The organism is Xenorhabdus ishibashii (assembly GCF_002632755.1).
In the GTDB taxonomy this organism is placed as follows: Bacteria; Pseudomonadota; Gammaproteobacteria; order Enterobacterales; family Enterobacteriaceae; genus Xenorhabdus; species Xenorhabdus ishibashii.
This window is the reverse complement of sequence record NZ_NJAK01000001.1, coordinates 1,384,116-1,614,801: the sequence shown is the minus strand read 5'-3', so window position 1 is coordinate 1,614,801 and position 230,686 is coordinate 1,384,116. Positions and strand designations below refer to the sequence as shown.

The following is a 230,686-nucleotide window of genomic DNA, read 5'->3' as shown; positions in this document are numbered from 1 at the left end:
TAAACCAAAAAAGGGATGAGTAATAATATGAAATTATCTTTATATTTTTTTATAATATAAAGATATAATGTACAGAATGTAAGTACAAAAATATACATTTATTTACCTGTTAAATTAAATGTTTTTATGGGTGCGGTCATGTATTCAATATATTGATTTGCTTAGTTATAATGTTTTCGTTTGATGAAAATACTGATAATTTTATTATGCATTCTAATCGATTTTGAATAACCCAGTGTCTTACGATTCAAACGATGAATTCGGTTACGTAAGGTCAAATTTAAGGGAACCTCTAAAAACTCTCAATATAAAAAATAAGATCAATTTTGCACTCCAATAAATGACCTTATTGTGTATAACTTTTTCTTGCTTTTTCAGGGGGAAAAATAAACTCATCTCTTTTTCATCACATACCGGAATTAAAAGGCATGAATGCCGGATTTTCCAAAATAAACCAAACGTTGCAAATCATAGGGTTATGTATTCAATGTGTTGAAAGCTTTGATTGCAGCACAACCTTACTGTTAAGGAGGTAAAGCAATTTATATTAAGTTAATAAGATAAATTATCTGCATTACTGTTATAATCGATAACCCGATAACCCGATAACCCGATAACCCGATAACCCGATAACCCGATAACCCGATAACCCGATTTTCCACCTGTTCTTATGAAATCGAAGATAACACTTTCTGAGCCTGAACGAATGACATTACAACAACTGGCCTTGAATCACCTACACCGAGACGTCCGTACGCGAGGAACGGGTTTGCTCATGCTTGCCAGAGGCGTCAAGCCGTCCCAGATCACCGCTGAGATAGGATGCAGTCTCCGGGTTATCTACAACTGGGTTCACACATGGCACCATTCCGGGATTGCCGGATTATTAGGGGGTCATGCCGGCGGCCGGTATCTCGCCATGACGCCTGAAATGATTGCCACTGCGGTCGAAGCGGCCAGCGCAGAGTCCCTGACGCTCGCCCGAATAGCTCAGTGCGTTGAGGCAAGGCATGGTTCCCTGCCCTGTACGCTTGAAACGCTGGTGAATACCCTGAAAAAGCCGGGACTCACCTATAAACGAACCCGCCTGTCGCTTAAAAAAAGCGCAATGAAACGGAGTTTGCGAAAAAATCCACCTTGCTGAGCAAAATTAAGACCGGGGCACAGTTAGGCCATTACCGTCTGGTCTATTTTGATGAGGCCGGTTTTGCCGCGTCTCCGCCGGTGCAATATGGTTGGAGTCCACGGGATAAGCCCCATGAGACTGAGCCTCAAGCCCATGGCAGATGGTCAGTCCTGGGGGCGTTAAATTATACGGACAACACACTGTTTTACCAGACAGCGTCAGGTAGTATTACGCGAGCTGATGTGATTGATTTTTTAGAGCAGGTCGCTAAACAAGGGGACAAGCGCCTGACATTTTTAGTGTTGGATAATGCGCGTATCCACCATGGGATCGCGGAAAAAATTAGACATCGCTGGTTACAAGAACACAACCTGCTTTTACTTTATCTTCCCGCCTACAGTCCAGAGCTAAACCTGATTGAAATCGTCTGGAAACAAGCCAAATATCACTGGCGACGTTTTATCACCTGGACTCAAGATACCATGGAGTATGAGCTACATACGCTCTTGGAAGGTTATGGTGATCAATTTGCAATTAATTTTTCTTGATTACTTACTTTAAACAGTATTAGATGCAATACAATGAAATTCATGATACACACCTTGAATTCTTGACCCATCCATTTCACAAATGAGCTGAATGTCATTCTCATCAAAAGGGAGGTAGGTCACGTTCCGGGGAGTTTTTAAGCGTTTTCAACGGGTGACGATTTTTTAGTACACGAATGGCATTGATTGATTTGTGACAATAACGATAATAAATATCAACTCTAGCCACGTTTCACCTTGAAAAAGGCAAAGCCATACTACAGTAACTAACTATTCTATATATGATCGAAAATCTGTTACCTTCCTATATTTTATCTAATTGTTTATAGTGTATGTTATCCTTAGTTTAGCCGGAGTTGTTATTTTTGAGTTAGTTTGATGATTTTTATATAATTAACTCGGTAATCTATAAAGAAAAGTATTCGGGCAATTGCAATTGCAACTGCTCCTCCGGTTATCTGATATTTATATATTAATATAGCAGATAATAAAGATGATACCAAAGAAATCCTTATGGATATATTTCTATATATTTTGTCAAATCCTTTTGGTAAAAAGTAGCCTTCGCTATAAGAATTACTGAGTCCTATAAAAAAAATACTTACAATCAATATATTTAAATAAATGTTTTTCGAATATTCATTTCCTAAAAGTATTGTGATAATTTTTTCGCCAAATAATAATATTACTATTATAATAGGGATGGATAGTAATGAATTTATTTTTATTATTTTATTTACATGATTTCCCTTTGTTCTGGAAAGTAATGGATATATGGATTTTGCAATGATTTCTTGAACTGTTATAGCTATTCCTGATAATCTGATTGCAATTGCAAATTTTGCAAATTCTGAAGGCTTAAATAATCCACCCATAATTATAGTTGGTAACGAATTATATAAGTTTGGTAATAAAATTCCAATGAAGGAATTAAATCCCCGCTTGAAAAAAAACTGACTGGATGAGAGGTTTATTATACTTAATTTATAATTATTTTTAATTTTAATAAAAAGAATTATTCCACTTATTAAAATTGGCCATGTGGATGAATAAACAGCATATGTTATATCTGAAGGTGATTTTACGCATATAACTATAGTAATTAAATTTATTATCCGTGGGAATATAAAATATAAAATTAGTTCTTTCGACTTTCCTACAGCTTGATAGAACCAAGAGCTGCTTAAAATGTACCCTAAGAAGTATGGTATGCCTCCAAATATTATCCAATTAAAAATAAAATCCATTTTAAGTAAATAACTATATAGAATGCAGGCAAAAATATAAAGTGTTGATAATATCCATCTTGTTCCTTGATGACCATCATAAATGATTTTTATCCATTTTTTATGATGGCGTGCTTTGGACGCTTCTCTGATACCTGTATATTGTGTACCATAGTCGATTATAGTATGTCCAAATACTATAATGGTCATGAATAATAAGTATTGCCCATATAAATTACTACCTAATGACTTAGCTAATACGGGCATAGTCATTATAGGGATTAATATCCCTAATATATTAATTGAACTTAAGCTTATTATATTGTTTGCTATTTCTTTCTTTGCATTCATAAATGTATTTTATGTATATCTAATAGATCACCAATTAACTTATCCACATTCTGAACTTTCTCGTTGTTTAGTTCTATATCGAGGCCTGCTGCTGGTGTGAAAGTTAATTCACCGAAAATTATCTGGCCATCATTTAGATAAAAATCAGCTCTTACAAATGGAAAAGGTTTAGATAATATTTCTGCGTAGTGGAAAAGATCACTATATCCATCTGGTTTTTCCAATAGAGATTTGTCTTTTAAATTTAGATAATCCAAACCATAGGGAAGTATATCCCATTCTTTATCTACGAAATAATATTTAGGTTTATCTGTTTCTCTTTCTGTACAAACCATAACGAAAAGTGGATGTCCATGGAAACAAAATACCTTATAATCATATGGTAAAGTACCACTTTTTGTTTCTATGAATTTTTCACAAACAATTTTTTTAGGTATGTTTTTGTAACATAATTCTACAGAGTTTCTCCAATAATCATGTTTCATCCATTTTTTTAGTATGCTTTTAGTGCTGTTAACATCAAGTTTACTGTTGTCTTTACATATTATGTTATAACCAGCTCCATGATTACATTTTAGGACAAATTTAGGAGGGAGGGCGTCCCAATTTATTTCATCGACACTATCCCATGCGTAGTAAATTTCATTTAATATATTATTGCACCCTAAATTTGCCACATAATTCCTGACTAAAAATTTATCAGCGCATAATGTTACGAGAGGTTTGTCTTTATATTCTTTTAACTTCAACCATTGTAGTTTTTCATTAAATGTAATTGGTTTTTTTAGATTTAGTATTTTTCCAAAGCGCCTAAAGAATAACAATTTTGTTACAAATTCGGGGTAATACCCACATAAATAGTATAATGTTTTTTTCCTGATGTTTTTTATTGAAAAATCCATTGTAGTCTCTTTTTCTTTTATCGAAAAAAATATCAAAGCTACCGCACTAGGTTACGGCTCCCAGAGTGCCTGTCATAGTAACAATTTGACTTATCCAGTTAATATAAAAGGAATTTCCTGCTTAACAAAAACTAACATACCAACGATTTGTGTTAAGCAGCGACGAGATTAGTCCCTTGACGCTTTGAGGTCAAGTATAATAGCTTTTTTTCTTTAATTGTTACAGCTTGTAACTAACTAAATTTCAAAGCGAAAGCTGCTTCCTATCTTCCATGCAATGGCAACCAAATCACTAGCCGTAATCCCCCTAATGGGCTATCTTCTGCTTTCACCCGACCTCGATGCTGGCTCACCGCTGTTTCAACTATTGCCAACCCCAGTCCAGTTCCACCGGATTCTCTATCCCGTGCCTCATCTGTCCGATAAAACGGTCGGAAGATATGTTCGCGGTCTTCTGGGCTGACTCCAGGCCCATCATCGTCAACAGTGATCGTTACAGCTTGATTATCTGCCTTAAATGCAACGGCAATATGGTTGCTGGAGTAACGCAGTGCATTGCGGACGATGTTTTCCAGTGCGCTGCCGAGTGTTGCTGGGTTGCAGTAAATGATCCAGTTTCCGGGAGGTGAGACGATATCCAGCGTTTTGCTCATCTGCTCAGCTTCGAATTTTGCATTCTCCAGGATGTCAGACCATATATCGTGGGCTTTGATATTCTCGCGCAGTAACTCGTTCTTATGTTGATTGCGGGAAAGTACTAGCAGGTCATTAATCATGCCATCCAGACGTTGGGTTTCTGTTTCGATGCGCGCCAGTTCTTTGCTTTCACCGTGACGACGGCGTAGCAAAGCAGTCGCCAATTGTAAGCGGGTAAGCGGGGTGCGCAGCTCATGGGAGATATCGGAAATCAGTCGTTGTTGAGCGGTGACCATCCTTTCCAGTGCACTAATCATCTGGTTGAAACTACTGCCGGTTGCTAAAAACTCTTGTGGGCCGGATTCCAGTTCAGGGTGTTGCCGTAAGTTCCCCTTTGCGACGTCATCGGCTGCGTTTTTGAGCTTACGAGCGGGTTTTGCCAGGCTCCATGACAGCCACAAGAGTAGTGGGGCACTGATTAACATGGTGGCTGCGGGCAGTAAAAATGGTCGGTCAAACATCAAATTAATAAAATCTGATTGTGGACTGCCCGCAGGCCTAATGATGTAGAGGTGGTAATGATCTTCTCCATCGCGGACAGAAAAGGGGCCGAGTATTTCCGAACGGCCATATTTTTTCTTTTTGGGGTGATCGGCGTTATCGGATTGGCCGATAAAGTTGCGAATAACTTGTTGTTGGTGAGAAGGGGTATTAATGTCACTAATCAGCCCTTCACTGGAGACAAGGATCAGGCGTTGGCCAGGGGGAGTCCACAAGGCAATAGCACGATCCAGACGTAACCACCAGAATAGGTCATTCCCTGAATCGTGCATCAATTCTTCTTCTACTTGTTTTGCCAGTTTTTCCCCCGATTGATATTCACTATCTAAAAGTGGTGTTAACTGCCGTGAGTCCAGTTTAGGAGCCATTAAGGCTATCATCAGGACGAGTGCCAGCGTGAACCAAAAAATTGCGAATATACGGGCTGTCAAGCTGTTGATCATTTTGCGGAAACCATTAAGTATCCACGGCCGCGTAATGTCTTAAACCATGGTAGTTCATCCGTTCTGTTGGGCAATTTACGGCGTAGATTCGAAATATGCATATCAATAGCCCGATCAAAAGGCGTTAATCGTTTTCCCAATACTTCCTGACTTAAATGTTCACGGGAAACGACTTGTCCCAAATGTTGCGCTAATAAATAAAGCAGGGTGAACTCTGTACCCGTGAGATCCAAAATCGTACCATCAAAACTGGCTTCCTGACGTCCTGGGTTGAGTTGTAGCTTATCGATCTCCAGTATAGGTGTTCCAGTATCAGCCTGTTGTTCACTCCAGTTGGAACGGCGTAAAATGGCACGTATGCGGGCGACCAGTTCGCGATCGTTAAACGGTTTGGGAAGATAGTCATCTGCTCCCAATTCTAATCCCAAAACACGGTCTAAATCGCTACCACGAGCCGTTAACATGATAACAGGGGTCTGGTGGTATTGCCGTAGCTCTTTCAACGTCTCAATGCCGTTCTTGCGCGGCATCATGATGTCCAGCAATAATAGGTCAATTGAAGAATCGATATATTGTAAAGCCTGTTCACCATCGTAGGCGATGACAACATTGAATCCTTCCATTTCGAGCAATTCTTTTAATAGCGATGTCAGCTCGCGGTCATCATCAACTAATAAGATTTTATGCATTAATTCTTCCTCCAAGAGCAAAATACGATAACAAACTTCGCTATTCCATGACTTTACGTTCTTTTACATGCTCTGACGCTAGTTTGCAGCCGCAAGGTTATAGTTATCCACACTGAATCGAATGCTGCTGTTCGAGAAAGCGAGGAAATTTAATGCGTAACATAGCAATATTGGCTTTAGCGTCAATGATTGTTCTCGGAACAACAAGAGCTTTAGCTAAAACTGCTGATACGGATCATATTCCTGAAGTTAATTCTCCCGCTGCATACCCATATTGTATGCCATATGGTTACAAGAGGAATTTTAATCATCACCGAGACAGTCAGTATAACTATAGTTATATCTTCGGTGGAGTCGCGTTAACTGAACAACAACGCGAGCAGATGTGGAATTTAGTCAAAGAACAGCATCAGTATGAGCAGCCGTTGATTGATATGCGTGCTGAACATAGGAAGTTAAATGCGCTTTTGGCTGCAGAAGATTTTGATGAAGCTGAGGTTCGTTTGCAGCTTGAAAAAATAGCTGAAAAGAATGTTGCTCTGGGTGTAGAAATTGCGCGGATTGGCAATCAGATTTATCAACTGTTAACACCAGAGCAGAAAGAGCTATTAAAAAATCGTCTAAAACAAATGAACGTAAGGCTCGAAAAGTAAACTGATTTTTTTTGCAACACAGTAGCATCGACAACGATTTTCCTTGCCATAGACACCATCCCTGTCTTTCAGCCCCCTTGAGGGGCTTTTTTTTATCCGCCTACTAACATTAATTTCCTTTAAAATTAGATGGATAGTTTTTCATGAAGCAACTGTAGATGATCTGAAATTTTCCAAGTGTGGACACTTTGGTTACGGTCACTAAGCGTATCGACATTGTTTATGCCACTTATGCCACCGCCCGTACGATTGGTCTGCGCACCAAAATCGACGAAGAGAGTGGCTGGTATAAGGTACTGTCCTGTGGCGACGGTAGGTTTAAGTCTCAATTTAACATGTTGTTATGATATTTAACCAATTGTTTGTATTGATAATAGGATGATGTTTTGAAACCCTGATGACAATTAGAATAATCAGGGCAACACGTCGAGTGCATAGGGAATAAAAGTCATGACAATAGAAAAAAGGGTTGGAATTATTTTATTTTCATTACTTATGTCAGTGGTAATGGTTTTTGTTGTTTTTATTGCGGGCAGTGAACTGATAGCGGCGTTTAAGATGGAAGAAAGGGTTGAGTCCTCTTGGGTCATGTTCTTTCTTGTTTTCTCCTCGCCATTCATGCTGTATTTTTTTCTTTTCGCGATCTATCTGGGTATGACTTTCAAGCCAGAAGAGCTAGAAAAAATCAGGAAAAAGAAAAAAAAGAAAAAATCGACAACATTAAATGAACGGATTATGGGCTTTTGTCTCGCCATTGCATTGATCGGGTTTATCGTTAGTGTTCCGCTGTCTTGGTATATCCATTTCAAGTTGCTGGGAGCGGGCTATGTTGTCTGCGAACGTAAGTCTCCGAAAGCACCAACTCAGTATGCGAAAGAGGAAAAACTCTGCCACTAAGTCTATAAAACTTACGCTTAGTGACAGTCTTATCATGATGCAATGATATGGGAGTTCAACAGCCTTCTATTGCTCGAATGGAAAAATCTGCGCTTTTCAACGCTCAAGCGTTATGCTAAGGGCTTTTTTTGTCGATGAGTTTACTTGCATAGATGAGCCTTTTTTTATCTAATCCGATGAATGATTTCTACTGATTGTTTTCTCATGAAAAAATTTATTTTTGTTGCTCCTGAATTTCATTCTATTCCCCCAATCCATGCAGCCGCAGTGGAATGGTGGATCTATAACGTAGCCAAAATCAGTCAGGCTAATAATTTGGTTATTTGTAAAGGGGAAAGAGCAGAGAAAACTGTAGAAAAAGTCAGTGAATATGGCACCATTCATAGAATACATACCAGTAGAATATATAAACGTTTTTTTAGGAAATGGTCTCGCTTAGATCCTTACCCTTATGCCAAAAGGGTGATAGATATCGTGATGCATTATCAAAGTCAGGATGGTGAGAAGCCGATTCTGATCATTCAAAATTCTATTTCGCTTTATAACTCTGTGAAGCAGTTTTACCCAGAAAAACTGATGGTCCTTCATTTACATAATAAACATAAAGTAGTTGACTTAAGGCCTGAAACAAAGCTCATTACTCCTAGCCATTTTTTAGCTGATTTTTTTCATGCTGAAGCAAAAATTGAGAATATCAAAGTGGTGCCGAATGGCATTGATAAGGAACTATATCAACAGAGAACTAGCTGGAAAAGAGAACGTTTTGGCCTAAAAAATGACGAAACTGTCATCTTGTATGCTGGCCGATTAGATAAAGGTAAAGGTGTTACTGAACTCATGGATGCAGTCAATTTGCTGCACAAAAAAGATCAAAATATCAAGCTGCTTTTGATTGGCGATCATGCAACGGTTAAAAAAGGCGAACGAGAAGTTTATCGGAAAAAAGTGTTGGATAAAGCCGCAAAAATGGCTGATAGCTGTATTCTTGCAGGGAGTATACCTCCGGCAGATATGCACCAAGTATATCCACTTGCTGATTTAACGCTTGTTCCCTCATTAGGAGAGGAAGCCTTTTGTATGGTTGCCTTGGAATCAATGGCATGTGGTGTACCCGTTTTGGTCAGTCCCAGAGGAGGAATAAAAGAGTTCGTGATCCCTGAAAATTCGGGATTTTTACTGCAAGAACCCTTGTCCCCAGAAAGCATTGCCAAAGATATTTCGGATACTCTGTTGCGCGATAATTTAAACGTTGTGGCTGAACATGCTAAAGAAACGGCAATAAGCCAATACGATTGGAGTAATGTCAGTGTTTCTTTGTCTAAAGCATTAGCTGAGTGGTTTTAACTATTATTAAACTCATCTTGGGCTATCCAAAAAGATTGAATAGCCCTCAGAGTAGTTAATCGTCTTTTCAGACTTTCAGTCTGCTTTCATTCCATCTTTGCTGACATAATGCCGTCAGTAAGCCAAGGTAGATACCCAAAATGTTCAAATGAACACTTTCAAAGTTCCCTCTGACAATAAAATATCCAAAGAAAGAGATAAGTAAGATTAATCCAGCTTGCTTATTGTAGCCGATGCTTGTGTTCCATTCCTGAGCTGATTGTTTCAGATAAGAGAAGATTAAAAATAAAAAGGCTCCCATTCCCAATATTCCGGAAGAAAACCATACGGTCAGGAAAATATTATGAGGACCTAGGGAAGTTTGATATGTCCAATCAGGATAATTTTTAGCGCTCACATTATAAATTTGATCATATATTTTATTGCCAGCACCATAGCCTTTGATAGGGTTTTCCAGAATTAAGGTAAGGGCTGAACCTTGTGTTCCATTGGTATATCGGTGACTGCTATCTGTTTGCTCCAATTTATAGGTTAGAGTTGATTGCTTACCAAGGTAATCAGATTTGATAGCAAATATGGCGGCGCAGATGAAAACAACGCTGGCAATGAAAGTCTTCCAGTTTTTGTTCATGACTATCATCATGAAAAACATTACAAAAACGGCAAGCCAAGCCCCTCTGGAAAGTGTCCCCAGCAATACAAAGAGTACGGATAAGATAAATAAAATTGTCAGTATCAAGCGAACATAATTTTGGGGTTTTTGGAAATGCCAAAGGGCTACTAATGCTGGAAAGAAGAAAACAATACCATCTGACACACTACGATGATTATAGTTAGTAAATGGCATAATATTGTTCTGATAATCCAGATAAAACAGGTACATTTCTTTCAGTGTGATGAATAATAATCCAAGCAGAAATGAACCAATAATCATTTTCTGGATTTTAAGTGTATCCGTATGACTTAATGCTAATGTAATGATGATACTGGAGAGAACGACATCCCTGAAAAAAGGCGTTTTTATTTCACTGAAACTGAGTTTGGGATCAGGAGAAATAATAATCGAGTAGAGATAAACCAAAGTGAATATTCCTAAAGCCAGTACGATGTTGTTCTTTAACGCAGAGAGGCATCCTTTGGGGTTTTTAATAAGAAAGTAGAGTGCGGTTAACGCTATCAAGGCAAAAAATAAGTTTTTATAACGCGTGATACCAGTTACATAGACAAGTGCGATGTAACCACCGACGAAAAAAGTACCCCAAGATAAGTGGTTTTTAACGGTTTCTTTAAACATGACCTTACCAGAATGGAAAATGAATTTCTGGCTGGTATTTTGTACCATTTTCATAATACAGGCACGAATAAAAACACGATGTTATAACGTGGTGTAAGTTCTGGCAGTTTTTGAATTTTATCCTATGAAGTTTTAAGAACAATTTCTTAATCAATCAAAGTATTGCTTATCAACTGATTCCCTTTCTTCCCTAATCTGTTGTTATCTTGACCAATCTTGATTATCTTACGTTCTATCTATTTTGTTGATTAAAAGATCTTATCACTGTTACTTCATATAAAAGGGATCAAAATATCCAATATGGATATTGGAGGAGTTGGTGCGATGACAGATATCGATCATGATTTGATGTTGTTACTGGGAGGGATATTCGGGATATTAGTTATTGCCAGTGTAATTGGTGGTATTTTGGCTTTTTGGTATTCAGGAGAAAGGAGCAGTGCCACTATCGATAACCTGAATGCCCGAATTCGTGGCTGGTGGATGATGTGTATCATCTGTGTTCTGGCTGTTGTCGTTGGGCCTGTGGGTTCGGTTATTTTATTTGCAGTGATGTCATTTTTTGCCTTGCGTGAATTTATTACGCTAACGCCAACTCGTCGCAGTGATCATGAAGCGCTGTTCTGGTGTTTCTTTGTTTTTGTGCCTGTGCAGTATGTTTTGGTTGGTATGCAATGGTATGGACTATTCTCGGTCTTCATTCCCGTATATGTTTGCCTGTTTTTGCCCGCCAGAACCGCGTTGATTGGAGATACCACTCAGTTTCTGGAACGAACGGCCAAAATCCAGTGGGGGATGTTGGTGATGGTATTTGCCATCAGCCATGCACCCGCGTTGCTGATGCTGGATATCCCAGAGTATGAAAATCAAAATATCAAATTAATGTTGTTTCTGATGATCGTGGTGCAAATGTCCGATGTATTACAGTACATATTCGGAAAATTATTGGGTAAACGTCCGATTGTGCCGAAGCTCAGTCCCAATAAAACGGTTGAGGGATTTGTTGGCGGGATTTTGGTTTCTGTACTGTTGGGAATGGCGTTGTTCTGGGTAACGCCTTTTTCCCCGTGGGAAGCGGGACTGATGTCGTTAGCAATCACCCTGATGGGATTTATTGGTGGATTATGCATGTCGGCGATTAAAAGAGACAGCGGAGTGAAGGACTTTGGCGGAATAATTGAAGGTCATGGTGGGATGTTGGATCGAATCGACTCACTTTGTTTCGCTGCTCCTATATTTTTCCATCTAACGCGCTATTTTTATACCTGAGACAGGCTGGATAATCGAAGGTGGTAGTCAATGAGTATAAGTTATGGGCGATGGGTTAGTTCTGCTGCGTTAGTGGCAACGGTATTGGCCAGTGTACTGTTGATCGTGAAAATTTTTGCCTGGTGGTTAACAGGATCGGTGAGCTTATTGGCAGCACTGGTGGATTCATTGGTCGATTTGGCGGCTTCCCTGACAAATTTTTTCGTTGTGCGCTATTCACTTCAACCTGCTGATAAAGAACACACTTTTGGACATGGTAAGGCGGAGTCACTGGCGGCTTTGGCTCAAAGTATGTTTATCTCCGGTTCGGCAATTTTCCTATTTTTGACGGGTTTTCAGCATTTGTATTCCCCCAAACCGATGGAGAATGCGTCGATAGGCGTATGGGTGATTGTCGTTGCTCTGGTTTCCACGTTATGTTTAGTCACGTTCCAAAAATGGGTGATCAGTAAAACTCAAAGTCAGGCTATCCGTGCGGATATGCTGCATTATAAGTCCGACCTATTGATGAATGGGGCGATTTTGCTGGCACTGCTTTTGAGTCTGTATGGTTTCAAACGCGCGGATGCGCTCTTTGCCCTGGGTATTGGGGTTTATATTCTCTATAGTGCGTTACGGATGGGCTATGATGCCGTACAATCTTTGCTTGATCGCGCCTTGCCGGATGAAGAGCGGCAGGAGATTATTGAGATCATCCAAAATTACCCAGGCATAGCAGGTGGGCATGATCTGCGAACTCGTCAATCAGGTCCGATTCGTTTTATCCAGTTCCATCTGGAGATAGATGATAATTTGCCATTGGTGCAGGCGCATGCTTTGGCAGAAGGGATTGAAAATAAATTGCGGCGTCGATTTCCAGATGCCGATATTATTATTCACCAAGATCCTTGCTCTGTAGTGTCTAAAGAGCATAAAAACCGCTGGGATTGAGGGGAAATTTATTCATAATCAAAAGAACATCAAAAAACAGACATAATCTTGATGCAGGCTGAATGTTTTTCCGTATTATAGGCAGAGTTGAATCAATTCAGCTAATGTAGTGACAATCAGGTTTAGCAAATATTATATCTACAAGTCAGAGGTCATCATGATCAACAAGATTAAAAGAATCGGAGTCTTAACGAGTGGCGGTGATGCGCCTGGCATGAACGCCGCTATTCGTGGTGTTGTTCGTGCCGCTTTAACCGAAGGGTTGGAAGTCTATGGCATTTATGATGGCTATCTGGGGTTGTATGAAAACCGCATGAAGAAGCTTGATCGCTTTAGTGTTTCCGACATGATTAACCGTGGTGGCACGTTCTTGGGATCAGCCCGCTTCCCAGAGTTCAGGGATGATAAGGTTCGGGAAATTGCTATCGAAAACATGCGCAAAAATGGGATTGATGCGTTGGTAGTGATTGGCGGGGATGGTTCCTATTTGGGAGCGAAAAAGCTGACCGAAGCGGGTTTCCCTTGTATCGGTTTGCCTGGAACAATTGACAACGATGTTGCGGGCACAGATTACACCATTGGTTATTTCACGGCACTGGAAACAGTGGTTGAAGCGATTGACCGTTTGCGTGATACATCAACTTCCCACAAGCGGATTTCGATTGTTGAAGTGATGGGGCGTTATTGTGGTGATTTAACTTTATCAGCAGCAATCGCGGGTGGATGTGAATTTATTGTTCTACCTGAAAATGAAATTCCATTCGATCGTAAAGAATTGCTGGCGGAGATTCAGGCTGGGATTGAAAAAGGCAAACGTCACGCGATTGTTGCGATTACTGAACATGTCTGTGATGTCGCTGAACTGGCAAAATATATTGAAGCAGAAACCCACCATGAAACCCGTGCAACGGTATTAGGACACATCCAGCGTGGTGGTGCACCGGTTGCTTATGACCGCATTCTTGCTTCCCGCATGGGCGCGTATTCTGTTCAACTTCTGTTAGAAGGACACGGCGGTCGTTGTGTTGGTATCCAGAACGAGAAACTTGTTCATCACGATATCATTGATGCGGTGCAAAATATGCAGCGTGTCTTTAAGCAAGAGTGGCTGGAAACCGCGAAGAAACTCTACTAATCCTTTCTCACCTGCAAGATCTTCTTTTGGAGACAGCCATATAATGTGGCTGTCTCATCCCTCATATTCTTCTTGTGCATAAGCAGAAATTTAAAATTATTTCTGCGTCATAACGCTTTCTGTCAGTTTTTATGGAGAAATCATAATGGCTTAGGGGAAATGTTATCGTGGTTATGCAATCAAGGGGTATAAATAGAGGCTCAAGATGGGCAATGACAAAAGAATATGTTGTATCAGCATTATTCTTGCTGGCGATGACACTAATGGCTAACAGTGCATGGGCAAAAGAGCGGCAATTGTTGAATGTTTCCTATGATCCGACACGTGAATTTTACCAACAGTATGATGAAGCATTCCGCGAATACTGGCGTAACAAGACGGGGGATGATGTAAAAATCCGCCAATCACATGGCGGTTCAGGTAAGCAGGCAACTTCCGTTATTAATGGTCTTCAGGCAGATGTTGTGACACTGGCACTGGCTTATGATGTAAATGCTATTGCAGAGCATGGACGCATTGATAAGAATTGGATTCAGCGTCTACCGGATAATTCAGCACCGTATACATCAACCATTGTCTTTTTGGTGAGAAAAGGAAACCCTAAACAGATAAAGGATTGGTCGGATTTAATTCGTCCAGATGTTGCAGTTGTCACGCCGAATCCGAAAACCTCTGGTGGGGCACGTTGGAATTATCTGGCTGCCTGGGGATATGGCTTGGTGCATAATAATCAGGATCAGGCTAAAGCCAAAGAATTCGTGAAAGCACTCTATAAGAATGTGGAGGTATTGGATTCCGGTGCTCGTGGTGCAACGAATACGTTTGTGGAGCGCGGAATTGGCGATGTATTAATTGCCTGGGAAAACGAAGCTTTATTAGCAATTAATGCCTTGGGTCAGGGCAAGTTTGAAATTGTGACACCGAGCATTTCTATTCTGGCAGAACCGACGGTTTCTGTTGTCGATAAGGTGGTTGATAAACGAGGAACGCGCGAACTGGCAACGGAATATCTCAAATATCTTTATTCTCCAGTTGGGCAGAATATTGCCGCCAGAAACTATTATCGTCCGCGTGATAAAGCAATCGCAGAAAAATACCGTGCGGTCTTTCCTGATTTGACACTTTTTACGATTGATGAGGTCTTTGGTGGCTGGGATAACGCCCAGAAAGCGCATTTTGCTATAGGCGGAACTTTTGACGACATTGTCCGGCGTTAATCATTGAACTAATTTGCGATAGAAAACCGCCACAAGTGATACTGCGTGGCGGTTTTGTCTTGATTAAAAGCTTACGCTTTTTTTGCTTCTGCTGCGGCTTTTACGATAACAGCAAAGGCATCGGCTTTCAGTGATGCACCACCGACCAGAGCACCATCGATATCTGGTTGGGTGAACAACTCTGCTGCATTGCTGGCGTTAACTGAACCGCCATATTGAATAATGACCTGTTCAGCGATAGCCGCATCCTGTTTAGCGATATGATCACGGATAAATTTATGAACGGCCTGAGCCTGGGCAGGAGTGGCAGATTTGCCTGTACCGATTGCCCAAACGGGTTCGTAAGCAATAACGGTATTTTTGAATGCTTCGGCGCCTAGTGTGTTCAGGACAGCATCGATTTGTCGTGCACAGACGGTTTCAGTTTGACCAGCCTCATTTTCTTGTTCGGTTTCGCCAATGCACAGAACGGGGATCAAGCCTTGCTCTTTCAGGACTGCGAATTTCTTCGCAACAAATTCGTCGCTCTCTTTGTGGTAAGTACGGCGTTCAGAGTGACCGATAATGATATATTTTGCACCGACGTCTTTCAGCATGTCTGCGGAGGTTTCGCCAGTAAAGGCACCGGAAAGATTGACGCCAACATCTTGCGCACCCAGGGCAATACGGCTACCAGCCAGGGCATTTTTTGCCAGAGAAACATAAACTGTTGGTGGTGCGATAGCGACGTCACAGCCGTCAACGTTGCTCAGTTCTTTACGCAGGCCTGCAATCAGGTCGTTAACCATGTGGGTACTGCCATTTAATTTCCAGTTACCCATAACTAATGGATGTCGCATATTTTTCCCTCCAACCAGAAAATAATCAAATTGCGAACTGAATGAATATTCTTTCTTTGAACGACATTATAGTGATGTCATTCCCTGTAAGCGGAATCCCGACAGTATAAAGATCATCAACGCGAATAGCTCTGCGTTGTGTCACTAATTTTCATTTGCTGCTGTGTCAGATAACGATAGCTTAATCGGTTCAATTGCGAAGGTCATTATATTTTCGCTGCTGTTTACGATGACATAGCGCATTGATCCCATTTTTTGGCTGAAAGCAGGGCGTTTTTCTGCTGCCTGCAAAAGCCTTTCCAATTGAATTTTGGCTTGCTCAGGGGAAAAAGTTGGTTCAAATTGACTGATCAGAGCCGTGATATATTGTTTTGCCAGTATGCGGTTTTGTTCATTTTCTCGTTTATTTTGTGATGGCAGTAATGTAATTTGCAGGCTTTTAATTTTTTCGCTGCCTCGTTCCAGTACCGTTGAAGAGTAAATTTTGTCATTAATTTTACTGGCGGCACGGATGAAAGGCTGAGAAATATCTGTGCTTGTAATCACCCTATATTCGTACAAAGGAATGTTCGGATGTTTTTTATTGTATTTTTCCCGAAAGACAGGAATGGTGTCTTCGAAAGTCGGGTAATCCGGCAGCAGGTATATTAACGGTGAGTTTATTTCTTCTGGTGTGACTGAAGGCTCATCGGCAGAGGCTGATAATGGTAAACCGGTGCCAAAAGAGATTAAAATTGTCATCAGAAGTTTATTTATGCTTGTTTTCATTTTATTACTCACTGAGTTAAATCCTGGAAAAACAGCATCCACAATTGGAAAAGAGTACATGACATTACAACAATGGGGATTCTCATTCAAAGGCCGAATTGGAAGGCGAGAGTTTTGGATCGGTATAGCTATCTGTTTCACCTTGATTTTTATACTCCTGACACTGCACGGAATGAATGTTCTCCCCATAAATTATGCGGCGGTTGGTGTTGCTTTGCTATTGTATCCAACGGCGGCAATTTTTTCGAAGCGCCTGCATGACAGGAATAAACATGGCGGTTGGGTATTACTAGGTGCGCTAGCATGGATACTGCTGTCCCTTGACTGGAGCGCAATGGCGCCGATATGGCAGTGGGGAATTGGCCGTTTTGTCCCAACACTGGTTTTTGTCATGATGATATTGGATTGTGGTGTATTCCGTGGTACGGAAGGTGCCAATCGCTTTGGTGAGATGGCAGAAACGGTTGATTACATTTCTGCCAAGGAAAACTGATTACCAGTATTGCTCGCTGGTGATATGGCCTGGTTTACGACGCAGATGTTTTGCCATATTGCGTTGCTCTTTTAATAGTTGCTGGGTATCCCTGACCATTTGGGGGTTCCCGCACAGCATGATATGGCTGTTTTCTGCCTGAATGGGTAAGCCGACAGCCGATTCCAATTCGCCATTTTCAATTAATGCCGGAATTCTGCCCATGAGCGAATTTGGCCATTTTTCTCGACTGACGATGGTCTGTATCCGCAGTTTACCCTGAAATTTTTTCTCTAATTCCTGCATCATGGGCAGATAACTCAAATCTTTTCCCCATCTGGCCGCATGAACCAAAACGATATTTTCGAATCGTTCTAGACCGGCTCCTTGCTGGAGGATGGAAAGGTAAGGGCCAATGGCGGTGCCAGTGGAAAGCATCCAGAGTGTTTGACAGTCAGGAATTTCATCAAGAACGAAAAAACCAGCCGCCTGCTCTGTTACCAATAATTCATCTCCGGTTTTTAGTTCAGCCAGTCGGGAGCTGAGTTTTCCTTCTGGGACGGTTACCAAATAAAACTCCAGATTATTATCATTGGGAGCGTTGACATAAGAGTAAGCCCGTTGGATGCGCTCCCCTTCAATTTCCAGTGCCAGTTTTGCAAATTGTCCGGCGGTGAATTTTTCTACTGGTGCATGAACTTTGATGCTGAAAAGTGCATCAGTCCAGTTGGTTATGTCGGTAACTTTTCCTGTAACCCAATTTGCCATTACGGTTAACCTCTCTACACAATATGGTACGGATTAATATGATGTGAATTAATGCGACACAAATGAATACTGCGTGAATTGGTGATTTTTTGTAACGATTCTACGTGATTACTTTAAATAGCATTATCGATTACGTGTGACAGTTCAATTAACTGGGTTTTTGCCAATATTATGGTTTGATATGTACATTTTTATTGACATATATGGATAATATATCTGTGATTTTTTCCTCATGTAAAATTGTATACTACAAAGAAAAAATATAAATTTACTAAGTAGATCATATCTAATGAAGTCAGTTTATCAGGTTATTTATTAAGTACTTGAAGGGTTCACTACGGCTGTTTGCAATGAGTGATTGTTCTGTGGGTTATTGTTTTCAATTGGTGATTGAATAAAGTGCAATGAAAAAAATAGAACACTTTAATTTATTGTTAATGCTAATTGCCTTGGCCGCTGTAGGGCAAATGACGCAAACAATCTATGTGCCAGTTATTGCTGATATGGCAAGCGATCTTAATCAGCCTGCGGGTGAAGTTCAGCGGGTGATGGCGGCATATCTGTTTTCTTACGGATCCTCACAACTTTTTTATGGACCGCTGTCTGACAAGGTGGGACGTCGCCCTGTGATTTTAGCGGGAATGTCGATTTATCTTATGGCGACGATATGTGCTCTGTTTGCGCCAAACTTGCTGGTACTGGTGATTGCGAGTGCATTACAGGGATTGGGCACAGGGGTAGCTGGTGTGATGGTGCGCACTATGCCACGGGATTTATATACGGGCACGGCGTTGCGTTATGCCAATAGCTTGCTAAATATGGCCATATTGGTTAGCCCTCTGGCTGCTCCCATGATTGGTGGGATGGTTGCTCACTATTTTGGTTGGCGCTCCTGCTACTTGTTTTTATTCATGCTAGGGGCTGTCGTTGCTTTTTTCTTGGCGCGGCATTTACCGGAGACTCGTCCCACCGGGACTGGACATAGTACGATGTTGGTTTCTTTCCACCAGTTACTCTCGCATGGTTCTTTTGTCTCTTACCTGACCATGTTGGTGGGTGGTCTGGCTGGGATTGCTGTTTTTGAAGCCAGTAGCGGTGTGTTGATGGGGGCAGTTTTAGGGCTGGATAGCCTAACCGTCAGTATTTTATTTATCTTGCCAATTCCGGCAGCGTTTTTGGGAGCATGGTATGCGGGGCGTGAAGGTAAGACATTTTATCAGCTCATGTGGCGCTCTGTGGCCTGTTGCTTGCTGGCGGGTATCTTGATGTGGTTGCCCGGTTGGTTTGGTATTATGAATATCTGGACATTGTTGATACCTGCCGCATTATTCTTTTTTGGTGCCGGTATGTTGTTCCCACTGGCAACGACTGGAGCAATGGAGCCCTTCCCTTATTTGGCCGGCGCCGCAGGTGCCTTGGTTGGGGGATTGCAGAATATAGGTTCAGGTATAGCAACATGGTTGTCGGCAATGTTACCGCAAAATAACCAATTTAGCGTTGGGATGTTGATGTTTTCCATGTCCTTGCTGATTCTATTTTGTTGGCTACCCATTTCCCAGCGCTTCCAGCGTCAGGAACATACAGTTTCGTAAGATCGAGAAATCATAGAGTCTTAAAAAGGCACTGGCAAAATGTATCAATAAAAATGCCAGAGCCTTTATTTTCTATGTTTCGCGGTTAAGCGCGGTCTTCCCACTCTTGGGCTCTGGCAACGGCTTTCTTCCAGCCATTATATTTATGGTTGCGTTCAGTCGTTTCGATACTTGGGCGGAATTCTTTTTCGATTACAGCCTTACTTTTCACTTCATCCAGATCTCGCCAGAAGCCGACAGCTAAACCTGCAAGAAAAGCCGCGCCTAAAGCTGTGCTTTCACGCACTTCAGGGCGTTCTACACGCGTGCCGAGAATATCGGACTGGAACTGCATCAGGAAGTTGTTGGCGACAGCGCCGCCATCTACGCGCAGGGCTTGCAGGCGTGTACCCGCATCAGCTTGCATAGCGTCCAGGACATCGCGGGTTTGGTAAGCGATGGATTCCAGGGTAGCACGAATAATATGGTTACTATTGGCGCCACGGGTCAGACCGAAAATAGCGCCACGGGCGTAAGGATCCCAATACGGGGCACCAAGGCCAGTAAAGGCAGGAACAACATAAACACCATTGCTATCTTTGACTTTGGTTGCAAAGTATTCTGAATCTGTAGCATCTGCAATGAGTTTCAGTTCATCACGCAGCCATTGGATGGAGGCTCCACCAACAAATACTGCGCCTTCCAGTGCATAATTGACTTCACCACGTGGACCACAGCAAATCGTTGTCAACAAACCGTGATTGGAACGAACAGCATCTTTGCCTGTGTTCATTAACAAGAAGCAGCCGGTGCCGTAAGTATTTTTCGCCATTCCGGGGAATACACACAGTTGCCCGTACAAGGCTGCTTGCTGGTCGCCTGCGATACCCGCGATAGGAATGCGAGTGCCGCCTTTACCGCCGATATTGGTTTGGCCATAGACCTCTGAGGACGCGGCAACTTTAGGCAGCATAACGCGTGGTATGCCCAATTCTTCAAGGATTTTTTGATCCCATTCCAAATTATGGATATTAAACAGCATGGTACGGGAAGCATTGGAGTAATCTGTCACATGGACGCGTCCCTGAGTCATTTTCCAGACCAGCCATGTATCGACTGTGCCGAATAAAAGTTCACCATTTTCAGCACGTTGACGGGCACCTTCGACGTTATCCAAAATCCATTTTATTTTTGTACCAGAGAAGTAAGGATCAAGAACCAAACCTGTATTGTGACGGATGTATTCTTCCAGTCCCTCTTTCTGTTTCAGTTTGGTGCAAATATCTGCTGTCCGGCGGCATTGCCAGACAATTGCATTATAAACCGGCTTTCCGGTTTCTTTTTCCCAGACAATGGTTGTTTCTCGCTGGTTTGTGATACCAATGCTGGCAATTTGATCTGAACTAATATCAGCTTTTGCCAGCACCTCAACTAAGGTAGAACTTTGACTTGCCCAGATTTCCATTGGATCGTGTTCCACCCAGCCAGGCTTGGGATAGATTTGCGGAAATTCACGCTGTGAGATACAGACAATATTAGCGTCATGATCAAGTACAACGGCGCGTGAACTGGTCGTGCCCTGATCCAGAGCAACAATATATTTTTTTTCTGTAGTATTTTCTGTTGTCATAACTATAACCTGGTTTTATGTATTTTAAATCTCGCGCGGTAAATGGCGAGTAATCAGTTTGCGGTAGCCAAAAGCACCTAAAATTGCGCCAACAATAGGGGCTACCAACGGAACAAGGCAATAAGGAATATCTCGGCCTCCGGTTAGGGCAATGTCTCCCCAGCCGGTCAAGTAAGCAACTAATTTGGGGCCGAAGTCGCGAGCTGGATTCAGGGCAAATCCAGTCAGTGGGCCAAACGAGCCACCGATAACTGCAATAAGAATCCCGATTAACAGTGGCGCTAAAGGCCCTCGTGGGATGCCATTGCCATCATCAGTCAGAGACAGGATTAGACATAACAGAACGGCTGCGATAATAACTTCAACGATAAACGCCTGAAATACGGAGATCTGGGCTGCTGGGTAAGTAGAGAAAACCCCCGCAGTAAAAAGGCTTTCCTGTGAGCCACGAACGATGTTGTGAACTTGCTCATAATCGAGGAAAAGATTGTAATACATAATATAAATGATGAGTGCTGCGACAAAGCCACCGAACATTTGGGCAATGATATAAGGCAGCACTTTTTTTCTGTCAAAGTTGGCAAATAGGCATAACGCAATAGTCACTGCGGGGTTAAGATGCGCGCCTGAAATTCCGGCAGTGAGATAAACAGCCAGGGCGACGCCAAAGCCCCAGATAATGCTGATTTCCCATAAGCCCAATTGTGCTCCGGCGATTCGGGCAGCAGCAACGCAGCCTAAACCAAAAAAACGAGCAATGCAGTACCTAGAAATTCGGAAATGCATTGACCTGATAGTGTTGGAGTTGTGGTCTGGCTCATTTCTATATCCTATAAAAAAGTACAAGGAAGAGTAATTATTAGTCCTTTCTGATGTATTAAAAGAAAGGGGTCTGTGAATTTATCGTTAATGCGCGTAAACGAGAAATAGCGAAATTGAAATCTGCGTGTTGCGTCAACAAAATGAGCGAATTCGCATTTATTTGCAGTTTTATTGAGCGTGGAAATGTGATCTTATAGACATTTGGGTTTGGTCACTATATTTCGCGTTATACCGCATATTGCAAGGATGAAACTAGACAGACGTTAATAGGCTAAATACAATCAATAACATTGCTTACAAGAGGGCCCCAGAATGTCATTTGAAGTTTTTGAGAAACTAGAATCTAAAGTTCAGCAGGCGATTGATACCATCACTTTGCTGCAAATGGAAATTGAAGAATTAAAAGAAAAGAATGCAGTCTTGTCTCAGGATGTCCAGAATATGGCGGATAGCCGTGATTCTCTGGCACGTGAAAATGAGCAGCTCAAACAAGAACAAACCGCATGGCAAGAGCGCCTACGCACTCTGTTGGGTAAGATGGAAGATGTACAATAAGGTATCCAATGGCTTAGCTGAAAAAGGGCGATAATTGCGCCCTTTTTTATACACCTTTTAACTTAACTCTTCCTCAATCTCCAGAGGGAAATCGGATAAGACAATGCCGGTATTATCTGCGTAGAGATAGTCACCAGAGAAGAATGTGACGCCACCAAAATTCACTCTGATATCACTTTCTCCCATTCCTTCGCTATTGGAGCCAGCAGGAATAGCAGCCATTGCTTGAATACCAATATCAAGCTCTGCGAGATAATCGACTTGACGCACTGCGCCATAGACGACAATGCCTTCCCACTCATTATTGACGGCGAGTTGAGCCAGTTCGGCATCAACGAGTGCCTTGCGTACTGATCCACCACCATCAACGAGCAAAATGCGACCATGTCCATTTTCTTCAAGTAAATCATAAAGAAGGCCGTTGTCTTCAAAACATTTCACTGTGATGATTTGACCACCAAATGAAGTACGCCCACCAAAGTTGGAAAAGATCGGCTCTACCACATTTATATCTTCTTGATAGATATCACAAAGTTCGGAAGTATCATATTTCATGGGATTTACGTCTGGTTTATGCAAGGAACGAACAGTATATCCTTTTAAAGCTAATGTTGGCAAAACCATCAATCTTGAAACCTATATGTAAAATTGATGCCTATTTGCTTAATTAACCCGATATATGGACACCGACTTAATTCAAGTGGGTGAATCTTTCTGATAGCGTAGTCGCAAACGTTGAATAAATACACAAAAAATGTACAATTTATATGTACATCTTTGGAGATATATTATGCGTACATACACCTCAACCCAAGCACGAGCCAATATTTCAGAAGTGTTGGATGCTGCTACTCACGGCGAACCTGTTGAGATTACTCGTCGAAACGGCAGCTCAGCAGTCGTTATCAGTAAGGCAGAATTCGAGGCATACCAGAATGCCAAACTGGATGCAGAGTTCGATTCGATTATGCAGCGTCATGGGCATACGGTAGAGGCACTGACAAACCGATGATATGGGTCAGCGCACAGGAAGTTATCGCTTTTCATGACCGTATATTACAGCGGCTTCCTGGCGTTGCTGGAATGCCTGACTCTGGCAGAGCCGAAGCGCTCATCTATCGAGTACAAAACCGTACACACTACGAAGGTGTAACAGACATTTTTGAACTTGCAGCCACCTATTGGGTTGCTATCGCTCGTGGTCATATTTTCAATGATGGTAATAAGCGCACGGCGTTTTTTGTTACCATGATTTTTCTCTACCGCAATGGTATCAAGCTCCGTGATAACGACAATACATTGGAAAACTTAACGGTAGAAGCTGCTACGGGTGAGAAAACTGTTGACCAGTTGGCACAGCACCTGCGCGAATTGGTGGACTATACTAACCCAAGCTATAATCCATGATAACAGCGCGTTTTTGAGGATGTAAGGAACATCTCGTTCAGATGGGTACACAAGGGTGTACCCCTAGAAAATATCGAATAACATAAACTCAGTATTCTGGTTTAAGCCAGATACTCAATGAATAAATCCGTCTCGGTTGAGACGGTAACGCTAATTAAGTACCAATCCAATGGAAAACAGAATATTAGTCAATAATGCCGCTTTGACCATTTGTACCAATTTGGGACGCATACCTTCAGGTGTTGGATCACGCAGCACTTGCACCATATGTTTCAACAGTAGAGGAAAAGCGAGCAGAAACAACCAACTAAATCCATTGTTCAGGTATAGGAGGGTGAAGGTGACAAGACAGAGCGCGGCAGTTAGCAGAACGGCTACATGGTAATAGCGAGCCTTTTTTCCTCCTAACCGGACAGCCAACGTATTTTTGCCGTTTTGGCGGTCATTTTCGATATCGCGTAGGTTATTAATATTCAAGACAGCGACGGAGAGTAAACCACTGGCAGTTGCGGGCAAAACGGTACTTAGGGAAAAAGTACCGGCTTGCAGATAGTAGGTGCCAAGAACGCTTAACCAGCCAAAGAAAATCAGGACAGAAATGTCCCCCAATCCCAGATAACCATAAGGGCGAGTACCCACGGTATAGGTAATAGCCGCGACAATCGCCAGAATCCCCAATATCAAGAATCCAATAATGTCCTCTGGGTTATTGCAGGCTACAGCAATGAGAGAACTTCCTGATAAACAAGAGAGCAGTACAGTGATCTTCAATGCATTTTTCATCTGCCTTGCGGTAATCAGGCCTTTTTGCATGCCGCGTTTTGGGCCAATGCGTTTTTCTGTGTCACTACCTTTGGTAACGTCGCCATAATCGTTGGCGAGGTTGGAAAGAATTTGCAACATGGCTGCGGTTAATAAAGCCAGTAACGCGACAGGCCATTTGAAATGCCCTGTCCATGACGCAAGGGCTGAGCCTGTTATGACGGCAGCAACGGCCAGTGGAAGCGTTTTGGGGCGTAAACTTTCCAGCCATGCCTGCATCTGACTGATAGACGTTGTTGAGCTCATATTGTCACTGTTTGTCATTATGATTGATGTAATAAATTTTATACCATCGAAAATAGCAAAATGGGAGGCTAAAAGCCCCCCATTTAAATAAGTCTGGCGAATTGTTGGCGCGAATCAAGCCAATAATATGATTGATTACAAAATAAACCGACTCAAATCTTCATCCGCAACCAGTTCGTCCAAGTGCTCTTTGACGTAATCGGCATTGATTTCGACAGATTGTCCTTGACGTTCGCTGGCGTCGAAAGAGATGTCTTCCATCATGCGCTCAAGCACGGTGTGCAGACGACGGGCACCAATATTTTCAGTGGTTTCATTAACTTGCCATGCTGCTTCCGCAATTTTACGGATACCGTCAGTCGTGAATTCAATACCCATGCCTTCAGTTGCCATCAGAGCTTTGTACTGTTCAGTCAGTGAAGCATTAGGTTCGGTCAGGATACGTTCAAAGTCTTCGGTCGTCAGGGCTTGCAATTCAACGCGGATTGGCAAGCGGCCTTGAAGTTCTGGGATAAGATCAGAAGGGCTGGCAACCTGGAATGCACCGGAGGCGATAAACAGGATGTGATCAGTTTTGACCATACCGTGTTTAGTGGAAACTGTGCAACCTTCTACCAGTGGCAGCAGATCGCGCTGGACACCTTCACGGGAAACATCTGGACCGGAGGTCTGACCGCGTTTACAAATTTTATCGATCTCATCAATGAAAACGATGCCATGTTGTTCAACTGCATCAATTGCCTGCTGTTTCAGTTCTTCAGGATTGACCAGTTTTGCCGCTTCTTCTTCGACCAGCAACTTAAATGCGTCTTTGATTTTCATCTTACGGCTTTTTTGACGCTGGCCAGCCAGGTTTTGGAACATGGATTGTAACTGATTGGTCATCTCTTCCATGCCCGGAGGTGCCATGATTTCAACACCAACAGGAGCGGCTGAAACTTCAATTTCAATTTCTTTATCGTCTAACTGACCTTCACGCAATTTCTTGCGGAATGCCTGACGGGTTGAAGACGGCTCAGATTGAGTTTCTGTCTGTCCCCAGTTATTTTTTGCTGGTGGTAGTAGAACATCCAGAATACGCTCTTCTGCTAACTCTTCTGCTCGATAGCGGTTCTTCTCAATGGATTGCAGACGCACTATTTTTACTGCTGCGTCAGTGAGATCACGAATGATGGAATCGACTTCTTTACCAACATAACCCACTTCGGTGAACTTAGTTGCTTCAACCTTGATAAAAGGAGCATTGGCCAGTTTTGCCAGACGACGGGCAATCTCGGTTTTACCGACACCGGTTGGGCCTATCATCAAAATATTTTTGGGAGTGACTTCATGACGCAGTGATTCATCTAACTGCATGCGGCGCCAGCGGTTACGCAGGGCAATAGCAACGGCACGTTTTGCTTTGTCCTGACCGATAATATGATTGTTTAGTTCGCTGACAATTTCGCGAGGAGTCATTTCAGACATACTATCTATCCTTACGCTTTCGAAGGCAGTTCTTCGAAGTTGTGATTATGGTTGGTGTAGATGCAGATATCGCCAGCGATAGTTAAAGCGCGTTCTGCGATTTCTCTGGCACTGAGTTCAGTTGTTTCCAACATAGCGCGGGCTGCGGCCTGTGCGTATGATCCACCGGAACCAATGGCGATAAGGTCATTTTCTGGCTGAATCACATCACCATTGCCTGTAATGATCAGAGAAGCGTTTTCATCTGCGACAGCAAGCAGGGCTTCCAGCTTGCGTAGCATGCGATCCGTTCGCCAGTCTTTGGCTAGTTCAACGGCTGCTTTGGTCAGGTGCCCTTGATGCATTTCGAGTTTCCGTTCAAACAGTTCGAACAGTGTGAAAGCATCAGCAGTACCGCCGGCAAAACCCGCGATGACTTTGTCATTGTAAAGGCGGCGTACTTTGCGGACATTGCCTTTCATAACGGTATGACCCATTGTTGCTTGTCCATCACCACCGATGACGACTTTGCCATTACGGCGAACACTTACGATTGTAGTCACGAGTTAGCCCCTGGTTACAAAATAGAAGATGGTACACACGGAGCATGAATGTGTTATCCCACAATTGCTTACGCACTGCTGATAAAAGCACCATGTGTATATTATTAGAGACTAAGATGGGGGAGCTTTCCGCTTTTTCAACCCCTAGTGGGGCGGAGAATACAGCCAGGTACACCAGCTCCTGCAACCCGTTCGCGCATTTTTTCAGCGCTGGCTTTATTTTTATAAGGGCCAAGTACAACACGGTTCCAATTATCTTTCGTGGTAATCTGACTTTCAATGCCTGCAAACGCAAGACTGGCACGGACGGATTCTGCCTGTTCCATTGTGCGGAAAGAGCCACATTGTAGCATCAATTTCGCCTCATTGATTTCAGACTTTGTATTGGCTTGGGAAGAAGATAAAGGCCTTTTTTCCGGCACGGCTGCTGGCTTTTGTTCTGGCAAAGTCTGTTCAGTATTTTGTTGTTGCGCAGGAGGATTGATCAACACACGTGAACGTGGAACAGGTTCACTGTTATAAGGCACCTCTTTCAATGAAATAGGCGGCTGGCGCATATCTGCTTGCATTTGTTCGAGTAGCTGTTTCTGCTCAGGTGTTAGTTGAAGGGGCTGGTTTAGTGGTTTATTTACGATTGCATCGCCTTCCTGTATAGAAGATTCATTAACAGGACGGTTTTCCAATTCCTTGATGTAACTCCAGCGCTCTTCTGGTTTTGGTGGCAGGCCGTGCCCCTTGGTTTGATGGGACTGTGAAGCATTTTGTGCACTTTCTTCCTGCTTATTTCCCTCCTGTTTATTGTGTACGATGAAATAAAGCCCACCAATAAACATGACCACCAAGGCCACAGCAACGGCTAATGTAGTTTTGGGTAATCCTTGAGACTGATTTTTTTTCTTACCAGTACTTTTCCGACGGGGATTGCTACGCCCGCGACTCACATAATCTCGTTGTGCCACTGTTTAATTCACTAAGTTATTTAAAAAATTGAAGAATAGATAACTAATGTTACTTAAGCTGTCGTTATTTGCCTAGCTTTTAGGCGAACATGTACTCGCACGAATAATCAATTCTGCCTCCAATAACCGTGAACCTTTGGATACCAGACCGCCTTGGAGCTGTTCCAGCAACAACAAAATGGAGTGATGCCCAATCTCATAACGGGGATGTCCCACCGTGGTTAAAGCTGGTTCGCAGTATTGAGCCAGATTTAAATTATCGAAACCGACAATAGAGAGATCTTCTGGTAATTTTAATCCCATTTTTTTAGCTTGCCACATTGCGCCCATTGCCATGACATCACTATGGCAGAAAATAGCGCTTGGAGGCTCTGGCAAGGTAAGCAGTGCTGCCGCCAATGTCGCTCCGCTTTCATGGGTGAAATCACCGCGGATAATATATTCTTCGCGAATGTCTTGCCCTGAGCGCCGCAATGCCTGGACATAACCTTGCAAGCGATAGTGGCACAGTGGCATGGTTTCCGACCCAGTAATGCAGGCAATACGTGTGTGCCCCAGTTTTTGCAAATGATGGGTGGCATTGAAGGCGGCTGTCAGGTTGTCAATATGGACAGTGGGGAGTTCCAGTGCCGGATCGAATTCATTAGCCATCACCATGGGAGGCAGATTTTTTTGTTCTTCTTTGGAAACATCGAAAGGGATGTCGGAACCCAGTAGCACCATACCATCAATGCGTTTGGTGATCAGAAGATTGATAAATGCATGTTCTTGCTGCTGTTGATGCCTGTAATCACCAATCAGAACCAAGTAACCATGTTCAGTAGCGGTTTCTTCAATGCCCCGAATAACCTCAGTAAAGAAAGGATCACTGATATTGGGAACAATAACCAATATAATTCTGGATTCATTGCGCCGTGAATTTTTGCTCAGGTTGTGGGGATAGTAACCAACCTCCAATACCGCATTCTCAACCTTCTGACGTGTACGGGCAGAAACCTTGTCAGGATTCATTAATGTTCTTGATACAGTTGCGGTAGAAACGCCAGCCACTTTGGCAACATCTTTCATGGTTGCCTGTGCGAAATTCTTTTTTTCCATAGTTCACTCCTCACTCTCCACAGGCAGCGAAACGATTGCTATCCGGCCACTAAAAAAACGCCAGTCTTTCCTGAGAAGGGAGTGCTGGCGGATTATTTTGTTCAGTTATATTAATAAGTTCATTTTAAACCGATTAACAGATCAACCTGTTACTTTGTTTGCATAAAAAGTGTGATATAAATCATTTCTTAGAGGTACTTCGCAAATTAAAGAAATAATTATCAATTTTCAGTGGGATCAACATCAATGTTCCATTTCACTTTCCGTGCTTGTGGCAATGCGGTGATTTGAGGATAGATTCCGGCCATCATTTTCTGGAGGAAAATGCGCGAAGGATGCTGAATCATCAACTGCCAACGATAACGGCCGCCACGTTTAGCCTGTAATGCGGGTACTGGTCCCATGATCCATAAATGACCATCATGTTGTGGATGATGTTCAAACAGTTGGCGCATGTGTTGCAAAAATGCGGGGGCTTGTTGATTATCCTGATCTTCTGCGCGGAGCAGAATATGGCTCACAAAAGGTGGCAAATGAACTTGATGGCGTTCTTCCATCGCTTGCTGGGCAAAGGCATCGTAGCCTTTTTCCAACAATATTTGCAAAAGTGGATGCTCTGGGTGATGGGTCTGGAGGACGACTTCTCCTCGCTTTCCTGCTCGTCCTGCCCGACCGGAGACTTGAGTATAGAGTTGGGCAAAACGTTCAGCAGCCCGAAAATCAGCAGAAAACAGGGCACCATCGACGTCCAATAAGGCGACCAGTGTCACATCGGGGAAATGGTGGCCTTTCGCCAACATTTGAGTACCAATCAAAATGCGGGCACCACCTTGATGTACTTCGGCCAGTTGCTGTTCCAGTGCCCCTTTGCGGCTGGTGGTATCACGGTCAATACGGGTAACCGCAGTATCGGGAAACAGTTTTGTAATGCCATCTTCAAGTTGCTCAGTGCCTAAGCCTACGGGAATTAGGTTAGTAGAGCCGCATTGCGGGCATTGGCGTGGGATTGGGCGCTGGCTATCACAGTGATGGCAGCGAAGGTGGCGATGATTTTGGTGTAGGGTGTAATAGTGATCACAACGTTGGCATTCTGCTATCCAGCCGCATTCGTGACAGAGCAGGGCAGGAGAATAGCCACGACGATTCAGAAATAGGATCACCTGATTGTCAGCTTTGAGATGTTCACCAATGCGATTGATGAGCGGCTGGGATAATCCAACCGTCAATGGCAAGCCTTTCAGATCGAGTAAATGCTGCGTGGCTGGTTGAGCGTGGCCTGCCCGTTGAGTTAAGGTTAGCTGGCGATATTTCCCCTGTTGCACATTATATAGCGTTTCCAGTGCGGGAGTGGCAGAACCCATAATAATCGGAATGCTCTCTTTTTTCGCCCGAAACACTGCCAGATCGCGGGCATGATAGCGCCAGCCTTCTTGCTGTTTGTAAGAGTTGTCATGTTCTTCATCGATAATAATGACCCCCAGATGTGCAAAGGGGGTAAACAGGGCAGATCGTGTACCGATGACGATGGCATTTTCCCCTCTTTTCGCTTTCAGCCAGACTGCCAACCGTTCGCTGTCATTCAAGGCTGAGTGCAGAACATCGATAGGGGCGTTAAAACGTTCACGGAATCGGCGGATAGTCTGTGGCGTCAAACCAATTTCCGGCACTAAAATGAGAGCCTGTTTACCTTGTGCAAGAATGTTCTCCAGTACACTAAGATAGACTTCTGTTTTACCCGATCCTGTGATCCCTGCCAGTAGCCACGGAGAAAAAGTTTTATCTTCTGCGCGGATGGCACCGACCGCAGTAGCTTGCTCTGTATTGAGCTTTAACCGCTCGCCAATGGTTTTAAAATGCGCACGCCAATTTTCCGCTTCTGGCTGGGTGGGATGCAGAGCGATCAGTGATTTCTTTTTCAGTGATTGCAGTGCGCTTTCACTTAACTCCAATTCAGAGACTTGATGACGATAAACGGGGCGTTGGCGCAAAGCGGCCAACGCCTTTTGTTGTTTGGCGGAGCGCTTGAGTTGTGTAAGCGGGAGTTCACGGCCTGCCTCAGTGACTTGCCATTGCCAGAGTGGGGAAAATTCTGCCGGTTTTCCCTGCCGTAGCAAGACTGGCAGGGCATGAAACAAAACTTCTCCCAGCGGATAGTGATAATAGCTGACTGCCCACAGGAGCAATTGCCAGAGATCGCTGGGAAAAAGGGGCTGGACATCAAGAATAGTGGAAATAGACTTGAGTTGTTCAGGAGGAAATTCACTGCTATCAGTGATACCAGTGACGATACCTATCGCATTACGCTTACCAAAAGGTACGAATACTCGAACACCGATAGCGGGCAAAGGTAATCCTGTAGGCAGTAGATAATCAAACGTGCGAGTTAGGGGGACAGGTAATGCAACCTGAACAACTGTCATAAGGCAATTTCCGGATAATTAATGACCAGGCGAAAGAACGTATACCGATAAGCGTATCATAGCAAATCTGCAGATTTCATTGCGCAATAAACAGATATTCTGTATGATCCGCCGCCTTTGGTATAGAAATTACCGATACATATTTTTTATCAACACGACGTGTGGTGTCTGGCGGCAAAATAAGGCTGGATAGCGACACGGCCTGAACAGAGGTTTCCCATGAAACAAGGTATCCATCCTAAATATGAAGAAATTACTGCATCTTGCTCTTGCGGTAATGTAATCAAAATCAACTCTACTGTAGCTCACAATCTGAACCTGGACGTCTGTGGTGCATGCCACCCGTTCTATACCGGTAAGCAGCGTGATGTTGCAACTGGTGGTCGTGTTGATCGCTTTAACAAACGTTTCAGCGTTCCAGGTACTAAGAAGTAATGACGTTTTCCTGTCTGTTATCAATGCAGGCCGGATAGTCAAAACAAAAACGCCCGATGTTTGGCATCGGGCGTTTTTGTTATCAATATTCCCACGTTTCCGGATCAATACCGAGCTCACGCATCATGATTTTCGCGGCTTCCGGGATTTCATCATGGCGTTCTTTGCGCAAATCATCATCATTAGGCAGAGGCTGTCCAGTGAACGCATGCAGAAAAGCTTCACACAACAATTCGCTGTTTGTTGCATGACGCAGATTATTTACCTGACGGCGAGTGCGCTCATCAGTCAGGATTTTCAATACCTTTAGCGGAATTGAAACTGTAATTTTTTTGACCTGTTCACTTTTTTTGCCATGTTCAGCATAAGGGCTGACATACTCACCATTCCACTCAGCCATGAGATACCTTAAATAATTTTTGAATCAAGTAATTGAGATCAGAAGTTGGAAGGGATGTCTGATCTGTTTTCATATCGGTAATTCAATAGTCTAACATAATTAGGCTACCGACTATATCGCCTCACCCGCACTAATTTATAAAATATAACCAGAAGACATATAAAGTGTAATGACAGCCATGAAATTGTAGTATTAAACCGCAAAATAATTTGGATGTCTAGATGTATTGACGTCTATCTTTTCAGTCGTTATTCTTGCGTGACGCTAATAATAACGATGACGGGTAAAGGTTATGGGATGTAAGCAAGCGACAATTGCGGTTCACAGTGGTTCAAATATTGATGAACAATATGGTTGTGTTGTTCCTCCTATCTATCTTTCCAGTACCTATAATTTTATGGGTTTCAATGAGCCAAGGGCGCATGATTACTCACGTCGTGGCAACCCTGGCCGTGATGTAGTTCAACAGGTTTTGGCTGAGTTAGAAGGGGGTGCCGGCGCCATCTTGACCAGCAGTGGCATGTCAGCGATCCATCTGCTCTGTACGGTATTCCTGCAACCAGGGGACTTATTGGTAGCGCCTCATGATTGTTATGGTGGTAGTTACCGCCTGTTTGACAGTCTAAGTAAGCGCGGTGCATACAATGTGATTTTTGTTGATCAGTCAGATGAGCAAGCACTGAAACAAGCGTTGACTAAAAAACCCAAATTGGTACTGATTGAAACACCGAGTAATCCTCTGTTACGGATCGTGGATATTCAATACATTTGTGAATTGGCTCATGAAGTGGGAGCCTTGGCTGTCGTCGACAACACTTTCTTAAGTCCGGTACTGCAAAAGCCATTGGATTTGGGGGCGGATTTAGTGGTGCATTCCTGCACGAAATATTTGAATGGACACTCTGATCTGATTGCGGGAGCCATTATCGCTAAAGATTCAGCTATCGCGGAAGAGTTGGCTTGGTGGGCGAACAATATTGGAGTGACGGCCGCGGCTTTTGATAGCTATCTGTTACTGCGTGGCATTCGTACATTATCTGCCCGCGTATTGCTCCAACAAAAAAATGCTGCTGCCATTGTGGATTATCTGCAACAGCAACCCCAAGTGAAAAAACTCTTCTATCCTGCGTTGAAAAACCATCCAGGGCATGAAATTGCGGTTAAACAACAACAAGGGTTTGGGGCGATGCTAAGTTTCGAACTGGATGGTGATGAACTGGCCATGCGTCGTTTTTTATCTGCGTTAAAATTATTTACTTTGGCTGAATCTCTCGGTGGTGTGGAATCGTTGATTTCCCATACCGCAACAATGACACACGCGGGAATGTCGGCAGAAGCAAGGGCTCAGGCAGGGATTACGGATTTGCTTCTTCGTGTCTCTGTAGGAATTGAAGATAGTCAGGATTTAATTGCTGATCTGGACACTGCGTTTCAGGCAGCGGAAACGAGGTAATCATGAGTACATTGGCAACAGCAGGGGCGGAATCTGCCCGTCAGTTACATAAATTTGGTGGCAGTAGTCTGGCTGATGTGAAATGTTATCAGCGGGTTGCTGAAATTATGGTGAATTACAGCCAGCCGGGTGATTTGATGGTGGTATCGGCTGCGGGGAGTACAACCAACCAGTTGATCGATTGGCTGAAGTTAAGTCAGAGTGACCGAATATCCGCACATCAAATACAGCAGTCTTTGCGGCGTTACCAGCAAGAATTGATCCGTGGTTTGTTGCCCGAAGCAATTGCAGAAGAACTAAACGCAATGTTTATCGCTGATCTGGAAAGATTGAGTGTATTGTTGGACAAGCCCATCACAGATATTACATATGCGGAAGTTGTTGGTCATGGCGAGATCTGGTCTGCCCGTTTAATGGCGGCAGTGCTGGAAAATCAAGGTATCTCCAGTGCATGGCTGGATGCGCGTCAATTCCTGCGGGCAGAGCGCATTGCTCAGCCGCAAGTTGATATCAGTTTATCTCAGCCTCTGCTTAGTCAATTATTGATCCAAAACCCCAATAAGCGTTTAGTGGTTACCGGTTTTATCTCCAGTAATCAGAAGGGGGAAACGGTATTATTGGGGCGCAATGGCAGTGACTATTCTGCTACCCAAGTTGGGGCTTTGGCGGGAGCCAAAAAAGTCACAATTTGGAGTGATGTGGCGGGGGTTTACAGTGCTGATCCGCGCAAAGTCAAAGATGCCTGCCTGCTGCCATTGCTGCGTTTGGACGAAGCCAGTGAATTAGCACGTTTGGCCGCGCCCGTGCTTCATACCCGTACATTGCAGCCTGTTTCTCTCAGCGATATTGAACTGCAATTGCGTTGCAGTTACCAGCCTGAACAAGGCTCCACCCGTATTGAACGAGTGCTGGCAACGGGAACTGGCGCCAAAATTGTGACCAGCCATGATGATGTCTGCCTGATTGAATTGCATGTTTCTTCTACCCACGATTTCAAGCAAATTTACAAGGATATTGATTCTTTGTTGAAGCGTGCTCAAATCCGGCCATTGGCAACAGGATTACATGCAGATTGCAACTTGATCCAACTTTGCTATACCGCTGAGATTGTGAATAGCGCTCTTGATGTTTTGCAGGATGCTTCCTTACCCGGCAAACTTTCTTTGCGTGAAGGCCTGGCGCTGGTGGCGTTAGTGGGAGCAGGGGTATGCAAAAATCCGCTGCATAGCCATCGTTTTTATCAACAATTAAAAGATCAGCCAGTTGAATTTATCTGGCATGCAGAAGATGACATTAGTCTGGTTGCTGTACTGCGTTTAAATCAGACATCGCATTTGATTCAGGGATTGCACCAAAGCCTGTTTAGGGCAGAAAAACGCATTGGTTTGGTGCTGTTTGGTAAAGGGAATATTGGTTCCCGTTGGCTGGAACTGTTTGCTCGTGAGCAGAAAAATATTTCCGCTCGCAGCGATTTTGAATTTATTCTGGCGGGTGTCGTCGATAGTCGTAGGAGTTTGCTGAATTATCAGGGTATTGATGCCAGTCGGGCATTGGCCTTCTTTGATGACGAAGCGACTGAACATGAAGAAGATGCTCTGTTTTTATGGATGCGGGCACATCCTTATGATGATTTAGTGGTATTGGATGTCACGGCAAGTGAAGAATTGGCCAAAGAGTATATCTACTTTGCCAGTTATGGATTCCACGTTATCAGTGCCAACAAAGTCGCAGGTTCTTCCAGCAGCAATACATACCGTATGATCCGCGATGCTTTTGCAAAAACAGGGCGTCATTGGTTATACAACGCCACAGTGGGTGCAGGGCTACCGATTAACCATTCAGTCAGGGATCTGCGGGAAAGCGGTGATACCATTTTGTCCATCAGTGGTATTTTTTCCGGCACATTATCCTGGCTGTTCTTGCAGTTTGATGGCTCTGTGCCTTTCAGTGATTTAGTTGAACAAGCATGGCAACAGGGGTTAACGGAACCTGATCCGCGCATTGATCTTTCTGGTCAGGATGTGATGCGTAAGCTGGTTATTCTGGCACGCGAAGCGGGTTATGAAATAGAGCCTGATCATGTACGTATTGAATCGTTGGTGCAGGAAGAGGCTCGTAGCGGTTCTATCGAAGAATTCTTTGAAAATAGTGCTGCTATTAATGAACAGATGTTGCGACGGTTGGAAGCGGCACGGGAAATGGGCATGGTACTACGGTATGTTGCACGTTTTGATGCCAGTGGTAAGGCAAAAGTTGGTGTGGAAGCAGTGCGTAGCGATCATCCATTAGCTTCGCTGCTGCCGGCAGATAATGTCTTTGCGATAGAAAGCCGTTGGTATCGTGATAATCCGTTAGTGATCCGTGGGCCAGGAGCGGGACGAGATGTCACCGCGGGAGCAATCCAATCGGATTTAAATCGACTGTCGCAACTTCTGTAGTCCTATATCTCTATAGGCAAGATATTGATCCATCAAACTTTAGCAGGGATATAACAGGTTATCCCTGCTGATGTTCGTACCGCTATCCAATCAATCAAACAACCTTTTTCTTCTTTTAAAATTTCATAAAATCCGCCCAAATTGTTTATTTTCTGATATGAATAGAACGTTAGAAATAAACAGAAGAATACGTTTTACAGCAAAACATGAAACATTCAGACAGAAAATAGGGTCACCAATCCATTGGTGAAATAGGTGACATACAGCAACACAAGGTCAGGAACCACATGAATCAACAATATTCTGCAATGCGAAGTAATGTCAGTATGCTCGGTAAGTTGCTGGGCGATACAATTAAAGAAGCTTTGGGAGAAGATATTCTTGATAAAGTTGAAACGATCAGGAAGTTATCTAAATCATCCAGAGCAGGTAACGAAACTCATCGCCAGCAACTTTTATCGACGTTGGAAAATTTATCCAATGATGAATTATTGCCTGTTGCCCGCGCGTTTAACCAGTTCTTAAACCTGACTAATGTTGCCGAACAATATCACAGCATTTCTCCACATGGCGAAGCGGCAAGTAATCCGGTAGCACTGGCAGCATTGTTCAACCGGCTCAAAGACAAACAATTCAGCAATGACGATTTGATCAAGGCAGTCAATGAGCTGGCGATTGAATTGGTTCTGACCGCTCATCCGACAGAAATTGCCCGCCGTACCCTGATTCATAAGCTGGTTGAAGTTAATGGCTGTCTGGCACAGCTTGATCATGACGATTTGGCCGATTATGAACGTAATAACATCATGCGCCGACTGCGTCAGTTGATTGCCCAATCATGGCATACGGATGAGATCCGTAAGAACCGTCCTACTCCAATTGATGAAGCAAAATGGGGTTTTGCTGTGGTTGAAAACAGCTTGTGGGAAGGTGTGCCGGCATTTTTGCGAGAATTCAATGAGCAACTGGAAGAATCCATTGATCATAGCTTGCCAGTGGAAGCGGTGCCGGTACGTTTTACTTCTTGGATGGGAGGCGATCGTGATGGTAATCCTAATGTTACCGCCGAAATTACTCGTCATGTTTTATTGCTGAGCCGTTGGAAGGCTGCCGATCTGTTCTTGAAAGACATTCAGGTTTTAGTTTCTGAACTCTCGATGTCGGAATGTACGCCCGCACTTCGCCAAATAGCGGGAGGTGAGCATGTTTTAGAGCCTTACCGTGAGATTGCCAAACAATTGCGCACGCAATTAAGTAACACGCTGGCCTATCTGGAAAAATGTCTTAAAGGCGAGCAAGCGCTACCACCAGCGGATCTACTTCTGCATAACGAACAGCTATGGCAACCGCTATATGCCTGTTATCAATCCCTGAAAAATTGTGGTATGGAAATTATCGCAAACGGGCAATTACTGGATACCTTGCGTCGCATTCGTTGCTTTGGTTTGTCTTTGGTGCGCATTGATATCCGTCAGGAAAGTACCCGCCATACTGATGCGATTGCTGAGCTGACGCAATATCTGGCAATGGGAGATTATGCGAGTTGGCCTGAAGCCGAAAAACAGGCGTTTTTGTTGAGAGAGTTGCAATCAAAACGTCCTCTAACCCCGCGTGATTGGCAGCCAAGCGCAGAAACGCAAGAAATTTTCGATACCTGCAAGGTTATTGCTGAATCACCACAAGATTCGATTGCGGCTTATGTTATTTCCATGGCAAAAGTGCCTTCTGATGTCTTGGCAGTGAAATTATTGCTGAAAGAAGCGGGATGCCCATTGTCATTGCCTGTCGCGCCGTTGTTTGAAACCCTTGATGATCTGAACAATGCAGAAGGCGTGATTCGACAACTATTGGGAATTAAGTGGTATCGCGATCTAATTAAAGATAAGCAGATGGTGATGATTGGTTACTCCGATTCGGCCAAAGATGCAGGGGTGATGGCGGCATCGTGGGCACAATATCGGGCACAGGATGCATTAATCAAAGTGTGTGAAAAAGAGGGAGTGACACTGACCCTGTTCCACGGGCGTGGTGGCACAATTGGCCGTGGTGGTGCTCCTGCCCATTCGGCGTTACTCTCCCAACCACCGGGTAGCCTGAAAGGCGGGTTTCGCGTAACGGAGCAGGGAGAAATGATCCGCTTTAAGTTTGGTTTACCGCAGGTAACGATCAGTAGTTTGGCCTTGTATGCCAGTGCGATTTTGGAAGCAAACTTATTGCCGCCACCGGAGCCGAAACCGGAATGGCACCAGATTATGGATACACTCTCCGATATTTCCTGTGACATGTATCGTGATTATGTGCGTGAGCAACCGGAATTTGTGCCTTATTTTCGGGCAGCAACACCGGAACAAGAGTTGGCAAAACTGCCTTTGGGTTCGCGGCCGGCTAAACGACGCCCGACAGGAGGCGTTGAAAGCTTGCGAGCGATCCCGTGGATATTTGCCTGGACGCAAAACCGCTTGATGTTGCCTGCATGGTTAGGCGCTGGTGCAGCGCTGCAACGAGTGATCGATGCTGGTAACTTGCCAGTTTTAACGGATATGTGTCGCGATTGGCCATTCTTCAATACGCGTATTGCCATGTTGGAGATGGTGTTTGCCAAAGCAGATCTGTGGTTAGCCGAATATTACGATCAGCGTTTGGTAGAACCGAAGCTGTGGCCGTTAGGCGTAAAATTGCGTAACCAACTGGCAGAGGATATCGAAACGGTATTGACCATTGCACAAGATGAACAATTGATGGCAGATTTGCCGTGGATCGCCGAATCTATCGCCTTGCGTAACGTGTATACCGATCCGTTGAACGTACTACAGGCCGAATTACTACAGCGTTCCCGTCAGCAGGAAAATCCTGATCCACATCTTGAGCAGGCGCTGATGGTGACAATTGCCGGCGTTGCGGCAGGCATGCGCAATACAGGATAGTTTAAATATTTTTGAATCATAGAAGCCGAATGGGGAAACTATTCGGCTTTTTTAGTTTTAACAAGGGCGTACTCCCAATGTATGGCAGATGGCATAACTCAATTCTGCCCGATTCAGAGTATAAAAATGAAAATCTTTCACGCCCTCACGACTGAGAATTTTCACCATATCCATTGCAATAGATGCACCGACTAAGTTGCGACTTTCCGGATCATCATCTAATCCTTCAAACATTCTGGTCATCCAGCTTGGGATCCGAACGTTAGTCATTGAAGCAAATCGCTGCAATTGACGGAAGTTCGAGACTGGTAAGATCCCTGGTACAATTTCTACGTCAATTCCTGTTGCGACACAACGATCACGAAAACGCAGATAACTCTCTACATCAAAAAAGAATTGGGTAATGGCGCGATTGGCTCCGGCATCAATTTTACGTTTTAAATTGATCAAGTCTGCCTGTGCACTTTTCGCTTCTGGATGCACTTCTGGATAAGCGGCAACAGAGATATCAAAATCCGCTTCTTTTTTTAATAGCTCAACTAAATCAGCACCATACATTTCTGGTTTACAACCGTTAGCCGGTAAATCACCACGTAATGCCACAATATGACGAATACCGTTTTGCCAATAATCATGAGCAATGTTGCTTAGTTCTTCACGGCTGGCATCAATGCAAGTCAGGTGTGGGGCGGCATCAAGGCCTGTTTTTTCTTTAATGCCCTTGATAATGCTATGAGTGCGATCGCGTTCGCCAGAGTTGGCACCATAGGTAACAGAAACAAACTTAGGTCTCAGCTTGCTCAAGCGATCAATGGATTTCCACAGGGTTTGTTCCATCTCAGCCGTTCTGGGTGGAAAGAATTCAAAGGAAACACGAATTTGCCCTTCAAGTTCAGCCAGATTCTGGTTCAGCGCTTCTCGCTGATTAGCGTGAAAAAAACTCATACCCTGTGCCCTCATGAACAAGCGGAACTTCTGCCCGCTTATTTTTAGATGTTTAAATGTTTGCATGTCTATCCGTTTAGATGTCCAAATAGAATGGGTGAAGTGGAGTTTTTAGTCAATCGAGAAATGCCTTATTCCCAGTGAGGAATATTCAAAGTGATCAGGAAAGAAATTCATGTTGGGGTATAGTTTGTATTTTGACCTAATAGATAAGTAAAAATTAAAACAAGGAAAGAGGAAAGTATGAATAGTGCTGAGAGCCAACTAATTACTCAAAAAAATTATCCATTGATGAATAAAGAGGTTTTAGCGACTTTGTAGTATATGTTGATGAAAGTGGAGATCACGGCTTGGTGCAACTTGATAAAGATTATCCTGTATCTGTTTTAGCATTTTGTATTTTCTATAAGGAACATTATCTTTCGAAAGTACTACCAAAGTTGCAGAAGCTTAAATTTGACTATTTCGGTCATGGCCTTGTGATCCTTCATGAAAATGAAATCCGAAAAGAAAAAGGAGACTTTACAATTTTTAAGAATAGGGAGGAAAAGAATCAGTTCTTAGATCGACTGAATTCTATCATCAGTGACGATAACCTAGCATTAATTTATTTCCTATTGATTTTTAATAGGTTTTAGTTATACATAAGGTAAAAAAGTCATTTAATTACCCCACGGGGATGAAATGAGGTCAGTATGCTAATCAATGGATTTAATGCGTGACCAAATCTTGTTTTTAAGCTCATCTAATTGTTATACTTGAGTAACTACTACTATTCATTCTATTATATTATGCTGAATTAAAAATAAATTACGATTTAATCTGATAAATTTGGGATAACTATGCGATTAACTCATGACAAAAAAATTAGGAAGTCAATAATTAAACTGTTTACATTTAAAGAGCAATTGTCTTTAATTAGATATTTCTCTTTTGAGAGAGAAACAACTGATGGAAATTTTCTTGCTTGGATAATGAAAACATCCGATGATTCTTTTTCATCATTAAGAGCAATGTTAATCTGTATGTTTATTGTTTTTATAGCAACCATAATACAACACCCTGATGCATTATATTATATTATTATTGTTTTCTTAATATTCATGTTACCTCTTAGTATTTTAACTTTTATATTTTCAAACTATCGCCTCGCAGGTTGTAAACTCATCACCTGCATCAAATTATCTTATTTTCAAATCAAGATAAAAACTATTTAAATTATAGGCCATTTTTTCAGTGGCCTATTTAAAAACTTCAATTATCATTCATTAAATATCTATTCAAAAACAAATAATAACCTTAACCTACAATTAAAATATAATTCACCCAAAAAACTGGATTACTTTTCTTCATCTTTATTTATAATCAATCACCTTGTCGGAGGGAGCTCCCAGCAATGCTTTGAGTTTTTTATCTGATAATCGATTTATTCCCGCTGCCATTTAGATCTCCATCCCAAGGTATTTGTTGCCCCAGAGATTACCCCACAGTATGTTGCAAAAACGAAAAAACGGCAATAAATACTGGAACAATATACAGCATCAGAGTTAATATAATTAATTGATATATATTGAAATTAAGTACAAATGCGGTAACACACGAACACTAAAACTCACTGGTGAGAGTAATTTTATATTGTCATCATGTGTGCTTAAAAAGCACAAACTGAACGTTAACAAAGATGAAATTCAGAATCCATATCATATTGCATTACGCTATTGCCTAGAGACCTTATGTTCTATTGTGAAGGAGGAAGAAAGGCTGTTGGGATGGGATATAAGCAATGGGATTAAAAATTTTTCCTTAGCTCTAAATAGCGAAAAACCCCGATTTACTCATCGGGGTTATAGGAGTATCAACCCGCATTCAAACAAAAATGCGCCACAAGCTGTGAAAGCAATTTCCTCGTTGGTTCAATAAATGCCATATCTAAAAATTCATCGGGCTGGTGCGCTTGTTCAATCGATCCAGGCCCTAAAACCAATGTTGGACACAACGCCTGAATAAAAGGTGCTTCCGTACAGTAATTGACGGTATCTGCTTTGGTTCCCAACAGTTTTTCAATCACGCCCACCAGCTTATGGTCTGTGGGACATTCATAGCCCGGAATGGGGGGATGAAGTTCTGTCACGCTCAGGCGATCAGGCCAGCGCTGTTTTACGGGTTCCAGTGCATCATTCAGCAACCCATTCAGATCCTGCAAGGTCAATCCAGGCAACGGGCGGATATCCATATGCAGCTCGCAGCAGGCACAAATGCGATTTGCGGCATCACCACCGTGAATATGGCCGAAATTCATGGTCGGGTAAGGGATGACGAACGCCGGATTGTGATAACGCTCTTGTAAGGTATGGCGTAGTTTTATTAGCTGGGTAATGGATTCGTGCATCAGATCAATGGCATTGACGCCCCGCGCTGGATCGCTGGAATGTCCCGATTTTCCTTCAATGCGGATAGCCTTGGCTATATGCCCTTTATGGGCGCGGATTGGCTGTAATGATGTGGGTTCGCCAATGATGGCAAAATCAGGCCGAATATGAGTATTGGCAGCAAAGTAGCGTGCACCTGCCATTGATGTTTCTTCGTCAGCGGTCGCCAGAATATAAAGGGGGTGAGAGAGTTTGTTGACATCGATATCCCGCAACGCATCAACGATAAAGGCAAAGAAGCCTTTCATATCGGCCGTCCCAAGCCCATATAACTTGCCATCGCGTTCGGTCAGTGTGAAGGGATCTTGTGTCCAGCGCCCCTCATCAAAAGGAACGGTATCTGTATGACCACATAATAGTAAACCACCCGAACCACTGCCCAATGTTGCCAGCAGGTTGAATTTACCTCTGGTTTCAGGAACGGCTTGAATTTCAATGGAAAACCCGATCTCTTTTAGCCATTCCGCCAGCAGATTGATAACAATTTCATTGCTTTGATCGAGTTCAGCATCAGTTGCGCTGATAGAAGGAGCTGCAATGAGCTGATGATATAATTTAATAAAAGACGGTAATTTACTATTCACTGTTGACAGCCCTTAATCATAATAGTATCAATATTAATGCATTTTAGTTGCATATAAATTCAATGTAGTGATTGGATTAATACTATTGGGTTAATACTATAAGGTGAATAAATCCCATGTTGAATACGCTGATAGTTGGTGCCAGTGGTTATACCGGAGCTGAGTTAGCAGCATATCTGCAACGTCATCCCCATGTCCATCTCTCCGGCTTGATGGTTTCTTCTCAAAGTTCAGATGCGGGGAAATGTTTTTCAGAACTTTATCCACAATATAGGGGTATTCTTGATTTGCCCTTACAGCCGTTGACCGATGTGATTGATACAGCAAAAGGAATTGATGTGGTCTTCCTCGCTACTGCTCATGAAGTCAGCCATGATATTGCCCCAATATTTCTGGAAGCAGGTTGTATCGTATTTGATTTATCTGGTGCCTATCGCGTACAAAATACACAGTTTTATAAAAAATACTACGGATTTGAGCATAAAAATGCTCAGTGGTTGAAGCAAGCTGTATATGGATTGGCAGAATGGCAAGCAGAGAAAATCAAGCAAGCACAATTGATTGCTATTCCCGGCTGTTACCCTACCGTTTCCCAACTTTCCCTGAAACCGCTGCTTGAACAAAATTTATTAGATACAGGGCATTGGCCTGTTATCAACGCAGTCAGCGGTGTCAGTGGTGCAGGTCGAAAAGCGTCGATCACCAATAGTTTCTGTGAAATTAGTTTGCAACCATATGGTGTTTTTAACCATCGTCATCAGCCTGAAATCACTACTCATTTAGGTACAGAGGTGATTTTTACCCCTCATTTGGGCAATTTCTCACGCGGTATCCTTGCCACAATTACCTGTAAGTTGAAATCTGGTGTGACAGAAGCACAAATTAGAGAAGCTTATCAACAGGCGTATCATGATAAGCCGTTGGTACGGCTATATAGCAAAGGGGTTCCCGCGTTGAAAGCTGTGGTTGGTTTGCCATTTTGCGATATTGGTTTTGCTGTTCAGGGGCAGCACCTGATCATCGTAGGGGCTGAGGATAATTTGTTGAAAGGGGCCGCGGCACAAGCCGTGCAGTGCATGAATATTCGTTTTGGGTATGAAGAAACTCAGGCGTTACTTTAATTATTAACATGTTTAATTTCTAAAATAGCTGAATGCCGAAAAATTAAGATCCCTACAGATATTAATACCGACAGAGGATAAATCCAATGGAACCGTTAGTTATCAAATTGGGTGGTGTGTTGTTAGATAGTGAAGAAGCGCTGGAACGGTTATTTACCGCATTACAGTTATACCGAAAAACACATAAACGTCCGCTGGTTATTGTACATGGCGGTGGCTGCTTTGTTGATGAACTGATGCAACGGTTGCAGATGCCGATTTTGAAGAAACAAGGTCTGCGGGTTACGCCTGAGGATCAAATCGACATCATTGCGGGGACGTTGGCCGGAACTGCCAACAAGAAATTGCTGGCGTGGGCAACAAAGTATCGTTTACCTGCCATCGGATTATGTCTGGGAGATGGGGGAATGGTTAAAGTTTCTCAACTGGATGAAGAGCTTGGTCACACTGGAAAGGCTCAATCAGGGACACCTGATCTCCTGAAGGTTTTGCTGGATTTGGGCTATATGCCGATTATCAGCTCAATTGGTATCACTGAACAGGGTGAATTGATGAATGTCAATGCCGATCAAGCTGCGACGGCTATCGCACAAGTGCTGAATGCAGATTTGATCTTGTTGTCCGATGTCAGCGGTATTCTGGATGGGAAAGGGAAAAAGCTCCCAGAAGTCACGGCAGAGCAGATCGCGCAGCTTATCGATCAGGGCATTATCACTGACGGCATGATAGTAAAAGTGAATGCAGCATTGGACGCGGCAAAAACACTCGGACAGCCAGTGGATATCGCGAGTTGGCGTCATGCAGATCAGTTGATTGCATTATTTAATGGCATACCTATTGGCACACGAATTTTGGCGTAATTGAACGTGTATTTACCGAACTTAAGTTTTTATTAAAATTAAAAAGGTTATTCCTATGACTAAAAGCATTAAGAAAATCGTTCTGGCATATTCAGGTGGTTTAGATACTTCCGCCATTATTCCGTGGTTGAAAGAACATTATGGCAATTGTGAGGTGATTGCGTTTGTCGCTGATGTCGGCCAAAGTCGTGAAGATCTGGAAGGTGTGGAGCAGAAAGCATTACGTTCTGGTGCTGCTGAATGCCACGTCGTTGATCTGCGTGAAGAGTTTATCAAAGAATATGTTTATCCAGTGCTGAAAACGGGCGCCTTGTATGAAGGAAGTTATCTGCTTGGTACGTCAATGGCTCGCCCAATTATTGCCAAGGCACAGGTTGAGCTGGCTCTGAAAGTGGGAGCAGATGCCGTTGCCCACGGTGCAACTGGTAAAGGAAATGATCAGGTTCGGTTTGAGAGTACTTATACCGCTTTGGCACCCCATCTGAAAGTTGTGGCTCCGTGGCGGGAATGGGATTTGCGTTCCCGTGAAGCGCTGCTGGATTATTTAAAAGTTCGTGATATCCCGACAACCGCAACACTGGAGAAAATCTACAGCCGTGACGAAAATGCCTGGCACATTTCAACCGAAGGTGGGGTTTTGGAAAGTACGTGGAATGCGGCCAATAAAGATTGCTGGGTATGGACAGCAGAGCCAGAAGAGGCGCCCAATGAACCGGAATATGTCACGGTGACGGTTGAAGGAGGTGAGGTGGTTGGCGTGAATGGTCAGGCGTTTTCACCCTATCAATGCCTTGATAAGTTAAATGAGTTGGGTGCTAAGCATGGCATTGGCCGGATCGATATCGTGGAAAACCGTCTGGTAGGGATGAAATCCCGCGGTTGTTATGAGACTCCAGGGGGAACCCTCATGATGGAAGCACTGCGTGGCATCGAACAACTGGTTTTGGATCGCGATAGTTTCAAATGGCGTCAACAACTAGGGCTGGAAATGTCTTATGTTGTATATGACGGTCGTTGGTTTGCGCCATTGCGTCAATCAATCCAAGCGGCAGCAGAAATTTTAGCGACCAGCGTCAGCGGTGAAGTGGTTCTGAAACTTTATAAAGGGCAGGTAACGGCAGTGCAGAAAAAATCAGCCAATAGCCTCTATTCTGAAGAGTTCGCCACCTTTGGAGAAGATGAAGTTTACGATCATCGTCATGCCGAAGGGTTTATTCGCCTCTATTCGCTTTCTGCACGTATTCGTGCTTTGAACAGCAAAAAGTAATTTTTGGGTAATCAACTTTTAGCAATTAGAAAATAGCAATTAGGAAAAACAGGAACGATATTATGGCACTTTGGGGTGGGCGTTTCAGTCAGGAAGCCGATCAGCGGTTCAGGCAATTTAATGATTCACTGCGTTTTGACTATCGTTTGGCGGAGCAGGATATTGTTGGTTCGGCTGCATGGTCAAAAGCATTGGTTACGGTAGGAGTGTTAACTGCCGAAGAGCAGCAAAAGCTGGAACTGGCTTTAAATGAGTTACTGGATGAAGTGCGAGTCAATCCCAAGGCCATTTTGCAAAGCGATGCGGAAGATATTCACAGTTGGGTAGAAGGGCAACTTATTGCGAAAGTGGGGGATTTGGGTAAAAAACTCCATACGGGGCGCAGCCGTAATGATCAGGTCGCAACGGATCTGAAATTATGGTGCAAAGATCAGATCGCTCACATTCTGACAGCATTAGTTGAGTTGCAACAAGCGTTGGTGTTCACTGCTGAAAACAATCAGGATGCGGTAATGCCAGGTTATACCCATTTACAGCGGGCGCAACCCGTCACTTTTGCCCATTGGTGTTTAGCCTATGTGGAAATGCTTAGTCGTGATGAAAGCCGCTTGCAAGATGCACTAAGACGGCTGGATGTCAGTCCGTTAGGATGCGGCGCGCTGGCAGGAACGGCTTATGATATTGATCGTGAACAACTGGCGTCATGGCTTGGTTTTACTTCCGCGACACGTAATAGTCTGGATAGTGTTTCTGATCGTGATCATGTCTTGGAACTGCTATCAGATGCGAGCATCAGTATGATTCATCTTTCGCGTTTTGCTGAAGACCTGATTTTCTTTAACAGCGGAGAGGCCGGATTTGTTGAGTTGTCAGATCGGGTAACCTCCGGCTCTTCCTTGATGCCGCAAAAGAAAAACCCAGATGCGTTGGAACTGATCCGTGGCAAGTGTGGCCGAGTTCAAGGCGCATTAACGGGAATGATGATGACTCTGAAAGGGCTTCCTCTCGCCTACAATAAAGATATGCAGGAAGATAAGGAAGGCTTGTTCAATGCGCTGGATACCTGGTTGGATTGCTTGCATATGGCGATACTGGTGTTGGATGGTATTCAGGTAAAACGCCCTCGTTGCGAAGAAGCAGCAAAACAAGGGTATGCGAATGCGACTGAGCTGGCTGATTATCTGGTGGCGAAAGGTATTCCGTTCCGCGAGGCTCATCACATTGTTGGTGAAATTGTTGTGACGGCAATTGGCAGAGGTAAGGCACTGGAGGCGTTTTCTCTGCTTGAATTGCAAGAATTCAGTAACGTGATTGCTGTGGATGTGTATGACGTTTTATCGTTGCAATCTTGTTTGGATAAGCGACTGGCAAAAGGCGGTGTAGCGCAAGAACAAGTGAAGCAAGCGATAAATCAGGCTAAACAACGACTTAGGGAAAAACACTAATAATCACACGCAGTTGATAGTTTTTTCCCCTCGTGGATATAATGATTTATTGATCAATATTATCATTGATATCAAATGCTGAGGTTGGGAATGAATATCCGCGATCTGGAATACCTTGTAGCACTTGCTGAACATCGACACTTTCGCCGAGCCGCTGATGCTTGTCATGTCAGCCAACCGACCCTGAGCGGGCAAATCCGCAAACTGGAGGATGAGCTTGGTGTGATGCTGCTGGAACGCACTAGCCGCAAGGTATTATTTACCCAACAGGGTATGCTGCTGGTGGAACAGGCCAAAACCGTATTGAGAGAAGTAAAAGTTTTGCAGGAAATGGCCTCCCTTCAGGGTGAAAGTATGTCTGGACCGTTGCATATCGGTCTTATTCCCACAATCGGCCCCTATCTCCTGCCACTTATTGTCCCTGAGCTGCATAAATTATTCCCCAAATTGGAAATGTACCTGCATGAGGCACAAACCCAAAACTTATTGGCACAACTTGATAGTGGAAAGCTTGACTGCGCTATTTTGGCGTTAGTGAAAGAGACCGAAGCATTTATCGAAGTGCCATTGTTTGAAGAGCCTATGAAGCTGGCGGTGTATGAGGAGCATAAATGGGCGGAACGGGACAAAGTTAAAATGGGTGAGCTATCCGGCGAAAAACTATTGATGCTGGAAGATGGGCACTGCTTGCGTGATCAGGCGATGGGATTTTGTTTTCAGGCGGGAGCCAAAGAAGATACCCATTTTAGGGCAACCAGTCTGGAAACTTTGCGCAATATGGTCGCAGCAGGCAGCGGTATTACATTATTACCTGATTTGTCTGTTCCGAATGAGAGAAAGCGGGATGGGATTTGTTATCTGGAGTGTTACGAACCGGAACCCAAGCGATCCGTGATATTAGTTTATCGTCCTGGCTCACCTCTGCGTGGTCGTTATGAGCAACTGGCAGAGGCGATTCGGACTAAAATGGGCAACTATTTCGCAATGCTCAGAAAAACATCAAAATAATCGGTTTAGTCCATTGAGTGCCGCAACACGGTAGGCTTCCGCCATTGTGGGATAATTGAAGGTAGTATTAACGAAATATTCGATAGTATTGCCTTCACCTTTTTGTTCCATGATGGCCTGACCGATGTGAATGATCTCTGCGGCACGTTCACCAAAACAGTGAATACCTAAAATCTGTTTTGTTTCACGGTGGAACAAGATCTTAAGACTACCCACATTCATACCAGCAATTTGCGCCCTTGCCAGATGCTTGAATTGGGCGCGTCCTACCTCATAAGGGATTTTCATTGCGGTTAATTGCTGCTCGGTTTTACCCACTGAGCTGATTTCAGGAATAGTATAAATTCCGGTTGGAATATCTTCCACCAGATGCAAGTTCGCATTGCCGGTTGTCATTGCTTTTGCCGCGATGCGCCCCTGATCATAAGCCGCAGAAGCTAAACTGGGATAGCCAATAACATCACCAACGGCATAGATGTTTTCATTGCTGGTTTGGTAGACGCGATTGACTTTCAGTAAACCTCGGCTGTCTGTTTCCAGTCCGACATTTTCTAAGCCTAGCTTGTCCGTATTACCTGTTCGGCCATTGGCATACAACAGGCAATCCGCTTTGACTTTCTTGCCAGATTTCAGATGAACAATGACACCATCATTAACGCCTTCAATTTTTTCATATTCTTCGTTGTGGCGGATGACAGTGCCACTATTCCAGAAATGGTAGGAGAGGGCATCAGACATTTCTTGATCAAGAAAGGACAGAAGATGATCACGGGTATTGACCAAATCCACCTTAACACCCAATCCGCGGAAAATGGAGGCATATTCACAGCCAATCACTCCGGCACCATAAATGATGACATGGCGTGGTTCGTGATCCAGTTGCAATATGGTGTCGCTGTTATAAATGCGGGAGTGGGTGAAGTCGACATCGGGAGGGCAGTAGGGACGGGAGCCGGTGGCAATGATAATGTTGTCTGCACTCAAGATATCAACACTATCATCGGCATAACGCACACTTACCCGATGTTCATCAATGAAAGTGGCTTCTCCTGCAAACATTCGACAACGATTACGTTCATAAAATCCTTGGCGCATCTTCGTTTGCTGATTAATAACGACTTCAGCATGGCGCAGAATTTCTGAAAACGAGGAGCGAAGAATGCGGGAGTTATCACTGTAGAGAGGATTTTGATTAAATTCGATAATACGACTAACGGCATGGCGGAGCGCTTTCGACGGAATGGTGCCCCAATGAGTACACCCACCACCGACATTATTATAACGTTCTATAACAGCAATGTTTTTGCCTTGTTTTACTAACCCCATTGCTGCTCCTTCCCCGCCGGGACCAGAGCCAATCACAATGGCATCAAAATGAGTATGTTGCATAGAGGAAAGACCTGTTTTTACACAAAATAACAACGCTATCTTAACATTAGTTGAAGCAATAACCCAATGAGCATAAGGTTTTTATCTCATTGTTTAGAAATAGACCAGGAAAACATTGAATAATAGCTTTAAGAGAACAATCACAGCAAACTTAGCAGAATCTGTTATATTTGCCCGATTAGAGTCGAGATAGATCAGGATTGTTGTGAGTAACGTAACCGGCGTTAGAGCAAAACAAAAAGAGAAAACCCGCCGCTCCCTGATTGAGGCGGCATTCAGCCAACTCAGTGCTGAACGCAGTTTTACCAGCCTGAGCCTACGGGAAGTCGCTCGGGAGGCAGGTATTGCACCGACTTCTTTTTATCGACATTTTCGCGATGTGGATGAGCTGGGGCTGACGATGGTGGATGAAAGTGGTTTGATGCTGCGTCAGTTAATGCGTCAGGCTCGCCAGCGCATAGCCAAAGGTGGTAGTGTCATCCGTACTTCGGTTTCAACTTTCATGGAATTCATCGGCAACAATCCCAATGCGTTCCGTCTATTGCTGCGTGAACGCTCCGGTACATCGGCTGAATTTCGTGCGGCTGTAGCACGAGAAATCCAACATTTTATTGCCGAATTGGCAGACTATCTTGAGCAAGCCAGCCATATGCCACGTCATTTTACTGAGATACAAGCTGAGGCGATGGTGACAATCGTGTTTAGTGCAGGTGCAGAAGCATTAGATATTGATGAAGAAAAAAGGCGTCGCCTCGAAGAGCGTTTGGTTTTGCAACTCCGCATAATTTCCAAAGGCGCTTATTATTGGTATCGTCGTGAGCAAGAAAAAAATACTGTCCCTAAAGCGATCCCTAAATCCTCTGAATAATAATGAAAGGAGAATAATACGATGGAACAATACCGCCAAGATAAAAGCACAATGTTGCTGGCTCTTATCGTTGGAATGGCAACACACGGAACTTTCTCAACATTTTTCAATTCATTTGTCCCTTTTTCTATTTTCCCTCTTATTGCATTGGTACTTTCTTTATATTGTCTCCATCAACGTTATTTGAATTATCCAATGGCAGAAGGATTACCAAAACTGGCCACGGGATGCTTCTTCTTAGGCATGTTTGTGTATAGTGCATTCATTCGGATGGAATATCCGGCAATTGGCTCTAATTTCTTGCCTGTCTTTATTGGCACTCTTTTAGTGTTTTGGATCTACTTAAAGATGAAAAAGCGCAAGCAGCAAGCAACACTCACTTCAAAAAGCTAAAGTTAATCGCTTTTATCGAGAATGATCCAATAAAAAACGCCACGAAATTGACTCTGTGGCGTTTTTGTTTTTAATGACGTTATGTTCTTTTTTCCAGTAGGACACCGCATTCCATATGGTGGGTATAAGGAAATTGGTCAAATAGCGCCAGTTTGTTGACTTTGTGGGTTTGTGTCAGTGTTTCCAGATTTTGGCAGAGCGTTTCTGGATTGCAGGAAATATAAAGAATACGCGGATAAGCTTGAACCATTTTTAGTGTTTCTTCATCCAACCCACTTCGTGGTGGATCAACAAAGATGGTCTCACATTGATAATTACTTAAATCAATGCCTTGTAAGCGATTGAACTCACGCTCTCCGTTCATTGCCTGAGTAAATTCTTCCGCTGACATGCGGATAATCTGCACGTTATCAATTTCGTTTGCTGCGATATTAAATTGTGCGGCTGCCACTGAGGGCTTGGCAATTTCTGTTGCCAGTACTCGTTCAAAATTCTGCGCCAGCGCCAGAGAGAAATTACCATTGCCACAATACAACTCAAGCAAGTCACCTTTCGAGCCTTTGGTGATATCAATTGCCCATTCCAACATATGAATATTAATGTTGGCATTCGGCTGTGTGAAGCTATTTTCAACCTGACGATAAATCATGGTCTTGCCTGCAACAGACAGCGCTTCATCAATATAGTCATGGTCAAGCATGATCTTGGTTTTTGCTGCACGTCCAATAAGTTGTACATCAAATCCTGCTGCGGTTAGTTGGTTACGCAGAGCGGTTGCATGTTCACGCCATTCATCCCCCAGTTTTTTGTGGTAAAGCAGAGAGACAATGATTTTGTTACTGCGGGTAGAAAGGTAATCCACCTGAAACAGTTTATGGCGTAATACTGGATTGTCTTTTACGCCAGCAATGATGGCTTGCATCATTTTATTGATTAGATGATTGGCAACTGGAAATTGATCAATACGGATACGCTGTTTAGTTTGTTGATCAAACATGATGTGGTAGAGGTCATCTTCCTCATGCCAGATACGGAATTCTGCGCGCATTCTGTAATGGGATGCAGGGGAACGGAAAACTTCAGGCTCAGGTGCGCCAAAAGGGAGCATCATTTCTTTTAGGCGATGGACTTTCTCCATCAATTGATTTTCATAATTTTCCGTTGGCAAGGCATTCTGCATTATCGGGTTCTCGTCGCGTTAAGAAAAATTTCCGAGCGCATTGTAGGGAAAGTACAAAGGATGTCCAGTTTTCTGGTTTATCCGCTTTTTTTTTGATAGAAAGGCATTCTGGACACGCCAGGATCTCCATCGTAGCATGACGCTTTATAGTTAAATATAGATAGCCAGATACCACACACATTCTCATTACAAATCTTATGACAAATAAAAAACAGATTCTTCTATATGCTACGTCCGTGGCGATATTTTCTGGTTGGAGCCATGTTGCAGTTGCAGATAATCAAGATACATTGGTGATTACAGCCAATCGTTTTAAGCAGCCGATTTCTTCAGTATTGGCACCAACGACAGTAGTGACTCGTGAAGATATAGAACGTTGGCAATCCAGTAGTTTAGTTGATGTTTTGCGCCGTTTGCCGAGTATTGATATTGCACAGAATGGGGGGATGGGGCAGCACTCTTCTTTATTTGTACGTGGTACAAATTCAAGTCATACCTTGGTGCTGGTGGATGGGATCCGTTTGAATCAGGCAGGCATTACCGGAGCCGCCGATTTTAGCCAGATCCCAATTTCAATGGTGCAAAGAATAGAATATATCCGTGGCGCGCGTTCTGCCGTATATGGTTCTGATGCTATTGGTGGCGTGATCAATATCATCACAAAACGGGAACAACGCGGGACAACACTGAATGCAGGGTTCGGCTCGAACGGGTATCAAAACTATCAGGGTTCAACACAGCAAAATATTGGTGAGAATACTTTATTAACTACAGCCGCAGGTTATACCTATACCAAAGGGTTTGATGTGATCGTTGATGGTAAAACGGGAGGATATCGTCAGCCAGATCGTGATGGCTTTATGAGTAAAATGTTATGGTTGGAAATAGATCATAAAATAAATCAACAAATGAGCGGATTTGTCCGAGCCTATGGATTTAATAATCGGACGGCTTATGATGCATGGAGTATCAATGAAGCAGATACTCGCGAACTTTTCAGTCGTACCTATGATGCTGGTATTCAATTTAACCAAGGCATCTATTCTTCTCAATTCATTGTCAGTCACAGCCACGTTAAAGATTACAATTATGTTCCTAAACATGGGCGTTATGGTAATAACTCTAGTTTGAGTGATTCAAAACAATACAATGTGCAATGGGGAAATACGTGGCAAGTCGGTCATGGCGCAATCAGTAGTGGGATTGATTGGAAAAGAGAATGGGTTGCCGCTGGCTCCAATAATATCCCTGTACAAAAATATGTTGATAATACGGGATTATATTTAACTGCCCAGCAAAAAGTACAAGATGTCATTTTAGAAGGTGCTGTGCGTTCAGATCACCATTCTGAATATGACTGGAATACTACGGGGCAAATTGGCATCGGCTGGGAGTTTATTGATGGTTATCGTTTTATCACTTCGTATGGAACGGCATTCAAGGCACCGACTTTGAGTCAGCTTTATAGCAAATGGGGAAATGAAAACCTTAAACCAGAAAAAAGTAAGCAATGGGACATCGGAATTGAAGGATTGACTGGGCTACTTAACTGGCGTCTATCTGTTTATCGTAATGATATTGAACAGTTGATAAATTTTGCCAATAACCGTTATGAAAACAGCGATAAGGCAAAAATAAAAGGTGCCGAGTGGACGGGAACAATGGATACCGGTATGTTCCAGCATCAACTCACATTACAGTACATTGATCCGCGTGATGGTTATGGTCAGCAATTAACTCGCAGAGCCAAACAGCAAGTTAAATATCAATTGGATTGGGAAGCCATTAATATCGATTGGGGGATCACCTATCAATATCTTGGTCGGCGTTATGACCAAGACTACAGTACATATCCTGCGAAAACAGTGAAATTAGCCGGTGTAAGTCTGTGGGATATCAGCGCCTCATATCCGATCACTGACCACCTAACAATTCGTGCTAGAATAGTCAATCTGTTTGATAAGCATTATGAGACAGCCTATGGCTATCGCACCCCAGGAAGAGAATACTACCTCACTGGAAGCTACAACTTCTGATTTAAACAAAACCGCCCGTCCAACGATTCTGGTTTTTGATTCTGGAGTAGGTGGTTTATCTGTCTATCAAGAGATTCGGCAACTCTTGCCGGATCTCCACTATATATATGCTTTCGATAATGAGGCATTCCCTTACGGCGAGAAAACGGCGGAAGTGATTGTAGAAAGGGTTGTCCAGATTGTTGATGCAATCCAGAAAAAACACCCTTTGGCGGTTGTTGTTATCGCTTGCAATACTGCAAGTACAGTCAGCTTGCCCGCTCTGCGTGAACGTTTTTCTTTTCCTGTTGTTGGTGTTGTACCAGCGATAAAGCCTGCTGCGAAACTAACCTGTAATCGTGTTGTGGGATTATTGGCGACACGCGCTACAGTGAATCGAGACTATACCAAAGAATTAATTGCAAGGTTCGCTACGGATTGCCAGATGTATGCAATTGGTTCTGCTGAATTGGTCGAGTTAGCTGAACGAAAGTTACATGGCAAGGATGTTCCACTAAAAGAGTTAGAGAAAATACTAAAGCCGTGGCTAAGAATGAAAGAACCACCGGATACTATCATTTTGGGTTGTACGCACTTTCCTTTGATAGCAGAAGAAATTGCACAAGTTTTACCAGATGGAACAAGATTAATTGATTCGGGAGCTGCAATTGCCCGCAGAACTGCATGGCTCATCAAAAATCGGGAAGATTTGTTTTTAACAACCGCCGATAATTTAGCATATTGCACAAAAATAGAGCCGGTGAATGAAAGTCTGCGCCCCATTTTACGCGAATTAGGTTTCTTAACGCTGGAAAAACTACCAACTTAAGTGAAATTTGGCGCAATAATCATCTGTTGGTGATTTTTTTCAAAAAAACTATTGCCAGCCCCAGAAAACTCCCTATAATGCGCCACCACTGACCGGCGATGTGCTGAAACAAGCCACGACGGTCGCAGAGAAAAGCGAAAATAATCGCTTGACTCTGGAGGCGAAAAGCGTAAGATACGCAGCCTCGCAACCCGGCAGAAACGGCCGGTTGCCAATGCTCTTTAACAAATTAATCAGACAATCTGTGTGGGCACTCGCAAGACACTATCTCAGCCGAAAGGCAAAAAAAGATTAAAGTCTTGAAGAGTGACTGACAGTTAATTCATTACGAACTAACAGTAGAATTCTTTGAGCATCAAACTTTTAATTGAAGAGTTTGATCATGGCTCAGATTGAACGCTGGCGGCAGGCCTAACACATGCAAGTCGAGCGGCAGCGGGGGAAAGCTTGCTTTCCTGCCGGCGAGCGGCGGACGGGTGAGTAATGTCTGGGGATCTGCCCGATGGAGGGGGATAACCACTGGAAACGGTGGCTAATACCGCATAACCTCTTTGGAGCAAAGTGGGGGACCTTCGGGCCTCACGCCATCGGATGAACCCAGATGGGATTAGCTAGTAGGTGGGGTAAAGGCTCACCTAGGCGACGATCCCTAGCTGGTCTGAGAGGATGACCAGCCACACTGGGACTGAGACACGGCCCAGACTCCTACGGGAGGCAGCAGTGGGGAATATTGCACAATGGGCGCAAGCCTGATGCAGCCATGCCGCGTGTATGAAGAAGGCCTTCGGGTTGTAAAGTACTTTCAGCGGGGAGGAAGGCGCAAGGTTGAATACACCTTGCGATTGACGTTACCCGCAGAAGAAGCACCGGCTAACTCCGTGCCAGCAGCCGCGGTAATACGGAGGGTGCAAGCGTTAATCGGAATTACTGGGCGTAAAGCGCACGCAGGCGGTCAATTAAGTTAGATGTGAAATCCCCGGGCTTAACCTGGGAATGGCATCTAAGACTGGTTGGCTAGAGTCTCGTAGAGGGGGGTGGAATTCCACGTGTAGCGGTGAAATGCGTAGAGATGTGGAGGAATACCGGTGGCGAAGGCGGCCCCCTGGACGAAGACTGACGCTCAGGTGCGAAAGCGTGGGGAGCAAACAGGATTAGATACCCTGGTAGTCCACGCTGTAAACGATGTCGATTTGGAGGTTGTGGCCTTGAGCTGTGGCTTCCGGAGCTAACGCGTTAAATCGACCGCCTGGGGAGTACGGTCGCAAGATTAAAACTCAAATGAATTGACGGGGGCCCGCACAAGCGGTGGAGCATGTGGTTTAATTCGATGCAACGCGAAGAACCTTACCTACTCTTGACATCCACGGAATTCTGCAGAGATGCGGAAGTGCCTTCGGGAACCGTGAGACAGGTGCTGCATGGCTGTCGTCAGCTCGTGTTGTGAAATGTTGGGTTAAGTCCCGCAACGAGCGCAACCCTTATCCTTTGTTGCCAGCACGTTATGGTGGGAACTCAAGGGAGACTGCCGGTGATAAACCGGAGGAAGGTGGGGATGACGTCAAGTCATCATGGCCCTTACGAGTAGGGCTACACACGTGCTACAATGGCGGATACAAAGAGAAGCGACCTCGCGAGAGCAAGCGGACCTCATAAAGTCTGTCGTAGTCCGGATTGGAGTCTGCAACTCGACTCCATGAAGTCGGAATCGCTAGTAATCGTAGATCAGAATGCTACGGTGAATACGTTCCCGGGCCTTGTACACACCGCCCGTCACACCATGGGAGTGGGTTGCAAAAGAAGTCGGTAGCTTAACCTTTTGGAGGGCGCTGACCACTTTGTGATTCATGACTGGGGTGAAGTCGTAACAAGGTAACCGTAGGGGAACCTGCGGTTGGATCACCTCCTTAACCAACGATGGTGAAATGTGAGTGTTCACACAGATTGTCTGATAGAAGAAGAGACGGGCTCGGTATAGGCTTGTAGCTCAGGTGGTTAGAGCGCACCCCTGATAAGGGTGAGGTCGGTGGTTCAAGTCCACTCAGGCCTACCAACTTTTTTTGTCCGATTCGATGGGGCTATAGCTCAGCTGGGAGAGCGCCTGCCTTGCACGCAGGAGGTCAGCGGTTCGATCCCGCTTAGCTCCACCATCCTCTTCTTAAATAACAAAAAGTATTTCAGAACACATTAAAAACAGTGTGTTATGGAATATTTGCTCTTTAACAATCTGGAACAAGCTGAAAATTTGAAACAATCGATGTTGTTGAACGATAACATTGATGAGTCTCTCAAAAACTCCAGTCCGAAGACACCTTCGGGTTGTGAGGTTAAGCGACTAAGCGTACACGGTGGATGCCTAGGCAGTCAGAGGCGATGAAGGACGTGCTAATCTGCGAAAAGCGCCGGTGAGCTGATATGAAGCGCTATCAGCCGGCGATGTCCGAATGGGGAAACCCAGTGCAATCCGTTGCACTATCCTTGCCTGAATTCATAGGGTAAGGAGGCGAACCGGGGGAACTGAAACATCTCAGTACCCCGAGGAAAAGAAATCAACCGAGATTCCCCCAGTAGCGGCGAGCGAACGGGGAGGAGCCCAGAGCCATCAGCGATAGGCGTGTCAGGAGAACGGTCTGGAAAGGCCGGCAGTAAAGGGTGAAAGCCCCGTATCCGAAGACATGCCTATTGTGAGCTCAACGAGTAGGGCGGGACACGTGGTATCCTGTCTGAACATGGGGGGACCATCCTCCAAGGCTAAATACTCCTGACTGACCGATAGTGAACCAGTACCGTGAGGGAAAGGCGAAAAGAACCCCGGCGAGGGGAGTGAAAGAGAACCTGAAACCGTGTACGTACAAGCAGTGGGAGCCTTGATTTATCAGGGTGACTGCGTACCTTTTGTATAATGGGTCAGCGACTTATATTCTGTAGCAAGGTTAACCGAATAGGGGAGCCGCAGGGAAACCGAGTCTTAACTGGGCGTTAAGTTGCAGGGTATAGACCCGAAACCCGGTGATCTAGCCATGGGCAGGTTGAAGGTTGGGTAACACTAACTGGAGGACCGAACCGACTAATGTTGAAAAATTAGCGGATGACTTGTGGCTGGGGGTGAAAGGCCAATCAAACCGGGAGATAGCTGGTTCTCCCCGAAAGCTATTTAGGTAGCGCCTCGTGAATTCATCTTCGGGGGTAGAGCACTGTTTCGGCTAGGGGGTCATCCCGACTTACCAACCCGATGCAAACTGCGAATACCGAAGAATGTTATCACGGGAGACACACGGCGGGTGCTAACGTCCGTCGTGAAGAGGGAAACAACCCAGACCGCCAGCTAAGGTCCCAAAGTCATGGTTAAGTGGGAAACGAAGTGGGAAGGCTCAGACAGCCAGGATGTTGGCTTAGAAGCAGCCATCATTTAAAGAAAGCGTAATAGCTCACTGGTCGAGTCGGCCTGCGCGGAAGATGTAACGGGGCTAAACCATGCACCGAAGCTGCGGCAGCGACATTTAGGTGTTGTTGGGTAGGGGAGCGTTCTGTAAGCCGGAGAAGGTGAACTGTGAGGTTTGCTGGAGGTATCAGAAGTGCGAATGCTGACATAAGTAACGATAAAGCGGGTGAAAAACCCGCTCGCCGGAAGACCAAGGGTTCCTGTCCAACGTTAATCGGGGCAGGGTGAGTCGACCCCTAAGGCGAGGCCGAAAGGCGTAGTCGATGGGAAACGGGTTAATATTCCCGTACTCGGTGTGGCTGCGAAGGGGGGACGGAGAAGGCTATGTCATCCGGGCGACGGTCGTCCCGGTTTAAGCGTGTAGGCTGGCATCCCAGGGAAATCCGGGGTGCTTTAAGGCTGAGGCGTGATGACGAGGCACTATGGTGCTGAAGTGACAGATGCCCTGCTTCCAGGAAAAGCCTCTAAGCATCAGGTCACATTGAATCGTACCCCAAACCGACACAGGTGGTCAGGTAGAGAATACTCAGGCGCTTGAGAGAACTCGGGTGAAGGAACTAGGCAAAATGGTGCCGTAACTTCGGGAGAAGGCACGCTGGCGTTAGGTGAAGGGACATGCGCCCGGAGCCGAGGCCAGTCGCAGATACCAGCTGGCTGCAACTGTTTAATAAAAACACAGCACTGTGCAAACACGAAAGTGGACGTATACGGTGTGACGCCTGCCCGGTGCTGGAAGGTTAATTGATGGGGTTAGCCGCAAGGCGAAGCTCTTGATCGAAGCCCCAGTAAACGGCGGCCGTAACTATAACGGTCCTAAGGTAGCGAAATTCCTTGTCGGGTAAGTTCCGACCTGCACGAATGGCGTAATGATGGCCAGGCTGTCTCCACCCGAGACTCAGTGAAATTGAACTCGCTGTGAAGATGCAGTGTACCCGCGGCAAGACGGAAAGACCCCGTGAACCTTTACTATAGCTTGACACTGAACCTTGAGCCTTGATGTGTAGGATAGGTGGGAGGCTGTGAAGTGTGGACGCCAGTCTGCACGGAGCCATCCTTGAAATACCACCCTTGAATGTTTGATGTTCTAACGTAGGCCCGTGAACCGGGTTGCGGACAGTGTCTGGTGGGTAGTTTGACTGGGGCGGTCTCCTCCCAAAGCGTAACGGAGGAGCACGAAGGTTAGCTAATCACGGTCGGACATCGTGAGGTTAGTGCAAAGGCATAAGCTAGCTTGACTGCGAGAGTGACGGCTCGAGCAGGTACGAAAGTAGGTCTTAGTGATCCGGTGGTTCTGAATGGAAGGGCCATCGCTCAACGGATAAAAGGTACTCCGGGGATAACAGGCTGATACCGCCCAAGAGTTCATATCGACGGCGGTGTTTGGCACCTCGATGTCGGCTCATCACATCCTGGGGCTGAAGTAGGTCCCAAGGGTATGGCTGTTCGCCATTTAAAGTGGTACGCGAGCTGGGTTTAGAACGTCGTGAGACAGTTCGGTCCCTATCTGCCGTGGGCGTTGGAAGATTGCAAGGGGCTGCTCCTAGTACGAGAGGACCGGAGTGGACGCACCACTGGTGTTCGGGTTGTCATGCCAATGGCACTGCCCGGTAGCTAAGTGCGGAAGAGATAACCGCTGAAAGCATCTAAGCGGGAAACTTGCCTTAAGATGAGTCTTCCCTTGTCCCTTGAGGACACTGAAGGAACGTTCGAGACGAGGACGTAGATAGGCTGGGTGTGTAAGCGTTGCGAGACGTTGAGCTAACCAGTACTAATGAACCGTGCGGCTTAACCTGACAACACCGAAGGTGTTTTGGGCATGAGAGAAGACAGTTTCAGAGAAAAAACAGCTTGTTCGGGATTGAAAACAGGATTTGTCTGGCGGCAAGAGCGCGGTGGTCCCACCTGACCCCATGCCGAACTCAGCAGTGAAACGCCGTAGCGCCGATGGTAGTGTGGGGTCTCCCCATGCGAGAGTAGGGAACTGCCAGACATCACTTTATAAGTGTTGCCCATTTGGCAACACTTTTTATTTTTAGCATTTGCTGCTGATATGGCTCAGTTGGTAGAGCACACCCTTGGTAAGGGTGAGGTCCCCAGTTCGAATCTGGGTATCAGCACCATGAATAGTATGTTCGGCAAATAAAACAGAATTTGCTTGGCGGCAATAGCGCGGCGGTCCCACCTGACCCCATGCCGAACTCAGTAGTGAAACGCCGTAGCGCCGATGGTAGTGTGGGGTCTCCCCATGTGAGAGTAGGGAACTGCCAAGCTTTAATACCAGTCAAAAGGCCACTCATATGAGTGGCCTTTTGCATTTATGGTTCTTTTTGATTTCCATCAACAGATAGATGTTAGGTAATAACGACTTCCTTATCTTTCAAATATAGAGTCTGATAGACTACGACTTAAATTACCCTATTGAGTTTGAAATGAATGTCTGCCTGTCAATCTACTCAACTAAAAGCGTTTAACACGTTTGGCATTTCAGCCAGTGCTGATCATATCGGTATAGCTACTTCTATTGAATCGCTTTTGGCCTTATGGCAAGAAGCGATGAAAAAGCATCACCCTGTTTTATTGTTGGGAGGAGGAAGTAATGTCCTTTTCACCAAAAATTTTAAAGGCACTGTGATTTTAAATCGTATTCTTGGTATCAATATACAAGAGTCAGATGCTGCATGGCATATTCATGTTGGTGCAGGTGAAAATTGGCATAAACTAATTACTTATTTATTTAAACAACAGATCTATGGTTTGGAAAATTTAGCCTTGATCCCTGGAAATGTTGGCTCTGCTCCAATCCAGAATATTGGGGCATATGGAGTTGAATTTAAACATGTCTGTGAATATGTGGATTTTGTTGAGCTAAAAACAGGTAATTCAATCCGTCTAACAGCGAATGAGTGTCAATTTGCGTATAGAGACAGCATTTTTAAGCGCCAATATAAAGATGGTTATGTTATCACCGCGGTTGGTTTACGTTTAAATAAGAGATGGGAGCCAATTTTAACCTACGGCGCTTTATCACAGTTCTCACGAGAAAAAGTCACGCCAGAACAAATATTCGATGCTGTGTGTGAAATGCGTCAGAGTAAATTGCCAGATCCTGCATTGATAGGTAATGCAGGCAGTTTCTTCAAAAATCCTATTATATCAATTGAGTTAGCATACAGTATTAAGTCTGAATATCCCGGCTGTCCTCAATACCCTCATGATGAGCATAGCGTAAAGATTGCTGCGGGTTGGCTGATCGAACAATGTCAATTGAAGGGTTATGCTATTGGTGGCGCTGCCGTACACATGAAACAGGCATTAGTATTAATTAATAAAGGTAATGCAACGGGACAAGATGTCACTGCCTTGGCTGCTTATATTCGCAATAAAGTTGCAGAAAAATTTAATATATTCTTAGAGCCTGAGGTACGCTTCATTGGCAGTACAGGTGAAATAGATGCAGTGGAATGTATTTCATGAAAGATATTAGTACCCCATTAAAATTAATTAAAGTTTTATCCGACGGCGAAATTCATTCAGGCCAGCAACTTGGACAAGAATTGGGAATGAGCCGAGCAGGAATTAATAAACATATTCAAACTATTCGTGAATGGGGAGTAGAGGTTCTTACTCTTCCTGGTAAAGGTTACCGCTTTCCTGCCCCTATGGATCTTTTGGATAAAGAAATTATTGAAAATTATCTTCCTAATGATTGCATTGAAGTGATATCTGTTATTGACTCCACGAATCAATATATCCTGGAAAAGTTAGCAGAGCTCGATTCAGGAGATGCCTGTGTAGCAGAATATCAATATGCTGGTAGGGGGCGTCGTGGTAGAAAGTGGATTTCAGCATTTGGTCGAAACTTATATCTATCTATGTATTGGCGTTTGGAACAAGGGCCAGCAGCAGCGATAGGTTTAAGTTTAGTGGTTGGTATTATCATTGCAGAAGTTCTTAATCGCCAGGGAGCCGATAGAGTAAAAGTAAAATGGCCAAATGATTTATATTTAGATGATAAAAAATTGGCTGGAATATTGGTCGAGCTGACGGGAAAAACGGGAGATGCAGCCCATGTTGTTATCGGAATCGGCATGAATATTTCGATGAGTAGCGATCAACAAAAATCAATTAAACAAAATTGGACTAATTTACAGCAATCAGGAACGATTATTGAACGGAATAAATTGGTTGCAGAAATCATAGTGGAACTTAAAAAAGCATTAATCCAGTTTGAAAATGAAGGACTAACTTCTTTCATTCCTCGGTGGTTTGAATTAGATAATTTTATTAATCGCCAGGTGAAATTAATTATTGGTGATCAGGAAGTTCATGGAATAGCTCGCGGAATAGATCAACAAGGGGCTTTGTTACTTGATATTAATGGTATTGTTAGTCCTTATATCGGCGGCGAAATTTCCTTGAGAGGTTGTTGAATGTAAAGCCGGAAATATTTCCGGCTTTTTGTTTTATTTTCTTAATCTGACACTTTCAATTGTGTGATTGATTCCTTTCGTCATAATCAAGCTAGCCCGTTCTCTCGTTGGTAAGATGTTTTGTCGTAAGTTTAATCCGTTAATTTCTTGCCAAATACTCGATGCTACATTTATCGCTTCTTCTTTAGTCAGTTTAGAATAATTGTGGAAATAAGAATCAGGATCTGAAAAAGCGCCTTGTCGAAATTTAAGAAAACGATTGACGTACCATTGCTCGAGTAATTTTTCTGGTGCATCTACATAAATAGAAAAATCAACAAAATCAGAAACAAATACATGATGTGGCTCATGTGGATAATCCATACCACTTTGTAATACGTTTAAGCCTTCAAGGATAAGAATATCTGGTTTTTCGATAATAAGTTGTTCATCAGGAACGATGTCATAGCTCAGGTGAGAGTATACCGGCGCGGTGACTTTTTCTGCGCCTGATTTGATATCAGCGACAAATTTGACCAAGTTACGCATATCATAGGATTCAGGGAATCCTTTTTTTTTCATTAATCCACGTTCATTTAATATATTGTTGGAGTGCAAAAAACCATCTGTTGTCACTAACTTGACACGACGATGCTCTGGCCAACGGCTTAGTAATGCTTGTAATAAACGTGCGGTTGTACTTTTTCCGACAGCAACGCTGCCTGCTATACCAATAACATAAGGTATTTTTTGCTCATCTGTTCCTAGAAACTGCTCAAGAACAGCCTGCCGCCGTAAATTGGAGCTAATGTAAAAATTGAGTAGGCGTGACAATGGAAGATAGATTTCAATCACTTCATCTATTGAAATTTCTTCATTGATCCCCTTTAAAGCTGCAACTTCTTCTTCTGTTAATGTTAAAGGCACTGAGTCACGTAATGTTGCCCAATGTTTACGGTCAAATTGTAAATATGGAGTTGTCAAAAAAGATTCTTTCTTATTCATAAGCCAACATCTGCCTGTCTATGCAGGTTGGACAGGTTGTTGAGAACACCCGTATCCGACAAAAAATAAATCTCATCATATCGGTTGCATTATCGTAGGCGTAGAATTTTTTATGATTTTAGTAATTTTTTTGATGGTAAATGCAAAAATATGAAAAAAATGTATGATTTCTGAGGTTGTTATGACCATCAGTTTCTCTCTTTATATAAAAAGAAGGACAAGGATAATACAAATAAGTTTTAAAAATATTGGAAGGTACATTTATTTGTTCTTCCTACACAAGGGTTGTTTGTTTGATATTTGAGCTAAAACTATTGAAAAAAACACCAGAAACATTAGAAGTGTGTGTTTTGTGAGCAAAAGAATAAAAAAAACAATTTTTTTGTTGCATCGAAGGCCAACTCTTCCTAGAATGCGCAGCACTTGATGCCGGCATAGCTCAGTTGGTAGAGCAACTGACTTGTAATCAGTAGGTCCCGAGTTCGACTCTTGGTGCCGGCACCATTAAAAATTTGGAAAGGTGGGGTTCCCGAGCGGCCAAAGGGAGCAGACTGTAAATCTGCCGTCACAGACTTCGAAGGTTCGAATCCTTCCCCCACCACCATTAACCAGTTTCGATCTTGAGTGTTCTGCTCGGGTTATACTCCAGAAAAAACACTTGAGATATAGTATACAACTGATTAAAGTCAGGTAGCCGAGTTCACGCGGGCATCGTATAATGGCTATTACCTCAGCCTTCCAAGCTGATGATGCGGGTTCGATTCCCGCTGCCCGCTCCAAGATGTGCTGATATAGCTCAGTTGGTAGAGCACACCCTTGGTAAGGGTGAGGTCGGCAGTTCGAATCTGCCTATCAGCACCACTTCTTCTGTTCTTACCTCCTGATTTTCTTCCTGTAAATATCTCGCAAGCAATTGCTTGGTTGATGTGGTGAAACCACCGATTCCGTGTCTTAGAGGGACAACCTAATGTCTAAAGAAAAGTTTGAACGTTCAAAACCGCACGTTAACGTTGGTACTATCGGCCACGTTGACCACGGTAAAACTACCCTGACTGCTGCAATCACTACCGTTCTGGCAAAAACTTACGGCGGTAGCGCACGTGCATTCGACCAGATCGATAACGCACCAGAAGAAAAAGCTCGTGGTATCACCATTTCTACTTCTCACGTAGAGTACGATACCCCAACTCGTCACTACGCACACGTTGACTGCCCAGGCCACGCCGACTACGTGAAAAATATGATCACTGGTGCGGCTCAGATGGACGGTGCGATCCTGGTAGTTGCTGCGACTGATGGCCCAATGCCACAGACTCGTGAGCACATCCTGCTGGGTCGTCAGGTAGGCGTTCCTTACATCATCGTGTTCCTGAACAAATGTGACATGGTCGATGATGAAGAGCTGCTGGAACTGGTAGAAATGGAAGTCCGTGAGCTGCTGTCTCAGTACGATTTCCCAGGCGACGACACCCCAATCATCCGTGGTTCTGCGCTGAAAGCGCTGGAAGGCGATGCAGAGTGGGAAGCGAAAGTTATCGAACTGGCAGAAGCCCTGGATTCTTACATCCCAGAGCCAGAGCGTGACATTGACAAGCCATTCCTGCTGCCAATCGAAGACGTATTCTCCATCTCTGGCCGTGGTACGGTAGTGACCGGTCGTGTAGAGCGCGGTATCGTTAAAGTCGGTGACGAAGTTGAAATCGTAGGTATCAAAGAAACGACTAAAACCACTTGTACTGGCGTTGAAATGTTCCGCAAACTGCTGGACGAAGGCCGTGCAGGTGAGAACGTAGGTGTTCTGCTGCGTGGTACTAAGCGTGATGACGTTGAACGTGGTCAGGTTCTGGCGAAGCCAGGCTCTATCCACCCACACACCCAGTTCGAATCTGAAGTGTATATCCTGAGCAAAGATGAAGGTGGCCGTCATACTCCATTCTTCAAAGGTTACCGTCCACAGTTCTACTTCCGTACCACTGACGTAACCGGTACTATCGAACTGCCAGAAGGCGTAGAGATGGTAATGCCAGGTGACAACATCAACATGGTAGTAAACCTGATTGCCCCAATCGCAATGGACGAAGGTCTGCGTTTCGCAATCCGTGAAGGTGGCCGTACTGTAGGTGCCGGTGTTGTTGCTAAAGTTATTGCTTAATCTTTGATTATTCAAAGATTATGAGGAAGAGGAGCCAAAGCTCCTCTTTTTTTATTTGAGCCACCATAATTTGGTGGTTTTTTTGTGTTCAAAAATAGAAACAATAATTGAAGTGAGATTTATTTTCATTTACTATTTTGGGTATCGCTTATTTTATAAGCGTAAACAATTTTAGATATGGGTATTTTGTTTGACTTAAATAGTCATCAAAAGTGTGTAAAGAGTTTAGAAGAGTGCTTCTATGTATGTTTGTCTCTGCAATGCAGTAAGTGATAAAGCCATACGTAATGCTGTTCATCAGCAACATATTCGTTCTATCAGAGAGCTGAGGAATTTTGTTCCTGTAGGAAGCGACTGTGGAAAATGCATACGTCAAGCACGTGAAATAATGAATGAGGAGATTGCCCTACTGCCTTCAATAAATAATGTTGCCTAAAATAAGCACAATTTTCTTGCAATTACTCTGCTAAATTAGTACTACACTTAGTTACTGGAAGCGGAGGAACTTGTTATGAAAGGTGATAAAAAAATAATTGCACATTTGAATAAACTTCTCGGTAATGAACTTGTCGCCATCAATCAATATTTCTTACATGCCCGAATGTTTAAGAACTGGGGATTGATGCGCTTGAATGAAGTTGAGTATCACGAGTCCATTGATGAGATGAAGCACGCAGATAAATTTATCGAGCGTATTCTTTTTCTGGAGGGGGTGCCAAATCTACAAGATTTGGGCAAGCTCAATATCGGAGAAGATGTAGAAGAAATGCTGAAATCTGATCTGGAATTAGAATTACGTGGTGTTAAGGATCTCAGAGAAGCAATCGCATATGCCGATTCAGTTCATGATTATGTCAGTAGAGACTTGATGATAGAGGTACTTACTGATGAAGAAAATCATATAGATTGGTTAGAAATTCAACTTGAATTGATAACTAAAATTGGAATACAAAATTACATTCAATCTCAGCTTAGTGAAGAAGAATAGCTATAATTTTGCCGCCCTATAATTTGATATATTTTGATGTATATAGGGCGTTTTTCTTTCATTTTCTTTCTTGCTTTCCTCTTTCTTGTAGTACTTTTTGCATAAATTTCACTCTTAATATTGCTTTGTGGGTAAATTCACGTATAATGCGCGGGCTTACCTACAAGAGTAGGACTGATTATTATCAGTAATGAACGGTGAATCGCCGTCATTTAAAATACCCCCGATATGGGGGTTATGCACAGAACGATTACACTCCCCCATCAACCGAAATGGGTGCGAGGAGTAGTCATTTACGTTTATAAAATAGTTGGAGCTCTGGTCTCATGCAGAACCAAAGAATCCGTATCCGCCTGAAAGCATTTGATCATCGTTTGATCGATCAATCAACTGCGGAAATCGTAGAGACTGCGAAGCGCACTGGTGCGCAGGTTCGTGGTCCGATCCCTCTGCCAACTCGTAAAGAGCGTTTTACCGTTCTGATTTCTCCACACGTTAATAAAGATGCGCGTGATCAGTACGAAATTCGCACTCACAAACGTCTGGTTGACATCGTTGAGCCAACCGAGAAAACCGTTGATGCTCTGATGCGTCTGGATCTGGCTGCTGGTGTAGATGTGCAGATCAGCCTGGGTTAATCAGGTCATTGAACGATTAAGAGGTTGAAACAATGATTGGTTTAGTCGGTAAAAAAGTGGGCATGACTCGCATCTTCACTGAAGATGGCGTTTCAATCCCTGTAACTGTTATCGAAATCGAAAATAACCGTGTAACTCAAGTTAAAAACAAAGAGACTGACGGTTATCGTGCAATTCAGGTAACGGCTGGTAACAAAAAAGCTAGCCGTGTTAATAAACCTGAAGCAGGTCATTTCGCTAAAGCTGGCGTTGAAGCTGGCCGCATTCTGCGCGAATTCCGCTTGTCAGAAGACGATGCTGAATTCACTGTAGGTCAAAGCATTAGCGTTGAAATTTTCGCTGACGTTAAAAAAGTTGACGTTACTGGTACATCTAAAGGTAAAGGTTTCGCGGGTACTGTTAAACGCTGGAACTTCCGTACTCAGGATGCTACCCATGGTAACTCCTTGTCTCACCGCGTTCCGGGTTCTATCGGTCAGAACCAGACTCCGGGCAAGGTATTTAAAGGCAAGAAAATGGCAGGCCAACTGGGTAATGAGCGTGTAACCGTTCAGAGCTTAGATGTAGTACGTGTTGACGCTGAGCGTAACCTGCTGCTGGTCAAAGGTGCTGTTCCAGGTGCAACGAACAGCAACCTGATCGTAAAACCGGCTGTCAAGGCGTAACGTCAAGGAGATAGGAATGGAATTGGTAATGAAAGACGCGCAAAGCGCGCTGACTGTTTCCGAAACTACCTTCGGGCGTGATTTCAATGAAGCGCTTGTGCATCAAGTAGTTGTTGCGTATGCAGCTGGTGCTCGTCAAGGTACTCGTGCTCAGAAAACTCGTGCTGAAGTTTCTGGTTCAGGTAAAAAACCATGGCGTCAGAAAGGCACTGGTCGTGCGCGTTCTGGTTCTATTAAGAGTCCAATTTGGCGCTCTGGTGGTGTAACTTTCGCAGCGAAACCACAGGACCACAGTCAAAAAGTTAATAAAAAGATGTACCGTGGTGCTCTGAAAAGCATCCTGTCTGAACTGGTACGTCAAGATCGTCTGATCGTTGTCGAGAAGTTCTCTGTTGAAGCACCTAAGACTAAGTTGCTGGTACAGAAACTGAAAGAAATGGCTCTGGAAGACGTGCTGATTATCACTGGCGAAGTTGATGAGAACCTGTTCTTGGCAGCTCGTAACCTGTATAAGGTTGACGTTCGTGATACAGCGGGTATCGATCCTGTAAGCCTGATTGCCTTCGACAAAGTGGTTATGACTGCTGAAGCTGTGAAGCAAGTTGAGGAGATGCTGGCATGATCCGTGAAGAACGTCTGCTGAAAGTACTGCGCGCGCCGCACGTATCTGAAAAAGCTTCTACAGCGATGGAAAAAAGCAACACCATCGTTCTCAAAGTTGCGAAAGACGCGACTAAAGCAGAGATCAAAGCTGCCGTACAGAAACTGTTTGAAGTTGAAGTTGAAGGTGTAAACACTTTGCTGGTTAAAGGTAAAGTTAAACGCCACGGACAGCGTATTGGTCGTCGTAGCGACTGGAAAAAGGCTTACGTCACCTTGAAAGAAGGCCAGAATCTGGACTTCGTTGGCGGCGCTGAGTAAGTCGGAGGAGTAAAGAACAATGGCAATTGTTAAATGTAAACCTACGTCTCCGGGCCGTCGCCACGTTGTTAAAGTGGTTAACCCTGAGCTGCATAAGGGTAAACCTTATGCCCCGTTGTTGGAAAAAAACAACAAAACTGGTGGTCGTAACAACAATGGTCGTATTACCACTCGTCACATCGGTGGTGGCCATAAACAGCATTATCGTCTGATTGACTTCAAACGTAACAAAGATGGTATCCCTGCTGTTGTTGAGCGTCTGGAATATGATCCAAACCGTTCAGCAAACATCGCACTGGTTCTGTACAAAGACGGTGAGCGTCGTTACATCCTTGCGCCTAAGGGTCTGAAAGCGGGTGATCAAATCCAATCTGGTGCTGATTCAGCGATCAAGACTGGTAACGCCCTGCCAATGCGCAACATCCCGGTTGGTTCTACTGTTCACAACATAGAAATGAAACCAGGTAAAGGCGGCCAGTTGGCTCGTTCAGCAGGTGCTTATGCTCAGATCGTTGCACGTGATGGTTCTTATGTGACCTTACGTCTGCGTTCTGGTGAAATGCGTAAAATCCTGTCTGATTGCCGTGCTACTTTAGGTGAAGTTGGTAACGCAGAACATATGCTGCGCGTTCTGGGTAAAGCTGGTGCAAGCCGCTGGCGTGGTATTCGTCCTACCGTTCGTGGTACGGCGATGAACCCAGTAGACCATCCACATGGTGGTGGTGAAGGTCGTAACTTTGGTAAACACCCTGTAACTCCATGGGGCATTCAAACCAAAGGTAAGAAGACCCGTAGCAACAAACGTACTGATCAATATATTGTACGTCGCCGTTCTAAAAAATAATTAGAGGATAAACCATGCCACGTTCTCTCAAGAAAGGTCCATTTATTGACCTGCACTTGCTGAAGAAGGTAGAGAAAGCGGTGGAAAGCGGAGACAAAAAGCCTATTAAGACTTGGTCCCGTCGTTCAACGATCTTTCCTAACATGATCGGTTTGACCATCGCTGTCCATAATGGTCGTCAGCATGTTCCAGTTTTTGTTTCCGACGAAATGGTTGGTCATAAACTGGGTGAATTCGCGCCGACCCGTACTTATCGCGGCCATGCGGCCGATAAAAAGGCTAAAAAGCGCTAAGGTAGGAGGAAGAGATGGAAACTATCGCTAAACATCGCCACGCTCGTTCTTCTGCTCAGAAGGTTCGCCTTGTGGCTGACCTGATTCGCGGTAAGAAAGTGTCGCAAGCTCTGGAAACTCTGACCTATACCAACAAAAAAGCTGCTGGTTTAGTGAAGAAAGTACTTGAGTCTGCTATTGCTAACGCAGAACACAACGATGGCGCTGACATCGATGATCTGAAAGTCACGAAAATTTTCGTAGACGAAGGCCCAACTATGAAGCGTATTATGCCTCGTGCCAAAGGCCGTGCAGATCGTATCTTGAAGCGCACCAGCCACATCACTGTGGTTGTGTCCGATCGCTGAGACTCTGGAGACTAGCAATGGGTCAGAAAGTACATCCTAATGGTATTCGTCTGGGGATTGTCAAACCTTGGAACTCTACCTGGTATGCGAATACCAAAGAATTCGCTGACAACCTGGACAGCGACTTTAAAGTTCGCCAGTACTTGAACAAAGAACTGGTTAAAGCATCTATTTCACGTATCGTTATCGAACGTCCTGCGAAAAGCATCCGTGTAACCATTCACACTGCTCGTCCAGGTATTGTAATCGGTAAAAAAGGTGAAGACGTTGAAAAACTGCGTAAGGCTGTAGCGAATATCGCTGGCGTTCCTGCGCAGATTAATATTGCCGAAGTGCGTAAACCTGAACTGGACGCAAAACTGGTTGCTGACAGTATCAGCTCACAGTTGGAACGCCGTGTGATGTTCCGCCGTGCGATGAAACGTGCTGTACAGAACGCTATGCGTCTGGGCGCTAAAGGTATCAAAGTGGAAGTCAGCGGCCGTCTGGGCGGTGCTGAAATTGCACGTACTGAGTGGTATCGTGAAGGTCGTGTACCTCTGCATACTCTGCGTGCGGATATCGACTACAATACTTCTGAAGCGCACACCACTTATGGTGTAATCGGCGTTAAGGTATGGATCTTCAAAGGTGAGATCCTGGGTGGTATGGCTGCAGTTGAACAGGCGGAAAAACCGGCTGCTCAACCTAAAAAGCAGCAGCGTAAAGGCCGCAAGTAAGGAGAGTCGCTGATGTTACAACCAAAGCGTACGAAATTCCGTAAAGTGCACAAAGGCCGCAACCGCGGTCTGGCTGCAGGTGCGGATGTTAGCTTCGGCACTTTCGGTCTGAAAGCTGTGGGCCGTGGTCGTCTGACCGCTCGTCAGATCGAAGCGGCACGTCGTGCTATGACCCGTGCAATTAAACGTCAAGGTAAAATCTGGATCCGTGTGTTCCCAGACAAACCTATCACCGAAAAGCCACTCGAAGTGCGTATGGGTAAAGGTAAAGGTAACGTAGAATACTGGGTTGCCTTGATCCAGCCCGGTAAAGTCCTGTATGAAATGGATGGTGTGCCTGAAGAGCTGGCTCGTGAAGCATTCAAGCTGGCAGCAGCGAAACTGCCTATCAAAACCACCTTTGTAACTAAGACGGTGATGTAATGAAAGCACAAGAGCTGCGCGAAAAAAGCGTTGAAGAGCTGAACACTGAGCTGCTGAACCTGTTACGTGAACAATTCAATCTGCGTATGCAGGCGGCAAGTGGCCAGCTGCAACAGTCTCACCTGTTGAAACAAGTGCGTCGTAATATTGCACGCGTTAAGACTTTACTGACTGAGAAGGCGGGTGCGTAATGACCGATAAAATCCGTACTCTGCAAGGTCGTGTTGTTAGCGACAAAATGGAAAAATCCATTGTTGTTGCTATTGAGCGTAAGGTGAAACACCCATTGTATGGTAAGTTCATCAAACGTACGACCAAACTGCACGTACATGACGAGAACAATGAATGTGGAATTGGTGATGTAGTGGAAATCCGCGAAACCCGTCCACTGTCTAAGACTAAATCTTGGACTTTAGTTCGCGTTGTAGAGAAAGCGGTTCTATAATAGATCGCTGTATCGTATGAAATAAACGGCCCAAAAATAATGGGGCCGTTTATTTTTCTGTCCATCGCGAAGATGTGGTGTTATAATGCCGCGCCCTCGTAGTATGGGATATTGAAACGGCCTCTTTAAAAATAAAGTGGCTCAGTAGTAGTTGACATTTAGCGGAGCACTAAAATGATCCAAGAACAGACTATGCTGAACGTGGCCGACAACTCCGGTGCACGTCGCGTAATGTGTATCAAGGTTCTAGGTGGCTCGCACCGTCGCTACGCAGACGTCGGTGATATCATCAAGATCACTATCAAGGAAGCAATTCCTCGTGGTAAGGTGAAAAAAGGTGATGTCCTGAAAGCGGTAGTGGTGCGCACCAAGAAGGGTGTTCGTCGCCCGGACGGTTCTGTCATTCGCTTCGATAGCAACGCTTGCGTATTGTTAAACAATAATAGTGAGCAAGTTATCGGTACGCGTATTTTTGGGCCGGTGACTCGTGAACTTCGTAATGAAAAGTTCATGAAAATTATCTCTCTGGCACCTGAAGTACTCTAAGGAGCAGGCAATGGCAGCGAAAATCCGTCGTGATGACGAAATTATCGTGCTGACTGGTAAAGACAAAGGTAAGCGCGGTAAAGTAAAACAGGTTCTTTCTTCTGGTAAAATCATTGTTGAAGGCATTAACCTGGTTAAAAAACATCAGAAACCAGTTCCGGCTCTGAACCAACCAGGTGGCATCGTTGAAAAAGAAGCAGCTATCGATGTTTCTAACGTTGCAATCTTCAACGCAGCAACCGGCAAGGCTGACCGTATAGGTTTTAGATTCGAAGAAGGTAAAAAAGTACGTTTCTTCAAATCTAATAACGAAACTATCAAGTAATTTGGAGTGTACGATGGCGAAACTGCATGATTACTACAAAGACGAGGTAATCAAAAAACTGATGAATCAGTTTGGTTACCATTCTGTCATGCAAGTCCCTCGGGTCGAGAAGATCACCCTGAACATGGGTGTTGGTGAAGCAATTGCTGATAAAAAACTGCTGGATAACGCAGCGGCTGACTTGACAGCAATCTCTGGTCAGAAGCCATTGATCACCAAAGCACGCAAATCAGTTGCAGGCTTCAAAATCCGTCAGGGCTATCCAATCGGCTGTAAAGTAACCCTGCGTGGAAAACGCATGTGGGAGTTCTTTGAACGCCTGATTTCTATTGCTGTACCACGTATCCGTGACTTCCGTGGTTTGTCCGCTAAATCATTTGATGGTCGTGGTAACTACAGCATGGGTGTTCGTGAGCAAATCATCTTCCCTGAAATCGATTACGATAAAGTGGATCGTGTACGTGGTTTGGATATCACTATCACCACTACTGCGAAATCTGATGATGAAGGTCGCGCACTGTTGGCTGCGTTTAACTTCCCGTTCCGCAAGTAAGGCAGGGTACTCATGGCTAAGCAATCAATGAAAGCACGTGATGTAAAACGTGCGAAATTAGCTGAGAAATTCTTCGCAAAACGCGTTGAACTGAAAGCGATCATCTCTGATGTAAACGCATCTGATGAAGACCGTTGGAATGCTGTTCTTAAGCTGCAAACACTGCCACGTGATTCCAGCCCTTGCCGTCAGCGTAACCGCTGCCGTCAGACTGGGCGTCCGCATGCATTTTTGCGGAAGTTTGGGTTGAGCCGTATTAAAGTCCGTGAAGCCGCTATGCGCGGTGAAATCCCGGGCCTTAAAAAGGCTAGCTGGTAATTGTCACCAATTGAATCACGGGAGTAAAGACAGATGAGCATGCAAGATCCGATCGCGGATATGCTGACCCGTATCCGTAACGGTCAGGCCGCGAATAAAGTTGCGGTCACCATGCCTTCCTCCAAGCTGAAAGTGGCAATTGCCAAGGTGCTGAAGGAAGAAGGTTACATTGAAGATTTTAAAATCGAAGGCGACACTAAGCCAGAACTGGAAATTACTTTGAAGTATTTCCAAGGTAAGGCTGTTGTAGAAAGCATTCAGCGTGTAAGCCGCCCAAGTCTGCGCATCTATAAAAAGAAAGATGAGCTGCCACAAGTTATGGCTGGTTTGGGAATCGCTGTTGTTTCTACCTCTAAAGGTGTAATGACTGATCGTGCAGCTCGCCAGGCTGGTCTTGGTGGCGAGATTCTCTGCTACGTAGCTTAATTCGGGAGGAAAGAATGTCTCGTGTTGCAAAAGCACCCGTCGTCATTCCTGCCGGCGTAGAGGTTAAACTCGACGGTCAGGTTATTTCGATTAAGGGTAAAAACGGCGAGCTAAGTCGTAAAATCCATAACGCAGTTGAAGTTAATCATGCGGATAGCCAACTGACTTTCGCTCCGCGCGAAGGTTTTGCTGACGCTTGGGCGCAGGCAGGTACAACTCGTTCTCTGCTGAATGCTATGGTTATTGGTGTTAACGAAGGTTTCACTAAGAAGCTTCAACTGGTTGGTGTTGGTTATCGTGCAGCAGTTAAAGGCAACGTAGTTAGCTTGTCTTTAGGCTTCTCGCATCCGGTTGAGCATCAGCTGCCAGCAGGCATCACTGCGGAATGCCCATCACAAACTGAAATCGTACTGAAAGGTGCTGATAAGCAGGTGATTGGTCAGGTTGCGGCAGATTTGCGTGCCTATCGTCGTCCTGAGCCATATAAAGGCAAGGGTGTTCGTTACGCCGATGAAGTCGTGCGTACCAAAGAGGCTAAGAAGAAGTAAGGTAACACTATGGATAAGAAAGCAGCTCGTATCCGTCGTGCGACCCGCGCACGCCGCAAGCTCAAAGAACTGGGTGCGACTCGCCTGGTGGTACATCGTACCCCTCGCCATATTTATGCGCAGGTTATCGCACCAAATGGTTCTGAAACTCTGGTGGCCGCTTCTACAACAGAAAAAGCTATCAGTGAACAACTGAAATTTACTGGAAACAAAGAGGCCGCAGCATTAGTTGGTAAGATTGTTGCTGAACGTGCTCTGGAAAAAGGCATCAAAGATGTATCCTTTGACCGTTCTGGTTTCCAATATCATGGTAGAGTCCAGGCACTGGCAGATGCTGCCCGTGAAGCTGGCCTTCAGTTCTAAGGTAGAGGTGTAAGATGGCTCACATCGAAAAACAAGCTGGCGAACTGCAGGAAAAGCTGATCGCGGTAAACCGCGTATCTAAAACCGTTAAAGGTGGCCGTATTTTCAGCTTTACAGCACTGACTGTAGTTGGTGATGGTAACGGTCGCGTTGGTTTTGGCTACGGCAAAGCACGCGAAGTTCCGGCAGCAATCCAGAAAGCGATGGAAAAAGCACGTCGCAATATGAAAACCGTCGCACTTAACAGCGGCACTTTGTACCATCCAGTGAAAGGCTCTCACACCGGTTCTCGCGTGTTCATGCAGCCTGCTCATGAAGGTACAGGTATCATCGCCGGTGGTGCGATGCGTGCTGTTCTAGAAGTAGCTGGAGTTCGTAACGTACTGGCTAAAACCTACGGTTCCACTAACCCAATTAACGTGGTTCGTGCAACTCTGGATGCTTTAGACAGCATGAAGTCTCCAGAAATGGTCGCAGCTAAGCGTGGCAAATCCGTCGAAGAAATTCTGGGGTAATGACCATGGCTAAGACTATTAAAATTACTCAGGTTCGCAGCTCAATTGGTCGTTTGCCGAAACATAAGGCAACTCTGACTGGTTTAGGTCTGCGTCGCATTGGGCATACTGTTGAACGTGAAGATACACCAGCTATTCGCGGTATGGTCAACTTGGTTTCCTATATGGTTAAAGTTGAGGAGTAACAGATGCGCTTAAATACTCTGTCTCCGGCTGAAGGTGCAAAGCATGCACCTAAACGTGTAGGTCGTGGTATTGGTTCTGGTCTGGGTAAAACCGGCGGTCGTGGTCACAAAGGTCAGAAGTCTCGTTCTGGCGGTGGCGTTCGTCGTGGTTTTGAAGGCGGCCAGATGCCTTTATACCGTCGTTTGCCAAAATTTGGTTTCACTTCACGTAAGGCAATGGTCACCGCAGAAATTCGTCTGTCTGATTTTGCCCGCGTTGAAGGCGATGTTATCGATCTGAATGCACTGAAAGCTGCTAACATTATTGGCCCTCAAATTGAATTCGCAAAAGTAATGCTTTCTGGCGAAGTCAATCGCGCAGTAACTGTGCGTGGCTTGCGTGTTACTAAAGGCGCCCGTGCTGCAATTGAAGCTGCTGGCGGTAAAATCGAGGAATAAGTAACAGATGGCTAAACAACCAGGATTAGATTTTCAAAGTGCCAAAGGCGGATTAGGCGAGTTAAAACGCAGACTTTTGTTTGTCATTGGCGCTCTAATTGTTTTCCGTATTGGCTCTTTTATTCCAATCCCTGGTATTGATGCCGCTGTGCTTGCCAAATTGCTCGAGCAGCAAAGAGGCACCATCATTGAAATGTTTAACATGTTCTCTGGTGGTGCTTTAAGCCGTGCTTCTATCTTTGCACTGGGTATAATGCCGTATATTTCTGCATCTATTATTATCCAGTTGCTAACTGTGGTTAATCCCCGTTTAGCAGAGATTAAGAAGGAAGGGGAAGCTGGTCGTCGTAAGATCAGTCAGTACACCCGTTATGGCACATTAGTGCTGGCAATATTCCAGTCAATCGGTATTGCTACAGGGTTGCCTAATATGCCTGGAATGCAAGGGTTAGTGATTAATCCTGGCTTTGCATTCTATTTCACGGCTGTTGTAAGTCTGGTCACGGGAACCATGTTCTTGATGTGGTTGGGTGAGCAGATTACTGAGCGAGGTATCGGTAACGGTATTTCAATCATAATCTTTGCTGGTATCGTTGCGGGTCTACCGCCTGCAATTGGTCACACCATCGAGCAAGCTCGGCAAGGCGACCTGCACTTCCTCCTGTTGCTGTTGGTTGCAGTATTAGTATTTGCCGTAACTTTCTTCGTTGTTTTCATTGAGCGTGGTCAACGTCGTATCGTTGTTAACTATGCAAAACGTCAGCAAGGTCGTAAAGTTTTCGCGGCACAAAGTACACATTTGCCGTTGAAAGTGAATATGGCTGGGGTTATCCCTGCAATTTTTGCTTCCAGTATTATTTTGTTCCCTGGTACCATAGCTTCTTGGTTTGGAGGGGGAACAGGCTGGAGTTGGTTGACAACTATTTCTATGTATTTGCAACCAGGTCAACCGCTTTATGTGTTATTATACGCATCTGCAATCATCTTCTTCTGTTTCTTCTACACGGCTTTGGTTTTTAATCCAAGAGAAACAGCAGATAACCTGAAGAAGTCCGGTGCATTCGTACCAGGAATTCGTCCGGGAGAGCAAACGGCTAAGTACATTGATAAAGTAATGACTCGTCTAACCTTAATTGGTGCGTTATATATTACTTTTATCTGCTTAATCCCGGAGTTCATGCGTGATGCAATGAAAGTTCCATTCTATTTTGGTGGTACTTCCCTACTAATTGTAGTCGTCGTCATTATGGACTTTATGGCTCAAGTGCAAACTCTGATGATGTCGAGTCAATATGAGTCTGCATTGAAGAAGGCAAACCTGAAAGGATATAACCGCTAATTGGTTTGCTTGAGAAGTTACGGAGAGTAAAAATGAAAGTTCGTGCTTCCGTCAAGAAATTATGCCGCAATTGCAAAATTGTTAGACGTAACGGTATCGTTCGTGTGATTTGCAATGCAGAGCCTAAGCACAAACAGCGCCAAGGCTAATTCATCGCATATTTTTCTTGCAAAGTTGGGTTGAGCTGGCTAAATTAGCCAGCCAATCTTTTTTATCTGACAGCAACATTGTTTGAGTATCCTGAAAACGGGCTTTTCAGAATGATGTTGCAGTGAATAAATATTGTAGGAGTGCATAGTGGCCCGTATAGCAGGCATTAACATTCCTGATCAGAAACATACTGTAATCGCATTAACTTCGATCTACGGTATCGGTAAAACCCGCTCACAAGCAATCTGTGCAGCAGCGGGCATTGCTGAAAATGTTAAGATCAGTGAGCTGTCTGAAGAGCAAATTGACAAGCTGCGTGACGAAGTTGCCAAATACGTTGTAGAAGGTGATCTGCGTCGTGAAGTAACCCTGAGTATCAAACGTCTGATGGATCTTGGTTGCTATCGTGGTTTGCGTCATCGTCGTGGTCTGCCAGTTCGCGGTCAGCGTACTAAGACCAATGCACGTACCCGTAAGGGTCCGCGTAAACCGATCAAGAAATAATCGGGGTATTGAATAATGGCAAAGGCACCTATTCGTGCACGTAAGCGTGTAAGAAAACAAGTCTCTGACGGTGTGGCTCATATCCATGCTTCTTTCAACAATACCATCGTTACTATAACTGATCGTCAGGGTAACGCATTGGGTTGGGCAACTGCTGGTGGTTCCGGTTTCCGAGGTTCTCGTAAATCTACTCCGTTTGCAGCTCAGGTTGCAGCAGAGCGCTGCGCTGAAGCAGTAAAAGAATACGGAATTAAGAATCTGGAAGTTATGGTTAAAGGACCTGGTCCTGGCCGTGAGTCAACTATCCGTGCATTAAATGCGGCTGGTTTCCGCATCACTAATATTACTGATGTGACTCCGATCCCTCATAACGGTTGTCGTCCACCGAAGAAACGTCGCGTTTAATACGTCTTCGTTTTTTAGGATTGTTGGAGAAAAAAAATGGCAAGATATTTGGGTCCTAAGCTCAAGCTGAGCCGTCGCGAGGGTACAGACCTTTTTCTGAAGTCTGGCGTTCGCGCGATTGACACCAAGTGTAAATTAGAACAGGCACCAGGCCAGCACGGCGCACGTAAACCGCGTTTGTCTGACTATGGTGTACAGTTACGTGAAAAACAAAAAGTTCGTCGTATTTACGGTGTTCTGGAACGTCAATTCCGTAACTACTATAAAGAAGCTACTCGTCTGAAAGGCAACACAGGTGAAAACCTGCTGAACTTGCTGGAAAGTCGCTTGGATAACGTCGTTTATCGTATGGGTTTTGGCGCGACTCGTGCTGAAGCACGCCAGATGGTAAGCCACAAGGCTATCACGGTAAATGGTCGCGTTGTTAACATCGCTTCTTATCAGGTATCCCCGAATGACGTAGTCAGCGTTCGTGAAAAAGCGAAGAAGCAGGCTCGCATTAAAGCAGCTTTAGAGCTGGCTGAGCAGCGTGAGAAACCAACTTGGTTGGAAGTTGATGCTGCGAAGATGGAAGGTGTGTTCAAGCGTATTCCTGAACGTACTGATCTATCCGCTGACATTAACGAACACCTGATCGTCGAGCTTTACTCTAAGTAAAGCTTAGCACCAAAGAGAGGACACAATGCAGGGTTCTGTGACAGAGTTTCTAAAACCGCGCCTGGTAGATATCGAGCAAGTCAGTTCGACGCACGCCAAGGTGACCCTTGAGCCATTAGAGCGTGGCTTTGGCCATACTCTTGGCAACGCACTGCGCCGTATTCTGCTTTCGTCTATGCCGGGTTGTGCGGTGACTGAGGTTGAGATTGATGGTGTACTGCATGAGTACAGCACCAAAGAAGGTGTACAGGAAGATATCCTGGAGATTCTCCTCAATCTGAAAGGGCTGGCGGTGAAAGTTCAGGGTAAAGATGAAGTTATCCTTACTTTGAATAAATCTGGCATTGGCCCTGTGACTGCAGCCGATATCATCCATGATGGTGATGTCGAAATCGTCAAGCCGCAGCACGTAATCTGCCATCTGACTGACGAAAGCGCTTCCATTAGTATGCGTATTAAAGTTCAGCGCGGTCGTGGATATGTGCCGGCTTCTGCCCGAATTCATTCGGAAGAAGATGAGCGCCCTATCGGTCGTTTGTTAGTAGATGCTTGCTATAGCCCAGTAGAGCGTATCGCCTACAATGTTGAAGCAGCTCGTGTAGAACAGCGTACTGACCTGGATAAGCTGGTTATCGAGATGGAAACTAACGGTACAATCGATCCTGAAGAAGCGATTCGCCGTGCAGCTACCATTCTGGCTGAACAACTAGAAGCTTTCGTTGACTTACGTGATGTACGTCAACCAGAAGTAAAAGAAGAGAAGCCAGAGTTTGATCCGATCCTGCTGCGCCCTGTTGACGATCTGGAATTGACTGTCCGCTCTGCTAACTGCCTTAAAGCAGAAGCTATCCACTACATCGGTGATCTGGTACAGCGTACTGAAGTTGAGTTACTTAAAACACCTAACTTGGGTAAAAAATCTCTTACTGAGATTAAAGACGTACTGGCTTCACGTGGACTTTCTCTGGGCATGCGTCTGGAAAACTGGCCACCAGCAAGTATTGCTGATGAATAACTAGATCACAGGTTAAGGTTTTACTGAGAAGGATAAGGTCATGCGCCATCGTAAGAGTGGTCGTCAATTGAACCGCAACAGCAGCCATCGCCAAGCTATGTTCCGTAACATGGCAGGTTCTTTAGTTCGTCATGAAATTATCAAGACGACTCTGCCTAAAGCGAAAGAACTGCGTCGCGTCGTTGAGCCGCTGATTACTCTTGCCAAGACCGACAGCGTAGCTAATCGTCGTCTGGCATTCGCCCGTACTCGTGATAATGAGATCGTGGCAAAACTGTTTAATGAACTGGGCCCGCGTTTTGCAAGCCGTGCAGGTGGTTACACTCGTATTCTGAAGTGTGGCTTCCGTGCTGGTGACAATGCACCGATGGCATACATCGAGCTTGTTGATCGTGCAGCAGAGTCTCAGACAGAAGCAGCATCTGCAGAGTAATCTGTAGGAGCGTAAAAAACCGGGATAATACCCGGTTTTTTATTGCCATTTAATTTTGATCCTTTAACTCTCCGTTTTATATTCATTATCTAATCTACAAATTTTTCCTATGCAGATGATTTCTTGGCCTACTTTGGTAGTATTGTGATTATTTGCTACTTGATAGGGGAATCTTATGTATCGCATCGGTCAGTTGGCTAAATTAGCAGATGTAACACCTGATACTATCCGCTTTTATGAAAAGCAAGGATTGATGTTCCATGGAGAGAGAACGGAAAGTGGTTATAGACTCTATACTGAACAGGATCTACAGCGATTACGTTTTATTCGCTATGCAAAACAATTAGGTTTTACACTGGAAGCAATTGTAGAACTATTATCTATTCGGGTTGATCCTGAGCATCATACATGCAAGGAATCAAAACATATTGTTGATTCTAGATTGCGAGAGGTTGAAGAAAAATTATTAGAAATGCAAAAAATGCGTGATTCTTTGAAAATGTTGAGTGACGCTTGTTGTGGTAGTATGCACGTTAGTACATATTGTTCTATATTGGAAATTTTGGAAGAAGGTGCGACAAACAGATAATTTTTCTTTATTGTTCCGAGAGCTAAGAGTACAATTGCGCTGTTTTTAATCACAAAATGATTTTATTATTTTAGAGGTTATTATGACAACATACAGCCATAAAAAAGGTGTTATCAAAGATAATGCTATAGAGGCCTTATTACATGACCCTTTGTTTAGACAGAGAGTAGAGAAAAATAAAAAAGGTAAAGGAAGTTATAATCGTAAAGAAAAGCATGGTAAAAAAGGTGGTTGGGAGGCCAATGATAATAATTTTTTTAAGTTGTTATCATTGGCCTTCTAACTTTTTAAATAGATTTTATTAATCTGTCCGAACTGGTGTTTTTACAGGAAGAAGGGACTTGGCTGGAAAAGCTTTTCTACTTCAGGAACAAATTTTTTGTCAGTAATAAACATGATTACATGATCACCTTGTTGAATAATACTGTAGTCATTAGCAATGATAACTTCTTCATTGCGAACAATGGCACCGATTGTTGTTCCTGGTGGTAGTTTGATATCACCTATCTTACGTCCAACAACTTTTGAAGTATGTTCATCGCCATGAGCGATAGCTTCGATAGCTTCAGCAACTCCTCTTCTTAATGAGAACACACTGACAATGTCTGCTTTACGGACATGGCCAAGTAGAGCCGATACTGTTGCTTGTTGAGGTGAAATTGCAATATCAATAACCCCGCCTTGTACTAAATCAACATATGCACTGCGTTGGATAAGAACCATTGCTTTTTTGGCTCCCATTCGTTTTGCAAGCATGGCTGACATAATGTTAGCTTCATCATCATTCGTTAGCGCTATAAAGACGTCAACTTGTTCAATGTGTTCTTCAGCTAGCAATTCTTGGTCTGAAGCATCACCATAAAAAACGATGGTATCGTGCAATAGTTCAGCTAATTCAATGGCTCTTTTTTGGTTATGCTCAATTAGCTTAACGCTGTAATCTTTTTCAAGTCGTAAGGCTAAGCCTGCACCAACATTACCACCACCAACAATCATGATACGTTTATACGGTTTTTCAAGGCGTTGTAATTCGCTCATTACGGCTCTGATATGTTGTGATGCTGCAACGAAGAAAACTTCATCTCCAGCTTCAATAATTGTTGAACCTTGTGGCCTGATAGGGCGATCTTGACGAAATATTGCAGCAACTTTGCTATCAATATGTGGCATATGTTCTCGGAGTGAGGATAAGGCATTACCTACCAGTGAACCACCATAATAGGCTTTAACTGCGACAATACTGACACGCCCTTCAGCAAAATTAACAACTTGTAATGCTCCTGGGTATTGAATCAATTTATAGATGTAATCAATAACCAATTGTTCAGGAGATATTAGATAATCAATAGGAATATCATCAGGTTGAAATAATTTTTCTGATTCCCGAATATATTCTGATGAGCGTATCCTAGCGACTTTATTAGGTGTATTAAATAAGGAATAGGCAATTTGACATGCAACCATATTGGTTTCATCTGAATTTGTGACAGCTATTAACATATCAGCATCTTCAGCGCCTGCTTCCTTCAATACCTTGGGATGGGAGCCATGGCCATTGACAACTCGGAGATCGAATTTATCCTGTAACTGGCGTAGGCGATCTGTATCGGTATCAACAACAGTAATATCATTATTTTCATCAACCAAATTCTCGGCTAATGTTCCACCGACTTGACCAGCACCCAGAATGATTATCTTCATCGCATTTTCTTCTCAATTGGAAGCCGTTTTCTATTCTTTATATTTTAGCAAAACTATAAAATTCTCCCGTTCAGGTGGAACGAGAGAACGTCATTATTGCTTAGTTAGTCGGGCATAAAAGAAGCCGTCACCGCCTATAGCTTCTGGAATAATTTGTGTTCCAGGAGAATCCGAATTGTCAGTTTTTGATAATACTGCATCGGGATGACGAGTTAAAAATGCCTTTATTTGCTCACTATTTTCCTGAGGTAAAATTGAGCAAGTAGCATAAACCAATGTGCCATTTCGCTTTAAATATGGCCAAATAGCATCAAGGATTTCAGATTGTAATGTAACTAATTGCTCTATATCTTCATTCCGACGTAGCCATTTTATGTCAGGGTGACGGCGAATAACCCCTGTAGCAGAACACGGTGCGTCAAGAAGAATACGATCAAATTGTTTATCAGTAGCCCACTCGTGCGGAAGGCGTCCATCACCTGTTTTGATGACAGCATGCAACTTAAGTCGTTGTAAATTTTCTTTTACTCGCTTAATGCGTTGTTCATCAATATCGATAGCGAGAACCTTAGATTTTGGTGCTATTTCGAGTATATGAGTAGTTTTTCCGCCAGGTGCAGCGCAAAGATCCAGTATAGATTCACCGTCACATGGGCTTAAGAGTTCAGCACATCCCTGCGCGGAGCGATCCTGAATAGTTACCCAGCCTTGGCTAAATCCGGGTAGGGCACTGACAGGGTAGGGGACCATAAGACGAATGGCACTAGGATGGTTGATATCTAATTCTGCTTCTATATTAGCTTCTTCTAATAGTGCAAGATATTCTTTTGTCGTATGGTGGAGTTGGTTGACTCGCAACCACATAGGCGGTTTTTGGTTGTTGGCATCCACTATCGCTTGCCAATTTTGTGGGTATGCTTTTTGAATGTGTTCTAACAGCCATTTGGGATGTAGGTGTTGATTATTTGTCTGTTCGATTAATTCTTGTTGTTGGCGCTGAAACTGGCGAAGAACACCATTAATCACTCCTTTTAACTGTGGTCGTTTTAAATTAGTTGCACCATTAACGGTTTCGGCAAGCGCAGCGTGTGCAGGTATACGTGTATATATAAGCTGATATATACCAACCATGATTAGGTAGTGGAAAATCCGTTGTTTTCCTTTCAATGGCTTTGCCATGAGCTGACTGATAAACCACTCAAGCTGAGGTAATACTCGCATCACACCAAAACAGATCTCTTGCAGCAACGCTTTGTCTTTATCAGAAACTTGTTGTTGGAGTTCAGGTATAACGGTGCTGAGGGATTGCCCTTGCTCAAGCACTTGAGTAATTGCTTTTGCAGCGATGCTTCTCAGGTTATATGTATTTTTCATGGTATGGTCAAAAAGCTGACTTTCGTCAGCATTGTAAATAGGAAAAGCCTGGATGCTAAAACATTCAGGCAAAGTCAGGTTAGTATCAGTTGATTTTGCTACCAGGTGTAAACCACTCACGTTTTGAGTTTAAGAGTTCGGTAGCCGACATTGCTTTCTTACCCGGTGGTTGCAACTGAGTAATATTTAATATCTCATCTGCAGTTGCAATTTGAATACCTTTTTTATCCGCACTGATAATTGTTCCAGGAGCTTGGGTGGTTTGCCTTGCAATGACTTCTGATTGCCAGATCTTAATTGGTTGATCATCAATTAAGAAGAAGCTCATAGGCCAAGGGTTGAAAGCACGAATACAACGCTCAATTTGAATTGCAGGTAAATTCCAATCTACTTTTGCTTCTTCTTTGCTCAGTTTTTCGGCGTAGGTTGCAAGTGTGCTATCCTGAATTTCAGGTTGACATGCTCCTGATGTAATTAAATCTAAGGTGTTGAGTAAGGCTTCTGGCCCAATATTGGCAAGTTTTTCGTACAAGCTGGCACTGGTATCTTCATTTGTAATTGGGCAAATGGCTTTCAATAGCATATCACCAGTATCGAGTCCTGCATCCATTTGCATGATAGTGACGCCAGTTTCTTGGTCGCCAGCCCAAATGGAGCGTTGAATGGGTGCAGCACCACGCCAGCGAGGTAGCAAAGAGCCGTGGACATTCAGGCATCCCAAGCGTGGTATATCTAAAACGGCTTGAGGAAGAATTAAGCCATAGGCAACAACGATCATAATATCAGCTTGTTGCCCCATGACCCATTGCTGGCTTTCCTCTATGCGTAAGGTTTTTGGCTGGAAAACAGGAAGATCATGTTTTTCAGCCAATACCTTTACAGGATTTGGTGTCAGTTTCTTACCTCTTCCTGCCGGCTTGTCTGGTGGAGTAAGCACTCCAACAACCTGGTGTTGAGAGTTTAATAAAGCAGCCAAATGGCGAGCCGCGAAATCAGGCGTTCCGGCAAAAATAATACGTAAAGAATCAGACACTGTTATTTCCTGCGATAATAAGAATTATTTGTTTTTAGCTCTCAGTCGGTCAATTTTTTCAACTTTCTGACGGATGCGTTGGCGTTTCAATGGTGATAAATAATCAACAAAGAGTTTACCGACTAAATGATCCATTTCATGTTGAATACAGATTGCCAGTAATCCATCGGCTTCTAACTCAAATGGTTGACCGTTATAGTCTAAGGCCTTAATTTTTACTTGCTCAGAGCGAGGCACAAATCCACGCTGTTCAGGAACAGATAAACAACCTTCTTCTATTCCTGTTTCACCGGTTTTATTAATCAATTCTGGGTTAATCAGAACAAGACGTTGATCACGATCCTCAGAGACGTCAATGACAATAATTCTCTGATGTATATCGACTTGTGTTGCCGCTAAACCAATACCTTCCTCTGCATACATCGTTTCAAACATATCATCAACGATACGCTGGATTTCTGCATCGACTTTTTCTACTGGCTTGGCAACTGTGCGAAGTCGCTCGTTTGGATAATGTAATATTTGTAAAACTGACATATATGTTTAGAACTGCATCCAAAAAGTGAGTGATAATTGATGCCTATTCTAGACATTTCCCATTTAGATTGACAGTATTGAACATAAATTAATCATGAGAAGGTTGCTCTCAACCTCAGGTCAGGATGACGATATGGAAGCGATGGAAATGTGGTTAAGAATGAAAATGGTCTCTCATCTTTCAGCAGCGAAGGCCATGCATATTATGGATCGCCTGTTACAAACGAAAAATTGCAGTATATCTTCCCTTAAAGCATGTGGCCTGTCATCTGCGCAATGCTTGCAATTTATGAAAGCTAACTCTTCCGTGCTGATTTCGACTCTCAATTGGTTAGAGCAACCAGATCATCATTTATTGACCTTCTCTCATCCCGCATATCCGCCTTTATTAAAGCAAATACACTCTCCACCTCTTGTTCTTTTTGTTGTAGGTGATGTATCTATCTTATCTCAAAAACAAATTTCAATGGTTGGTAGTAGGGCTGCGACTTTTTATGGAGAAAAATGGGGAAAGATATTTGCCAGCGACTTGGCAAAAAATAATCTGGTAATAACTAGTGGGTTGGCGATTGGTATTGATGGTATCTGTCATCAGGCAGCATTGGATGTGGGAGGGAAAACAGTAGCAGTGCTTGGTAGTGGCCTTAAAAATATCTACCCCAGCAGACATAAGTCTTTGGCCATGCATATCAAAGAAAATGGTGCATTAGTTTCCGAATTTTTTCCTGATGCGCCACCTAAAGCCAAACATTTCCCAAGGAGAAATCGAATTATTAGTGGGTTATGTTTGGCTCTTCTGATTGTGGAAGCTCATAAAAATAGCGGATCACTGATTACTGCTCGTTGTGCTCTTGAACAAGGACGAGACATTTTTACCTTACCTGGCCCATTGGGGACTTCCGCAAATGAAGGCAATCATTGGTTAATTAAGCAAGGGGCTTATTTGGCAACAAATGTAATGGATATTATGGAGCATATTAGCTCTTCTTTTCAATGGATTAACATCGACGAAAAAGATCAGGAGGAAGAAAATAAACAATTTGGACAAACAGAGTTGCCATTTATGGATGTGCTGGTTAACGTAAGTAGTGAAGTTACACCTATTGATGTGATTGCTCAGCGCTCTTCCCTGCCTGTTACAAAAGTCATGACTAAATTATTGGAATTGGAGCTTATGGGAAAAGTTGCTGTTGTTGCTGGTGGGTATGTCCGAATTAATTAAGCGATTTAATTTGTGTTTTTTCAAATGTTATAGTGGCTGCCAATATTCAGCGAGTAAGATATGTCTAAGAAAGTACCGTTTACTATAAAAAAAATAGAGCGTTGCCCTGAGTGTGATGCTGAGTTAGTGATCCGCAATGGAGTCCATGGCCCATTTTATTCGTGTTCCAGTTATCCATCTTGCCATTATCTGCGTCCTTTGAAAGCACAAGTAGATGGACATATTGTTAAAGAGTTGGGTGGGCAAATCTGTCCGAAATGTGGGAATACTTTAGTCTTACGTCAAGGGCGTTACGGTATGTTCATTGGCTGTGGCCGTTATCCTGAATGTGAATATACAGAATTAATTGATAAACCAGATGATACGTCAATTAATTGTCCTCAGTGCCAGCAAGGAAAACTACTCCAGCGTAAGTCTCGTTTTGGTAAGACATTTTATTCCTGTAGTCGCTATCCAGAGTGTCAGTTTGCACTTAATAATAAGCCCACTTCAGGTGAATGTATGTTTTGTCACTATCCATTGTTAATAGAAAAGCGCACCTCCCAAGGCATAAGATTATTTTGTGCCAGTAAATTGTGTAGCAAGCAGCAATTTAACGAAATTGAGAAATGAAATGAGTCACGTAATCTCACCAGTATTTAATGAAGTTATCACGGCCTTAAAAGAAGAAAAAGTTATTGCTTATCCAACTGAAGCCGTTTTTGGATTAGGGTGTGATCCTGATAGTGAAAATGCAGTGCAAGAGCTGTTAGCGTTGAAAAATAGGTCTTGGGAGAAAGGGCTAATTCTTATTGCTGATAAGTATGAGAGACTATGTACTTACATTGATGATGAACAAATAAATGATACACAGAAAGAAACCATATTCTCATCTTGGCCGGGTCCTGTTACATGGGTAATTCCCGCGAAAGTAACTACACCAAAATGGTTGACTGGCAAATTTTCAACATTGGCTGTTCGAGTTACGGATCATCCTTTGGTTCGGCAGTTATGCGCTATATATGAAAAACCACTTGTTTCGACCAGTGCGAATCTAAGCGGATTAGCTCCGTGTCGTAGTGTAGAAGAAGTCCGCCAGCAATTTGGCAATCGTGTCCCAATATTAGGCGGAGAAGTTGGCGGGCGTGAGAATCCATCAGAAATCAGGGATGCATTAACTGGCAAATTATATCGGCAAGGATAAAGAATCATGGATAAATTCGCTGTTTTTGGTAATCCAATCTCACATAGTAAATCTCCCTATATTCATCGACTGTTTTCTGAACAAACAGGTATAGAACATCGGTATGGGAAAATACTTGCTCAGGGAGAAAACTTTGAACAAGTCTTAGCTCATTTTTTCGAGCAAGGGGGATTAGGAGCGAATATCACTGTTCCTTTCAAAGAGAGGGCTTATAAATGTTCAGATGAATTGACTGAGCGGGCGAGTATCTGTGGAGCAGTGAATACATTAAAACGGATAGAGGGAAACCGACTGCTTGGTGATAACACTGATGGAATGGGATTATTGGTAGATTTGCAACGACTCAAATTCCTCTCTCAAGGGCAGAAAATTCTGATCATAGGCGCTGGTGGAGCTGCGAAAGGTGTATTGTCTCCTTTGTTATCATTGGGCTGCTCAGTCACTATTACTAACCGAACATTCGAACGTGCTCAAATAATCGCAAATACATTTTCTTTACTAGGTGATATTCGGGCTATTGAAATGAGTGAGCTTGGCCTCATTACCCCAGACTTTGATATTATTATTAATGCAACAGCTTCTGGCCTTGATGGGCAAATTCCGGCTATTTCACCATTGATTTTTCAAAATAATAGTGTGTGTTACGACATGTATTACCAACATGGATTAACTCCTTTTCTTACGTTTGCTCATCAAAATGGTATTTCACGTTTGGCTGATGGTTTAGGTATGTTGGTAGGGCAGGCTGCGTATTCTTTTGAATTATGGCATGGAGTATTCCCCGAAATAGAATCTGTTTTAACGACCTTAAGACGGGAATTACATGCATGAACCAATCAATTCAATTTCCTGATCGTGAAGAGTGGGATGAGGTAGAAAATAAGGTGGTATTCCCAGCAATGGTGGATGGTTTTCTGGTGGAATGTATGATTAGCTCTGATGAAATAATAGAGCGTTATGGTAAGGATCATCACCCACTCGATTTGTTTCGCCAACATCGCTGGGATTTAGAAGATGAGTTTGAAACAGTCATTTTGAGTGGGCATTATGATCAATTTGGACACTACTCTTTGCTTTCGTATTGTGCTGATAAATAGTTATTTTTCCAGATAACGTAATTATTAGCGGAATAAAGTAGCCCTTCCAATTCTTCAGGTTTGAGTTTTCTTATTTGTCTGGCAGGGCTACCGACGTACAGGTAGCCACTTTCTAATTTTTTGCCTGGAGGGACTAGGCTACCAGCTCCAATGACAACATCATCTTCAATAGTTACTCCATCAAGTAAGATGGACCCCATGCCAACTAAGACTCGATTTCCAATTTTACACCCATGTAGCATTACTTTATGACCTACGGTGACATCTTCGCCAATTATTAGGGGGAGGCCATTCGGATTATCAGGTGATTTATGAGTCACATGCAGAACAGAACCATCTTGAATATTTGTACGTGAGCCAATTAAGACATAATTTACATCCCCCCTGATAACTACAAGGGGCCAGATGCTGACATCGTCTGCCAATCTGACATCCCCAATTACAACAGAAGAAGGGTCTAAAAGAACTTTTTGACCAACTTGAGGATAGAAATTTAGATATTGGCGTAAAACAGTGGACATAAAAAACCTCAATAGTAGAGCATGTAGTAATTATAGAAACAATTATATCTGAATGTCATTGAGGAAAAAAACACCATTCAATGAAAGGTGTTGCATTAATATTAGCCTTTTTGAATGATTTTTATATTAAGGTGGGTGAAAAATGCTCATTTGAAAATAAAATTCAAAAAAACTATTGCCAGCCCCAGAAAACTCCCTATAATGCGCCACCACTGACCGGCGATGTGCTGAAACAAGCCACGACGGCCGCAGAGAAAAGCGAAAATAATTGCTTGACTCTGGAGGCGAAAAGCGTAAGATACGCAGCCTCGCAACCCGGCAGAAAAGGCCGGTTGCCAACGCTCTTTAACAAATTAATCAGACAATCTGTGTGGGCACTCGCAAGACACTATCTCAGCCGAAAGGCAAAAAAAGATTAAAGTCTTGAAGAGTGACTGACAGTTAATTCATTACGAACTAACAGTAAGATTCTTTGAGCATCAAACTTTTAATTGAAGAGTTTGATCATGGCTCAGATTGAACGCTGGCGGCAGGCCTAACACATGCAAGTCGAGCGGCAGCGGGGGAAAGCTTGCTTTCCTGCCGGCGAGCGGCGGACGGGTGAGTAATGTCTGGGGATCTGCCCGATGGAGGGGGATAACCACTGGAAACGGTGGCTAATACCGCATAACCTCTTTGGAGCAAAGTGGGGGACCTTCGGGCCTCACGCCATCGGATGAACCCAGATGGGATTAGCTAGTAGGTGGGGTAAAGGCTCACCTAGGCGACGATCCCTAGCTGGTCTGAGAGGATGACCAGCCACACTGGGACTGAGACACGGCCCAGACTCCTACGGGAGGCAGCAGTGGGGAATATTGCACAATGGGCGCAAGCCTGATGCAGCCATGCCGCGTGTATGAAGAAGGCCTTCGGGTTGTAAAGTACTTTCAGCGGGGAGGAAGGCGCAAGGTTGAATACACTTTGCGATTGACGTTACCCGCAGAAGAAGCACCGGCTAACTCCGTGCCAGCAGCCGCGGTAATACGGAGGGTGCAAGCGTTAATCGGAATTACTGGGCGTAAAGCGCACGCAGGCGGTCAATTAAGTTAGATGTGAAATCCCCGGGCTTAACCTGGGAATGGCATCTAAGACTGGTTGGCTAGAGTCTCGTAGAGGGGGGTAGAATTCCACGTGTAGCGGTGAAATGCGTAGAGATGTGGAGGAATACCGGTGGCGAAGGCGGCCCCCTGGACGAAGACTGACGCTCAGGTGCGAAAGCGTGGGGAGCAAACAGGATTAGATACCCTGGTAGTCCACGCTGTAAACGATGTCGATTTGGAGGTTGTGGCCTTGAGCTGTGGCTTCCGGAGCTAACGCGTTAAATCGACCGCCTGGGGAGTACGGTCGCAAGATTAAAACTCAAATGAATTGACGGGGGCCCGCACAAGCGGTGGAGCATGTGGTTTAATTCGATGCAACGCGAAGAACCTTACCTACTCTTGACATCCACGGAATTCTGCAGAGATGCGGAAGTGCCTTCGGGAACCGTGAGACAGGTGCTGCATGGCTGTCGTCAGCTCGTGTTGTGAAATGTTGGGTTAAGTCCCGCAACGAGCGCAACCCTTATCCTTTGTTGCCAGCACGTTATGGTGGGAACTCAAGGGAGACTGCCGGTGATAAACCGGAGGAAGGTGGGGATGACGTCAAGTCATCATGGCCCTTACGAGTAGGGCTACACACGTGCTACAATGGCGGATACAAAGAGAAGCGACCTCGCGAGAGCAAGCGGACCTCATAAAGTCTGTCGTAGTCCGGATTGGAGTCTGCAACTCGACTCCATGAAGTCGGAATCGCTAGTAATCGTAGATCAGAATGCTACGGTGAATACGTTCCCGGGCCTTGTACACACCGCCCGTCACACCATGGGAGTGGGTTGCAAAAGAAGTCGGTAGCTTAACCTTTTGGAGGGCGCTGACCACTTTGTGATTCATGACTGGGGTGAAGTCGTAACAAGGTAACCGTAGGGGAACCTGCGGTTGGATCACCTCCTTAACCAACGATGGTGAAATGTGAGTGTTCACACAGATTGTCTGATGAAATGCAGTATGAGCAAGCGTCTGCGAAGAAGACTTGAAGTCCCCTTCGTCTAGAGGCCTAGGACACCGCCCTTTCACGGCGGTAACAGGGGTTCGAATCCCCTAGGGGACGCCACTTTGCTCCGGTATCGGGTGAAAGACGGTGCCTAAAATGATTGCTAAGCGGGCTGGTGAGCCGGTTTAGCAATCATTGCTCTTTAACAATCTGGAACAAGCTGAAAATTTGAAACAATCAATGTTGTTAAACGATAACATTGATGAGTCTCTCAAAAACTCCAGTCCGAAGACACCTTCGGGTTGTGAGGTTAAGCGACTAAGCGTACACGGTGGATGCCTAGGCAGTCAGAGGCGATGAAGGACGTGCTAATCTGCGAAAAGCGCCGGTGAGCTGATATGAAGCGCTATCAGCCGGCGATGTCCGAATGGGGAAACCCAGTGCAATCCGTTGCACTATCCTTGCCTGAATTCATAGGGTAAGGAGGCGAACCGGGGGAACTGAAACATCTCAGTACCCCGAGGAAAAGAAATCAACCGAGATTCCCCCAGTAGCGGCGAGCGAACGGGGAGGAGCCCAGAGCCATCAGCGATAGGCGTGTCAGGAGAACGGTCTGGAAAGGCCGGCAGTAAAGGGTGAAAGCCCCGTATCCGAAGACATGCCTATTGTGAGCTCAACGAGTAGGGCGGGACACGTGGTATCCTGTCTGAACATGGGGGACCATCCTCCAAGGCTAAATACTCCTGACTGACCGATAGTGAACCAGTACCGTGAGGGAAAGGCGAAAAGAACCCCGGCGAGGGGAGTGAAAGAGAACCTGAAACCGTGTACGTACAAGCAGTGGGAGCCTTGATTTATCAGGGTGACTGCGTACCTTTTGTATAATGGGTCAGCGACTTATATTCTGTAGCAAGGTTAACCGAATAGGGGAGCCGCAGGGAAACCGAGTCTTAACTGGGCGTTAAGTTGCAGGGTATAGACCCGAAACCCGGTGATCTAGCCATGGGCAGGTTGAAGGTTGGGTAACACTAACTGGAGGACCGAACCGACTAATGTTGAAAAATTAGCGGATGACTTGTGGCTGGGGGTGAAAGGCCAATCAAACCGGGAGATAGCTGGTTCTCCCCGAAAGCTATTTAGGTAGCGCCTCGTGAATTCATCTTCGGGGGTAGAGCACTGTTTCGGCTAGGGGGTCATCCCGACTTACCAACCCGATGCAAACTGCGAATACCGAAGAATGTTATCACGGGAGACACACGGCGGGTGCTAACGTCCGTCGTGAAGAGGGAAACAACCCAGACCGCCAGCTAAGGTCCCAAAGTCATGGTTAAGTGGGAAACGAAGTGGGAAGGCTCAGACAGCCAGGATGTTGGCTTAGAAGCAGCCATCATTTAAAGAAAGCGTAATAGCTCACTGGTCGAGTCGGCCTGCGCGGAAGATGTAACGGGGCTAAACCATGCACCGAAGCTGCGGCAGCGACATTTAGGTGTTGTTGGGTAGGGGAGCGTTCTGTAAGCCGGAGAAGGTGAACTGTGAGGTTTGCTGGAGGTATCAGAAGTGCGAATGCTGACATAAGTAACGATAAAGCGGGTGAAAAACCCGCTCGCCGGAAGACCAAGGGTTCCTGTCCAACGTTAATCGGGGCAGGGTGAGTCGACCCCTAAGGCGAGGCCGAAAGGCGTAGTCGATGGGAAACGGGTTAATATTCCCGTACTCGGTGTGGCTGCGAAGGGGGGACGGAGAAGGCTATGTCATCCGGGCGACGGTCGTCCCGGTTTAAGCGTGTAGGCTGGCATCCCAGGGAAATCCGGGGTGCTTTAAGGCTGAGGCGTGATGACGAGGCACTATGGTGCTGAAGTGACAGATGCCCTGCTTCCAGGAAAAGCCTCTAAGCATCAGGTCACATTGAATCGTACCCCAAACCGACACAGGTGGTCAGGTAGAGAATACTCAGGCGCTTGAGAGAACTCGGGTGAAGGAACTAGGCAAAATGGTGCCGTAACTTCGGGAGAAGGCACGCTGGCGTTAGGTGAAGGGACATGCGCCCGGAGCCGAGGCCAGTCGCAGATACCAGCTGGCTGCAACTGTTTAATAAAAACACAGCACTGTGCAAACACGAAAGTGGACGTATACGGTGTGACGCCTGCCCGGTGCTGGAAGGTTAATTGATGGGGTTAGCCGCAAGGCGAAGCTCTTGATCGAAGCCCCAGTAAACGGCGGCCGTAACTATAACGGTCCTAAGGTAGCGAAATTCCTTGTCGGGTAAGTTCCGACCTGCACGAATGGCGTAATGATGGCCAGGCTGTCTCCACCCGAGACTCAGTGAAATTGAACTCGCTGTGAAGATGCAGTGTACCCGCGGCAAGACGGAAAGACCCCGTGAACCTTTACTATAGCTTGACACTGAACCTTGAGCCTTGATGTGTAGGATAGGTGGGAGGCTGTGAAGTGTGGACGCCAGTCTGCACGGAGCCATCCTTGAAATACCACCCTTGAATGTTTGATGTTCTAACGTAGGCCCGTGAACCGGGTTGCGGACAGTGTCTGGTGGGTAGTTTGACTGGGGCGGTCTCCTCCCAAAGCGTAACGGAGGAGCACGAAGGTTAGCTAATCACGGTCGGACATCGTGAGGTTAGTGCAAAGGCATAAGCTAGCTTGACTGCGAGAGTGACGGCTCGAGCAGGTACGAAAGTAGGTCTTAGTGATCCGGTGGTTCTGAATGGAAGGGCCATCGCTCAACGGATAAAAGGTACTCCGGGGATAACAGGCTGATACCGCCCAAGAGTTCATATCGACGGCGGTGTTTGGCACCTCGATGTCGGCTCATCACATCCTGGGGCTGAAGTAGGTCCCAAGGGTATGGCTGTTCGCCATTTAAAGTGGTACGCGAGCTGGGTTTAGAACGTCGTGAGACAGTTCGGTCCCTATCTGCCGTGGGCGTTGGAAGATTGCAAGGGGCTGCTCCTAGTACGAGAGGACCGGAGTGGACGCACCACTGGTGTTCGGGTTGTCATGCCAATGGCACTGCCCGGTAGCTAAGTGCGGAAGAGATAACCGCTGAAAGCATCTAAGCGGGAAACTTGCCTTAAGATGAGTCTTCCCTTGTCCCTTGAGGACACTGAAGGAACGTTCGAGACGAGGACGTAGATAGGCTGGGTGTGTAAGCGTTGCGAGACGTTGAGCTAACCAGTACTAATGAACCGTGCGGCTTAACCTGACAACACCGAAGGTGTTTTGGGCATGAGAGAAGACAGTTTCAGAGAAAAAACAGCTTGTTCGGGATTGAAAACAGGATTTGTCTGGCGGCAAGAGCGCGGTGGTCCCACCTGACCCCATGCCGAACTCAGCAGTGAAACGCCGTAGCGCCGATGGTAGTGTGGGGTCTCCCCATGCGAGAGTAGGGAACTGCCAGACATTCAATTAACCCTTTGTTGCTGGCATAAAAGGCAGCAAGGATAAAAAATTCGGTGGTGCGGTAGTTCAGTTGGTTAGAATACCGGCCTGTCACGCCGGGGGTCGCGGGTTCGAGTCCCGTCCGCACCGCCACCGTATTTAGGGGCGTAGTTCAATTGGTAGAGCACCGGTCTCCAAAACCGGGTGTTGGGAGTTCGAGTCTCTCCGCCCCTGCCAGTTAACAAATAAGTAATAATTGATATAGCTTTCAGATTAATAGCCCAGCTAAATTTAGCTGGGTTTTTTGTTATTTGTCATTTGTATGCAGTTCCAACGTACTATAGCTCTAACATATTGCAGTCCTGAGATATGTTTTTATTGGCATATAGTTTTAATTTCTAGTTTCGTGTAATTCTAATTTCTTTTTCTTTGCAAGTGCTCACTACTCCTTTAAGGCTGTTTTTGGGTTGCTACGTAACTATAGGCGCTTTCTCAACAGAAATTTTTAATAAGTGTTGGATAAGAGCTTGTTGGTCACTGTTTTGTAGCCATACAGCGTACAATGGTCGTTTTATTAACTGATCATTAGGTAAAGCAACGAGTTTCGGATATTCTTTTTGCCAGTGTACAGGAAGGAAGGTTGCAGCATTAACGCTATCCAATAACTCTCTGGCAATATGCGCTGATGTGGTTGTAATGATAGGTGGATGATCATTCTTTAATATTTGTTGTTCTTGTTGGTGAAAATCAGCTCCCCACTCTAATTTAATATAATTTTCTACTCCCTTATCAAGATTATGCTGGGTTGTTAATAAAATAAGCTGGATATTACCTATCAACTGACTTTGAAACTCATCCATTTTTGGCGGTTCAGTGGTGATTAAGAGATCTAATTCACGAGAATGCAATTGTTTGACTAGTGATTGGCGTGTCGAAACCAGGGTTTCGATTCTTATTTCCTGATGGTGTTGATAAAATGTATTTATCCAGGGTGTTAGATAACTTTCCCATAGGGATGCTGTAGCGCCGATAGAAAGTTTTGTATGCTGGGCAACATAATTGATTTCTTTCTTCGCCAATTGCCAGGTACTCATTAGTGATTCTGCATAAGGTACCAGGCGTTCTCCGGCCGCTGTTAGGCGGATATTATTACGATGTCGTGTGAATAAATTGGTACCCAACTGATTTTCTAATTGGCGGATCCGAAAACTAACAGCGGATTGTGTTAAATAGAGCGACTCAGCTGCCCGACCAAAGTGACGAGTCTTACTGACTTCCAAAAAGGTTTTCAGTAATTCAGTGTCCACATGCATCTCCAATAGTTTTTGTCGTTAAGATTTAAATATTTTGTTTTACAGAATGTCAAGCCTCCCTAATACTCCGCGCCATAATTAGTATGACTTAGAGTTAGGAGTGTGTCAGATGGCTGAAAGCTTCATCACGACTAATCGTTTTTTTGATAATAAAAATTATCCACGAGGATTTTCCCGTCATGGTGATTTCACCATCAAAGAGGCTCAATTGTTAGAACGTTATGGTCATGCGTTCAATGAATTGGACCTTGGTAAACGTGAACCTCAAACAGAAGAGGAGAAACTGTTTGTTGCAGTTTGCCGTGGTGAACGTGCACCTGCAACGACAGAGGAAAAGGTGTGGACTAAGTATTTGGAAAAAATTAGCCGTCCAAAACGTTTTCATACTCTTTCCGGTGGAAAACCTCAGCTTGATTCTTCTGAGGACTATACCGATACGGATGATTAATACCATCATTGATATTAATCATCTACGCAAGAGGGGCGGTTGCCTCTCTTCCAATCGATAACTTATCCAGCCTGCTTCTGTAATTGAATAAGTAACCTATCCATACTTCGGTAGCTGAGCGCTTCCATAATATCTGGTTTTTCTATTTTTGTTTGCTCTTTTAAGTCTGCAATTGTGCGAGAAACTCTAAGTATTCTGTGCCAGGCACGTATAGATAGCCCTAATTTTAATAAAGTATTTTCCAGAAAAACGGCATTTTCCATGCTAATTTTGCAAATATTTTCAGTTTGTTTGCTACTGAGATGAGCATTAATGCGCCCACACCGTTCTATTTGTATTTTTCTTGCCTTTGTTACGCGTTTTTTGATTTCTTGACTACTTTCTCCATATTTTATTGATGATTGACTTAAAATTCCTGGCGGAAGTAGCGGAACTTCAATAGAGAGATCAAAACGATCTAAAAAAGGGCCTGACAGTTTAGAGAGGTAACGTAATACTTGGTGTGGACTACTTCGGTTATGCATCCCCTGATGATAGCCGGTTGGGCTAGGGTTCATGGCAGCAATCAATTGAACCTGGGCAGGAAAACGAACTTTTGCTCTGGCACGGGATATCACTATTTCGCCAGATTCTAGCGGTTCCCGCAGGGCATCAAGGACACTGCGGTTAAATTCAGGTAATTCGTCTAGAAATAATACACCATTATGGGAAAGAGAAATTTCGCCCGGCTTAGGTATTGAGCCCCCTCCAACAAGAGCTGCCATTGATGAACTGTGATGAGGGGCTCTAAATGGGCGTATATGCCATTTTTGAGGGTTAACTGGACATCCCGCTAAGCTATTGATTGCAGCAACGTCTAGAGCTTCCTGATGCGTCAATGGCGGTAATAAACCACATAATCGGCTGGCAAGCATAGTTTTGCCGGTGCCTGGAGGGCCGAGTAGCAGAAGATTATGACCGCCAGCGGCTGTGATCTCCAGTGCCCGTTTAGCTTGTTCCTGCCCAATAATATCCTGTATATCCAAAACAAATGATTCAGTCTGTAGTTCAATAGGAGAAGGAGAGGATAGGGTCGCATTTTCTCCTTGTAAAAAATGGCAAACTTGCAGCAAATGATTTGCCATTAGCGTTTCGTTTTGAGACAAAATTGCCAGTTCAGCTTGGTTTTCTGAGGAGAGGATAAGTTGTCTTCCTGCTTTTTTTGCACTCAATGCTGCGGGAATTGCTCCCGTAACTTGCCGTATTTCACCAGAAAGTGCTAACTCACCTAAAAACTCATAATTATGTAGCTTACCTGTCGTGATTTGCTCCGATGCGGCTAAAATCGCAATAGCAATGGGTAAATCATATCTTCCCCCTTCTTTGGGGAGATCTGCTGGTGCTAAATTGACGGTAATCCTTTTGGGAGGATAAGTAAAACCACTATTGATCAGAGCGCTTCGAACACGATCTCTGGCTTCTTTTACGGTCGTTTCAGGTAAACCAACAAGGGTGAGACCGGGTAAGCCATTACTGATATGTGCTTCTATCGTGACGATAGGAGAATCGATACCAATTGTTGCCCGTGTATGAATAACGGCTAGTGCCATGATGCTCTCCTTAGCAAGAAAGCTGTTATCATGGATCGATAAAAAATAATGAAAAGTCGCCTTTCGTGATTTTGCGAAAAGGTTCGTAAATATATTTATCACTATGATTATACTGACAACTATTTAGTTGTTTGGATTTTAATAATAACATGATGTTATATATAAATAATCTAACAAATTGAGACTCTTGTGATAAAAAATTGGTCGGGAATAAGTAATACTTATCGATAATCATGATTTAATAAAAAGCATAAGATTAATTTAATTAAGTTTGAATCTATATATTATTAACCATAATGATAATTAACTGAAAAAATTAATTTTAACCGCATTTTTGTCATGTTATCGAAACTTAGACGATTAACTCGTTTTTCTATTATTTTATTTATTAATTATTTTACTAAACAAACAGATGGCAATTTTTTCTGAGATAAAAATGAGTAAATTGTAGTGAATTTATCTATTTTTTGGTTATCTAGATGAAAAATATAAATAAAATAAATTTGTTATAAAAAAACAAAAATAATCGTTGTCAACAATCATAGAAAGTGATAACTCTTAAATATACGTCAAGCATACGAGTTAAAAACGAATAAAATTATGAACGCATTTGTCCTAGTGATTAGCCTAATTATTAGCGTGGTGGTGATTATCCCACCGTGCGGGGCTGCATTTGGACGAAGAACGGCTTAGACAGAAAAATAGCCAGATTCGAACCCCCCCGCACCGAAAGGCGCGGGGGGTTTTTTTTAGGCGGTTCGACAAGAAGTAACAAGACATCACAACAACCAACAGCAAGGTAAACGTAACAGGGGAAACGGCGATGAATGGGGCACAATCGGTTGTAGAAGCATTACGAAAACAGGGAATTGAAAAAGTTTTTGGTTATCCAGGCGGAGCAATCATGCCAGTCTATGATGCGTTGTATGATGGTGGTGTTGAGCACATATTGTGTCGCCATGAGCAGGGCGCGGTTATGGCAGCTATTGGTTATGCGAGGGCAAGTGGTAAGCCAGGAGTTTGCATCGCGACATCAGGGCCAGGAGCGACAAACTTAATTACGGGATTGGCTGACGCATTATTGGATTCCGTTCCTGTTGTCGCTATTACCGGCCAGGTGAGTTCTGAATTTATCGGGACAGATGCCTTTCAGGAAATCGATATACTGGGTATGTCTCTTTCTTGTACAAAACACAGTTTTCTTGTTGATTCACTGGAAAAATTACCCCAAATCATGGCCGATGCTTTCTCCATTGCCATGAGTGATCGCCCCGGCCCTGTTCTGATTGATTTACCAAAAGATATTCAGTTGGCTCAAGGTGATTTTGCCCCTTATTTAATACCGACATCTCCTAACTTCTCTCTCCCAAAACAAGAAATTGAGTTGGCTCGTCAATTGTTAGCTTCATCTCAGAAACCTGTTTTGTACGTGGGTGGCGGGGTTGGCATGTCTGGCGCTGTTCCTGAGTTACGTGATTTTGTATCTGAAACGGGTGTCCCCGTTGTTTCCACATTGAAAGGTTTGGGAGCCGCAGATTTTGAACATGAATGTTATTTGGGAATGTTAGGGATGCATGGTACTAAAGCTGCTAACCTTGCCGTTCAATCCTGTGATTTGTTAATTGCCGCTGGAGCGCGTTTTGATGATCGTGTTACAGGAAAGCTGAATACTTTTGCACCTAATGCCAAAGTGATTCATTTGGATATTGATCCTGTTGAATTCAATAAATTACGTCAGACTCATGTTTCATTATTGGGTGATTTAAAAATCTTATTGCCTCATTTACAGCAGCCTTTATCGATCCAGCTCTGGCAGCAAGAAATCAAACAATTAAAAAACGAATATGCATGGCGTTATGACTATCAGGGTGAAAGCATTTATGCTCCGTTACTGTTGAAGCAGGTTTCTGAACTTGCTTCGTCCAGTACGGTCATCACAACCGATGTTGGGCAGCATCAGATGTGGGCTGCTCAGCACATGACTTTTAGTCAGCCAGAAAATTTCATCACATCAAGTGGGTTAGGCACGATGGGGTTCGGCATTCCGGCGGCGGTTGGTGCCCAGATAGCTCGTCCTGAAGATATGGTTATCTGCATATCTGGTGACGGCTCCTTCATGATGAATGTTCAGGAATTAGGCACTATTAAACGCAAGCAATTGCCGATCAAACTGATCTTATTGGATAACCAAAGATTGGGTATGGTTCGTCAGTGGCAAGAGCTGTTTTTTGACAAACGTTATAGCGAAACGATCTTAACTGATAATCCTGATTTTCTCACGTTGGCGCAGGCTTTTGGTATTCAGGGACAGAGAATTACTGACAAAGCACAAGTGAATGAAGCATTAGATGCTTTGTTTAATAGTGAGGGCGCGTATTTATTACATGTATCTATTGATGAGTCAGAGAATGTCTGGCCATTGGTTCCACCAGGCGCAAGTAACGAAACCATGTTGGAGAAATCATTATGAGACAGCATCAACTTGCTATCAAAGTGCGTTTTTGTCCTGAGATTTTGGAACGGATTTTGAGAGTCACCCGTCACCGCGGGTTTCAGATATGCGCATTGAATATGGATCATATAACAGATAGTGATAATGTAAATATTGAACTCACCGTGTCTAGCCAGCGTCCAGTTAATTTGCTTTTTTCTCAATTGACGAAATTGGTGGATGTGGCTGGTGTTGAGATCAAACACAAAGAATCACGATTAATAAGCGCATAATGCGCGATTGAAGGAAAATTAAGAATGACAAAGCAAGCTGATTATATTTGGTTCAATGGAGAAATGGTGCCTTGGGCAGATGCTAAAGTTCACGTTATGTCCCATGCCTTACATTATGGTACTTCGGTATTTGAGGGGATTCGTTGCTATGACTCCCACAAAGGGCCCGTTGTTTTTCGTCATCGTGAACATATGCAGCGCTTGCGTGACTCAGCCAAGATTTACCGTTTTCCAGTGAGCCAAAGTGTGGACGAATTGATGGAAGCTTGCCGTGAAACGCTACGTAAAAATAAATTGATCAGTGCTTACATTCGTCCATTGGTATTTGTGGGTGATGTTGGAATGGGAGTCAACCCACCTGCTGGCTATAAAACAGACGTTATCATTGCTGCTTTCCCGTGGGGAGCTTATCTTGGTGAAGAAGCGTTGGAGCAGGGCATTGATGCGATGGTTTCTTCATGGAACCGTGTGGCAGCAAATACGATCCCTACAGGTGCAAAAGCAGGGGGTAATTACCTCTCTTCTTTGCTGGTGGGAAGTGAAGCGCGACGTCATGGTTACCAGGAAGGTATTGCACTGGATGTTCATGGTTATATTTCAGAAGGTGCGGGCGAAAACCTATTTGAAGTGAAGGATGGAATTCTATTCACACCGCCATTTACGTCATCTGCCCTGCCAGGGATCACCCGTGATGCCATTATCAAGTTGGCACAGGATCTTGGTCTGGAAGTGCGTGAACAGGCACTTTCTCGTGAATCGCTTTATTTAGCGGATGAAGTCTTTATGACAGGAACGGCTGCGGAAATTACACCGGTTCGTAGTGTAGATGGTATTCAGGTGGGTATCGGCAAATGTGGCCCAGTCACTAAAAAAATCCAAAGTGCGTTCTTTGGCTTATTTAATGGTAAAACAGAAGATAAATGGGGTTGGTTGGATCCAGTTAACCCTTAAAAAAAATATAAAACTCAACAGGCGGTCGTTCCCCGCCTGTTTTGATCGCTGAAGTTAATTGATACACAAATAAGACATGGGAGTGAAGACAATGCCTAAATATCGTTCTGCTACGACGACTCATGGCCGCAATATGGCGGGAGCCAGAGCCTTATGGCGAGCTACAGGTATGACCGATGCCGATTTTGGAAAGCCTATCATTGCGGTTGTTAACTCATTCACGCAGTTTGTGCCAGGACATGTACATTTGCGTGATCTTGGCAAGCTGGTGGCAGAACAGATTGAGGCATCAGGGGGGTGGCGAAAGAGTTTAATACCATCGCTGTTGATGATGGTATCGCGATGGGACATGGTGGAATGCTCTATTCATTACCTTCGCGTGAATTGATTGCTGACTCAGTAGAATACATGGTCAATGCTCACTGTGCTGATGCTATGGTGTGTATCTCCAACTGCGACAAAATCACGCCAGGCATGTTGATGGCATCTTTGCGCTTAAATATTCCGGTGATTTTTGTTTCTGGTGGTCCAATGGAAGCGGGTAAGACACGATTATCCGACCAACTTATCAAACTGGATTTGGTCGATGCCATGATCCAGGGTGCCGACCCCAATGTCAGTGATGAACAAAGTGATCAAATTGAACGTTCGGCGTGTCCGACGTGCGGTTCCTGCTCTGGTATGTTTACAGCAAATTCGATGAATTGTCTGACCGAAGCGCTTGGCCTTTCACAACCAGGTAATGGTTCACTACTCGCTACGCACGCAGATCGTAAGGCGCTGTTTATTAATGCGGGCAAACGTATTGTTGAACTGACTAAACGCTATTATGAGCAAAACGATGATAGTGCTCTCCCACGTAATATTGCGACCAAAGCCGCATTTGAAAATGCGATGACATTGGATATAGCTATGGGCGGTTCAACTAACACCGTTTTACATTTGTTGGCCGCAGCGCAGGAAGGTGAAATTGACTTCACTATGGCGGATATTGATCGTTTGTCTCGTCAGGTGCCGCATTTATGTAAAGTTGCTCCGAGCACTCAGAAATACCATATGGAAGACGTCCATCGTGCTGGTGGTGTGATTGGGATCTTGGGGGAGCTTGATCGCGCAGGGCTTTTACATCGCGAAGTGAACAATGTTTTGGGTTTGAACTTGCCACAAACGTTGTCTCAGTACGATATCATGCTGACAAACGATGAAAGTGTTAAGAGCATGTATTCAGCGGGTCCTGCTGGAATTCGCACTACACGAGCCTTCTCACAGGACTGTCGTTGGCCATCGCTGGATATGGATCGCGAAGCAGGATGTATTCGTGAACGTACCCATGCTTACAGTCAGGATGGTGGATTGGCTGTTTTGTTTGGCAATATTGCAAGAGATGGCTGCATTGTAAAAACAGCAGGCGTTGATAAAGAAATTCTGACCTTCCGTGGTCCAGCCAAAGTTTATGAAAGTCAGGAAGATGCAGTAGAAGCTATTCTCGGTGGAAAAGTAGTGGCGGGCGATGTAGTTGTTATTCGCTATGAAGGACCGAAAGGTGGCCCTGGTATGCAAGAGATGCTCTATCCCACCACGTATCTTAAATCTATGGGATTGGGAAAAAGTTGTGCATTGATTACGGATGGGCGTTTCTCAGGCGGAACATCGGGCTTATCTATTGGTCACGTCTCTCCAGAAGCAGCAAATGGTGGTTTGATTGGCCTGATTTATGATGGTGATATTATCAATATTGATATTCCAAACCGTAAAATTCAGTTGGATGTAACGGAAGCTGAACTGGAAGAGCGTACACAGGTTGAATGCTCTCGCGGAGATAAGGCGTGGACACCTAAGGATCGTAAGCGTCAGGTCTCTTTGGCATTACGTGCTTATGCTTCACTGGCGACCAGTGCTGACAAAGGTGCTGTGCGTGATAAAACCAAACTGGGGAGTTAATTGTGGCGGTTTATCCTCTTAATACTGAACCCAAGGGAGCGGAGTATCTCAAGGCTGCATTAAGTGCGCCCGTTTATGATGTTGCTCAAGTTACTCCCTTACAGGAAATGAAAAAAATCTCTGCGCGTTTAGGCAATACTATTTTGGTTAAACGGGAAGATCGCCAGTTGGTACATAGTTTCAAATTGCGTGGCGCATACGCGATGATCGCAGGTTTGACGGAAGAGCAGAAAAGCAAAGGTGTGATCACGGCTTCCGCAGGCAATCATGCACAAGGTGTTGCATTATCGGCCAGTAAGGTTGGCATAAAAGCCACTATTGTTATGCCGATAGCAACAGCAGATATTAAAGTTGATGCTGTTCGCAGTTTTGGTGGAGAAGTTTTGTTGCATGGTGCGAATTTCGATGAAGCGAAGGCAAAAGCCATTGAGATAGCAAAAGAGCATGGTTACACCTTCGTTCCCCCATTTGACCATCCCGTCGTGATTGCGGGTCAGGCTACACTGGCAATGGAGCTGCTACAGCAAGATGTTCATCTTGATCGCATCTTTGTTCCGGTTGGCGGTGGTGGATTGATTGCGGGGGTTGCCGTTCTTATCAAACAGCTTGTACCCGAAATGAAAATCATTGGTGTGGAGGCCGAAGATTCTGCCTGTTTGAAAGCGGCACTGGAAGCAGGGCATCCGGTCGATTTGCCAAGAGTTGGATTATTTGCGGAAGGCGTAGCTGTCAAACGCATTGGCGACGAAACGTTTCGTTTATGCCAGCAATATGTCGATGATGTTATTACCGTAGACAGTGATGCTATTTGTGCTGCCATGAAAGATATCTTTGAAGATGTCAGAGCGGTTGCAGAACCTTCCGGTGCGTTAGCACTGGCTGGCTTGAAAAAATATGTCCAGCAACATCAGATTCAGGGAGAAAGGCTGGCACATATCCTTTCTGGGGCTAATGTAAATTTTCATGGGTTGCGTTACGTTTCAGAACGCTGTGAGCTTGGAGAGCAACGTGAAGCCTTGCTGGCAGTGACGATCCCTGAACAAAAGGGGAGCTTCTTACAATTTTGCCAGATACTGGGTACTCGTGTTGTGACTGAATTTAGCTATCGTTATTCGGATGCAACAGATCCAAACCAGGCCTGCATTTTTGTTGGTATTAGATTGAGTCAGGGAAATTCCGAACGTCGTGAAATCATTGAAGAATTAAAAGCATCGGGATATCAAGTTGCTGATTTTACGGATGATGAAATGGCGAAGCTGCATGTTCGTTATATGATCGGTGGCAGACCATCCAAGCCATTGCAGGAGCGGTTGTTTAGTTTTGCTTTCCCTGAGTCTCCAGGTGCTTTGCTGAAATTTTTGCAGACACTAGGGACTCATTGGAATATCACGCTGTTTCATTACCGTAGTCATGGCACGGATTATGGGCGTGTATTGGCGGCCTTTGAGCTTTCAAGATCAGAAGTGTGTTTTGATCGCCATTTGGATGTTTTGGGCTATGAATACCATGATGAAACCGATAATCCTTCATTTAAATTATTTCTGACTTAGTTATCGATCAAAGCAATAAACAGCAAAATATCTTCCCAAGGGAGGCTATTTTGCTGATTTTATATATTCAGATCATAATGATTTCCAGACTACAATAGCTCCCAAAATGCCTTAATCAACGGTTCGCCCAAGCGCTTATTCAACGCACAGACACCCAATTCAAACGGCTCGACCAAAGCAATATTTTCCAACAGTGAAATACGGTTACGCACAGGTTCAGGACTGTTTTCGACAACAACCGTAGGGATCAGCGCAATCCCGCAACCCAGTGCTACCATAGAAACAATCGCTTCATGGCCGGAAACTGTCGCGTAAATGACGGGGTGCAGGATATTATGTCGGCGGAACCACAGTTCAATACGCTTGCGGGAAGGCCCGTGCTCAGGCAGGATAAAAGGGATGTTATTCCAGTCAGGGTGTGCCTGAATAGCGAGATTTCTTACAGCACAAGGCAGAGAAGGGGCAATCAGTACCAGTGGTACTTCGCCTATTTTGGTAAAGCTGACATTATCAGGCAGTTTCTCTGGCTTACCTGCAATCCCCAAATCCACAGCATCGGATTGAACTTTATCAACGGCATCAGCAGCGTCTCCTGTTGTCAGTTTGATTTCCACCAAGGGATGTTCTGCCCGAAATTTATCTAATACTTGTGGAAGATGGCTATATGCCGCCGTGACCGAACAGAATAAACGTAATTCTCCCGTCAATGATGGGCTTTGGTGGTTTAATGAATGTTGTAGCTGTTTATATTGCAGGAGAGTTTGCTGAGCAAATTGTTTCAGTTGTTCACCTGCGGAAGTCAATTTTACTGTTCGGTTATCCCGCAGAAAAAGTGGATGACCTAATAATTCCTCAAGGCGCTGGATTTGGCGTGAAAGTGTGGATGGACTGACGTGCAGGGCCTTGGCTGAGCGGCCAAAATGGCAACTTTCCGCAAGGTGTAAAAACATTTTTAAATCACGCAGATCCATCGTTTTTGAGCCTTTTATTTAGAGGTTTTTGCCGTGAGAAAGTTTGTTGCATAAACTGCAATATAGTCTTGTTAATATATCAATTTCAGCAATAGCTTTCATGTCATATATTGTCTCTATGCAAACGACCTCACACCTAATTATATCGGAGTCACCATGGCTAATTATTTTAATACGTTGAACTTACGCCAACAATTGGCGCAGTTAGGCAAATGCCGTTTTATGGCACGGGAAGAATTTGCTGACGAGGCAGGGTATTTAAAAGGCAAAAAAGTGGTGATCATCGGTTGTGGTGCGCAAGGGCTAAACCAAGGTCTCAATATGCGAGATTCTGGTTTAGATATCGCTTATGCTTTGCGTAAAGAAGCAATTGATGAAAAACGACCATCATGGCGTAAGGCAACTGAAAATGGCTTCAAAGTTGGCACTTATGAAGAATTAATTCCACAGGCTGATTTGGTTGTCAACCTGACACCAGACAAGCAGCATTCAGCGGTGGTTCAGGCGGTTCAGCCTTTGATGAAAGAAGGAGCAGCTCTGGGCTATTCCCACGGTTTTAATATCGTCGAAGTAGGGGAGCAGGTACGCAAAGATATCACCGTTGTGATGGTTGCCCCTAAATGCCCAGGTACGGAAGTGCGTGAAGAGTATAAGCGTGGATTTGGTGTGCCCACTCTGATTGCTGTACATCCAGAAAATGATGCAAAAGGCGAAGGAATGGCGATCGCGAAAGCGTGGGCAGCCGCAACAGGCGGGCATCGAGCTGGCGTGCTGGAATCTTCTTTCGTAGCAGAAGTTAAATCTGACCTGATGGGAGAACAAACCATCCTGTGTGGTATGTTACAGGCGGGTTCTTTGTTGTGTTATGACCAATTGATTGCTGATGGTGTTGATTCAGGTTATGCCGGAAAATTAATTCAATTTGGTTGGGAAACGATCACTGAAGCGCTGAAACAGGGTGGCATTACATTGATGATGGATCGTCTTTCTAACCCTGCGAAATTGCGTGCTTATGCCCTTTCTGAACAACTGAAAACCATTTTAACACCGTTATTCCAGAAACATATGGATGACATCATTTCTGGTGAATTTTCTTCCACAATGATGGCAGACTGGGCAAATGACGATAAGAACTTACTAAGTTGGCGCGAGGAAACGGGTAAGACACCATTTGAAAATTACCCGGATTACACAGGACATATCGGTGAGCAGGAATACTTTGATCATGGCGTCCTGATGGTTGCGATGGTCAAGGCAGGGGTAGAACTGGCATTCGAAACGATGGTAAATACTGGCATTATCGAAGCGTCTGCTTATTATGAATCCTTGCATGAACTGCCGTTGATTGCGAATACCATCGCTCGCAAGCGTCTGTATGAAATGAACGTGGTAATTTCTGATACCGCAGAATACGGTAACTATCTGTTTTCATACGTCGCTGTTCCGTTGCTGAAAGAGAAATTTATGGCAACTCTACAAGCAGGGGATTTAGGAAAAGAAGTTGCAGATCGTAGCGTTGATAATGCGCAGTTACGTGATGTAAATGAAGCGATCCGTCACCATCCGATTGAAGTTATCGGCCGTACTTTACGTGGTTATATGACGGATATGAAACGCATTGCCGTCGGTGGTTAACAGAATCTTTGTCCTGCCCGAAGTGATTTTATCGGGCAGGTAAGATCTTGAAATTCTACAGATCGAATTTGAGTTTCAATTCATCGATCACCTGTCGCTGAAATGCTTCAAATCGCGCCTTCGGTTGTTGCGCTTGGATCATGTTCAGTGCAGGATCGTTGACTTTAGTACGCACACCGCTTAATTCCTCCATGACAGCAAGCCCACAGAAAGGTACATAGGCTTCAGAATATCCCCCTTCGTGAACGATGACTAACTTGCCATGACACAGTTCATCGGCTGCTTGCTGTATCTGGCGAGTCATTGCACGGAAACTCTCACTGTGTAACTGCATCCGAGCCAGAGGATCAAACGCATTGGCATCATAGCCACTGGCAACGATGATCAGCTCAGGTTGATAACGTCGTAATGCCGGAAGCACAATCTGATCTATCGCATAAAGATAACTATTGTGTCCGGCTCCCGCCATCAATGGAATATTGATATTGAACCCTTCTCCTTTGCCTGCGCCGATATCTTCTTCACCACTATAACCTTCGGGATAACAACCTTCTTGATGCAGTGAAATAGTTAAAACATCATCACGCTCCCAGAAGATATGCTGTGTCCCATTACCGTGGTGAACATCCCAGTCAATGACGGCAACTCGGCCAACCCCAAGTTGTGCTTTGGCATACTCAATGGCAAGGGCAATATTGGCAAGGAAACAGAATCCCATTGCCTGATCTGGCAGACAGTGATGCCCGGGGGACGGGAAAGACTGTAGGCATTACCCAATTCGCCTTGTAACACAGTTTTTACTGCGGCATAAGCGAGTCCGGCAGATAGTTTGGCGATTTCATAGCTGCCTTGTCCTATTGGTGCTTCTGAACCCAATATCCCTCCGCCATTATCACTGATGGACTTAAAGTGTTGTAAATACTCTTCGGTATGAACTAATCTCAGTGTTGCATCATCGAGAGGTTCAGCCCCACGCAATTGCAACGAGTGACTTAAACCCGAAACATCCATTAAGCTTTTCATTCTGCGTTTTGTTTCCGGTGATTCTGCATGCCCTGCGCCGTTGGGAGGTTGTACCCATCCTCCAACCGGAAATGTCATGACGTGTGGTAATCCAGAATTATGCCAGAAACAGAGTTCATCAAAGAAAAAGCCTGTTTTACGTAACATATTACATCCTCTTTGATTCCCTTTATCCTTCAAGCTACAACTTGAAATCTATTGGGTATGTTGATTATATGTCAGTTAGCGTAATTGATTGTTATAACATCAACGTAGGTAAATAGATCCTATGTATTTCAATTACAAGAGAATCAATATTGATATATTTGATCTGAGTAATTTAAATTTTTAATAAAAAAAATCATACACTATCTTTTTCACATTATTTTTTGAAAACAACCGATGATTAATGCTTTTTTTATTTTTCTTTTAATAGTTTACCGACGTGAAGAAAATCACCTATTACCTTGCTTTCTGTTACACTTTCTCTCCCTGATCTTTTATCCTGATATAGCTTTCAAAACAGTATGCGATTAAATCCAAGTCAACAACAAGCGGTTGAATTTGTAACAGGGCCTTGTCTGGTTCTGGCGGGGGCTGGCTCCGGCAAGACCCGAGTGATTACCAATAAAATTGCCCACCTGATCCGCACCTGTGGTTATCAGGCTCGCCATATTGCAGCAGTCACTTTTACTAACAAAGCGGCACGTGAGATGAAAGAACGTGTTGCCCAAACTTTGGGCCGTAAGGAGACACGGGGATTAATGATCTCGACTTTCCATACCTTAGGATTGGAAATCGTTAAGCATGAATACAAAGCGCTGGGAATAAAAAGTAACTTCTCATTATTTGATGATCAAGATCAGATGGCTTTGTTGAAAGATCTCACGGAGGATTTGCTGCAAGAAGACAAGGATCTGCTACAAAAACTGATTGCTAGCATTTCTAACTGGAAAAATGACTTAATGTCACCAGAACAGGTGATAAGAATGGCACGTTCAGCGCAGGAACACCAATTTGCAGAATGTTATCGTCGCTATGACCTGCACCTGAATAGTTGTAATGTTCTCGATTTTGATGATCTGATTACCAAACCAACATTACTGTTAATGCATGATAAGGAAGTCAGGGAACGTTGGCAGAATAAAATTCGCTACTTGCTGGTGGATGAATATCAGGATACGAATACCAGTCAATATCAACTGGTGAAATTATTGGTGGGTAATCGCGCCCGTTTTACCGTGGTTGGTGATGATGATCAATCCATTTATTCATGGCGTGGTGCTCGTCCACAGAATTTGATGTTATTGAAGGACGATTTTCCGCAATTGAATGTGATTAAGCTGGAACAGAATTACCGTTCATCAGGGCGAATATTGAAAGCGGCGAATATTCTGATAGCCAACAATCCCCATGTTTTTGAGAAAAAACTCTTTTCGGAATTGGGGTATGGTGATCCACTTAGGGTAATCGAAGCGAGCAATGAAGATCACGAAGCTGAACGTGTGGTAGGGGAGTTGATCGCTCATCACTTTATCAATAAAACGGCATATAAAGATTACGCTATTTTATATCGCGGCAACCACCAATCCCGTATCTTCGAAAAAATGTTGATGCAAAATCGCATTCCCTACCGAATTTCTGGTGGAACATCATTCTTTTCCCGACCCGAAATTAAAGACCTGCTCTCTTATTTGCGTGTTTTGACCAATCCAGGGGATGACAGTGCGTTTTTGCGTATCGTGAATACACCACGGCGAGAAATCGGTGCAGTGACGATCCAGAAATTGGGTGAATGGGCGAATCAGCGTAACAAGAGTTTATATCAAGCCAGTTTTGATCTTGGGCTGGAACAGCATTTAACGGGACGTGGTTTGGCGGCATTGCAGCGCTTTACCCACTGGATGGACGAAATAGCTCGTCAGGCGGAACGGGAGCCATTGCTGGCGGTGAGAGACTTACTGCGTGGAATGGATTACGAAAGCTGGTTATATGAAACCTCACCCAGTCCAAAAGCGGCTGAAATGAGAATGAAGAACGTCAACCAACTTTTCACTTGGATGAGTGAAATGCTTGAGGGAGATGACTTGAATGAGCCAATGTCCCTTTCTCAAGTCGTAGCGCGTTTTACGTTGCGGGATATGCTGGAGAGAGGCGAGGAAGATGAAGAGTTGGATCAAGTTCAGTTAATGACGCTACATGCTTCCAAGGGGTTGGAGTTTCCCTATGTTTTTTTGGTAGGCATGGAAGAAGGTTTGTTACCACATCAAAGTAGCATTGATGAAGACAACATCGAGGAAGAGCGTCGTTTAGCTTATGTGGGCATTACGCGTGCGCGGAGAAAACTTTTTTTCACCCTCAGCAAAGAGCGTCGCCAGTTTGGTGAACTTATCCGTCCAGAACCGAGCCGATTCTTGCTTGAGTTGCCACAGGATGATTTGGATTGGCCACAAGGTAAGCGAGTGATGAGCGCAGAGGAAAGGATGAAACAGGGGCAATCGCGCCTTGCTGACATTAAATCTCGTCTGGGACTTGGGCAGAAAAATGGCAATTAAGTAGCACGATGATAGTCCCCTGCATTTGTGGGTAATTACAGGGGAGTAAAGTAAACATGTCAGCCGAGACGAGAGTTGTTTTGCTCCTCAAGCAACAACGGCCATTGGACATAACTCTGCCACTTCATTTCTTGCTGTAGTGCTTCAGCTCTGAGTGGATGTTTTATCTGCCATTGATGGGGCAAGATGATAGAGAGAGTCTCATTTTCTGCCTGTAATCGTAAGGCTGGCAATGTGTCATCTCGCCGACGGCTGGCGAAAATAATTGCCAGACGCAACAAGCGACATAACCGTTGTGCCTGTAGCGCTGGCACAGCATTTTGCTGACTGAGTGAGGCTAAATCCACTAACCCGCTTTGATTTTTCAATAGCGTAGCCAACAGTCGTTTTTGGGCAGGAGTATAACCAGGTAGATCCAAGTGGCTTATCAAATAAGCGGAATGTGCAGGTCCCTGACGAAAATCAACAAACAGGCCTATTTCATGGAGTAAACAGGCACCGACCAATAGCTCGCGACAGCGTTCGTCCAATTTCCATGACTTGGCAACTTGTTGGCAAAAATTTTCGGCTAATTGTTTGACACGCTGCGCTTGTTCAACATCCAGTTGAAAACGATGCTGAATATTGCACAGGGTTCTTGCCCGAATATCCTGCTCTATCGGCAAATCCAGCATCCCGTAAACCAACCCTTCACGTAGTGCGCCGCCTGCAAGTATCATACTTTCAATATTCAATGCCTGAAAAATGGCAATTAAGATTGCCAATCCACTTGGAAAAACCAACGCCCGTTCCAGTGTCAGCCCATCGATTTCCAACTCTTCCAGCTTGCCGCATTCAATCGCCTGATGTTTAAGTTGCTGGAGTTTGGGTAGGGTGATCAATTCATCCATACCCTGAGCTATCATAATTTCCTGCAAGGCTTGTACCGTGCCGGAAGCTCCTACGCAAATGTTCCAGCCTTGCTCAAGCAGCTTAGGGATAATAGGGCTGAGAATATCATGTGCAGCAGTTTCTGCGTTGGCAAAATTTTCTGCTGTCAGGCTGCGATCATTGAAATAACGTTCCAGCCAGGTAACACAGCCCATTTCAAGGCTGAAAAGCTGATTGGTTTTGGCTCCGACACCGGTTACCAATTCAGTACTGGCACCACCAATATCTACAACAAGTCGTTTTTCAGACCCGCTAGTCGTGTGAGCGACACCATGATAAATTAGCTGAGCTTCTTCTTCGCCGCTAATCACATGAACAGAATTGCCTAATATTTCTGAAGCCTTCCTGACAAATTCATTCGAATTTTCTGCCAACCTCAAGGTTGCGGTAGCAACAACGCGGATCTGTGAGACAGGAATATCTTGTAAATATTCGGAAAAGAGGCGCAAGCACTGCCATCCCCGTTCCATTGCCTGTTGTGATAAATGATTATTTTTATCTAATCCGGCAGCCAGCCTGACTTTACGTTTGATGCGAGTAACGACTTGAATGCTGCCGGATATTTCACGGACAACCAGCATATGAAAACTGTTTGAGCCTAAATCGATAGCCGCATAAAGCGAAGAAGCACTCAGCATAGTATTTATTCCGGCCTGTGTTATTTCAACATTACGTTATTTCAATATCGATCGTACTATTTCAGCATTGCGTCATTTTAGCTTGGGCGCTTACTGTTGCGTGTTGCATTGCCACGACGTGGTATGTTGTTACGCCGAGGGTGTCCCCCTGAGCGAGTGCGATTACGGCGCTTAGGGACTGGCAGATCTTTTAGCAATGCATCACTGTTATATTTGCTAACCGGTATCTGGTGCTGAATATATTCTTCAATGGCCGGTAAGTTCAGTGCATATTCTTCACATGCCAGGCTGATAGAATGACCACTTTCACCAGCACGGCCTGTGCGGCCAATCCGATGAACATAATCTTCACAGTCATCCGGTAAATCATAGTTAAATACATGTGTCACAGATGGGATATGCAACCCACGAGCGGCAACATCTGTGGCAACCAGAATGTCCAAATTGCCTAAACTAAATTCTTCAAGAATACGCAGGCGTTTTTTCTGTGCAACATCACCCGTCAGCAAACCAACCCGATGACCATCAGCAGCCAAATGAGTCCAGATGTCTTCACAACGGTGTTTGGTATTGGCAAAAATGATGCAGCGATCAGGCCACTCTTCTTCCAGCAGAGTCTGTAACAGACGCATTTTTTCTTCGTTGGAAGGATAAAATAGCTCTTCTTTAATGCGGTGCCCTGTTTTTTGCAGTGGTTCCACTTCCACATATTCAGGATTATTCATCTGCTCAAAAGCCAGTTCACGCACTCGATAAGAGAGAGTTGCGGAAAACAGCAAATTCATTCTTTCTGCAGCCGCAGGGAGCCGACGGAACAGCCAGCGAATATCTTTGATAAAGCCCAAGTCATACATGCGATCCGCTTCATCGAGTACAACAACTTGAATGGCACCAAGATGGACATGGCCTTGTTTTGCGTAATCGATCAAACGCCCTGTTGTGCCAATGACGATATCGACGCCAGCTTCCAGAACTTTGAGCTGTTTATCATAGCCATCGCCGCCGTAGGCAAGACCCATTCTCAACCCAGTGACTTGTGCCAATTCTTCTGCGTCAGAGTATATTTGAACCGCTAATTCACGGGTAGGCGCCATAATCAGCGCTCTTGGCTGATTAGTTTTACGCTCTTTCTTCGCAGGATGAGTCAATAAATAATTAAACGTAGACGCCAAAAATGCCAGCGTCTTGCCCGTTCCGGTTTGTGCTTGCCCCGCAACATCTCGGCCTTCGACAGTTAAAGGCAATGTTAGCGCCTGTATCGGCGTGCAGTTTAAGAACCCTTTTTTTTCAAGGGCTTCTAAGACTTTGGGGTGCAATGCGAAGTCGGAAAACTTCTTGTCTGTCAAATGTGTTTTGCTCATAGTATGGTAGAATATCAGTTAACTATTGCTTTAAGAAAGTGTATCCGCTGAAATAAAGACACCCTTATGTTGATTAATGTACACTGACACTGTAAAAGATTTTACTTTTGGAGCAAAAAATGAGTGCGAATATTATCTCTCTGACTGATGCTGGTTTTGGAAATGACGTCCTGAAGGCACAAGGTCCTGTTCTTGTTGAATTTTGGGCTGAGTGGTGCGGCCCTTGTAAAATGATCGCCCCTATTTTGGATGAAATTTCCACAGAATACGAAGGAAAACTGACAGTCGGCAAGCTGAACATTGATGATAACCCAGCAACAGCCCCAGAATACGGTATTCGTGGTATTCCAACTCTGATTCTGTTTAAAGGCGGTGAAAAGGTTGCGGTAAAAGTGGGCGCTTTGTCAAAAACTCAACTGAAAGAGTTTTTGGAACCACACCTCTAATTTAGAATTAGGTCACAGTAATAACGGACGTTTGGCGTATGAGATGATTTCTCTCATTGACCGCTAGACGTCCGCTACGAAGCATGGTAAGTTAGCGACCATATCCTTGTTACTTGTATGAAGCTTCGCTTGAATGAATTCTTTATTCGATATAAAGGCTTATTGATATAAAGAGTTGACATTAAGTATGTTACATACTAAACAATTTGTAGTGTCTGATAAATCTGTTATCTCTGGGTCACCTGAAGTATCTGATGACATATCGCATTTGGTAAAATTTTTGAGTCTATATACGATTAATCCGGTATATAGCGCTTAGTACACTCATAGCGTCTTAATGCTAAATACCTTTAAGCGGTGTTTTTATCCTAGGCATTTTTTATGTCGAGCCCTCTCCTTCTTGCGCTAGGTGTAAGGTATAGAATTTGCTAACAGTGCTTATGTTAAAAAACGTTTATGCTGAAAGATGTGATTATGCTGGAATAGTGTCTACTGTTAAACTTTAGTAGTGTTCACATTATAAAATTTTATCTATATTATAGATAGTTATAACATATGGCACATAGATAGTTAGAAGATAGTTTTGACAGTTTGTCAGCCTTATTTTGAAATCAATTTGAGTACTTCAAACTATTGCCTTGTAATATAATTTAATATGTTAGAAGGTGTTATTCGTTTCTGGTACAAATAAACAGGCATCGATAATGCTGCCATACCATTCACGTTCATAGTTCGAGATATACCCCGAGTTAAAGAACCCACCATTATGAATCTTACCGAATTAAAGAATACGCCGGTATCTGAGTTGATTACTCTCGGCGAAAATATGGGGCTGGAAAACCTGGCTCGTATGCGTAAGCAGGACATCATTTTCTCTATTCTCAAACAGCATGCGAAAAGCGGAGAGGATATTTTCGGAGATGGTGTGCTGGAGATATTGCAGGATGGATTTGGTTTCCTCCGCTCCGCAGACAGTTCTTACCTTGCAGGTCCTGATGATATCTACGTTTCTCCTAGTCAAATCCGCCGCTTTAACCTCCGTACCGGTGACACTATTTCAGGGAAAATCCGCCCACCAAAAGAAGGTGAACGCTATTTTGCCCTGTTGAAAGTTAATGAAGTTAACTTTGATAAACCTGAAAACGCCCGCAGTAAAATCCTGTTTGAAAACCTGACACCACTTCATGCCAACAACCGTTTGCGTATGGAACGTGGTAATGGCTCGACTGAAGATTTGACAGCCCGTGTTCTGGATCTGGCAGCGCCGATTGGCCGTGGTCAGCGTGGCTTGATTGTCGCGCCACCAAAAGCAGGTAAAACCATGCTGCTGCAAAACATTGCAGCTAACATCGCCCATAATTATCCAGATTGCGTTTTGATGGTTTTGCTGATTGATGAGCGTCCAGAAGAAGTCACCGAAATGCAGCGTCTGGTTAAAGGTGAAGTGATTGCTTCAACCTTTGATGAGCCTGCTTCCCGCCATGTTCAAGTGGCTGAGATGGTGATCGAAAAAGCGAAGCGTCTGGTTGAACATAAGAAAGACGTTATTATCCTGCTGGATTCTATTACCCGTCTGGCTCGTGCATATAACACTGTGGTTCCTGCTTCCGGTAAGGTCTTGACTGGTGGTGTGGATGCGAATGCACTGCATCGTCCAAAACGTTTCTTTGGTGCTGCACGTAACGTAGAAGAAGGTGGGAGCCTGACCATCATTGCGACGGCGCTGGTTGATACTGGCTCCAAGATGGATGAGGTTATTTACGAAGAATTTAAAGGTACAGGTAACATGGAATTGCACCTGTCTCGTAAGATTGCCGAAAAGCGTGTCTTCCCAGCCATTGATTACAACCGTTCAGGGACACGTAAAGAAGAGTTGCTCACTGCACAGGATGAGCTACAGAAAATGTGGATCTTACGTAAGATCATTCATCCGATGGGTGAAATTGATGCGATGGAATTTCTTATCAATAAACTGGCTATGACAAAAACAAACGAAGAGTTCTTCGACTTTATGAAACGTTCATAGTGTTTGTAAAATTGATAGTTCCATCATAAATAATATTCGCTTCTCTAAAACGCCACATTTTTGTGGCGTTTTTTTTATCAACCACTTACCTTATTCACCTGAAATGGTATGTTTTTTGCATGTTTTTTGGATGATTAGATGTGTTTTTTCTAACCGGATGTTTTATTGTTATGAATCATGCTTTACAGGTCGTATGGTTTATTTGATTAATTTTATAAGTTAGAACTCTTTGTTTTGTTAACAAGGAGAGCTTATGGATTCGGTGTCAAGTGGGACATCCATAAGTATATGAATAATAAATGCCCCATCATTACTTTGATAGAGAGTTGTTATTGTGAATATTCCCAGTATGAATGCCGAAATTTTTTACGTATTTATATTCTCATTTGTGTTTTTGTTTGTAGCTCGTAAAGCAGCAAAAAAAATCGGTCTGGTTGATAAGCCTAATTACCGTAAACGTCATCATGGCTTAGTTCCTTTGGTGGGGGGCATATCCGTTTTTTTTGGTGTTTGTTTCGCATTTGTTATTACAAAAGAATTTATACTTCATAAGTGGTTGTATTTGGCTTGTGCGGGAATATTAGTTCTTATCGGAGCCTTAGATGACCGTTTTGATATCAGCGTGAAGATTCGGGCAACTATCCAGGCTCTGGTTGGGATCAGCATGATGTATTTTGCTGGCTTGAAGCTTGATAGCCTGGGGCATACATTTGGACCGTGGGAAATGACACTCGGGCCATTCAGCTACGTTGTGACGCTATTCGCTGTCTGGGCAGCTATCAACGCTTTCAATATGGTGGATGGCATTGATGGGTTGTTGGGCGGTTTATCTTGTGTTTCTTTCGGTGCGTTGGGTATTTTGTTATACCAAAGTGGCAATACGGCATTGGCGTTTTGGTGTTTTGCGTTTATAGCAGGGATCTTGCCTTATATCATCCTTAATCTTGGCATATTAGGAAAACGTTTCAGAGTATTTATGGGGGATGCAGGAAGTACCTTGATCGGCTTTACCATTATTTGGTTATTGACTGAAGCGACGCAAGGTGAAAATGCGTCTATTAGTCCTGTGACAGCATTATGGGTCATAGCGATCCCTCTAATGGATATGGTTGCTATTATGTACCGTCGATTGCGTAAGGGGATGAGTCCATTTTCTCCAGATCGCCAGCATATTCACCATTTGATTATGCGTGCTGGCTTTACTTCTCGTCAGGCATTTATTTTGATCACTTTGGCTGCTGCTCTATTGGCCTCAATTGGAATTATTGGAGAGAGGTTAAGCTTTATCCCTGAATGGGTGATGTTGGCATTATTTTTGCTTGCATTTATGTTGTATGGCTATTGCATCAAAAGAGCGTGGAAAGTAGCCCGTTTTATCAAGCGGTGTAAGCGCCGTATGCGTCGGGCATCAAGCCATCATTAAAAAAATCGACAATCAAAGGGGTTTTGTGCAGTGATAAACTCAGAAACGAAATCTAAACAGGATCAACCTGCTATAGAGCATGAACTGGATATTCGGGCACTATGTTATGCTTTGTGGCATGGAAAGATATGGATTATCGCACTGGTAATAATTTTCGCTGCCGTCGCTCTGGCTGCATCTTATTTGATGCAGCAAAAATGGAGCGCAACCGCTATTGTGGACTTACCGACCACGAATAATTTGGGTAGCTACTATTCGCAACAACAATTCTTGCGTAATTTGGATACCCATATCAATGCTTCGCCAGAAGCACAATTACCGACCATCCCAGACGGTGCATACAAAGAATTTATGACACAGATTTCTGCGTATGATACCCGCCGTGAATTTTGGCTTCACTCTGAATATTACAAACAACGTAAGGAAGGGCATGCCAAAGCGGATGCTGTATTGTTGGAGCAATTAGTCAACGATATTAAAATCACGCGTAGTGATGATAAAACATCATCAAATGACAGCATCAAATTGACAGCAGAAACTGCCGTTGATGCCAATCAACTTCTACGTCAGTATATTGCATTTGCCAACCAACGGGCGAACACTCACCTGAACAATGAAATTAAAGGGGCGTGGGCGACACGGACCCAGTCAATGAAAGCATTGGTGAAACGTCAGGAGATGGTGGCAAAGGCAATATATCATCGTGACTTGAATATCTTGCAGCAGTCACTGAAAGTGGCTGAGAAACAAGGTATTCATCGTAATCAGACAAACATCCCTATCGAAGAACTGCCTGAATCCAAAATGTTTATGCTGGGTACATCATTACTGCAAGCCCAAATTGAAACGTTGGAAGCCACAGGTGCTAACTACAGCATCGATTATGATCAAAATATTGCGATGCTGGCTACATTGAATGTCGGTCCGACTTTGCAGGACTCTTTCCTGACTTACCGTTATCTCAGAACACCGGAGGAACCTGTTAACCGAGACAGTCCTCGTCGTGCTTTTATGATGATTTTATGGGGAGCCATAGGTATGTTGGTTGGTGCAGGTGTCGCTTTAGTAAGACGTCCTCGCTCCGATAGTTCATATAAGTAATAGTATGTAAATATAAACGATAGGTTTTTGATCCCCATTTTTGAAAGCATCTGCAATGATTGACAAAATAAGAGAGTCACTGTGAAAGTGTTGACTGTGTTTGGTACTAGGCCGGAGGCCATTAAAATGGCTCCGTTGGTACATGCGTTGGCTATGGATACTGCCTTTGAAGCAAAAGTGTGTGTCACAGCTCAGCATAGGGAAATGCTAGATCAGGTATTGCACCTGTTTGGGATAACGCCGGATTTTGATCTTAATATTATGCAAAAAGGACAAGATCTGACAGATATTACCTGCCGTATCCTGCAAGAGATAAAGCCTGTACTAGAAGAATTCAAACCAGATGTGGTATTAGTGCATGGTGACACAACAACGACCATGGCAGCGAGTCTGGCTGCTTTCTATCAGCATATTCCGGTAGGCCATGTTGAAGCTGGCTTAAGAACAGGGGATCTTTATTCACCATGGCCGGAAGAAGCCAACCGCAAGATCGCCGGACACCTGGCAATGTATCATTTTGCACCGACGGAAATTTCCCGGAATAACCTCTTAAAAGAATCCATTGCGGAAAATCGTATTTTTGTTACAGGCAATACGGTGATTGATGCCCTGCTATCAGTGCGCGACCGCATCATGAATGATGAAACCATATATGGGCAATTTGCTGAGCTGTATCCTTTCCTTAACCCAAATAAAAAAATGATCCTGGTGACAGGCCACCGCCGTGAAAATTTTGGTAAAGGATTTGAACGAATTTGTGAAGCACTAGCACAAATTGCCAGAAAGCATCCTGATGTTCTGGTGGTTTATCCGGTTCATTTGAACCCAAATGTCAGTGAGCCGGTTAAGCGCATTTTGCATGACATTGATAACGTTATTCTTATCAAACCACAAGACTATCTGCCATTCGTCTATTTGATGAATCATGCCTATTTAATCTTGACCGATTCCGGTGGAATTCAGGAAGAAGCGCCTTCTCTGGGGAAACCAGTTCTGGTTATGCGCGATACCACTGAACGACCTGAAGCGGTTGATGCGGGGACAGTACGGTTGGTGGGAACAGAAACACAAACTATCGTCGCGGAAGTTACGCGCCTATTGACGGATGTTAACGCCTACCAACAAATGAGCCATGCCCATAACCCTTATGGTGATGGTAGGGCTTGCCAGCGCATTCTTGAAGCATTGAAAAAAAACCGGATGACATTATGAGTTTTGAAACAATTTCTGTTATCGGACTGGGTTATATCGGTTTACCCACCGCAGCGGCCTTTGCCTCCCGTCAAAAGCGGGTTATTGGCGTGGATGTTAATCAACATGCGGTAGAAACGATTAACCGTGGTTCGATTCATATCGTTGAACCTGATTTAGATAAAGTAGTAAAAGTTGCGGTAGAAGCGGGTTTTTTGACAGCCGTGACTGTTCCGCAGACCGCGGATGCTTTTTTGATTGCTGTTCCGACGCCTTTCAAAGGGGATCATGAACCCGATATGGCCTATGTGCGTTCTGCGGCAGAATCAATAGCACCCGTCTTGAAAAAAGGCGATTTGGTTATTTTGGAATCCACTTCTCCTGTTGGTGCGACAGAACAAATGGCAGAATGGTTAGCCGCAGTACGCCCTGACCTCTCATTCCCTCAATACACGGGTGAAAACTCAGATATCGATATCGCCTATTGCCCTGAACGTGTTTTGCCGGGGCAAGTTATGGTGGAATTGATCAAAAATGATCGTGTAGTAGGAGGAATGACAGCTAAATCTTCCCGCAGGGCAAGTGAGTTGTACAATATCTTTCTGGAAGGTGAATGTGTTATCACCAATGCCAGAACAGCGGAAATGTGCAAGCTGACAGAAAACAGCTTCCGTGACGTGAATATCGCTTTTGCTAACGAACTTTCCCTGATCTGTGCCGAACAGGGGATCAATGTGTGGGAACTAATCAGTCTGGCAAACCGCCATCCACGTGTAAATATTTTGCAACCTGGCCCTGGTGTAGGGGGGCATTGCATTGCTGTTGATCCGTGGTTCATCGTATCCCAAAACCCTGAGCAATCCCGTTTAATTCATACTGCGCGTTTGGTCAATGATGGCAAGCCGCTGTGGGTAGTGGATCAAGTGAAAGCCGCCGTCGCTGACTGTTTGGCTGAGAGTGGTAAACGAGCGAGTGAGGTTAAAATTGCCTGTTTTGGCTTGGCCTTCAAGCCGAACATTGATGATTTGCGGGAAAGCCCTGCCGTTTATATTACAAAAATGGTTGCACAGTGGCATGCAGGGCAAACCATAGCGGTTGAACCCAATGTACACGAATTGCCTGATTCACTGAAAGATTTTGTGGTTCTGATGGATGTCAATCCGGCATTAGAAGAGGCTGACGTGGTATTGATGCTGGTGGATCATAGCCAGTTCAAAGCCATTAACGGTTCTGTAATAAAACAAAAATGGGTTGTTGATACAAAAGGAGTTTGGCGTTGAAACGTATTCTTATTACAGGTGGTGCAGGTTTTATCGGTTCTGCGGTTGTTCGCCATATTATTAATCAGACGGAAGATAGCGTCGTTGTTGTTGATAGCCTGACTTACGCCGGTAATCTGGAATCATTAGCCTCGGTTGCTAACCACCCCCGTTATGCGTTTGAGCAGGTTGATATCCGCCAGCGTGATGCTTTAGATCGCGTATTCCAGCAATATCAACCTGATGCAGTCATGCATTTGGCCGCAGAAAGTCATGTTGACCGTTCCATTGACGGGCCTGCTGTCTTTATCGAAACCAATATCATCGGTACTTACACCTTGCTGGAAGCGGCACGTGCATTTTGGCAACAGTTGGGGCAGGAAAAACAGAGTCAATTCCGCTTTCACCATATTTCAACAGATGAAGTGTACGGTGATTTGCACGGTGACGATGGCTTCTTTACTGAAACCACCCCTTACGCGCCGAGCAGCCCTTATTCTGCATCAAAAGCGTCCAGTGATCATCTGGTCAGGGCATGGCGCCGTACTTATGGCTTACCGACCGTGATCACCAATTGTTCGAATAACTATGGTCCTTATCATTTCCCTGAAAAACTGATCCCATTGATGATCCTGAACGCGCTGGTCGGCAAACCTTTACCGGTTTATGGCAAGGGAGAACAAATCCGTGACTGGCTCTATGTGGAAGACCATGCGCGGGCATTGTATTTGGTGGTAACCCAGGCGAACTCTGGCAAAACCTATAATATCGGTGGACATAATGAGCGCCGAAATATTGAGGTTGTGGAAACGATTTGTGAATTGCTAGAGGAGCTTCGCCCTGAAAAACCTGCTGGGGTAGAGCATTATCGGGATCTTATTACCCATGTAACAGATCGCCCAGGACATGATATGCGTTATGCGATTGATGCGGCGAAAATTGAGCGTGAACTAGGTTGGATACCCGAGGAAACGTTCGAATCCGGTATTCGCAAAACTGTGCAATGGTATCTGGAAAATGAGAATTGGTGGAGAAGAGTTCAGGATGGCTCTTATACAGGGGAACGACTTGGGTTAGGAAATGAATAAACCCATCAGGGGGAGCAGATGAAAGGAATTATACTGGCTGGGGGCTCTGGCACCCGTTTGTATCCAATAACACGTGGCGTATCAAAGCAGTTATTACCGATTTATGACAAGCCGATGATTTACTATCCGCTGTCAGTGTTAATGCTGTCGGGCATACGCGATATCCTGATCATCTCTACACCGGAAGATTTACCTGCTTTTAAGCGATTGTTAGGCAGTGGCGAACAATTTGGTATCCAACTGAGCTATGCCGAACAACCTTCACCTGATGGTCTGGCTCAGGCATTTCTGATTGGTGAAGAATTTATCGGCAATGATACGTGTTGTCTGGTTCTTGGTGATAATATCTTCTTTGGTCAAGCATTTAGCCCGAAATTGCAACATGTCGCTGGCCGAACAACAGGAGCGACAGTATTTGGTTACCAAGTGATGGACCCAGAACGATTTGGCGTAGTGGAATTTGACGAGCAGTATCGGGTACTTTCCATAGAAGAAAAACCTGTACAGCCTAAATCCAATTGGGCGGTAACGGGTCTCTATTTTTACGACGACAAAGTCGTGGATTTTGCCAAACAAGTAAAACCTTCTGCGCGCGGGGAGCTGGAAATCACCAGTATCAACCAGATGTATCTGGAATGCGGTGAATTGAATGTTGAATTATTGGGGCGTGGTTTTGCCTGGTTAGATACAGGAACTCATGACAGCCTGATTGAAGCCAGTACTTTTGTCCAGACCGTCGAAAAACGGCAAGGCTTCAAAATTGCCTGTCTGGAAGAGATCGCATGGCGTAATAGTTGGCTCAGTGATGAACAATTGAAAGCGGCGGCCGTGGATTTGGTGAAAACAGGCTACGGTAACTATCTGATGGACTTGCTCAATGTCTATTCACGCCAACCTTGAACCCTTGGCTTGGGATAGCCAATTTTTTGGTTTATCCACAGCTCGCCTGAATTTTTCGCCAGCAGCGGCGGCATTGACGGTTGTTGATTTGGATCGATATGAATTGGTGCAGGCCAAGGTTGCCACCCAACAAACGGGCATTATCGATAAACTTTCTGCCTTGGGCTTTTCTCTGGTTGAAGGTGAGGTAGATTTACGGTTATCGATTGAAGCTGGGGATATTTCTGGCATTCATACGGGAAAGGAACTAATTTCTGCAAAACAAGAAGATATCCCCGTATTGAAGGAGGTATCAGCCCGTGTATTTACGTCTAGCCGCTTCCGTGCACCTTGGTATCAACCGGATGACAGTGGAAAATTCTATGCTGCCTGGGTTGAAAAAGCCGTTTTGGGCACATTTGATCACCAATGCCTGCTTATCAATAATGAATATGGTCAAATAGCAGGCTTTGTCACCTTAAGGAACATAGGTAACAGTGAAGCGCGCATTGGTTTATTGGCTACTGTACCAGGCAATCATCATCAAGGAATTGGCAAAAAATTAATGTCGGCGGCGCAACAGTGGTGCCATAACCATCAGATACAATGGCTGAGAGTGGCTACGCAAATCAGCAACATCACTGCCTTGCGTCTTTATACACGCTGTGGTGCCATCATTGAGAGCACTGCATATTGGTTATACAGAGGACGAAATGATTCCATTTAATAAACCACCCATAGTCGGCACTGAACTTGAATACATGCGACAGGCGATGGCCAGCGGTAAGTTGTGTGGCGATGGTGAATTTACCAAACGTTGTGAAGCGTGGATGGAACAGCGTTTTAATTGCCCAAAGGTATTACTGACACCATCTTGTACCGCTTCACTGGAAATGGCGGCAATGTTGTTGGATATTCAGCCGGATGATGAAATTATCATGCCGAGCTATACCTTTGTTTCGACTTCTAATGCCTTTGTTCTGCGTGGTGCAACCATTGTGTTTGTGGATATTCGCCCTGATACCATGAACATTGATGAGAACAAGATTGAAGCCGCCATTACAGAGAAAACCCGTGCTATTGTACCGGTGCATTATGCAGGTGTAGCCTGTGAAATGGATACCATCATGGCACTGGCGAAAAAATATAACCTGTATGTGGTGGAAGATGCTGCACAGGGCGTCATGTCCACCTATAAAGGTCGTGCATTGGGCACAATTGGGCATATTGGTTGTTTCAGCTTTCATGAAACCAAAAATTATTCGGCTGGTGGTGAAGGTGGGGCAACATTAATCAATGATAAATCCATGATCGCCCGTGCCGAGATCATTCGGGAGAAAGGCACTAACCGCAGTCAATTTTTCCGTGGACAAGTAGATAAATACACATGGCGTGATATTGGTTCCAGCTATTTGCTGTCTGACCTGCAAGCAGCTTACCTGTGGGCACAACTGGAAATTGCTGAGAAAATCAACCAGCGCCGCCTGACTTTGTGGGATAACTACTATAACGCCCTGAAACCGTTAGCAGACGCGGGACATTTGACTTTACCCATTGTCCCAGAAGGTTTGGAACACAACGCACACATGCTCTATATCAAGCTCAAAAACGTGGAAGAGCGCAGTGCATTCAACAAGTACATGAAAGAGCATGGCATTCTCAGCGTATTCCACTATGTGGCATTACATACCAGTCCCGCCGGTGAAAAATGTGGCCGTTTCCACGGTGAAGATCGCTTCACGACCCGTGAAAGTGACCGCTTAGTTCGCTTACCGATGTTCTACAACATCACTGATGCAGAACAGCAAATCGTTATCGATCGTATCAAGGAATTTTTCGCCTGATATGTCACTTGCTAAAGCTTCTGTTTGGACAGCAAGCTCTACACTGATCAAAATCGGTGTGGGGCTGCTAGTCATTAAACTTCTGGCGGTGTCTTTTGGTCCAACAGGTGTTGGGCAGGCAGGTAATTTCCGTCAACTCATTACTGTACTGGGAGTACTCTCTGGCGCGGGAATTTTTAATGGTGTCACAAAATATGTAGCAGAGCATCATCAGCAACCGGAAAAACTTAGGGCGATATTGGGCACATCGTCATTAATAATTCTGGGTTTTTCGACCTTATTGGCAGTGATCTTCCTTTTGTTCAGTGAAGCCATCAGTATTGGCTTATTTGGTCACACCCATTACAAAACGGTTGTGCAGGCGCTCGCATTTATTCAAATGGGCATCGCTTATGCCAACTATTTTCTGGCAATCTTGAAAGGGTTCAGGGATGCTAAGGGAAACGCATTAGCCATTATTTTGGGTAGCCTGACAGGCATGTTGGCTTATGGTCTCTGCTATTGGCTGGGAAGCTATGAGGGGGCATTGGCAGGCTTGGCATTAGTACCGGCATTGGTGGTTTTACCTGCTGGCCTGCTGATACTGCATCGCAAAATTATTCCCTTTTCTGCCTTGAAACCTATGTGGGATCGTGCGAGTGCCAGCCATCTGGGTAAATTTACCCTTATGGCGTTGCTGACTTCCATTACATTGCCCGTTGCTTATGTCATGATGCGAAATTTGCTGGCAGCGCGTTATGGTTGGGAAGAAGTAGGGATTTGGCAGGGAGTCAGCAGTATTTCGGATGCTTATTTACAATTTATCACCGCCTCTTTCACTGTCTATCTATTGCCAACCCTTTCTCGTCTGGAGAGTAAGCAAGAAGTTACCAGAGAAATTGTTAAAGCGCTGAAATTCGTTTTGCCTGCTGTAGCTGTCGCTAGTTTCTCTGTCTGGTTGTTGCGTGATTTCGTGATTTGGCTGTTGTTTTCAGACAAATTCATTGCCATGCGGGAGCTGTTTGCGTGGCAGTTAGTGGGCGACGTGTTGAAAGTTGGCGCTTATGTCTTTGGTTATCTGGTGATAGCGAAAGCTGCACTGCGTTTTTATATATTGACTGAAGTGAGTCAGTTCCTTTTACTGACGGGGTTTTCCCATTGGCTGATACCCGTCAATGGTGCATTGGGCGCTGCACAGTCATATATGGTAACTTATATTGTTTATTTCATTCTTTGTTGTAGCGTATTTATTATTTACCGCAGGCGAGCATGACAACCCTAATCCACGTTTTGGGATCGGATATCCCACATCACAATAAAACGTTACTGCGTTTTTTTAATGACGTCTTGGCAAAGGAAATCCATTTTTCCGCCAAACCGTGTTTTATGGTGGTGTCTAAAGACCACACATGGCTATCAAATTATCCTAACTTGATTATTTCTCTTTATAACAGCAAATCTGCCTTGTCGCGGGCAGTAATAGAGAAAGCGAAGGCAAACAGAACAGTCCGCTTCTTTTTCCACGGGCAGTTTAATGCTGCTTTATGGCTGGCTTTATTAATGGGCAAAATTAAGCGGCACCAATTCTTCTGGCATGTTTGGGGAGCCGATCTCTATGAAGAATCCCGCCAACTGAAATTCCGTTTGTTCTATTTGATTCGTCGTTTGGCTCAGAAGCGGGTAGGGCATATTTTTGCCACGCGTGGTGATCTCCGGTACTTTTTCCAGAAAGGTTCCCAATATGGTGCCCTGTGTTCAAATCCGGCCAAACCTGATGTGCCATCATCATTGCTCTATTTCCCTACTCGGATGGAGTCGGCGTTGACGGTGACGGAGAAAACATTCTCATCGGAAGGAATTACCATCTTACTGGGAAATTCGGGGGATCAATCCAACCGTCATATTGAAGCCTTGCAGAAGATCCACCGCCAGTTTGGCGATGAGGCCAGGGTGTTAATTCCAATGGGCTATCCTGATAATAACCAAGCTTATATCCAGAGCGTGGAGCACACAGCATGGTCATTATTTCCGGTGCAAAATGTTCGTATCTTAAAAGATCAAATAGCCTTTGATGAATATTTGTCGTTGTTGCGCCAATGCGATTTGGGTTATTTCATTTTCAATCGTCAGCAGGGTATTGGAACATTCTGTCTGCTGATTCAACTTGGTATTCCGTTTGTTCTGAGCCGGCAAAATCCATTCTGGTATGATTTAACGGAACAGCAAATCCCTGTTCTGTTTGACGGTGATGAGCTTAATAAACACTGGGTGCAGGAAGCACAGCGCCAGATGCTGTCCCTCGATAAAAAGGCAATTGCTTTTTTTGATCCCAATTTCATGGAGGGGTGGAAAACCGCCCTGTTGGATGCATCTGGAGAGTCGCAATGACCTTGACACAATTCGGTGGGCTTTTTGTTGTTTACGTGATTTCGGTGACTTTTATCCTGACCTTGACGTATCAGGAATTTCGACGTGTCCGCTTTAACTTTAATGTTTTCTTCTCATTGTTGTACCTGCTGACATTTTATTTTGGTTTTCCATTGACCAGCTTGTTGGTCTTTCAGTTTGATGTGGTAGTGGTGCCGGTCGATTCATTACTACATGCAATGTTGGCGTCTGGCTGTTTTTATGCCATTTACTATGTGGCTTATAAAACACGGCTCACTTACCAAATACGGTTCAACGATAATATAAAACCTGAAAACTTAACGGTGACTACGCCGCGTAAACCCTTATTTACGATGAATCGAGTGGAAACTAATCTGACGTGGTTACTGCTTGCCGGTATTGCTATCGTTACGGTAGGTTCGTTCTTTATGCAAAACGGATTTTTGCTGTTTAAGTTACAGTCCTATAGCCAGATATTTTCCAGCCAGGTGTCCGGTGTGGCGCTCAAGCGATTTTTCTATTTCTTCATTCCTGCCATGCTGGTTGTTTTTTTCCTAAAACCAACCAAAGTACGATGGTTGTGCTTCTTGGTCGGAACGGTAGGATTTGGCATCCTGACGTATATGATCGTTGGGGGGACGCGAGCTAATATCATTATCGCATTTGCATTGTTCCTGTTTATCGGGATTGTCCGTGGCTGGATCACGTTATGGATGCTGTTTACTGCGGGCGCAATGGGAATTGTCGGTATGTTCTGGCTAGCGTTGAAACGCTATAGCCTGGACGTAAGCGGGGCAGAGGCATTTTATACTTTCCTGTATCTCACGCGGGATACTTTCTCGCCGTGGGAAAATCTGGCACTGTTGCTGGATAATTACAGCAAAATAGATTTTCAGGGGCTGGCACCGATTATCCGTGATTTTTATGTTTTTATTCCCAGTTGGGTATGGCCGGACAGACCCAACCTGGTCTGGAATACAGCTAACTATTTCACCTGGGATGTATTGAATAACCGCTCCGGCCTTGCGATTTCCCCAACACTGATTGGCTCTCTTGTGGTGATGGGGGGGGTATTCTTTATCCCTCTGGGAGCGATTGCAGTTGGTTTTATTATTAAATGGTTTGACTGGATTTATGAAGCAGGAAAACAGGAAAGCAATCGCTATAAGGCAGCAATTTTGCAAGCTTTCTGCTTTGGCGCCATCTTTAACATAATTGTGCTTGCCCGTGAAGGTGTAGATTCTTTTGTTTCCAGAGTAGTGTTCTTTTGTATTGTCTTTGGCCTATGTCTGGTTGCGGCGAAATTGCTGTATTGGCTGTTTGAAAGTGCCGGACTGATTCGAAAGCTTGTGGTCAGTAATCTGACTATTTCGCGAAAAACATCTGTTATTTTGGATGTAAGGAAAAAAAATGGCGTTGAGTAACATTCCTAAATACCGCATTCGTGGTCTTAATATCTGGGGATTTCGCGGTATGTCGCATTTCCTCGACCACCTTTTTCTGGATGGAAAGGTAAAGACAGGTACATTGGTTGCGATTAACGCAGAAAAAGTACTCACGGCAGAGAAAGACAATGCACTGAATACCTTGCTGGATGAGGCAGAATACCTATACGCAGATGGTATTAGTATCGTACGTGCCATTCGCCGTAAATACTCCGATGCGGATGTATCGCGTATTGCGGGCGCTGATTTGTGGGAAGCTTTGATGGAGCGGGCTGGACGTGAAGGTACACCGGTCTTTCTAATCGGAGGAAAACCCGATATTTTGGCACAGACTGAGAACAAACTGCGTACCCAGTGGAATGTCAATATCGTGGGTAGCCAGGATGGGTATTTTACACCAGAAACACGGGATGATGTATTCGAGCGGATTCATACCAGTGGCGCTGTGATTATTACCGTAGCAATGGGATCACCCAAACAGGAGATCTTTATGCGTGACTGCCGCAAGGTACACCCAGATGCATTGTATATGGGCGTTGGAGGAACCTATGATGCCTTCACTGGTCACGTTAAACGTGCACCGAAAGTTTGGCAGAATCTAGGCTTGGAGTGGTTGTATCGCTTGCTCTCTCAGCCAAGCCGTATCCGTAGGCAGATAAAGTTATTGAGATTCCTTGGCTATTATTACGGTGGCAAGCTCTAGTCCCGAAGTTTCTCTGTTTCTACCTGTTGCATTGAGCATATGCAGCAGGTTTTTGCTTTATTTTATTGCTGTCTTTGGCTCACCAATAGCTTGTTATTTGCCTGTCGATTTCCAACTCCCACTCTTGCAAGCCTTATTTTTATCATTTTTTTATTTCACTGATCGGCAAAACGTGTTTTGATCCCAGCCTTTTTTACAACGATTGATTATCAATTCCTGTATTTTTCTGTTTGCAAGTATAGACATCATAAAAGTGGATAGGGAGTTTTATGAGTGATTCAAAACAGAGCCTGCAAAGGGGACTTGAGGCACGTCATATTGAGCTGATTGCGCTGGGTGGCACAATCGGAGTAGGGCTGTTCATGGGATCAGCCAGTACCTTGAAATGGGCCGGTCCTTCTGTGTTGCTGGCTTACATTATTGCTGGGCTGTTTGTCTTTTTCATTATGCGTTCCATGGGAGAAATGTTGTTCCTTGAACCTGTCACGGGTTCATTTGCTGCTTTTGGGTATAAATACCTAAGCCCTTACTGGGGGTGCCTGACCGCATGGGGTTATTGGTTCATGTGGGTTTCTGTCGGGATTTCAGAGATTACTGCCGTTGGCGTCTATGCTGAATTCTGGTTTCCAGAACTGCCCCAATGGGTTTCGGCACTGGTAGCGGTTGGATTGGTTGCCTTGGCAAACTTGGCTGCGGTAAGGCTGTATGGCGAGTTGGAATTTTGGTTTGCCATGATCAAAGTCACAACGATTATTGTGATGATCCTGATTGGCATTGGTTTGATTTTCTTTGGTTTAGGCAATGACTGGCAACCAATTGGTTTGGATAACCTGACCTCACATGGTGGTTTCTTCTCCGGTGGCTGGAAAGGCTTTTTGTTTGCTCTTTGTATTGTGGTTGCTTCCTATCAGGGAGTAGAGTTGGTTGGTATTACTGCCGGTGAAGCAAAAAAACCACAAGTTACCCTTAAAAAAGCGATCAACAATATCTTGTGGCGTATCCTGATTTTTTATGTTGGTGCCATTTTTATTGTTGTGACGTTGTTCCCGTGGACAGAGGTTGGTGCACATAGTAGCCCGTTTGTGATGACTTTTTCTAAAGTTGGTATTGCTTCTGCGGCTGCGGTGATTAACTTCGTTGTGCTAACTGCTGCGTTGTCAGGCTGTAACAGCGGAATGTACAGTGGTGGCAGAATGCTGTATGCCTTGGCGCAGAACCGTCAATTGCCTGCATCATTGCTGAAGCTGTCGAAAAATGGTGTACCAGTAAAATGTATTGCAATTACCATTGGTTGCTTGATTGCAGGTTCCAGCCTGAATTATCTGATACCAAATCCACAATCAGTATTTGTTTACGTTTATAGTGCCAGTGTATTGCCTGGTATGGTTCCATGGTTTGTGATTCTGGTCAGCCAATTGCGTTTCCGTCAGCATCATGAGGAAGCCATAAAACACCACCGGTTTAAATCGATCCTGTTCCCTTATGTCAATTATCTGACACTGATTTTCCTGTGCTGTGTATTAGTGGGGATGGCAATTAACACGGATACACGTTTCTCACTGATAGTAGGGGGAGTATTTTTGTCGGTAGTGTCATTAATTTATTGGTTGATAAAATTTTATTCATCTAAAAAATCGATATGATTTTATCGATTGGTTTTTAATTTAAAAAACGATTTATGGTAATAGCGCGGTGGAAAAGTGCTGTCTTTATCAGCTAAATGGGCAAAGCATAATCAAACGCATCATTTCTTTTAAAAAAGCACTGGACAGTACGACATTAAATCCGTACTATCCTCCACCGCAACGGCGTTAAGCGCCCGTAGCTCAGTTGGATAGAGCGCTGCCCTCCGGAGGCAGAGGTCTCAGGTTCGAATCCTGTCGGGCGCGCCACTTAAAGCGTGCAAGAGCAGTGGTAATGGGTTATCGTGGTTGGACGTTGTTGTAATGTAGCACTATGTAAATTAGTGCTATAAACAGTATAAAAAGATAGCAGTTATGGTGGCTATAGCTCAGTTGGTAGAGCCCTGGATTGTGATTCCAGTTGTCGCGAGTTCGAGTCTCGTTAGCCACCCCATCTTTTTTATGAAACGCGAGGGTGGCGGAATTGGTAGACGCGCTAGCTTCAGGTGTTAGTGTCCTTACGGACGTGGGGGTTCAAGTCCCCCCCTTCGCACCATAAGAAAGATAAAAAATAGATTTCGGCGAGTAGCGCAGCTTGGTAGCGCAACTGGTTTGGGACCAGTGGGTCGGAGGTTCGAATCCTCTCTCGCCGACCAAATTCTGAGAGAACCCCGCAATAGCGGGGTTTTTTCTTTCTGACGACTTCTTGGTTACTTTCTTTTTTCCTATTTTTCCTACTGATAAAAAATTTCCCCTTTTTATTTCCCCTTAATTTTTGTTTGATATTTGTTCAATAAATTGAACGTTATAGTTTTTATTAATGCGTTAACATCATGCTTTAAAAGCTATTTTTGTATTGGTGTTGTATTTTAACGACAAACCGTATCACTTAGTGTCTCCAATGGGAGACTATTAACCATATGATTTATATTAACTATATATAAATCACTCGAATAGCGTCTCAAATAAGAGACGGTATTTTTAACGGTATTTGGTGAAAATTGGGTTATCTATTATGGAAAGCCAGTCCTTACCTTAGGGGAAGGAAAATTCATGCTAATTGAAAAAGTTGGCACGTAAAATGCTAAATTAAAATCGTAGATGCTCATCCCACTCCTTATGACAGCATATGACTTCATAAATCTCGGGATGATGTAGAGCTGATTGTCAGTGCCTATGGTCCACGTTATAGATGAGTTAGCATTTGTCTTTTCATCGCAAACCGGACACAACGTTGAGTGAGGCACTATCCGTCTGTAGACCTGATTGTATTTATACACCTGTCTTTTTTGATAGGTGTTTTTTTTTGTCTGTAGAAAGGTGAGGGTAGGCTTCAGGCAGTTTGCCATTAGATCAAGTGGTGAATGACCTCGGTTAACGACTCAATCGCATTTATATTCACATACAACATTCGTCGTTAACTGAGGTGTTGTCACGCGCTTTTATGCTTCGATATCGCTATCACGTTTCAAGGTCAGCATAAAGCCTTTATTGCGGGTTTGGGTAGCTTCTTCACGCTTTTGTAATCTGTCCAGCGCATCGGCAAGCCATGCGTAATCATGGGCATCTGGCCGCTGTGCAAGCGCAGCTTTAAATGCCGATTCAGCATTCGCCCATTCACCTTGGCGTAAGGCAACCTGTCCCAGTGTACTATTGAGTAATGGAGTTGCACCATGCTGCTTTAACAGGTGAGAAAGGATCTTTTGTATGGTTTCAGAATGAGTTGCCTTAAGATGGGGAATTAATAGCAGGAGACGTTCGTCGTACTGCTGTTTTAATCCGTCCAAAATGATTTGCTGGGCAGTCTCGTGATCATTGCATTCAAGCAAATGCTCAGCCATAGCGACTTGCAGCACAATGTCATTGCGAATTTTGCGGCTTTGATCTTTCCACCATATTTTCAGCCCCGTACAGCCCTTCTCTGCCATAACCTGATTCATTAATCCGATATAGGCTTGTTGACGCAATTTAAGGATCTCTTCTTCACTGTGTAGATTAGCTTTCAGCATGGAAGGCAAAATATCAATCAGGGATTGATAAGCACCTGAAAGAGAGTAAGCCTGTTCCGCCAACCGCAATACTTCGGGGTGGCGGGGGGCATGCTCCAACAGTTTGTCTACTCCAACGCGTGCGGCATGAATTTCACCTTGTGCCAATTGGACACGGGCACGGGTAATATCGACGGGGAGTTGGTCTTTATCAGCAACCTCTGCCGCTTGTTCAATATATTGGTTAGTGCGGAAATAATCACCGCGTCGCTGGGCTGCCTCTGCAGCCAGCAGATAATTCACGACAGGAAGTTCTGCATGGTCAGCATTGCGCGCCATCAGTCGCTCAACTTGCCTGAAGTCTCCTTCGGCGAATTTCAGCAGTGCCTGTTTGGTTTGTGAACGAGCACGATTACGTTTATATCCACCAAAGAGCCAGCTATGGGTGGACGTACTGGTACGTTTTAAGCGACGATAACACCAACCAATGAAAATCAGCAGGAATTGCAGCAGAAGGAAAATAATCACCAGACCGGTGATACTGGTGGTGATATTGGACTTGTCCGTTTGGATCAAAACATATCCTTGATGACCTGACATCAAGGGGCCAACTACGATCCCCACAATAAGGATAATGAACAGTGAGAATATTTTTAGCATGTTCAGTTCTCCTCAACGAGCGTTTTTGCCTGATCGGTGGTTTCTTTTGTCGTCGAGCTTGATTGTGTCTCAGGCTGGGGGCTCGTTTGGGATTGGTTAGCATTCGGTAAGTTATAGATACGTTTACGAACCAGCTCTGCCAATATTGGCTGGCTGCTTAGTTGTTCAGGAACATCAATGGATAACGGTCTCTTTTGTAGTGAAACAACATTTTTTAAAAAGTTTTCTGCCTCTGGGTAAGAGGTATCAAAATAGGATTTCACCCAAGATTGAACATCTCCCAATGCGTCTTGATAAATTTTAACTTGGTGGCGAGGAACCGCCTGCACAGCGATCAGCAACTTGGAGCGAATATTCTCGCGCAGGTAAACACCTAGGTTGGGTGCCAACAGCGGTTCTTTGCTGTTATCACGTGGGGTAATGGTAATGAAGTTATCCATAAAGCTATGCCAGCTATTGCTCAGGTTCTGGCGCCAATCAGAGAGGGAGGCCGTGATCTCATGATCGTTCGCCTTCTCCGATGTGGCTTGTTCCACTTTATTGGCAAGATGTAAGTTATCGACTTGGTTTGATAGCTGATTCAGCATCAGGATAATACCATCTAAATCAATCTGTTTGATTTTGGTCAGGGAATCGATATCTGCCATGATAGCTTTACGGGCATAAAGCAGGCTGGGATCATTCATTTCAGCAAGGTTCTGGTCAGCATCTTTCAGCAAGGCGATGGCGGTGGTGATATCCTGTTCGCTCCATACTTTTCGACCAGCCATCTTAACGAGGGAGCTTGCCTGCGCCAGTCGCCAGTTTTCAATATCAGTATTTGAAAGTGCCGAAACACGGTCTTGAAGCTCAGCAATGCTACCATCCAGCCGCTGTTTTTGTGAGTTGGCTTGTTGTAAGGAATCTTCCAATTCTTGGAGTTTGGCGCCAAAGTTTTGCTTATCGGCAGACTGCTGCTGTGTCAGAGAGGCAACCTCTTGTTGAAGAGTGAGATTTTCGGCTTTTAATGCCGCATTCTGCTGTTGATTATGATAATAAATATAAAGACCACCAACACCTATTGCCAAAGAAATGGCAATTGAGAGCGTATTACCCACCCATCCATAACTCTTAGATTTGCGGGGAGCCGTTGCAGGTTGCTGAGGGCGTTTTGTCTCAACCGTATCGGTAGATTGTTTTTGTTCCGTCATAGTAGACATCCCATATTAATTTATTCCAGCGCCTGGATTAAGGCGTCATTATCGGCACTCTTGGCTACTTTTATTGTTTGCCAGCCCAAGGTTAAGGCGATATCAGCAAGACGTTTGCTAACCACAATCAGCTTGCAATTCAGTAACCATGCTTTCCCATCGCTATCAGTTACTAAGTTATATAACAGTTGCAGCATTTCGCCACTTGTGACAACGATGGTTTTTATACCACATTGCTGCCATTGATGACTGAAATCGGCTGTATCATATTTGACTGGCTGGCGTGAATAACATTCACAGTAATCTACTTCTCCTCCACGGAGCCTTAATGTGGAGGCAATCACTTCACGGCCACCGTTGCCTCGTAGCAATAAAACCTTTTTATTATCCATTGTCTGTAAGGTAGGGAGTTGCAGTAGATCTTCACTGGTTTCACCTTGCTTAGAGTAGACGATTTCCAATCCAGTTAGTTGATGAAACATCAGGGAAGTTGATTTACCAATCCCATAATAGGATAACTGTTCAGGCCATGACTGGCCTGCTTGAATAAGCTGTTCATTGGCATAATGAACAGCATTTTTTGATAATAGAAAAACCAGATCTCCCGCAGATAACCATTGCAGTTTTTGTGACAGGAATGGCAAACCTGTCCCTGGCTGGATTTCGATGAGGGGGGCACTGAAGGCTAATTTTCCAATAGACCGCAGTCGCCTGACCAATTCATCTCCTGCGGGGACAGGGCGGGTGATCAGAATGCTCATTCCGGTAGGTTCCTCTGGTATACGCTAGCCAGGATCTGGCGTGCGCCTTTCTCCAATAACTCTTCCGCCAATGTGATACCAGCTTGACGGGCTTCTTTTGGTGATACCACTTTTTCGCCGCGTACGATCACCGTGCCATCAGGAGCACCGACTAGCGCACGCAGCCAAATATTCTCTCCCTGCCAGATGGCATAACTGCCAATGGGTACCTGACAGCCTCCTTCAAGGCGGGTGTTCATGGCTCTTTCGGCAAGAACGCAGGCTTCTGTTTTTGCATGGTTTAAGGGTGATAGTAACTCACGGGTTTGGTAATCATCGAGCCGACACTCAATACCTACCGCCCCTTGGCCGACGGCTGGCAGTAATAACTCAGGCTCTAATGGCATACGAATGCGATCTTCCAGTCCTAACCGTTTCAGACCTGCTGTTGCAAGAATAATGGCATCATAATCGCCGTTATCGAGCTTGTTCAGACGGGTACCGACATTACCGCGTAAGTCACGAACGGCGAGATCAGGACGTAGCTGACGGATTTGGCATTGGCGGCGTAAACTGGATGTGCCAACAACACTGCCAGCAGGTAGGTCATCGAGCGAAGCGTATTTTGTTGAAACAAATGCATCCCGTGGATCATCCCGTTCGCAGATTGTGACCAATCCCAAACCATCAGGAAATCCGACAGGGACATCTTTCATCGAGTGGACGGCAATATCAGCCCGTTTTTCAAGCAGAGCTAGCTCTAGTTCCTTTACAAACAATCCCTTGCCTCCCACCTTTGCTAATGGGGTATCGAGGATAATATCACCGCGTGTCACCATTGGAACCAGTTCTACTTGCAGTTCTGGGTGAAAGTGTTTCAGTTGCTTTTGAACATATTGTGCTTGCCACATAGCCAATGGGCTTTGGCGGGTAGCGATGCGAATGGTTTTCATTGTCATGGATAAATATATTAGGTAAGTATATTGGGTAACTATATTAACTAATGGTTTCTATATTTTTCATCTTTCAATTTTGTTGTTTTATTGACCGTCAGATTGACTGCGATGCAATTTGAATCGATGGAAAATAATGGTTTTTCGCCACCAGTTAGTCACCAATTAGTGAGAAAATAGTACCAGTTTTAACATCTCAATGATTTTTTTTCCAGTTACGAAAAAGCCGGAAAAAAATCAAGATAGTATATGGATATACAGGTTGTGAAATAAAAATAATTTTAAATATTAAAATAATATTTTATTTTAATGAAGAGAATAAACAAACAGATTGATTTAAAAGCAAATTAAAAGTTGTGCTTAGCTTGATGATAAAAAGTGGTGAAAATATTTAACAATAAGAAAAATATTATTCGGTTAAATATTTATAAAAGAGTGATGTATTTACAACGCTTTACAACCGCGATATGAAAAATAATCAACGATAATAGTCATGTTCAAAAAGCATATTATTGTGTCTATTTCGTGATTAACTTAATATTTTACAAAGAGTTAATTACAGTTTTGCTATTGCAGACAAAGAGAAAAGATGGTATTGCGTACTTTACGCTTTGGTTGCAAGGTGTTAAATTGATCACGTTTCCGACAATAAGTTTGTAAAAATAATTTTAAATAATCTTGTAATACCACGCGTTATCGGAAACAGGGGACTACTTTAGGCACTGGAACTGATATCAGGCGAAACTCTTGTATCTCTATATTGAAACGCTGAAACAGCGACTGGATGCAATTAACCAACTTAGATTAGAGCGCGCCACTAGATTAATGAGTGGCGCTTTTAAGCAAGTTTATAGTTTAATTCCAGTATTATTACATTATCATCATCCAATGATGCCAGGTTATATCAAAAGCGATGTTCCTCATGGCGTTTGCTTTTTTATGCCAGATGAAGCACAGCAGTTTTGGATTAATGATCTGGATAGCCAGCTTATGGGTGTCCTGCCAGGTGTATCGTCACATACATCTAATGGTGAATTGCCGATTACGGGAATTTACTCCATGGGCAGTACTTCTTCTATCGGGCAAAGTTGCTCTTCTGATTTGGATATTTGGATTTGCCATCAATCCTGGTTGGATAGCGACGAGAAAGCCTTATTGGAACAAAAATGTACCTTGATAGAACAGTGGGCGGCTTCACTGGGTACTGAGGTTACTTTTTTTCTGATTGATGAAAACCGTTTTCGGCATAATGCCTGTGGTAATTTGAACGGTGAAGATTGTGGTTCTACCCAACATATCCTTCTGCTTGATGAATTTTATCGCACAGCGGTTTGTATGGCTGGCAAACGCTTGTTATGGGCAATGGTGCCTGTGGAAGAGGAAGCTCATTATGATGAATATGTCCTTTCTCTCTATGCTCAAGGTGTGTTGACGCCAAATGAATGGTTGGATCTGGGCGGCTTGGGTGAATTGTCCGCAGAAGAATATTTTGGAGCGAGTCTCTGGCAGCTTTACAAGAGCGTGGACTCTCCTTATAAGGCCGTATTAAAAAGCCTGCTGTTGGAAGCTTATTCATGGGAATATCCCAATGGAAAACTTCTGGCGATGGAAATGAAGCAATATTTTCACGATGGCGCGATTGTTTCTTTTGGCCTTGATGCCTATAGCATGATGCTGGAGCGTGTAACGCGCTATCTTACTGCCACGAACGATCTTGCGCGCCTTGATTTGGCGCGTCGTTGTTTTTATCTGAAAGTATGTGAGAAATTATTGGCAGGCCAGAATGACAAAGGCTGCATAGGATGGCGTCGTCAGGTTATGTCCCAGTTGGTGCGCGAATGGGGTTGGGATGACAATAAATTGGCCATGTTAGATAACCGTAATGCTTGGAAAATTGAGCAGGTGCGTGACGCCCATAATGAATTGCTTGATACCATGATGCAGAGTTATCGCAACTTAATCCGCTTTGCCCGCCGCAATAATTTAAGTGTGAGTGCCAGCCCACAAGATATTGGTGTCTTGACCCGTAAATTGTATGCGGCTTTTGAAGCATTGCCCGGTAAAGTGACCTTGGTGAATCCCCAAATATCACCGGATCTGTCAGAAAAGGAGCTGACCTTCATTTATGTTCCGCCAGGACGAGTAAACCGCAGCGGCTGGTATCTTTACAACAAAGCCCCCACGATTGAATCGATCATTGGTCATCGACCATTAGAATACAACCGCTATCTGAATAAATTAGTTTCCTGGACCTATTTCAATGGCCTGCTGACGAAAGAAACCCGTCTTCACATTCATCACGGGGGATCTCAGTGTGACAAGCAGAAATTGTGTGACTTGGTGGGTGACATTGCCGCTCATTTCCCAATCCGTTTACCTTCTCCCACACCAAAAGCACTATACAGTCCTTGTGAAATCCGCCATTTGGCGATCATTGTCAATTTAGAGCAAGATCCAACGGCTGCATTTTCTGAGCAAATCGTCCATTTTGACTTAAGGAACCTCAATGTTTTTAGTTTTGGCGAATTGCAGCAGTGTTTGGTAGGTAGCATTGATTTGCTTTACCGCAATTCATGGAATGAAGTGAGAACCTTGCATTTCAGTGGCGAACAATCGGTATTGGAAGCATTGAAGACGATATTGGGAAAAATGCATCGAGATGCGGCACCGCCATCTGATGTTGAAGTATTCTGTTATAGCAAACATTTGCGGGGATTGATCCGCACACGTATTCAGCAATTAGTTTCGGAATGCATAGAGTTACGCCTGTCCAGCAACCGACAAGACCCAAACCGTTTCAAGGCATTACGGATTTCAGGGCAAACATGGGGGTTATTCTTTGAACGGCTAAACGTTTCGGTGCAAAAATTGGAAAATGCAGTGGAATTTTATGGTGCAATTTCCAATACCAAATTGCATGGCCTGCCAGTCAAGATTGATACCAAAGAAAAACATTTACCGCCTGTAATCGATGGTTTTGCCTGTGAAGGAATTATTCAGTTTTTTTTCGAAAATATTGAAAATAAACAAGGGTTCAATATTTATATTCTTGATGAATCAAATCGGGTGGAAATTTATTCCCATTGTGAAGGCAGTAAAGAAGAGTTGGTGCGAGATATCAGCCGATTTTATTCATCATCGCATGATCGTTTTACTTATGGTTCTAGTTTTGTCAATTTCAACTTGCCGCAGTTCTATCAAATCGTTAAGAAAGGTGAACGTATCCATGTCACTCCATTTATAGAAGGAGTGTACCCAGTGGATAATATAGAAGCGAATAATACAAAGCTCTATGCTGAAGAGTGCCTTGAGAAAACATGTGGGGCGCCTGAACCTTATGGTTCGCTGTATCACTATTGATATTATCAATTGCCCTAAGCGCCTGTTTCATTAGGCGCTTTTTTGCTGAAATATAGTCACGAAAATTGGAATAATTCACCGCTTTGCTCAGTAATGGCTTGTGCCAGCATGGAGATAAAATCATTACCACTGCGGTCACAAATCCATTGGTTATTCCGATAATCGAAATGGTAACCCCCATTTTTGGTTGCCAGCCAGATCTGATGGAAAGGCTCTTGACGGTTGATAATGATTTTACTGCCGTTTTCAAAACTCAGCGTCATCACACCGCCGTTTGTTTCATAGTCGATATCCGCATCACCATCGTAATTATCCAGTTGCTCTTCAAGATGAAGCATCAATTGATCAGCTAATTGATGAAATTCGCTATCGTTCATGTTTATTTCCTATTTGCTTTTCAGGGCCTAGCTGCGATTATAGAGAGTATTGGCGCATGAATCACAGGTATTAATATAATGAAAAAACAACTTCGTTGGTCACTGGCTATCATAACATTACTTTCTTTGGCGGGTTGTGGCTTGAAAGGCCCTCTCTATTTTCCTCCCGCGGAAACATCTGCAACACAAGTACCTATGCACAAAATGGATAAAAAACCGTCAGAAAAACTTTTTAACAATAGCTTATTAAAAGACAATATATCGATGGATGCTTAATGATAGTGACTCGGTAATGTGATTTTTCTTGGAGCCGTACGTATATGCAGTTCTCCAAAATGCATGGTCTTGGCAATGACTTTATGGTCGTTGATGCAGTGACCCAAAATGTTTATTTTTCTCCAGAGTTAATTTGCCGTCTGGCTAACCGGAATACTGGGGTGGGTTTTGATCAACTTTTGATTGTTGAAGCGCCTTATGATCCTGACTTAGACTTTCACTATCGCATTTTTAATGCTGACGGCAGTGAAGTTTCCCAGTGTGGTAATGGGGCACGTTGCTTTGCCCGTTTCGTTCGTCTCAAGGGGTTGACCAATAAACGTGATATCAAAGTCAGCACGCAAGCGGGACGAATGATATTAAGCATCACAAATGATGACCAGGTTTGTGTCAACATGGGAGAGCCGGATTTTGAGCCACAGCGAATTCCTTTTCGCGCTAATAAGGCTGAGAAAACCTATATTATCCGTGCTATCGAACGTACTGTGCTTTGTGGTGTTGTGTCGATGGGAAACCCTCATTGTGTTATACAGGTTGAGGATGTAGACACTGCCGAAGTGGAAATATTGGGTCCCGTGTTGGAAAGCCATGAACGCTTTCCTGAACGCGCCAATATTGGTTTCATGCAGGTAATAAATCGGGGCCATATCCGATTGCGTGTCTATGAGCGTGGTGCTGGTGAAACTCAGGCATGTGGCAGTGGTGCATGTGCCGCAGTAGCCATCGGTATCCAACAGGAATTGTTGGATAATCAGGTTCGGGTTGATCTGCCAGGTGGGACACTGCAAATTCGCTGGGATGGGGCGGGCAAACCACTTTTTATGACTGGACCTGCAACCCATGTTTATGATGGTACGATTCATTTGTGATTGACTCTGTGTTTATTGAGTCTCTCTTGAAATATGGGGCATTGGAAAATGAGTGAAAAAGACGATCCATTGCACATCAAAAATAGGCTGGATGATCAGACAGTCGTGGATTATTTATTGAATAATCCGGATTTTTTTATCCGTAATGCCAATATGGTCGATAAGATAAGAGTTCCTCATCCGGTGCGGGAAAGTGTCTCTTTGATGGAATGGCATATGAATCGCCAGAGGAAACGCATCTGTTATTTGGAAGACGATCTGAACCATTTGATAGAGCAGGCGAAACAGAATGAAGTGTTGTTCAGTAGCTTATTGCAATTACTGTCAGATCTCTCTGGTGCCAAGAGCTTACAGGACTTTCTTTCCTGTTTAAGTTCATGGTCAAAAACATTGGGATTGAGTAACAGTTATATTCGGTTATTCAGTGATAAATGGCACCTTGGCGCACCATTGAATGTGCCGGAACTGGCTATTTCTCGTCAAGCCTTTGAATCTGTTCGAATTAAACGATTTGGGGAAAAAAATCATTATCTTGGCCGGTTGTATGGTCCTGAGATTTTATTGTTGATGCCACAGGCACGTCATGTTGGTTCAGTGGCGATTTCCCTTTTAGGATCACGAGGGGATTTGGGCATGGTAATTTTCAATAGTCATAATAAACAGCACTATCACGACGGTATGGGAACTGACATTCTCGACCATTTGGCGAAGCTGTTGCCAGGCTTGTTGTCCCATTGGGTTGAACGCGCATGACGCAGCCGATAGATTTATTGCTAGTGCCCGTGGAAGATTTCTTGCGCTATTTGCGGGTTGAACGGCGTTTAAGCCCCGTCACGATCACGAACTATCGACACCATTTGGCAGTCTTGGCGGAAATGTCACTGGAAATGGGAATACGTGAGTGGCAAGAGTTAGATCCGACTAAAGTCAGAATGTTTGCCTCCCGCAGTCGTCGGGCAGGATTGCAGTCTGCCAGCATTGCGTTGCGCTTTTCCTCTTTGCGTAGTTTTCTCGATTGGATGGTAATGCAAAATAAGCTGGCAGCCAATCCCGCTAAAACAGTCAGTACTCCCCGTAAAAAACGCCACTTACCTAAAAACATGGATGTGGATGAAGTTAACCAACTGCTCAATATTAATTTGAACGATCCGTTGTCAGTGCGTGACAGAACAATGCTGGAAGTGATGTACGGAGCGGGATTGCGTTTGTCTGAATTGGTAAGACTGGATTGTCGCCATTTAGACTTAGGAAGTGGGGAAGTTTGGGTACATGGCAAGGGCAGCAAAGAGCGTAAAGTACCGTTTGGTCGTATGGCGCAGGAATGGCTCCAGCGTTGGCTGGAAATGCGGGAATTACTTGAGCCGGAAGATGATGCGGTTTTCATTTCCACCAAGAGCGGAAAACGTATTTCTGCCCGTAATGTACAGAAACGGTTTGCACAGTGGGGGGTTCGGCAAGGTATCAGCAGCCATGTTAACCCTCACAAATTGCGTCACTCTTTTGCCACACATATTCTGGAATCCAGCGGTGATCTGCGGGCAGTGCAGGAATTACTTGGTCATGCGAATCTGTCGACCACCCAGATCTATACCCATTTGGACTTTCAGCATTTGACCAAAGTCTATGATGTGGCTCACCCCAGAGCCAAACGAGGGAAACCATAATGCGTTTTTATCGGCCTATCGCGCCGTTTGCTGCGATGACATTCGATCTGGATGATACGCTTTACGATAACCATCCTGTAATCGATAAAACCGAAAAAGAGGTGTTGTGTTTTATCAGGCAGTACGATACCAAATTCGGTCATTTTGAACATGAAGATTTGCATGTATACCGTCAGGCGATTCTTGAACAGAAGCCAGATATCTATCATGATGTGACTTCATGGCGTCGGCAATCCGCAGAACTCATGTTTACCCACCACGGCTTCAATGATGAAGAGACAGTACGTGGTACGGATGAAATTATGTCCTGTTTTATGTACTGGCGTAACCAAATTACTGTTCCAGAATCCACCCATAAGACTTTGTCCATATTGGCGGAAAAAATGCCGTTAGTGGCAATTACTAATGGGAACGCTGAACCTGCTGCATGCGGGCTTTCTCCTTATTTTGACTTTGTATTGAAAGCGGGTATAGATGGGCGTTCTAAACCTTATCCTGATATGTATCAGCTAGCGGCAAAGCGGCTAAACTTACCGATAAGTCAGATCCTGCATGTGGGGGATAATCTGAATACCGATGTAGAAGGGGCACTTTGCAGTGGTATGCAGGCCTGTTGGATCAACATCGAAAATAAGAATTTGATGCAGGAACCTGAAGGCCGTTTGGTTCCACATGTTGAGATTTCTGATTTAGCTTCTTTGGTAGCACTGATATAATTTCAGATTGAAATCTATATAAAAATCCTAACAATTGACGGTAATTATGGACGTTTCTTATCTGCTTGAAAGCCTCAATGATAAACAACGCGAAGCGGTCGCGGCATCCCGCAGTAATATGCTGGTGCTGGCTGGGGCTGGCAGTGGTAAAACGCGCGTGCTGGTTCACCGGATCGCTTGGTTACTGTCAGTTGAAAATGCTTCGCCGTTTTCCATCATGGCGGTCACGTTTACGAATAAAGCTGCTGCTGAAATGCGGCACCGAATTGAAAGCCTGATTGGCACCAGTCAGGGCGGAATGTGGATCGGCACATTCCATAGTCTTGCTCACCGCTTATTACGTGCTCATCACCTTGACGCCAATTTACCGCAGGATTTCCAGATCCTTGATAGCGAAGATCAGCACCGCCTCATCAAACGTATCGTCAAAGCGATGAATCTGGATGATAAACAGTGGCCTGCCCGCCAAGGGATGTGGTACATCAATGGCAAAAAAGATGAAGGCTTGCGTCCACAGCACATTGAAAGTTATGGCAATCCGGTGGAGGCAACTTGGCTGAGGATCTATCAGGCTTATCAGGAAGCGTGTGATCGCGCTGGGCTGGTGGATTTCGCCGAATTGTTGCTACGCGCCCATGAACTTTGGCTGAACAAGCCACAGATCTTGCAACATTATCGTGAACGTTTTACGAATATTTTGGTGGATGAATTTCAGGACACGAACAGTATTCAATACGCCTGGATCCGCCTTCTGGCGGGCGAGAGTGGCAAAGTCATGATTGTCGGGGACGATGACCAGTCCATTTATGGCTGGCGTGGTGCGCAGGTAGAAAATATCCAACGTTTCCTCAACGATTTTCAGGGAGCGGAGACGATCCGGCTGGAACAGAATTACCGTTCAACCAGCAATATCCTTAGAGCTGCCAATGCCCTGATTGCCCATAACAGTGATCGTTTGGGCAAAAATTTGTGGACAGAAGGCGGCGAGGGTGAGCCAATTTCGCTTTATTGCGCCTTCAATGAACTGGATGAATCCCGTTATGTTGTCGGCCGTATCAAGCATTGGCTGGATAATGGTGGCGCATTGAAAGAGTGTGCGATCCTGTATCGAAGCAATGCCCAATCCCGCGTCTTGGAAGAAGCTTTGTTACAGGCTTCCATGCCTTACCGCATTTATGGTGGCCAGCGTTTCTTCGAACGTCAGGAAATTAAAGACGCTTTATCTTACTTGCGTTTGGTAGCAAACCGTCACGATGACGCTGCGTTTGAACGTGTGGTAAATACACCCACACGTGGCATTGGCGACAGAACGCTTGATGTGGTGCGCCAAGCGGCGCGGGATCAACAAAAAACTTTGTGGGAAAGCAGTCTGGTATTGATACAGGAAAAAGTGCTGGCTGGCCGTGCGGCATCTGCGTTGCAACGCTTTATAGAATTGGTTGATGCGCTGGAAACAGAAACACAAGAAATGCCATTGCATGTGCAAACCGATCGCATTATCCGTGACTCTGGTCTATGGGCCATGTATCAACAGGAAAAAGGTGAAAAGGCGCAGGCACGTATCGAAAACCTTGAAGAATTGGTCACGGCAACCCGCCAATTCAGCTATCAGGATGAGGATGAAAACCTGCTGCCATTGCAAGCCTTCCTTTCCCATGCCGCGCTTGAGTCGGGAGAAAGTCAGGCGGATGCTTATCAGGATGCGGTGCAACTGATGACTTTACACTCAGCGAAGGGATTGGAATTTCCGCAAGTCTTCATTGTGGGTATGGAAGAGGGCATGTTTCCCAGCCAGATGTCCATTGAAGAGGGGGGGCGGCTGGAAGAAGAGCGCCGCCTGGCCTATGTAGGCGTTACCAGAGCAATGGAAAAACTGACGCTGACTTATGCGGAAAGCCGTCGTTTATATGGCAAGGAAGTGCATCACCGCCCATCTCGTTTTATTGGCGAATTACCGACAGAATGCGTGGCAGAAGTTCGCTTGCGGGCAACGGTATCCCGTCCGGTCAGTCACAAACGGCTGGGCACGCCTGTCAGTGCTAATGATAGTGGTTATGCTCTTGGACAACGTGTGAGCCATCCTAAATTTGGTGATGGGACGATTATCAATATAGAAGGCAGTGGGGAGCATTGTCGCTTGCAAATCGCGTTTCAGGGTGAAGGTATTAAATGGCTGGTGGCCGCTTATGCCAGACTCGAAACAGGCCAATAATCCGGTTAAATGTTGACAGGCTTTTTCTTCTAAGCGTAACATTCGCGCCTTACGATAAACGTAGGGAGTATAAGGAGACTTATGGTACATGCTGAACGCATTTAAATTAGAGAATAATCGCCTGCTCCGTCTTGAACTTGAAGAAGGTGATAAGTTATCTGACTCCATGTGGGTAGATTTAGTGGGTTTGGGGGATAGTGATCGCCTCCGTGTCCAAAATGAGCTGGGACAAGTCTTGGCAACCCGTACCGAGTTGGATGACATTGAGGCATCAGCCCGTTTTTTTGAAGATGAAGATGGTATGCACGTCCATTCATTCTTCTACTTTGAAGATGCCGAAGACCATGCTGGCAACTCGACAGTCGCGTTTACCATCCGTGACGGTCGTCTCTACACATTGCGAGAGCGTGAACTCCCTGCATTTCGATTATACCGAATGCGTGCCCGTAACCAGACAATGGTTGATGGAAATGCCTATGAACTGTTGATGGACTTGTTCGAAACTAAAATCGAACAACTGGCTGATGTTATTGAAAACATCTATAGCGTGCTGGAATCCCTGAGTCGGGTCATTATGAACGGCAAACAGGGTGATGAATTTGATTCTGCTTTGTCTAACCTTGCTGAACAGGAAGATATTGGCTGGAAAGTCCGCTTGTGTTTGATGGATAGCCAGCGCGCCCTGAACTTCCTTGTGCGCCGTGCTCGTTTGCCTGCCAATCAATTGGAACAGGCTCGTGAGATTCTGCGGGATATTGAATCCTTGCTGCCGCACAACGAATCTCTGTTCCAAAAAGTTAACTTCTTGATGCAAGCTGCGATGGGCTTTATCAACATCGAACAGAGTCGTATTATCAAGATCTTCTCCGTTGTTTCCGTGGTATTCCTGCCACCGACACTAGTCGCGTCCAGCTACGGTATGAACTTCGAATTTATGCCGGAATTGCATTGGACATTTGGTTATCCTGCGGCCATTGGGTTGATGATAGCAGCGGGCTTGGCGCCATATCTCTACTTCAAACGCAAAAATTGGCTGTAGCTATTTCACCAGCTATCAATAAAAAAACACGCACGATTTAACGAAAAAACTGACCCGATTTATTAATAATGTCTTGGGTCAGTTCAGGTATATGATAGGGGCTTATCTTGTTTTAGGGGGTTTTAGCTGTTTTACGCAAGCGGCGCTGCGTATAGAGCGCATCCAGTATAAACAGAATCAAGGCAGCCCAAATAAAGCCAAAAGTGATCAAACGATCCGGCCCAATTTTCTCACCATAAACTAACGTTGCCAGCAAGAACATCAATGTTGGGCCAAGATACTGGAAGAAGCCCAGTGTAGACAAACGCAGATGTGCAGCGGCTGCGGTGAAGAACAGCAGTGGCACTGTCGTAATAATACCGGCAGCAATCAACATGAGGTTCAAAGAGTACGTATTATCCAACATATTACTTGTCGGGCTATGGGTGAAGAATAACAGATAAGTCAGGGCGACCGGAAATACCCAGGTTGTCTCAATCAACATACCTGTCTGTGCATCAATCCCCATTTTTTTGCGGATAAGCCCATAGACGGCAAATGTTGTCGCTAAGTACAAACCAATCACCGGCACAGAACCAAACTGCCATAGCTGGATCAATACACCAGTAAAGGCTAATCCCACGGCAACCCACTGCATACGGCGGAAACGCTCACCGAGAAATATCATACCAAACAGAACATTAACTAGTGGGCTAATAAAATACCCCAGGCTCGCTTCCAGCAAATGCCCATTATTGACTGCCCAAATATAGGTAAGCCAGTTACTGGTAATAGTGAAAGCTGTAATGCCTAGCAGCAACAGTATCTTCGGCTGGCGGACAACAACCCAAACCTGGCGCCAGTGACGAGTCATTGTCAGCATTAGCACCATAAAGAAAACTGACCATATAACACGATGTGACACGATTTCATCGGGGGGCACATATTGTATGGTCTTGAAGTAGATGGGTGCTAATCCCCAAATAAGATAAGCCCCTAAGGCATACAAGATACCTTTGGCAGTCTGTTGGTTACTCATAATATCCTTGAATGTTGAGAGAATGTTCAGAAAATCAGAAGAGCTTGTTAAGGTGATAGCTCATAGAGCTATACAATGTGTCATTGGGATGAATGATTTACAAGCAGTTAATGGCATGAGCAATAAATTAAATTTTTCTACTTATCTAAATAGCATTTTATGCTGAATTGTTATGTTTAAATGAAAGAGTTACCTGTGTTTATACAGCCTGATCCCTGCTCCATCTCAAATTTTGCATGTACTCTGGCAGGTTGAAAAATGGGCGATTTATTTTTTAAGAATGGCATTGACTTAACTCCGCTTTATTCTATCTAAATCCCATTAACGTCTTAAATGGTGATTTCAGTTTATCTGGACAATCCTGCGCTCTTACTTTTACAGCATTATCATTATTTCTTAATTCATTACACAATTGGGCTATGTCTTTAGGTGTCCAATATATATTTTTGGTATAACCTATTCTTTGAACTAGATTTAATAAATTTTCTACTCCACCTGCTTTTAATATTTTGGCAACCATCGTTGCGCAATTTTTATTAATGAAATTATAACTATGGCTCATACGCCGATTGCCATACATTTTTCCATTATAAATTTCACGCTTTTGCTGTTGCATTTTTTCAACATCTAAACCAATCAGATAATATTCTAAATGGGGAGGTGCGACAAAATCAGCTTGAAGGCTATTAAGGGCACCGGCACAGGACAAAGTTCCTCGTGGTATATCTGGTTCTGCAAGGAAACTCATATAGTTATCATCTGTTCTTGCTGAATGCTGTGGAGTATTTGGGAAATATGAATTATCTGAATTGAAATCGTGCCAAGGATATTGCGGCACGCCGCCTATATAAATAGAAGCATGCCCAAAAGGGAAGCTCCGGCAGGGATACCAAATATATACGACAGCATCCACAGGCCTGCCGGCGAGGATTTCTGATTCAGCTTTGGTTCTTGAGTCCATAATATGTTCTCATATTGATCTGTTAATTAGGAACTGTTGACGTTTTGTGAAGGGAAGTTGAACGGCATGATGATCTGGTATCCTTCTTTTCGCCAAAAAACGGTTACCTTGAGAACACCATGTCGAGAACTATGTTACCAGCTTCTTTGCTTTATATTCACGCAACAAAATAAACTTGTCTACAACAAAGAAGAGCATCGTCTCACTAATGTTGTCGGAGGGCACGGATACCGATCATTCCTGACAGGAAATGGTGTATTCCCTGTCAGCACCTTCCATTTATAAGGAAACCTATCAGTTCAAAAACATCAACCAACCAAATAAGCTCCCGTTGCACTGGCGATATGCATTTGTTTTTCATTATGCAATTCAATTCTGGCGACAGAGACTTTATTGCCGGCGCGGATAAGATTGCAATTGGCAGTAAATACTTCACCACGCCCGGGGCGCAGATAATCCACGCGCAAATCAATAGTGCCTAATGTGGTTAGACGTTTTTGGATCTCTGCGATGGTAATCGTTTCAATGGATGTCAATGCATAGCCTGCACAAACCAGCCCTCCGGCAACATCTAATATGGAAGCGATCGCACCACCGTGCAGAATTTTATGGATCATATTGCCGATCAATTTTTCTTGGTAGCAAAATTGCAGTTCTGCGTAGTCGGGTTCGAAGCGGAGCAGTTCTAGCCCCAATAGACGATTGAATGGCATATGATAAACAAAGATTTCACCAATAAATTTACGAGCTTCTTCTGGGGTTAGTATGGTATCTACTGGCGGAATATTTTCCATGGTGATTTTCCTGATAATCTGATAATGAAAAGTAAAATTAACGGGTGTCAAATGGGGTTATATAGTTAATCGCTTGTTAATATTATGCTTTCATTATCGACTTTGCCAGTTTGCGAAGCGCTTTGAGAAACAATTTATGAGGGAAAAAACGGACTACAAAAAATAACCATATAGCGTGTAGAATAAACGGTAATTTTTTAGTGCGAAATTATTACAGACAGGAAAACCAGAAATACCTTTGTTATGTTGAATGATATGCTGTAATTACTCTTACAGCGAAATAACATAATATACAGACGTTTGGATCGCGACTGTGTTTTTTATAGCCTATTTTTAGGTTTTTTCAGGGATTAAGCTTCTAACGATCGAGGAAAAGCGTGTCTACCGCAGAACTCATCAGCACGGCATCGCTGGCTGAACAAGCATTACGAAAAACATTCGGATACCAGCAATTTCGCCCGGGACAGCAGCAAGTTATTGATGCCGTTCTTGACGGACGTGACTGTCTGGTGATTATGCCAACGGGAGGCGGTAAGTCACTGTGCTACCAGATCCCCGCATTGGTTAAAAATGGGCTGACTTTGGTTGTGTCTCCACTCATTTCATTGATGAAAGACCAGGTTGATCAGCTACGTGCGAATGGCGTTGAAGCGGAATGCCTGAACTCAACTCAAAATCGTGAACAGCAATTTGATATCATTCAACGTTGCCGTAAAGGGAGTATTAAACTGCTTTATATCGCCCCTGAACGGCTGGTAACGGATAACTTTCTTGACCAACTTCACGATTGGCAGCCTGTTTTACTGGCTGTCGATGAAGCTCACTGTATTTCTCAATGGGGGCATGATTTTCGCCCAGAATATCGAGCATTAGGGCAGCTTCGTCATCATTTCCCCAATCTTCCAGTGATCGCACTAACTGCTACGGCAGATAAAACGACCCGTCAGGATATCGTACGTTTATTGGAGTTGCGTGAGCCAATTATCCATATCAGCAGCTTTGATCGTCCCAACATTCGCTATACCTTAGTTGAAAAATACAAACCGCTTGATCAGCTCTGGTCATTTGTCCGTGGTCAGCAGGGAAAAAGCGGGATTATCTATTGCAATAGTCGTACTAAAGTGGAAGAGACCGCAGAGCGTTTGCAAAAGCGTGGGTTAAGTGTTGCGCCTTATCATGCAGGGCTGGAAAACAGCCAGCGGGCATGGGTACAAGATGCCTTCCAGCGGGATGATTTGCAGATCGTTGTGGCAACGGTTGCATTTGGTATGGGAATTAACAAGCCTAATGTGCGTTTTGTCGTACACTTTGATATTCCCCGCAATATCGAATCTTATTATCAAGAAACAGGTCGGGCTGGGCGAGATGGTTTACCCGCAGAAGCTGTGCTGTTTTACGATCCTGCGGATATGGTGTGGTTGCGCCGCTGTCTGGAAGAAAAACCCGCTGGTGAACAACAGGACATTGAACGGCACAAGCTCAATGCTATGGGTGCATTTGCGCAGGCGCAGACTTGCCGTCGCTTGGTCTTGCTGAATTATTTCGGCGAAAGCCGTCAAACAGCCTGTGGCAACTGTGACATTTGCCTTGATCCACCCAAACGTTACGATGGTCTGGTGGAAGCACAGAAGGCGCTATCCTGCATCTATCGCGTTGGACAACGTTTTGGGATTGGCTATATTGTAGAAGTGCTGCGTGGTGCAAATAACCAACGGATTAGAGATTTTGGGCACGAGAAGCTGCCTGTTTATGGCATTGGTAAAGAGCAAAGCCAGGAACATTGGATGAGTGTCTTGCGTCAACTTATTCACTTAGGGCTTATCAGCCAAAACATTGCCAACTATTCTGCTCTGCAATTAACAGAGGCTGCGCGGCCTGTATTACGTGGCGAAGTGCCTCTACAACTTGCTGTACCGCGTATCCAAAACTTGAAAAGCCGCAATCAGCAAAACAAATCGTACAGCGGTAACTATGATCGCAAATTATTTGCTAAGTTGCGCAAATTGCGTAAATCCATTGCTGATGAAAACAATATTCCGCCCTTTGTTGTTTTCAATGATGTCACGTTAATTGAGATGGCAGAACAGTGCCCAATAACGCCAGATGAACTTTTGCTGATTAATGGCGTTGGTCAGCGGAAATTGGAGCGTTTTGGTGATGCATTTATGACATTAATCCGAGAGCATTTTGAAGAATTCGAGTAACTGAAAAATTTGAATAACTAAAGAACAGTGAACAGAGGATTAAAGAACCGAGGATGACGAATGGTGCCTGAGACATTGAAAGCTAGCTGGTTAAACCGTGAACCTCAGTTCTCAGCCTTTACGAATGGATTATTACTGGATTTTTGGCAAACAAGAGAAGAGCGGCAATTTATAGGAGTTGATGATATTCCTATCCATTATGTTTCCTTTTGTTCTCCTCAACATGACAAAACACTCGTTATTTTGCCTGGCCGTAGTGAAAGCTACGTGAAATATCCTGAAGTGGCCTATGATTTTTATCATCTGGGTTACGATATTTTCATTATTGATCATCGTGGGCAAGGTCGTTCAGGGCGACTATTGAACGATCGACAAAAAGGCCATGTTGAAGAGTTCGATCATTATGTGGATGACTTAGCTAAATTTCTTGAACTTGAAGTGGTACCTCGTCAATCTCATCGCTGCTATGCTCTGGCCCATTCAATGGGTGGTGCGATTTTGAGCCGTTTTCTGATACGTTACCAGAAGCCGATTTTTCGCGCTGTGGCGTTATGTGCGCCGATGTTTGGTATCAACTTACCAATGCCTCGCTGGTTGGCAAATTTTCTGGTCAACCAAGTGGAACCCAATGTCAAAAGACGTAACGCTTATGCCCTATCAACGGGGCAATGGCGGCCATTACCCTATTTTATCAACCTATTAACGCACAGTTATGCGCGTTATCAGCGTTATTTACGCTACTATGCTGATTACCCTGAATTGCGCCTTGGGGGGCCAACTTACCATTGGATGCGTGAAAGTATGCTGATGGGCGATAATCTGATTGAAAATGCGGGCAAAATTCAAACTCCACTCATCGTATTACAAGCAAGTGAAGATAAGATAGTAAGTAATCGAAAATTATTAGCTTTTTGTGCATCTCACCAAAATCCCCTGATTATCCAAGGGGCTCATCACGAAATCCTGTTCGAAAAAGATGCATTGCGAGCGCAGGCTCTCAATGCAATTTGTGATTTTTTTGACCAGAACTAATTTAGTTTAGGAACCATAACCATGTATCATGTTGTTGCTTCAGATTTAGATGGCACTTTGTTATCTCCCGACCATAAATTAACCCCGTATACCAAGGAAACGTTGAACTTATTGACGGAACAAGGGATTCATTTTGTTTTTGCAACAGGGCGACATCATATTGATGTGGGACAGATCCGTGATGGATTGGGTATTGATGCTTATATGATCACTTCCAACGGTGCAAGGGTTCACAATACCCAGGATGAATTGGTATTTAGCCATAACTTAGATCCTGATATTGCTCATGATTTGTGTTTATTGGAGTTTGATAATCCCAATATCCTGACTAATTATTACAATAACGATGATTGGCTAATAAATAGAGAATCGCCTGAACAGAAAGAGTTTTTTCAGGAGTCAGTTTTCCATTACCAACTTTTTCAGCGCGATAATTTCCCCACAGATGGCGTATGTAAGGTTTACTACACCAGTGAAGATCATGATTATTTGGTGGATTTAGAAGAGATGATTAAAGCACGTTGGGGGGAAAGGGTTAATGTCAGTTTTTCACTGAGGAATTGTTTGGAAGTGATGGCTGGTAGTGTTTCTAAAGGTCATGCATTGGAGCAAGTTTGTCAATTGATTGGATATCGATTAAACGACAGCATCGCTTTTGGCGATGGGATGAACGATCGGGAAATGTTAAGTGTGGCCGGTAAGGGCTGCATCATGCAGGGAGCGCACCAGCGCTTAAAAGACATTTTACCGGATATGGAAGTCATTGGTTCCAATGCAGATGATGCAGTTTCTTGTTATTTACGGAAAATGTATCAGGTTTGAAACGAATGGCTTAAAGAAGTTAATTGTTTGAAAACAGCATCCGATGTGATGCTGTTTCATGTGTGCAGGGAATGTCCGACAGCTTGGGGGTGAGAGTCCCCTGTCCAGCCTGATGGTGGCGAAGGACTAGCGAAACGCAAGGGCGTCACCGGAAGGCTATCAGGATATGCATGAAGCGATAAGAGATATCACGCAATATTTGGGCAGATATTATAATTACATTCGCCCCCATAGTTTTAATGGAGGCATTTCTCCCGTTGAGTACGAAAAGCAATGGGAGAAGGCTAAAATGGTGTCCGGAAGTTCTTGACCGCTACATCACAAGGGCGGTTCACAAAACTGACTAACTCTACCGCCTTCACACCACCTTGAATCTGTTCATCTCTTATTACCACACTATTCCAGTGTGATGAGCAATGGACGTATTTAGTCTGGATCAAGGCTAACTCTTCTGCGTTAAAAGGAATTAATGACTGGCCTTGTCGAACAGCTCGTCCTTGATTTATCGCTTTTTCCACCAGTGGTGCAAGTTCTGGACAGAGTTGGTAATCTTTGTCATCAGCATTAGGCTCACCAAAAATTACACCAGCTTCTTGTGCGGCATCCTGCATCACCAACATGACTACTTTAGACCAGTCATTGGTGATTTCCCGATATAGTACTGTCGCCGATGCTACTTATTTTTGAAAACGTTCCAGCTCGTTACGCGGGTAAAACTGGTTATTTTGCCACGTTTCTACTTTCACCTCGTTGTTGTGCAATAACGGGGCAATAGCCGGATAAGCGCGCTCTTTTAGATAAAGCGATCCCTTTTTGTTTTTCATTAAATTTAACTTATGTTTTATCAATTGGGCTTCGGTGTCATGCTGAATATAAGTAAGATAAAATGCGTAGTTGAACAGGAAAACACATCTATTCTACACATTAATCAATAAAATTAATTAATGAATCAAATCCAGTTTTTGTCTGATTTTGACCGAATATGAGGGAATTAGCGGAATTTGTGAGAAAATACAGGTAAAAATAAAGATGGCACGAACTGTCACGGTTTGACTCGCCCTGGATAACCGTTAATATCTTTTCTTACAAAAACGATCCATCGCCTGTCAGGATCGCCTTCGGGTGGCGAATGAAAACTCCCGTAGCCTGCAAGGGAGAGCATGCATTGCAGTACACCTGCCCACCTTTGGAAGCAGATATCGTCGGACATCTAACCCATTGTCTGGCGATAAAAGTTTCTCGGTCTCGTTATGCACCTGCTTATCATTCATGCAGAGCAATAGCCCTGCCACGTTCACAATCACCATTTATCCTGTACGTCTGGTTTTCAACTCACTGCCTTGTAACTACAGTTCCCCAGGCCTGCGTGGGGGATTACGGCCCGTGAAGTTAGTTGTAGCACTGCGGATCTCTTGGCCAAAAATATCAACACGTGCCTGGAATGGTGGGAATGGCAAGGTGATATCATGTTTGCGGAATTCCTGCAAAATGTGTTGATGCACTTCATGACGGGCAGGCATACGATGCCCCATCTCTGCGGCATAGGCGCGTAGTTCATAAATCTGAATGCCTTGTTGCAAATCCACTAAATACACTTCCGGCGTCGGGTTATCGAGAATAAATGGTGAACTTTTGGCGGCAGATATTAATATGTCGGTGGCGTTTGCGGAGTCAACATCAGCCGGCACAGGGATTGTCAGGACGATACGAGTGATCGTGTCAGACAGTGACCAGTTGATGAATTGTTCTGTAATAAAGGCTTTATTGGGAACAATAATCTCTTTTCTGTCCCAGTCGGACAAAGTTGTTGCCCGTGTATTGATTTTCGAGATACTGCCTGTCAGACCACGAATAGTCACGGTATCACCAATGCGGATCGGTTTTTCAAATAAAATGATCAGTCCGGAAATAATATTGGCAAAAATTTCTTGTAAGCCAAAACCAAGCCCAACCCCCATTGCAGCAATCAGCCACTGTAGTTTCGACCACTCAATTCCTACCAAAGAGAAACCTACCAGGCCGCCAATGAGAGTGATGCTGTATTTGGTCAATGTCGTAATGGCATAACCTGTTCCCGGAGTCAGCACTAAATGCTGTAACAGGGCGAGTTCCAGCAGAGCTGGCAAGTTACGGACAAGTTGAGTAGTAATAACAATAACTAAGATTGCAATTAATACGGAGCCGAGGGTAATTGGCTGAACGCTATCAATACCGTTGATGGTTGTACTCACGTTCCAGAGCCGGATATTCTCAAGGAAAGAGAAGGCAGAATGGAGCTCAGACCATAATAGGATAAGTGAAACTAGCGCTATCATTGTCAGGATTGAACGTACTAACCCTAACGATTGGGCACTGATGGCATCCAAATCGATGACTGGCTCTTCAACCTCAATTGAACCTTCTACACTGCTATTAATATTGCCAGAATCCTCCTCACTTTTGGCACGTTGAGCCAATATTTCAGCACGGCGTTGTTTTGCCCGTTCAAACGCAATTTTGCGGCGTTGGATCAGCATCCATCGACGTACAATGTGGTAAACGACCAGCAGGAAGAACCAGATAGCAACAGAGGTTTCCAGACGACCTAATAGCGCCTGAGAGGTTTGCAGATAACCCAGGATCGAAGCGAGTGCCGCTAAAATTGGAGCCGAGAGCAATATCCACCATAAAACAGAACTAACAATGTTCTCGCCTGAACCATGTTTGTCCATATAGAGTGGAATGCCGGCACGTTTTAAGCTGCTGGTTACCAAACTCAGCGAGATACAGAGCATGATGAAGCATAACCTGCCTAGAGTTGCAATAAAATCCTGGTCTTTGTAATGATTAAAAGTAATCAATGCCATCATGAGCGGCACGATCAGAAAAATGGAAAGACGATAGAAACGCATTGCTCGCTTGATGCGTTCTTCTGGCCAGCGAAAATGAGCGATAAACAAGCCATTGGGATGAGCAAAGGCTGCACTAAGCATAAAAACCCACAAAACGGGAGTAGTTTCACGTACACCGTTGCCTATTGCGGTAGCCATTGGATACTGCCATGCATTTTGTAACCCATAGCCAATGGCAGACCAGAGCATGGGTAACGGTAAGGCTGCGACGACAGACCAAAAAACTGTGCGCACAGTCAAAGAAAAATGATCTTGTGTCACTTTACCGATGCGATTGCTCGAACGTTCAAGAAAAGCATGATACTGGCGGTGTGAGCTAATACTAAAAATAACCAATAGTAAAGTACCCAGTAAATAGAGCAGAGTATCTTGTTTGGTCAACATGCTGTGAATGGCAGCACCCAACTGAGAGAACGTATCCAGAGATAACAGACGCGTCAGATTTTGTACCACCAGTAGGGGATAGTTGAGCGATATAGGATTGATATCCGCAACCCAGAACAGATAGCGGTGGGTAGCATCTTGAACCTCTTTCAGGGCATCATTTAATTTGTTGGTGATTACCTTGAATTGCGTCTGTTCCAGTATCTCATTGTCATATCCTGATAGCAGGGAGTTTAATAGCTCTTTCCTGGTGCGAATAAGTGACTCGTAGACCTTTTTTTGCTCTGGAGTCAGAGTGTGATATGAGGGTAATGTCTGTTCAAGCGGCCGTTGCAGGAGTTCCAGCATTTCCTCATATTTCAATCTTTCGACCCGCAATTCGACAATATCCCTGTCAATTTGCTGGGATTTTGACATATCAGGAATATGAGTGACTCTCGCTCTTAAAGTTTCGCCAAGTGCAGTGGAATCGTTTAGCCATTGTGCTTGTTCACGGATAGTATTGAGTGTTTGGAGAACAAAAAGAATTTCGCTATTGGCCTTACGCTGTTTTGAACCAATGGCTTCCATTCTCTGGGTTTGCTGAGTCAGCATGTGCGACAATTGGCGGTTTTTCTGAAGCTCATCTTGCAAAAACTTTGGTAGTTTTTCTCCACTTTGCTCCGCCAGCATTTCTGTATATTCCAGTGCAGATTCCGTTTTTTGCTGGCGTTGGGTATTTAACTGGCTGCGTAATTGCTGGAGTTTAAGATCCAGCCGTTGATAGCGTTTTTTATATAATTCTGCGCGTATGCGCGCAATCTCCTGACGATTATTAACAGAAAGTTGAGCCATCTCCAGTTCATCAGTCATAGCTTTACGGGCACTGACTTCTGCTTGCGCCAGCGCTAATTGCGCTTTGGCCAATGGCGTGGAAGGTGAGTCCTGAGACCGGAGTCGAGAAGTTGCCTCATCTAGCAAGCGCTTTGCTTCAGCTTGTTGTTGAGGCAATTGACTCATAGAGTCACTGATTTCTCGAAGCTGATCCTGTTCGTGCTGTAATTGGCGGCCTTGTTCCTGTAATTCGTTAGTTGACTGAATAATTTGCTGTTCTAAATTGCTGATAGTCTGATTGGCGGGAATGGGCGTGACAGCATTGTCTTCAGTAAGAATTTTCTGGCGTAGTTCTTTGATGATTTTAGGAAATTCATCAATTGCTTGTCGATACTTCTGGGTACGCTCGTTGGCGGATTTTACATCGTTAATCCAATTTATTGCCCCTTGAAGTGCATGTGCGATTTCAGAATCTTGTGAACTTTTATTGCCTCCAACCTGCTTTAGCTCTTGTCTCAGTTGGATTTCATCCAGCAGGGGCACGGAAGCAAAAGCTGAGCTCGCAATTAAGAAGCTGAGAAGTAAACTGATAATCAGGCGCACAATCACAATAAGGGGCTCCTTGGTTATAAATTAGTCGATGATATCTTTAATTCGTTGATTCATCATTATTTACTGCGAGTTCTTCTGGTGTAACAGCCTGCGCCATCATGGTTCCCATACGGGTTTGTGAACCACTGTATAAGTTGTTGGCAAAATCAATCTGATTGGCAGCGAACAGGTTGATCACTGTTGAACCCAGCTTGAAGCGTCCCATCTCTTCTCCTTTTTTGAGGGAGATGATGCCTTCTTGCCCTTCTGTAGGGTAAGTCCAGCGTTTGATGATGCCTTCACGCGGAGGTGTGACACAGCCACTCCAGACGGTTTCAATACTGCCAACAATGGTCGCACCAACCAGAATTTGTACCATGGGGCCGAACGCCGTCTCAAATAAACAGATGACGCGTTCATTACGTGCAAATAAGTTTGGCACATTGGCTGCCGTCAACGGGTTTACTGAAAACAGATCACCAGGGACGTAGATCATCTCTTTGAGCACGCCATCGCATGGCATGTGGACACGATGATAATCCTTTGGCGATAAGTAAGTCGTGATAAATTGGCCATTACGGAACTGTTCAGCTAGTTGATACTGCCCTGCCAGTAGGGCTTCTATTGTGTAATAGTGTCCTTTGGCCTGAATAATCTGATCTTCACGGATCGCACCGAGCTGGCTTACCGTGCCATCTGCTGGCAGAGCCAACTGGTGGGCTTCATTGGCGATAGGACGAATACCTTCCTTAAGGGGGCGGACAAAAAATTCATTGAATGTTGAATAAGCAGTGAATGAGGGATCTTTTGCCTCATTCATATCCACTTTATAGGCCTTAGCGAAAGCCTTGATGGCAAGTTGTGTCAGCCAGCCAGCCTTTTTATTGGCAAACCAACCTGCCAGATTCGTAATACATTGTTTTAGCAGTAAATATTGTAGACTGATTTTAAAATTATCCAGCACGTCAACCTCTTGGATCTTTTCTTGGCAAATTGGACAAAAGTCGACTATTGTACCTGTCATTATTTTTAATGTCAGGGTATCGTTAAGTATTGCCTTATTTTTGAGCGTTTGTGAAATTTCGGCGTGGTTTAACTTGTGCCATGCTTTCCAAAATTCGGTGGTAATTTTCAAAACGTTCTTCAGCAATGGCACCTTGTTCTAACGCTTCTCTTAAAGCACATCCAGGATCATCTTGATGTTTGCAATCACGGAATTTGCACCCTCCCAGATATTCGCTGAATTCGACAAAACCTTGCGTAACCTGTTCTGGCGTTAGATGCCACAATCCAAACTCACGGACACCTGGAGAGTCGATCACATCTCCTCCCTGTGGGAAATGGTAAAGGCGTGCGGTGGTAGTAGTATGCTGACCGAGACCTGAGTTATCTGAGACATTATTGACCAGAATATCTTCTTTAATGTCAGGCAACAGGGTGTTGAGCAAGCTGGATTTCCCGACACCAGATTGGCCTGCAAAGATACTGATTTTGTTAGCCAGCAGAGCGGTTAGTTCAGGGATACCCTCGCCGGTATAGCTGGAAACTTCCAGTACGCGATAGCCGATATGACGGTAGATACCCATGATATCGTTGACCCATTCACGACTTTCAGTATCCAACATATCGATTTTATTGAGTACGATCAGAGGCTCGATATTGAGTGTTTCACATGCGACTAAATAGCGATCGATAATATTCAGCGAAAGTTCGGGCAAAATAGCGGAAACAATCACGATTTGATTGATATTTGAGGCAATGGGTTTGATGCCATCATAGTAATCAGGGCGTGTAAGAACGGAAGTACGTTCATGAACCGCTTCTACGATACCATTCACTTTGACATCAGACTGGAGTTGTAGCGCGGGGCGCCATACAACGCGATCACCAGTGACCAATGAGGGTATTGTCCTACGGATATTGCAACGCTGTATGGAAGAATCTGCGGCTTCAATATCGGCATGTTGCCCGAATCGGCTGATCACCAGCCCTTCTTGTGGTTCACCAAACTGGCTGTCATCCATTTCTGGTTTTTGAACATCGGCCTTATTATTTAGCTTACGCTGATGATTGGCGTGCACACGGCGTTGTTGCCCTTTGGATAGTTTACTTTTAGCCACCGAACCTCACTTATTTTTCGTTTATATTTCATTTATTTTGCTGGTCATCGCTGTGAGTAATCAAAAACGTTATGATACCTCACGGTACAGACTACCTCTTTTGAAGGAAACTAGGATATATCATGTCAAAAAGTGAGAACAATCTTATCTGGATAGATTTAGAGATGACGGGGTTAGATCCCGAGCGCGATCGCATAATTGAAATTGCGACTATTGTCACCGATTCGGAATTGAATATCCTTGCTGAAGGGCCTGTCATTGCTGTTCATCAATCGGATGAGCAATTGGCATTGATGGATGATTGGAATGTACGGACGCACACGGCCAGCGGATTGGTGGAACGTGTCAAACAGAGCCAGTTTGATGATGCGCAAGCTGAAAAAGCGACCATTGCATTTCTGGAACGATGGGTGCCGGCAGGAAAATCACCCATTTGTGGCAATAGCGTGGGGCAGGATCGTCGTTTCCTATTTCGCTATATGCCGGAGTTGGAAAAATATTTTCACTACCGTTATTTGGATGTCAGTACGCTTAAAGAATTGGCGCGTCGCTGGAAGCCTGAGATGTTGTCAGGGTTCAGTAAGAAAAATACCCATCAGGCATTGGATGATATTCGGGAATCCATTGCTGAATTGGTGTATTACCGTGAGCACTTTATCCAGAAGTAACGTATTCTCCAAAAATAAAGAGCGGTATTTGGTACAATATTTGTACACAAATTAATCTCTGTGTTGATGATTAAGCGGATTGTTTGCTGGTTTAATCATCAATCGGAGAAAAAATACAATTTTTTGGGTTGTGGGACTTGTCAGAGGAATAATTTCTCGTATAATGCGCTCCCCGTACCGGTGAAGAATTTCAACAGTACGACATGCCAGAATATATGCGGGAATAGCTCAGTTGGTAGAGCACAACCTTGCCAAGGTTGGGGTCGCGAGTTCGAGTCTCGTTTCCCGCTCCAAATTAAAATTTATTCGGGTATATCAAATTAGGCTTAATACAAGCCATACCAAATGCGGGAATAGCTCAGTTGGTAGAGCACAACCTTGCCAAGGTTGGGGTCGCGAGTTCGAGTCTCGTTTCCCGCTCCAAATTCAGGACTGTAGATGTGATAGAAGTCTGCAAACCATAGAAAAAGAGCCTTATGGCTCTTTTTTCATTATAAAATAATAGTTTACCAACTTATTTTTATAACGATTTCAACAACTCTTCTTTGCTTTCCAACATGCGTTTCATCGCTTTTTGCTTCACATGACCAAAACCACGCACCTGATTAGGTAGCTCAGCAAGTTGTAGGCAAATTGCCAAATTATTGCGTTCCATTTTTTCGATTAAAAAATCAATTAATCGCTCATACTCAAGCAGCAAATTTCTTTCCTGTTTACGCTCTTCCTGATAGCCAAAAATATCGAAAACAGTACCACGCAGTGATTTACATGCGGCAAGAAAATGGAATACAGGAATGATCCATGAACCATATTCTCTTTTTCCGCGTTGGCCTGTTCGGGGATCTTTGCGATTGAAGAGAGGAAGGCTAAGGTGAAAACGAATGGTATTTGTATTATCAAATTGTGAGCGGAGTTTATCGAAAAAACCGGTTTTGACGTAGAGTCGGGCAACTTCATATTCATCTTTATACGCCATTAATTTGAATAAGTTCTCAGCAATGGATTTAGTCATTTCTTCTGCATCGATCTGCTGAGCCACCATTTGAACCTGGGCAATACGGCTGAGATAACGCATCGCATATCTTTCATTTTGATAATCAACCAGAAATTGATACCGATGCATAATGAGATCATCCAGGCTTTTTATATTTTCTTGCGGAGCAATATTGAGGTGTTTTTGCAGAATATCGGGTTGTTCTGCCGCGATGCGGCCTATACAGAACGCTCGCCGAGCATTATCTGCTGAAGTTCCCAATTCTTGCATCGCATTGTTGATGGCAGATAATGTGATTGGGAGTTTGCCGAGCTGCCAGGCATAACCCATTAATATGATATTTGTTTGGTCTCTGTCACCGACTAGATGAGCAGCCATCATTTCTGCATCAATGGAGAATAATATCTGTGTGTGTTGATTCAGAATGTCTAGCATTTTGGGATTATCCAAATCCAGCGTAGGGGAGCGGAGCATAGTGCCTATTTGGGTTTCATGGGTGTTCAGTATGCATTTTGTTGATCCTCTAGACATCACTTCCAGTGAGTTTTGCCCTGTTGCAGCCACTAAATCAGCGGCGATAACCAGATTAGCTCGCCCGCGATCAATCCTGACTTGATGCAGTTTATCTTTATCATGGCATAACCGAACATGGGTTATGGCCTCTCCGCCTTTTTGAGCAAATCCGGTAAAATTGAGCAGGCTGACAAAACAGTTATCTAATTGTGCGGCATTTGCAAGTAAATGGCCTGCAGTGACAATACCGGTACCGCCGATACCGACTAACAGGATTTCATAAGGTGTTTCGGCAGAAGGCAATGCTGGCTGCGGTAGTTGGCGGATAATTGTATCTAACTCAGCCTGTGAGATGATTTTACTGAGATCTGCGCGAGGGTTGGCATTTTCGACAGTGATAAAGCTGGGGCAAAATCCTTTCAGACAGGACAGATCTGAATTGCAAACGTGTTGGTCTATCTTGCGTTTAGTGCCTAAAGATGTTTTGGCGGGAATAACAGCAAGGCAATTTGATTGTATTTGGCAGTCACCACATCCCTCACAAACCCATTCGTTGATAACGGCACGGCGCGTTGCTTTTGGCGTCAATCCACGCTTTCTTTTACGGCGTAGTTCTGTGGCACAGGTTTGATCGTAGATGAGTACCGTTACACCAACGATATCTCGAAGACGTTTCTGCACATCTTCAAGATAATCCCGCCCATAGAGTTTCACATTGGATGGAAGGCTGTTTTTACCTGTGTATTTACCAAGGTCATCCGTCACGACAACCACTTCTTTCACACCTTCTGCCAGCATCAAAGAAACCATTTGCACTAGGGTGATATTTCCATCCAGCGGCTGCCCGCCTGTCATCGCCACAGCATCATTGAACAGCAACTTGTAAGTAATATGGCTCCCAGCAGCGACTGATTGGCGAATGGCTAAGTGACCAGAATGGAAATAGGTGCCATCTCCCAGATTTTGAAAGACGTGGGAGCGATTTACAAACGGAGCATGCCCTATCCAGTCGATACCTTCTCCTCCCATTTGCAAGAGGCCGTTTCCGGTGTTGCGATCCATCCACGCGGCCATGACATGACATCCAATACCAATCTGGGCTTGGCTGCCGTCTGGCAAGCGAGTTGAAGTGCTATGGGGGCATCCGGCGCAGAAATAAGGTGTACGTTTGGGTAACGTTGCGTTGTGCTGAGTGGTAGCCGTAGACCATTCTGGTGGCACGGAAAGAAATAAATTGAATTGTTGTAACCAGCCAGAAAGTGGGGCAGCAACCCGTGAAGGGCGTAGTTCAATGTCAGTGGGTAACAATTTCTGACCAAGATGGTTATGTTTACCTATCAGGTTGGTCATTTTCTGTAATCTAACTAACTGATGAGCCAGCAGCATTTCAACGATGGCGGCTTTTTCTTCAATAACAAAAATATGGCTGACTTGGGTAGCAAGCTCGCTGAGAAGCGGTGATAAAGGATAAACCAAACGGATATGGAGAAAAGCGATGCCTTGTTGGGCTAGTTCAGAAGGCGTTAGACCCCCAACCCGCAGGGCTTCCATAACATCCTTATGGGCTTTGCCAACCGTTACCAATAAAGCGTGTGGATGTTTGCAGGGGGTGAGCAGGTAATCAATGGGGTTAAGTTTGGCGAACTCTTCAACGGCTTTCAGTTTATAAGCCAAACGCTTTTCAATTTGTGGGCCAGGGAGATCAGGCCAGCGCCAGTGAAGCCCATCGGGGCCAGGATCAACTTGGGGAAATTGATAATCAGGAAATGGTTTGCTTTCTCTGACTGCACCACTTTCCACGACTTCACTGATTGCTTTAAAGCCAAACCATGCACCGCTAACACGTGATGCCGCCCAGCCCCACAATCCAACATTGAGATAATCGTCAACTGATGCTGGGTGCAAAACAGGCATACTCCATGCCATCATCGCAAGGTCAGATTGGTGGGACATGGAAGAAGAGACGCAACCGTGATCGTCTCCGACGATCACCAGCACGCCACCGTGCGGAGAGGAGCCGTAGGCATTGCCATGTTTAAGTGCATCACCGGAACGATCGACGCCTGGCCCTTTGCCGTACCACATACCAAAAACGCCGTTAACCTGTCTATCCGGATCTGTTTCGACTTTTTGTGTTCCTATCAGTGCATCGGCTGCGAGATCTTCATTGACGGCAGGTTGAAAGCGAATATTGGCTTGAATAAGTTCTTTGCTGTGTTGCCATAATGTTTGATCTAAGCGGGCTAAAGGAGAGCCGCGATAACCTGAAACAAACCCTGCTGTGTTGAGACTGTGGATTTCATCCAACTCAGCTTGAGCGAGCAGAAGGTCAACCAGCGCCTCAGTACCCGTGACAAATTTAGATTGATAATATCGAGCCATGTTCCAGACCCTCTCTCAAGAGAATAATCATCTAAGTAACAACGAAAATTGTTGTTAATCTATTTCCACAAAATCGTTAGGACAAGCATAAATCTTATTAGATGTTAGTTAATTGTTTATTTAATGTTAACTCCATGCTGCTTGGTATTCCAGCTAGCTGTTGGGGTTATGGCATAGATTTTTGCGTAAACTGAGGAGAATATCTTTTGAGCGTTTAACTCGGTAGTAAAAGCAAAGGGCTTGCCATTTTATCTGAACACGTTCATAATGGCGCCCATTCCTGATATGCAGGTTCTAAGAATTACCTATAATTCATACGGTTAACAGGTGTTTAAAATCAGTATTCGGGTATCTCAAGCTAATAATTAGCTGTCAGCGACGCGGGAATAGCTCAGTTGGTAGAGCACAACCTTGCCAAGGTTGGGGTCGCGAGTTCGAGTCTCGTTTCCCGCTCCAATTTCCTCTATTTTGTTATCTTCCTTCCATAAGAATATCTGCGTTTGTGATTGTATTTTATCTATTTAATAATGACTAGTAAGGCTTGTTATATCAACTACATAGAATGGTCAACCATTTTTATTCATGAAGGAGAAGATCACAAGTCGGCAAGGAAACCGTGAGTAAGGAAAAAATACCAGCGTTGAATGCTGGCACATATTACAAGCTCAATCCAAAATAAATTGTCGATAAAGCGCTTGCTATCCTGCCTCAACAAGTCCATAATGCCGCCTCATTTTTGAAGAGGCAGAGGAAAATTTCTCCACTAGCGTCTAGAATGTGTGAGTGGGCTATTACTTCGCTGCTGATTTCTGGTGTTGACTACCAGAATTCAATTCTTATTTTTATCCACAGTTTTTAACATTATCGCCTTATTGAGTCACCTGATGACGCTCTACTTATTACACAGAGTTATCCACAGGCGGCTTCTTTGCTTTTGGTTTTTTGAAATTACCATTCATAACAACAGATAAAACTTAACTCATTGATTAATTAAGATAATTAACCTAATTTAAAAATAGCATGATCAATATTTATTTTCTGTCTGTTAGTTGATCAGTAAAGTGTTTTCATTTTATTCACAAGGAAATGAAAGACTTTTTTTACCAGAAATTTGGCTGCCCGATTATTAGGCATCTCTGGGTAAACCTTTGGTTATTGCTCTTATCAATCGTTTTTGTTGTGAGGTTTGAACTTCGATGGCATCAGCATTCCGTCGAGCCATTTGTTGGGTTATCGCCCAGTGGATATGTTCATCCAAAATTTCACTTAAGCCGAACCGTTTTTCCAACGCTAACACGATGTCATCTTGATAGGGGGCATTGCCCAAGGCAACGGAAATGTTGCGTAACCAGCGCAAATATCCAATACGGCGAATTGGCGAACCTTCCGTGATACGCAGAAACTTTTCCTCGCTCCAATTGAATAACGCTAGCAGATCAGGGGTATGCAGCGCAGCACGTGGGTTAAAGTCAGCTTCATCTGTTAATTGAGAAAAACGGTTCCAGGGACAAATAAGCTGACAATCATCGCAGCCATAAATCCGGTTGCCCATCAGTGGACGAAATTCTTCTGGAATGACACCTTCCAATTCAATGGTCAGATAAGAGATGCAGCGTCTGGCATCGATGGTGTAAGGCTCAACAATGGCTCCCGTTGGACAAGTTGTCATGCAGGCCACACAGCGTCCGCATTGTTCCTCTTGCGGAGCATCGATGGGCAGGGGGAGGTTAATCAGTAATTCACCAAGGAAAAACCAAGAACCCGATTCACGATTTAATATAAGTGAGTGTTTACCAACCCAGCCAAGCCCCGCTTTTTCTGCCAGTGGACGCTCCATAATTGGGGCTGAATCGACAAAAGGACGAAAATTCAGAATTCCTTGATATTCGTGAGCGCGACAATATTCCTGGATTTTGTCGCCCAGTTTTTTGAGACGTTGACGCAGCAGTTTATGATAATCTCGACCCAATGAATAACGGCTAATATAACCCATTTGTGGGTTGTTAAGCGTACTGGCAAACGCTGCTTTAGCAGGCAGATAATTCATGCGTACACTGATAACCCGTAAAGTCCCCGGCAGAAGCTCATGGGGGCGGGCGCGCATCATGCCGTGACGAACCATCCAGTCCATTTCGCCATGATATTGCTTATCAAGCCATTCCTGTAGCCTTGGCTCTTCTGCCGATAAATCGGTGTCACAGATGCCGACTTGCTGGAAACCAAGGGCAAGGCCCCATTGTTTGATGTTTGTTGCCAGAAGATTCAGATCGAGGTGGGTTGTCATGAAATACAAATTACTGCTGAAAGAGGATGGTTAGCTTAACACAGAGGGGATTGAATACAAAAATACGATCTATGGACATTACAGTGGCACAGAAGATATTAAATGATAATGTCTGAATTATGTTATGGTTATCGGTTAAGCTATTAACTGATATGTCTACCTGATTAGTCTCTAATTCAATAAATCAAAACAGATATTTTTCGATGAAAGAACTCGTTTTATCACTTCCAAATGAAGATGCCACAGTTGCCTTGGGTAATGCAGTGGCGGTAGTTAGCGATCGCGGCTATGTTATTTATCTATATGGCGATCTTGGTGCGGGAAAAACCACATTCAGCCGTGGTTTTCTGCAAGCTCTCGGCCATCAGGGGCATGTGAAAAGCCCGACTTATACGTTAGTTGAGCCTTATGCCTTACAACCTCGGCCTGTTTATCATTTCGATCTTTATCGTCTGGCTGATCCTGAAGAGCTGGAATTTATGGGGATACGTGATTATTTCCAGCAGGATTCTATTTGCTTAGTAGAGTGGCCTCAGCGGGGTGCTGGCGTTCTGCCTGATGCAGATATTGAGTTGCACCTGAGTTATGACGGTGAAGGGCGACAGGCACGTTTTGTTGCGTTATCTAAATATGGTGAAAGTCTGCTGGATAATTTGAAGTCCTTATGAAGGAATACCCGACCATGATTAATGCCTTTTTCGTGGATGTGATAAAAAAATGGCGCGCCTATTGGGTGATGGCTTGTGCCTTGTTTTTCATATTGATCCAGTTGGTGATGACGGCCGCATCGGCGGCTACGCTATCGAATATTCATGTGAAGAATGGTCCATCTGAGGCCGTTGTAACATTGGAATTCATTGGCGGACATCCTGATTATCGATTTTTTCCTTTGCATTCTCCTGAACGGTTAGTGGTGGATATTCGTCAACCCAGTAAAATTATTGGGCTACCGATGCGTTTATCCGGCCAGAATCTGGTAAAACTTGCACGCTCCAGCCAGCCACCCGATGCACATCATCAGCGGGTGGTGTTGGAGTTAGCACATAAGGCCACAGCTACATCTACGGTGAACAGGTCTACGGTGAAAAATGTCGGCAATAAATCGCAAGTGGTGATAACACTGAAAGCCAATGGAGTAGCGAACAGTTCACCTGTATCGACTAATCATGCCTTACAAAACGAAAGTAAGCGGTTACTTACAAATGATGCTCAACTTGCGGGAAAAGAAACTCAGCCAGTATCGAATCACCGTGAGCAAGGCGTGAAGAAACAAGCTGCCCAATCTGCGCAAGGAAGAGTGTCCCGCCCGATTGTCGTTGCTATTGATGCGGGACATGGAGGGCAAGATCCTGGAGCGATTGGGCAACGGGGGCTGAAAGAAAAGAATGTCACGATTAATGTTGCCCGTAAATTGGAAGCTCTTCTGCGCAATGATCCCATGTTTACACCAGTATTGACGCGAAATGGCGATTATTTTATCTCTGTGGCAGGGCGTTCTGAAGTTGCCCGTAAACATAAAGCCAATATGCTGGTATCCATTCATGCCGATGCAGCTCCCAATCGCAGTGCCAAAGGTGCTTCTGTCTGGGTGCTCTCAAACCGCCGTGCAAACAGTGAATTGGGGAATTGGTTGGAACAGCATGAAAAACAATCGGAATTACTGGGAGGTGCAGGAGATGCTCTCGCCAATGGTACTGATCCTTATCTGAGTAAGGCCGTGCTGGATTTGCAATTTGGGCATTCACAGCGGGTTGGTTATGACGTTGCCATGCAGGTATTGCGCCAGCTATCTAAAATTGGTTCCTTGCATAAGCGTACACCAGAACATGCAAGCCTTGGCGTTTTGCGCTCGCCGGATATTCCGTCCATTTTAGTGGAAACAGGCTTTATTAGTAACTTGTCTGAAGAAGGAGTGTTAGGCACCAATCAGTATCAGGAAAGACTGGCACAAGCTATTCATTTGGGATTACGTCACTATTTTCTGGCTAACCCGTTGCAGTCTGCACCAAAGTAACCAAATATACGCTTATCAGAATAGGTTTGGTAGGCTCTGAGTTGTAAGTTCTGAATTGTAAGTAAGGTCAAATTATGGCTATCAAGATATTACCCCCACAATTGGCAAACCAGATTGCTGCCGGTGAAGTGGTTGAACGCCCTTCTTCTGTAGTGAAAGAGTTGGTGGAAAATAGCCTTGATGCCGGTGCAACCCGTATTGATATTGATATTGAACGAGGTGGCGCAAAGCTGATACGAATTCGCGATAATGGTTGCGGGATTAGCAAACAAGATTTGATGCTGGCACTAGCGCGTCATGCAACCAGTAAAATTGCGTCACTGGATGATTTGGAAGCGATTGTCAGTATGGGCTTTCGTGGAGAAGCCTTGGCAAGCATCAGCTCTGTTTCAAGGCTGACATTAACTTCCCGCCCTGAAAGTCAGGCAGAAGCGTGGCAATCTTATGCCGAAGGCCGTGATATGGAGATCACAGTGAAACCTGCCGCTCACCCTGTGGGAACAACGGTTGAAGTGTTGGATCTGTTTTATAACACGCCTGCCCGCCGAAAATTCCTGAGAACAGAAAAAACGGAGTTTGGTCATATTGATGAAATCGTGCGTCGGATAGCTTTGGCGCGGTTGGATGTCATCATTAACCTGAATCACAATGGAAAACTGGTGCGCCAGTACCGTCCTGCTAAAGATGAATCTCAGCATGGACGGCGTTTGGCAGCCATTTGTGGAACCGCTTTTGTACAACAGGCACTGGCGTTGTCATGGCAACATGATGCGTTGTCCATTAAGGGCTGGGTTGCTGATCCCGTGAATACGGCAGTGAGCGAGATCCAATATTGCTATGTCAATGGGCGTATGATGCGGGATCGCCTGATTAATCATGCGATTCGTCAAGCTTATCAGGATTTGATTAAGGGTGAGCAACAACCCGCTTATGTTTTGTATCTCGAAATCGATCCGCGTCAGGTGGATGTTAATGTGCACCCAGCCAAACATGAAGTACGTTTCCATCAAGCTCGCTTGGTGCATGATTTTATTTACCAGGGGGTAGCAGCGGTATTGAAACAACGCGGTACGGGAGAGGAGTTGGCGTTTGACTGTCAGGACCGTGCTACAAGCTGGGTGCCGGAGAATCGCCCTTCTGCGGGAGAAAACCATTTTACCCGCAAGCGTGTTGAGCAAGCAGATGAGGCACCTTCACGACGTTATGAGCATCATGATCGTGGTACACAGCAAATGCATTATGGGGAAAGCTACCAGAAAAAAGAGGGGGAGTTGTACCAAAAAATGATGCAATTCTCACCGGAAGCAAAACGCCCGTTATTTCCAGAGCGGGGCGCGCAGAAAAGTGTATCTGTTCCCGCTACACCTGTGCCATCGGGACAGGAAAGATACACTTTTGGAAAAGTATTGTGTATCTACGCAGGTTGCTATGCCTTGATCGAATCCTCATCGGGAATCGGGCTACTTTCCCTGCCAATAGCTGAGCGCTGGCTGAAACAAGCGCAACTGACTCCTGGAGAACAGGGGCTTAAATCCCAGCCATTATTGATCCCGCTGAAACTGGCTCTCAATCAGGCAGAAATGGGTGCTTTGAAGCAGAATGGTGACTTATTAAAGACTTTTGGCATTGAATCGACAGTCGCACATGGAAAAGTAACCATTCATGCGGTATCGTTGCCTTTGCGCCAACAGAACCTGCCGAAACTCTTGCCGGAACTATTGGGCTATCTTGGGGAACAGTCAGCCGCTTCTGGTGAGCAGGTTGCCAGTTGGCTTTCTCGTCACGTGGGTAGCGAGCATGAAACGTGGAACATCGCGCAAGCCGTCCAGCTTTTGGCTGATGTCGAACGCCTTTGCCCTCAACTGGTGGGATCGCCGCCGGATGGGTTATTACAATTAATTGATTTACAAGCAGTGGTGGCACTTCTTAATCATGAGTGATTTAAAAACTCAACATCTGCCGACAGCCATTTTTATTATGGGGCCGACGGCTTCAGGGAAAACGGCGTTATCGATCGCCTTGCGCCAGCATCTTCCGGTTGAATTAATCAGTGTTGATTCTGCGTTGATTTATCGTGGAATGGATATCGGGACAGCAAAACCTTCCACACAAGAGCAGGCTCTGGCACCTCATCGTTTGATCGATATTCTTGATCCTACGGAAGTCTATTCTGCTGCTGATTTTCGCCGCGATGCATTGAAAGAAATGGCAGAGATTACGGCGGCTGGGAGAATTCCGCTCCTGGTTGGTGGAACCATGCTATATTTCAAAGCATTGTTGGAAGGATTATCGCCTTTGCCTTCCGCCGTACCTGAGGTTAGGGCGCAGATTGAACAGCAGGCAGCGGAGCTGGGATGGGATGGGTTACATCGACAATTGCAGGAAATTGATCCCATTTCTGCGGCAAGGATTCATCCTAATGATCCACAACGTCTTACTCGTGCACTGGAAGTTTTTCGAATTTCGGGTAAAACTCTAACTGAGTTGACTGAAACGTCTGGAGAAATATTGCCTTATCGGGTTCATCAATTTGCGATCGCGCCAGCAAGTCGTGAAATTTTGCATCAGCGTATCGCAGCCCGTTTTGAACAAATGATCAAATCAGGGTTTGAAGATGAGGTGAAAGCGCTTTATGCTCGTAGTGATTTGCATATAGATTTACCCTCCATTCGTTGTGTTGGTTATCGTCAGATGTGGTCTTACCTTGAGGGCGAAATATCTCATGATGAGATGGTTTATCGTGGTATCTGTGCGACACGCCAATTGGCGAAGCGTCAGATCACGTGGCTCAGGAGTTGGGACAATGTGACTTGGTTGGATAGCGATCAACCTAAACAAAATCTAAACACGGTCATACAGGTTATTGGTACATAAATTCATTGATTGTGTACAATTGATCAGTATCAGTGATCAGTACCAAGTGTCATTTTTGAGTAGCTACTTTTTCGAACCAATCGGTTCTTAGTTAAAACAACAAATAAGGAAAATATAGAATGGCTAAGGGGCAATCTTTGCAAGATCCATTCCTGAACGCTTTACGGCGTGAAAGGGTCCCGGTTTCTATTTATTTGGTTAACGGCATCAAATTGCAAGGTCAGATTGAATCTTTTGATCAATTTGTCATTTTACTGAAGAATACGGTTAGCCAGATGGTTTATAAACATGCCATCTCTACTGTTGTGCCTTCCCGCCCAGTGTCTCATCATGGTAATAACCAGAATGTGCCGACTGGTGTTGGAAATTATCATGCTGGCACTAACCCAGCAGTACAACAGGAAAGTGATGGCGCTGAGTAAATCAGCAGCCGTGCCTATAAAAATAAAAACATAGGTAGGGAGACTTTACCTATGTTTTTTCTTATTGGATTTTTACTCAGCCTGAGGGGTTGCACCGTTGTTTGATCGTTATGAAGGCGGAGAGTTAGCCGTTCTGGTGCATGTTTTCTTCTCACAGGAAAAAGATACGGAAAATCTCAGTGAATTCGAGTCATTGGTAACTTCCGCAGGTGTTTCTCCTGTGCAGATTGTAACGGGAAGCCGGAAGGCACCTCATCCGAAATATTTTGTCGGAGAGGGCAAGGCAGAGGAAATTGCTGAAGCTGTCAAAAACAGCGGTGCAGATGTGGTGTTGTTTAACCATGCTCTTAGCCCTGCTCAAGAGCGTAATCTTGAACGCTTGTGTCAATGCCGTGTCGTTGATCGCACGGGGGTTATTCTGGATATTTTTGCCCAGCGGGCAAGGACGCACGAAGGTAAGTTACAAGTTGAATTGGCACAATTGCGCCATTTGTCCACCCGTCTGGTTCGGGGCTGGACTCACCTTGAACGCCAAAAAGGAGGGATCGGGCTGCGTGGGCCAGGGGAAACCCAGTTGGAAAGTGACCGTCGTATGCTGCGCGACAAAATCAAACAGATTTTGGGGCGTCTTAACAAAGTTGAAAAACAGCGTGAACAGGGGCGTCAGGCACGTAATAAAGCTGATATCCCAACGGTCTCTTTTGTTGGTTACACCAATGCCGGAAAATCCAGTTTATTCAATAAAATAACTTCTGCTGGAGTTTATGCGGCTGACCAACTTTTTGCCACTCTGGATCCGACACTGCGCCGAATAGAGGTGGATGATGTTGGTACGGTTGTTTTGGCTGATACAGTCGGTTTTATCCGCCATTTACCCCATGATTTGGTGGCAGCGTTCAAGGCGACTTTGCAGGAAACTCGGCAAGCGAGATTATTGCTGCATGTTGTTGATGCGGCTGACCCTCGCTTCGATGAAAACATTATCGCGGTTGACAGTGTTCTTGAAGAGATTGAATCCAATGAGATCCCTTCTCTGATGGTAATGAATAAAATCGATATGTTGGAAGATTTTATTCCCCGCATTGATCGTGATGAAGAAAATCGTCCGGTCAGAGTTTGGTTGTCTGCACAAACTGGCGAAGGAATTCCTCTGCTATTACAAGCGTTGACTGAGCATCTTTCAGGTGAAATTGCGCACTATAAATTGCACCTTCCACTTGGAGCAGGGCGTTTGCGCAGTCGTTTTTATCAGCTTCAGGCCATTGAGCGTGAATGGATGGAAGAAAATGGTCAGGTTGGTGTTGAAGTCAGGATGCCAATGGTCGATTGGCGTCGTCTGTGTAAACAAGAACCAAAATTACCCGACTATGTTGTCTGATTGATTGGCGCAAGACAACAAACAAGGTATCATTTTATCCGTCATTTCAAGGTGCTTATAGTCATGGAGTAGCAGAGATGAAATGGCGGTGATGAAATGACTGTGCCAGAATTGCGTGACAGGATCAGCACTGTCAAAAGTTATCACCCAATAATATTGGTTGCTTACAAAAACGATGAAGTTCGTCGTTTCTGCCCACGGAGGCCGCTGTCAAACCTGTCAGGGACAGGCAACGGCCTGTGAAGTGGGAAGCCTCACCCATCTGGGTGGAGAGCAGTCACCTCTGAAAAACCAGTAAAAACTAGAAAGTGGAGCTAAAACATGGCGTGGAATCAGCCCGGTAATAACGGACAGGACCGCGACCCGTGGGGAAGCAGCAATAATAATGGCGGCAACTCCGGCGGCAACAATAAAGGTGGTCGTAACCGTGGGGCAACTGATCTCGACGATCTGTTCCGTAAACTGAGTCAAAAACTCGGTGGTCTCGGTGGAAACAAAGGTGGAAATGGTTCTGAGCAGAACCCTAAATTTGGCGGGCGTCTTATTGGTCTTGCCGCTGCTGCTGCAATTGCTGTTTGGGTTGTCAGTGGTTTCTATACGATTAAAGAAACAGAACGTGGTGTAGTAACTCGATTTGGTAAGTTTAATCATGTTGTACAGCCTGGTTTGAACTGGAAAATGACGTTCATTGATAATGTCAGGGCGGTTAACGTTGAATCTGTTCGCGATTTGGCAACGACGGGTGCCATGCTGACTTCAGATGAAAACGTGGTATTGGCTGAAATGAACGTTCAATACCGTGTTACTGATCCAGCAGCTTATCTCTTCAGTGTTACCAATCCTGATGATAGCTTGCGTCAGGCTACAGACAGTGCCGTACGCGGTGTTGTTGGCAAATATTCGATGGAAACCAATCTGACGGAAGGGCGTACTATTGTCCGTAACGATACCCAGAAAGTATTGGAAGAGACTATCCGTCCATACAATATGGGCATTACTGTGGTCGATGTAAACTTCCAGGCTGCTCGTCCACCTGAAGAAGTTAAAGCTGCATTTGATGATGTGATCGCAGCGCGTGAGCAGAAGCAGCAAACCATTCGTGAAGCCAGAGCTTACGAGAACGAAGTATTACCTAAAGCGAAAGGTGAAGCACAGCGTATTATCGAAGATGCTAAAGCCTATAAAGTTAGCGCAGTATTGAATGCTAAGGGTGAAGTGGCGAGTTTTGCTAAAATCTTGCCTGAATATAAGGCAGCTCCAGAAATTACTCGCGAACGTCTGTATATCGAGACGATGGAACGTGTGTTAAGTAATACACGTAAAATCATTGCAAACGAGAAGAGTAATAACATGCTGTTACTGCCGTTAGATCAAATTGTGAGAGATCAGGCACAAGTTCAGCAAAATACTTCCAATACAGCAGTACAGAAGATGATTCGTCAGAATCAATCTACGCCACAACGGGAATCTAACACTTATGGTGGTAGTGATAACCTGCGCGGTGATACGGTCAGAATGGGGAGACCATAATCATGCGTAATTCATTTATTATTGCGATTATTGCGGTATTGGTTGTTCTCTATTCATCAATCTTTACTGTCAAAGAAGGCGAACGTGGCATTGTGTTGCGTTTTAGTAAGGTTGTACGTGATGCAGAGAATAAGCCTATCATTTATGAACCGGGTCTGCATTTCAAAATTCCGTTTATGGAAACAGTTAAAACCCTTGATGCCCGTATCCAAACTATGGATATCAAAGCTGACCGTTTCTTGACACGTGAAAATAAAGACTTGATTGTCGATTCTTACTTAAAGTGGCGCATTAATGATTTCAGTCGTTACTATCTGGCAACAGGTAACGGTGATATTAACCGAGCTGAAATGATGCTGAGACGTAAATTCAGTGACCGTTTGCGTTCTGAAATTGGTCGCCTTGATGTACGCGGTATCGTGACTGACTCCCGCGGTCGTTTAACTACCGATGTGCGTGATGCCCTGAATCGGGGAACCCACGAAGAAGATGATGCAACAGATGTCGATAATGCGATTGCCTCTGCCGCGGCCTTGGTAGAAAAAGAGACCAAAGGCAAGCAACCAGCTATTAATCCAAACAGCATGGCTGCGTTAGGTATTGAAGTTGTTGACGTTCGTATCAAACAGATCAACTTACCACAGGAAATTTCAGAAGCTATTTACCAACGTATGCGTGCTGATCGTGAAGCAGAAGCGCGTCTCCTGCGTTCAGAAGGTTCGGAAGAAGCGGAAAAGATCCGGGCTGCTGCTGATAAAACAGCAACTGAAATCAGGGCAGAAGCACAGAGCGAAGCATTGGTATTACGTGGTGAAGGTGATGCGGAAGCCACTAAACTATTTGCGGATGCATTTAACCAAGATCCTGAGTTCTATGCATTTATCCGTAGCTTGCGTGCTTACGAGAAGAGCTTTAAGAATAACGGTAATGATATAATGGTACTCAGTCCAGATACTGACTTCTTCCGTTATATGAAAGCACCTGCGAAGTAAAATCTTCTTAACCTACTGTAAGCCACTGTAAAAAACGACAGTGGCTTTTTTATATACCGCTATAATTACCAATTTGTTACTTATAAATCCTTTTATATAACTAAAAGAAATAACAAGAAGTAATAAAAAATACTGAAAGGTGCTAAATGAGATGGTAGAATCCATTTTTAAGCAACCGAGTGAACTTTTGAAATGGGTAAGAACGTTGTCGTATTGGGCACCCAATGGGGTGACGAGGGCAAGGGTAAAATCGTCGACTTGCTGACTGAACGGGCTAAATATGTAGTTCGTTATCAAGGGGGCCATAACGCAGGCCATACACTAGTCATCAACGGTGAAAAAACCGTTCTCCACTTAATCCCATCCGGGATCTTACGTGAAAATGTCATTAGCATTATCGCAAATGGGGTCGTTTTAGCACCAGATGCTTTGATGAAAGAGATGAAAGAGCTTGAGTCACGTGGGATCCCTGTACGTGAGCGCCTGCTTATTTCTGAAGCTTGTCCGCTGATCCTGCCTTACCATGTTGCATTGGATAACGCCCGTGAAAAAGCGCGTGGTGCCAAGGCGATTGGTACAACTGGTCGTGGTATTGGTCCTGCGTACGAAGACAAAGTCGCACGTCGTGGCTTGCGTGTTGGTGATCTGTTTGATAAAGAAGCTTTTGCTGTCAAACTGAAAGAAATCATCGAATACCACAACTTCCAGCTAGTTAACTACTACAATGAACCTGCCGTTGATTACCAGAAAACCTTAGATGACATTTTGGCTGTTGCCGATATCCTGACTGGCATGGTAGTTGACGTTTCTGACTTGCTGTACAAAGCAACCCAGAAAGGTGAATTGGTCATGTTCGAAGGAGCGCAGGGTACTCTGCTGGATATCGACCACGGTACCTATCCTTATGTGACCTCTTCCAACACCACTGCGGGTGGCGTTGCAACAGGTTCTGGCTTGGGTCCACGCTATGTTGACTATGTACTGGGTATCATCAAGGCTTACTCTACCCGTGTAGGGGCAGGTCCATTCCCAACTGAACTGTTTGATGAAACAGGTGAATACCTGCGTCAGAAAGGTCAGGAATTTGGTGCAACCACAGGTCGTAGCCGTCGCACTGGCTGGTTGGATATCGTTGCTATTCGTCGCGCGATCCAAATCAACTCCCTGTCTGGCTTCTGCATGACGAAACTAGACGTGTTAGATGGCCTGAAAGAAGTGAAAATCTGTGTTGGTTATCGCCTGCCTGATGGCACTGTCATTGACACGACGCCACTGGCCGCAGAAAACTGGGAAGGTCTTGAAGCAGTTTATGAAACCCTGCCAGGCTGGGATGAAAGTACTTTTGGTGTGAAAGATCACAGCCAATTGCCACAAGCAGCATTGAACTACATCAAACGTGTAGAAGAGCTGACAGGTGTTCCTGTTGATATTATTTCTACAGGCCCAGATCGTGCAGAAACCATGATCCTGCGTGATCCTTTTGACGCTTAATCGATAGATTCATCTTTTAGGCACACATAACCGGGCTTATTGCCCGGTTTTTGTTTTCTCCCGTTTTGCTTAATTTTCAAAATACCCACATAATGATGTTCAACTAACGAAAACCAATAAACATATATTATTTTTGGTTCCAAATAAGCTCCGTTATATTCAGTCTCTCAGAGGTGAGTGTGCAGTTAACCAGCTTTACTGATTATGGATTACGTGCCTTGATTTATATGGCCTCTCTACCAGCAGGCCAAATGACGAGTATTACAGAAGTCACTGAAGTTTACGGTGTCTCACGTAACCATATGGTAAAGATCATCAACCAACTGAGTCACTTAGGGTTAGTAAATGCTGTCAGGGGAAAAAATGGCGGCATTAGTTTAGGAAAACCTGCCAACGAGATCAGAATTGGTGATGTGGTTCGCTCATTGGAGCCTCTGTCATTGGTTGATTGTAGTGCCTGTCAAATCACGCCTGCATGTCGCTTAAAGTCAGTCTTGAATCAAGCGGTAGAACATTTTTTGGAAGAGTTGGATAAACATACTGTGGCCGATATGGTCAGAGACAATCGTCCCCTTTATCAATTACTTTTAGTTAAGTGAAGCAAGGGGATAAACAGCTTGCTGATGACAATAGAGGAATGACGATGTCAAAAGATCCTTTTCAGGAACGAGAGGCTGCAAAATACGAATCTCCTATCCCAAGCCGTGAATACATCTTGGATATCATTTCTAAACACGCCACTCCGGTAAGCCGTCAGGAATTAGCACAGGAACTTCAGTTAACCACTCCAGATGCACTGGAAGCACTGCGCCGCCGTTTGCGGGCAATGGAACGTGATGGACAGTTGGTTTTTACCCGTCGGCAATGTTATGCGTTGCCAGAAAGGCTGGATTTATTGAAAGGTACGGTGATTGGACACCGTGATGGCTATGGTTTTCTGCGTGTGGAAGGCCACAAAGAAGATTATTTCCTGCCAGCCGATCAGATGAAAATGACGATCCACGGTGATGTGGTACTGGCACAGCCCTTGCGACCAGACAGAAGAGGTCGTATTGAAGTGCGTATCGTGCGGGTTTTAGAGCCAAAAAGTAGCCAGATTGTTGGCCGGTATTTTATGGATGCAGGCATGGGATTTGTCGTCCCTGATGATAGCCGCCTCTGTTTCGATATTTTGATCCCAAAAGAAGCAACTTGCGGAGCAAGAATGGGTAACGTCGTGGTGGTTGAATTGACAAATCGCCCGACCCGCAGGACTAAAGCCGTCGGCAAAATTGTTGAAGTGCTGGGTGAGACGATGGGCACGAACATGGCGGTTGAGATTGCGCTGCGTACCCATGAAATTCCACATAGCTGGCCGCCAATAGTAGAAAAACAGATCGCTGGTTTGGATGAACATGTACCGGAATCGGCTAAGCAAGGTCGTGTAGATTTACGAGCGTTGCCATTGGTGACGATTGACGGCGAAGATGCACGAGACTTTGATGATGCTGTGTATTGCGAAAGAAAACGGGGTGGTGGTTGGCGATTGTGGGTAGCAATTGCTGATGTCAGCTACTATGTTCGCCCGCAAACGGCTTTGGATACAGAAGCACGCAGCCGTGGTAACTCGGTTTATTTCCCGTCCCAAGTCGTTCCTATGCTGCCGGAAGTGCTGTCTAATGGATTGTGCTCCCTCAATCCAGAAGTAGATCGTCTATGCATGGTGTGTGAAATGACTGTTTCCGCCCAAGGCAAACTCTCTTCCTACAAGTTTTATGAAGCGGTGATGAATTCACATGCCCGTTTAACCTATACCAAAGTCTGGAAAATTTTACAGGGTGATCAAGAGTTGCGTGAGCACTACAAGCCGCTGGTGCAACATATTGAACATCTGCATGAACTTTACCAGGCACTGGAACAGGCACGTGAACAGCGTGGCGCTATTTCGTTTGAATCGGAAGAAGCTAAATTTATTTTTAATGCAGAGCGTCGCATTGAGCGCATAGAACCCGTAGTACGCAACGAAGCACATAAACTTATCGAAGAGTGTATGATCCTGGCGAACATTGCCGCCGCTCGCTTTGTTGAAAAACACCATGAGCCAGCGTTATATCGCATCCATGATAGACCAAGAGAAGAGAGTATCCTGAACCTGCGTTCAGTCTTCAATGAGTTGGGATTGAGCTTGTTGGGTGGCATGACGCCAGAACCAAAAGATTATGCGCAATTGATGAAACAAGTTGCTGATCGACCCGATCACGAGTTACTGCAAACGATGCTGTTGCGCTCTATGAAGCAAGCGATCTATGAGCCGGAGAATCGGGGACACTTTGGTTTGGCATTGCGCTCTTATTCTCACTTCACTTCGCCAATCCGTCGTTACCCTGATCTGGCTTTGCATCGGGCGATCAAATACTTATTGGTACAAGAGCAAGAAAAAGGTGCAGTTGAACATCGCGGGACGCCAACAGGGGGTTGGCACAACGATATGGAACAGATGCTGCAATTGGGTGATCACTGTTCCATGACTGAGCGCCGTGCTGATGAAGCGACAAGGGATGTGGCAGACTGGCTGAAATGTGATTTCATGCAAGATCAGGTGGGTAATGTTTTCACCGGACTGATTACCAGCGTGACAGGATTCGGTTTCTTTGTCCGTTTGAATGATCTGTTTATTGACGGCTTGGTACATATTTCGACGCTGGATAACGATTATTATCGGTATGATAATGTCGGCCAGCGCTTGATTGGTGAATCTTCGGGGAAAACTTATCGTCTCGGTGATGAAGTAGAAATTCGGGTAGAAGCGGTTCATATGGATGAACGTAATATTGATTTCACCTTACTTTCAACAACCCGCAAAGCACGTCAGCAGGGGAAAACAGCACGCGATAAGGCGAAAAAAGGTACACCAGAACGTAAAAATGGTAAAAAAGGCCGTGATCATAAAAAGTCCGCCAATTTTGAGCCAGATAGCACTTTTCGTAAAAAGAAAAGTACGGAAAAGCCTAAGCCGAGCAAAAAGAAAAAACCGTCAAGCAAGACTAAAAAAATTGCAACAAAACTGAAAGCGAAGCACGCGAAGAAAAGCGCAAGCTAATCGTTAGTAAAAACTAATCAGTAAAAATTAATCCATACAATCATCAAACAGGGCGGATTTTGCCGCCCGCTATTTTTCGGTATCTTAAAGATATCAGTGAGTCAGGTATCAGTCAGTCATGAGTGAAATTATCTACGGTATCCATGCCGTTAAAGCCTTGCTGGAGCGCGATCCACAACGTTTCATGGAAGTTTATGTGTTGAAAGGGCGTGAAGATCGCCGTTTAACCCCATTATTGCAGGAGCTGGAAGGTATCGGTATTGCGGTACAAATCGCTAACCGCCAATGGTTGGATGCCCAAGCAGAAGGTGCCGTCCATCAAGGGATTATTGCACGAGTCAAGCCAGGGCGTCAGTATCAGGAAAATGATCTACCGGATTTGTTATCTCGGCTGGAGCGTCCATTTCTGCTGGTATTGGATGGTGTTACCGATCCACATAATTTGGGGGCTTGCTTGCGTACAGCGGATGCGGCGGGGGTTGATGCCGTGATTGTTCCTCGTGATCGTTCTGCCCAATTGAATGCAACAGCTAAAAAAGTGGCTTGTGGTGCGGCAGAAAGTGTACCGCTGATCCGTGTTACTAACCTTGCCCGGACACTGCGTTTACTGCAAGAACACAATGTCTGGATTGTCGGAACCGCGGGTGAAGCTACCCATGCTTTATACGAAAGCAAGTTGACTGGTCCGATGGCTCTGGTGATGGGGGCGGAAGGAGAAGGTATGCGCCGATTGACTCGCGAGCATTGTGATGAATTGATCAGTATTCCTATGGCGGGTTCAGTCTCTTCTTTGAACGTATCGGTTGCAACAGGGGTATGCTTGTTTGAAATCGTACGTCAGAGAAGCGTCCGGTAATTCTTTATTCCAGCAATTCTTTATTGAGTTTTTTGTATTGTACGGGTATAGTGACGCGTCGATTTTTCAGCCGTACTAAACACGTTCCTTGCCTCCATGGGCCACGGCTGACCCTGACAGGAGGCTGAATAATCCGTAAGGAGCAATCAATGCGTCATTACGAAATCGTTTTTATGGTCCATCCTGACCAAAGCGAACAAGTTCCGGGCATGATCGAGCGTTACAGTGCGACTATCGCTAACGCGCAAGGTCAGATTCACCGTCTGGAAGACTGGGGTCGTCGTCAACTGGCTTACCCAATCAACAAACTGCACAAGGCTCACTACGTTCTGATGAACGTTGAAGCGCCACAAGAAGCGATTGATGAGCTGGAAACTAACTTCCGCTTCAACGACGCCGTTATCCGCAGCATGGTTATGCGCGTTAAGCACGCAGTAACTGAAGCATCACCAATGGTTAAGGCTAAAGACGAACGTCGCAGCCGTGATCTGGTCTTGGAAGAAGACCTGATTGATGATGCTGATGAAGCTGGGGATTCTGAAGAGTAATTACCGTGACAACCAATCGTTTGGTGCTCTCTGGCACAGTATGCAAGGCACCGATACGAAAAGTCAGTCCATCTGGCATTCCACATTGTCAGTTTGTGCTTGAACATCGTTCACAGCAGCAGGAAGCCGGATTTAGCAGGCAATCATGGTGCAGAATGCCCGTTATTGCCAGCGGACAGTTGTTACAGGAATATACTCACAGTATAACGGTCGGCAGTCGAATAATTGTTTCAGGATTCATTAATTCCCATTATGGGCGCAATGGTCTTAGCAAACTGGTTCTACATGCCGAGCAGATTGAATTGATAGATTCTGGAGACTAGCCAAATGGCACGTTATTTCCGTCGTCGCAAGTTCTGCCGCTTCACCGCGGAAGGCGTACAAGAGATCGATTATAAAGATATTGCTACGCTGAAAAACTACATTACCGAAAGCGGTAAAATTGTACCAAGCCGTATTACTGGCACTCGTGCAAAATACCAGCGTCAGCTCGCTCGCGCTATCAAGCGTGCGCGCTACCTGTCTCTGTTGCCTTACACTGATCGCCATCAGTAATAGGCTCAGTCCATTAACGACTTTGAGAGGATAAGGTAATGCAAATTATTCTGCTTGATAAAGTAGCGAACCTGGGTAGCCTGGGTGACCAAGTTAACGTTAAAGCGGGTTATGCCCGTAACTTCTTAGTACCACAGGGCAAAGCTGTTCCTGCAACTAAGAAAAACATCGAATTCTTCGAAGCTCGCCGTGCTGAACTGGAAGCTAAACTGACTGACGTTCTGGCAGCAGCAGAAGCTCGTGCAGAGAAAATCAGTGCACTGGGTTCTGTCACTATCGCTTCTAAAGCGGGTGATGAAGGTAAACTGTTCGGTTCTATCGGTACTCGTGACATCGCTGATGCAGTGACTGCTGCTGGCGTTGAAGTATCTAAGAGCGAAGTTCGCCTGCCTAACGGCGTTCTGCGTACTGTGGGTGAACACGAAGTTCACTTCCAGGTACACAGCGATGTATTCGCACAGTTGAACGTTAACATCGTTCCAGAAGCTTAATCATTGATTAGCTGAAGAACATGTGACAAAAAACGCTGGCATTGCCGGCGTTTTTTGTATTTAAAATAGAACGTTATTTTGATTTAGTAGCCAATAGACAGTGTGGCAATTTTTCTGATCTGAATCCTTACTTATCTAAAACATAATAACGTATTTGTGGTTTTCAAAAGTAAAACCTTCCTTTGACACCTCTCACGCGTTTACCCATCTAGACAGTGCTGTTATGCTTGAGCCTTCACTCATTTAATAACAGGTATTTTCATGACAAAACCTTCTTTTGAGTCTATTGAAGCGCGGGCAAGTTACGGTATTGGTTTGCAGGTTGGGCAACAACTACAGGAATCTGGTTTGCAAGGGTTAGAGCCAGAGGCATTGTTAGCGGGGTTGTGTGATGCGCTGGAAAGCCGTTCTCCTGCTATTCCGGTAGAAGAACTGCATCGTGCGCTACGTGAGATACATGAACGTGCTGATAGCGTTCGTCGTGAACGTCAGCAGGCGATGGCAGAAGAAGGCAAAAAATTTCTGGCAGAAAACATTCAGCGTGAGGGCGTAAGCAGCACTGAGTCTGGTCTGCAATTTTCTGTTCTGACACAAGGTGATGGCGTGATCCCAGCTCGTACCGACCGTGTTCGTGTTCACTATACGGGTCGCCTGATCGATGGCACTGTATTTGATAGTTCAGTACAGCGTGGTACACCAGCAGAATTCCCTGTTAGCGGCGTGATCCCCGGTTGGATTGAAGCGCTAACCTTAATGCCAGTCGGTTCCAAATGGGAACTCTATATTCCTCACAATCTGGCTTATGGTGAGCGTGGCGCAGGTGCATCCATTCCTCCTTATAGCACGCTGATTTTCGAAGTGGAATTACTGGAAATTCTGTAACTTATTGAATAGCCGGTTAGCCGGCTATTTTTTTAATGTATTTGGAAATTATGGCAGCATAAAATATTCGCCATTCCGGTAAAAAATGCGTTAAAAATGGTGCTTCAAGTGGTATAGCCAAACAACAAATGCAGAGGTGTATGATGCTACAACAGATCTGCCAATTAGCACGAGAAGCAGGCAAGGCGATCATGGAGATCTATCAGGCTGAGCAACCGTTGCAAGTAAAGCATAAAATGGATGACTCACCCGTAACTGCTGCGGATATTGCCGCCCATAAGATCATTAAAGCAGGATTGTTGCGCATTGCACCTGATATCCCGCTGTTATCAGAAGAAGAACCTCCGACATGGGAAGAGTGGAAAAATTGGCAGCGTTATTGGCTGGTTGATCCATTGGATGGTACGAAAGAGTTTATTCGCCGCAATGGCGAGTTTACTGTCAATATTGCCTTGGTAGAACACGGTGTACCTGTGATGGGAGTTATCTATGTTCCGGTACAGAATGTCTTATATTCAGGGCAAGGGCGTCAGGCGTGGAAAGAAGCCAATGGCCAGATGCTGCCCATTAAAGTTATGCGAGCGAAGCCGCCAGTCGTGGTTGTCAGCCGCTCTCACAAGGACGATGAGGAGTTGCAAGACTATCTTTCCCAGCTAGGGGTACACGATACACTTTCGGTCGGTTCTTCACTCAAATTTTGCATGGTTGCAGAGGGAAAAGCCCAACTTTACCCACGTTTTGGACCGACCAACATCTGGGATACAGGAGCTGGTCATGCCATTGCTATTGCTGCGGGGGCACATGTGACGGATTGGGAAGGGAAGACATTAGATTACACGCCGCGTGAATCTTTCCTGAATCCAGGGTTTAGAGTCAGGATTTTTTGATTCTGGAGCGCGATATTAAGGTGATAATGGCTCACAATGGGAGAACCATTATCACTGTAAGGCATTGAATAAACTATTTTTCCAATTCTTTTTTAATTAGGCTGATAACATGTGTAATGTCTTCGTTACTTAACTTGCCATCTTTGACAAATTTCACATGACCGTCTTTATCCAGCACAATGATTACCGAACTTTTGGGTTCCAGTCCCCAGGCCTTTTTAACCAGCCCATTACTATCGACAATGAATTGTGACCACGGGAACTGTTTTTTGCTGTCTTCAAGGCTATTGCGAACAAAAACGGCCGTACCAAAAATAGCATCATCGGTATTTACGATGCTGGTGGTTTGATATTTATCCTTGGGGAAATCAGCATGCTTCAATGCCTGAATCAAGGGATCATTCATCTCTTTTGCGGAACTACGACCGGCAATATGCTGGATCGTTCTTACTTTTCCCGGAAGTTCAGTACTGCTCCAATTTTGGTAACTGAACTTACCATCGTTTAACAACAGTTCTCCTTTATCTGTCACACTGACAGCGGGAACGGGTTGTTCTAAGGTGATGTTGTGGGCGAGCGCAAATATTGGCGTTATACTCAATATTGCAGATAACACGATTTTTATTAACATGTTGTTTTTTAACATATTTATTCCTTATCTATCATGGTGTGGCATGTTATCAGGGAATGACATATTCAGCATAGCGTTTGTTAACTGGTCTGTCCTCAAGAAAATAAACAATTTGATAACATTCAGGATAAGGTATAAGTAAACAAGAGAGGTGCGTAATATAATGCTTATTAATATCATTATGTTAGATTAAAACAGAGATTGAAACCTGATATTCAAGGGAACAAATTTCCATATACGTAGTCTATACAGTTGGCATAACAGGGGGGCTTCTGATGCATTGAACATGTTATGTCGCCAATGTTATGCAATAAATATTACGTAACAAAATAGTATCGTAAGAAGCATGGGAGGAAAAACAGAGATGAAAATCTTTCGCCATTATAACCCAGTGAAAATTGCTCTCTACGTAAAAACCCTATTTCGTGGGCGTTTATATATTAAGGACATGGGCGCTTTTGAATTTAATTATGGAAAAATTCTACCCCCGAAAATCAAAGATAAACGTCATTTCCATGTAATGAGTGAAGTTAATCAGCAAGTATTACGCTTACAGACCGAAATGGGATGATGTTTTGTCATTTTACCTGCTAATGGATAATCTAATAAGATCAATATAATATATTGAATTCGTATAATAAACGGCCTTGCGGCCGTTTTTTAAATCTATACGTTAGGATTGTTTTTCATGTGGTTGCTCAGAGGTAAGGGGATTAGGTTGCGTTAAGGGAGTGACAACTTTTGTCACCAGCAATTGATCGATTTTATAGTTATCGATATCTACCACTTCAAACTTATAACCACCAAATTTCACCGAATCCGTGCGTTTTGGAATTTTTCGCAGACGGAACATCATAAAACCGGCAATGGTTTCATAATGACTGGAGTCTGGAAAACCATCGATATCCAGTACTCTCATCACATCTTCAATCGGTGTGCCGCCTTCAATCAGCCACGAATTTTCATCCCGAACAACAATTTGTTCTTCCTGCCCCTGCCCGACTAAATCTCCCATTAAGGTGGTCATAACGTCATTAAGTGTGATGACACCCATGACCAAAGCATATTCATTGAGAATGATAGCGAAATCTTCTCCAGCGGCTTTGAAACTTTCCAGTGTATCAGAGAGTGAAAGCGTATCTGGGATCATCAAGGCATTGCGGATTTGGACACCTTCTTTCAGATTGAGGCTTTGCCCATTCAAAACGAGATTAAGTAAATCTTTCGAGTCCACATACCCGATGACATGATCAATGTCGTCATCACAAACAAGAAATTTTGAGTGAGGATGAGTGGAGATTTTTTGTTTGATGCTGTCCTCGTCTTCATTCTTATCAAAATACACTACACTTTCTCGTGAAGTCATGGCAGAAGGCACAGTGCGCGACTCCAGTTCGAACACATTTTCAATTAATTCATGTTCTTGTTTGCGAAGTACGCCTGCAACTGCTCCGGCTTCAACAACTGCGTAAATATCGTCAGATGTGATGTCTTCATTACGTTCCATCGGGATATTAAAAAGTTTGAAAATACCGTCGGCCAGTCCATTGAACAACCAAACCAGAGGGCGACAAATAGTCAGGCAGAAACGCATTGGATTGATAATTTTCATGGCAACGGCTTCGGGCTTAATCATGCCAATGCGTTTAGGGGTTAAATCAGCCAACAGGATAAAGACACTGGTAACGATAATAAAAGAGCAGATAAATCCCAGTTGGTCGGCCCATTCTGGGCGCATAAATTTCATGAATAATGTTTTCAGTGCAGGTGAAAAGGCCGATTCCCCCACAACTCCCGCAAGGATTGCCACAGCATTAAGACCAATTTGAACGACAGTAAAAAACAGGCCGGGTGTTTCTTGTAGCTTAAGGACATGAGCCGCATTGAGATTGCCTTCATCGGCCATGAGTTTTAATTTTATTCTTCTTGAAGCAGCCAAAGAAATTTCTGATAACGAAAAAAATGCGCTAATCGCACAAAGCAAGAGTATGACTAATAAACTGTTTAACATAAAGTATCCGTATCTTACCTCCAGCTATCGATAGGGCTGGTTTTATTTGGATCGTGCTGGAAGATAAGATGAAAAATCATATAGGAATATTACGACGGGATGCCGCAAAACAAAATAAGTATAGCCCAACGATTATACCATTGGGCTTATTAAATCAGCTAGTTTCTGAGTGTCGGTGGGAAGCAGATCCCAGTACCCCCTAAGCCACAATACCCTTCAGGGTTTTTGTAGAGGTATTGTTGGTGATAATCTTCGGCAAAATAGAATGGTCCGGTTTCGCGAATTTCCGTCGTGATGGTGCGTTGGTCGCCATTTTGCGTCATCGCTTGCTGGTATTGGTCCCGACTGGCAATTGCCTGTTCATACTGTTGTGGTGAAACCGTGTAAAGGGCAGAACGGTACTGCGTACCAATATCGCCATGTTGGCGCATACCTTGGGCAGGATCGTGATTTTCCCAGAACAGGGCAAGTAGTTGCGAATAGGTTATTTTAGTCGGATCAAAGACGAGCCTGACGACTTCTGCATGACCGGTTAAGCCTGTACACACTTCTTCATAAGTTGGGTTTGGCGTAGTGCCACCGCTGTAACCCACAGAAGTGGTGTAAATGCCTTCCTGTTGCCAGAAAAGGCGCTCAACGCCCCAGAAACAGCCCATTCCTACATAGGCAATTTCCATATTTTCAGGAATGTTCTCTATCGCATGCTGTGTGATGACATGGTAGGGTGATACGGTTAATGGATTGGCTCTACCCGATATGGCATCTGGTGCAGAAACATGTTGTTTTTCATTGGTTGAATTTGGCAAGATTCTCTCCTGTATATGCACAAGTTTTATGATTATACGTCGCTTGTATATCTTTAAAACTTTACCAAAATTAATTCATTGCGGCATTTTTATATTGTTAGATTTTACCCTACAGATAGATAAATATTAGGAGTTCGAGTGTCACGATATCCCCTCATAGGTGCGTTTTTGGTATCTATCGTTACTCCATCGGCTTATAGTGCAAATTTACGATTGAAAGTTGAAGGACTTTCTGGCGAATTAGAAAAAAATGCCAGAGTACAACTTTCCAATATCAGTACCGACGAGGTTTCTCCTGATGGCCGTTTTCGGGCTCGTGTGGAGAAGGCGATACGGCAAGGGCTTCGTCCATTGGGATATTATGATCCCACCGTTACATTTACCTATCAAGAGAACACACCTCCTGCCCGTCCTGTTTTAACGGCAAAAGTTACACTCGGTGAACCGGTGAGAGTCGTTAAAGTGAACGTGGATTTGGAAGGAGGCGCTAAAACAGATAAAGATTATGCCACCCTGATCAAAAAAAATATGCCAAAAGAAAAGGCGATACTCAATCACGGTGAATATGAAAATTTTAAAAGTTCTTTGACGAATTTGGCGGTTAAGAAAGGCTATTTTGATGCCATCATGAAGAAAAGTGAGCTGGGGGTGGCGAAAGCACTGCACGAATCGATTTGGGATTTTGATTTTGATAGTGGACAACGTTATCGGTTTGGCTCAGTGACATTTCATGGATCGCAAATTCGGCAAACTTATTTGGATAATCTCATCCCTTTCCAGCAGGGAGAATATTATACCTCTGAACAATTAGCTGAGTTTAACCGCCGTTTGGCCGATACTGGCTGGTTCAACTCTGCGGTGGTTGTGCCTGATTTTAAAATCGGGCGTGAGAGTCAGGATAAGTTATTACCATTGAATGCTTCCTTAGTACCGCGCTCTGCCAACTATGTAGAATTGGGGGGCGGTTATGCAACAGATGTCGGACCTCGTGTTCAGGCAAAGTGGAAAAAGCCGTGGCTCAATTCCCGTGGGCACAGTCTGAGTACCAGCCTTAACCTTTCTGCACGTGAACAACTCATTGATGCATCCTACAAAATGCCGCTTAAGGTTAACCCGCTTGAGGAATATTTTCAGCTACAAACGGGTTATAAACGCAAAGATATTAACGATACCATTTCGGATACGGCAACCTTAAACCTTTCCCGTAATTGGGATCGTTTTACCGGCTGGCAGTACAGCGTTAATCTGCGCTGGAGCCTTAGCCACTTTACTCAGGCCAACATAACCAATACCACCATGCTGCTTTATCCGGGAGCCAGTCTCAGCCGTATTCGCCAACGTGGCGGTACGATGCCTTATTGGGGGGATAGTCAGCGCTATTCGATTGATATTTCTGATACAACCTGGCATTCCAATGTCGATTTTTTCGTGTTACAGGCGCATCACGTTTGGGTACGAACTTATCGGGAAAATCACCGTTTTGTGGTGCGGGCAGATTTGGGCTGGATAGAGACCAATGAATTCGACAAGGTACCACCGGATCTCCGCTTCTTTGCAGGGGGGGATCGCAGCATTCGTGGCTATAAATACCAAAAAATTTCACCGACAGATAATAAAGGCAAATTAGTTGGGGCATCAAAGTTGGCGGTTGGCTCGTTAGAATATCAATACAATATTTATGGCAATTGGTGGAGTGCGTTGTTTGTCGATTCCGGTGAAGCGGTGGATGACATTAGAAAGAGTGATTTTAAAACCGGTGCGGGAATTGGTGTGCGCTGGGCGTCACCGGTTGGGCCAATAAAATTTGATTTGGCAACGCCAATCGGCGACCCCGATAGTCATAATATTGAGTTTTATATTGGTTTAGGGGCTGAACTATGAAGTGGGCAAAAAGGGTTAGTATTGCTTTCCTGCTGATTGTTGGCCTGTTATTGGTGGCAGTTGTCGGGCTACTTGGTACTCAAACTGGTTTGCATTTGGTGATCAACAGTGCGGCACGTTGGGTTCCGGGATTGGATATTGCGAGTGTCAGCGGAGGTTGGCGCGATTTAACGTTAAAAGGCGTCAAATATCAGATGCCAGGCGTTAACGTTAATGCGGACAATGTGCACCTCTCTATCCGGCTTTCCTGCCTGAAACACAGCCAGATATGCGTCAATGCATTGACAACCGAAGGTGTCATGGTTTCGGTGAATACCGCTGAACTTCCGCCATCGGCTCCTGTTACTGAATCAGAACCATTGACTGAGTTGCAAACACCGTATCCTATCTCACTGGACTTGCTTTATTTGAAAAATATCCACGTACAGGTAGATGGTATCGCTATTGCATTGGATGAGTTTAAAACGGCTGCCCAGTGGCAGGAAAAACAACTGATATTAAAACCTACGGAAATTAATAGATTGCTGGTGGCATTGCCAAAAAGCACATCTGAAAAAATCGGCACAGCGCAAAAGATTGAGCCGCAGGCCGAAGCGGAAAAACCTCTGGGTGAAACGTTGAAAACGTTGTTTGCCCAACCTTTGTTAGAGGAGTTACCTACTGTTCCCATTCCTCTTGATATCACGCTGGAGAGTATCCACGGCAGCCAGCTTCATTTGACGGGGGATACCGATATCAAGATTAACGATTTGCGGCTACAGGCCAGCAATCATGGGCAGGAAGTCGAAATAAAAACGTTAAGCGTACAGGCACCGGAAGGTTCTCTGGCGATACGGGGAACGGCAAAGCTAGCTGAGAAATGGCCAGTTAACCTGCTGGTTAAGGGTAAGGTCGATAACTTAAATCATATCAATCTGGATGACCTAAAAGGGCAACAGGTTAATTTAACGCTAAAAGGTGCATTGTTGCAGCAGCTTAATCTCGCATTGGATCTTTCTGGTCCTGTCGCCGCCAGCTTGAATGCTCAGGCTGAACTGGCAAAAGCGGGCTTGCCTGTTCGTCTGACTTTGAAAAGCCAGCAACTGCAATGGCCATTAAAAGGCGAGTCAGAATATCAGCTTGATGACATCAAGTTGCGCTTGAATGGTCAAGCCAGTCATTACGATCTTTCCCTGCGCTCGGATATTAAAGGCCATGATCTTCCGCCGGCATCGTTGATGCTGGATGCGAAAGGCAATGAAGAATTGCTGAGGCTAACGCGTCTGCGTTTGGCGGCATTGCAAGGTAAGGCAGAGGTTTCAGGTGTGGTGGATTGGAGCAAGGCCATTAGTTGGCATGCGTTGCTTCTTTTGGATGGATTGAATACGGACAAACAATGGCCGGAATGGCCTGCCAGAGTAGACGGTAAAATCGCCGTGCGTGGCAGCCTGTATGGTGGGAGCTGGCAGCTTCAAATCCCGGAACTTACCCTTGATGGTCATGTGAAACAAAATGCCATCAAAGCGCGTGGCAAAGCATCAGGCAATGCGGCAGGACAGTGGAATATTCCTCAACTTGATCTTACTGTTGGGCGTAATACGTTGAATGTACAAGGGAGGCTGACGGATCAGGCATGGAAACTTGATGGTGAAATTAATGCACCGCAATTAACTGGCTTACTGCCGGGTTTGGCTGGCTTTATTACGGGTGATGTCAAACTGCGTGGCAATATAAAAGCGCCACAAATCATGACAGATTTGCATGCACGTGGGTTACGCTGGCAGGATGCGCTCAGGGTGGATAGCGCCACGATTAAAGGGGATATACGTTCAGCCGAGCAGATTCAGGGACAGTTATCAGTTGCTGTTCGGCAATTGCAGCAGGCGGATTTCACTATCAAAAACTTGGTACTCAATGCGAAAGGCACAGAAAAGCAGCATGATTTACAACTGAAAATAGAAGGAACTCCGGTCTCAGGCCAATTGGCTCTCAATGGCAGCTTTGATCGTCAAAAGGAACACTGGAAAGGCAATATCAACAATACTTATTTTGACACACCTGTTGGTGAGTGGCGTTTAAGCAAAGCGATAGCCATTGATTATTTCAACTTGCAGCAAAAGGCCATAGTGGGAACCCATTGCTGGCTGAATCCCAATGCTCATCTTTGTATCTCAAAACCTATTGATGCGGGAACTAGCGGCCATGCACAAGTGGCACTTGAACGCTTTGATTTGGCTATGATCCAGCCATTCCTTGATAAAAGCACTCAACTTAAGGGGCTATTCAATGGTCATGCGGAGATCAGATGGACAGCAGGGCAAGGTTTGCCACAAGCGAAAGTGGCTCTGCAAGGAAATGGAGTACAAGTTCGTCAGGTGGTGGAAGGTAATCCACTCCCGATTGATTTTGAGACACTAACCTTGAATGCAGGGCTGGCCGATGGCAAAGCTAATCTGGCATGGTTATTCAAATTGGCTGGCAACGGGCAGTTGAAAGGGGATGTTCAGGTCGCTGATTTAGAAAGTAGCCGAAAATTATCAGGGAATATTGATATTCAGGCACTTTCTTTAAAGCTGATTAAACCTATTTTGAGTAAAGACGAAAAAGCGGAGGGCGGATTAAATGCGAATTTACGCATTAGCGGAAATGCTAAGCATCCGCTGTTATTTGGTCAGCTTAACGCGGATGTTGTGAAGATTAGCAACCATTGGCTGCCATTCGATATCACTCAAAGCCAGTTAGTGATGCATTTTGCCGGTGCCAGCTCTGATTTGCATGGCATGATTAAAACTCCCAAAGGACAATTAAACCTGAACGGCCACGCTGATTGGCGCAACATAGATAACTGGTATGCCAGAATGGCAGCCAATGGAGAGAAGTTACGCGTGACTGTGCCGCCGATGGTGAAGGTGGATGTCAGTCCGGATTTAGTGCTGGAAGCGAAACCCAATCTGCTGAAGCTCGACGGGAGTGTGGATATCCCGTGGGCACGGATTACGGTTCAGGAGTTACCGGAATCGGCGGTTGGTGTTTCTGCTGACGAAGTGATGCTGGATAAAAGCCTCCAGCCAATCGAGAAGAAAAAATCTTCTCTTTTGATTCAAAGTAACTTAAATATTCATATCGGCAATGATGTGCGCTTGAGTGCCTTTGGCTTGAAGGCACAACTCAAAGGCGCATTAAAAGTCCTTCAGGATAAACAGGGGTTGGGGCTGAATGGCCAGATTGATATTCCTGAAGGGAATTTCCATGCCTATGGGCAGGATTTACAAGTGCGTAAGGGAATGATTATGTTCTCCGGCCCGCCAGATCAGCCATTGTTGAACATTGAAGCGATCCGTAATCCAGAATCGACCGCAAACAAAGTTATTGTCGGTGTACGCGTGACCGGTTTAGCAGATAAACCGAAAGTGGAGGTTTTTTCTGATCCCGTTAAATCCCAACAGGAAGCCTTATCTTACTTATTACGGGGAGAAGGGCTGGAGAAAGGTGATTCTGACAACTCGCAAATGGCGGCGATGCTGATTGGGTTAGGGATTGCTCAGAGCAGTCAGTTAGTCGGTAAAATAGGGGAAACGTTTGGTGTTTCTGATTTGGCTTTAGATACTCAGGGCGTTGGCGATAAATCTCAAGTGGTTGTCAGCGGACGAATTACCAATGACTTACAAGTGAAGTATGGTGTGGGGATTTTTGACTCGTTAGCGACACTGACATTACGCTATCGAGTTATGCCAAGATTGTATCTGGAAGCGGTATCTGGTATTGATCAGGCTTTAGATCTGCTCTATGAGTTTGAGTTTTAAAGATGCGAGTTATTGTTTATGGTAGCCTGAGGCAAAAACAAGGCAATCATCACTGGATGACGGATGCCCAATTGTTAGGAAAACACAGATTGGCCGGTTATGAAATTTATGATCTGGGGCACTATCCGGCGGTTATTCGGGGTGAAGGAACAATCGAGTGTGAAGTCTATCGTATTACGCCCTCCATTCTGACCGAATTGGATGAATTGAAAAAGAATGCTCAGGAGTACGAAAGGGAACTGATTGAAACGCCTTATGGCAAAGCGTGGATCTACCTCTATCAATTGCCTGTTGAGGGATTGCACAGGATAACCAGTGGTGACTGGCTGAAACGCCACGAAGAAGAGTAATCATTGGCGAACACTCTGTAAAACCCTGAACCAATAACAACCTCTGTCCTAATAAAGGCAGAGGTTGTTGCTAAAATTCGTTATTCCCTGTCAGGATTATTTTTGGGCAGCGCGTTCGAAAGAAGACAGGATTTCAGCTTTAGCGGCTTCAGCATTGTCCCAGCCGTCTACTTTAACCCACTTGCCTTTTTCCAGATCTTTATAGTGTTCGAAGAAATGAGTGATTTGGGCACGCAGCAATTCTGGCAGATCGTCTACATCATTGATGTGATCGTATTCTTTGCTCAGTTTGGTATGAGGAACCGCGACCAGTTTTGCATCTTCACCGGATTCATCAGTCATTTTCAGCACACCGACCGGACGGCAGCGGATCACCGAGCCGGGCTGTAATGGGTATGGCGTTGGAACCAATACGTCAACGGGATCACCGTCGAGAGACAGGGTATTGTTGATATAGCCGTAGTTACATGGGTAGAACATGGCGGTTGACATGAAACGGTCTACAAACAAGGCACCCGATTCTTTGTCCACTTCATATTTAATAGGATCGGCATTTGCTGGGATCTCAATGATGACATAAATATCTTCAGGCAGATCTTTGCCAGCCGGTACATTATTCAGGCTCATAAAACGGTTTCCTTCAATTTCAAACCAAAATGGGATGCGAGGCATTATAGCCAAAACAGGCCAAAATGCCTCGGATTTTTCGGTTATTGGCACTGAGTCAATTACGTGATGAATTAGATATATCACAGTCGGGGTTTGCGGCGGTCATGGTAAAGCGCAGACCCAATTACTCATAGGTCTGCGCTTATTTTATATAAGAAACTTCCTGTTCAGTACTGGTGGTATTACCTAATTACTATTGCGTAATACACATATTGCAATCCCCTGCTCCGTACTGTTTGGATCCACTAGTGTAGCGGTTCTGCTAGCAAAATCATATGCATATACCTTGTTTTCTTGTGGATTATAGACTTTCAATTTGTCTGTTTTGCCTATTAATTTTTTCAATCCAAAATTAGGGAAACTCGTTTTGTCATACTCATTACTCAATGAAACCTGATTAGTGTAAGGAGCTATTCCTATATCAAGCGCAGTTGCGTTAGATGGGATAGCATTGAGACGATCCTGACTCCAGTCTCTGTCATCACCATTTGGCTGTTTATTACAACTATCCTCCAGATTGGATAAACTAACCGGAGTATCAAGGATCTTTATAAATCTTTGAGGGTTGAAAGTATGGTAATAACGATGCGTAATTTGAGTTTTCTCATCTATTATAGTGACTGTCACTGTGACTGGCCGTTGTTCTGTGGTGAAGTTCTCAGGAACGAATGTTATATCTCCGTAATCATTATCTCCGTAATTAGAATTGCTTACTGTCACCAAATTGCTATTGGTAGATACGCCATTTAAGTATTTCGGTGTAATAGCTTCCTGCATTAAGCCGTTTTCTCCATCTCTCGATAGGAGAACTGTTATATCATCATGCACGTTGTAGAGCGTTTCCTGTGGAGGAATATATTTTTTATTTATACTAAGCAGTCCACGTACTATTATTCCTACCAGTTCTGGAACTGGCTCGAAGTTGACATCCCCAGAGGCCTTGCTAGCGGTGGTATCTGTATCGGGTAAATCCGGTGATATCGTGAAATAAACGTTACTTACCCCGACTGAGCTTGTCATATTGAGGGACAGATTACCCTCGGCATCTGTTATTGGATTCTCCGGTATTTCGAGTTTCACTCCTTTTGGCACGGGTTTGTCCGAACCTTGCAAGGCCAGTCCCGTTTTAAATTTATGAGCAATAGACTGATTTCTCAGAATGTTACCATGCTCGTCGAGAACGGGTACTTTAAAGGTGTGGTACGCTTTCCCATCCGCTTTTACCCCCTGAGAGGATGGCGTGACGCTAATATCGCCCAATTTAATCTTTATATTTTTTGGTGCGATAAAATCGAATGGTTCAGAGAAGTTTTGGTACATCCCATTGATCAACACGCCGACTTTAACACCTGTTATGGCTTGAGTACTGGTCACAATCGCCTTGATCTTACCGTCCTGATCTGTGCCATTTTCATAGCCCTTTTCAGGTCTAACTAATAACCCCGGCATATTAGAAGGCTCTGTACTCCATTGTAAATTCATATCCATTTTTTTCTTGATGGGGTTGCCATCGGTATCGAACACGGTCGCCGTCACAATAAGTGGCTTGTGTTCCGTTGCTTCATAAGGCGCTTTACTGTCAAATACGAAGTCCTTGGCTTGAATGGCATCAGAAAGTGGTGTGAAAATCAGTGGCTTATCGATTTTTACCTCTAATTTAGGTTGATCATCCATTGCCAGATAAATTTTGGTATCGGGTTTGAGCGATTGAGTACTGCTCAATGTTGCCGTTAACTGACCGTTATCATTGGTCATGCCAGCTTTGTCCCAGTGCAATGTGGTATGTTCATCTGGCGGTTCGATGCTCCATTTGACGTTTGGTATTGCCTTGTTTTTAATCGGCGGGTTATTTTTATTGCCATAGGTAATAGTGGTGATCAGATCGTAGGACGATTTTCCATTGGAAATCACAGGGCCTTGACTATTTGGCTTGATGATTTGCTCTTTAATGGCAAATGGTTCCACCACTACGTTCATTTGCGTTGTCTTTGGCTTATTACTGCTATCGATATCTGCAATCGCAGACAGGATATAGCTGTTCACTCCTTGGACAGAATATTTTGGTAGATCTAATTCAACTGATGTGCCGCGAGGGATGATAACGCCCCCATTTTTACGGAATTCGTCATTCATCTGCCATGATATTTTTTTCAGACTTTGTTCAGCGGTTATATTTGGGATGATTTGAACATGTTGGCTACTATATCCGTTAAACATACTTGGCATAACAAGGTTGAATTCGGGTTTTTTCTTGTAATCCAGCACGATGTTATTATTTCTTTCCACGAGATCATAACGGCTGCCAGATAATGTGCGTATGTCAGCAACACTACTGGGCGAAATCTGATTTTCAAAAGGCATTCCAAAACGATAATTCAGATTCGCCAGGAAGAGCGTTTCACTGTGCCTGCTGCCTCCAAGTTTGTAATCTACGCCCATCGTCATCAGTGGGAAAGGGGTATAATTCAGACCAAATCGGGCAAGAGTTGGATTTTTTTGCTTGGTCTCCCGATTAAACAGAGCGACGTTATCGCCGAAGTACTGTTCATAACTCAATTTACCTCCAAGGTTGGGATATACCGGTAAGAAAAAAATACCAGTGATATCGAAGCCATTGGCCGGTCTTTCTTCATAGTCCAACTCTTTTGGTGATTGACGCCATTTGCTCAAGTGCCAGTAAGTATTGGCCGAGAATTTAACGTAATCTGTCCAAATCTCTCCGCCAAAACCCATCCGTTTATTTTTTCCGGTAAAGTCATTGTCAAAAAAGGTATTTAAACCATACATCCAACTGGGGGTAAAATAGCGCCCACCAAAACCTAGGTTTACGGTATTGCGGCTATCGTGGTGGCGATAACCTAATTGGGAGAAAACAAGCCAATCTGTTTTATTGTCATAGAGAGGTAACAGAAAATCCAGAGAACTGTTATCCAGTTTGCCTTTTTTGTCGAGAGATAAATTAATGTTGGCTGTCCCAAATCGGGACAACCATTTTTTGGTTTCCGAAGTGATCGTACTATTGACTTTCCCCAATGCATAAGATTTTGCCTGCTCAGTTAATTGAGATGGGGAAGAGGATAAAATATTACTTACCCGATGAATATTTTGTGTGATGGCATTCACTTCATTATCGGCAGATGTTTGACTGTTCTGTTGTGCCTGATTGGCATGATTTTCATTTGCCGATGGCCGTAAAAATTTTCTTTCTGCGGTTCTATTCTCCTGCACTTTTTCACCTGCCGAAAGCGCACTCGTAGGCGTAAAGGGTAAAAAAAGCGAATACATGAGAATAGAAAGCCGAAAAACCTTATGATTAATATACGAGTCCATATATGAATTCCTCATAAAATATGGGCTGTCGCCAGCGCTTTAACGTTACACCTTTGATGTCAAAAAACTCAGTTTAATTGGGTATAGCTATCTCATTAATATAAAAAAGATAATACTTCCCATACCTACATACATTAGGAAAAATTTCATTGTTATGCGTAATGACAAATAATTATCAATTGCTAACCAAAAGTTATTGCTTTATTTTCGCTGCGATATCGATTTCATCTTTTATAAAAAAGGTGTTTTCTCAGTAATAATCGTGGGTATCAGTGGGTAACTATCAGTAAGAAACTTTAGCGAGAGGAGGAAATAGAAAAAATATATAAAACAAGAGGTGGCTATCCACCCCTTTATATTATGATTTAATCAATAGTGTAAGAATAAAAGCTTATTGGTCAGGAAATTCCGCCATAAAACTTTCTGCTTTTTCTACCATCGATTTTGTCCCGACAAAAAAAGGCACGCGTTGGTGTAGTTTATTCGGCACAATATCCAGAATACGGTTGGCACCATCGCTGGCTTTTCCTCCGGCTTGCTCAGCCAAGAATGCGATTGGGTTACATTCATAAAGTAAGCGAAGTTTTCCGGTCGGATGGCTTGCCGTACTCGGATAGATATAGATCCCACCTTTTAATAAGTTGCGGTGAAAATCAGCCACCAGCGAACCGATATAACGGGTAGTATAAGGACGCTGGGTTGCTTCATCCTGCTCTTGGCAATATTTAATGTATTTTTTCACACCCATTGGGAACTTGATGTAGTTCCCCTCGTTGATAGAGTACATATTGCCCTTGGTCGGGAATTGGACTTTCTCATGGGTCAGGCAGAACACACCAAGGGAAGGATCATAAGTAAAAGTATGAACACCACAACCTGTCGTGTAAACCAGCATGGTAGATGACCCATAAACCACATAACCGGCTGCAACCTGCTGATTCCCTGGTTGCAGGAAATCTTCTTCAGTGACAGGCTGACCCATCGGAGTAATTCGATGGTAAATCGAGAAAATAGTCCCGACGGAAACGTTTACATCAATATTCGAAGAACCATCCAGTGGATCCATCAAAACAACATACTTCGCATTTTCTGCTCGGTCGCCATCAAAAATAACGATCTCATCTTCCTCCTCAGAAGCAATGCCTGCAACTTCGCCGCGTGCTTTCAATGCTGCCTTGAGCTTTTCATTGGCGTACAAGTCCAGTTTCATCTGAACTTCACCTTGAACATTAGATACGCCACTTGTGCCTAAAATATCCACCAGACCAGCTTTATTGATATCTCTATGGATTATTTTGGCACCTAACTTGATGGCCGACAGCAGGGCAGTCAGCTCACCTGTAGCGTGCGGAAAATCTTGCTGTTTTTCGACGATGAATTCGCCTAATGTTTTCATGACAAAGGCCTTGAATTTGATTGTGGTTTTAGGAAGTGTGCTTCACATAATATTGCACTTATATATTGCATTTATGTGTCGCACTTATGCGCGGGCAGTTTAGCTAAAGAATCAGATGATTCATAGGCTATTGCATTTTTAATCTCTGATTTGGGGGTTAGAATAGAGAAACATTTCATGATATCAGGTAGAAATAAATGCGTATTCATATTCTTGGCATTTGCGGCACTTTCATGGGTGGGCTGGCGATCCTCGCTCGCGCACAAGGACATGAAGTAACTGGCTCCGATGCCAATGTATACCCGCCAATGAGCACTCTGCTGGAAAAACAGGGTATTGAGCTGATTCAGGGATACGATCCGGCACAACTAGATCCTGCTCCAGATATGGTGATCATCGGCAATGCTATGACTCGCGGCAATCCTTGCGTGGAAGCTGTGCTGGATCGGGGAATTCCTTACACTTCGGGGCCGCAGTGGTTGCATGATCATATATTGCCGGAACGTTGGGTATTGGCTGTCGCGGGTACTCACGGCAAAACAACAACGGCGGGGATGCTGGCCTGGATTTTAGAAGCGTGTGGCTATCAACCTGGGTTCCTGATCGGCGGCGTGCCAGGGAATTTTGAGGTATCAGCACAACGGGGTGAAAGTCCGTTTTTTGTGATTGAAGCCGACGAATATGACAGTGCTTTTTTTGATAAGCGTTCGAAATTTGTCCACTATAGCCCCCGCACTCTGGTTATGAACAATCTTGAATTTGATCACGCCGACATTTTCGAAAATTTGGCCGCTATTCAAAAACAGTTCCATCATCTCGTCAGGGTTGTGCCGAGTACGGGCAAGATTATCGTCCCCGATAATGATATTAATTTGAAGCAAGTGCTCGCAATGGGATGCTGGAGCGAATTGGAACAGGTAGGAGACAGTGGTCATTGGCAGGCGAAGAAAATCAGTCAAGATAGCAGTCACTATCACGTATTCCGGCAGGGTGAACTGATTGGGGAAGTCAATTGGTCATTAGTCGGTGAACACAATATGCATAATGGCTTAGTCGCGATTGCGGCAGCTCATCATGTGGGGGTGCAACCGGCGGATGCCTGTCAGGCTCTCAGCAAATTTATTAATGCCCGTCGTCGTCTGGAATTGCGCGGCGAAATCAATGGCATCTCGGTATATGATGATTTTGCCCATCATCCCACAGCCATTTTAGCCACATTGGAAGGGCTGAGAAGCAAAGTGGGCGGTATGGCTCGCATTCTTGCCGTGCTGGAACCTCGTTCAAATACCATGAAAATGGGGATGAGCAAAAATGATATTGCGCCTTCTTTGGGACGCGCTGATGAAGTCTTTCTCTATCAGCCCACCAATATTCCGTGGCAGGTGGTGGAAATTGCCGAACAGTGCATTCAGCCCGCTCGCTGGAGTGCTGATATCGATACGCTGGTGAAGATGATTGTCGATACGGCTCAGCCGGGTGATCATATTTTACTGATGAGTAATGGTGGATTTGGGGGTATTAACGAGAAACTGCTGGTAGCGCTGACCCAAAAAGCAAACGCTGTTTAACGGTATAATTCGCTTATTTATCTGTGAGTTGGCCTGCCGTGCGCATCTCTTGATGGGAGTGGCATACGGCAGACCAGCAAAATTAAAGCTCTTGTTCAAACAGGTTAAGGATCGCTTCGTAGAGTTGTTTTGTCGTAAAATTTTGTGCCGGCGTAGAAAAAATGGTGTCATCGCCTGCAATACTGCCCAGAATTCCTTCTGCTTTCCCCAATGAATCTAATAGGCGCGCAATTAACTGTGCTGCGCCAGGGCTGGTTCGTATAACGACAATGCTATGATTGTAATCAACATCTAATACCAGATTTTTTAATGGGCTGGTGGCAGTAGGAACGCCCAATTCTGCGGGTAAGCAGTAAACCATTTCCATTTTGGCATTACGGGTTCGGACAGCACCAAATTTCGTCAGCATTCTGGAAACTTTAGATTGGTTGATGTTTTCAAACCCTTCGTCCTGAAGTGCTGCAACAATTTCACCTTGAGAGCTGAATTTTTCTTCTTTCAATAATGCCTTGAAAGCTTTTACCAAATCTTCCTGTTTCGAAGGAACACGCATATTTCACCATCGTTAAATCCATTATCAAGCCAATATTATGCAAAAAAGTGAATTTTTATTCAAGAAAGGGAAGAAAAAACCAAATTAAGCATGGTAAATGCATTGTTAATTAAATGGTGTTGTTTGGTGTGAAAGAGAAGCGTAAGGTAATCAGCCTATTGATGAGGGATACGACGGAAATAATTCTCAAAAAAGTGCCCATTATCTCATTAACAGATAAGCATTTTGTCTAGAATAAAATAACTTTTGTGTTCCATCATCAGGTCATTAAGTGGATAATCTGCCTGTTAATAGATTGTTTTTAATACGTGGTGTTTACAGTACTTAATTTAAGGAGTATCAGGATGAAAGTTGCAGTTCTCGGTGCAGCCGGTGGTATTGGTCAGGCACTTGCCCTTCTACTCAAGACCCAGCTTCCTTCAGGTTCAGAACTTTCCTTGTATGACATTGCGCCAGTGACCCCAGGCGTCGCAGCCGATCTGAGCCATATCCCAACGGAAGTCAAAGTCACTGGTTTTGCTGGTGAAGATGCAACCCCAGCACTGGTAGGTGCGGATGTCGTATTGATTTCTGCGGGTGTGGCGCGTAAACCGGGTATGGATCGTTCCGATTTGTTCAATATCAATGCGGGGATTATTCGTAATCTGGTTCAGCAGGTTGCTAAAACGTGTCCAAAAACACTAATCGGTATTATTACCAACCCGGTCAATACTACTGTCGCGATTGCTGCTGAAGTACTGAAAAAAGAAGGGGTGTACGATAAGAACCGCCTGTTTGGTGTCACAACCCTGGATATCATCCGTTCCAACACTTTTGTTGCTGAGCTGAAAGGAAAGAACGCCGAAGAAGTGGAAGTTCCTGTGATTGGCGGGCACTCTGGTGTGACTATTCTGCCTTTGCTGTCGCAAATTCCTGGGGTTAACTTCACTGATGAAGAAATCGAGGCATTGACCAAGCGTATTCAGAATGCGGGTACTGAGGTTGTTGAAGCAAAAGCAGGCGGAGGTTCTGCAACACTGTCTATGGGACAAGCAGCGGCTCGTTTGGGATTGTCGCTGATCCGTGGCTTGCAAGGTGAAAGCAATGTCATTGAGTGCAGCTATGTTGAAGGTGATGGCAAATATGCCCGTTTCTTTGCACAGCCTGTTCGCTTAGGTAAAAATGGTATCGAAGAACGTTTAGATATTGGTAAATTAAGTGATTTTGAACAGAAGGCATTAGATAACATGCTGGATGTCTTGAAGAAAGATATTGAATTAGGCGAAAAATTTATTAACGCCTAATTCATTTATTAATGATTTATTAATATACGAATTAAGTTAAATATATTAATTAACTAAAACCGCTAGTTAGAAATAACTAGCGGTTTTTCTTTCAATAGTTATATTGATAGCTAATTATTCTTTTTCTCTCTAATTTTCCTTTCTAATAGTTCTCCTGTGTTGGGATCGAAATAACGGCTTGGCCATATTTCAGACGGATGTAGTTCTAAGTAATTCGCTATTATCCATTCTCCCTTGGGCCACGGGCGAGAAAGTGTATTCGCCAAAGTAGATGAACTCAGTCCCGCCGCACGGGAAACGGCAGCTAACGTCGTTCCTCGTTTACGTAAAGCGGCAATAATATCAGCAGGATGCCAATCCGATTTCATAGAAATCATTTTTTTAATCCTTTTCTATTAAATTAGAAGCCACATTAGTGGTATAACTAAAGCGTTAATGTGAAATTAATAACGAACACGAACCTGTTATTAAGAAAACAAAATAACATTATTTTTTCTAAAAATGTTTCTAATTTTTTCTTAATAACTTCTTTTTTGACCTTGGTTACAAAAATAGAGAAACATTATGAAAAAAGAGTGGTATACGGCAACGGAGCTGACCGGTATAGGTGAGTTACCTAGATCACCACAAGGAGTTAATGCCAGAGCAAAACGTGAAGAGTGGTTGAGGCAAAAACGGGCGGGTGTTCAAGGGCGGGCGATTGAATACCATTACTCTTGTTTTCCTAAATCAACGTTAGAAGCTTTAGAGCTTCATGAAACACCAACGGAATATCAGGTTCAGAAACAAGATCCTTTATCCATTTGGGTAAGTGCATTTAATTTACTCACCGAGGAAGAGAAGGAGGTCATTACCGAAGTGATATTACGAGATGGCATAAGAAGTTTTTTGGAAAAAATCATAGCTACTTGAGACAGCTTTTGAAAAACCAGGTACTTAAAATTTGGTTTTCTCGTCACTGCTCCAGTATCAAGCGAGGAGAAAGAGATGAAAAAAGAGTGGTATTCTGCAAAAGAACTCATCGGCCTCGCAGGGCTGCCATCGTCTCCCCAAGGAGTTAATCTGATGGCAAGACGCGAGGGCTGGGAACAACGCCGTAAGCGTGGCGTACAGGGAAAAGCGCTCGAATATAATGTTAACAGTTTGCCTGAAGAAGTCGTGAATGTACTGACAGTCAGTGAAAATTCAGTCGAATACTATCGGAATAAGCGACAGGATCCATTTATGATCTGGGTAGAAGCTTATTACCAATTGAGTAAATCTGAAAGAGAAAGAATGGTTAAATTTATTTTGAGAAAAGGGCTAGCCAGCCTTGTCCAATATGTCGGTATTCAAGATATTGATAATAAAGACAGCGCCCTAGATTGAATTATCTGGGGCACTGATTGATTCAACTCAGGAAAGTCGCTGCACAGCGACATGGGCCAATCCCTCAAGAGCCGCCTTGTATGGAGAATCTTCCAGTGACTGCAATGCTGAAATTGCCTTATCAGCTTCTTCTTCTGCCCGCTGGCGGGTATATTTGAGTGAACCGCATTGTTTCATCGTTGTCAGGACGGTATCCAGCAAATGGCGGCCATTACCCTGTTCAATGGCACCTCGTATCAGAGCGGATTGTTCCGGTGAACCGTGGTTCATAGCGTGCAAAAGAGGCAATGTTGGTTTGCCTTCGTTTAAGTCATCTCCTGTGTTTTTTCCAAGCGTACTGTTATCTGAATCATAATCCAGCAGATCATCAATTAATTGAAATGCGGTTCCTAGATAACGGCCATAATCACGTAGTGCTATTTCTTGCTCAGGAGTGGCGTTGGCGAGAATGGCCGCTGAATGCGCGGCGACTTCAAACAGGCGGGCGGTTTTACTGTAAATAACCTTCATATAGTCATCTTCTGAAACATTAGGATCATTGCAGTTCATCAACTGCATGACCTCGCCTTCCGCAATGACATTGGTAGCGTCAGACATCAATTTTAATACGCGCATGGAATCGAGATCGGTCATCATTTGAAATGAGCGCGTATAGATAAAATCACCCACAAGGACACTGGCAGCATTACCATAAATGGAGTTGGCTGTTGCTTTACCGCGGCGCATGTCAGATTCATCAACGACATCGTCATGCAGCAGCGTTGCCGTGTGGATAAATTCAATCAAAGCAGCAACTTTGATGTGTTTTGCGTCTTGGCAGCGAAGAGCCTTACCGGCCAGTACGGCTATCATTGGTCGAATGCGCTTGCCACCGCCGCTGATGATGTAGTAACCAAGTTGGTTAATTAGCGCAACGTCAGAATTTAATTGGTTAAGAATGGTTTCATTAACCGCTGCCATATCATCAGCGGTGAGTTTAATTATCGATTCTAAATTCATGTTTTGGCTTTGGACTCTGATTCAGAGCTGTGCTCATTAAAATTAGCATATCAATAGATATCAAGATATATCGATTGTACTTGAAAAACCGTTCGAATAAATGACAATTGAAAAACTCTGTTTTTTTCTCATCTGTTCTAATTCTGCACTTGTCTTCCAAGCGGTTTTTGCGTAGAATTCGCGCCCTATTGTGAATATTTTATAGCGCGCTCTGGAAAGCATTTTTAGGGGGTGCGCGGAAAGCGGAGTTTATATGTACGCAGTTTTCCAAAGTGGTGGTAAACAACACCGAGTAAGCGAAGGCCAAACAATTCGCTTGGAAAAGCTGGACATCGCAACAGGTGAAACTGTTGAGTTTGACCAGGTGCTGATGGTCGCTAACGGCGAAGATATCAAAATCGGCGCTCCAGTAGTTGAAGGCGTTAAAGTTAAAGCTGAAGTTGTTGCGCACGGTCGTGGCGAGAAAGTTAAAATCGTTAAGTTTCGTCGTCGTAAACACAGCCGTAAGCAGCAGGGCCACCGTCAGTGGTTCACCGATGTTAAAATCACTGGCATCGCTTAAGATTTAGGAGAGCAGATTAATGGCACACAAAAAGGCTGGCGGCTCGACTCGTAACGGTCGCGATTCTGAAAGCAAACGTCTGGGTGTAAAACGCTTTGGTGGTGAGTCTGTTTTGGCAGGTAGCATCATCGTTCGTCAACGTGGTACTAAATTCCACGCAGGCAACAACGTAGGTTGTGGCCGTGACCACACCCTGTTCGCATTAGCTGACGGGAAAGTTAAGTTCGAAGTTAAAGGTCCAAAAAACCGTAAATTTATCAGCATCGAAGCTGAATAAGTTTTTTGCATCTTGATCGAATCAGAAGCCCTGCAATGTGTGTTGCGGGGCTTTTTATTATTTTGGATTACGCCATCTCTGGGTACTAACAGCCATCCAGCTTTACAGTGGCTATCCTACGGAGAAAAATGATGAAATTTGTAGATGAAGCCAGGATTCTGGTTGTAGCGGGAGATGGTGGCAATGGTTGCGTCAGCTTCCGTCGTGAGAAATATATTCCAAAAGGCGGGCCGGACGGCGGCGACGGTGGTGATGGTGGTGATGTCTACCTGCTGGCAGATGAAAACCTCAATACACTGATTGATTACCGTTTTGAAAAATCGTTCCGTGCTGAACGTGGTCAGAATGGACAAAGCCGCGATTGTACGGGTAAACGTGGTCAGGACATTACTATTAAGGTTCCGGTTGGAACCCGTGTGCGTGATATCGCTACGGGCGAAATATTGGGGGATATGCTGCGCCATGAACAGCGTTTTATGGTTGCAAAAGGGGGCTTCCACGGCCTTGGTAATACCCGCTTTAAATCTTCGGTGAACCGTGCTCCTCGTCAAAGAACGATGGGAACGCCTGGAGAAAGCCGTGAACTGATGCTGGAGTTGATGCTACTGGCTGATGTGGGAATGTTGGGTATGCCAAATGCAGGCAAATCCACCTTCATTCGCGCCGTATCGGCCGCAAAACCAAAAGTGGCTGATTATCCATTTACAACCCTGGTGCCAAGCCTGGGTGTTGTGCGCATGGATAGCGAACAAAGTTTTGTAGTAGCAGATATCCCTGGTTTGATTGAAGGGGCATCAGAAGGTGCTGGATTGGGGATTCGTTTCCTGAAGCATTTGGAACGTTGCCGCGTATTGCTGCATTTGATCGACCTCTGCCCTATCGACGAATCTGATCCGGTTGAAAATGCCCGTATCATTACCAAAGAGCTGCACAACTACAGTGAAAAACTGGCAGAAAAACCACGCAGGTTGGTCTTTAATAAAGTCGATCTCATCGATCCAGAAGAAGCCAAGCTGCGGGCAAAAGCAATTGCCGATGAGCTTGGTTGGGAAGGCGATTATTACATGATCTCAGCCGTGAACCGTCAGGGCGTGAAAGAGCTTTGCTGGGATATTATGGAGTTCATGAAAACACAGCCGCGTAGCATGGAAACGTCGGAAGAGTCTCAACCTGAAAAAGTTGAATTCATGTGGGATGATTACCACAAGGAACAGTTACAGCAATCATCTGATGATGATTGGGATGATGATGACTGGGACGAAGAAGATGACGATGGCGTTGAGTTTATTTATAAACACTAATTTTCACGTAGTCATTCGAATATAACAAAAGGGCGCTGTGTTGGCGCCCTTTTTGCTTTTGGTCAAGCTCTTCTTATGCACTAAACCAGCTCAGTAATTTTGATATAGTGATTTATATAAATTGTGTTCAAAACGCGATAACGGAACACGGCGGGTGCGTTGATCTTCTGGCGGAACAGAATAGGCAGAGACAAACTGGACAAAAGCAATTTGTTGTCCACTGGCGGCAGTCATAAACCCTGCGAGGTTATAAACGCCTTGTAATGATCCTGTTTTGGCAAAGACCTTACCATCAAGCCCCGATTCATGCAGGCCAGGACGATAAGCCAACGTGCCATCGTATCCCGCTTTGGGTAACATAGGGATGAAGTCCAATTCATCATTGTGCTGAGCAATAAATTGTAATATCTCCATCATAGTTACGGGGGCGATTAAATTGTGGCGTGAAAGGCCGGAACCATCCACCATGATAGTATTGCCCAAATCAATGCCTGCTTTCTTTTTCAGAATTTGGCGAACCGCATCGGAACCTGCCCGCCATGTCCCTGGCACATTAAAATAGTGGTGGCCGAGGGTACGAAAGAGGGTATCCGCAATCATGTTATCTGATTTTTTCAACATGATTTCGAGCATCTTATTTAATGGTACAGATTGATTTACGGCGAGGATCTTTTCTGGTTGTTTGGTAGCCGACTGGAGACGTATATGGCCTTTTAACTCAATACCAGCAATATTTAATTCATTCTTCAGGATCTTGCCAGCATAGCCAGGCCCATTCTGGATAGCAAATGCCAATGGGAGTGGTTCATCGCGTTGTGTCAGGCAGCCAGTGAGGGTATATCGATTCAAATCACCCGATGTAACATCAAATTCACAATACTTCGCTTCGGGTGAACCCTTAGCCAATGTTTTGACTTCACTCAGTACATTAACAGGATAAAAAGAGGGAACGTGGACAATTGCCAATTCGCCAGGTTGCTCTGCGCTGTAAAGTGAAACAGAAAAGCAGTTTTTATCCACGATGGCTGCTGATGGAGGGGCGCTGAAACACTGGGTCATATCGTTCCATACCCAGCCTGGGGCTTTATCGTGGCTGGAGAAAATCGAAATATCGATGACGAGATCTCCATCAATCTGTTTTATACCCGATTGTTTTAAGGTTCCGACCATACTGCGCAGTTGTGAACGAGTCAGCATAGGATCACCGACAAAGCGAGCCGTTAGGTTACCCTTTAATACGCCATCTGAAAGATTAGCATCACTTTCTAGTGTTGTGATAAAGCGGTAATCCTTACCAAGCTGCAATAGTGCTGCTAATGCTGTCACAATTTTCTGCGTACTTGCAGGTAAAGCCATTTGTTGCCCGTGATAATCAATTAAGGGATTTTTTGCACCAACGGTTTGGGCAATAAATGAAAAATCAGTTCCCATAGGCAAATATTGGGCGCTTTTCTCAATAGAAGAGATATCAAAAGAGGCATTTGCATTGAAAATGCTCAGGCTTAAGCTGAGCATACACGCTATTGTGCTGGGGATTTTTAAAAGAGCCATAGATCTCGCATATGAAAGTGATGTATTCCATGAATATTTGTATTAATGATACTAAGGGGCTGTTTAAAGGCAAAGTAAACGATGATCCATCATCAACTCTACGTTAGAATGATAGATTGACAGGTAATTATGCCTGTAGACTTCAGATTGTGCTGAATTACACTTCTTTTTATTAAGTATCTGTAAGCCTGCCTGATAAGGTGTGCTCATTGTGCTGTTATTAAAAAATGTGCTGTTATTACAAAAAAAATCAGGAAGATGTTGTTTGGGCTTAGGATTAATTTAGAGGTTGAATAAATGAAACAAATTCCGATGACGGTACGTGGCGCGGATAAATTGCGCGAAGAATTAGAGCATTTGAAAAATGTACGTCGGCCTCAAATTATTGCCGCAATCGCTGAGGCGCGTGAGCACGGTGATTTGAAAGAAAACGCGGAATATCATGCCGCTCGTGAGCAGCAGGGTTTTTGTGAAGGCCGTATTCAGGAAATTGAGGCTAAACTTTCCAATGCACAGGTGATTGATGTCACGAAGATGATCAACAATGGCCGAGTGATTTTTGGGGCAACGGTAACGGTACTGAACTTGGATTCCGATGAAGAGCAAACTTATCGTATTGTCGGTGATGATGAAGCCAATATTAAAGAAAATCTTCTTTCAGTGAATTCACCGATAGCTCGTGGTCTGATTGGTAAAGAAGTCGATGATGTTGTTGTAATTTCCACGCCTGGCGGTCAAGTGGAATTCGAAGTTTTGAACGTGGATTATGTTTAATACACCATTTTCAAAGAAAAAAGGCCAGTTTTTGGCCTTTTTTATCATAGTAAATTAATTAATATGGCACTTTTGTATAAATATGCCGTGATTATTTAGGTAGACTAATCTTGCGTTCTTCCGATGGACGGTAGAGAACTAACATTTTGCCAATGATTTGCACGTTATGTGCACCCGTTTCACGAACAATCGCTTCAGCGATCAAAGTTTTCACTTCGCGGTCTTCGCCAGCAACTTTAACTTTGATAAGCTCGTGATGCGAAAGAGTTTGTTCGATTTCAGCTAGCACGCCTTCGGTCAACCCATTGTTGCCGATCATAACGACGGGCTTTAATGAATGAGCGAGACTTTTCAGATATTGGACTTGTTTCTTGTTAAGAGTCATCGTTTTTTTGCTTCGTTGGTATTGAAAACGATATATTCTACCGCCATCTCATATCTATCACCATAAAAGTGTGGTGTGGTTTGATAAGAGAACGCAAAAAATAAGGCGCCTTATTAATAGAGTTGGAAAAAACAATGGCCAATAAAAAACGCTCAGCAAGCTCAAGTCGCTGGTTGCAGGAACATTTTAGTGATAAATATGTTCTTCAGGCGCAGAAAAAAGGGCTTCGCTCTCGCGCTTGGTTTAAACTTGATGAGATACAGCAAAGCGACAAAATCTTTAAACCGGGTATGACCGTTGTTGATTTAGGTGCTGCTCCAGGTGGGTGGTCTCAGTATGTAGTGAGTCAGATTGGTAATAGCGGGCGAGTCATTGCTTGCGATCTTTTGCCGATGGATCCGATTGTTGGAGTCGATTTCCTTCAAGGAGACTTTCGTGATGAGCTTGTATTGAAAACATTACTTGAGAGAGTTGGTGATAATAAAGTCCAGGTCGTCATGTCGGATATGGCTCCCAATATGAGTGGAACCCCCGCGGTCGATATTCCCCGATCCATGTATCTGGTTGAGTTAGCGTTGGATATGTGTCGTGATGTGCTGGCCCCTGGGGGTAGTTTTATTGTCAAAGTATTTCAGGGAGAGGGCTTTGATGAATACCTGAGGGAAATACGCTCCCTTTTTGCGAAGGTAAAAGTTCGTAAACCAGAATCTTCGCGGGCACGATCACGTGAAGTATACATTGTAGCGACAGGGCGGAAAGTGTAGTACCCTGACTACTATTTGTTAACACAGTTGTAATATGAGGTTAATCCCTTGAGTGACATGGCGAAAAACCTGATTCTCTGGTTAGTCATCGCAGTTGTCTTGATGTTATTGTTCCAGAGTTTTGGTCCCGGCGATTCTAGTGGTCGTAGGGTAGATTACTCTAATTTCATCAATGAAATATCGCAGAATCAAGTAAGCGAAGTACGTATTTCGGGTCGTGACATTGATTTCACTAAGAAGGACAACAGTGGAAAATACAGCACTTATATGCCAATTCAGGATGAAAAGTTGCTGGATACCCTACTCAATAAGCAGGTAAAAGTTGTTGGTGAACCACCAGAACAGCAAGGTCTGTTGGCGACCCTCTTTATATCATGGTTCCCAATGTTACTGCTCATTGGCGTCTGGATCTTCTTTATGCGCCAAATGCAAGGCGGTGGCGGTAAAGGGGCGATGTCTTTTGGTAAAAGCAAAGCCCGTATGCTGACGGAAGATCAGATCAAAACCACGTTTGCCGATGTTGCCGGTTGTGACGAAGCAAAAGAAGAAGTGGGCGAATTGGTTGAATATCTGCGTGAACCTGGCCGTTTCCAAAAACTCGGCGGTAAGATCCCGAAAGGTATCTTGATGGTTGGCCCTCCAGGTACGGGTAAGACATTGCTGGCGAAAGCTATTGCTGGCGAAGCGAAAGTCCCTTTCTTCACCATCTCTGGTTCTGATTTCGTTGAAATGTTCGTTGGTGTTGGTGCTTCCCGTGTTCGTGATATGTTTGAACAGGCGAAAAAAGCTGCACCGTGCATCATCTTTATTGACGAAATTGATGCAGTCGGTCGTCAGCGTGGCGCGGGTCTGGGTGGCGGACATGATGAACGTGAACAGACACTGAACCAAATGTTGGTTGAAATGGATGGCTTTGAAGGTAACGAAGGCATTATTGTTATCGCAGCGACTAACCGTCCTGATGTTCTCGATCCTGCTCTGTTACGTCCTGGTCGTTTTGACCGTCAAGTCGTTGTTGGCTTGCCGGATGTGCGTGGTCGTGAGCAAATCCTGAAAGTTCATATGCGTCGTATTCCTTTGGATACTGATATTGATGCATCGATTATTGCTCGTGGCACACCCGGTTTTTCTGGTGCAGATTTGGCTAACCTTGTGAATGAAGCTGCTTTGTTTGCCGCTCGCGGTAACAAGCGTGTTGTTTCTATGGTCGAATTCGAAAAAGCCAAAGATAAGATCATGATGGGGGCTGAGCGCCGTTCAATGGTTATGACGGAGGAGCAAAAAGAATCCACGGCATACCATGAAGCAGGACATGCCATTATTGGCCGCCTGGTTCCAGAACACGATCCGGTTCATAAAGTGACGATTATTCCGCGTGGCCGTGCGTTGGGTGTGACGTTCTTCTTGCCAGAGGGCGATCAGATCAGTGCAAGCCGTCAGAAGCTGGAAAGCCAAATTTCAACTCTATACGGTGGGCGGTTAGCGGAAGAAATTATCTATGGTGTAGATAATGTTTCTACCGGTGCGTCCAATGATATAAAAGTGGCGACATCTATTGCGCGTAATATGGTGACACAGTGGGGCTTCTCAGAAAAATTGGGACCATTGCTGTATGCGGAAGAAGAAGGTGAAGTTTTCCTCGGTCGTTCGGTTGCCAAGGCAAAACACATGTCTGAGGACACCGCGCGTTTAATCGATCAGGAAGTGAAAGCCATCATCGATCGTAACTATGTACGGGCTCGCCAGATCCTGATGGATAATCTGGATATTCTTCATTCAATGAAAGATGCCTTGATGAAGTATGAAACCATTGATGCTCCTCAGATTGATGATCTGATGAATCGTACAATAGTACGTCCACCAGCAGGTTGGGAAGGTGATAATCATGGTGGTAATGGCGGCAATAATAGTAATAATCGCCATAACACTCCATCTTCGCAGCAAACTTCAAAGCCTGCGGATGGTAACCCAACCGCATAACGCGGCTAACTATCCTACATTAAACCCCAGGCTTGTCCTGGGGTTTTGACATTAAGGCACCTAGCGATGAAACTGACAGCCAGAGGCAACGTCCTCGATCTTTCCTGCCCACAAGTAATGGGGATTTTGAATGTCACTCCAGATTCCTTCTCCGATGGTGGAACCCATAATACTTTTGATTCGGCGTTGAAATATGCTGCTGAGATGATCAAAGAGGGAGCAACCATTATTGATGTGGGAGGAGAATCGACTCGTCCCGGAGCGAACGAGGTCAGCGAGCAGGAGGAGCTGGATCGTGTCGTTCCGGTAATTGAAGCGCTGGCACAGCGCTTTGATATCTGGATATCTGTGGATACCTCAAAAGCGTCTGTGATGCGGGAATCAGCCAAAGCTGGAGCGCATATTATCAATGATATTCGCTCGTTGCAGGAGCCTGGAGCACTTGATGCAGCCGCACAAAGTGGTTTGCCGATCTGCCTGATGCATATGCAGGGGCAACCGCGCACAATGCAGGCAGAACCTCACTATAAAGATGTTGTGTCAGAAGTAAAAACCTTCCTGATACAGCAAATTAATCGTTGTGTTGCAGCGGGTATCGCAAAAAACAATCTGATCCTTGATCCTGGCTTCGGTTTTGGTAAGAACTTATCGCATAATTATCAGTTATTGGCCCACTTGCAAGAATTTCATCATTTGGGATTACCTATTCTGGCGGGGATGTCTCGCAAATCCATGATTGGTCAATTACTTGATGTGCCACCGCAGGAGCGTGTAGCAGGAAGCGTTGCTTGTGCTGTGATTGCAGCCATGAAAGGTGCCCAGATTATCCGTGTACATGATGTAAAAGAAACCGTTCAGGCAATGCAAGTTGTTCATGCAACGCTATCTGAAAAGAATACATATTCACAGAATATATAGTTTGTAGAATACACCGTTTGTAAAGAACATGATGTCAGCAAAAAAGCTGAGAGCAGAAAATTCGTTCAGCAAAGGAAAGAAATGTATGAGTAACCGTAAATATTTTGGCACTGACGGTATCCGTGGCAGAGTGGGAAATACCCCAATTACTCCTGACTTTGTACTGAAACTTGGTTGGGCTGCGGGAAAAGTGCTGGCGCGTCATGGTTCTCGCAAAATTATTATTGGTAAAGATACCCGAATCTCAGGTTATATGTTGGAATCTGCGTTGGAAGCAGGATTGGCTGCTGCGGGACTGTCGGCATCCTTTACTGGCCCGATGCCAACACCTGCCGTGGCGTATTTGACACGTACTTTTCGTGCAGAAGCCGGCATTGTCATTTCTGCTTCCCACAATCCTTATTATGATAACGGCATTAAATTTTTCTCCATTGATGGAACTAAATTACCGGATGATGTTGAAGAAGCGATTGAGGCAGAAATGGAAAAACCTCTGACTTGCGTGGAATCTGCTGAGTTGGGGCGGGCAAATCGGATAGTTGATGCAGCGGGGCGTTATATTGAATTTTGTAAAGGGACATTCCCCAGTGAGCAAAATTTAAATGGATTGAAAGTGGTTTTAGATTGTGCCAATGGTGCAACCTACCATATCGCTCCGAATGTGCTCAGAGAGTTGGGAGCGGAAGTCATTGCCATTGGCTGCGAGCCTAATGGTATCAATATCAATGAAGAATGTGGTGCAACAGATGTTCGTCTATTGCAACAGCGCGTACTGGAAGAACAAGCACACGTTGGTCTGGCATTTGATGGTGACGGTGACCGTATCATTATGGTTGATCATCTGGGGCAAAAAGTTGATGGCGATCAGATCCTTTATATCATTGCGCGTGAAGCATTAAGACAAGGCCAGCTACGTGGTGGAGCCGTGGGTACGCTGATGAGTAATATGGGGTTGGAGTTGGCACTGAAACAGCTTGGTATTCCATTTGAGCGTGCGAAAGTTGGCGACCGCTATGTTTTGGAAAAATTGCAGGAAAAAGGCTGGCGTCTGGGCGCTGAAAATTCAGGTCATGTAATTTTGTTGGACAAAACTACAACAGGAGACGGAATTGTTGCTGGATTACAAGTTTTAAGTGCCATGGTACGCAATAATATGAGCCTGCATGATCTGTGTAGTGGCATGAAACTTTTACCTCAAATTTTGGTTAACGTTCGCTTTGCTGGTAATGACGATCCCCTGCAATCAGAATCCGTACTTGAAACCGTAAAATCAGTTGAGACTGAATTGAATGGTCGTGGTCGTGTTCTGCTGCGTAAATCAGGTACAGAACCATTGATTCGAGTCATGGTGGAAGGCGAAGATGAAGAGCAAGTCACGGCATTAGCGCATCGTATTGCTGATGCTGTGAAAAAAATCGGCTGATTTGTTGATTTTTTACCCGATCAGCGTCAGGATTTAAAATTAATCTTGCGTGTCTGATACGCTTTGGTTAGTATTCACACCCGCTCAATAAGTTAATTTTTCTAATTTTGTGAGCGGGTGATGCAACATAACGTCGCTATGAAATTGTGGTAAACACCACGAGGAAACGGGTACAACATATGTATGAAGCTCTTTTAGGTATATTCTTGCTGGTTGGTATCGGGCTAATCGCTCTGGTTCTGCTACAGCAAGGTAAAGGTGCTGATATGGGTGCTTCTTTCGGTGCGGGTGCATCTAATACACTGTTCGGTTCATCGGGTTCCGGTAATTTTATGACCCGCATGACGGCTATTTTTGCCACGTTGTTCATTGTTATCAGTCTGATTCTTGGTAACATGACCAGCAATAAGACGGGTTCCAGCAGTAAATGGGATAACCTTGTCGAACCTGTAAAAGTTGAAAAACAGGCAGAAGTTCCGGCAACGCCAGCAAAACCAAATAGTGATATCCCACAGTAACATTCAGTAAAAGAATTGAAATAGGATTGTTGGTTTTAACGATTAGTTTAGATAACTATTTAGAATAACAGTCCTATAAAAATCAGTGCCGAGGTGGTGAAATTGGTATACACGCTACCTTGAGGTGGTAGTGCCTAAACAACGGGCGTACGGGTTCAAGTCCCGTCCTCGGCACCATTAATCTAGAAACTTGCGTTTTTAGTATTATCAGCGTAAGATTTGCCACGTTTTCGAACGCGGGATGGAGCAGCATGGTAGCTCGTCGGGCTCATAACCCGAAGGTCGTCGGTTCAAATCCGGCTCCCGCAACCACTTCTTAACAACCTGTACCTTTTCAACAGTAATAACCCAGCAGCCATTGAGATGTCTATCTTAAGTTTGACAGTTTGCTCTGAAAGGTATAGAAAGAGGTTGGTTGAGACCACTGGCAGTAAACAGGGTCCAGTTGCATAAAGCCCCGAGTATCGGGGTTTTTTGTTATTTGACAGCAGAACTACTGGGCTAATATAGCCCTTTTTTTATGTCTTGGGGGTGGGCTTGTCCACATTAGAGCAAAAATTAACAGAGATAATTTCAGCACCAGTTGAAGCTTTAGGTTTTGAATTAGTTGGACTGGAGTTTATTCGCGCTCGTGTATCGACGTTGCGAGTCTATATTGATAGTGAGGAGGGTATCACTGTTGATAATTGTGCTGATGTTAGCCACCAGGTCAGTGCAGTGCTTGATGTTGAAGATCCGATTCCAGGGCTTTATAACCTGGAAATATCTTCACCAGGGCTTGAGCGTCCACTGTTTAAGGCTGAACATTACCAGCGTTTTATCGGTGAAGAAGTCAGCTTGGTTTTACGCATGGCAATGCAGAACCGTCGCAAATGGCAAGGTATCATCAAGGCAGTTGATGGTGAAATGATTACGGTTACGGTGGATGGAAAAGACGAAGTGTTCGCACTGAGCAACATCCAGAAAGCGAACCTGGTACCCCACTTTTAAAGTTCGGATGAGGCAACTAGGATGAATAAAGAAATTCTGGCTGTTGTGGAAGCGGTTTCTAATGAAAAATCACTCCCTCGCGAAAAAATCTTCGAAGCATTAGAGATTGCACTGGCGACAGCCACCAAGAAAAAGTATGAGCAGGAAATCGACGTCCGCGTTTGTATCGATCGTAAGTCAGGTGATTTTGATACCTTCCGTCGTTGGTTAGTTGTTGACGAAGTGACTCAGCCAACGCGCGAAATCACACGGGAAGCTGCCGAATTTGACAACCCAGAGATTGAACTGGGTGGTTATATTGAAGATCAAATTGAATCAGTGACCTTTGACCGCATTACGACTCAGACAGCAAAACAGGTTATCGTACAGAAAGTACGTGAAGCTGAGCGTGCAATGGTTGTTGATCAATTCCGTGAACAACAAGGTGAGATAGTGACCGGTCAGGTCAAAAAAGTGAACCGTGAAAATATTACCTTGGATTTAGGTAGTAATGCTGAAGCGGTCATTTTGCGTGAAGATATGTTGCCACGGGAAAACTTCCGTCCAGGTGACCGCGTGCGCGGTGTCCTGTATGATGTTCGCCCTGAAGCACGTGGTGCACAGCTTTTCATTACCCGCTCTCGTCCAGAGATGTTGGTTGAGTTATTCCGCATCGAAGTGCCTGAGATTGGTGAAGAGATCATAGAGATCAAAGCGGCTGCCCGTGATCCAGGTTCTCGTGCAAAGATCGCAGTGAAAACCAACGACAAGCGCATTGATCCTGTTGGCGCTTGTGTCGGTATGCGCGGTGCAAGGGTACAAGCCGTTTCCAGTGAGCTGGGCGGTGAAAGAATTGACATCGTGCTGTGGGACGATAACCCTGCGCAGTTTGTCATTAATGCAATGGCTCCGGCGGATGTTGCATCTATTGTGGTTGATGAAGACAACTGTACTATGGATGTTGCCGTAGAAAACAGTAATCTTGCTCAGGCGATTGGACGTAACGGTCAAAACGTTCGTCTGGCGGCACAACTGTTGAAAAAGCATCGTGGTGATGACAAGTGGGAACTGAATGTCATGACTGCGGAAGAGCTACAAGCAAAACATCAGGCAGAAGCACATGCTTCTATTGATACATTTACTAAGCATCTCGACATTGATGAAGATTTCGCCACCGTATTGGTCGAGGAAGGCTTCTCTACACTGGAAGAATTGGCTTATGTGCCAATCAATGAACTTCTGGCAGTAGAAGGCCTGAATGAAGAAACCGTTGAAGTTCTTCGTGAACGCGCTAAAGCGGCCTTGACGACGCTGGAACTGGCTCAGAAAGAGAGTTTTGGTGATCAGCAACCTGCCGAAGATTTATTGAATCTGCCTGGCATGGAGCGTACTTTGGCGTTTAACCTGGCTGCCCGTGGCATCTGCACTCTGGAAGATCTTGCCGAGCAGGGTATCGACGACTTATCTGATATCGAAGGACTGAATGATGAGAAAGCAGGAGAACTCATTATGGCAGCCCGAAATATCTGTTGGTTTGGCGATGATGCATAAATAAACTGTAGCAGGAAGGAACAGAATGACAGAGGTAACCGTAAAATTACTGGCAGAAGAGATCCAGACATCGGAAGAACGTCTAATCCAGCAATTCGCTGATGCTGGCATTCAGAAAACCGCAACTGACTCTGTTTCCCAGAAAGAAAAAGAAGCTTTGCTGGCCTACCTGAACCGTGAACAAGGCGGTTCTGGCGGTCAGCCGGGTAAATTGACACTACAGCGTAAAACACGCAGTACACTGAACGTTCCTGGCACCGGTGGCAAAAGTAAATCGGTAGCGATTGAAGTCCGCAAAAAACGCACATATGTGAACCGTGATGCCCTTGAACAGGTTAAAGCGGAAGAACAGGCTCAGCGTGAAGCGGAAGAGCAGGCTCGGCGCGAGGCAGAAGAGAAGGCGCGGCTTGAAGCTGAAGCGAAAAAATTCGCGGAAGAGCAAGCTAAACGTGAAGCTGAAGAAAAAGCCAAACGTGAAGCAGAAGAGAGCGCTCGACGTGAAGCAGAAAAAAAAGCCAAACGTGAAGAGGCTAAACTGTCTCCGCGTGAGGCGGCGGAAAAAGAAAAAGTGATTAAGCAACATACCGAAAACAAACCAAAATCAGATCAGACTCACTCTGCCGTGCAAAATGAAAAAGCGCGTCGTGAAGCCGAAGCTGCAAATTTAAAACGTAAAGCTGAAGAAGAAATGCGCCGTAAGGTGGAAGCGGAAGCGAAGCGTGTTGCAGAAGAAGCACGTCGAATGGCAGAAGAGAATCAAGACAAATGGACTGATGACTCTGATAACAGTGAAAGTAGTGACTACCACGTAACCACTTCCCGCTATGCTCGTGATGCGGAAGATGAAAATGACGCCAAAGTAGAAGGTGATCGTCGTTCTCGCTCCCGTGGCGGCAAAGCTCGCCAGAAGAAGAATAACAAACATTCTGAATCGAAAGCTGATCGCGAAGAAGCACGTGCCGTTGGTCGAACCAAAGGTAAGCAACGTAAGCCTAGCACCTTACAACAGAGCTTCACGAAACCTGTTGTTGCGGTTAACCGTGATGTCGTGATTGGTGAGACCATTACCGTTGCTGAATTGGCTAACAAAATGGCGGTCAAAGGTGCCCAGGTCATTAAGACCATGATGAACATGGGTGCAATGGTAACCATCAACCAAGTGATCGACCAAGAAACAGCACAACTGGTTGCCGAAGAAATGGGGCATAAAGTTATCCTGCGTCGTGAAAACGAACTGGAAGAAGCGCTGATGAGCGATCGTGATACGGGTGAAACGCAGGCAGAGGCTCGTGCGCCAGTTGTCACCATCATGGGTCACGTTGACCACGGTAAAACTTCTCTGCTGGACTATATCCGTTCCACTAAAGTGGCTTCTGGAGAGGCAGGCGGTATTACCCAGCATATCGGTGCGTATCATGTGAAAACTGAAAAAGGCATGATCACCTTCTTGGATACCCCAGGACATGCTGCGTTTACCTCTATGCGTGCACGTGGTGCGAAAGCAACAGATATCGTTGTTCTGGTTGTAGCAGCGGATGATGGCGTGATGCCACAGACCATCGAAGCTATCCAGCACGCTAAAGCGGCCAACGTACCGGTTGTTGTTGCTGTGAACAAGATCGATAAGCCAGAAGCTGATCCAGATCGCGTGAAGAATGAATTGTCACAATACGGCATCATTCCAGAAGAGTGGGGTGGTGAAAACCAGTTCATCAATGTGTCTGCCAAAGCTGGTATTGGTATTGATGAATTGCTGGAAGCCATTTTACTTCAGTCTGAAGTCCTTGAGCTGAAAGCGGTACGCACTGGTATGGCAAATGGTGTGGTTATTGAATCCTTCCTGGATAAAGGTCGCGGTCCAGTTGCAACCATTCTGGTTCAGTCCGGTACTCTGAACAAAGGCGATATCGTTCTGTGTGGCTTCGAATATGGTCGTATCCGTGCGATGCGTAACGAACTTGGCCGTGAAGTGACTTCGGCTGGCCCATCTATCCCAGTGGAAATTTTGGGTCTGTCCAATGTTCCATCTGCGGGTGATGAAGCGACTGTTGTTCGTGACGAGAAAAAAGCGCGCGAAGTCGCCTTGTATCGTCAGGGTAAATTCCGTGAAGTGAAATTGGCTCGTCAGCATAAAGCTAAGCTGGAAAACATCTTCGCTAACTTAGAAGAAGGCAAAGTATCTGAACTGAATATTGTTCTGAAAACAGACGTTCAAGGTACATGTGAAGCAATTAGTGATTCACTGCTGAAACTGTCTACTGATGAAGTGAAGGTGAAAATCATCGGTTCTGGTGTGGGTGGCATCACTGAAACTGATGCAACACTGGCAGCAGCGTCTGAAGCAATTATTCTGGGCTTCAACGTTCGTGCTGATGCTTCTGCACGCCGTATCATTGAAAACGAAAGTCTGGATCTGCGTTACTACTCCGTTATCTATAACCTGATTGATGAGATCAAACAGGCTATGAGCGGTATGCTGGCACCAGAATACAAACAGCAAATCATGGGTCTTGCCGAAGTTCGTGATGTGTTTAAATCACCAAAATTTGGTGCTATTGCTGGTTGTATGGTGACAGAAGGAACCATTAAACGTAATAACCCGATCCGCGTATTGCGTGATAACGTTGTTATTTACGAAGGTGAATTGGAATCCTTGCGTCGCTTTAAGGATGACGTTAATGAAGTCCGTAATGGTATGGAATGCGGTATCGGTGTGAAGAACTACAATGATGTTCGCGTTGGTGACATGATTGAAGTCTTTGAAGTGATTGAAATTAAACGCTCCATCGATTAATACCATTATTTATCAATAGATTCATTCCATTCTTGGGGGCTTTATGCCCCCCAAAATGTCAGGAGATATAACAATGGCAAGAGAATTTAGTCGTACTCAGCGCGTTGCACAGGAAATGCAAAAAGAAATTGCCATCATCTTACAGCGTGAAATCAAAGATCCCCGTATCGGCATGGCGACAATCTCTGGTGTTGAGGTTTCCCGCGATCTGGCTTATGCCAAAGTATTTGTAACCTTTTTGAATGTGCTGGTGGAAGGGCATGATACAGATATGGTTAAAGAAGGCATTAAGGCATTGAACGAAGCTTCTGGTTTTATCCGCTCCCTGCTGGGTAAAGCGATGCGCCTGCGTATCATTCCTGAATTGACATTCTCTTATGACAGTTCTTTGGTGGAAGGAATGCGCATGTCGAATTTGGTTAGCAACATCGTTAAAGACGATGAGAAGCGTCGCGCATCTACGGATCACAATGAGGAAAAATGATGGGGCGCCGTCGTAGAGGCCGTTCTATACACGGTGTACTGTTGCTGGATAAGCCGCAAGATATTTCCTCCAATGATGCGTTACAGAAAGTAAGGCGGATTTTCAACGCCAGTAAGGCAGGTCATACTGGTGCACTGGATCCACTGGCGACAGGTATGTTGCCCATTTGTCTGGGTGAAGCGACCAAATTTTCCCAATTTTTGCTGGATTCTGACAAACGCTATCGTGTGATTGCCCGTTTGGGACAGCGTACGGATACGTCGGATTCACATGGGACAATCATCAGTGAACGCGATGTAAAAATCACCGATTCTCAGCTTAATGTTGCATTGGATAAATTCCGTGGTGATACCATGCAGGTTCCTTCCATGTACTCTGCATTGAAACATCAGGGAAAACCGCTATACGAATATGCCCGTCAAGGGATTGAAGTTGAGCGAGAAGCGCGTCCTATCACTGTTTATGAATTGCAATTCATTCGCTGGGAAGGGAATGAGCTGGAATTGGAAATACACTGTTCCAAGGGAACTTACATACGTACCATCATTGATGATTTAGGGGAGCTTTTGGGTTGTGGCGCGCATGTTATTTATCTGCGTCGTTTACAGGTTGCCAATTATCCCAATCAAAGAATGGTAACGTTGGAACAGTTATATCAGTTAAAACAACAGGCTGAAGATCAAGAAATTGAGGCGTGGGAATGTCTTGATCCATTGTTGTTACCAATGGATACCGCTGTGGCTCATTTTCCTGTCATTCACTTAACATCGGTCGTTGCGTCTTACTTCAAACAAGGCCAGCCGGTTCGAAGTAAACATAATCTGACTTCAGATGAATGGGTAAGGGTGACTGAAGGAGATGAAAATAAATTCATCGGCATTGCCGTGATTGATGATGATGGATTAGTGGCTCCACGCCGTCTGGTTGTTGAAACTGAATCATGATAGCAACAGATAAGGAATTTACAGCAGGTAAATTGAGTTGGAGCACAGAATGGCGGTGATTATGCTGTCTTGCGCTTCACCTATTTGCAGCGTAGAATACCGCGTCTGCATATGAGTTGCTGAATTAGAGATCGGCACTCGTCATTTTAAATTACATATTTGGAGTTATACTATGTCTCTAAGTACTGCTGCAAAAGCACAGATTATTGCTGAATTTGGTCGTGGCACTAACGACAGTGGTTCTAGCGAAGTTCAGATCGCACTGCTGACTGCTGACATCAACCACTTGCAAGGTCACTTTGCAGAGCACAAAAAAGATCACCATAGCCGTCGTGGTCTGTTAAGAAAGGTTGCACAGCGTCGTAAGCAACTGGACTATTTGAAGCGTAAAGATTTGGCACGCTATGTTGCTCTGATTGAGCGTCTGGGACTGCGTCGCTAATTGATGAGTTTCAGTGGAAAGGGGCCTAATTGGCCCCTTTTCTTCTAAGAAACGGAATTGCCAGGAAACAGAATCGGAAAATTTAATCTACTGTTTTTGCTCCGTCTCTGAAATTTGAACATCTTCCGCTACAGTGACTCGCGCGGCTAATGAGAGTCCTCAAAGCAATGAGCACTGTCATTAGTCGTGAGGGTGTAGCAAGAAGAGAAAATCCATTGTTGCTGGTTTCTTAACATGGCAACACTAACAAAGGAACATTATTTTGCTAAATCCTATTGTTCGTAAATTTCAGTATGGTCAACACACCGTGACCATTGAAACTGGCATGATGGCGCGTCAAGCGACAGCCGCCGTTATGGTAAATATGGATGACACAGCGGTATTTGTAACCGTTGTAGGTCAAAAGAAAGTCAAAGCAGGTCAGGATTTCTTCCCTCTGACCGTTAACTATCAGGAGCGTACTTACGCTGCTGGCCGTATTCCGGGAAGTTTTTTCCGTCGCGAAGGCCGTCCGGGCGAAGGTGAAACGCTCGTTGCCCGTCTTATTGACCGCCCTCTACGCCCTCTGTTTCCAGAAGGTTTCCTGAATGAAGTTCAAATCATCGCGACAGTTGTTTCTGTTAACCCGCAGATTAACCCTGATATCGTTGCCATGATCGGCTCCTCTGCTGCACTGGCTCTGTCTGGTATCCCATTCAATGGCCCAATTGGTGCTGCGCGTGTGGGCTATATCAACGATCAGTATGTACTGAACCCAACCAGTGATGAGCTGAAACACAGCCGTTTGGATCTGGTCGTTGCAGGTACAAATAACGCGGTGCTGATGGTAGAGTCCGAAGCGGAATTGTTGACTGAAGAGCAAATGCTGGGTGCGGTTGTGTTTGGTCACGAGCAACAACAGATTGTGATTGATAACATCAATGCACTGGTTGCTGAAGCAGGTAAAGAGAAATGGGATTGGTCACCTGAGCCGGTTAATCAGCCTCTGCACGATCGTGTTGCAGCACTGGCTGAAAGCCGTCTGGGTGATGCTTATCGCATTACTGAGAAGCAAGAACGTTACGCTCAGGTTGATAGCATTAAAGAAGAAGTCACCGCGGCTATCTTGGCAGAATTCGCAGAAAAAGGCGTTGAACAGGAAGAAACAGAAATTCTTGAAGTTCTCGCTGCTGTGGAAAAAAATGTTGTTCGTAGCCGTGTTCTGCGTGGTGAACCGCGTATTGATGGCCGTGAAAAAGACATGGTTCGTGCTCTGGACGTCCGCACAGGCGTATTGCCACGTACTCATGGTTCATCCCTGTTTACCCGTGGCGAAACTCAGGCACTGGTGACTGCAACACTGGGCACAGAACGTGATGCCCAAGTTATCGATGAGCTGATGGGAGAACGTACCGATCGCTTCCTGTTCCACTATAACTTCCCTCCGTACTCTGTTGGTGAAACTGGTATGGTCGGTTCACCAAAACGTCGTGAAATTGGTCACGGTCGTCTGGCGAAACGTGGTGTATTGGCGGTGATGCCAAGCGCTAACGAATTCCCATATACCGTTCGCGTGGTATCTGAAATCACGGAATCCAACGGTTCTTCTTCTATGGCTTCTGTCTGTGGTGCGTCACTGGCATTGATGGATGCGGGTGTGCCAATTAAGGCAGCCGTTGCAGGTATCGCAATGGGGCTGGTGAAAGAAGGAGATAACTTTGTTGTTCTGTCTGACATTCTGGGTGACGAAGATCATCTGGGTGACATGGACTTTAAAGTTGCGGGTAGCCGTGATGGTGTCAGCGCATTGCAGATGGACATCAAAATCGAAGGCATTACCCGTGAAATCATGCAGATTGCACTGAATCAGGCCAAAGGCGCCCGTCTGCACATCCTGAATGTGATGGAGCAGGCAATTCATAGCCCACGCAATGATATCTCTGAATTCGCACCACGTATCCATACCATTAAGATCAATCCAGACAAGATCAAAGATGTGATTGGTAAAGGTGGTTCCGTGATCCGCGCATTGACGGAAGAAACAGGCACTACCATTGAAATTGAAGACGATGGTACCGTGAAGATTGCGGCGACTGACAGTGATAAAGCACGTCATGCTATCAGACGTATCGAAGAAATCACGGCTGAAGTTGAAGTGGGTCGTATTTATTCTGGCAAAGTGACCCGTATTGTTGATTTTGGCGCATTTGTGGCTATCGGCGGCGGTAAAGAAGGGCTGGTACATATTTCTCAGATCGCAGAAAAACGTGTAGAGAAAGTCACTGATTATCTGCAAATCGGGCAAGAAGTTCCTGTGAAGGTGCTGGAAATTGACCGTCAAGGTCGCATCCGCCTGAGCATGAAAGAAGCCGTGATTACGACTGATGCAGGACTGCAATCACCGGAATCATCAGTAGAATAAATTTGACGTAAAGAGCGGCGTCCTGTAAAAAGGGCGCCGTTTATCTCAATAGATTTCGAGTTATTGTTAGCAGTTGCTGGGCAATGGCCTGAAAGATGAGAAGAAGTCAGTTTTGGGCAGGAAGCCTGAAATATACAATGTGGGTGGAGTAATAGGGCATTTTGATTGATGTCTGGCTTCGGGAGTGGGAAATGAATTCTTTTCTGCGCTGGTGTTATGTGGCAGCTATTTTTCTCCTTGTGGGATGTAGCGGCACTGGATGGCGTAAAAATGAAGTTATTGCTATTCCATTACAACCGACATTGCACCAAGAGGTTATTCTGGCTCGCATGGAGCAAATACTTGCGAGTCGGTCACTTACGGAAGATGAATATGCACAGCTTTTATATGAACGAGGTGTGCTGTATGATAGCCTTGGGCTGAGGGCACTGGCACAGAATGATTTTTCAGTGGCTTTGTCAATCCGTCCTGATATTCCTGAAATTTTTAATTATCTGGGAATTTATTTTACGCAGGCAGGCAATTTTGATTCTGCCTATGAAGCGTTTGATTCTGTTTTAGAGCTTGATCCAACTTACAACTACGCGCGAATGAATCGCGGCATTGCACTATATTATGGTGGCCGCTATCGATTAGCGCAGGATGATCTGCAGGCGTTTTATCAAGACGATCCAAATGATCCCTTCCGTTCGTTGTGGTTGTACCTTGTGGAAGATAAAATTAATCCTAAGGCTGCAATGACTAATTTGTCGTATCATTTTGACAAAGCGAACAGGGGGAAATGGGGCTGGAATATTGTTGAATTCTATTTGGGCAAAATCAGTGAAAAAATACTGATGGAACGCTTAAAACAGGGTTCAACAGATAACACTTCGCTCGCTGAGCATCTCAGTGAAACTGACTTCTATTTAGGTAAACATTACCTAAGTCTGGGGGATGAGGATAGCGCAGTTGCGTTATTCAAGCTGACGGTGGCTAACAATGTGCATAACTTTGTTGAGCACCGCTACGCATTGTTGGAATTGGCGCTATTGGGCCAAAAACAAGATGACTTATCGGAATCGAACCAACAATAGCTGACGAACATTTTCACGACAGATTTTAAAGTCCACATCTCTGGAGATGGGGGCTTGTTTGTTCGTTTAATAACATAATTTGAGCCAGTTCACATTTTAAATGAAAATGACAGAAATTCTTTTCACTGTGTTATGTAGACTGGCCGCCACGATTAATGAGGCACCATTACATGACCACTGAGACTGAAATCTCTTTTGCTGATTTAGGTTTATCGGCACCTATTCTTTCTGCACTGCAAGATATGGGCTATGAGAAGCCTTCTCCTATTCAACAACAATGTATTCCTCACCTGCTGAACGGCTGTGATGTGCTGGGTATGGCGCAGACTGGCAGTGGTAAAACCGCCGCTTTCAGCTTACCTTTATTGAATAACATTGATGCTGAACTTAAAGCGCCACAAATCCTTGTATTAGCGCCAACCCGTGAACTGGCGGTGCAGGTTGCTGAAGCATGTTCAGATTTTTCCAAGCATATGCGCAATGTGAATGTTGTTGCGCTTTACGGTGGACAGCGTTATGACGTTCAGTTACGTGCCTTGCGTCAGGGACCACAAGTTGTGGTGGGAACGCCAGGACGTCTGCTTGACCATCTGAAACGTGGAACATTGGATTTATCCAACCTGAAAGGCTTGGTACTGGATGAAGCTGACGAAATGTTGCGTATGGGCTTTATCGAAGATGTTGAAAACATCATGAGCCAGATCCCTGCTGAGCACCAAACCGCCCTGTTCTCAGCGACAATGCCAGAAGCGATCCGCCGTATTACCCGTCGTTTCATGAATGATCCGCAGGAAGTTCGTATTCAGAGCAGTGTTACAAATCGTCCTGATATTAGCCAAAGCTACTGGTCTGTTTACGGTATGCGCAAAAATGAAGCGTTGGTGCGTTTCCTTGAAGCAGAAGATTTTGATGCTGCGATTATTTTCGTACGCACCAAGAATGCAACGCTGGAAGTTGCAGAAACGCTGGAGCGTAACGGCTACAACTCGGCAGCATTGAATGGTGACATGAACCAGGCTCTGCGTGAACAGACTCTTGAGCGCCTGAAAGATGGCCGTTTGGACATTCTGATTGCGACTGATGTTGCTGCTCGTGGTCTGGATGTTGATCG

General features: G+C 44.4%; 208 protein-coding genes, 19 tRNA genes, 7 rRNA genes and 5 pseudogenes (1 of these 239 running past the window's edge). 178 read left to right on the top strand and 61 right to left on the bottom strand.

The features are described 5' to 3' along the window. Positions 1-161: 161 nt before the first annotated feature. Positions 162-281 (bottom strand): annotated as a pseudogene (locus Xish_RS07710) (IS1 family transposase); the annotation flags it as partial. 389 nt (positions 282-670) lie between these two features. Between Xish_RS07710 and Xish_RS07705 the strand changes: the two are divergent. Then, positions 671-1,144 (top strand): helix-turn-helix domain-containing protein, encoded by a 474-nt coding sequence (locus Xish_RS07705; protein ID WP_208614814.1) that lies wholly within the window; start codon positions 671-673, stop codon positions 1,142-1,144. Next, positions 1,138-1,674 (top strand): IS630 family transposase, encoded by a 537-nt coding sequence (locus Xish_RS07700; protein WP_099117361.1) that lies wholly within the window; start codon positions 1,138-1,140, stop codon positions 1,672-1,674. The genes Xish_RS07705 and Xish_RS07700 overlap by 7 nt, the downstream gene beginning before the upstream one ends. A 359-nt stretch (positions 1,675-2,033) precedes the next feature. Here Xish_RS07700 and Xish_RS07695 read toward each other — a convergent pair whose 3' ends face one another. The 4 genes from Xish_RS07695 to cpxR all read right to left on the bottom strand — a co-directional run bounded on the left by Xish_RS07695 (position 2,034) and on the right by cpxR (position 6,482). Then, complete coding sequence (locus tag Xish_RS07695; RefSeq protein WP_099117360.1) at positions 2,034-3,251, bottom strand: oligosaccharide flippase family protein; 1,218 nt, start codon at positions 3,249-3,251, stop codon at positions 2,034-2,036. Continuing rightward, positions 3,248-4,153 carry an ATP-grasp fold amidoligase family protein gene (locus Xish_RS07690; protein ID WP_099117359.1) on the bottom strand — a complete coding sequence of 302 codons (906 nt, stop codon included), beginning with the start codon at positions 4,151-4,153 and terminating at the stop codon, positions 3,248-3,250. The genes Xish_RS07695 and Xish_RS07690 overlap by 4 nt, the downstream gene beginning before the upstream one ends. A 263-nt stretch (positions 4,154-4,416) precedes the next feature. Next, positions 4,417-5,793: an envelope stress sensor histidine kinase CpxA gene (cpxA, locus tag Xish_RS07685; RefSeq protein ID WP_099117358.1), complete on the bottom strand. Its 1,377-nt coding sequence runs from the start codon at positions 5,791-5,793 to the stop codon at positions 4,417-4,419. Continuing rightward, on the bottom strand, positions 5,790-6,482 hold the full coding sequence (cpxR, locus tag Xish_RS07680; RefSeq protein ID WP_099117357.1) for an envelope stress response regulator transcription factor CpxR: 693 nt from the start codon (positions 6,480-6,482) through the stop codon (positions 5,790-5,792). Before cpxR ends, cpxA begins: the two co-directional genes overlap by 4 nt. Before the next feature lie 152 nt (positions 6,483-6,634). Between cpxR and Xish_RS07675 the strand changes: the two genes are divergently transcribed. The 4 genes from Xish_RS07675 (at position 6,635) to Xish_RS07665 (ending at position 9,376) form a co-directional block, all read left to right on the top strand. Beyond that, on the top strand, positions 6,635-7,135 hold the full coding sequence (locus Xish_RS07675) for a Spy/CpxP family protein refolding chaperone (RefSeq protein ID WP_099117356.1): 501 nt from the start codon (positions 6,635-6,637) through the stop codon (positions 7,133-7,135). 179 nt (positions 7,136-7,314) lie between these two features. After that, positions 7,315-7,482, top strand: a complete 168-nt coding sequence (locus tag Xish_RS18565; protein WP_167383238.1) for a hypothetical protein — start codon at positions 7,315-7,317, stop codon at positions 7,480-7,482. 103 nt (positions 7,483-7,585) lie between these two features. Further along, positions 7,586-8,032, top strand: a complete 447-nt coding sequence (locus Xish_RS07670; RefSeq protein ID WP_099117355.1) for a DUF1240 domain-containing protein — start codon at positions 7,586-7,588, stop codon at positions 8,030-8,032. 204 nt (positions 8,033-8,236) lie between these two features. Next, entirely contained in the window at positions 8,237-9,376 is a 1,140-nt protein-coding gene (locus Xish_RS07665; RefSeq protein ID WP_167383237.1) for a glycosyltransferase, read from the top strand. 67 nt (positions 9,377-9,443) lie between these two features. Here Xish_RS07665 and rfaL read toward each other — a convergent pair whose 3' ends face one another. After that, the gene (gene rfaL / locus Xish_RS07660; RefSeq protein ID WP_099117353.1) at positions 9,444-10,724 is read right to left on the bottom strand and encodes an O-antigen ligase RfaL; all 1,281 of its coding nucleotides are present in this window, start codon (positions 10,722-10,724) and stop codon (positions 9,444-9,446) included. Between the two features lie 270 nt (positions 10,725-10,994). Between rfaL and Xish_RS07655 the strand changes: the two genes are divergently transcribed. From Xish_RS07655 to Xish_RS07640, 4 genes are all read left to right on the top strand, one after another. After that, positions 10,995-11,939: a phosphatidate cytidylyltransferase gene (locus Xish_RS07655; RefSeq protein WP_099118701.1), complete on the top strand. Its 945-nt coding sequence runs from the start codon at positions 10,995-10,997 to the stop codon at positions 11,937-11,939. 30 nt (positions 11,940-11,969) lie between these two features. After that, positions 11,970-12,869, top strand: coding sequence for a CDF family cation-efflux transporter FieF (gene fieF, locus Xish_RS07650; RefSeq protein WP_099117352.1), 900 nt, complete (start codon positions 11,970-11,972; stop codon positions 12,867-12,869). A gap of 157 nt (positions 12,870-13,026) precedes the next feature. Next, the gene (pfkA, locus tag Xish_RS07645; RefSeq protein WP_099117351.1) at positions 13,027-14,004 is read left to right on the top strand and encodes a 6-phosphofructokinase; all 978 of its coding nucleotides are present in this window, start codon (positions 13,027-13,029) and stop codon (positions 14,002-14,004) included. 254 nt (positions 14,005-14,258) lie between these two features. Further along, entirely contained in the window at positions 14,259-15,221 is a 963-nt protein-coding gene (locus Xish_RS07640) for a sulfate ABC transporter substrate-binding protein (RefSeq protein WP_244186116.1), read from the top strand. Between the two features lie 71 nt (positions 15,222-15,292). On the opposite strand, the gene tpiA is transcribed toward Xish_RS07640, so the two are convergent. Together tpiA and Xish_RS07630 are read right to left on the bottom strand one after the other, a co-directional pair. Continuing rightward, entirely contained in the window at positions 15,293-16,060 is a 768-nt protein-coding gene (gene tpiA / locus Xish_RS07635) for a triose-phosphate isomerase (RefSeq protein WP_099117349.1), read from the bottom strand. Positions 16,061-16,204: 144 nt separating this feature from the next. Further along, positions 16,205-16,801: a DUF1454 family protein gene (locus Xish_RS07630; RefSeq protein WP_244185956.1), complete on the bottom strand. Its 597-nt coding sequence runs from the start codon at positions 16,799-16,801 to the stop codon at positions 16,205-16,207. Between the two features lie 13 nt (positions 16,802-16,814). On the opposite strand from Xish_RS07630, the gene Xish_RS07625 reads away from it, so the two are divergent. Then, positions 16,815-17,321 carry a DUF805 domain-containing protein gene (locus tag Xish_RS07625; RefSeq protein WP_341865752.1) on the top strand — a complete coding sequence of 169 codons (507 nt, stop codon included), beginning with the start codon at positions 16,815-16,817 and terminating at the stop codon, positions 17,319-17,321. Here the strand turns inward: Xish_RS07625 and fpr are convergent, their stop codons facing one another. Further along, complete coding sequence (gene fpr / locus Xish_RS07620; RefSeq protein ID WP_099117347.1) at positions 17,322-18,068, bottom strand: ferredoxin--NADP(+) reductase; 747 nt, start codon at positions 18,066-18,068, stop codon at positions 17,322-17,324. It lies immediately after the preceding gene. 404 nt (positions 18,069-18,472) lie between these two features. Between fpr and emrD the strand changes: the two genes are divergently transcribed. Continuing rightward, positions 18,473-19,660: a multidrug efflux MFS transporter EmrD gene (gene emrD, locus Xish_RS07615; RefSeq protein ID WP_099117346.1), complete on the top strand. Its 1,188-nt coding sequence runs from the start codon at positions 18,473-18,475 to the stop codon at positions 19,658-19,660. 85 nt (positions 19,661-19,745) lie between these two features. Here the strand turns inward: emrD and glpK are convergent, their stop codons facing one another. Beyond that, the gene (gene glpK / locus Xish_RS07610) at positions 19,746-21,269 is read right to left on the bottom strand and encodes a glycerol kinase GlpK (protein ID WP_099117345.1); all 1,524 of its coding nucleotides are present in this window, start codon (positions 21,267-21,269) and stop codon (positions 19,746-19,748) included. Positions 21,270-21,293: 24 nt separating this feature from the next. Next, positions 21,294-22,090, bottom strand: a pseudogene (locus Xish_RS07605) (MIP/aquaporin family protein). A 313-nt stretch (positions 22,091-22,403) separates the two neighbouring features. On the opposite strand from Xish_RS07605, the gene zapB reads away from it, so the two are divergent. Further along, complete coding sequence (gene zapB / locus Xish_RS07600) at positions 22,404-22,646, top strand: cell division protein ZapB (RefSeq protein ID WP_099117344.1); 243 nt, start codon at positions 22,404-22,406, stop codon at positions 22,644-22,646. Positions 22,647-22,703: 57 nt separating this feature from the next. On the opposite strand, the gene rraA is transcribed toward zapB, so the two are convergent. Beyond that, positions 22,704-23,201 (bottom strand): ribonuclease E activity regulator RraA, encoded by a 498-nt coding sequence (rraA, locus tag Xish_RS07595; RefSeq protein WP_099118699.1) that lies wholly within the window; start codon positions 23,199-23,201, stop codon positions 22,704-22,706. A gap of 235 nt (positions 23,202-23,436) precedes the next feature. Here rraA and Xish_RS07590 point away from each other — a divergent pair, with 235 nt between their 5' ends. Together Xish_RS07590 and Xish_RS07585 are read left to right on the top strand one after the other, a co-directional pair. Continuing rightward, on the top strand, positions 23,437-23,658 hold the full coding sequence (locus Xish_RS07590; protein ID WP_074024241.1) for a type II toxin-antitoxin system Phd/YefM family antitoxin: 222 nt from the start codon (positions 23,437-23,439) through the stop codon (positions 23,656-23,658). Continuing rightward, complete coding sequence (locus Xish_RS07585) at positions 23,655-24,053, top strand: type II toxin-antitoxin system death-on-curing family toxin (protein WP_099117343.1); 399 nt, start codon at positions 23,655-23,657, stop codon at positions 24,051-24,053. The genes Xish_RS07590 and Xish_RS07585 overlap by 4 nt, the downstream gene beginning before the upstream one ends. 150 nt (positions 24,054-24,203) lie before the next feature. Here the strand turns inward: Xish_RS07585 and Xish_RS07580 are convergent, their stop codons facing one another. The 6 genes from Xish_RS07580 to priA all read right to left on the bottom strand — a co-directional run bounded on the left by Xish_RS07580 (position 24,204) and on the right by priA (position 31,607). Next, positions 24,204-25,121 (bottom strand): 1,4-dihydroxy-2-naphthoate polyprenyltransferase, encoded by a 918-nt coding sequence (locus Xish_RS07580; protein ID WP_099118698.1) that lies wholly within the window; start codon positions 25,119-25,121, stop codon positions 24,204-24,206. 135 nt (positions 25,122-25,256) lie between these two features. Beyond that, positions 25,257-26,588, bottom strand: coding sequence for an HslU--HslV peptidase ATPase subunit (hslU, locus tag Xish_RS07575; protein ID WP_099117342.1), 1,332 nt, complete (start codon positions 26,586-26,588; stop codon positions 25,257-25,259). Between the two features lie 11 nt (positions 26,589-26,599). Then, on the bottom strand, positions 26,600-27,130 hold the full coding sequence (gene hslV / locus Xish_RS07570; protein WP_045967964.1) for an ATP-dependent protease subunit HslV: 531 nt from the start codon (positions 27,128-27,130) through the stop codon (positions 26,600-26,602). A gap of 137 nt (positions 27,131-27,267) precedes the next feature. Continuing rightward, a complete protein-coding gene (gene ftsN / locus Xish_RS07565) occupies positions 27,268-28,089 on the bottom strand; it encodes a cell division protein FtsN (RefSeq protein ID WP_099117341.1) in 822 nt (273 codons plus the stop codon). Between the two features lie 72 nt (positions 28,090-28,161). Continuing rightward, positions 28,162-29,187, bottom strand: a complete 1,026-nt coding sequence (cytR, locus tag Xish_RS07560; RefSeq protein WP_099117340.1) for a DNA-binding transcriptional regulator CytR — start codon at positions 29,185-29,187, stop codon at positions 28,162-28,164. Between the two features lie 221 nt (positions 29,188-29,408). After that, positions 29,409-31,607 carry a primosomal protein N' gene (gene priA, locus Xish_RS07555; protein ID WP_099117339.1) on the bottom strand — a complete coding sequence of 733 codons (2,199 nt, stop codon included), beginning with the start codon at positions 31,605-31,607 and terminating at the stop codon, positions 29,409-29,411. 219 nt (positions 31,608-31,826) lie between these two features. Here priA and rpmE point away from each other — a divergent pair, with 219 nt between their 5' ends. After that, positions 31,827-32,042, top strand: a complete 216-nt coding sequence (rpmE, locus tag Xish_RS07550; protein ID WP_099117338.1) for a 50S ribosomal protein L31 — start codon at positions 31,827-31,829, stop codon at positions 32,040-32,042. Between the two features lie 82 nt (positions 32,043-32,124). Here rpmE and metJ read toward each other — a convergent pair whose 3' ends face one another. Then, positions 32,125-32,442 carry a met regulon transcriptional regulator MetJ gene (gene metJ, locus Xish_RS07545; RefSeq protein ID WP_092520271.1) on the bottom strand — a complete coding sequence of 106 codons (318 nt, stop codon included), beginning with the start codon at positions 32,440-32,442 and terminating at the stop codon, positions 32,125-32,127. A gap of 292 nt (positions 32,443-32,734) precedes the next feature. Between metJ and metB the strand changes: the two genes are divergently transcribed. From metB to ppc, 3 genes are all read left to right on the top strand, one after another. Then, entirely contained in the window at positions 32,735-33,895 is a 1,161-nt protein-coding gene (gene metB / locus Xish_RS07540) for a cystathionine gamma-synthase (protein WP_099117337.1), read from the top strand. Positions 33,896-33,897: 2 nt separating this feature from the next. After that, positions 33,898-36,333, top strand: coding sequence for a bifunctional aspartate kinase/homoserine dehydrogenase II (locus Xish_RS07535; RefSeq protein ID WP_099117336.1), 2,436 nt, complete (start codon positions 33,898-33,900; stop codon positions 36,331-36,333). Between the two features lie 287 nt (positions 36,334-36,620). Beyond that, the gene (gene ppc, locus Xish_RS07530) at positions 36,621-39,257 is read left to right on the top strand and encodes a phosphoenolpyruvate carboxylase (protein ID WP_099117335.1); all 2,637 of its coding nucleotides are present in this window, start codon (positions 36,621-36,623) and stop codon (positions 39,255-39,257) included. A 57-nt stretch (positions 39,258-39,314) separates the two neighbouring features. Here the strand turns inward: ppc and metF are convergent, their stop codons facing one another. Then, positions 39,315-40,202, bottom strand: coding sequence for a methylenetetrahydrofolate reductase (gene metF / locus Xish_RS07525; RefSeq protein WP_099118697.1), 888 nt, complete (start codon positions 40,200-40,202; stop codon positions 39,315-39,317). Positions 40,203-40,534: 332 nt separating this feature from the next. Between metF and Xish_RS19365 the strand changes: the two are divergent. Next, positions 40,535-40,840: pseudogene (locus Xish_RS19365) on the top strand (hypothetical protein); the annotation flags it as partial. 1,217 nt (positions 40,841-42,057) lie between these two features. Here the strand turns inward: Xish_RS19365 and argE are convergent. After that, on the bottom strand, positions 42,058-43,215 hold the full coding sequence (gene argE, locus Xish_RS07510; RefSeq protein ID WP_099117332.1) for an acetylornithine deacetylase: 1,158 nt from the start codon (positions 43,213-43,215) through the stop codon (positions 42,058-42,060). 116 nt (positions 43,216-43,331) lie between these two features. Between argE and argC the strand changes: the two genes are divergently transcribed. The 5 genes from argC to oxyR all read left to right on the top strand — a co-directional run bounded on the left by argC (position 43,332) and on the right by oxyR (position 48,916). Beyond that, the gene (gene argC / locus Xish_RS07505; protein WP_099117331.1) at positions 43,332-44,336 is read left to right on the top strand and encodes an N-acetyl-gamma-glutamyl-phosphate reductase; all 1,005 of its coding nucleotides are present in this window, start codon (positions 43,332-43,334) and stop codon (positions 44,334-44,336) included. A gap of 86 nt (positions 44,337-44,422) precedes the next feature. Next, a complete protein-coding gene (gene argB / locus Xish_RS07500; RefSeq protein ID WP_099117330.1) occupies positions 44,423-45,196 on the top strand; it encodes an acetylglutamate kinase in 774 nt (257 codons plus the stop codon). A gap of 55 nt (positions 45,197-45,251) precedes the next feature. Continuing rightward, on the top strand, positions 45,252-46,463 hold the full coding sequence (locus Xish_RS07495; protein WP_099117329.1) for an argininosuccinate synthase: 1,212 nt from the start codon (positions 45,252-45,254) through the stop codon (positions 46,461-46,463). A 62-nt stretch (positions 46,464-46,525) separates the two neighbouring features. Then, positions 46,526-47,908 (top strand): argininosuccinate lyase, encoded by a 1,383-nt coding sequence (argH, locus tag Xish_RS07490; protein ID WP_099117328.1) that lies wholly within the window; start codon positions 46,526-46,528, stop codon positions 47,906-47,908. Between the two features lie 90 nt (positions 47,909-47,998). Beyond that, complete coding sequence (gene oxyR / locus Xish_RS07485) at positions 47,999-48,916, top strand: DNA-binding transcriptional regulator OxyR (protein WP_099117327.1); 918 nt, start codon at positions 47,999-48,001, stop codon at positions 48,914-48,916. On the opposite strand, the gene sthA is transcribed toward oxyR, so the two are convergent. Continuing rightward, on the bottom strand, positions 48,908-50,305 hold the full coding sequence (gene sthA, locus Xish_RS07480; RefSeq protein WP_099117326.1) for a Si-specific NAD(P)(+) transhydrogenase: 1,398 nt from the start codon (positions 50,303-50,305) through the stop codon (positions 48,908-48,910). The two genes, oxyR and sthA, sit on opposite strands and share 9 nt — an antisense overlap. A 205-nt stretch (positions 50,306-50,510) precedes the next feature. Here sthA and fabR point away from each other — a divergent pair, with 205 nt between their 5' ends. Further along, positions 50,511-51,173 (top strand): HTH-type transcriptional repressor FabR, encoded by a 663-nt coding sequence (gene fabR / locus Xish_RS07475; RefSeq protein WP_074019106.1) that lies wholly within the window; start codon positions 50,511-50,513, stop codon positions 51,171-51,173. Between the two features lie 21 nt (positions 51,174-51,194). Continuing rightward, positions 51,195-51,566: a YijD family membrane protein gene (locus tag Xish_RS07470; RefSeq protein ID WP_099117325.1), complete on the top strand. Its 372-nt coding sequence runs from the start codon at positions 51,195-51,197 to the stop codon at positions 51,564-51,566. Positions 51,567-51,645: 79 nt separating this feature from the next. Here Xish_RS07470 and trmA read toward each other — a convergent pair whose 3' ends face one another. Next, the gene (gene trmA, locus Xish_RS07465; protein ID WP_099117324.1) at positions 51,646-52,746 is read right to left on the bottom strand and encodes a tRNA (uridine(54)-C5)-methyltransferase TrmA; all 1,101 of its coding nucleotides are present in this window, start codon (positions 52,744-52,746) and stop codon (positions 51,646-51,648) included. Between the two features lie 197 nt (positions 52,747-52,943). On the opposite strand from trmA, the gene btuB reads away from it, so the two are divergent. The 11 genes from btuB (at position 52,944) to birA (ending at position 63,459) form a co-directional block, all read left to right on the top strand. Next, positions 52,944-54,782 (top strand): TonB-dependent vitamin B12 receptor BtuB, encoded by a 1,839-nt coding sequence (btuB, locus tag Xish_RS07460; protein WP_099117323.1) that lies wholly within the window; start codon positions 52,944-52,946, stop codon positions 54,780-54,782. Next, positions 54,727-55,590, top strand: coding sequence for a glutamate racemase (gene murI, locus Xish_RS07455; RefSeq protein WP_099117322.1), 864 nt, complete (start codon positions 54,727-54,729; stop codon positions 55,588-55,590). The genes btuB and murI overlap by 56 nt, the downstream gene beginning before the upstream one ends. A gap of 364 nt (positions 55,591-55,954) precedes the next feature. Next, a 16S ribosomal RNA gene (locus Xish_RS07450) occupies positions 55,955-57,497 on the top strand. Positions 57,498-57,563: 66 nt separating this feature from the next. Continuing rightward, positions 57,564-57,640, top strand: a tRNA-Ile gene (locus Xish_RS07445). 21 nt (positions 57,641-57,661) lie between these two features. Beyond that, positions 57,662-57,737: transfer RNA gene (locus Xish_RS07440), tRNA-Ala, on the top strand. Positions 57,738-57,912: 175 nt separating this feature from the next. Then, a 23S ribosomal RNA gene (locus Xish_RS07435) occupies positions 57,913-60,822 on the top strand. Positions 60,823-60,903: 81 nt separating this feature from the next. Further along, positions 60,904-61,019 (top strand): 5S ribosomal RNA (gene rrf / locus Xish_RS07430). A gap of 54 nt (positions 61,020-61,073) precedes the next feature. Beyond that, positions 61,074-61,149 (top strand) — tRNA-Thr (locus tag Xish_RS07425). A 34-nt stretch (positions 61,150-61,183) separates the two neighbouring features. Continuing rightward, positions 61,184-61,299, top strand: a 5S ribosomal RNA gene (rrf, locus tag Xish_RS07420). The 16S, 23S and 5S rRNA genes sit together here with 3 tRNA genes alongside, the layout of an rRNA operon. Before the next feature lie 163 nt (positions 61,300-61,462). Further along, positions 61,463-62,503 carry a UDP-N-acetylmuramate dehydrogenase gene (gene murB, locus Xish_RS07415; protein WP_099117321.1) on the top strand — a complete coding sequence of 347 codons (1,041 nt, stop codon included), beginning with the start codon at positions 61,463-61,465 and terminating at the stop codon, positions 62,501-62,503. Next, positions 62,500-63,459 (top strand): bifunctional biotin--[acetyl-CoA-carboxylase] ligase/biotin operon repressor BirA, encoded by a 960-nt coding sequence (gene birA / locus Xish_RS07410; protein WP_099117320.1) that lies wholly within the window; start codon positions 62,500-62,502, stop codon positions 63,457-63,459. The genes murB and birA overlap by 4 nt, the downstream gene beginning before the upstream one ends. 33 nt (positions 63,460-63,492) lie before the next feature. On the opposite strand, the gene coaA is transcribed toward birA, so the two are convergent. Next, the gene (gene coaA, locus Xish_RS07405) at positions 63,493-64,443 is read right to left on the bottom strand and encodes a type I pantothenate kinase (RefSeq protein ID WP_099117319.1); all 951 of its coding nucleotides are present in this window, start codon (positions 64,441-64,443) and stop codon (positions 63,493-63,495) included. Positions 64,444-64,871: 428 nt separating this feature from the next. Between coaA and Xish_RS07400 the strand changes: the two genes are divergently transcribed. From Xish_RS07400 to Xish_RS07220, 37 genes are all read left to right on the top strand, one after another. Then, positions 64,872-64,947 (top strand) — tRNA-Thr (locus Xish_RS07400). A 15-nt stretch (positions 64,948-64,962) separates the two neighbouring features. Then, positions 64,963-65,047: transfer RNA gene (locus tag Xish_RS07395), tRNA-Tyr, on the top strand. A gap of 100 nt (positions 65,048-65,147) precedes the next feature. Beyond that, positions 65,148-65,222: transfer RNA gene (locus Xish_RS07390), tRNA-Gly, on the top strand. A gap of 6 nt (positions 65,223-65,228) precedes the next feature. Then, positions 65,229-65,304, top strand: a tRNA-Thr gene (locus Xish_RS07385). A 106-nt stretch (positions 65,305-65,410) separates the two neighbouring features. Next, positions 65,411-66,595 (top strand): elongation factor Tu, encoded by a 1,185-nt coding sequence (tuf, locus tag Xish_RS07380; protein ID WP_099117318.1) that lies wholly within the window; start codon positions 65,411-65,413, stop codon positions 66,593-66,595. Between the two features lie 241 nt (positions 66,596-66,836). Next, positions 66,837-67,031 carry a bacterioferritin-associated ferredoxin gene (gene bfd, locus Xish_RS07375; RefSeq protein ID WP_099117317.1) on the top strand — a complete coding sequence of 65 codons (195 nt, stop codon included), beginning with the start codon at positions 66,837-66,839 and terminating at the stop codon, positions 67,029-67,031. A gap of 75 nt (positions 67,032-67,106) precedes the next feature. Next, the gene (gene bfr, locus Xish_RS07370) at positions 67,107-67,583 is read left to right on the top strand and encodes a bacterioferritin (protein ID WP_099117316.1); all 477 of its coding nucleotides are present in this window, start codon (positions 67,107-67,109) and stop codon (positions 67,581-67,583) included. 326 nt (positions 67,584-67,909) lie between these two features. Beyond that, positions 67,910-68,221, top strand: a complete 312-nt coding sequence (gene rpsJ, locus Xish_RS07365; RefSeq protein ID WP_001181005.1) for a 30S ribosomal protein S10 — start codon at positions 67,910-67,912, stop codon at positions 68,219-68,221. A gap of 32 nt (positions 68,222-68,253) precedes the next feature. Further along, positions 68,254-68,886 carry a 50S ribosomal protein L3 gene (rplC, locus tag Xish_RS07360; protein WP_099117315.1) on the top strand — a complete coding sequence of 211 codons (633 nt, stop codon included), beginning with the start codon at positions 68,254-68,256 and terminating at the stop codon, positions 68,884-68,886. Positions 68,887-68,902: 16 nt separating this feature from the next. Beyond that, the gene (gene rplD / locus Xish_RS07355) at positions 68,903-69,508 is read left to right on the top strand and encodes a 50S ribosomal protein L4 (RefSeq protein WP_074024774.1); all 606 of its coding nucleotides are present in this window, start codon (positions 68,903-68,905) and stop codon (positions 69,506-69,508) included. Further along, complete coding sequence (gene rplW, locus Xish_RS07350; protein WP_038269605.1) at positions 69,505-69,807, top strand: 50S ribosomal protein L23; 303 nt, start codon at positions 69,505-69,507, stop codon at positions 69,805-69,807. The genes rplD and rplW overlap by 4 nt, the downstream gene beginning before the upstream one ends. 19 nt (positions 69,808-69,826) lie before the next feature. Further along, entirely contained in the window at positions 69,827-70,651 is an 825-nt protein-coding gene (gene rplB, locus Xish_RS07345; protein ID WP_074021479.1) for a 50S ribosomal protein L2, read from the top strand. 14 nt (positions 70,652-70,665) lie between these two features. Then, positions 70,666-70,944: a 30S ribosomal protein S19 gene (gene rpsS, locus Xish_RS07340; RefSeq protein ID WP_011148791.1), complete on the top strand. Its 279-nt coding sequence runs from the start codon at positions 70,666-70,668 to the stop codon at positions 70,942-70,944. Positions 70,945-70,958: 14 nt separating this feature from the next. After that, positions 70,959-71,291, top strand: a complete 333-nt coding sequence (rplV, locus tag Xish_RS07335; protein ID WP_010847481.1) for a 50S ribosomal protein L22 — start codon at positions 70,959-70,961, stop codon at positions 71,289-71,291. A 17-nt stretch (positions 71,292-71,308) separates the two neighbouring features. After that, the gene (gene rpsC / locus Xish_RS07330; RefSeq protein WP_074021480.1) at positions 71,309-72,010 is read left to right on the top strand and encodes a 30S ribosomal protein S3; all 702 of its coding nucleotides are present in this window, start codon (positions 71,309-71,311) and stop codon (positions 72,008-72,010) included. A 12-nt stretch (positions 72,011-72,022) separates the two neighbouring features. Beyond that, the gene (gene rplP / locus Xish_RS07325; RefSeq protein WP_012990491.1) at positions 72,023-72,433 is read left to right on the top strand and encodes a 50S ribosomal protein L16; all 411 of its coding nucleotides are present in this window, start codon (positions 72,023-72,025) and stop codon (positions 72,431-72,433) included. Further along, a complete protein-coding gene (gene rpmC, locus Xish_RS07320; RefSeq protein WP_010847484.1) occupies positions 72,433-72,624 on the top strand; it encodes a 50S ribosomal protein L29 in 192 nt (63 codons plus the stop codon). Before rplP ends, rpmC begins: the two co-directional genes overlap by 1 nt. Continuing rightward, positions 72,624-72,878 (top strand): 30S ribosomal protein S17, encoded by a 255-nt coding sequence (rpsQ, locus tag Xish_RS07315; RefSeq protein ID WP_010847485.1) that lies wholly within the window; start codon positions 72,624-72,626, stop codon positions 72,876-72,878. The genes rpmC and rpsQ overlap by 1 nt, the downstream gene beginning before the upstream one ends. Before the next feature lie 174 nt (positions 72,879-73,052). Beyond that, positions 73,053-73,424, top strand: coding sequence for a 50S ribosomal protein L14 (gene rplN, locus Xish_RS07310; protein WP_004246955.1), 372 nt, complete (start codon positions 73,053-73,055; stop codon positions 73,422-73,424). A 10-nt stretch (positions 73,425-73,434) separates the two neighbouring features. Continuing rightward, complete coding sequence (rplX, locus tag Xish_RS07305; protein WP_099117314.1) at positions 73,435-73,749, top strand: 50S ribosomal protein L24; 315 nt, start codon at positions 73,435-73,437, stop codon at positions 73,747-73,749. Positions 73,750-73,762: 13 nt separating this feature from the next. After that, positions 73,763-74,302 (top strand): 50S ribosomal protein L5, encoded by a 540-nt coding sequence (rplE, locus tag Xish_RS07300; protein WP_099117313.1) that lies wholly within the window; start codon positions 73,763-73,765, stop codon positions 74,300-74,302. 12 nt (positions 74,303-74,314) lie between these two features. Next, positions 74,315-74,620, top strand: coding sequence for a 30S ribosomal protein S14 (rpsN, locus tag Xish_RS07295; protein ID WP_010847489.1), 306 nt, complete (start codon positions 74,315-74,317; stop codon positions 74,618-74,620). A gap of 33 nt (positions 74,621-74,653) precedes the next feature. Next, positions 74,654-75,046, top strand: coding sequence for a 30S ribosomal protein S8 (gene rpsH, locus Xish_RS07290; RefSeq protein WP_038240479.1), 393 nt, complete (start codon positions 74,654-74,656; stop codon positions 75,044-75,046). Between the two features lie 14 nt (positions 75,047-75,060). Beyond that, positions 75,061-75,594 (top strand): 50S ribosomal protein L6, encoded by a 534-nt coding sequence (rplF, locus tag Xish_RS07285; RefSeq protein WP_074021488.1) that lies wholly within the window; start codon positions 75,061-75,063, stop codon positions 75,592-75,594. Between the two features lie 9 nt (positions 75,595-75,603). Continuing rightward, positions 75,604-75,957 (top strand): 50S ribosomal protein L18, encoded by a 354-nt coding sequence (rplR, locus tag Xish_RS07280; RefSeq protein ID WP_047771700.1) that lies wholly within the window; start codon positions 75,604-75,606, stop codon positions 75,955-75,957. Between the two features lie 14 nt (positions 75,958-75,971). Next, entirely contained in the window at positions 75,972-76,472 is a 501-nt protein-coding gene (gene rpsE, locus Xish_RS07275) for a 30S ribosomal protein S5 (RefSeq protein WP_045968057.1), read from the top strand. Between the two features lie 5 nt (positions 76,473-76,477). Continuing rightward, entirely contained in the window at positions 76,478-76,657 is a 180-nt protein-coding gene (gene rpmD / locus Xish_RS07270) for a 50S ribosomal protein L30 (protein ID WP_045968059.1), read from the top strand. Positions 76,658-76,660: 3 nt separating this feature from the next. Continuing rightward, positions 76,661-77,095, top strand: a complete 435-nt coding sequence (gene rplO, locus Xish_RS07265; RefSeq protein ID WP_045960137.1) for a 50S ribosomal protein L15 — start codon at positions 76,661-76,663, stop codon at positions 77,093-77,095. Positions 77,096-77,102: 7 nt separating this feature from the next. Next, positions 77,103-78,434 (top strand): preprotein translocase subunit SecY, encoded by a 1,332-nt coding sequence (gene secY, locus Xish_RS07260; RefSeq protein ID WP_099117312.1) that lies wholly within the window; start codon positions 77,103-77,105, stop codon positions 78,432-78,434. Between the two features lie 32 nt (positions 78,435-78,466). After that, positions 78,467-78,583: a 50S ribosomal protein L36 gene (gene rpmJ / locus Xish_RS07255; RefSeq protein WP_074021491.1), complete on the top strand. Its 117-nt coding sequence runs from the start codon at positions 78,467-78,469 to the stop codon at positions 78,581-78,583. A 148-nt stretch (positions 78,584-78,731) separates the two neighbouring features. Then, positions 78,732-79,088 (top strand): 30S ribosomal protein S13, encoded by a 357-nt coding sequence (gene rpsM, locus Xish_RS07250; protein WP_038240472.1) that lies wholly within the window; start codon positions 78,732-78,734, stop codon positions 79,086-79,088. Positions 79,089-79,103: 15 nt separating this feature from the next. After that, entirely contained in the window at positions 79,104-79,493 is a 390-nt protein-coding gene (gene rpsK / locus Xish_RS07245) for a 30S ribosomal protein S11 (protein WP_002919257.1), read from the top strand. A 36-nt stretch (positions 79,494-79,529) separates the two neighbouring features. Continuing rightward, entirely contained in the window at positions 79,530-80,150 is a 621-nt protein-coding gene (rpsD, locus tag Xish_RS07240; protein ID WP_074021493.1) for a 30S ribosomal protein S4, read from the top strand. Positions 80,151-80,175: 25 nt separating this feature from the next. Then, positions 80,176-81,165 carry a DNA-directed RNA polymerase subunit alpha gene (locus Xish_RS07235; RefSeq protein WP_038269634.1) on the top strand — a complete coding sequence of 330 codons (990 nt, stop codon included), beginning with the start codon at positions 80,176-80,178 and terminating at the stop codon, positions 81,163-81,165. Positions 81,166-81,205: 40 nt separating this feature from the next. After that, entirely contained in the window at positions 81,206-81,598 is a 393-nt protein-coding gene (gene rplQ / locus Xish_RS07230) for a 50S ribosomal protein L17 (protein WP_010847501.1), read from the top strand. 175 nt (positions 81,599-81,773) lie between these two features. After that, positions 81,774-82,187, top strand: coding sequence for a Zn(2+)-responsive transcriptional regulator (gene zntR, locus Xish_RS07225; protein WP_099117311.1), 414 nt, complete (start codon positions 81,774-81,776; stop codon positions 82,185-82,187). A gap of 82 nt (positions 82,188-82,269) precedes the next feature. Then, positions 82,270-82,470 carry an alternative ribosome-rescue factor A gene (locus Xish_RS07220; RefSeq protein ID WP_099117310.1) on the top strand — a complete coding sequence of 67 codons (201 nt, stop codon included), beginning with the start codon at positions 82,270-82,272 and terminating at the stop codon, positions 82,468-82,470. A 41-nt stretch (positions 82,471-82,511) separates the two neighbouring features. Here the strand turns inward: Xish_RS07220 and trkA are convergent, their stop codons facing one another. The 4 genes from trkA to def all read right to left on the bottom strand — a co-directional run bounded on the left by trkA (position 82,512) and on the right by def (position 86,832). Beyond that, a complete protein-coding gene (gene trkA, locus Xish_RS07215) occupies positions 82,512-83,888 on the bottom strand; it encodes a Trk system potassium transporter TrkA (protein WP_099117309.1) in 1,377 nt (458 codons plus the stop codon). 93 nt (positions 83,889-83,981) lie between these two features. Next, positions 83,982-85,262, bottom strand: coding sequence for a 16S rRNA (cytosine(967)-C(5))-methyltransferase RsmB (gene rsmB / locus Xish_RS07210; protein ID WP_099118696.1), 1,281 nt, complete (start codon positions 85,260-85,262; stop codon positions 83,982-83,984). Between the two features lie 85 nt (positions 85,263-85,347). After that, on the bottom strand, positions 85,348-86,295 hold the full coding sequence (fmt, locus tag Xish_RS07205; protein ID WP_099117308.1) for a methionyl-tRNA formyltransferase: 948 nt from the start codon (positions 86,293-86,295) through the stop codon (positions 85,348-85,350). Between the two features lie 24 nt (positions 86,296-86,319). After that, entirely contained in the window at positions 86,320-86,832 is a 513-nt protein-coding gene (gene def, locus Xish_RS07200; protein WP_099117307.1) for a peptide deformylase, read from the bottom strand. 133 nt (positions 86,833-86,965) lie between these two features. On the opposite strand from def, the gene dprA reads away from it, so the two are divergent. From dprA to Xish_RS07175, 5 genes are read left to right on the top strand one after another with little or no spacing between them, the layout of a single operon-like run. Then, positions 86,966-88,054 carry a DNA-protecting protein DprA gene (dprA, locus tag Xish_RS07195; protein WP_099117306.1) on the top strand — a complete coding sequence of 363 codons (1,089 nt, stop codon included), beginning with the start codon at positions 86,966-86,968 and terminating at the stop codon, positions 88,052-88,054. 60 nt (positions 88,055-88,114) lie between these two features. Beyond that, entirely contained in the window at positions 88,115-88,666 is a 552-nt protein-coding gene (locus Xish_RS07190) for a topoisomerase DNA-binding C4 zinc finger domain-containing protein (RefSeq protein ID WP_099117305.1), read from the top strand. A gap of 1 nt (position 88,667) precedes the next feature. Beyond that, a complete protein-coding gene (gene tsaC, locus Xish_RS07185; protein WP_099117304.1) occupies positions 88,668-89,237 on the top strand; it encodes an L-threonylcarbamoyladenylate synthase type 1 TsaC in 570 nt (189 codons plus the stop codon). Between the two features lie 6 nt (positions 89,238-89,243). Beyond that, positions 89,244-90,068 (top strand): shikimate dehydrogenase, encoded by an 825-nt coding sequence (gene aroE, locus Xish_RS07180; protein ID WP_099117303.1) that lies wholly within the window; start codon positions 89,244-89,246, stop codon positions 90,066-90,068. Beyond that, positions 90,065-90,334: a DUF1488 family protein gene (locus tag Xish_RS07175; RefSeq protein WP_099117302.1), complete on the top strand. Its 270-nt coding sequence runs from the start codon at positions 90,065-90,067 to the stop codon at positions 90,332-90,334. The genes aroE and Xish_RS07175 overlap by 4 nt, the downstream gene beginning before the upstream one ends. On the opposite strand, the gene Xish_RS07170 is transcribed toward Xish_RS07175, so the two are convergent. Then, complete coding sequence (locus tag Xish_RS07170) at positions 90,301-90,855, bottom strand: gamma carbonic anhydrase family protein (RefSeq protein WP_099117301.1); 555 nt, start codon at positions 90,853-90,855, stop codon at positions 90,301-90,303. The two genes, Xish_RS07175 and Xish_RS07170, sit on opposite strands and share 34 nt — an antisense overlap. Positions 90,856-90,935: 80 nt before the next feature. Here Xish_RS07170 and Xish_RS07165 point away from each other — a divergent pair, with 80 nt between their 5' ends. From Xish_RS07165 to Xish_RS07135, 7 genes are all read left to right on the top strand, one after another. Further along, a complete protein-coding gene (locus Xish_RS07165) occupies positions 90,936-91,274 on the top strand; it encodes a hypothetical protein (RefSeq protein WP_099117300.1) in 339 nt (112 codons plus the stop codon). 69 nt (positions 91,275-91,343) lie between these two features. Continuing rightward, positions 91,344-92,886 (top strand): 16S ribosomal RNA (locus tag Xish_RS07160). 83 nt (positions 92,887-92,969) lie between these two features. Next, positions 92,970-93,045: transfer RNA gene (locus Xish_RS07155), tRNA-Glu, on the top strand. Positions 93,046-93,233: 188 nt separating this feature from the next. Then, positions 93,234-96,142, top strand: a 23S ribosomal RNA gene (locus Xish_RS07150). A gap of 81 nt (positions 96,143-96,223) precedes the next feature. Further along, positions 96,224-96,339: ribosomal RNA gene (rrf, locus tag Xish_RS07145) — 5S ribosomal RNA — on the top strand. A gap of 55 nt (positions 96,340-96,394) precedes the next feature. Then, a tRNA-Asp gene (locus Xish_RS07140) sits at positions 96,395-96,471 on the top strand. A gap of 8 nt (positions 96,472-96,479) precedes the next feature. Further along, positions 96,480-96,555: transfer RNA gene (locus Xish_RS07135), tRNA-Trp, on the top strand. Positions 96,556-96,788: 233 nt separating this feature from the next. Here Xish_RS07135 and hdfR read toward each other — a convergent pair. Next, on the bottom strand, positions 96,789-97,625 hold the full coding sequence (gene hdfR, locus Xish_RS07130) for an HTH-type transcriptional regulator HdfR (protein ID WP_099117299.1): 837 nt from the start codon (positions 97,623-97,625) through the stop codon (positions 96,789-96,791). Positions 97,626-97,740: 115 nt separating this feature from the next. On the opposite strand from hdfR, the gene Xish_RS07125 reads away from it, so the two are divergent. Continuing rightward, the gene (locus tag Xish_RS07125) at positions 97,741-98,079 is read left to right on the top strand and encodes a MaoP family protein (protein ID WP_099117298.1); all 339 of its coding nucleotides are present in this window, start codon (positions 97,741-97,743) and stop codon (positions 98,077-98,079) included. Between the two features lie 62 nt (positions 98,080-98,141). Here the strand turns inward: Xish_RS07125 and Xish_RS07120 are convergent, their stop codons facing one another. After that, positions 98,142-99,668: a YifB family Mg chelatase-like AAA ATPase gene (locus tag Xish_RS07120; protein WP_099117297.1), complete on the bottom strand. Its 1,527-nt coding sequence runs from the start codon at positions 99,666-99,668 to the stop codon at positions 98,142-98,144. A gap of 600 nt (positions 99,669-100,268) precedes the next feature. On the opposite strand from Xish_RS07120, the gene Xish_RS07115 reads away from it, so the two are divergent. The 6 genes and pseudogenes from Xish_RS07115 (at position 100,269) to ilvA (ending at position 106,834) form a co-directional block, all read left to right on the top strand. Then, positions 100,269-100,361 carry an IlvGEDA operon leader peptide gene (locus Xish_RS07115; protein WP_099117296.1) on the top strand — a complete coding sequence of 31 codons (93 nt, stop codon included), beginning with the start codon at positions 100,269-100,271 and terminating at the stop codon, positions 100,359-100,361. Positions 100,362-100,491: 130 nt separating this feature from the next. Next, positions 100,492-102,138, top strand: coding sequence for an acetolactate synthase 2 catalytic subunit (ilvG, locus tag Xish_RS07110; protein WP_099117295.1), 1,647 nt, complete (start codon positions 100,492-100,494; stop codon positions 102,136-102,138). After that, positions 102,135-102,392 (top strand): acetolactate synthase 2 small subunit, encoded by a 258-nt coding sequence (gene ilvM, locus Xish_RS07105; RefSeq protein ID WP_099117294.1) that lies wholly within the window; start codon positions 102,135-102,137, stop codon positions 102,390-102,392. Before ilvG ends, ilvM begins: the two co-directional genes overlap by 4 nt. A 24-nt stretch (positions 102,393-102,416) precedes the next feature. Further along, complete coding sequence (locus tag Xish_RS07100) at positions 102,417-103,343, top strand: branched-chain amino acid transaminase (RefSeq protein WP_099117293.1); 927 nt, start codon at positions 102,417-102,419, stop codon at positions 103,341-103,343. A gap of 91 nt (positions 103,344-103,434) precedes the next feature. After that, positions 103,435-105,284, top strand: a pseudogene (ilvD, locus tag Xish_RS07095) (dihydroxy-acid dehydratase). 2 nt (positions 105,285-105,286) lie between these two features. After that, positions 105,287-106,834 carry a threonine ammonia-lyase, biosynthetic gene (gene ilvA, locus Xish_RS07090; RefSeq protein ID WP_099117292.1) on the top strand — a complete coding sequence of 516 codons (1,548 nt, stop codon included), beginning with the start codon at positions 105,287-105,289 and terminating at the stop codon, positions 106,832-106,834. Between the two features lie 89 nt (positions 106,835-106,923). On the opposite strand, the gene ilvY is transcribed toward ilvA, so the two are convergent. Then, positions 106,924-107,805, bottom strand: coding sequence for an HTH-type transcriptional activator IlvY (gene ilvY / locus Xish_RS07085; RefSeq protein WP_099117291.1), 882 nt, complete (start codon positions 107,803-107,805; stop codon positions 106,924-106,926). 156 nt (positions 107,806-107,961) lie between these two features. On the opposite strand from ilvY, the gene ilvC reads away from it, so the two are divergent. After that, the gene (ilvC, locus tag Xish_RS07080; protein ID WP_099117290.1) at positions 107,962-109,440 is read left to right on the top strand and encodes a ketol-acid reductoisomerase; all 1,479 of its coding nucleotides are present in this window, start codon (positions 107,962-107,964) and stop codon (positions 109,438-109,440) included. 55 nt (positions 109,441-109,495) lie between these two features. On the opposite strand, the pseudogene Xish_RS07075 reads toward ilvC, so the two are convergent. Continuing rightward, positions 109,496-110,610, bottom strand: a pseudogene (locus Xish_RS07075) (class II histone deacetylase). A gap of 359 nt (positions 110,611-110,969) precedes the next feature. On the opposite strand from Xish_RS07075, the gene rep reads away from it, so the two are divergent. Further along, positions 110,970-112,997 (top strand): DNA helicase Rep, encoded by a 2,028-nt coding sequence (rep, locus tag Xish_RS07070; RefSeq protein ID WP_099117289.1) that lies wholly within the window; start codon positions 110,970-110,972, stop codon positions 112,995-112,997. Between the two features lie 59 nt (positions 112,998-113,056). Here the strand turns inward: rep and gppA are convergent, their stop codons facing one another. Together gppA and rhlB are read right to left on the bottom strand one after the other, a co-directional pair. Next, the gene (gene gppA, locus Xish_RS07065; RefSeq protein WP_099117288.1) at positions 113,057-114,565 is read right to left on the bottom strand and encodes a guanosine-5'-triphosphate,3'-diphosphate diphosphatase; all 1,509 of its coding nucleotides are present in this window, start codon (positions 114,563-114,565) and stop codon (positions 113,057-113,059) included. 77 nt (positions 114,566-114,642) lie between these two features. After that, on the bottom strand, positions 114,643-115,926 hold the full coding sequence (gene rhlB, locus Xish_RS07060; protein ID WP_099117287.1) for an ATP-dependent RNA helicase RhlB: 1,284 nt from the start codon (positions 115,924-115,926) through the stop codon (positions 114,643-114,645). Between the two features lie 119 nt (positions 115,927-116,045). Between rhlB and trxA the strand changes: the two genes are divergently transcribed. The 19 genes from trxA (at position 116,046) to Xish_RS06965 (ending at position 133,976) form a co-directional block, all read left to right on the top strand. Continuing rightward, on the top strand, positions 116,046-116,372 hold the full coding sequence (trxA, locus tag Xish_RS07055; RefSeq protein ID WP_099117286.1) for a thioredoxin TrxA: 327 nt from the start codon (positions 116,046-116,048) through the stop codon (positions 116,370-116,372). A 766-nt stretch (positions 116,373-117,138) separates the two neighbouring features. After that, entirely contained in the window at positions 117,139-118,398 is a 1,260-nt protein-coding gene (gene rho / locus Xish_RS07050; protein WP_074020680.1) for a transcription termination factor Rho, read from the top strand. Positions 118,399-118,747: 349 nt separating this feature from the next. Then, on the top strand, positions 118,748-119,821 hold the full coding sequence (wecA, locus tag Xish_RS07045; protein ID WP_425275024.1) for a UDP-N-acetylglucosamine--undecaprenyl-phosphate N-acetylglucosaminephosphotransferase: 1,074 nt from the start codon (positions 118,748-118,750) through the stop codon (positions 119,819-119,821). 30 nt (positions 119,822-119,851) lie between these two features. Further along, positions 119,852-120,922, top strand: a complete 1,071-nt coding sequence (gene wzzE / locus Xish_RS07040; RefSeq protein WP_099117284.1) for an ECA polysaccharide chain length modulation protein — start codon at positions 119,852-119,854, stop codon at positions 120,920-120,922. Between the two features lie 81 nt (positions 120,923-121,003). After that, on the top strand, positions 121,004-122,134 hold the full coding sequence (gene wecB, locus Xish_RS07035; RefSeq protein ID WP_099117283.1) for a non-hydrolyzing UDP-N-acetylglucosamine 2-epimerase: 1,131 nt from the start codon (positions 121,004-121,006) through the stop codon (positions 122,132-122,134). After that, positions 122,131-123,393 (top strand): UDP-N-acetyl-D-mannosamine dehydrogenase, encoded by a 1,263-nt coding sequence (gene wecC, locus Xish_RS07030; protein ID WP_099117282.1) that lies wholly within the window; start codon positions 122,131-122,133, stop codon positions 123,391-123,393. The genes wecB and wecC overlap by 4 nt, the downstream gene beginning before the upstream one ends. Next, positions 123,390-124,460, top strand: a complete 1,071-nt coding sequence (rffG, locus tag Xish_RS07025) for a dTDP-glucose 4,6-dehydratase (RefSeq protein WP_099117281.1) — start codon at positions 123,390-123,392, stop codon at positions 124,458-124,460. The genes wecC and rffG overlap by 4 nt, the downstream gene beginning before the upstream one ends. Positions 124,461-124,478: 18 nt before the next feature. Then, the gene (gene rfbA, locus Xish_RS07020; RefSeq protein ID WP_099117280.1) at positions 124,479-125,360 is read left to right on the top strand and encodes a glucose-1-phosphate thymidylyltransferase RfbA; all 882 of its coding nucleotides are present in this window, start codon (positions 124,479-124,481) and stop codon (positions 125,358-125,360) included. Continuing rightward, positions 125,338-126,066 (top strand): dTDP-4-amino-4,6-dideoxy-D-galactose acyltransferase, encoded by a 729-nt coding sequence (gene rffC, locus Xish_RS07015; protein ID WP_099117279.1) that lies wholly within the window; start codon positions 125,338-125,340, stop codon positions 126,064-126,066. The genes rfbA and rffC overlap by 23 nt, the downstream gene beginning before the upstream one ends. Continuing rightward, positions 126,053-127,183 carry a dTDP-4-amino-4,6-dideoxygalactose transaminase gene (gene rffA / locus Xish_RS07010; protein ID WP_099117278.1) on the top strand — a complete coding sequence of 377 codons (1,131 nt, stop codon included), beginning with the start codon at positions 126,053-126,055 and terminating at the stop codon, positions 127,181-127,183. Before rffC ends, rffA begins: the two co-directional genes overlap by 14 nt. Before the next feature lies 1 nt (position 127,184). Then, on the top strand, positions 127,185-128,435 hold the full coding sequence (gene wzxE / locus Xish_RS07005; protein ID WP_099117277.1) for a lipid III flippase WzxE: 1,251 nt from the start codon (positions 127,185-127,187) through the stop codon (positions 128,433-128,435). Beyond that, positions 128,432-129,550: a TDP-N-acetylfucosamine:lipid II N-acetylfucosaminyltransferase gene (locus tag Xish_RS07000; protein ID WP_099117276.1), complete on the top strand. Its 1,119-nt coding sequence runs from the start codon at positions 128,432-128,434 to the stop codon at positions 129,548-129,550. Before wzxE ends, Xish_RS07000 begins: the two co-directional genes overlap by 4 nt. Next, positions 129,547-130,974, top strand: coding sequence for an ECA oligosaccharide polymerase (gene wzyE / locus Xish_RS06995; RefSeq protein ID WP_099117275.1), 1,428 nt, complete (start codon positions 129,547-129,549; stop codon positions 130,972-130,974). Before Xish_RS07000 ends, wzyE begins: the two co-directional genes overlap by 4 nt. Then, positions 130,961-131,698: a lipopolysaccharide N-acetylmannosaminouronosyltransferase gene (gene wecG / locus Xish_RS06990; protein ID WP_099117274.1), complete on the top strand. Its 738-nt coding sequence runs from the start codon at positions 130,961-130,963 to the stop codon at positions 131,696-131,698. Before wzyE ends, wecG begins: the two co-directional genes overlap by 14 nt. A gap of 269 nt (positions 131,699-131,967) precedes the next feature. Then, positions 131,968-133,341 carry a bifunctional threonine/serine APC transporter ThrP gene (thrP, locus tag Xish_RS06985; protein WP_099117273.1) on the top strand — a complete coding sequence of 458 codons (1,374 nt, stop codon included), beginning with the start codon at positions 131,968-131,970 and terminating at the stop codon, positions 133,339-133,341. A gap of 172 nt (positions 133,342-133,513) precedes the next feature. Continuing rightward, positions 133,514-133,590, top strand: a tRNA-Arg gene (locus Xish_RS06980). A 108-nt stretch (positions 133,591-133,698) separates the two neighbouring features. After that, positions 133,699-133,774: transfer RNA gene (locus tag Xish_RS06975), tRNA-His, on the top strand. 15 nt (positions 133,775-133,789) lie between these two features. Continuing rightward, a tRNA-Leu gene (locus Xish_RS06970) sits at positions 133,790-133,876 on the top strand. A 23-nt stretch (positions 133,877-133,899) separates the two neighbouring features. Continuing rightward, positions 133,900-133,976: transfer RNA gene (locus Xish_RS06965), tRNA-Pro, on the top strand. 786 nt (positions 133,977-134,762) lie between these two features. Here the strand turns inward: Xish_RS06965 and hemY are convergent. From hemY to hemC, 4 genes are read right to left on the bottom strand one after another with little or no spacing between them, the layout of a single operon-like run. Next, entirely contained in the window at positions 134,763-135,968 is a 1,206-nt protein-coding gene (gene hemY, locus Xish_RS06960; protein ID WP_099117272.1) for a protoheme IX biogenesis protein HemY, read from the bottom strand. A gap of 2 nt (positions 135,969-135,970) precedes the next feature. After that, the gene (gene hemX, locus Xish_RS06955) at positions 135,971-137,158 is read right to left on the bottom strand and encodes a uroporphyrinogen-III C-methyltransferase (RefSeq protein WP_099117271.1); all 1,188 of its coding nucleotides are present in this window, start codon (positions 137,156-137,158) and stop codon (positions 135,971-135,973) included. A gap of 20 nt (positions 137,159-137,178) precedes the next feature. Next, positions 137,179-137,919 (bottom strand): uroporphyrinogen-III synthase, encoded by a 741-nt coding sequence (gene hemD, locus Xish_RS06950; RefSeq protein WP_099117270.1) that lies wholly within the window; start codon positions 137,917-137,919, stop codon positions 137,179-137,181. Then, positions 137,916-138,857, bottom strand: a complete 942-nt coding sequence (gene hemC, locus Xish_RS06945; RefSeq protein WP_099117269.1) for a hydroxymethylbilane synthase — start codon at positions 138,855-138,857, stop codon at positions 137,916-137,918. Before hemC ends, hemD begins: the two co-directional genes overlap by 4 nt. Positions 138,858-139,598: 741 nt before the next feature. Between hemC and Xish_RS06940 the strand changes: the two genes are divergently transcribed. Beyond that, positions 139,599-142,211, top strand: a complete 2,613-nt coding sequence (locus Xish_RS06940) for a class I adenylate cyclase (RefSeq protein ID WP_099117268.1) — start codon at positions 139,599-139,601, stop codon at positions 142,209-142,211. 56 nt (positions 142,212-142,267) lie between these two features. Here Xish_RS06940 and cyaY read toward each other — a convergent pair whose 3' ends face one another. Further along, the gene (gene cyaY, locus Xish_RS06935) at positions 142,268-142,588 is read right to left on the bottom strand and encodes an iron donor protein CyaY (RefSeq protein ID WP_099117267.1); all 321 of its coding nucleotides are present in this window, start codon (positions 142,586-142,588) and stop codon (positions 142,268-142,270) included. A 78-nt stretch (positions 142,589-142,666) separates the two neighbouring features. On the opposite strand from cyaY, the gene lptM reads away from it, so the two are divergent. The 7 genes from lptM (at position 142,667) to corA (ending at position 149,364) form a co-directional block, all read left to right on the top strand. Beyond that, a complete protein-coding gene (gene lptM / locus Xish_RS18920; protein WP_244185954.1) occupies positions 142,667-142,864 on the top strand; it encodes an LPS translocon maturation chaperone LptM in 198 nt (65 codons plus the stop codon). 44 nt (positions 142,865-142,908) lie between these two features. After that, positions 142,909-143,733, top strand: a complete 825-nt coding sequence (gene dapF, locus Xish_RS06925; protein WP_099117266.1) for a diaminopimelate epimerase — start codon at positions 142,909-142,911, stop codon at positions 143,731-143,733. Between the two features lie 48 nt (positions 143,734-143,781). Then, positions 143,782-144,486, top strand: a complete 705-nt coding sequence (locus Xish_RS06920) for a DUF484 domain-containing protein (protein ID WP_167383236.1) — start codon at positions 143,782-143,784, stop codon at positions 144,484-144,486. Then, the gene (gene xerC, locus Xish_RS06915) at positions 144,483-145,397 is read left to right on the top strand and encodes a tyrosine recombinase XerC (RefSeq protein ID WP_099117264.1); all 915 of its coding nucleotides are present in this window, start codon (positions 144,483-144,485) and stop codon (positions 145,395-145,397) included. Before Xish_RS06920 ends, xerC begins: the two co-directional genes overlap by 4 nt. Continuing rightward, positions 145,397-146,113, top strand: coding sequence for a 5-amino-6-(5-phospho-D-ribitylamino)uracil phosphatase YigB (yigB, locus tag Xish_RS06910; protein ID WP_099117263.1), 717 nt, complete (start codon positions 145,397-145,399; stop codon positions 146,111-146,113). Before xerC ends, yigB begins: the two co-directional genes overlap by 1 nt. Positions 146,114-146,159: 46 nt before the next feature. Continuing rightward, the gene (gene uvrD, locus Xish_RS06905) at positions 146,160-148,325 is read left to right on the top strand and encodes a DNA helicase II (protein ID WP_099117262.1); all 2,166 of its coding nucleotides are present in this window, start codon (positions 146,160-146,162) and stop codon (positions 148,323-148,325) included. An 88-nt stretch (positions 148,326-148,413) separates the two neighbouring features. Next, on the top strand, positions 148,414-149,364 hold the full coding sequence (gene corA, locus Xish_RS06900) for a magnesium/cobalt transporter CorA (protein ID WP_099117261.1): 951 nt from the start codon (positions 148,414-148,416) through the stop codon (positions 149,362-149,364). Positions 149,365-149,476: 112 nt separating this feature from the next. Here the strand turns inward: corA and rarD are convergent, their stop codons facing one another. From rarD to Xish_RS06885, 3 genes are all read right to left on the bottom strand, one after another. Beyond that, positions 149,477-150,382 (bottom strand): EamA family transporter RarD, encoded by a 906-nt coding sequence (gene rarD, locus Xish_RS06895; protein WP_099117260.1) that lies wholly within the window; start codon positions 150,380-150,382, stop codon positions 149,477-149,479. A gap of 307 nt (positions 150,383-150,689) precedes the next feature. Continuing rightward, positions 150,690-151,343, bottom strand: a complete 654-nt coding sequence (locus Xish_RS06890) for a hypothetical protein (protein ID WP_099117259.1) — start codon at positions 151,341-151,343, stop codon at positions 150,690-150,692. 308 nt (positions 151,344-151,651) lie between these two features. Continuing rightward, entirely contained in the window at positions 151,652-152,137 is a 486-nt protein-coding gene (locus Xish_RS06885) for a thioesterase family protein (protein WP_099117258.1), read from the bottom strand. Between the two features lie 377 nt (positions 152,138-152,514). On the opposite strand from Xish_RS06885, the gene recQ reads away from it, so the two are divergent. Genes recQ through yigL form a run of 3 tightly spaced genes read left to right on the top strand, consistent with a single transcriptional unit; the run spans position 152,515 to position 156,195 of the window. Further along, positions 152,515-154,341, top strand: a complete 1,827-nt coding sequence (recQ, locus tag Xish_RS06880) for an ATP-dependent DNA helicase RecQ (protein WP_099117257.1) — start codon at positions 152,515-152,517, stop codon at positions 154,339-154,341. Between the two features lie 60 nt (positions 154,342-154,401). Beyond that, positions 154,402-155,373 carry a lysophospholipase L2 gene (gene pldB, locus Xish_RS06875; protein WP_099117256.1) on the top strand — a complete coding sequence of 324 codons (972 nt, stop codon included), beginning with the start codon at positions 154,402-154,404 and terminating at the stop codon, positions 155,371-155,373. Positions 155,374-155,394: 21 nt separating this feature from the next. Next, complete coding sequence (yigL, locus tag Xish_RS06870; protein WP_099117255.1) at positions 155,395-156,195, top strand: sugar/pyridoxal phosphate phosphatase YigL; 801 nt, start codon at positions 155,395-155,397, stop codon at positions 156,193-156,195. 284 nt (positions 156,196-156,479) lie between these two features. Here yigL and Xish_RS06865 read toward each other — a convergent pair whose 3' ends face one another. Together Xish_RS06865 and Xish_RS18560 are read right to left on the bottom strand one after the other, a co-directional pair. Beyond that, positions 156,480-156,815 (bottom strand): hypothetical protein, encoded by a 336-nt coding sequence (locus Xish_RS06865; protein ID WP_099117254.1) that lies wholly within the window; start codon positions 156,813-156,815, stop codon positions 156,480-156,482. 57 nt (positions 156,816-156,872) lie between these two features. Further along, a complete protein-coding gene (locus tag Xish_RS18560; protein ID WP_167383235.1) occupies positions 156,873-157,019 on the bottom strand; it encodes a hypothetical protein in 147 nt (48 codons plus the stop codon). 305 nt (positions 157,020-157,324) lie between these two features. Between Xish_RS18560 and Xish_RS18365 the strand changes: the two genes are divergently transcribed. Continuing rightward, complete coding sequence (locus Xish_RS18365) at positions 157,325-157,582, top strand: hypothetical protein (protein ID WP_141553958.1); 258 nt, start codon at positions 157,325-157,327, stop codon at positions 157,580-157,582. On the opposite strand, the gene mscM is transcribed toward Xish_RS18365, so the two are convergent. The 3 genes from mscM to rsgA form a co-directional block, all read right to left on the bottom strand. After that, complete coding sequence (gene mscM, locus Xish_RS06860; RefSeq protein ID WP_099118695.1) at positions 157,542-160,886, bottom strand: miniconductance mechanosensitive channel MscM; 3,345 nt, start codon at positions 160,884-160,886, stop codon at positions 157,542-157,544. The genes Xish_RS18365 and mscM overlap by 41 nt on opposite strands. A gap of 46 nt (positions 160,887-160,932) precedes the next feature. Then, a complete protein-coding gene (asd, locus tag Xish_RS06855) occupies positions 160,933-161,838 on the bottom strand; it encodes an archaetidylserine decarboxylase (protein ID WP_167383282.1) in 906 nt (301 codons plus the stop codon). A gap of 94 nt (positions 161,839-161,932) precedes the next feature. Next, the gene (rsgA, locus tag Xish_RS06850) at positions 161,933-162,994 is read right to left on the bottom strand and encodes a small ribosomal subunit biogenesis GTPase RsgA (protein WP_099117252.1); all 1,062 of its coding nucleotides are present in this window, start codon (positions 162,992-162,994) and stop codon (positions 161,933-161,935) included. A 122-nt stretch (positions 162,995-163,116) separates the two neighbouring features. Between rsgA and orn the strand changes: the two genes are divergently transcribed. From orn to Xish_RS06830, 3 genes are all read left to right on the top strand, one after another. Further along, complete coding sequence (gene orn / locus Xish_RS06845; RefSeq protein ID WP_099117251.1) at positions 163,117-163,662, top strand: oligoribonuclease; 546 nt, start codon at positions 163,117-163,119, stop codon at positions 163,660-163,662. Positions 163,663-163,879: 217 nt separating this feature from the next. Beyond that, positions 163,880-163,955: transfer RNA gene (locus tag Xish_RS06835), tRNA-Gly, on the top strand. A gap of 54 nt (positions 163,956-164,009) precedes the next feature. Beyond that, a tRNA-Gly gene (locus Xish_RS06830) sits at positions 164,010-164,085 on the top strand. Positions 164,086-164,182: 97 nt separating this feature from the next. Here the strand turns inward: Xish_RS06830 and Xish_RS06825 are convergent. Continuing rightward, a complete protein-coding gene (locus tag Xish_RS06825) occupies positions 164,183-167,551 on the bottom strand; it encodes an indolepyruvate ferredoxin oxidoreductase family protein (protein ID WP_099117250.1) in 3,369 nt (1,122 codons plus the stop codon). Between the two features lie 380 nt (positions 167,552-167,931). Here Xish_RS06825 and Xish_RS06820 point away from each other — a divergent pair. Continuing rightward, positions 167,932-168,007, top strand: a tRNA-Gly gene (locus Xish_RS06820). A gap of 670 nt (positions 168,008-168,677) precedes the next feature. On the opposite strand, the gene queG is transcribed toward Xish_RS06820, so the two are convergent. After that, positions 168,678-169,835 carry a tRNA epoxyqueuosine(34) reductase QueG gene (queG, locus tag Xish_RS06815; RefSeq protein WP_099117249.1) on the bottom strand — a complete coding sequence of 386 codons (1,158 nt, stop codon included), beginning with the start codon at positions 169,833-169,835 and terminating at the stop codon, positions 168,678-168,680. Between the two features lie 203 nt (positions 169,836-170,038). Between queG and tsaE the strand changes: the two genes are divergently transcribed. From tsaE to cysQ, 19 genes are all read left to right on the top strand, one after another. After that, the gene (tsaE, locus tag Xish_RS06810; RefSeq protein ID WP_099117248.1) at positions 170,039-170,503 is read left to right on the top strand and encodes a tRNA (adenosine(37)-N6)-threonylcarbamoyltransferase complex ATPase subunit type 1 TsaE; all 465 of its coding nucleotides are present in this window, start codon (positions 170,039-170,041) and stop codon (positions 170,501-170,503) included. A 14-nt stretch (positions 170,504-170,517) separates the two neighbouring features. Continuing rightward, positions 170,518-171,849 carry an N-acetylmuramoyl-L-alanine amidase AmiB gene (gene amiB / locus Xish_RS06805; RefSeq protein ID WP_244185952.1) on the top strand — a complete coding sequence of 444 codons (1,332 nt, stop codon included), beginning with the start codon at positions 170,518-170,520 and terminating at the stop codon, positions 171,847-171,849. A 74-nt stretch (positions 171,850-171,923) separates the two neighbouring features. Next, positions 171,924-173,789, top strand: coding sequence for a DNA mismatch repair endonuclease MutL (gene mutL, locus Xish_RS06800; RefSeq protein ID WP_099117246.1), 1,866 nt, complete (start codon positions 171,924-171,926; stop codon positions 173,787-173,789). Next, positions 173,782-174,723, top strand: coding sequence for a tRNA (adenosine(37)-N6)-dimethylallyltransferase MiaA (gene miaA, locus Xish_RS06795; RefSeq protein ID WP_099117245.1), 942 nt, complete (start codon positions 173,782-173,784; stop codon positions 174,721-174,723). Before mutL ends, miaA begins: the two co-directional genes overlap by 8 nt. Before the next feature lie 119 nt (positions 174,724-174,842). Then, on the top strand, positions 174,843-175,145 hold the full coding sequence (hfq, locus tag Xish_RS06790) for an RNA chaperone Hfq (RefSeq protein ID WP_074021079.1): 303 nt from the start codon (positions 174,843-174,845) through the stop codon (positions 175,143-175,145). A 97-nt stretch (positions 175,146-175,242) separates the two neighbouring features. Next, positions 175,243-176,523, top strand: a complete 1,281-nt coding sequence (gene hflX / locus Xish_RS06785) for a ribosome rescue GTPase HflX (RefSeq protein ID WP_099117244.1) — start codon at positions 175,243-175,245, stop codon at positions 176,521-176,523. A gap of 96 nt (positions 176,524-176,619) precedes the next feature. Beyond that, a complete protein-coding gene (locus Xish_RS18555; protein ID WP_167383191.1) occupies positions 176,620-176,766 on the top strand; it encodes a hypothetical protein in 147 nt (48 codons plus the stop codon). 78 nt (positions 176,767-176,844) lie between these two features. Then, positions 176,845-178,053: an FtsH protease activity modulator HflK gene (hflK, locus tag Xish_RS06780; protein WP_099117243.1), complete on the top strand. Its 1,209-nt coding sequence runs from the start codon at positions 176,845-176,847 to the stop codon at positions 178,051-178,053. A gap of 2 nt (positions 178,054-178,055) precedes the next feature. Next, the gene (gene hflC / locus Xish_RS06775; RefSeq protein WP_099117242.1) at positions 178,056-179,045 is read left to right on the top strand and encodes a protease modulator HflC; all 990 of its coding nucleotides are present in this window, start codon (positions 178,056-178,058) and stop codon (positions 179,043-179,045) included. Between the two features lie 192 nt (positions 179,046-179,237). Further along, positions 179,238-180,536: an adenylosuccinate synthase gene (locus Xish_RS06770; protein ID WP_099117241.1), complete on the top strand. Its 1,299-nt coding sequence runs from the start codon at positions 179,238-179,240 to the stop codon at positions 180,534-180,536. 179 nt (positions 180,537-180,715) lie between these two features. Then, positions 180,716-181,135: a nitric oxide-sensing transcriptional repressor NsrR gene (gene nsrR / locus Xish_RS06765; protein ID WP_099117240.1), complete on the top strand. Its 420-nt coding sequence runs from the start codon at positions 180,716-180,718 to the stop codon at positions 181,133-181,135. A gap of 44 nt (positions 181,136-181,179) precedes the next feature. Further along, positions 181,180-183,615: a ribonuclease R gene (gene rnr / locus Xish_RS06760; protein ID WP_099117239.1), complete on the top strand. Its 2,436-nt coding sequence runs from the start codon at positions 181,180-181,182 to the stop codon at positions 183,613-183,615. Between the two features lie 118 nt (positions 183,616-183,733). Further along, positions 183,734-184,471: a 23S rRNA (guanosine(2251)-2'-O)-methyltransferase RlmB gene (rlmB, locus tag Xish_RS06755; protein WP_099117238.1), complete on the top strand. Its 738-nt coding sequence runs from the start codon at positions 183,734-183,736 to the stop codon at positions 184,469-184,471. Positions 184,472-184,620: 149 nt separating this feature from the next. Then, positions 184,621-185,019 carry a 30S ribosomal protein S6 gene (rpsF, locus tag Xish_RS06750; RefSeq protein WP_074022704.1) on the top strand — a complete coding sequence of 133 codons (399 nt, stop codon included), beginning with the start codon at positions 184,621-184,623 and terminating at the stop codon, positions 185,017-185,019. A 5-nt stretch (positions 185,020-185,024) separates the two neighbouring features. Beyond that, positions 185,025-185,342: a primosomal replication protein N gene (gene priB / locus Xish_RS06745; RefSeq protein WP_099117237.1), complete on the top strand. Its 318-nt coding sequence runs from the start codon at positions 185,025-185,027 to the stop codon at positions 185,340-185,342. Between the two features lie 4 nt (positions 185,343-185,346). Then, complete coding sequence (gene rpsR / locus Xish_RS06740; RefSeq protein ID WP_000135199.1) at positions 185,347-185,574, top strand: 30S ribosomal protein S18; 228 nt, start codon at positions 185,347-185,349, stop codon at positions 185,572-185,574. Positions 185,575-185,612: 38 nt separating this feature from the next. Further along, complete coding sequence (gene rplI / locus Xish_RS06735) at positions 185,613-186,065, top strand: 50S ribosomal protein L9 (protein WP_099117236.1); 453 nt, start codon at positions 185,613-185,615, stop codon at positions 186,063-186,065. Positions 186,066-186,326: 261 nt separating this feature from the next. Continuing rightward, entirely contained in the window at positions 186,327-186,947 is a 621-nt protein-coding gene (gene bamJ, locus Xish_RS06730) for a BamJ family beta-barrel-assembly machinery protein (RefSeq protein ID WP_099117235.1), read from the top strand. Positions 186,948-187,090: 143 nt separating this feature from the next. Further along, complete coding sequence (gene cysQ, locus Xish_RS06725) at positions 187,091-187,834, top strand: 3'(2'),5'-bisphosphate nucleotidase CysQ (protein ID WP_099117234.1); 744 nt, start codon at positions 187,091-187,093, stop codon at positions 187,832-187,834. Positions 187,835-187,907: 73 nt separating this feature from the next. On the opposite strand, the gene Xish_RS06720 is transcribed toward cysQ, so the two are convergent. Next, positions 187,908-188,465: a YtfJ family protein gene (locus tag Xish_RS06720; RefSeq protein WP_099118694.1), complete on the bottom strand. Its 558-nt coding sequence runs from the start codon at positions 188,463-188,465 to the stop codon at positions 187,908-187,910. A 364-nt stretch (positions 188,466-188,829) separates the two neighbouring features. On the opposite strand from Xish_RS06720, the gene Xish_RS06715 reads away from it, so the two are divergent. Then, a complete protein-coding gene (locus Xish_RS06715; protein ID WP_099117233.1) occupies positions 188,830-189,036 on the top strand; it encodes a DUF1107 domain-containing protein in 207 nt (68 codons plus the stop codon). A gap of 102 nt (positions 189,037-189,138) precedes the next feature. Here Xish_RS06715 and paeA read toward each other — a convergent pair whose 3' ends face one another. Next, positions 189,139-190,476: a polyamine export protein PaeA gene (paeA, locus tag Xish_RS06710; protein ID WP_099117232.1), complete on the bottom strand. Its 1,338-nt coding sequence runs from the start codon at positions 190,474-190,476 to the stop codon at positions 189,139-189,141. Between the two features lie 158 nt (positions 190,477-190,634). Beyond that, complete coding sequence (gene msrA / locus Xish_RS06705) at positions 190,635-191,282, bottom strand: peptide-methionine (S)-S-oxide reductase MsrA (protein ID WP_099117231.1); 648 nt, start codon at positions 191,280-191,282, stop codon at positions 190,635-190,637. A gap of 138 nt (positions 191,283-191,420) precedes the next feature. On the opposite strand from msrA, the gene tamA reads away from it, so the two are divergent. The 3 genes from tamA to Xish_RS06690 are packed head-to-tail and all read left to right on the top strand — an operon-like array spanning position 191,421 to position 197,295. Then, positions 191,421-193,163: an autotransporter assembly complex protein TamA gene (gene tamA / locus Xish_RS06700; RefSeq protein WP_099117230.1), complete on the top strand. Its 1,743-nt coding sequence runs from the start codon at positions 191,421-191,423 to the stop codon at positions 193,161-193,163. Further along, a complete protein-coding gene (tamB, locus tag Xish_RS06695; RefSeq protein ID WP_099117229.1) occupies positions 193,160-196,945 on the top strand; it encodes an autotransporter assembly complex protein TamB in 3,786 nt (1,261 codons plus the stop codon). Before tamA ends, tamB begins: the two co-directional genes overlap by 4 nt. Positions 196,946-196,947: 2 nt before the next feature. Next, on the top strand, positions 196,948-197,295 hold the full coding sequence (locus Xish_RS06690; RefSeq protein ID WP_099117228.1) for a gamma-glutamylcyclotransferase family protein: 348 nt from the start codon (positions 196,948-196,950) through the stop codon (positions 197,293-197,295). A 96-nt stretch (positions 197,296-197,391) separates the two neighbouring features. On the opposite strand, the gene ppa is transcribed toward Xish_RS06690, so the two are convergent. The 3 genes from ppa to fbp form a co-directional block, all read right to left on the bottom strand. Then, entirely contained in the window at positions 197,392-197,922 is a 531-nt protein-coding gene (ppa, locus tag Xish_RS06685) for an inorganic diphosphatase (protein WP_099118693.1), read from the bottom strand. 228 nt (positions 197,923-198,150) lie between these two features. Further along, complete coding sequence (locus Xish_RS06680; protein ID WP_167383234.1) at positions 198,151-201,192, bottom strand: inverse autotransporter beta domain-containing protein; 3,042 nt, start codon at positions 201,190-201,192, stop codon at positions 198,151-198,153. A 493-nt stretch (positions 201,193-201,685) separates the two neighbouring features. Beyond that, a complete protein-coding gene (fbp, locus tag Xish_RS06675; RefSeq protein WP_099117226.1) occupies positions 201,686-202,690 on the bottom strand; it encodes a class 1 fructose-bisphosphatase in 1,005 nt (334 codons plus the stop codon). A gap of 197 nt (positions 202,691-202,887) precedes the next feature. On the opposite strand from fbp, the gene mpl reads away from it, so the two are divergent. After that, a complete protein-coding gene (gene mpl / locus Xish_RS06670; protein WP_099117225.1) occupies positions 202,888-204,258 on the top strand; it encodes a UDP-N-acetylmuramate:L-alanyl-gamma-D-glutamyl-meso-diaminopimelate ligase in 1,371 nt (456 codons plus the stop codon). Between the two features lie 82 nt (positions 204,259-204,340). Here the strand turns inward: mpl and argR are convergent, their stop codons facing one another. Further along, a complete protein-coding gene (argR, locus tag Xish_RS06665; protein WP_074022686.1) occupies positions 204,341-204,811 on the bottom strand; it encodes a transcriptional regulator ArgR in 471 nt (156 codons plus the stop codon). 344 nt (positions 204,812-205,155) lie between these two features. On the opposite strand from argR, the gene mdh reads away from it, so the two are divergent. Continuing rightward, positions 205,156-206,094 carry a malate dehydrogenase gene (gene mdh, locus Xish_RS06660; protein WP_099117224.1) on the top strand — a complete coding sequence of 313 codons (939 nt, stop codon included), beginning with the start codon at positions 205,156-205,158 and terminating at the stop codon, positions 206,092-206,094. A 110-nt stretch (positions 206,095-206,204) separates the two neighbouring features. On the opposite strand, the gene Xish_RS06655 is transcribed toward mdh, so the two are convergent. After that, on the bottom strand, positions 206,205-206,471 hold the full coding sequence (locus tag Xish_RS06655) for a helix-turn-helix domain-containing protein (protein WP_099117223.1): 267 nt from the start codon (positions 206,469-206,471) through the stop codon (positions 206,205-206,207). A gap of 187 nt (positions 206,472-206,658) precedes the next feature. Here Xish_RS06655 and Xish_RS06650 point away from each other — a divergent pair, with 187 nt between their 5' ends. Continuing rightward, on the top strand, positions 206,659-207,006 hold the full coding sequence (locus Xish_RS06650) for a DNA-binding protein (RefSeq protein WP_099117222.1): 348 nt from the start codon (positions 206,659-206,661) through the stop codon (positions 207,004-207,006). A 75-nt stretch (positions 207,007-207,081) separates the two neighbouring features. Continuing rightward, positions 207,082-207,462 (top strand): DNA-binding protein, encoded by a 381-nt coding sequence (locus tag Xish_RS06645; RefSeq protein WP_099117221.1) that lies wholly within the window; start codon positions 207,082-207,084, stop codon positions 207,460-207,462. 27 nt (positions 207,463-207,489) lie between these two features. Here the strand turns inward: Xish_RS06645 and ispB are convergent, their stop codons facing one another. Further along, a complete protein-coding gene (gene ispB, locus Xish_RS06640; RefSeq protein ID WP_099117220.1) occupies positions 207,490-208,461 on the bottom strand; it encodes an octaprenyl diphosphate synthase in 972 nt (323 codons plus the stop codon). Between the two features lie 253 nt (positions 208,462-208,714). On the opposite strand from ispB, the gene rplU reads away from it, so the two are divergent. The 3 genes from rplU to cgtA all read left to right on the top strand — a co-directional run bounded on the left by rplU (position 208,715) and on the right by cgtA (position 210,601). Beyond that, positions 208,715-209,023 (top strand): 50S ribosomal protein L21, encoded by a 309-nt coding sequence (gene rplU, locus Xish_RS06635; protein ID WP_045968299.1) that lies wholly within the window; start codon positions 208,715-208,717, stop codon positions 209,021-209,023. Between the two features lie 19 nt (positions 209,024-209,042). After that, positions 209,043-209,300, top strand: coding sequence for a 50S ribosomal protein L27 (rpmA, locus tag Xish_RS06630; protein WP_011148617.1), 258 nt, complete (start codon positions 209,043-209,045; stop codon positions 209,298-209,300). A gap of 131 nt (positions 209,301-209,431) precedes the next feature. After that, a complete protein-coding gene (cgtA, locus tag Xish_RS06625; protein WP_099117219.1) occupies positions 209,432-210,601 on the top strand; it encodes an Obg family GTPase CgtA in 1,170 nt (389 codons plus the stop codon). A 90-nt stretch (positions 210,602-210,691) separates the two neighbouring features. Here cgtA and dacB read toward each other — a convergent pair whose 3' ends face one another. Continuing rightward, complete coding sequence (gene dacB, locus Xish_RS06620) at positions 210,692-212,152, bottom strand: serine-type D-Ala-D-Ala carboxypeptidase (protein WP_099117218.1); 1,461 nt, start codon at positions 212,150-212,152, stop codon at positions 210,692-210,694. Between the two features lie 297 nt (positions 212,153-212,449). On the opposite strand from dacB, the gene greA reads away from it, so the two are divergent. Further along, a complete protein-coding gene (gene greA, locus Xish_RS06615) occupies positions 212,450-212,926 on the top strand; it encodes a transcription elongation factor GreA (protein WP_099117217.1) in 477 nt (158 codons plus the stop codon). A gap of 91 nt (positions 212,927-213,017) precedes the next feature. Here the strand turns inward: greA and yhbY are convergent, their stop codons facing one another. Then, entirely contained in the window at positions 213,018-213,311 is a 294-nt protein-coding gene (gene yhbY / locus Xish_RS06610) for a ribosome assembly RNA-binding protein YhbY (RefSeq protein WP_099117216.1), read from the bottom strand. Positions 213,312-213,445: 134 nt separating this feature from the next. On the opposite strand from yhbY, the gene rlmE reads away from it, so the two are divergent. The 16 genes from rlmE to Xish_RS06530 form a co-directional block, all read left to right on the top strand. Further along, positions 213,446-214,075, top strand: coding sequence for a 23S rRNA (uridine(2552)-2'-O)-methyltransferase RlmE (gene rlmE, locus Xish_RS06605; protein ID WP_074019936.1), 630 nt, complete (start codon positions 213,446-213,448; stop codon positions 214,073-214,075). Positions 214,076-214,123: 48 nt separating this feature from the next. Continuing rightward, a complete protein-coding gene (gene ftsH / locus Xish_RS06600) occupies positions 214,124-216,055 on the top strand; it encodes an ATP-dependent zinc metalloprotease FtsH (RefSeq protein ID WP_099117215.1) in 1,932 nt (643 codons plus the stop codon). A gap of 66 nt (positions 216,056-216,121) precedes the next feature. After that, entirely contained in the window at positions 216,122-216,973 is an 852-nt protein-coding gene (folP, locus tag Xish_RS06595) for a dihydropteroate synthase (protein ID WP_099117214.1), read from the top strand. Between the two features lie 85 nt (positions 216,974-217,058). Further along, a complete protein-coding gene (glmM, locus tag Xish_RS06590; RefSeq protein WP_099117213.1) occupies positions 217,059-218,396 on the top strand; it encodes a phosphoglucosamine mutase in 1,338 nt (445 codons plus the stop codon). Positions 218,397-218,575: 179 nt separating this feature from the next. After that, positions 218,576-218,914, top strand: a complete 339-nt coding sequence (gene secG, locus Xish_RS06585; RefSeq protein WP_099117212.1) for a preprotein translocase subunit SecG — start codon at positions 218,576-218,578, stop codon at positions 218,912-218,914. 87 nt (positions 218,915-219,001) lie between these two features. Then, positions 219,002-219,091: transfer RNA gene (locus tag Xish_RS06580), tRNA-Leu, on the top strand. Between the two features lie 58 nt (positions 219,092-219,149). Then, positions 219,150-219,226 (top strand) — tRNA-Met (locus Xish_RS06575). Positions 219,227-219,451: 225 nt separating this feature from the next. Further along, positions 219,452-219,904 (top strand): ribosome maturation factor RimP, encoded by a 453-nt coding sequence (gene rimP, locus Xish_RS06570; RefSeq protein ID WP_139292463.1) that lies wholly within the window; start codon positions 219,452-219,454, stop codon positions 219,902-219,904. Positions 219,905-219,925: 21 nt separating this feature from the next. After that, on the top strand, positions 219,926-221,434 hold the full coding sequence (nusA, locus tag Xish_RS06565) for a transcription termination factor NusA (protein ID WP_099117211.1): 1,509 nt from the start codon (positions 219,926-219,928) through the stop codon (positions 221,432-221,434). Positions 221,435-221,459: 25 nt separating this feature from the next. Continuing rightward, a complete protein-coding gene (infB, locus tag Xish_RS06560; RefSeq protein ID WP_099117210.1) occupies positions 221,460-224,228 on the top strand; it encodes a translation initiation factor IF-2 in 2,769 nt (922 codons plus the stop codon). A gap of 73 nt (positions 224,229-224,301) precedes the next feature. Then, positions 224,302-224,712 carry a 30S ribosome-binding factor RbfA gene (gene rbfA / locus Xish_RS06555; RefSeq protein ID WP_099117209.1) on the top strand — a complete coding sequence of 137 codons (411 nt, stop codon included), beginning with the start codon at positions 224,302-224,304 and terminating at the stop codon, positions 224,710-224,712. Further along, the gene (truB, locus tag Xish_RS06550) at positions 224,712-225,656 is read left to right on the top strand and encodes a tRNA pseudouridine(55) synthase TruB (protein WP_099117208.1); all 945 of its coding nucleotides are present in this window, start codon (positions 224,712-224,714) and stop codon (positions 225,654-225,656) included. The genes rbfA and truB overlap by 1 nt, the downstream gene beginning before the upstream one ends. Before the next feature lie 172 nt (positions 225,657-225,828). Then, entirely contained in the window at positions 225,829-226,098 is a 270-nt protein-coding gene (gene rpsO / locus Xish_RS06545) for a 30S ribosomal protein S15 (protein ID WP_099117207.1), read from the top strand. Between the two features lie 262 nt (positions 226,099-226,360). Beyond that, positions 226,361-228,499, top strand: a complete 2,139-nt coding sequence (gene pnp, locus Xish_RS06540; protein ID WP_099117206.1) for a polyribonucleotide nucleotidyltransferase — start codon at positions 226,361-226,363, stop codon at positions 228,497-228,499. A 191-nt stretch (positions 228,500-228,690) separates the two neighbouring features. Then, positions 228,691-229,575, top strand: a complete 885-nt coding sequence (gene nlpI / locus Xish_RS06535; RefSeq protein WP_099117205.1) for a lipoprotein NlpI — start codon at positions 228,691-228,693, stop codon at positions 229,573-229,575. 170 nt (positions 229,576-229,745) lie between these two features. Further along, positions 229,746-230,686, top strand: the 5' portion of a protein-coding gene (locus Xish_RS06530; RefSeq protein ID WP_099117204.1) for a DEAD/DEAH family ATP-dependent RNA helicase. Its footprint extends 979 nt past the window's final position; 941 of the gene's 1,920 nt are visible here — the first part of the coding sequence; its start codon is at positions 229,746-229,748; its stop codon lies off the right edge, out of view.

What these genes read in the sequence shown, in the direction of transcription:
- Xish_RS07705 (WP_208614814.1), top strand. Translation starts at nt 671, where the DNA reads ATGAAATCGAAGATAACACTTTCTGAGCCTGAACGAATGACATTACAA.
- Xish_RS07695 (WP_099117360.1), bottom strand. Translation starts at nt 3,251, where the DNA reads ATGAATGCAAAGAAAGAAATAGCAAACAATATAATAAGCTTAAGTTCA.
- Xish_RS07690 (WP_099117359.1), bottom strand. Translation starts at nt 4,153, where the DNA reads ATGGATTTTTCAATAAAAAACATCAGGAAAAAAACATTATACTATTTA.
- cpxA (WP_099117358.1), bottom strand. Translation starts at nt 5,793, where the DNA reads ATGATCAACAGCTTGACAGCCCGTATATTCGCAATTTTTTGGTTCACG.
- cpxR (WP_099117357.1), bottom strand. Translation starts at nt 6,482, where the DNA reads ATGCATAAAATCTTATTAGTTGATGATGACCGCGAGCTGACATCGCTA.
- Xish_RS07675 (WP_099117356.1), top strand. Translation starts at nt 6,635, where the DNA reads ATGCGTAACATAGCAATATTGGCTTTAGCGTCAATGATTGTTCTCGGA.
- Xish_RS07670 (WP_099117355.1), top strand. Translation starts at nt 7,586, where the DNA reads ATGACAATAGAAAAAAGGGTTGGAATTATTTTATTTTCATTACTTATG.
- Xish_RS07665 (WP_167383237.1), top strand. Translation starts at nt 8,237, where the DNA reads ATGAAAAAATTTATTTTTGTTGCTCCTGAATTTCATTCTATTCCCCCA.
- rfaL (WP_099117353.1), bottom strand. Translation starts at nt 10,724, where the DNA reads ATGAAAATGGTACAAAATACCAGCCAGAAATTCATTTTCCATTCTGGT.
- Xish_RS07655 (WP_099118701.1), top strand. Translation starts at nt 10,995, where the DNA reads ATGACAGATATCGATCATGATTTGATGTTGTTACTGGGAGGGATATTC.
- fieF (WP_099117352.1), top strand. Translation starts at nt 11,970, where the DNA reads ATGAGTATAAGTTATGGGCGATGGGTTAGTTCTGCTGCGTTAGTGGCA.
- pfkA (WP_099117351.1), top strand. Translation starts at nt 13,027, where the DNA reads ATGATCAACAAGATTAAAAGAATCGGAGTCTTAACGAGTGGCGGTGAT.
- Xish_RS07640 (WP_244186116.1), top strand. Translation starts at nt 14,259, where the DNA reads ATGACACTAATGGCTAACAGTGCATGGGCAAAAGAGCGGCAATTGTTG.
- tpiA (WP_099117349.1), bottom strand. Translation starts at nt 16,060, where the DNA reads ATGCGACATCCATTAGTTATGGGTAACTGGAAATTAAATGGCAGTACC.
- Xish_RS07630 (WP_244185956.1), bottom strand. Translation starts at nt 16,801, where the DNA reads ATGACAATTTTAATCTCTTTTGGCACCGGTTTACCATTATCAGCCTCT.
- Xish_RS07625 (WP_341865752.1), top strand. Translation starts at nt 16,815, where the DNA reads ATGCTTGTTTTCATTTTATTACTCACTGAGTTAAATCCTGGAAAAACA.
- fpr (WP_099117347.1), bottom strand. Translation starts at nt 18,068, where the DNA reads ATGGCAAATTGGGTTACAGGAAAAGTTACCGACATAACCAACTGGACT.
- emrD (WP_099117346.1), top strand. Translation starts at nt 18,473, where the DNA reads ATGAAAAAAATAGAACACTTTAATTTATTGTTAATGCTAATTGCCTTG.
- glpK (WP_099117345.1), bottom strand. Translation starts at nt 21,269, where the DNA reads ATGACAACAGAAAATACTACAGAAAAAAAATATATTGTTGCTCTGGAT.
- zapB (WP_099117344.1), top strand. Translation starts at nt 22,404, where the DNA reads ATGTCATTTGAAGTTTTTGAGAAACTAGAATCTAAAGTTCAGCAGGCG.
- rraA (WP_099118699.1), bottom strand. Translation starts at nt 23,201, where the DNA reads ATGAAATATGATACTTCCGAACTTTGTGATATCTATCAAGAAGATATA.
- Xish_RS07590 (WP_074024241.1), top strand. Translation starts at nt 23,437, where the DNA reads ATGCGTACATACACCTCAACCCAAGCACGAGCCAATATTTCAGAAGTG.
- Xish_RS07585 (WP_099117343.1), top strand. Translation starts at nt 23,655, where the DNA reads ATGATATGGGTCAGCGCACAGGAAGTTATCGCTTTTCATGACCGTATA.
- Xish_RS07580 (WP_099118698.1), bottom strand. Translation starts at nt 25,121, where the DNA reads ATGAGCTCAACAACGTCTATCAGTCAGATGCAGGCATGGCTGGAAAGT.
- hslU (WP_099117342.1), bottom strand. Translation starts at nt 26,588, where the DNA reads ATGTCTGAAATGACTCCTCGCGAAATTGTCAGCGAACTAAACAATCAT.
- cytR (WP_099117340.1), bottom strand. Translation starts at nt 29,187, where the DNA reads ATGGAAAAAAAGAATTTCGCACAGGCAACCATGAAAGATGTTGCCAAA.
- priA (WP_099117339.1), bottom strand. Translation starts at nt 31,607, where the DNA reads ATGACAGTTGTTCAGGTTGCATTACCTGTCCCCCTAACTCGCACGTTT.
- rpmE (WP_099117338.1), top strand. Translation starts at nt 31,827, where the DNA reads ATGAAACAAGGTATCCATCCTAAATATGAAGAAATTACTGCATCTTGC.
- metJ (WP_092520271.1), bottom strand. Translation starts at nt 32,442, where the DNA reads ATGGCTGAGTGGAATGGTGAGTATGTCAGCCCTTATGCTGAACATGGC.
- metB (WP_099117337.1), top strand. Translation starts at nt 32,735, where the DNA reads ATGGGATGTAAGCAAGCGACAATTGCGGTTCACAGTGGTTCAAATATT.
- Xish_RS07535 (WP_099117336.1), top strand. Translation starts at nt 33,898, where the DNA reads ATGAGTACATTGGCAACAGCAGGGGCGGAATCTGCCCGTCAGTTACAT.
- ppc (WP_099117335.1), top strand. Translation starts at nt 36,621, where the DNA reads ATGAATCAACAATATTCTGCAATGCGAAGTAATGTCAGTATGCTCGGT.
- metF (WP_099118697.1), bottom strand. Translation starts at nt 40,202, where the DNA reads ATGAGTTTTTTTCACGCTAATCAGCGAGAAGCGCTGAACCAGAATCTG.
- argC (WP_099117331.1), top strand. Translation starts at nt 43,332, where the DNA reads ATGTTGAATACGCTGATAGTTGGTGCCAGTGGTTATACCGGAGCTGAG.
- argB (WP_099117330.1), top strand. Translation starts at nt 44,423, where the DNA reads ATGGAACCGTTAGTTATCAAATTGGGTGGTGTGTTGTTAGATAGTGAA.
- Xish_RS07495 (WP_099117329.1), top strand. Translation starts at nt 45,252, where the DNA reads ATGACTAAAAGCATTAAGAAAATCGTTCTGGCATATTCAGGTGGTTTA.
- argH (WP_099117328.1), top strand. Translation starts at nt 46,526, where the DNA reads ATGGCACTTTGGGGTGGGCGTTTCAGTCAGGAAGCCGATCAGCGGTTC.
- oxyR (WP_099117327.1), top strand. Translation starts at nt 47,999, where the DNA reads ATGAATATCCGCGATCTGGAATACCTTGTAGCACTTGCTGAACATCGA.
- sthA (WP_099117326.1), bottom strand. Translation starts at nt 50,305, where the DNA reads ATGCAACATACTCATTTTGATGCCATTGTGATTGGCTCTGGTCCCGGC.
- Xish_RS07470 (WP_099117325.1), top strand. Translation starts at nt 51,195, where the DNA reads ATGGAACAATACCGCCAAGATAAAAGCACAATGTTGCTGGCTCTTATC.
- trmA (WP_099117324.1), bottom strand. Translation starts at nt 52,746, where the DNA reads ATGCAGAATGCCTTGCCAACGGAAAATTATGAAAATCAATTGATGGAG.
- btuB (WP_099117323.1), top strand. Translation starts at nt 52,944, where the DNA reads ATGACAAATAAAAAACAGATTCTTCTATATGCTACGTCCGTGGCGATA.
- murI (WP_099117322.1), top strand. Translation starts at nt 54,727, where the DNA reads ATGGCTATCGCACCCCAGGAAGAGAATACTACCTCACTGGAAGCTACA.
- murB (WP_099117321.1), top strand. Translation starts at nt 61,463, where the DNA reads ATGTCTGCCTGTCAATCTACTCAACTAAAAGCGTTTAACACGTTTGGC.
- birA (WP_099117320.1), top strand. Translation starts at nt 62,500, where the DNA reads ATGAAAGATATTAGTACCCCATTAAAATTAATTAAAGTTTTATCCGAC.
- coaA (WP_099117319.1), bottom strand. Translation starts at nt 64,443, where the DNA reads ATGAATAAGAAAGAATCTTTTTTGACAACTCCATATTTACAATTTGAC.
- tuf (WP_099117318.1), top strand. Translation starts at nt 65,411, where the DNA reads ATGTCTAAAGAAAAGTTTGAACGTTCAAAACCGCACGTTAACGTTGGT.
- bfd (WP_099117317.1), top strand. Translation starts at nt 66,837, where the DNA reads ATGTATGTTTGTCTCTGCAATGCAGTAAGTGATAAAGCCATACGTAAT.
- bfr (WP_099117316.1), top strand. Translation starts at nt 67,107, where the DNA reads ATGAAAGGTGATAAAAAAATAATTGCACATTTGAATAAACTTCTCGGT.
- rpsJ (WP_001181005.1), top strand. Translation starts at nt 67,910, where the DNA reads ATGCAGAACCAAAGAATCCGTATCCGCCTGAAAGCATTTGATCATCGT.
- rplC (WP_099117315.1), top strand. Translation starts at nt 68,254, where the DNA reads ATGATTGGTTTAGTCGGTAAAAAAGTGGGCATGACTCGCATCTTCACT.
- rplD (WP_074024774.1), top strand. Translation starts at nt 68,903, where the DNA reads ATGGAATTGGTAATGAAAGACGCGCAAAGCGCGCTGACTGTTTCCGAA.
- rplW (WP_038269605.1), top strand. Translation starts at nt 69,505, where the DNA reads ATGATCCGTGAAGAACGTCTGCTGAAAGTACTGCGCGCGCCGCACGTA.
- rplB (WP_074021479.1), top strand. Translation starts at nt 69,827, where the DNA reads ATGGCAATTGTTAAATGTAAACCTACGTCTCCGGGCCGTCGCCACGTT.
- rpsS (WP_011148791.1), top strand. Translation starts at nt 70,666, where the DNA reads ATGCCACGTTCTCTCAAGAAAGGTCCATTTATTGACCTGCACTTGCTG.
- rplV (WP_010847481.1), top strand. Translation starts at nt 70,959, where the DNA reads ATGGAAACTATCGCTAAACATCGCCACGCTCGTTCTTCTGCTCAGAAG.
- rpsC (WP_074021480.1), top strand. Translation starts at nt 71,309, where the DNA reads ATGGGTCAGAAAGTACATCCTAATGGTATTCGTCTGGGGATTGTCAAA.
- rplP (WP_012990491.1), top strand. Translation starts at nt 72,023, where the DNA reads ATGTTACAACCAAAGCGTACGAAATTCCGTAAAGTGCACAAAGGCCGC.
- rpmC (WP_010847484.1), top strand. Translation starts at nt 72,433, where the DNA reads ATGAAAGCACAAGAGCTGCGCGAAAAAAGCGTTGAAGAGCTGAACACT.
- rpsQ (WP_010847485.1), top strand. Translation starts at nt 72,624, where the DNA reads ATGACCGATAAAATCCGTACTCTGCAAGGTCGTGTTGTTAGCGACAAA.
- rplN (WP_004246955.1), top strand. Translation starts at nt 73,053, where the DNA reads ATGATCCAAGAACAGACTATGCTGAACGTGGCCGACAACTCCGGTGCA.
- rplX (WP_099117314.1), top strand. Translation starts at nt 73,435, where the DNA reads ATGGCAGCGAAAATCCGTCGTGATGACGAAATTATCGTGCTGACTGGT.
- rplE (WP_099117313.1), top strand. Translation starts at nt 73,763, where the DNA reads ATGGCGAAACTGCATGATTACTACAAAGACGAGGTAATCAAAAAACTG.
- rpsN (WP_010847489.1), top strand. Translation starts at nt 74,315, where the DNA reads ATGGCTAAGCAATCAATGAAAGCACGTGATGTAAAACGTGCGAAATTA.
- rpsH (WP_038240479.1), top strand. Translation starts at nt 74,654, where the DNA reads ATGAGCATGCAAGATCCGATCGCGGATATGCTGACCCGTATCCGTAAC.
- rplF (WP_074021488.1), top strand. Translation starts at nt 75,061, where the DNA reads ATGTCTCGTGTTGCAAAAGCACCCGTCGTCATTCCTGCCGGCGTAGAG.
- rplR (WP_047771700.1), top strand. Translation starts at nt 75,604, where the DNA reads ATGGATAAGAAAGCAGCTCGTATCCGTCGTGCGACCCGCGCACGCCGC.
- rpsE (WP_045968057.1), top strand. Translation starts at nt 75,972, where the DNA reads ATGGCTCACATCGAAAAACAAGCTGGCGAACTGCAGGAAAAGCTGATC.
- rpmD (WP_045968059.1), top strand. Translation starts at nt 76,478, where the DNA reads ATGGCTAAGACTATTAAAATTACTCAGGTTCGCAGCTCAATTGGTCGT.
- rplO (WP_045960137.1), top strand. Translation starts at nt 76,661, where the DNA reads ATGCGCTTAAATACTCTGTCTCCGGCTGAAGGTGCAAAGCATGCACCT.
- secY (WP_099117312.1), top strand. Translation starts at nt 77,103, where the DNA reads ATGGCTAAACAACCAGGATTAGATTTTCAAAGTGCCAAAGGCGGATTA.
- rpmJ (WP_074021491.1), top strand. Translation starts at nt 78,467, where the DNA reads ATGAAAGTTCGTGCTTCCGTCAAGAAATTATGCCGCAATTGCAAAATT.
- rpsK (WP_002919257.1), top strand. Translation starts at nt 79,104, where the DNA reads ATGGCAAAGGCACCTATTCGTGCACGTAAGCGTGTAAGAAAACAAGTC.
- rpsD (WP_074021493.1), top strand. Translation starts at nt 79,530, where the DNA reads ATGGCAAGATATTTGGGTCCTAAGCTCAAGCTGAGCCGTCGCGAGGGT.
- Xish_RS07235 (WP_038269634.1), top strand. Translation starts at nt 80,176, where the DNA reads ATGCAGGGTTCTGTGACAGAGTTTCTAAAACCGCGCCTGGTAGATATC.
- rplQ (WP_010847501.1), top strand. Translation starts at nt 81,206, where the DNA reads ATGCGCCATCGTAAGAGTGGTCGTCAATTGAACCGCAACAGCAGCCAT.
- zntR (WP_099117311.1), top strand. Translation starts at nt 81,774, where the DNA reads ATGTATCGCATCGGTCAGTTGGCTAAATTAGCAGATGTAACACCTGAT.
- Xish_RS07220 (WP_099117310.1), top strand. Translation starts at nt 82,270, where the DNA reads ATGACAACATACAGCCATAAAAAAGGTGTTATCAAAGATAATGCTATA.
- trkA (WP_099117309.1), bottom strand. Translation starts at nt 83,888, where the DNA reads ATGAAGATAATCATTCTGGGTGCTGGTCAAGTCGGTGGAACATTAGCC.
- rsmB (WP_099118696.1), bottom strand. Translation starts at nt 85,262, where the DNA reads ATGAAAAATACATATAACCTGAGAAGCATCGCTGCAAAAGCAATTACT.
- def (WP_099117307.1), bottom strand. Translation starts at nt 86,832, where the DNA reads ATGTCAGTTTTACAAATATTACATTATCCAAACGAGCGACTTCGCACA.
- dprA (WP_099117306.1), top strand. Translation starts at nt 86,966, where the DNA reads ATGGAAGCGATGGAAATGTGGTTAAGAATGAAAATGGTCTCTCATCTT.
- Xish_RS07190 (WP_099117305.1), top strand. Translation starts at nt 88,115, where the DNA reads ATGTCTAAGAAAGTACCGTTTACTATAAAAAAAATAGAGCGTTGCCCT.
- tsaC (WP_099117304.1), top strand. Translation starts at nt 88,668, where the DNA reads ATGAGTCACGTAATCTCACCAGTATTTAATGAAGTTATCACGGCCTTA.
- aroE (WP_099117303.1), top strand. Translation starts at nt 89,244, where the DNA reads ATGGATAAATTCGCTGTTTTTGGTAATCCAATCTCACATAGTAAATCT.
- Xish_RS07175 (WP_099117302.1), top strand. Translation starts at nt 90,065, where the DNA reads ATGAACCAATCAATTCAATTTCCTGATCGTGAAGAGTGGGATGAGGTA.
- Xish_RS07170 (WP_099117301.1), bottom strand. Translation starts at nt 90,855, where the DNA reads ATGTCCACTGTTTTACGCCAATATCTAAATTTCTATCCTCAAGTTGGT.
- Xish_RS07165 (WP_099117300.1), top strand. Translation starts at nt 90,936, where the DNA reads ATGAAAGGTGTTGCATTAATATTAGCCTTTTTGAATGATTTTTATATT.
- Xish_RS07125 (WP_099117298.1), top strand. Translation starts at nt 97,741, where the DNA reads ATGGCTGAAAGCTTCATCACGACTAATCGTTTTTTTGATAATAAAAAT.
- Xish_RS07120 (WP_099117297.1), bottom strand. Translation starts at nt 99,668, where the DNA reads ATGGCACTAGCCGTTATTCATACACGGGCAACAATTGGTATCGATTCT.
- Xish_RS07115 (WP_099117296.1), top strand. Translation starts at nt 100,269, where the DNA reads ATGAACGCATTTGTCCTAGTGATTAGCCTAATTATTAGCGTGGTGGTG.
- ilvG (WP_099117295.1), top strand. Translation starts at nt 100,492, where the DNA reads ATGAATGGGGCACAATCGGTTGTAGAAGCATTACGAAAACAGGGAATT.
- ilvM (WP_099117294.1), top strand. Translation starts at nt 102,135, where the DNA reads ATGAGACAGCATCAACTTGCTATCAAAGTGCGTTTTTGTCCTGAGATT.
- Xish_RS07100 (WP_099117293.1), top strand. Translation starts at nt 102,417, where the DNA reads ATGACAAAGCAAGCTGATTATATTTGGTTCAATGGAGAAATGGTGCCT.
- ilvY (WP_099117291.1), bottom strand. Translation starts at nt 107,805, where the DNA reads ATGGATCTGCGTGATTTAAAAATGTTTTTACACCTTGCGGAAAGTTGC.
- ilvC (WP_099117290.1), top strand. Translation starts at nt 107,962, where the DNA reads ATGGCTAATTATTTTAATACGTTGAACTTACGCCAACAATTGGCGCAG.
- rep (WP_099117289.1), top strand. Translation starts at nt 110,970, where the DNA reads ATGCGATTAAATCCAAGTCAACAACAAGCGGTTGAATTTGTAACAGGG.
- gppA (WP_099117288.1), bottom strand. Translation starts at nt 114,565, where the DNA reads ATGCTGAGTGCTTCTTCGCTTTATGCGGCTATCGATTTAGGCTCAAAC.
- rhlB (WP_099117287.1), bottom strand. Translation starts at nt 115,926, where the DNA reads ATGAGCAAAACACATTTGACAGACAAGAAGTTTTCCGACTTCGCATTG.
- trxA (WP_099117286.1), top strand. Translation starts at nt 116,046, where the DNA reads ATGAGTGCGAATATTATCTCTCTGACTGATGCTGGTTTTGGAAATGAC.
- rho (WP_074020680.1), top strand. Translation starts at nt 117,139, where the DNA reads ATGAATCTTACCGAATTAAAGAATACGCCGGTATCTGAGTTGATTACT.
- wecA (WP_425275024.1), top strand. Translation starts at nt 118,748, where the DNA reads ATGAATGCCGAAATTTTTTACGTATTTATATTCTCATTTGTGTTTTTG.
- wecC (WP_099117282.1), top strand. Translation starts at nt 122,131, where the DNA reads ATGAGTTTTGAAACAATTTCTGTTATCGGACTGGGTTATATCGGTTTA.
- rfbA (WP_099117280.1), top strand. Translation starts at nt 124,479, where the DNA reads ATGAAAGGAATTATACTGGCTGGGGGCTCTGGCACCCGTTTGTATCCA.
- rffC (WP_099117279.1), top strand. Translation starts at nt 125,338, where the DNA reads ATGTCTATTCACGCCAACCTTGAACCCTTGGCTTGGGATAGCCAATTT.
- rffA (WP_099117278.1), top strand. Translation starts at nt 126,053, where the DNA reads ATGATTCCATTTAATAAACCACCCATAGTCGGCACTGAACTTGAATAC.
- wzxE (WP_099117277.1), top strand. Translation starts at nt 127,185, where the DNA reads ATGTCACTTGCTAAAGCTTCTGTTTGGACAGCAAGCTCTACACTGATC.
- Xish_RS07000 (WP_099117276.1), top strand. Translation starts at nt 128,432, where the DNA reads ATGACAACCCTAATCCACGTTTTGGGATCGGATATCCCACATCACAAT.
- wzyE (WP_099117275.1), top strand. Translation starts at nt 129,547, where the DNA reads ATGACCTTGACACAATTCGGTGGGCTTTTTGTTGTTTACGTGATTTCG.
- wecG (WP_099117274.1), top strand. Translation starts at nt 130,961, where the DNA reads ATGGCGTTGAGTAACATTCCTAAATACCGCATTCGTGGTCTTAATATC.
- thrP (WP_099117273.1), top strand. Translation starts at nt 131,968, where the DNA reads ATGAGTGATTCAAAACAGAGCCTGCAAAGGGGACTTGAGGCACGTCAT.
- hemY (WP_099117272.1), bottom strand. Translation starts at nt 135,968, where the DNA reads ATGCTAAAAATATTCTCACTGTTCATTATCCTTATTGTGGGGATCGTA.
- hemX (WP_099117271.1), bottom strand. Translation starts at nt 137,158, where the DNA reads ATGACGGAACAAAAACAATCTACCGATACGGTTGAGACAAAACGCCCT.
- hemD (WP_099117270.1), bottom strand. Translation starts at nt 137,919, where the DNA reads ATGAGCATTCTGATCACCCGCCCTGTCCCCGCAGGAGATGAATTGGTC.
- hemC (WP_099117269.1), bottom strand. Translation starts at nt 138,857, where the DNA reads ATGACAATGAAAACCATTCGCATCGCTACCCGCCAAAGCCCATTGGCT.
- cyaY (WP_099117267.1), bottom strand. Translation starts at nt 142,588, where the DNA reads ATGAACGATAGCGAATTTCATCAATTAGCTGATCAATTGATGCTTCAT.
- lptM (WP_244185954.1), top strand. Translation starts at nt 142,667, where the DNA reads ATGAAAAAACAACTTCGTTGGTCACTGGCTATCATAACATTACTTTCT.
- dapF (WP_099117266.1), top strand. Translation starts at nt 142,909, where the DNA reads ATGCAGTTCTCCAAAATGCATGGTCTTGGCAATGACTTTATGGTCGTT.
- Xish_RS06920 (WP_167383236.1), top strand. Translation starts at nt 143,782, where the DNA reads ATGAGTGAAAAAGACGATCCATTGCACATCAAAAATAGGCTGGATGAT.
- xerC (WP_099117264.1), top strand. Translation starts at nt 144,483, where the DNA reads ATGACGCAGCCGATAGATTTATTGCTAGTGCCCGTGGAAGATTTCTTG.
- yigB (WP_099117263.1), top strand. Translation starts at nt 145,397, where the DNA reads ATGCGTTTTTATCGGCCTATCGCGCCGTTTGCTGCGATGACATTCGAT.
- uvrD (WP_099117262.1), top strand. Translation starts at nt 146,160, where the DNA reads ATGGACGTTTCTTATCTGCTTGAAAGCCTCAATGATAAACAACGCGAA.
- corA (WP_099117261.1), top strand. Translation starts at nt 148,414, where the DNA reads ATGCTGAACGCATTTAAATTAGAGAATAATCGCCTGCTCCGTCTTGAA.
- rarD (WP_099117260.1), bottom strand. Translation starts at nt 150,382, where the DNA reads ATGAGTAACCAACAGACTGCCAAAGGTATCTTGTATGCCTTAGGGGCT.
- Xish_RS06890 (WP_099117259.1), bottom strand. Translation starts at nt 151,343, where the DNA reads ATGGACTCAAGAACCAAAGCTGAATCAGAAATCCTCGCCGGCAGGCCT.
- Xish_RS06885 (WP_099117258.1), bottom strand. Translation starts at nt 152,137, where the DNA reads ATGGAAAATATTCCGCCAGTAGATACCATACTAACCCCAGAAGAAGCT.
- pldB (WP_099117256.1), top strand. Translation starts at nt 154,402, where the DNA reads ATGGTGCCTGAGACATTGAAAGCTAGCTGGTTAAACCGTGAACCTCAG.
- yigL (WP_099117255.1), top strand. Translation starts at nt 155,395, where the DNA reads ATGTATCATGTTGTTGCTTCAGATTTAGATGGCACTTTGTTATCTCCC.
- Xish_RS06865 (WP_099117254.1), bottom strand. Translation starts at nt 156,815, where the DNA reads ATGTTGGTGATGCAGGATGCCGCACAAGAAGCTGGTGTAATTTTTGGT.
- Xish_RS18560 (WP_167383235.1), bottom strand. Translation starts at nt 157,019, where the DNA reads ATGAAAAACAAAAAGGGATCGCTTTATCTAAAAGAGCGCGCTTATCCG.
- Xish_RS18365 (WP_141553958.1), top strand. Translation starts at nt 157,325, where the DNA reads ATGAAAACTCCCGTAGCCTGCAAGGGAGAGCATGCATTGCAGTACACC.
- orn (WP_099117251.1), top strand. Translation starts at nt 163,117, where the DNA reads ATGTCAAAAAGTGAGAACAATCTTATCTGGATAGATTTAGAGATGACG.
- Xish_RS06825 (WP_099117250.1), bottom strand. Translation starts at nt 167,551, where the DNA reads ATGGCTCGATATTATCAATCTAAATTTGTCACGGGTACTGAGGCGCTG.
- queG (WP_099117249.1), bottom strand. Translation starts at nt 169,835, where the DNA reads ATGACAACCCACCTCGATCTGAATCTTCTGGCAACAAACATCAAACAA.
- tsaE (WP_099117248.1), top strand. Translation starts at nt 170,039, where the DNA reads ATGAAAGAACTCGTTTTATCACTTCCAAATGAAGATGCCACAGTTGCC.
- amiB (WP_244185952.1), top strand. Translation starts at nt 170,518, where the DNA reads ATGATTAATGCCTTTTTCGTGGATGTGATAAAAAAATGGCGCGCCTAT.
- mutL (WP_099117246.1), top strand. Translation starts at nt 171,924, where the DNA reads ATGGCTATCAAGATATTACCCCCACAATTGGCAAACCAGATTGCTGCC.
- miaA (WP_099117245.1), top strand. Translation starts at nt 173,782, where the DNA reads ATGAGTGATTTAAAAACTCAACATCTGCCGACAGCCATTTTTATTATG.
- hfq (WP_074021079.1), top strand. Translation starts at nt 174,843, where the DNA reads ATGGCTAAGGGGCAATCTTTGCAAGATCCATTCCTGAACGCTTTACGG.
- Xish_RS18555 (WP_167383191.1), top strand. Translation starts at nt 176,620, where the DNA reads ATGACTGTGCCAGAATTGCGTGACAGGATCAGCACTGTCAAAAGTTAT.
- hflK (WP_099117243.1), top strand. Translation starts at nt 176,845, where the DNA reads ATGGCGTGGAATCAGCCCGGTAATAACGGACAGGACCGCGACCCGTGG.
- hflC (WP_099117242.1), top strand. Translation starts at nt 178,056, where the DNA reads ATGCGTAATTCATTTATTATTGCGATTATTGCGGTATTGGTTGTTCTC.
- Xish_RS06770 (WP_099117241.1), top strand. Translation starts at nt 179,238, where the DNA reads ATGGGTAAGAACGTTGTCGTATTGGGCACCCAATGGGGTGACGAGGGC.
- rnr (WP_099117239.1), top strand. Translation starts at nt 181,180, where the DNA reads ATGTCAAAAGATCCTTTTCAGGAACGAGAGGCTGCAAAATACGAATCT.
- rlmB (WP_099117238.1), top strand. Translation starts at nt 183,734, where the DNA reads ATGAGTGAAATTATCTACGGTATCCATGCCGTTAAAGCCTTGCTGGAG.
- rpsF (WP_074022704.1), top strand. Translation starts at nt 184,621, where the DNA reads ATGCGTCATTACGAAATCGTTTTTATGGTCCATCCTGACCAAAGCGAA.
- rpsR (WP_000135199.1), top strand. Translation starts at nt 185,347, where the DNA reads ATGGCACGTTATTTCCGTCGTCGCAAGTTCTGCCGCTTCACCGCGGAA.
- rplI (WP_099117236.1), top strand. Translation starts at nt 185,613, where the DNA reads ATGCAAATTATTCTGCTTGATAAAGTAGCGAACCTGGGTAGCCTGGGT.
- bamJ (WP_099117235.1), top strand. Translation starts at nt 186,327, where the DNA reads ATGACAAAACCTTCTTTTGAGTCTATTGAAGCGCGGGCAAGTTACGGT.
- cysQ (WP_099117234.1), top strand. Translation starts at nt 187,091, where the DNA reads ATGCTACAACAGATCTGCCAATTAGCACGAGAAGCAGGCAAGGCGATC.
- Xish_RS06720 (WP_099118694.1), bottom strand. Translation starts at nt 188,465, where the DNA reads ATGTTAATAAAAATCGTGTTATCTGCAATATTGAGTATAACGCCAATA.
- Xish_RS06715 (WP_099117233.1), top strand. Translation starts at nt 188,830, where the DNA reads ATGAAAATCTTTCGCCATTATAACCCAGTGAAAATTGCTCTCTACGTA.
- paeA (WP_099117232.1), bottom strand. Translation starts at nt 190,476, where the DNA reads ATGTTAAACAGTTTATTAGTCATACTCTTGCTTTGTGCGATTAGCGCA.
- tamB (WP_099117229.1), top strand. Translation starts at nt 193,160, where the DNA reads ATGAAGTGGGCAAAAAGGGTTAGTATTGCTTTCCTGCTGATTGTTGGC.
- Xish_RS06690 (WP_099117228.1), top strand. Translation starts at nt 196,948, where the DNA reads ATGCGAGTTATTGTTTATGGTAGCCTGAGGCAAAAACAAGGCAATCAT.
- ppa (WP_099118693.1), bottom strand. Translation starts at nt 197,922, where the DNA reads ATGAGCCTGAATAATGTACCGGCTGGCAAAGATCTGCCTGAAGATATT.
- fbp (WP_099117226.1), bottom strand. Translation starts at nt 202,690, where the DNA reads ATGAAAACATTAGGCGAATTCATCGTCGAAAAACAGCAAGATTTTCCG.
- mpl (WP_099117225.1), top strand. Translation starts at nt 202,888, where the DNA reads ATGCGTATTCATATTCTTGGCATTTGCGGCACTTTCATGGGTGGGCTG.
- argR (WP_074022686.1), bottom strand. Translation starts at nt 204,811, where the DNA reads ATGCGTGTTCCTTCGAAACAGGAAGATTTGGTAAAAGCTTTCAAGGCA.
- mdh (WP_099117224.1), top strand. Translation starts at nt 205,156, where the DNA reads ATGAAAGTTGCAGTTCTCGGTGCAGCCGGTGGTATTGGTCAGGCACTT.
- Xish_RS06655 (WP_099117223.1), bottom strand. Translation starts at nt 206,471, where the DNA reads ATGATTTCTATGAAATCGGATTGGCATCCTGCTGATATTATTGCCGCT.
- Xish_RS06650 (WP_099117222.1), top strand. Translation starts at nt 206,659, where the DNA reads ATGAAAAAAGAGTGGTATACGGCAACGGAGCTGACCGGTATAGGTGAG.
- Xish_RS06645 (WP_099117221.1), top strand. Translation starts at nt 207,082, where the DNA reads ATGAAAAAAGAGTGGTATTCTGCAAAAGAACTCATCGGCCTCGCAGGG.
- ispB (WP_099117220.1), bottom strand. Translation starts at nt 208,461, where the DNA reads ATGAATTTAGAATCGATAATTAAACTCACCGCTGATGATATGGCAGCG.
- rplU (WP_045968299.1), top strand. Translation starts at nt 208,715, where the DNA reads ATGTACGCAGTTTTCCAAAGTGGTGGTAAACAACACCGAGTAAGCGAA.
- rpmA (WP_011148617.1), top strand. Translation starts at nt 209,043, where the DNA reads ATGGCACACAAAAAGGCTGGCGGCTCGACTCGTAACGGTCGCGATTCT.
- cgtA (WP_099117219.1), top strand. Translation starts at nt 209,432, where the DNA reads ATGAAATTTGTAGATGAAGCCAGGATTCTGGTTGTAGCGGGAGATGGT.
- dacB (WP_099117218.1), bottom strand. Translation starts at nt 212,152, where the DNA reads ATGGCTCTTTTAAAAATCCCCAGCACAATAGCGTGTATGCTCAGCTTA.
- greA (WP_099117217.1), top strand. Translation starts at nt 212,450, where the DNA reads ATGAAACAAATTCCGATGACGGTACGTGGCGCGGATAAATTGCGCGAA.
- yhbY (WP_099117216.1), bottom strand. Translation starts at nt 213,311, where the DNA reads ATGACTCTTAACAAGAAACAAGTCCAATATCTGAAAAGTCTCGCTCAT.
- rlmE (WP_074019936.1), top strand. Translation starts at nt 213,446, where the DNA reads ATGGCCAATAAAAAACGCTCAGCAAGCTCAAGTCGCTGGTTGCAGGAA.
- folP (WP_099117214.1), top strand. Translation starts at nt 216,122, where the DNA reads ATGAAACTGACAGCCAGAGGCAACGTCCTCGATCTTTCCTGCCCACAA.
- glmM (WP_099117213.1), top strand. Translation starts at nt 217,059, where the DNA reads ATGAGTAACCGTAAATATTTTGGCACTGACGGTATCCGTGGCAGAGTG.
- secG (WP_099117212.1), top strand. Translation starts at nt 218,576, where the DNA reads ATGTATGAAGCTCTTTTAGGTATATTCTTGCTGGTTGGTATCGGGCTA.
- nusA (WP_099117211.1), top strand. Translation starts at nt 219,926, where the DNA reads ATGAATAAAGAAATTCTGGCTGTTGTGGAAGCGGTTTCTAATGAAAAA.
- infB (WP_099117210.1), top strand. Translation starts at nt 221,460, where the DNA reads ATGACAGAGGTAACCGTAAAATTACTGGCAGAAGAGATCCAGACATCG.
- rbfA (WP_099117209.1), top strand. Translation starts at nt 224,302, where the DNA reads ATGGCAAGAGAATTTAGTCGTACTCAGCGCGTTGCACAGGAAATGCAA.
- truB (WP_099117208.1), top strand. Translation starts at nt 224,712, where the DNA reads ATGGGGCGCCGTCGTAGAGGCCGTTCTATACACGGTGTACTGTTGCTG.
- rpsO (WP_099117207.1), top strand. Translation starts at nt 225,829, where the DNA reads ATGTCTCTAAGTACTGCTGCAAAAGCACAGATTATTGCTGAATTTGGT.
- nlpI (WP_099117205.1), top strand. Translation starts at nt 228,691, where the DNA reads ATGAATTCTTTTCTGCGCTGGTGTTATGTGGCAGCTATTTTTCTCCTT.